General features: G+C 73.0%; 214 protein-coding genes, 1 tRNA gene and 1 pseudogene (1 of these 216 cut by a window edge). 92 read left to right on the top strand and 124 right to left on the bottom strand.

From position 1 onward, the window contains the following. From CLV63_RS19040 to CLV63_RS18985, 13 genes are all read right to left on the bottom strand, one after another. Positions 1-54 carry the beginning of a hypothetical protein gene (locus tag CLV63_RS19040; protein WP_106584493.1) on the bottom strand. The gene continues 162 nt to the left of window position 1, outside the view, so only the first 54 of its 216 coding nucleotides appear in the window; it begins with the start codon at positions 52-54; its stop codon lies beyond the left edge, outside the window. 87 nt (positions 55-141) lie between these two features. Continuing rightward, complete coding sequence (locus CLV63_RS19035; RefSeq protein ID WP_106584492.1) at positions 142-1,827, bottom strand: DNA cytosine methyltransferase; 1,686 nt, start codon at positions 1,825-1,827, stop codon at positions 142-144. 73 nt (positions 1,828-1,900) lie between these two features. Then, positions 1,901-2,200 (bottom strand): WhiB family transcriptional regulator, encoded by a 300-nt coding sequence (locus tag CLV63_RS19030; RefSeq protein ID WP_106584491.1) that lies wholly within the window; start codon positions 2,198-2,200, stop codon positions 1,901-1,903. After that, positions 2,197-2,604: an RRQRL motif-containing zinc-binding protein gene (locus CLV63_RS19025; RefSeq protein ID WP_106584490.1), complete on the bottom strand. Its 408-nt coding sequence runs from the start codon at positions 2,602-2,604 to the stop codon at positions 2,197-2,199. The genes CLV63_RS19030 and CLV63_RS19025 overlap by 4 nt, the downstream gene beginning before the upstream one ends. Continuing rightward, positions 2,601-2,825 (bottom strand): hypothetical protein, encoded by a 225-nt coding sequence (locus tag CLV63_RS19020; RefSeq protein ID WP_106584489.1) that lies wholly within the window; start codon positions 2,823-2,825, stop codon positions 2,601-2,603. Before CLV63_RS19020 ends, CLV63_RS19025 begins: the two co-directional genes overlap by 4 nt. Next, on the bottom strand, positions 2,822-3,256 hold the full coding sequence (locus CLV63_RS19015) for a hypothetical protein (RefSeq protein WP_106584488.1): 435 nt from the start codon (positions 3,254-3,256) through the stop codon (positions 2,822-2,824). The genes CLV63_RS19020 and CLV63_RS19015 overlap by 4 nt, the downstream gene beginning before the upstream one ends. A gap of 116 nt (positions 3,257-3,372) precedes the next feature. Next, a complete protein-coding gene (locus CLV63_RS19010) occupies positions 3,373-3,858 on the bottom strand; it encodes a single-stranded DNA-binding protein (protein ID WP_106584487.1) in 486 nt (161 codons plus the stop codon). A gap of 416 nt (positions 3,859-4,274) precedes the next feature. Further along, positions 4,275-4,676, bottom strand: coding sequence for a RapZ C-terminal domain-containing protein (locus tag CLV63_RS19005; protein ID WP_106584486.1), 402 nt, complete (start codon positions 4,674-4,676; stop codon positions 4,275-4,277). Between the two features lie 89 nt (positions 4,677-4,765). Beyond that, on the bottom strand, positions 4,766-5,590 hold the full coding sequence (locus tag CLV63_RS19000) for a DUF4097 family beta strand repeat-containing protein (RefSeq protein WP_106584485.1): 825 nt from the start codon (positions 5,588-5,590) through the stop codon (positions 4,766-4,768). A gap of 99 nt (positions 5,591-5,689) precedes the next feature. Then, entirely contained in the window at positions 5,690-6,166 is a 477-nt protein-coding gene (locus CLV63_RS18995) for a hypothetical protein (protein WP_106584484.1), read from the bottom strand. Positions 6,167-6,257: 91 nt separating this feature from the next. Continuing rightward, a complete protein-coding gene (locus tag CLV63_RS18990; protein ID WP_106584483.1) occupies positions 6,258-6,608 on the bottom strand; it encodes a hypothetical protein in 351 nt (116 codons plus the stop codon). 177 nt (positions 6,609-6,785) lie between these two features. After that, positions 6,786-6,947, bottom strand: a complete 162-nt coding sequence (locus CLV63_RS33660; RefSeq protein ID WP_170134272.1) for a hypothetical protein — start codon at positions 6,945-6,947, stop codon at positions 6,786-6,788. Continuing rightward, positions 6,944-7,444, bottom strand: a complete 501-nt coding sequence (locus CLV63_RS18985; protein WP_106584482.1) for a hypothetical protein — start codon at positions 7,442-7,444, stop codon at positions 6,944-6,946. The genes CLV63_RS33660 and CLV63_RS18985 overlap by 4 nt, the downstream gene beginning before the upstream one ends. Before the next feature lie 92 nt (positions 7,445-7,536). On the opposite strand from CLV63_RS18985, the gene CLV63_RS18980 reads away from it, so the two are divergent. Then, positions 7,537-7,743 carry a helix-turn-helix transcriptional regulator gene (locus tag CLV63_RS18980; RefSeq protein ID WP_146165609.1) on the top strand — a complete coding sequence of 69 codons (207 nt, stop codon included), beginning with the start codon at positions 7,537-7,539 and terminating at the stop codon, positions 7,741-7,743. Positions 7,744-7,808: 65 nt separating this feature from the next. Here the strand turns inward: CLV63_RS18980 and CLV63_RS18975 are convergent, their stop codons facing one another. The 16 genes from CLV63_RS18975 to CLV63_RS18900 form a co-directional block, all read right to left on the bottom strand. Beyond that, entirely contained in the window at positions 7,809-8,333 is a 525-nt protein-coding gene (locus tag CLV63_RS18975; protein ID WP_106584480.1) for a hypothetical protein, read from the bottom strand. A 93-nt stretch (positions 8,334-8,426) separates the two neighbouring features. Continuing rightward, positions 8,427-9,038, bottom strand: a complete 612-nt coding sequence (locus tag CLV63_RS18970) for an NUDIX domain-containing protein (RefSeq protein WP_106584479.1) — start codon at positions 9,036-9,038, stop codon at positions 8,427-8,429. Positions 9,039-9,134: 96 nt separating this feature from the next. After that, the gene (locus CLV63_RS18965) at positions 9,135-9,788 is read right to left on the bottom strand and encodes a hypothetical protein (protein WP_106584478.1); all 654 of its coding nucleotides are present in this window, start codon (positions 9,786-9,788) and stop codon (positions 9,135-9,137) included. Between the two features lie 66 nt (positions 9,789-9,854). Continuing rightward, positions 9,855-10,253: a hypothetical protein gene (locus tag CLV63_RS18960; protein WP_106584477.1), complete on the bottom strand. Its 399-nt coding sequence runs from the start codon at positions 10,251-10,253 to the stop codon at positions 9,855-9,857. A gap of 298 nt (positions 10,254-10,551) precedes the next feature. After that, complete coding sequence (locus CLV63_RS18955) at positions 10,552-12,741, bottom strand: hypothetical protein (RefSeq protein WP_106584476.1); 2,190 nt, start codon at positions 12,739-12,741, stop codon at positions 10,552-10,554. Between the two features lie 96 nt (positions 12,742-12,837). Continuing rightward, positions 12,838-13,701, bottom strand: a complete 864-nt coding sequence (locus CLV63_RS18950) for a hypothetical protein (protein ID WP_106584475.1) — start codon at positions 13,699-13,701, stop codon at positions 12,838-12,840. A gap of 1 nt (position 13,702) precedes the next feature. Next, positions 13,703-14,119 (bottom strand): hypothetical protein, encoded by a 417-nt coding sequence (locus CLV63_RS18945; RefSeq protein ID WP_106584474.1) that lies wholly within the window; start codon positions 14,117-14,119, stop codon positions 13,703-13,705. Positions 14,120-14,137: 18 nt separating this feature from the next. After that, positions 14,138-14,572, bottom strand: coding sequence for a hypothetical protein (locus tag CLV63_RS18940; RefSeq protein ID WP_106584473.1), 435 nt, complete (start codon positions 14,570-14,572; stop codon positions 14,138-14,140). 77 nt (positions 14,573-14,649) lie between these two features. Further along, positions 14,650-14,841, bottom strand: coding sequence for a hypothetical protein (locus CLV63_RS18935; RefSeq protein WP_106584472.1), 192 nt, complete (start codon positions 14,839-14,841; stop codon positions 14,650-14,652). Positions 14,842-14,917: 76 nt separating this feature from the next. Then, the gene (locus CLV63_RS33235) at positions 14,918-15,325 is read right to left on the bottom strand and encodes a hypothetical protein (protein ID WP_146165608.1); all 408 of its coding nucleotides are present in this window, start codon (positions 15,323-15,325) and stop codon (positions 14,918-14,920) included. A 633-nt stretch (positions 15,326-15,958) separates the two neighbouring features. Further along, positions 15,959-16,228 (bottom strand): hypothetical protein, encoded by a 270-nt coding sequence (locus CLV63_RS18920; protein WP_106584469.1) that lies wholly within the window; start codon positions 16,226-16,228, stop codon positions 15,959-15,961. Between the two features lie 69 nt (positions 16,229-16,297). Next, on the bottom strand, positions 16,298-16,462 hold the full coding sequence (locus CLV63_RS33655; protein WP_170134271.1) for a hypothetical protein: 165 nt from the start codon (positions 16,460-16,462) through the stop codon (positions 16,298-16,300). A 13-nt stretch (positions 16,463-16,475) separates the two neighbouring features. Further along, positions 16,476-16,757 carry a hypothetical protein gene (locus CLV63_RS18915; RefSeq protein WP_106584468.1) on the bottom strand — a complete coding sequence of 94 codons (282 nt, stop codon included), beginning with the start codon at positions 16,755-16,757 and terminating at the stop codon, positions 16,476-16,478. After that, on the bottom strand, positions 16,757-17,323 hold the full coding sequence (locus CLV63_RS18910; RefSeq protein WP_106584467.1) for a hypothetical protein: 567 nt from the start codon (positions 17,321-17,323) through the stop codon (positions 16,757-16,759). Before CLV63_RS18910 ends, CLV63_RS18915 begins: the two co-directional genes overlap by 1 nt. Next, on the bottom strand, positions 17,320-17,466 hold the full coding sequence (locus CLV63_RS33650; protein WP_170134270.1) for a hypothetical protein: 147 nt from the start codon (positions 17,464-17,466) through the stop codon (positions 17,320-17,322). Before CLV63_RS33650 ends, CLV63_RS18910 begins: the two co-directional genes overlap by 4 nt. 17 nt (positions 17,467-17,483) lie before the next feature. Next, a complete protein-coding gene (locus CLV63_RS18900; RefSeq protein WP_146165607.1) occupies positions 17,484-17,765 on the bottom strand; it encodes an excisionase family DNA-binding protein in 282 nt (93 codons plus the stop codon). 127 nt (positions 17,766-17,892) lie between these two features. Here CLV63_RS18900 and CLV63_RS35265 point away from each other — a divergent pair, with 127 nt between their 5' ends. After that, positions 17,893-18,270: a GntR family transcriptional regulator gene (locus CLV63_RS35265; protein WP_106584464.1), complete on the top strand. Its 378-nt coding sequence runs from the start codon at positions 17,893-17,895 to the stop codon at positions 18,268-18,270. Positions 18,271-18,888: 618 nt separating this feature from the next. Then, entirely contained in the window at positions 18,889-19,599 is a 711-nt protein-coding gene (locus CLV63_RS34100; protein ID WP_211301371.1) for a hypothetical protein, read from the top strand. On the opposite strand, the gene CLV63_RS18885 is transcribed toward CLV63_RS34100, so the two are convergent. The 4 genes from CLV63_RS18885 to CLV63_RS18870 all read right to left on the bottom strand — a co-directional run bounded on the left by CLV63_RS18885 (position 19,585) and on the right by CLV63_RS18870 (position 23,428). Next, positions 19,585-20,142, bottom strand: a complete 558-nt coding sequence (locus CLV63_RS18885) for an NUDIX hydrolase (protein ID WP_106584462.1) — start codon at positions 20,140-20,142, stop codon at positions 19,585-19,587. The two genes, CLV63_RS34100 and CLV63_RS18885, sit on opposite strands and share 15 nt — an antisense overlap. Before the next feature lie 55 nt (positions 20,143-20,197). Further along, a complete protein-coding gene (locus CLV63_RS18880) occupies positions 20,198-21,406 on the bottom strand; it encodes a methyltransferase domain-containing protein (protein ID WP_106584461.1) in 1,209 nt (402 codons plus the stop codon). After that, positions 21,403-21,540: a hypothetical protein gene (locus CLV63_RS33645; protein WP_170134269.1), complete on the bottom strand. Its 138-nt coding sequence runs from the start codon at positions 21,538-21,540 to the stop codon at positions 21,403-21,405. Before CLV63_RS33645 ends, CLV63_RS18880 begins: the two co-directional genes overlap by 4 nt. A 1,216-nt stretch (positions 21,541-22,756) precedes the next feature. After that, positions 22,757-23,428 carry a winged helix-turn-helix transcriptional regulator gene (locus tag CLV63_RS18870; protein ID WP_106584459.1) on the bottom strand — a complete coding sequence of 224 codons (672 nt, stop codon included), beginning with the start codon at positions 23,426-23,428 and terminating at the stop codon, positions 22,757-22,759. Between the two features lie 268 nt (positions 23,429-23,696). Between CLV63_RS18870 and CLV63_RS18865 the strand changes: the two genes are divergently transcribed. Continuing rightward, positions 23,697-24,464, top strand: a complete 768-nt coding sequence (locus CLV63_RS18865) for an SDR family oxidoreductase (protein WP_106584458.1) — start codon at positions 23,697-23,699, stop codon at positions 24,462-24,464. Between the two features lie 243 nt (positions 24,465-24,707). Next, positions 24,708-25,268, top strand: a complete 561-nt coding sequence (locus tag CLV63_RS18860; protein WP_211301370.1) for a 2'-5' RNA ligase family protein — start codon at positions 24,708-24,710, stop codon at positions 25,266-25,268. 143 nt (positions 25,269-25,411) lie between these two features. Here CLV63_RS18860 and CLV63_RS18855 read toward each other — a convergent pair whose 3' ends face one another. Further along, positions 25,412-26,275, bottom strand: coding sequence for an EamA family transporter (locus CLV63_RS18855; RefSeq protein WP_106584456.1), 864 nt, complete (start codon positions 26,273-26,275; stop codon positions 25,412-25,414). Further along, a complete protein-coding gene (locus tag CLV63_RS18850) occupies positions 26,259-26,621 on the bottom strand; it encodes a hypothetical protein (RefSeq protein WP_146165606.1) in 363 nt (120 codons plus the stop codon). Before CLV63_RS18850 ends, CLV63_RS18855 begins: the two co-directional genes overlap by 17 nt. Positions 26,622-26,693: 72 nt before the next feature. On the opposite strand from CLV63_RS18850, the gene CLV63_RS18845 reads away from it, so the two are divergent. Beyond that, complete coding sequence (locus CLV63_RS18845) at positions 26,694-27,605, top strand: LysR family transcriptional regulator (RefSeq protein WP_106584454.1); 912 nt, start codon at positions 26,694-26,696, stop codon at positions 27,603-27,605. Positions 27,606-27,758: 153 nt separating this feature from the next. Continuing rightward, on the top strand, positions 27,759-28,982 hold the full coding sequence (gene fdhA / locus CLV63_RS18840) for a formaldehyde dehydrogenase, glutathione-independent (RefSeq protein WP_106584453.1): 1,224 nt from the start codon (positions 27,759-27,761) through the stop codon (positions 28,980-28,982). Between the two features lie 410 nt (positions 28,983-29,392). Here the strand turns inward: fdhA and CLV63_RS18835 are convergent, their stop codons facing one another. After that, positions 29,393-30,403 carry a LacI family DNA-binding transcriptional regulator gene (locus CLV63_RS18835; protein WP_106584452.1) on the bottom strand — a complete coding sequence of 337 codons (1,011 nt, stop codon included), beginning with the start codon at positions 30,401-30,403 and terminating at the stop codon, positions 29,393-29,395. A 267-nt stretch (positions 30,404-30,670) separates the two neighbouring features. On the opposite strand from CLV63_RS18835, the gene CLV63_RS18830 reads away from it, so the two are divergent. From CLV63_RS18830 to CLV63_RS18815, 4 genes are read left to right on the top strand one after another with little or no spacing between them, the layout of a single operon-like run. Next, positions 30,671-31,966, top strand: coding sequence for an ABC transporter substrate-binding protein (locus CLV63_RS18830; RefSeq protein WP_170134268.1), 1,296 nt, complete (start codon positions 30,671-30,673; stop codon positions 31,964-31,966). Between the two features lie 5 nt (positions 31,967-31,971). Continuing rightward, complete coding sequence (locus tag CLV63_RS18825) at positions 31,972-32,898, top strand: carbohydrate ABC transporter permease (protein ID WP_106584450.1); 927 nt, start codon at positions 31,972-31,974, stop codon at positions 32,896-32,898. Positions 32,899-32,903: 5 nt separating this feature from the next. After that, complete coding sequence (locus CLV63_RS18820) at positions 32,904-33,767, top strand: carbohydrate ABC transporter permease (RefSeq protein WP_106584449.1); 864 nt, start codon at positions 32,904-32,906, stop codon at positions 33,765-33,767. A 51-nt stretch (positions 33,768-33,818) separates the two neighbouring features. After that, positions 33,819-34,742, top strand: a complete 924-nt coding sequence (locus CLV63_RS18815) for a nucleoside hydrolase (protein ID WP_106584448.1) — start codon at positions 33,819-33,821, stop codon at positions 34,740-34,742. 85 nt (positions 34,743-34,827) lie between these two features. On the opposite strand, the gene CLV63_RS18810 is transcribed toward CLV63_RS18815, so the two are convergent. Continuing rightward, positions 34,828-35,787 (bottom strand): alpha/beta hydrolase, encoded by a 960-nt coding sequence (locus CLV63_RS18810; protein ID WP_106584447.1) that lies wholly within the window; start codon positions 35,785-35,787, stop codon positions 34,828-34,830. A gap of 347 nt (positions 35,788-36,134) precedes the next feature. Here CLV63_RS18810 and lon point away from each other — a divergent pair, with 347 nt between their 5' ends. Next, positions 36,135-38,543 (top strand): endopeptidase La, encoded by a 2,409-nt coding sequence (lon, locus tag CLV63_RS18805; protein ID WP_106584446.1) that lies wholly within the window; start codon positions 36,135-36,137, stop codon positions 38,541-38,543. A 395-nt stretch (positions 38,544-38,938) separates the two neighbouring features. Continuing rightward, complete coding sequence (locus tag CLV63_RS18800; protein WP_170134267.1) at positions 38,939-41,053, top strand: WD40 repeat domain-containing serine/threonine protein kinase; 2,115 nt, start codon at positions 38,939-38,941, stop codon at positions 41,051-41,053. Positions 41,054-41,173: 120 nt separating this feature from the next. Here CLV63_RS18800 and CLV63_RS18795 read toward each other — a convergent pair whose 3' ends face one another. Together CLV63_RS18795 and CLV63_RS18790 are read right to left on the bottom strand one after the other, a co-directional pair. Continuing rightward, positions 41,174-41,350: a DUF397 domain-containing protein gene (locus CLV63_RS18795; protein WP_106584444.1), complete on the bottom strand. Its 177-nt coding sequence runs from the start codon at positions 41,348-41,350 to the stop codon at positions 41,174-41,176. Next, a complete protein-coding gene (locus CLV63_RS18790; RefSeq protein ID WP_146165605.1) occupies positions 41,337-42,137 on the bottom strand; it encodes a helix-turn-helix domain-containing protein in 801 nt (266 codons plus the stop codon). The genes CLV63_RS18795 and CLV63_RS18790 overlap by 14 nt, the downstream gene beginning before the upstream one ends. A 109-nt stretch (positions 42,138-42,246) precedes the next feature. On the opposite strand from CLV63_RS18790, the gene CLV63_RS18785 reads away from it, so the two are divergent. The 3 genes from CLV63_RS18785 to CLV63_RS18780 all read left to right on the top strand — a co-directional run bounded on the left by CLV63_RS18785 (position 42,247) and on the right by CLV63_RS18780 (position 43,478). Then, on the top strand, positions 42,247-42,573 hold the full coding sequence (locus CLV63_RS18785) for a hypothetical protein (RefSeq protein WP_106584442.1): 327 nt from the start codon (positions 42,247-42,249) through the stop codon (positions 42,571-42,573). 104 nt (positions 42,574-42,677) lie between these two features. Continuing rightward, entirely contained in the window at positions 42,678-42,803 is a 126-nt protein-coding gene (locus CLV63_RS35035) for a hypothetical protein (protein WP_281260743.1), read from the top strand. Positions 42,804-43,124: 321 nt separating this feature from the next. Beyond that, a complete protein-coding gene (locus CLV63_RS18780) occupies positions 43,125-43,478 on the top strand; it encodes a hypothetical protein (RefSeq protein ID WP_146165604.1) in 354 nt (117 codons plus the stop codon). A gap of 336 nt (positions 43,479-43,814) precedes the next feature. On the opposite strand, the gene CLV63_RS18775 is transcribed toward CLV63_RS18780, so the two are convergent. Beyond that, positions 43,815-44,465, bottom strand: coding sequence for a TetR/AcrR family transcriptional regulator (locus tag CLV63_RS18775; RefSeq protein WP_106584440.1), 651 nt, complete (start codon positions 44,463-44,465; stop codon positions 43,815-43,817). A 268-nt stretch (positions 44,466-44,733) separates the two neighbouring features. Between CLV63_RS18775 and CLV63_RS18770 the strand changes: the two genes are divergently transcribed. Further along, the gene (locus tag CLV63_RS18770; RefSeq protein WP_106584439.1) at positions 44,734-45,615 is read left to right on the top strand and encodes an aminoglycoside phosphotransferase family protein; all 882 of its coding nucleotides are present in this window, start codon (positions 44,734-44,736) and stop codon (positions 45,613-45,615) included. A 547-nt stretch (positions 45,616-46,162) separates the two neighbouring features. Here the strand turns inward: CLV63_RS18770 and CLV63_RS18765 are convergent. Beyond that, positions 46,163-48,112: a heavy metal translocating P-type ATPase gene (locus CLV63_RS18765; protein ID WP_106584438.1), complete on the bottom strand. Its 1,950-nt coding sequence runs from the start codon at positions 48,110-48,112 to the stop codon at positions 46,163-46,165. Positions 48,113-48,118: 6 nt separating this feature from the next. On the opposite strand from CLV63_RS18765, the gene CLV63_RS18760 reads away from it, so the two are divergent. Then, entirely contained in the window at positions 48,119-48,418 is a 300-nt protein-coding gene (locus CLV63_RS18760) for a hypothetical protein (RefSeq protein ID WP_106584437.1), read from the top strand. A gap of 862 nt (positions 48,419-49,280) precedes the next feature. Here CLV63_RS18760 and CLV63_RS18755 read toward each other — a convergent pair. The 4 genes from CLV63_RS18755 to CLV63_RS18740 all read right to left on the bottom strand — a co-directional run bounded on the left by CLV63_RS18755 (position 49,281) and on the right by CLV63_RS18740 (position 52,877). Next, the gene (locus CLV63_RS18755; protein ID WP_106584436.1) at positions 49,281-49,994 is read right to left on the bottom strand and encodes a DUF305 domain-containing protein; all 714 of its coding nucleotides are present in this window, start codon (positions 49,992-49,994) and stop codon (positions 49,281-49,283) included. 116 nt (positions 49,995-50,110) lie between these two features. Further along, a complete protein-coding gene (locus tag CLV63_RS18750) occupies positions 50,111-50,632 on the bottom strand; it encodes a hypothetical protein (RefSeq protein ID WP_146165603.1) in 522 nt (173 codons plus the stop codon). Positions 50,633-50,708: 76 nt separating this feature from the next. Then, a complete protein-coding gene (locus CLV63_RS18745) occupies positions 50,709-51,602 on the bottom strand; it encodes an RNA polymerase sigma-70 factor (protein WP_106584434.1) in 894 nt (297 codons plus the stop codon). Positions 51,603-51,671: 69 nt separating this feature from the next. Beyond that, the gene (locus CLV63_RS18740) at positions 51,672-52,877 is read right to left on the bottom strand and encodes an NAD(P)/FAD-dependent oxidoreductase (protein WP_106584433.1); all 1,206 of its coding nucleotides are present in this window, start codon (positions 52,875-52,877) and stop codon (positions 51,672-51,674) included. A gap of 299 nt (positions 52,878-53,176) precedes the next feature. Here CLV63_RS18740 and CLV63_RS18735 point away from each other — a divergent pair, with 299 nt between their 5' ends. From CLV63_RS18735 to CLV63_RS18720, 4 genes are all read left to right on the top strand, one after another. After that, positions 53,177-53,806, top strand: a complete 630-nt coding sequence (locus CLV63_RS18735; protein WP_106584432.1) for a class I SAM-dependent methyltransferase — start codon at positions 53,177-53,179, stop codon at positions 53,804-53,806. Between the two features lie 373 nt (positions 53,807-54,179). After that, positions 54,180-55,493 carry a sensor histidine kinase gene (locus CLV63_RS34095; protein WP_245928899.1) on the top strand — a complete coding sequence of 438 codons (1,314 nt, stop codon included), beginning with the start codon at positions 54,180-54,182 and terminating at the stop codon, positions 55,491-55,493. Then, positions 55,490-56,173: a response regulator gene (locus CLV63_RS18725; protein WP_106584431.1), complete on the top strand. Its 684-nt coding sequence runs from the start codon at positions 55,490-55,492 to the stop codon at positions 56,171-56,173. The genes CLV63_RS34095 and CLV63_RS18725 overlap by 4 nt, the downstream gene beginning before the upstream one ends. A 336-nt stretch (positions 56,174-56,509) precedes the next feature. Then, entirely contained in the window at positions 56,510-57,805 is a 1,296-nt protein-coding gene (locus CLV63_RS18720) for a citrate synthase (protein WP_106584430.1), read from the top strand. 178 nt (positions 57,806-57,983) lie between these two features. Here the strand turns inward: CLV63_RS18720 and CLV63_RS18715 are convergent, their stop codons facing one another. Together CLV63_RS18715 and CLV63_RS18710 are read right to left on the bottom strand one after the other, a co-directional pair. After that, positions 57,984-58,946: an acetylxylan esterase gene (locus CLV63_RS18715; protein WP_106584429.1), complete on the bottom strand. Its 963-nt coding sequence runs from the start codon at positions 58,944-58,946 to the stop codon at positions 57,984-57,986. A 92-nt stretch (positions 58,947-59,038) separates the two neighbouring features. Next, entirely contained in the window at positions 59,039-59,695 is a 657-nt protein-coding gene (locus CLV63_RS18710) for a LysE family translocator (protein ID WP_245928906.1), read from the bottom strand. 275 nt (positions 59,696-59,970) lie between these two features. Between CLV63_RS18710 and CLV63_RS18705 the strand changes: the two genes are divergently transcribed. Next, positions 59,971-61,146, top strand: coding sequence for an outer membrane protein assembly factor BamB family protein (locus CLV63_RS18705; RefSeq protein WP_106584427.1), 1,176 nt, complete (start codon positions 59,971-59,973; stop codon positions 61,144-61,146). A gap of 139 nt (positions 61,147-61,285) precedes the next feature. On the opposite strand, the gene CLV63_RS18700 is transcribed toward CLV63_RS18705, so the two are convergent. Continuing rightward, the gene (locus CLV63_RS18700; RefSeq protein WP_106584426.1) at positions 61,286-62,113 is read right to left on the bottom strand and encodes an ABC transporter ATP-binding protein; all 828 of its coding nucleotides are present in this window, start codon (positions 62,111-62,113) and stop codon (positions 61,286-61,288) included. 333 nt (positions 62,114-62,446) lie between these two features. On the opposite strand from CLV63_RS18700, the gene CLV63_RS18695 reads away from it, so the two are divergent. Then, on the top strand, positions 62,447-63,910 hold the full coding sequence (locus tag CLV63_RS18695) for a polymorphic toxin-type HINT domain-containing protein (protein ID WP_106584425.1): 1,464 nt from the start codon (positions 62,447-62,449) through the stop codon (positions 63,908-63,910). Next, positions 63,907-64,308 carry a CPCC family cysteine-rich protein gene (locus CLV63_RS18690; protein ID WP_211301369.1) on the top strand — a complete coding sequence of 134 codons (402 nt, stop codon included), beginning with the start codon at positions 63,907-63,909 and terminating at the stop codon, positions 64,306-64,308. Before CLV63_RS18695 ends, CLV63_RS18690 begins: the two co-directional genes overlap by 4 nt. 105 nt (positions 64,309-64,413) lie before the next feature. Here the strand turns inward: CLV63_RS18690 and CLV63_RS18685 are convergent, their stop codons facing one another. Then, positions 64,414-65,175 carry a cupin domain-containing protein gene (locus tag CLV63_RS18685; RefSeq protein WP_106584424.1) on the bottom strand — a complete coding sequence of 254 codons (762 nt, stop codon included), beginning with the start codon at positions 65,173-65,175 and terminating at the stop codon, positions 64,414-64,416. A gap of 446 nt (positions 65,176-65,621) precedes the next feature. Between CLV63_RS18685 and CLV63_RS18680 the strand changes: the two genes are divergently transcribed. Continuing rightward, entirely contained in the window at positions 65,622-66,668 is a 1,047-nt protein-coding gene (locus CLV63_RS18680; RefSeq protein WP_106584515.1) for a glucose 1-dehydrogenase, read from the top strand. A gap of 378 nt (positions 66,669-67,046) precedes the next feature. Here the strand turns inward: CLV63_RS18680 and CLV63_RS18675 are convergent, their stop codons facing one another. Both CLV63_RS18675 and CLV63_RS18670 read right to left on the bottom strand, forming a co-directional pair. After that, positions 67,047-68,186 carry an RNA polymerase sigma factor gene (locus CLV63_RS18675; protein ID WP_106584423.1) on the bottom strand — a complete coding sequence of 380 codons (1,140 nt, stop codon included), beginning with the start codon at positions 68,184-68,186 and terminating at the stop codon, positions 67,047-67,049. A gap of 8 nt (positions 68,187-68,194) precedes the next feature. After that, entirely contained in the window at positions 68,195-68,602 is a 408-nt protein-coding gene (locus CLV63_RS18670; RefSeq protein WP_106584422.1) for a YciI family protein, read from the bottom strand. A 213-nt stretch (positions 68,603-68,815) separates the two neighbouring features. Between CLV63_RS18670 and CLV63_RS18665 the strand changes: the two genes are divergently transcribed. Both CLV63_RS18665 and CLV63_RS18660 read left to right on the top strand, forming a co-directional pair. Next, positions 68,816-69,427: a DUF6879 family protein gene (locus tag CLV63_RS18665; protein WP_106584421.1), complete on the top strand. Its 612-nt coding sequence runs from the start codon at positions 68,816-68,818 to the stop codon at positions 69,425-69,427. Positions 69,428-69,740: 313 nt separating this feature from the next. Then, entirely contained in the window at positions 69,741-70,451 is a 711-nt protein-coding gene (locus CLV63_RS18660) for an SIMPL domain-containing protein (RefSeq protein ID WP_106584420.1), read from the top strand. A gap of 43 nt (positions 70,452-70,494) precedes the next feature. On the opposite strand, the gene CLV63_RS18655 is transcribed toward CLV63_RS18660, so the two are convergent. Next, positions 70,495-71,361: a DUF5753 domain-containing protein gene (locus CLV63_RS18655; protein WP_106584419.1), complete on the bottom strand. Its 867-nt coding sequence runs from the start codon at positions 71,359-71,361 to the stop codon at positions 70,495-70,497. A gap of 321 nt (positions 71,362-71,682) precedes the next feature. On the opposite strand from CLV63_RS18655, the gene CLV63_RS18650 reads away from it, so the two are divergent. The 3 genes from CLV63_RS18650 to CLV63_RS18640 all read left to right on the top strand — a co-directional run bounded on the left by CLV63_RS18650 (position 71,683) and on the right by CLV63_RS18640 (position 73,166). Continuing rightward, a complete protein-coding gene (locus CLV63_RS18650; RefSeq protein WP_245928898.1) occupies positions 71,683-72,489 on the top strand; it encodes a helix-turn-helix domain-containing protein in 807 nt (268 codons plus the stop codon). Continuing rightward, entirely contained in the window at positions 72,486-72,677 is a 192-nt protein-coding gene (locus CLV63_RS18645; RefSeq protein WP_106584418.1) for a DUF397 domain-containing protein, read from the top strand. Before CLV63_RS18650 ends, CLV63_RS18645 begins: the two co-directional genes overlap by 4 nt. Before the next feature lie 99 nt (positions 72,678-72,776). Then, positions 72,777-73,166 carry a VOC family protein gene (locus tag CLV63_RS18640; protein ID WP_106584417.1) on the top strand — a complete coding sequence of 130 codons (390 nt, stop codon included), beginning with the start codon at positions 72,777-72,779 and terminating at the stop codon, positions 73,164-73,166. Between the two features lie 49 nt (positions 73,167-73,215). Here the strand turns inward: CLV63_RS18640 and CLV63_RS18635 are convergent, their stop codons facing one another. From CLV63_RS18635 to CLV63_RS18625, 3 genes are all read right to left on the bottom strand, one after another. Then, positions 73,216-74,028 (bottom strand): hypothetical protein, encoded by an 813-nt coding sequence (locus tag CLV63_RS18635; protein WP_106584416.1) that lies wholly within the window; start codon positions 74,026-74,028, stop codon positions 73,216-73,218. Between the two features lie 154 nt (positions 74,029-74,182). Then, entirely contained in the window at positions 74,183-75,361 is a 1,179-nt protein-coding gene (locus CLV63_RS18630; protein WP_106584415.1) for a methyltransferase domain-containing protein, read from the bottom strand. A gap of 343 nt (positions 75,362-75,704) precedes the next feature. After that, positions 75,705-76,133, bottom strand: a complete 429-nt coding sequence (locus tag CLV63_RS18625) for a hypothetical protein (RefSeq protein ID WP_106584414.1) — start codon at positions 76,131-76,133, stop codon at positions 75,705-75,707. 132 nt (positions 76,134-76,265) lie between these two features. On the opposite strand from CLV63_RS18625, the gene CLV63_RS18620 reads away from it, so the two are divergent. Both CLV63_RS18620 and CLV63_RS18615 read left to right on the top strand, forming a co-directional pair. Further along, entirely contained in the window at positions 76,266-77,231 is a 966-nt protein-coding gene (locus CLV63_RS18620) for a helix-turn-helix domain-containing protein (protein ID WP_106584413.1), read from the top strand. Between the two features lie 95 nt (positions 77,232-77,326). After that, positions 77,327-78,562, top strand: a complete 1,236-nt coding sequence (locus CLV63_RS18615; RefSeq protein ID WP_146165601.1) for an NmrA family NAD(P)-binding protein — start codon at positions 77,327-77,329, stop codon at positions 78,560-78,562. Positions 78,563-78,833: 271 nt separating this feature from the next. On the opposite strand, the gene CLV63_RS18610 is transcribed toward CLV63_RS18615, so the two are convergent. From CLV63_RS18610 to CLV63_RS18580, 7 genes are all read right to left on the bottom strand, one after another. Beyond that, positions 78,834-80,294, bottom strand: a complete 1,461-nt coding sequence (locus CLV63_RS18610) for a rhamnulokinase (RefSeq protein ID WP_106584411.1) — start codon at positions 80,292-80,294, stop codon at positions 78,834-78,836. 407 nt (positions 80,295-80,701) lie between these two features. Next, positions 80,702-82,756 carry a bifunctional aldolase/short-chain dehydrogenase gene (locus tag CLV63_RS18605; protein WP_106584410.1) on the bottom strand — a complete coding sequence of 685 codons (2,055 nt, stop codon included), beginning with the start codon at positions 82,754-82,756 and terminating at the stop codon, positions 80,702-80,704. A 111-nt stretch (positions 82,757-82,867) separates the two neighbouring features. Beyond that, on the bottom strand, positions 82,868-84,034 hold the full coding sequence (gene rhaI / locus CLV63_RS18600) for an L-rhamnose isomerase (RefSeq protein ID WP_106584513.1): 1,167 nt from the start codon (positions 84,032-84,034) through the stop codon (positions 82,868-82,870). Positions 84,035-84,225: 191 nt separating this feature from the next. Next, positions 84,226-85,302 (bottom strand): rhamnose ABC transporter substrate-binding protein, encoded by a 1,077-nt coding sequence (rhaS, locus tag CLV63_RS18595; RefSeq protein ID WP_211301368.1) that lies wholly within the window; start codon positions 85,300-85,302, stop codon positions 84,226-84,228. Then, positions 85,299-86,378, bottom strand: a complete 1,080-nt coding sequence (locus CLV63_RS18590; protein WP_106584408.1) for an ABC transporter permease — start codon at positions 86,376-86,378, stop codon at positions 85,299-85,301. Before CLV63_RS18590 ends, rhaS begins: the two co-directional genes overlap by 4 nt. Further along, positions 86,368-87,417, bottom strand: a complete 1,050-nt coding sequence (locus tag CLV63_RS18585) for an ABC transporter permease (protein ID WP_106584407.1) — start codon at positions 87,415-87,417, stop codon at positions 86,368-86,370. Before CLV63_RS18585 ends, CLV63_RS18590 begins: the two co-directional genes overlap by 11 nt. Then, the gene (locus tag CLV63_RS18580) at positions 87,414-88,901 is read right to left on the bottom strand and encodes a sugar ABC transporter ATP-binding protein (RefSeq protein WP_245928903.1); all 1,488 of its coding nucleotides are present in this window, start codon (positions 88,899-88,901) and stop codon (positions 87,414-87,416) included. Before CLV63_RS18580 ends, CLV63_RS18585 begins: the two co-directional genes overlap by 4 nt. Positions 88,902-89,325: 424 nt before the next feature. Between CLV63_RS18580 and CLV63_RS18575 the strand changes: the two genes are divergently transcribed. From CLV63_RS18575 to CLV63_RS18535, 9 genes are all read left to right on the top strand, one after another. Beyond that, positions 89,326-90,372 (top strand): LacI family DNA-binding transcriptional regulator, encoded by a 1,047-nt coding sequence (locus CLV63_RS18575; protein WP_245928897.1) that lies wholly within the window; start codon positions 89,326-89,328, stop codon positions 90,370-90,372. A gap of 225 nt (positions 90,373-90,597) precedes the next feature. After that, positions 90,598-91,752: a glycerol dehydrogenase gene (locus CLV63_RS18570; protein WP_106584406.1), complete on the top strand. Its 1,155-nt coding sequence runs from the start codon at positions 90,598-90,600 to the stop codon at positions 91,750-91,752. An 883-nt stretch (positions 91,753-92,635) separates the two neighbouring features. After that, positions 92,636-93,925, top strand: a complete 1,290-nt coding sequence (locus CLV63_RS18565; protein ID WP_106584405.1) for a YeeE/YedE family protein — start codon at positions 92,636-92,638, stop codon at positions 93,923-93,925. 25 nt (positions 93,926-93,950) lie between these two features. Then, entirely contained in the window at positions 93,951-94,223 is a 273-nt protein-coding gene (locus CLV63_RS18560; RefSeq protein WP_106584404.1) for a hypothetical protein, read from the top strand. Positions 94,224-94,486: 263 nt separating this feature from the next. Further along, on the top strand, positions 94,487-95,869 hold the full coding sequence (locus CLV63_RS18555; protein ID WP_106584403.1) for an ABC transporter substrate-binding protein: 1,383 nt from the start codon (positions 94,487-94,489) through the stop codon (positions 95,867-95,869). A 76-nt stretch (positions 95,870-95,945) separates the two neighbouring features. Continuing rightward, a complete protein-coding gene (locus CLV63_RS18550; protein WP_211301367.1) occupies positions 95,946-96,920 on the top strand; it encodes a carbohydrate ABC transporter permease in 975 nt (324 codons plus the stop codon). Then, the gene (locus CLV63_RS18545; RefSeq protein ID WP_245928896.1) at positions 96,917-97,813 is read left to right on the top strand and encodes a carbohydrate ABC transporter permease; all 897 of its coding nucleotides are present in this window, start codon (positions 96,917-96,919) and stop codon (positions 97,811-97,813) included. Before CLV63_RS18550 ends, CLV63_RS18545 begins: the two co-directional genes overlap by 4 nt. 5 nt (positions 97,814-97,818) lie before the next feature. Next, positions 97,819-99,924, top strand: coding sequence for an alpha-N-acetylglucosaminidase (locus CLV63_RS18540; RefSeq protein WP_106584402.1), 2,106 nt, complete (start codon positions 97,819-97,821; stop codon positions 99,922-99,924). 372 nt (positions 99,925-100,296) lie between these two features. Beyond that, the gene (locus CLV63_RS18535) at positions 100,297-101,682 is read left to right on the top strand and encodes an APC family permease (RefSeq protein ID WP_245928895.1); all 1,386 of its coding nucleotides are present in this window, start codon (positions 100,297-100,299) and stop codon (positions 101,680-101,682) included. Between the two features lie 32 nt (positions 101,683-101,714). Here CLV63_RS18535 and CLV63_RS33640 read toward each other — a convergent pair whose 3' ends face one another. From CLV63_RS33640 to CLV63_RS18520, 4 genes are read right to left on the bottom strand one after another with little or no spacing between them, the layout of a single operon-like run. After that, complete coding sequence (locus tag CLV63_RS33640; protein WP_170134266.1) at positions 101,715-103,634, bottom strand: amylo-alpha-1,6-glucosidase; 1,920 nt, start codon at positions 103,632-103,634, stop codon at positions 101,715-101,717. Beyond that, entirely contained in the window at positions 103,631-104,962 is a 1,332-nt protein-coding gene (locus CLV63_RS33635; protein ID WP_170134265.1) for an MGH1-like glycoside hydrolase domain-containing protein, read from the bottom strand. The genes CLV63_RS33640 and CLV63_RS33635 overlap by 4 nt, the downstream gene beginning before the upstream one ends. Then, positions 104,959-105,780, bottom strand: a complete 822-nt coding sequence (locus CLV63_RS18525; protein ID WP_245928894.1) for a sugar phosphate isomerase/epimerase family protein — start codon at positions 105,778-105,780, stop codon at positions 104,959-104,961. The genes CLV63_RS33635 and CLV63_RS18525 overlap by 4 nt, the downstream gene beginning before the upstream one ends. A gap of 5 nt (positions 105,781-105,785) precedes the next feature. After that, positions 105,786-106,832 (bottom strand): zinc-dependent alcohol dehydrogenase, encoded by a 1,047-nt coding sequence (locus tag CLV63_RS18520; protein WP_106584401.1) that lies wholly within the window; start codon positions 106,830-106,832, stop codon positions 105,786-105,788. Between the two features lie 224 nt (positions 106,833-107,056). On the opposite strand from CLV63_RS18520, the gene CLV63_RS18515 reads away from it, so the two are divergent. From CLV63_RS18515 to CLV63_RS18495, 4 genes are all read left to right on the top strand, one after another. Then, a complete protein-coding gene (locus tag CLV63_RS18515) occupies positions 107,057-108,445 on the top strand; it encodes an ABC transporter substrate-binding protein (RefSeq protein WP_245928893.1) in 1,389 nt (462 codons plus the stop codon). 72 nt (positions 108,446-108,517) lie between these two features. Beyond that, positions 108,518-110,392 carry an ABC transporter permease gene (locus CLV63_RS34090; protein WP_211301366.1) on the top strand — a complete coding sequence of 625 codons (1,875 nt, stop codon included), beginning with the start codon at positions 108,518-108,520 and terminating at the stop codon, positions 110,390-110,392. A gap of 21 nt (positions 110,393-110,413) precedes the next feature. After that, positions 110,414-111,634: an ROK family transcriptional regulator gene (locus CLV63_RS18500; RefSeq protein WP_211301365.1), complete on the top strand. Its 1,221-nt coding sequence runs from the start codon at positions 110,414-110,416 to the stop codon at positions 111,632-111,634. Further along, the gene (locus CLV63_RS18495) at positions 111,631-112,500 is read left to right on the top strand and encodes a Gfo/Idh/MocA family protein (protein WP_106584398.1); all 870 of its coding nucleotides are present in this window, start codon (positions 111,631-111,633) and stop codon (positions 112,498-112,500) included. Before CLV63_RS18500 ends, CLV63_RS18495 begins: the two co-directional genes overlap by 4 nt. A gap of 779 nt (positions 112,501-113,279) precedes the next feature. Here CLV63_RS18495 and CLV63_RS18490 read toward each other — a convergent pair. Beyond that, positions 113,280-114,431, bottom strand: a complete 1,152-nt coding sequence (locus tag CLV63_RS18490) for an aminotransferase class V-fold PLP-dependent enzyme (RefSeq protein ID WP_170134264.1) — start codon at positions 114,429-114,431, stop codon at positions 113,280-113,282. Positions 114,432-115,026: 595 nt separating this feature from the next. Between CLV63_RS18490 and CLV63_RS18485 the strand changes: the two genes are divergently transcribed. The 3 genes from CLV63_RS18485 to CLV63_RS18475 all read left to right on the top strand — a co-directional run bounded on the left by CLV63_RS18485 (position 115,027) and on the right by CLV63_RS18475 (position 118,450). Then, complete coding sequence (locus tag CLV63_RS18485) at positions 115,027-115,998, top strand: ATP-binding cassette domain-containing protein (RefSeq protein WP_106584396.1); 972 nt, start codon at positions 115,027-115,029, stop codon at positions 115,996-115,998. Positions 115,999-116,044: 46 nt separating this feature from the next. Next, positions 116,045-116,806, top strand: a complete 762-nt coding sequence (locus CLV63_RS18480) for an ABC transporter permease (protein WP_211301364.1) — start codon at positions 116,045-116,047, stop codon at positions 116,804-116,806. A 264-nt stretch (positions 116,807-117,070) separates the two neighbouring features. Beyond that, positions 117,071-118,450, top strand: a complete 1,380-nt coding sequence (locus tag CLV63_RS18475) for an HNH endonuclease signature motif containing protein (protein WP_146165600.1) — start codon at positions 117,071-117,073, stop codon at positions 118,448-118,450. Between the two features lie 103 nt (positions 118,451-118,553). Here the strand turns inward: CLV63_RS18475 and CLV63_RS18470 are convergent, their stop codons facing one another. After that, on the bottom strand, positions 118,554-120,245 hold the full coding sequence (locus CLV63_RS18470; protein ID WP_106584394.1) for an ArnT family glycosyltransferase: 1,692 nt from the start codon (positions 120,243-120,245) through the stop codon (positions 118,554-118,556). A 403-nt stretch (positions 120,246-120,648) separates the two neighbouring features. Between CLV63_RS18470 and CLV63_RS18465 the strand changes: the two genes are divergently transcribed. Then, positions 120,649-121,353, top strand: a complete 705-nt coding sequence (locus CLV63_RS18465) for a FadR/GntR family transcriptional regulator (protein WP_106584393.1) — start codon at positions 120,649-120,651, stop codon at positions 121,351-121,353. An 18-nt stretch (positions 121,354-121,371) separates the two neighbouring features. Here CLV63_RS18465 and CLV63_RS18460 read toward each other — a convergent pair whose 3' ends face one another. The 5 genes from CLV63_RS18460 to CLV63_RS18440 all read right to left on the bottom strand — a co-directional run bounded on the left by CLV63_RS18460 (position 121,372) and on the right by CLV63_RS18440 (position 126,802). After that, a complete protein-coding gene (locus tag CLV63_RS18460; protein ID WP_106584392.1) occupies positions 121,372-122,259 on the bottom strand; it encodes a carbohydrate ABC transporter permease in 888 nt (295 codons plus the stop codon). Then, complete coding sequence (locus CLV63_RS18455; protein WP_211301363.1) at positions 122,252-123,238, bottom strand: carbohydrate ABC transporter permease; 987 nt, start codon at positions 123,236-123,238, stop codon at positions 122,252-122,254. Before CLV63_RS18455 ends, CLV63_RS18460 begins: the two co-directional genes overlap by 8 nt. Positions 123,239-123,378: 140 nt before the next feature. Then, on the bottom strand, positions 123,379-124,629 hold the full coding sequence (locus CLV63_RS18450) for an ABC transporter substrate-binding protein (protein WP_106584391.1): 1,251 nt from the start codon (positions 124,627-124,629) through the stop codon (positions 123,379-123,381). 65 nt (positions 124,630-124,694) lie between these two features. Continuing rightward, positions 124,695-125,447 carry an SDR family NAD(P)-dependent oxidoreductase gene (locus CLV63_RS18445; RefSeq protein WP_106584390.1) on the bottom strand — a complete coding sequence of 251 codons (753 nt, stop codon included), beginning with the start codon at positions 125,445-125,447 and terminating at the stop codon, positions 124,695-124,697. Next, a complete protein-coding gene (locus CLV63_RS18440) occupies positions 125,444-126,802 on the bottom strand; it encodes an L-fuconate dehydratase (protein WP_211301362.1) in 1,359 nt (452 codons plus the stop codon). Before CLV63_RS18440 ends, CLV63_RS18445 begins: the two co-directional genes overlap by 4 nt. A gap of 376 nt (positions 126,803-127,178) precedes the next feature. Here CLV63_RS18440 and CLV63_RS18435 point away from each other — a divergent pair, with 376 nt between their 5' ends. From CLV63_RS18435 to CLV63_RS18420, 4 genes are all read left to right on the top strand, one after another. Continuing rightward, complete coding sequence (locus CLV63_RS18435) at positions 127,179-128,528, top strand: alpha-L-fucosidase (protein ID WP_106584388.1); 1,350 nt, start codon at positions 127,179-127,181, stop codon at positions 128,526-128,528. Between the two features lie 77 nt (positions 128,529-128,605). Continuing rightward, a complete protein-coding gene (locus tag CLV63_RS18430) occupies positions 128,606-129,751 on the top strand; it encodes an aldo/keto reductase (protein WP_106584387.1) in 1,146 nt (381 codons plus the stop codon). After that, positions 129,751-130,086: an L-rhamnose mutarotase gene (locus CLV63_RS18425; RefSeq protein WP_106584386.1), complete on the top strand. Its 336-nt coding sequence runs from the start codon at positions 129,751-129,753 to the stop codon at positions 130,084-130,086. The genes CLV63_RS18430 and CLV63_RS18425 overlap by 1 nt, the downstream gene beginning before the upstream one ends. Beyond that, a complete protein-coding gene (locus tag CLV63_RS18420) occupies positions 130,083-130,937 on the top strand; it encodes an amidohydrolase family protein (protein WP_170134263.1) in 855 nt (284 codons plus the stop codon). The genes CLV63_RS18425 and CLV63_RS18420 overlap by 4 nt, the downstream gene beginning before the upstream one ends. A 57-nt stretch (positions 130,938-130,994) precedes the next feature. Here the strand turns inward: CLV63_RS18420 and CLV63_RS33625 are convergent, their stop codons facing one another. After that, positions 130,995-131,153: a hypothetical protein gene (locus CLV63_RS33625; RefSeq protein WP_170134262.1), complete on the bottom strand. Its 159-nt coding sequence runs from the start codon at positions 131,151-131,153 to the stop codon at positions 130,995-130,997. 680 nt (positions 131,154-131,833) lie between these two features. On the opposite strand from CLV63_RS33625, the gene CLV63_RS18415 reads away from it, so the two are divergent. After that, positions 131,834-133,186 (top strand): FtsW/RodA/SpoVE family cell cycle protein, encoded by a 1,353-nt coding sequence (locus tag CLV63_RS18415; protein WP_170134261.1) that lies wholly within the window; start codon positions 131,834-131,836, stop codon positions 133,184-133,186. A gap of 33 nt (positions 133,187-133,219) precedes the next feature. Here CLV63_RS18415 and CLV63_RS18410 read toward each other — a convergent pair whose 3' ends face one another. Beyond that, on the bottom strand, positions 133,220-133,873 hold the full coding sequence (locus CLV63_RS18410) for a TetR/AcrR family transcriptional regulator (RefSeq protein ID WP_106584383.1): 654 nt from the start codon (positions 133,871-133,873) through the stop codon (positions 133,220-133,222). A 198-nt stretch (positions 133,874-134,071) separates the two neighbouring features. On the opposite strand from CLV63_RS18410, the gene CLV63_RS18405 reads away from it, so the two are divergent. The 5 genes from CLV63_RS18405 (at position 134,072) to CLV63_RS18385 (ending at position 138,509) form a co-directional block, all read left to right on the top strand. Further along, positions 134,072-134,974: an alpha/beta fold hydrolase gene (locus CLV63_RS18405; protein ID WP_106584382.1), complete on the top strand. Its 903-nt coding sequence runs from the start codon at positions 134,072-134,074 to the stop codon at positions 134,972-134,974. A 25-nt stretch (positions 134,975-134,999) separates the two neighbouring features. Beyond that, positions 135,000-135,482: a hypothetical protein gene (locus CLV63_RS18400; protein ID WP_106584381.1), complete on the top strand. Its 483-nt coding sequence runs from the start codon at positions 135,000-135,002 to the stop codon at positions 135,480-135,482. Between the two features lie 168 nt (positions 135,483-135,650). Further along, positions 135,651-136,535: an SDR family NAD(P)-dependent oxidoreductase gene (locus CLV63_RS18395; RefSeq protein WP_106584380.1), complete on the top strand. Its 885-nt coding sequence runs from the start codon at positions 135,651-135,653 to the stop codon at positions 136,533-136,535. Positions 136,536-136,691: 156 nt separating this feature from the next. Then, on the top strand, positions 136,692-138,041 hold the full coding sequence (locus tag CLV63_RS18390) for a C2 family cysteine protease (RefSeq protein ID WP_106584379.1): 1,350 nt from the start codon (positions 136,692-136,694) through the stop codon (positions 138,039-138,041). Positions 138,042-138,044: 3 nt separating this feature from the next. Then, complete coding sequence (locus CLV63_RS18385) at positions 138,045-138,509, top strand: hypothetical protein (RefSeq protein ID WP_106584378.1); 465 nt, start codon at positions 138,045-138,047, stop codon at positions 138,507-138,509. Between the two features lie 35 nt (positions 138,510-138,544). On the opposite strand, the gene CLV63_RS18380 is transcribed toward CLV63_RS18385, so the two are convergent. After that, complete coding sequence (locus tag CLV63_RS18380; RefSeq protein WP_106584377.1) at positions 138,545-139,822, bottom strand: erythromycin esterase family protein; 1,278 nt, start codon at positions 139,820-139,822, stop codon at positions 138,545-138,547. A gap of 197 nt (positions 139,823-140,019) precedes the next feature. On the opposite strand from CLV63_RS18380, the gene CLV63_RS18375 reads away from it, so the two are divergent. Next, entirely contained in the window at positions 140,020-140,673 is a 654-nt protein-coding gene (locus tag CLV63_RS18375; protein ID WP_106584376.1) for a DNA-3-methyladenine glycosylase I, read from the top strand. Between the two features lie 41 nt (positions 140,674-140,714). Here the strand turns inward: CLV63_RS18375 and add are convergent, their stop codons facing one another. Both add and CLV63_RS18365 read right to left on the bottom strand, forming a co-directional pair. Further along, on the bottom strand, positions 140,715-141,710 hold the full coding sequence (gene add, locus CLV63_RS18370) for an adenosine deaminase (protein ID WP_106584375.1): 996 nt from the start codon (positions 141,708-141,710) through the stop codon (positions 140,715-140,717). A gap of 107 nt (positions 141,711-141,817) precedes the next feature. Beyond that, on the bottom strand, positions 141,818-142,669 hold the full coding sequence (locus tag CLV63_RS18365) for an NmrA family NAD(P)-binding protein (protein WP_106584374.1): 852 nt from the start codon (positions 142,667-142,669) through the stop codon (positions 141,818-141,820). A 724-nt stretch (positions 142,670-143,393) separates the two neighbouring features. Between CLV63_RS18365 and CLV63_RS18360 the strand changes: the two genes are divergently transcribed. Beyond that, positions 143,394-144,881, top strand: a complete 1,488-nt coding sequence (locus CLV63_RS18360; protein WP_106584373.1) for a DEAD/DEAH box helicase — start codon at positions 143,394-143,396, stop codon at positions 144,879-144,881. Between the two features lie 79 nt (positions 144,882-144,960). Here the strand turns inward: CLV63_RS18360 and CLV63_RS18355 are convergent, their stop codons facing one another. Continuing rightward, positions 144,961-147,396 (bottom strand): M28 family peptidase, encoded by a 2,436-nt coding sequence (locus CLV63_RS18355; RefSeq protein WP_106584372.1) that lies wholly within the window; start codon positions 147,394-147,396, stop codon positions 144,961-144,963. Positions 147,397-147,561: 165 nt separating this feature from the next. Between CLV63_RS18355 and CLV63_RS18350 the strand changes: the two genes are divergently transcribed. Beyond that, a complete protein-coding gene (locus CLV63_RS18350) occupies positions 147,562-148,146 on the top strand; it encodes an ArsR/SmtB family transcription factor (protein ID WP_106584371.1) in 585 nt (194 codons plus the stop codon). A 27-nt stretch (positions 148,147-148,173) separates the two neighbouring features. Here CLV63_RS18350 and CLV63_RS18345 read toward each other — a convergent pair whose 3' ends face one another. From CLV63_RS18345 to CLV63_RS18335, 3 genes are read right to left on the bottom strand one after another with little or no spacing between them, the layout of a single operon-like run. Further along, positions 148,174-148,857 (bottom strand): trimeric intracellular cation channel family protein, encoded by a 684-nt coding sequence (locus CLV63_RS18345; protein WP_211301361.1) that lies wholly within the window; start codon positions 148,855-148,857, stop codon positions 148,174-148,176. A gap of 37 nt (positions 148,858-148,894) precedes the next feature. Next, positions 148,895-150,595 (bottom strand): aspartate-alanine antiporter, encoded by a 1,701-nt coding sequence (gene aspT / locus CLV63_RS18340; RefSeq protein ID WP_106584370.1) that lies wholly within the window; start codon positions 150,593-150,595, stop codon positions 148,895-148,897. A 36-nt stretch (positions 150,596-150,631) separates the two neighbouring features. Then, entirely contained in the window at positions 150,632-152,260 is a 1,629-nt protein-coding gene (locus CLV63_RS18335; RefSeq protein ID WP_106584369.1) for a bifunctional aspartate transaminase/aspartate 4-decarboxylase, read from the bottom strand. Positions 152,261-152,564: 304 nt separating this feature from the next. Here CLV63_RS18335 and CLV63_RS18330 point away from each other — a divergent pair, with 304 nt between their 5' ends. Then, the gene (locus CLV63_RS18330; protein WP_106584368.1) at positions 152,565-153,899 is read left to right on the top strand and encodes an FGGY family carbohydrate kinase; all 1,335 of its coding nucleotides are present in this window, start codon (positions 152,565-152,567) and stop codon (positions 153,897-153,899) included. A gap of 54 nt (positions 153,900-153,953) precedes the next feature. On the opposite strand, the gene CLV63_RS18325 is transcribed toward CLV63_RS18330, so the two are convergent. Continuing rightward, positions 153,954-154,631 (bottom strand): phosphotransferase, encoded by a 678-nt coding sequence (locus tag CLV63_RS18325; protein ID WP_106584367.1) that lies wholly within the window; start codon positions 154,629-154,631, stop codon positions 153,954-153,956. 61 nt (positions 154,632-154,692) lie between these two features. Beyond that, the gene (locus CLV63_RS18320) at positions 154,693-155,064 is read right to left on the bottom strand and encodes a histone-like nucleoid-structuring protein Lsr2 (protein ID WP_106584366.1); all 372 of its coding nucleotides are present in this window, start codon (positions 155,062-155,064) and stop codon (positions 154,693-154,695) included. 1,300 nt (positions 155,065-156,364) lie between these two features. Here CLV63_RS18320 and CLV63_RS18315 point away from each other — a divergent pair. Together CLV63_RS18315 and CLV63_RS18310 are read left to right on the top strand one after the other, a co-directional pair. Further along, a complete protein-coding gene (locus CLV63_RS18315) occupies positions 156,365-156,916 on the top strand; it encodes a DoxX family protein (RefSeq protein ID WP_245928892.1) in 552 nt (183 codons plus the stop codon). A 223-nt stretch (positions 156,917-157,139) separates the two neighbouring features. Continuing rightward, entirely contained in the window at positions 157,140-157,703 is a 564-nt protein-coding gene (locus CLV63_RS18310) for a hypothetical protein (protein WP_106584365.1), read from the top strand. 34 nt (positions 157,704-157,737) lie between these two features. Here the strand turns inward: CLV63_RS18310 and CLV63_RS18305 are convergent, their stop codons facing one another. Together CLV63_RS18305 and CLV63_RS18300 are read right to left on the bottom strand one after the other, a co-directional pair. Continuing rightward, positions 157,738-158,808 (bottom strand): Rv2578c family radical SAM protein, encoded by a 1,071-nt coding sequence (locus CLV63_RS18305; RefSeq protein ID WP_106584364.1) that lies wholly within the window; start codon positions 158,806-158,808, stop codon positions 157,738-157,740. A gap of 133 nt (positions 158,809-158,941) precedes the next feature. Further along, positions 158,942-160,444, bottom strand: a complete 1,503-nt coding sequence (locus CLV63_RS18300; protein ID WP_106584363.1) for a glycoside hydrolase family 43 protein — start codon at positions 160,442-160,444, stop codon at positions 158,942-158,944. 169 nt (positions 160,445-160,613) lie between these two features. Between CLV63_RS18300 and CLV63_RS18295 the strand changes: the two genes are divergently transcribed. Next, positions 160,614-161,873, top strand: a complete 1,260-nt coding sequence (locus tag CLV63_RS18295; RefSeq protein WP_106584362.1) for an FAD-binding protein — start codon at positions 160,614-160,616, stop codon at positions 161,871-161,873. 51 nt (positions 161,874-161,924) lie between these two features. On the opposite strand, the gene CLV63_RS18290 is transcribed toward CLV63_RS18295, so the two are convergent. Further along, positions 161,925-162,563, bottom strand: coding sequence for a TetR family transcriptional regulator (locus CLV63_RS18290; protein ID WP_106584361.1), 639 nt, complete (start codon positions 162,561-162,563; stop codon positions 161,925-161,927). Positions 162,564-162,699: 136 nt separating this feature from the next. On the opposite strand from CLV63_RS18290, the gene CLV63_RS18285 reads away from it, so the two are divergent. Next, the gene (locus CLV63_RS18285; RefSeq protein WP_106584360.1) at positions 162,700-163,641 is read left to right on the top strand and encodes a zinc-binding dehydrogenase; all 942 of its coding nucleotides are present in this window, start codon (positions 162,700-162,702) and stop codon (positions 163,639-163,641) included. Between the two features lie 421 nt (positions 163,642-164,062). On the opposite strand, the gene CLV63_RS18280 is transcribed toward CLV63_RS18285, so the two are convergent. The 9 genes from CLV63_RS18280 to CLV63_RS18240 all read right to left on the bottom strand — a co-directional run bounded on the left by CLV63_RS18280 (position 164,063) and on the right by CLV63_RS18240 (position 172,739). Then, positions 164,063-164,248, bottom strand: coding sequence for a PspC domain-containing protein (locus CLV63_RS18280; protein WP_106584359.1), 186 nt, complete (start codon positions 164,246-164,248; stop codon positions 164,063-164,065). A 129-nt stretch (positions 164,249-164,377) separates the two neighbouring features. After that, a complete protein-coding gene (locus CLV63_RS18275; RefSeq protein WP_106584358.1) occupies positions 164,378-166,912 on the bottom strand; it encodes an ATP-dependent Clp protease ATP-binding subunit in 2,535 nt (844 codons plus the stop codon). A gap of 95 nt (positions 166,913-167,007) precedes the next feature. After that, positions 167,008-167,301: a DUF3040 domain-containing protein gene (locus CLV63_RS18270; protein ID WP_106584357.1), complete on the bottom strand. Its 294-nt coding sequence runs from the start codon at positions 167,299-167,301 to the stop codon at positions 167,008-167,010. A 175-nt stretch (positions 167,302-167,476) separates the two neighbouring features. Further along, positions 167,477-167,944, bottom strand: coding sequence for a hypothetical protein (locus CLV63_RS18265; RefSeq protein WP_106584356.1), 468 nt, complete (start codon positions 167,942-167,944; stop codon positions 167,477-167,479). Further along, positions 167,941-168,996: a hypothetical protein gene (locus tag CLV63_RS18260; RefSeq protein ID WP_146165598.1), complete on the bottom strand. Its 1,056-nt coding sequence runs from the start codon at positions 168,994-168,996 to the stop codon at positions 167,941-167,943. The genes CLV63_RS18265 and CLV63_RS18260 overlap by 4 nt, the downstream gene beginning before the upstream one ends. Before the next feature lie 150 nt (positions 168,997-169,146). Further along, the gene (locus tag CLV63_RS18255) at positions 169,147-169,956 is read right to left on the bottom strand and encodes an endo alpha-1,4 polygalactosaminidase (protein ID WP_106584354.1); all 810 of its coding nucleotides are present in this window, start codon (positions 169,954-169,956) and stop codon (positions 169,147-169,149) included. Positions 169,957-170,119: 163 nt separating this feature from the next. After that, complete coding sequence (locus CLV63_RS18250) at positions 170,120-170,335, bottom strand: hypothetical protein (protein WP_106584353.1); 216 nt, start codon at positions 170,333-170,335, stop codon at positions 170,120-170,122. A gap of 450 nt (positions 170,336-170,785) precedes the next feature. Beyond that, positions 170,786-171,127 carry a ribosomal protein L7/L12 gene (locus CLV63_RS18245; RefSeq protein WP_106584352.1) on the bottom strand — a complete coding sequence of 114 codons (342 nt, stop codon included), beginning with the start codon at positions 171,125-171,127 and terminating at the stop codon, positions 170,786-170,788. A gap of 319 nt (positions 171,128-171,446) precedes the next feature. Further along, positions 171,447-172,739 carry a hypothetical protein gene (locus CLV63_RS18240; protein WP_106584351.1) on the bottom strand — a complete coding sequence of 431 codons (1,293 nt, stop codon included), beginning with the start codon at positions 172,737-172,739 and terminating at the stop codon, positions 171,447-171,449. Between the two features lie 98 nt (positions 172,740-172,837). Between CLV63_RS18240 and CLV63_RS18235 the strand changes: the two genes are divergently transcribed. The 4 genes from CLV63_RS18235 to CLV63_RS18220 all read left to right on the top strand — a co-directional run bounded on the left by CLV63_RS18235 (position 172,838) and on the right by CLV63_RS18220 (position 177,891). Next, positions 172,838-173,752 (top strand): LysR family transcriptional regulator, encoded by a 915-nt coding sequence (locus tag CLV63_RS18235; RefSeq protein ID WP_106584350.1) that lies wholly within the window; start codon positions 172,838-172,840, stop codon positions 173,750-173,752. Positions 173,753-174,020: 268 nt separating this feature from the next. Then, positions 174,021-175,763 (top strand): IlvD/Edd family dehydratase, encoded by a 1,743-nt coding sequence (locus CLV63_RS18230; protein ID WP_106584349.1) that lies wholly within the window; start codon positions 174,021-174,023, stop codon positions 175,761-175,763. 20 nt (positions 175,764-175,783) lie between these two features. Further along, positions 175,784-176,416, top strand: a complete 633-nt coding sequence (locus CLV63_RS18225) for a bifunctional 4-hydroxy-2-oxoglutarate aldolase/2-dehydro-3-deoxy-phosphogluconate aldolase (RefSeq protein WP_106584348.1) — start codon at positions 175,784-175,786, stop codon at positions 176,414-176,416. Between the two features lie 65 nt (positions 176,417-176,481). Beyond that, complete coding sequence (locus CLV63_RS18220; protein WP_106584347.1) at positions 176,482-177,891, top strand: Nramp family divalent metal transporter; 1,410 nt, start codon at positions 176,482-176,484, stop codon at positions 177,889-177,891. An 85-nt stretch (positions 177,892-177,976) separates the two neighbouring features. Here the strand turns inward: CLV63_RS18220 and CLV63_RS18215 are convergent, their stop codons facing one another. Genes CLV63_RS18215 through CLV63_RS18205 form a run of 3 tightly spaced genes read right to left on the bottom strand, consistent with a single transcriptional unit; the run spans position 177,977 to position 181,196 of the window. After that, on the bottom strand, positions 177,977-179,407 hold the full coding sequence (locus CLV63_RS18215) for an aldehyde dehydrogenase family protein (protein WP_106584346.1): 1,431 nt from the start codon (positions 179,405-179,407) through the stop codon (positions 177,977-177,979). Further along, positions 179,404-180,546 carry a mandelate racemase/muconate lactonizing enzyme family protein gene (locus CLV63_RS18210; RefSeq protein WP_106584345.1) on the bottom strand — a complete coding sequence of 381 codons (1,143 nt, stop codon included), beginning with the start codon at positions 180,544-180,546 and terminating at the stop codon, positions 179,404-179,406. The genes CLV63_RS18215 and CLV63_RS18210 overlap by 4 nt, the downstream gene beginning before the upstream one ends. Then, positions 180,543-181,196: a GntR family transcriptional regulator gene (locus tag CLV63_RS18205; RefSeq protein ID WP_106584344.1), complete on the bottom strand. Its 654-nt coding sequence runs from the start codon at positions 181,194-181,196 to the stop codon at positions 180,543-180,545. Before CLV63_RS18205 ends, CLV63_RS18210 begins: the two co-directional genes overlap by 4 nt. A gap of 218 nt (positions 181,197-181,414) precedes the next feature. Between CLV63_RS18205 and CLV63_RS18200 the strand changes: the two genes are divergently transcribed. After that, the gene (locus tag CLV63_RS18200; protein ID WP_106584343.1) at positions 181,415-182,653 is read left to right on the top strand and encodes an MFS transporter; all 1,239 of its coding nucleotides are present in this window, start codon (positions 181,415-181,417) and stop codon (positions 182,651-182,653) included. Positions 182,654-182,864: 211 nt separating this feature from the next. Beyond that, a complete protein-coding gene (locus CLV63_RS18195) occupies positions 182,865-183,503 on the top strand; it encodes a C39 family peptidase (RefSeq protein WP_146165597.1) in 639 nt (212 codons plus the stop codon). A 42-nt stretch (positions 183,504-183,545) separates the two neighbouring features. Here CLV63_RS18195 and CLV63_RS18190 read toward each other — a convergent pair whose 3' ends face one another. The 6 genes from CLV63_RS18190 to CLV63_RS18165 all read right to left on the bottom strand — a co-directional run bounded on the left by CLV63_RS18190 (position 183,546) and on the right by CLV63_RS18165 (position 192,435). Further along, entirely contained in the window at positions 183,546-186,608 is a 3,063-nt protein-coding gene (locus tag CLV63_RS18190; protein ID WP_106584341.1) for an AfsR/SARP family transcriptional regulator, read from the bottom strand. A 497-nt stretch (positions 186,609-187,105) separates the two neighbouring features. Then, positions 187,106-187,888, bottom strand: coding sequence for a GNAT family N-acetyltransferase (locus tag CLV63_RS18185; protein ID WP_106584340.1), 783 nt, complete (start codon positions 187,886-187,888; stop codon positions 187,106-187,108). Positions 187,889-187,988: 100 nt separating this feature from the next. Next, positions 187,989-188,594, bottom strand: coding sequence for a TetR/AcrR family transcriptional regulator (locus tag CLV63_RS18180; protein WP_106584339.1), 606 nt, complete (start codon positions 188,592-188,594; stop codon positions 187,989-187,991). 118 nt (positions 188,595-188,712) lie between these two features. After that, positions 188,713-189,258 carry a TetR/AcrR family transcriptional regulator gene (locus CLV63_RS18175; protein ID WP_106584338.1) on the bottom strand — a complete coding sequence of 182 codons (546 nt, stop codon included), beginning with the start codon at positions 189,256-189,258 and terminating at the stop codon, positions 188,713-188,715. After that, positions 189,252-190,973, bottom strand: coding sequence for a CocE/NonD family hydrolase (locus tag CLV63_RS18170; RefSeq protein WP_170134260.1), 1,722 nt, complete (start codon positions 190,971-190,973; stop codon positions 189,252-189,254). The genes CLV63_RS18175 and CLV63_RS18170 overlap by 7 nt, the downstream gene beginning before the upstream one ends. A 91-nt stretch (positions 190,974-191,064) precedes the next feature. Next, positions 191,065-192,435, bottom strand: coding sequence for a polymorphic toxin-type HINT domain-containing protein (locus tag CLV63_RS18165; RefSeq protein WP_106584336.1), 1,371 nt, complete (start codon positions 192,433-192,435; stop codon positions 191,065-191,067). A 263-nt stretch (positions 192,436-192,698) separates the two neighbouring features. Between CLV63_RS18165 and CLV63_RS33620 the strand changes: the two genes are divergently transcribed. From CLV63_RS33620 to CLV63_RS18145, 5 genes are all read left to right on the top strand, one after another. Further along, positions 192,699-192,869 carry a hypothetical protein gene (locus CLV63_RS33620; RefSeq protein WP_170134259.1) on the top strand — a complete coding sequence of 57 codons (171 nt, stop codon included), beginning with the start codon at positions 192,699-192,701 and terminating at the stop codon, positions 192,867-192,869. Positions 192,870-193,112: 243 nt separating this feature from the next. Further along, on the top strand, positions 193,113-194,513 hold the full coding sequence (locus CLV63_RS18160) for a condensation domain-containing protein (protein WP_106584335.1): 1,401 nt from the start codon (positions 193,113-193,115) through the stop codon (positions 194,511-194,513). Between the two features lie 87 nt (positions 194,514-194,600). Further along, entirely contained in the window at positions 194,601-194,903 is a 303-nt protein-coding gene (locus tag CLV63_RS18155) for an ArsR/SmtB family transcription factor (RefSeq protein ID WP_106584334.1), read from the top strand. Positions 194,904-194,905: 2 nt separating this feature from the next. Then, complete coding sequence (locus tag CLV63_RS18150) at positions 194,906-195,190, top strand: hypothetical protein (protein ID WP_211301359.1); 285 nt, start codon at positions 194,906-194,908, stop codon at positions 195,188-195,190. Next, positions 195,187-195,615 (top strand): thioesterase family protein, encoded by a 429-nt coding sequence (locus CLV63_RS18145; protein WP_106584333.1) that lies wholly within the window; start codon positions 195,187-195,189, stop codon positions 195,613-195,615. Before CLV63_RS18150 ends, CLV63_RS18145 begins: the two co-directional genes overlap by 4 nt. A 106-nt stretch (positions 195,616-195,721) precedes the next feature. On the opposite strand, the gene CLV63_RS18140 is transcribed toward CLV63_RS18145, so the two are convergent. Next, positions 195,722-196,618: an NPP1 family protein gene (locus CLV63_RS18140; RefSeq protein WP_106584332.1), complete on the bottom strand. Its 897-nt coding sequence runs from the start codon at positions 196,616-196,618 to the stop codon at positions 195,722-195,724. An 805-nt stretch (positions 196,619-197,423) separates the two neighbouring features. Between CLV63_RS18140 and CLV63_RS18135 the strand changes: the two genes are divergently transcribed. From CLV63_RS18135 to CLV63_RS18115, 5 genes are all read left to right on the top strand, one after another. Next, complete coding sequence (locus CLV63_RS18135) at positions 197,424-199,082, top strand: ABC transporter substrate-binding protein (RefSeq protein WP_211301358.1); 1,659 nt, start codon at positions 197,424-197,426, stop codon at positions 199,080-199,082. A 5-nt stretch (positions 199,083-199,087) separates the two neighbouring features. Next, positions 199,088-200,044, top strand: coding sequence for an ABC transporter permease (locus CLV63_RS18130; protein ID WP_106584331.1), 957 nt, complete (start codon positions 199,088-199,090; stop codon positions 200,042-200,044). Continuing rightward, entirely contained in the window at positions 200,041-200,937 is an 897-nt protein-coding gene (locus CLV63_RS18125; protein WP_106584330.1) for an ABC transporter permease, read from the top strand. The genes CLV63_RS18130 and CLV63_RS18125 overlap by 4 nt, the downstream gene beginning before the upstream one ends. Beyond that, on the top strand, positions 200,934-202,757 hold the full coding sequence (locus tag CLV63_RS18120) for a dipeptide ABC transporter ATP-binding protein (RefSeq protein WP_106584329.1): 1,824 nt from the start codon (positions 200,934-200,936) through the stop codon (positions 202,755-202,757). The genes CLV63_RS18125 and CLV63_RS18120 overlap by 4 nt, the downstream gene beginning before the upstream one ends. Before the next feature lie 182 nt (positions 202,758-202,939). Continuing rightward, positions 202,940-204,226 carry a DUF5685 family protein gene (locus CLV63_RS18115; RefSeq protein WP_106584328.1) on the top strand — a complete coding sequence of 429 codons (1,287 nt, stop codon included), beginning with the start codon at positions 202,940-202,942 and terminating at the stop codon, positions 204,224-204,226. Between the two features lie 371 nt (positions 204,227-204,597). On the opposite strand, the gene CLV63_RS18110 is transcribed toward CLV63_RS18115, so the two are convergent. The 7 genes from CLV63_RS18110 to CLV63_RS18085 all read right to left on the bottom strand — a co-directional run bounded on the left by CLV63_RS18110 (position 204,598) and on the right by CLV63_RS18085 (position 207,794). Next, complete coding sequence (locus CLV63_RS18110) at positions 204,598-205,197, bottom strand: alkaline shock response membrane anchor protein AmaP (protein ID WP_170134258.1); 600 nt, start codon at positions 205,195-205,197, stop codon at positions 204,598-204,600. After that, positions 205,197-205,817 (bottom strand): DUF6286 domain-containing protein, encoded by a 621-nt coding sequence (locus CLV63_RS18105; protein WP_106584327.1) that lies wholly within the window; start codon positions 205,815-205,817, stop codon positions 205,197-205,199. Before CLV63_RS18105 ends, CLV63_RS18110 begins: the two co-directional genes overlap by 1 nt. A gap of 113 nt (positions 205,818-205,930) precedes the next feature. Continuing rightward, the gene (locus tag CLV63_RS18100) at positions 205,931-206,320 is read right to left on the bottom strand and encodes an Asp23/Gls24 family envelope stress response protein (RefSeq protein WP_106584326.1); all 390 of its coding nucleotides are present in this window, start codon (positions 206,318-206,320) and stop codon (positions 205,931-205,933) included. Positions 206,321-206,332: 12 nt separating this feature from the next. Beyond that, complete coding sequence (locus tag CLV63_RS33615; RefSeq protein ID WP_170134257.1) at positions 206,333-206,503, bottom strand: hypothetical protein; 171 nt, start codon at positions 206,501-206,503, stop codon at positions 206,333-206,335. A gap of 222 nt (positions 206,504-206,725) precedes the next feature. Then, positions 206,726-206,959 carry a hypothetical protein gene (locus tag CLV63_RS18095; RefSeq protein ID WP_106584325.1) on the bottom strand — a complete coding sequence of 78 codons (234 nt, stop codon included), beginning with the start codon at positions 206,957-206,959 and terminating at the stop codon, positions 206,726-206,728. Further along, positions 206,956-207,288 carry a hypothetical protein gene (locus CLV63_RS18090; RefSeq protein ID WP_106584324.1) on the bottom strand — a complete coding sequence of 111 codons (333 nt, stop codon included), beginning with the start codon at positions 207,286-207,288 and terminating at the stop codon, positions 206,956-206,958. The genes CLV63_RS18095 and CLV63_RS18090 overlap by 4 nt, the downstream gene beginning before the upstream one ends. Further along, entirely contained in the window at positions 207,285-207,794 is a 510-nt protein-coding gene (locus CLV63_RS18085; protein WP_106584323.1) for an Asp23/Gls24 family envelope stress response protein, read from the bottom strand. Before CLV63_RS18085 ends, CLV63_RS18090 begins: the two co-directional genes overlap by 4 nt. A gap of 364 nt (positions 207,795-208,158) precedes the next feature. Here CLV63_RS18085 and CLV63_RS18080 point away from each other — a divergent pair, with 364 nt between their 5' ends. The 3 genes from CLV63_RS18080 (at position 208,159) to CLV63_RS18070 (ending at position 210,157) form a co-directional block, all read left to right on the top strand. Continuing rightward, entirely contained in the window at positions 208,159-208,707 is a 549-nt protein-coding gene (locus CLV63_RS18080; RefSeq protein WP_106584322.1) for an RNA polymerase sigma factor, read from the top strand. After that, a complete protein-coding gene (locus CLV63_RS18075; RefSeq protein ID WP_106584321.1) occupies positions 208,698-209,237 on the top strand; it encodes a hypothetical protein in 540 nt (179 codons plus the stop codon). The genes CLV63_RS18080 and CLV63_RS18075 overlap by 10 nt, the downstream gene beginning before the upstream one ends. Positions 209,238-209,362: 125 nt before the next feature. Then, positions 209,363-210,157, top strand: a complete 795-nt coding sequence (locus CLV63_RS18070) for a class I SAM-dependent methyltransferase (protein WP_211301357.1) — start codon at positions 209,363-209,365, stop codon at positions 210,155-210,157. Positions 210,158-210,261: 104 nt separating this feature from the next. On the opposite strand, the gene CLV63_RS18065 is transcribed toward CLV63_RS18070, so the two are convergent. Both CLV63_RS18065 and CLV63_RS18060 read right to left on the bottom strand, forming a co-directional pair. Beyond that, entirely contained in the window at positions 210,262-210,615 is a 354-nt protein-coding gene (locus CLV63_RS18065; RefSeq protein WP_245928891.1) for an SSI family serine proteinase inhibitor, read from the bottom strand. Between the two features lie 124 nt (positions 210,616-210,739). Further along, a complete protein-coding gene (locus tag CLV63_RS18060) occupies positions 210,740-212,158 on the bottom strand; it encodes a hypothetical protein (RefSeq protein ID WP_245928890.1) in 1,419 nt (472 codons plus the stop codon). A gap of 221 nt (positions 212,159-212,379) precedes the next feature. Here CLV63_RS18060 and CLV63_RS18055 point away from each other — a divergent pair, with 221 nt between their 5' ends. Together CLV63_RS18055 and CLV63_RS18050 are read left to right on the top strand one after the other, a co-directional pair. Continuing rightward, complete coding sequence (locus tag CLV63_RS18055; protein ID WP_106584319.1) at positions 212,380-213,747, top strand: molybdopterin-dependent oxidoreductase; 1,368 nt, start codon at positions 212,380-212,382, stop codon at positions 213,745-213,747. After that, positions 213,744-214,256, top strand: coding sequence for a hypothetical protein (locus CLV63_RS18050; RefSeq protein ID WP_106584318.1), 513 nt, complete (start codon positions 213,744-213,746; stop codon positions 214,254-214,256). Before CLV63_RS18055 ends, CLV63_RS18050 begins: the two co-directional genes overlap by 4 nt. A 64-nt stretch (positions 214,257-214,320) precedes the next feature. Here the strand turns inward: CLV63_RS18050 and CLV63_RS35030 are convergent, their stop codons facing one another. The 3 genes from CLV63_RS35030 to CLV63_RS18035 are packed head-to-tail and all read right to left on the bottom strand — an operon-like array spanning position 214,321 to position 216,487. Beyond that, on the bottom strand, positions 214,321-215,013 hold the full coding sequence (locus CLV63_RS35030; RefSeq protein ID WP_106584317.1) for a class I SAM-dependent methyltransferase: 693 nt from the start codon (positions 215,011-215,013) through the stop codon (positions 214,321-214,323). Continuing rightward, on the bottom strand, positions 215,010-215,717 hold the full coding sequence (locus CLV63_RS18040; protein ID WP_394339789.1) for a TIGR04282 family arsenosugar biosynthesis glycosyltransferase: 708 nt from the start codon (positions 215,715-215,717) through the stop codon (positions 215,010-215,012). The genes CLV63_RS35030 and CLV63_RS18040 overlap by 4 nt, the downstream gene beginning before the upstream one ends. After that, positions 215,714-216,487, bottom strand: coding sequence for a glycosyltransferase family 2 protein (locus CLV63_RS18035; RefSeq protein WP_106584316.1), 774 nt, complete (start codon positions 216,485-216,487; stop codon positions 215,714-215,716). The genes CLV63_RS18040 and CLV63_RS18035 overlap by 4 nt, the downstream gene beginning before the upstream one ends. 123 nt (positions 216,488-216,610) lie before the next feature. On the opposite strand from CLV63_RS18035, the gene CLV63_RS18030 reads away from it, so the two are divergent. Both CLV63_RS18030 and CLV63_RS18025 read left to right on the top strand, forming a co-directional pair. Beyond that, positions 216,611-217,327, top strand: coding sequence for a response regulator transcription factor (locus CLV63_RS18030; RefSeq protein WP_106584315.1), 717 nt, complete (start codon positions 216,611-216,613; stop codon positions 217,325-217,327). A 5-nt stretch (positions 217,328-217,332) separates the two neighbouring features. Further along, positions 217,333-218,445: a sensor histidine kinase gene (locus CLV63_RS18025; RefSeq protein WP_106584496.1), complete on the top strand. Its 1,113-nt coding sequence runs from the start codon at positions 217,333-217,335 to the stop codon at positions 218,443-218,445. Here CLV63_RS18025 and CLV63_RS18020 read toward each other — a convergent pair. Both CLV63_RS18020 and CLV63_RS18015 read right to left on the bottom strand, forming a co-directional pair. After that, complete coding sequence (locus CLV63_RS18020; RefSeq protein ID WP_106584314.1) at positions 218,420-219,487, bottom strand: NAD-dependent epimerase/dehydratase family protein; 1,068 nt, start codon at positions 219,485-219,487, stop codon at positions 218,420-218,422. The two genes, CLV63_RS18025 and CLV63_RS18020, sit on opposite strands and share 26 nt — an antisense overlap. A gap of 259 nt (positions 219,488-219,746) precedes the next feature. Beyond that, entirely contained in the window at positions 219,747-220,577 is an 831-nt protein-coding gene (locus CLV63_RS18015) for an SAM-dependent methyltransferase (protein ID WP_106584313.1), read from the bottom strand. A 499-nt stretch (positions 220,578-221,076) separates the two neighbouring features. On the opposite strand from CLV63_RS18015, the gene CLV63_RS18010 reads away from it, so the two are divergent. Next, positions 221,077-221,150 (top strand) — tRNA-Ile (locus tag CLV63_RS18010). A 133-nt stretch (positions 221,151-221,283) separates the two neighbouring features. Here the strand turns inward: CLV63_RS18010 and CLV63_RS18005 are convergent. The 4 genes and pseudogenes from CLV63_RS18005 to CLV63_RS17990 form a co-directional block, all read right to left on the bottom strand. After that, a complete protein-coding gene (locus tag CLV63_RS18005) occupies positions 221,284-222,435 on the bottom strand; it encodes a site-specific integrase (protein ID WP_170134256.1) in 1,152 nt (383 codons plus the stop codon). 260 nt (positions 222,436-222,695) lie between these two features. Next, positions 222,696-222,923: a helix-turn-helix transcriptional regulator gene (locus CLV63_RS18000; protein ID WP_106584311.1), complete on the bottom strand. Its 228-nt coding sequence runs from the start codon at positions 222,921-222,923 to the stop codon at positions 222,696-222,698. Then, on the bottom strand, positions 222,920-223,105 hold the full coding sequence (locus tag CLV63_RS17995; protein ID WP_106584310.1) for a hypothetical protein: 186 nt from the start codon (positions 223,103-223,105) through the stop codon (positions 222,920-222,922). Before CLV63_RS17995 ends, CLV63_RS18000 begins: the two co-directional genes overlap by 4 nt. Positions 223,106-223,253: 148 nt before the next feature. Then, positions 223,254-223,984 (bottom strand): annotated as a pseudogene (locus CLV63_RS17990) (ATP-binding protein); the annotation flags it as partial.

Below are 223,984 nucleotides of genomic sequence, written 5' to 3'. Positions count from 1 at the left end.
GATGGTCAGGCGGGCGGCCCCGGTGGGACCGGGGGCGGTGTGGGACATGGGCATGGCGGGTTCCTCCCGGGATGTCGGTGTCGTGCGGATGGGGGCCGGTGGTGCGCGGGGTTCGGGTGTCCGGCCGAGCACCACCAGGGCTCAAACAGCCGGGGTGAGTGCTTCGCCGGTGATGGCCTCCACGAGCGCGCTGATCAGCACCTCCGAGACCGGCGGGGTGACGGCGTTGCCGAGCAGCCGCACCTGGTCGCCCTGCTTCTCGGCAAGGACCCGGTAGTCGGGGGTGAAGGCCATCGCGGCCTGGATCTCGCGCGGGGTCAACATGCGGAACAGCACGTCGTCGAGGTCGATACCGGCGCGGCCTTCGGCGAGGCCGTAGCGGTCGCGGGTGGACAGCGCCCCGAGCGGTTCGTCGGCGGGGTGGGCGGTGCCGGTGCGGTAGTAGGGCACGAGCAGCGGGTCGTAGCGCACCAAGGACTGGTGGCCGGCGGCGGTCAGCGCCCGCAGCGGCTCGCTGACCGGGGTGGACAGGTGGGCGGCGTCACCGCGGGCGGTGTTGTTGCGCATGATCACGGCCGCCTCGGTGTGGACGAGGCCGTGGTGGTTGCCCGAGGCGGTGACGGTGCCCAGCGCCTCGGTGACCGGACGGGCATCGCACGCCCCGCCGCGCAGTTCGGCGATGAACGGCGGGACCGCGATGCCGTCGCTCTCGCGGGTGGTGCGGGCGGGCATGGGCGCGTCCACCGGAATCGCTTCGGTGCGCCAGGTGCCGCCTGCGGGCACGAGCAGCGGCGGCGCGGCCAGTGCTTTGGTGGCGGTGGTGGTCTGGGTGGTCACCGGCCGGTCGACGGGCCGGGTGCGCACGCCGGGGCGGCGCTCAAAGGTGTGGCCGGCGGCCTCCAGGGTGATCGGGCGGGCGTAGCGCTCCAGTCCCGCGCGGATCCGCGCCAGCGTCTTCGGCGTCAACCCGTCGGGGGCCTTCTTGGTGCGGGGCCGGTCGCCGATGCGGGTGCCCGGCACCGACCAGTCGATCGCCGCGGCCGCGGGCAGCACCGCCGGTTCCACGGCTTGGTGGCGGCAGGCCGCGCGCGGGCACCGGTAGAGGTACTGCTGCCGGTAGCGGCCCATGTCGGCGCCGGGCTTCTTGAACACCTGGAGGGCGTCCACGGTCGCGTCGCAGGCGGGGCAGTGGGCGCGGGGCCGCAGCCACTTGTCCCAGTCCGGCGCGCGCCCGAGGGCGGTGCGCCAGTAGGCGACGTAGAGGCGGTCGCGCGACTGCGGGCAGCGCGGCGAGCGGCGGCCGCGGGCGTGCATCGAGTTCAGCGCGATGGCCCGCACGGCATAGCCCAGGGCGCGGATCTCGCGCACCCACCGGTCCCACTCGGCCCACCGGCGGCACTGGACGACGTTCTCCACGACCCCGGCCAGGACCGGGGCGCCCTTGCGGTGCATGGCCCGCAGGTAGATGACGACCTCTTCCATCAGGGCGCGCGAGCGCATCGCCCGCATCTCCTCCGCGCTCGGTTCCTCCTTCCACAGGGCGAGCTGGTTGGCGGTGTCGAAGGTGCGCTTCACGCCTTTGGCGTCGGTCCAGTCGGGGCAGGCCGGGGACGACCAGAACAGGTCCGCGCGGGGGAAGGTGTCGGCGACGTTGACCTTCTGCACGTCGCCGCACCAGTGCTCGGTCTCGGGGTGGTTGGCCTGGTGGGATTCCAGGGCCTGGGGGTTGTGGTTGGCGGCGAAGGCGGCGCGGACCCCGGGCACGGCCACCGCGCCGGCGGTGGAGCCGCCCAGCCCGCAGAACTCATCCAGCAGGGTCAGGGTCATCGGTGGTCCCTTCCGGTGGCGGTGGCGGAGCGGATGCCGGCGCGGGTGCGCACCCGGCCGGTCCGGGGCTGCCTCACGCCGCGTCCCGCTGCGCAGCGGCGGCGGCGCGGAGGGTGCGGCGCTGGCGGGTGGTGGTGGCGCCCCAGATGCCGCTGATCCAGGGCCGGGCCACGGCGTAGTCCAGGCAGGCGGTCGCGACCGGGCACGCCCGGCAGGTCTCCAGAGCCGCGGTCGTGGTCGGGTCCTGGCGGTACTCGCGGACCGGGTGCCAGGCGTCCGGGTCGGCCATCTTGCGGCACAGACCCTGCTCGGTGACCGCGCGCGGGGGCGGACCGTCGGTGGCGTAGCGGGCCAGGATGCGGATCGTCCTCATGCGGCGTCCTCCAGATCATTCGGGTCGACCTCGGTGTCGAAAGCACACGCCGCGCATTCACCGAGCGAGGTCGGCAGGCAGTAGGTGAAGGTCAAACGGCAGGTCGGGCAGGTGCGCCGGGCCCGCATCGCCCGTGCCAGCGAGGCCAGCACCGCCGGGGTCGGCGCCCGCTTCGGCTTGGCGTCTGCGATGCGGTACAGCAGCGCCTCGCGCACACCGCGGGCGCCGGGCGGGGCCCGGCGGGAGCGCCACCGGACCTGGCCGGCGGGGTCTTGCCCGCCGGGGCGCAGCCCTTTCGCGGCGAGCTGCTTGCGGGTCACCAAGTGGGGTGGGGCGTGGCCCCATGGCCAGGTCGGTAGCCCGTGGCGGGTGGCGTCGGGGTCGTAGAACCGGGTGAAGCTCACCCCATGCCCTCCGGTCCGTCGAACAGGGCGGGCTGGTCCACCCCGGCGGCTGCGGTGAGGGGCGCGGTCGCGGGTTCGGTGCCGAGCCGCTCGCGCACCCACACCGCTCCGGTCTGCGCATCGGCCGCGCACAGCAGGTAGCGGTAGCGGCGTCCGCGGGCGGTGTAGGTGAGCACCGCGGTCGGGGCCTGGTCGCAGCCGTGGATCGCGCAGGCGGTCACGACGGGCCGCCCGGCTCGATGCCGAAGGCGGCTTCGAGTTCGGCGAGCAGTGCGAGGTCGTCCTCGCTCAGCAGGCCGGGCACGTGTTCGGGGTGGCCGATCCCGTCGGCTTCGGCCAGGGGCAGGTGTTCGTCGCACCGGTCGCAGAACCGGGAGACCGGGAGGGGTTCGCCGTCGACCCAGGTGTCGGGGCCATCGTCGGCGTCGCTGGCCCACTCATGGCCCACCAGGTCGCATTCGCGGCGGGCGGTGCACTGCGAGCACCACATGCCCTCGCCGGTGATCTGCCAGCCGAACTGGTCGGTGAGCAGGCGGCGGGCCTCGGTGCGGGTGGTGAACAGGGGTTCGTAGTCGATGTCGAGGGCTCCGAGCCATTGGTCGCCGCAGCCGTCGCATTCGGCGCGGGTGCGGATCTGGCGGCGGTAGGGCATGGCGAACAGACCTCCAAGCGGAGTGGGATGGGGTGCGTGTGGTCCGGGGTGGTCGCCCCCGGCCACCAACCGCGCGGTGTGCGGGCTGGTGGTCCGGGGCGGCCCGCCGGGCGGCCTCAGAACGGGGGCTTGTCGGCGCCCACGGCGCCGGTGGCCCATTGGTCGGTGGGGGGTGCGCCGAACCCCCCGGTGCTCGGGTTCGGAGCGGCAGCGGGGCGCTGTCGGCCGCGGCCGCCGTTGGTGGTCTTGGTGACCTGGGCGGTGGCCCACCGCAGCGAGGGGCCGATCTCGTCGACCTCCAGGTCGATGACGGTGCGCCGCTCACCGTCACCCGTCTCGAAGGTGCGCTGGCGCAACCTTCCGGTGGCGATGACGCGCATGCCGCGGGACAGGGTCGCCGCGACGTGGTCGGCGAGGTCGCGCCAGGCCGCGCACCGCATGAACAGCGGTTCGCCGTCGCGCCACTCCCCGGCCTCGCGGGCGTAGTGGCGCGGTGTGGAAGCGATGTTGAAGTTGGCGACCTGGTCGCCGTTGTCGAGGTGGCGGATATCGGGGTCGGCGGTGAGGTTGCCGACCAGGGTGATCGTGGTTTCGCCCGCCATGGGCAGGTTCCTTCCTTCGGGCGTGCGGGTGCGGGGCCTGACCGCGCATGCGGCGGGCCCCGCACCCCGGGGTGGGGGTCAGTGCTGGTGGGCGCTCCATTCGGCGGGGTCGCTGGTGCGGTACCAGCGCCCGCAGGTCGGGCACTTCTCGGTCGCGGTCACGGCCGCGCGCATGCGGCGGATCAGGGCGGGCATACTGGGTCTCGCCTCATTCCTTTGGGGTTTGCGGGGCCTCACCGGATGGCTTGCAGGCGTTCTGGTGGGGTCTCGCTGTGTGTGCGGCTACTTGTCTTTGTCCAGCTCGCGGCGGAGCTGGCGGTCCCACTCATCGCGTACCGACTGCGGTTCCTGGTCCTGCTCGGGTTCGGCCACGGCGTCATCCCTCCTTCCTGCTGCTCGGTCACGGGTTGCGGGGGTCAGGTGGCAACGACGGGCCGGTCGACGTCGCGGTGCACGACCTCGGTAGGGGTGCCGGTGGTGCGCAGCGCGTCGGCGAGGGCTTCGGCCAGGGCGACGCTGCGGTGGCGCCCGCCGGCGCACCCGATCGCGACATCGACCCGGCGCCACCGCTCCGCGGGGGTGTCGGCGAGCAGGCCGCGCACCCAGGCGGCGGTGCGCACCACCACCCCGGTGGCGCCGGGGGTGGCCAGCACGTGGGCGGCCACCTCGGCATCGAGCCCGGTCATGTGGACCATCACGGGGTTGTTGGCGGGGTTGCGCAGGCTGTGGCGCACGTCCATGACCAGGTCCGCGGACGGGGCGGGGCCGTGGTGGTAGCCGAAGCTGCTCACACGGCACCCGGGGCGGAATGTGCTCATGAAGTCCTCCTGGCGGGTGGGTCCGGCCCCCGGTGCGGGGCCGCCCCGGACCCCAGACACCCGCGGGGGGCGGCTGGGGGCCAGAGCGGTCACACCCGGGTGGGGCGGATCGGGGTGCGCACCCGGCCCGAGACCGAGGTGGCGCGCACCCGCGGGCAGGCGCCGCTGGTCGCCATGACCGTGACGTCGCCCGAGACCGCGGCCGCGGTGACGTCCACGTCGGCGTGGGTGTTGAGGTACACGTCGCCGGAGACCGCCTCCGCGTCCACAGGGGCGCGGCCTTCGGCGTGGATGTCGCCGGAGACGGTGCGCAGCCGCACCGCAGTGCCGGTGGCGTGGTCGATGGTGATGTCCCCGGAGACCGTCTCGACATCGATCGATCCGGCCTTCGCGGCGCGCACCGACCCCGACTTCGTGCGGGCGGTGAGCGTGCGGGCGGTGTCGATGTGCAGGTCGGCCGCAACGCCGTCGTGGGTGACCCATTCCAGGGGGAGGCCGTGAGCGCCCACGGTCCCGGCCTGGACGCGGGTGCGCAGCGCGGACCCGGCGGGCAGGACCACGGTCGCGCGCACCGGCTCAACCTGCGGGCCGGTGTTGGTGACCTCGGTTCCGTCGACGAACACGCGGTTGCCGATGATCGACATGTTCCCGGACACGTGGGAGGCCTGGATGAACGTGCCGCCGCCGCGGGTGGTGCGGATGCCGTGGCCGGCGGGCTGTTCGGGCAGGGCCACGCCCCACACCGCGGCCTCCATGGCGTGGGTGGCGGCCTCGATGGCCTCGGCGGGCCCGGACAGGGACAGGGTCGCGGTGGTCGTGGAGCGACTGACGACGACATCGAGAGCGACGGCATCGGCGCTCAGATCCAGCACAACGGGGCCGGGCCGGGCGGCGGTCAGAGTGCGTTCGGGCATAACGGCAGGGCCTTTCGGCGAGGAAGCGGTGGGGTCGGCCGGACGGCCGCCCCGCGCCACCACCCCGGCGGGGACTGGTGGCGCAGGGCAGTCAGCCGGTCAGCGGCGGTCGGGCCCGGTCGCCATCACCAGCGCGGCGGCGGCCAGGCAGGCATGGTGCGCGGCCTGATCGACATGCATCGCGCCGCCGCCGTGCAGACGGAACGCCGTCGATCCGGTGCGGTCCATGAAGAGCCGGACGGGCCAGCGCCGATCGATGACCGCGTGGGTGGCCGCGCTCAGGGCGATGCCGGCCACCATTCGGGCCGGGGACAGCCCCAGCCCCAGCGCCCGGTCGACGGTGACCAGGGCGGCGGCCTGCACCGCGTGGTAGGAGGCGACGTGGGCGGCCAGCGCCCGCCAGGACGCGGCTTCGGTGCACGCCACGCCTTCGGCGCGGTCGGCCGCGCACGGCTTGCGTGCGGACTGGTGGTCGGTCTGCGCTGCGAAGTCGCCGACATCATGGGCCGCCTTCACCGCGGTCAGCACCGCGGCGAACCTTGCCGCGCGAGTCGGCGGGCGGGTGGTTGCGGGCATGACAGGAATACCTCTCTGGTGGCTATCAAGGGGTTGAGCAGGGTCCGCCCGGCTGTGGTGGTCGGGGCGGCTCTCGCGCACACGAGCCGGTTCAGGCAGCGTCGGGCTGGACGCTGCCCTCGTAGGAGTAGAGGGCCTGGTGGGCGTCCATCCGGGCGCGGTCGATCGCGGTCGCGCGGTAGGTGACCGGGCCGAAGCCGCGCTTGGCGGTGTGCTGGCCGTTGCGGGACTGGATCGGGGCGTCGGCGAGGGCGGCGATGCGCTCCAGTTCCGCGCGCTTGTCCGCGTCGTCGACCTCGACGCCGTAGTCGCCGATGATGGACACGTTCATCTCGACCCTGCCGAAGACAGGGACCTCGGGGTGGGCTTCCAGGTAGGCGGCGAGGTCGCGCAGTCCGGTGATGAGCGCGGCGCGCTCCTCGGGGGTGGCGTAGCTGAACACGGGTCCTCCTCGGGTTTCGGGCACGCCGGAGGAACCGGCGGCCGGTCGGTGGTCGGGGTGTGCGGGGTGGTGCCCGCCCCGGGCACGATCCGGGTGCGGCCTGACCCACGTGAGGGGCAGTGGCCGGCGGGCGGGGAGTTCAGGCGGCGCTGTGGGCCGCGGCGGTGTAGTCGGCGCTCACCGCACCGGCATGGGGACGAACGTGACGGTCGTGCCGTCGTCGCGGGTGACGCGGATCGTGCGGAGCACGGCCGCGTCGGCGACCGCGGACTCGATGGCCTCAGCGATGTCCTGGTTGCCGTCCTCGGCCAGGGTGATCTCGATGCTCCAGTCGCTCATGTCAGAACCTCCAAGGTGTGGTGGGCGCGGGCCGCGGCCGCGCTGGCCCGGTGGCTCTCGGCGCGGGCGCGGGCGAGCCACACATCGCCGGGCATACGGCGGGGCCGCGTGGCCTGCTCGTCGGCCCGGGCGTCCTCGCGGGCGGCCGCCTGGTCATGGGTTTCGGCGTAGGCGGGCCACTGGCCGTCGTCGGGGGTGGGAATGCGGCGGTAGCCGGTGACGGCGCGGGAGCGGCGGTGGCGGTCGATCTCCGCGTTGAGGGCGGTGACGGAGTCGGGGAGGCAGCCGAAGCCGATGTACCCGCCGCCGCGGGTGCCTCCGTAGCCGACGGTGATGGTGTGGATGCGGTGGTTCTCGCGGTCGATGACGACGGCTTCTACCTCGTGGTGGCCGAAGAGCCCGTCATCGGTCTCGTATACCTCGATCTCGGTGAGGACGGCGTCGTCGATGTGGGTGCGGATCGCGGTGAGGATGGGCGTGCCGGTCGGGGTGGCCACCGAACCTCCAACAGGTTGTCTATGTTTCATCTACAACGTAAGCCGCCGATCCGTGGTTGTCAACATGACGTCTACAACGTATTTTGGTGGGCATGATCGACGACCTCATGACCGTCAAGGACGTGGCCGAACGCCTCGGGGTGAAGCCCGAGACGGTGCGCCAGTACAAGCTGCGCGGGGACCTTCCCGAGCCCGACGGGCTGGCGGGGCGCTCCCCGCTGTGGCGCGCGGCCGCGATCGAGGCATGGATCGCCTCCCGGCGCGGCCACGGCTGGCGCAAGGACGACCAGCCGGGCTGAGACGGCCCGGCACGGCGGGGCCTGCCCTTCGGGGGCGGGCCCCGCTTCGCTGTGCCGGGGCCCGCTCAGCCGGTGCGGTCGGCATAGACCGCGGGCAGGCGGGTGACCAGGCCGTCGGCGGCCTCGCCGCGCATGCCCACACGGGGGTGGGTCAGGGCCGTGTGCAGGTGCGCGAGCATCAGCGCGTCGATGCCGTAGCAGGCCATGATCTGCACGACGACCCGGACCGTGGGGTCGGTGGTGCGGGTGGCGACGTGGTCGGCGATGGCCTTGCCGCCGGTCGGCGCCAGCGCGGTAGGGGTGGTCTGTGCCCGTTCGATCAGGGCGAGCAGGGTGAAGAGCCAGGCGCCGTCGGCGTGCCAGCGCCGCGCCGCCCGGGTCTCGCGGCCGCGGCCGCACACCGCACCGGCGTGGGTACGGGCGTCTCGTTCGGTCGCGGCGAGCTGTTCGTAGGCGTCGGCGCGGGCCGCGGCGTGCCCGCGTGCGCAGCCCAATCGTTCCAGCGCGGTCAGGGCCTGTTCGGCGTCGGTGCCGACGGCCTGGAAGTACGCGGCCTCGGACACGTTGGTCAGGACGTTCGTGGTGGTCATGGTCGTTCTCCCGGGGTCGGCGGGTCGGACCGGGTGGTCCCTCCCCCGCCCGCCCGCGGCCGTGGCCGGGGCGGGCGGCAGAGGCGCCGCCGGTCAGGCGTTGAGGGTCGCGGCGGCCTGTTCGGCGGGCACCTCCACGCCGCGGTCGGCGTCCCAGTAGCACTCGGGAGGGGTGGTGTAGAGCCGCCGCGCCGCGGTCAGCTCGCCGCTGAGGGCGGAGCGAACCTTGGCCCTGTGCAGCAGTTCCAGCCAGACCGGCTCCAGCCCCGGCTCGAAGGCGTAGTCGGCGTCGGAGATGTCGCCGCGGGCCAGGGCCAGCGTGCGCCCGGCCAGGACTTCGACCTGGCCGGGGGTGTACCAGCGGGCGCCCTTGGTTTCGACGGGGTCGGGCGCCAGTTCACCGGTCACGGCCGCGGTGACCAGCGTCCACCGGTGCCCCGGGATCGCCGACGGAGGCGAGGCGCACAGGTTGGGCAGCCAGAAGCCATCGGCCACCACGGTGTGCGCAGTAACGGTCAGCCCGACTTCCTCGCTGACCTCAGCGACGACCGCGGCCGCGGCGTCGGTGTGGGCATCGGCGATGTGGCCGGCCACCGGGGCGATCCCGACCGGGTACCAGCCGCGCTCGATCATGAGCAGGCGTCCGGCGGCGTCGGTGACGATCACGCCGACGCTGGTGCCGCAACAGGGGGTCATCGACGGCATAAAGCACTCCTTGGGGTGGGTGTCGGAGGATCCGGGCTGTCCGGGTCCTGTCGCCCGCCCGGCGTGGGAGCCGGGCGGACGTGGGGAACGGGCAGATCAGGTGGGGCGGGTGGTCACGGGCTGGCCGACGAGGGCGAACACCTGACCGGAGGGCTCGATGGCCCCGGCCCTGGAGGGATAGGTCGGCACGATCGGCAGGCGCCGGCGCCCGGCTGCAAAGGGCGCCAAGTGGACCCGGTTGCCGGTGAGCAGTGCGCACCGCAGGGCATCGCAGCCGCCGAACGCGCGCAGGTCGCTCCCGTGCATCCGCGCCACCACCGCGATGCCCAGCGCCCGCCCGACCCGCACGACGGCGGCCCACCGCGGGGCGCTCTCCCGCGTGAACACCCGGTCGGCCTCATCGATGAGCACCAGCGTTCGCGCGTCCATGCGCCCGGCGGGCTGGTCGGTACGGCGCTGCTCGATACGTGCTTCCAGGTCGGCGAGCAGGTGTTCGTAGCTGGGTGCGAGCTGCACATAGTCGGCCAGCTCCAACGGCGTGTGAACCGCCCGGAGCTCGGCGACGCGGTGCTCGTGGGCGGCGCGCGCGATTCCGGCGAGCAGGGTGGTTCCTCCCGACCCGGTGCGGCCGGTGATCAGCCCACCCATGACCTGAATGCGGCTGTCGGAGAGGGTGGTCAGGTGCCAGTGGGCGGGGCGGCCGTCGGCGTAGGTGCCGATCTCGATCACGGTCGGGGTGGATGCGGGCATGGGCGAACTCCTCATGTGGTGGGCGTGCCGGCGGGTCCGGCGTGCCCGGGTGTGTGTGGGGGGTGTTCAGCGGCGGGGGCGGGTGGCGGTGCGGGCGATCCACAGCAGTCCGGACTCGCCCACCAGCCGCACACCCGCGCGGGTCTCGGCCGTGCTTGCGCGGTGGCGGTACTCCACATGGGAGGCCAGCACCAGCGCGAGCACCGCGCGCAGCCCGAGGTCGACCAGCGACGCACCCCAGATGCCGCCCCCGACGATCAGGCTGTACGGGATCGAGGCGAGCAGTAGCAGGCTCGCCACCGACAGCGCGGCGGCGGTGCCGGTGCGCACGTAGCCGAGCATCAGGTTGTAGGCGAGGTGGGCGAGCGTGGCCGGCACCGCGGCTAGAACCGCCGTGACGATGAGGACGAATCCGATCAGCAGGATCAGCCCGGACAGCAGGATCCCGAGCGTGTCGAGAAGCATGGGATGGGGATGTCCTTCCGGTAGGGCGCGGGTTGAGCCCCGCGCGGGGGCGGTGCACGGGGTGCGCAGGGCGGGTCGGACATGCGGGCGCCTCACGCCCACTGGTGACTCACCGTGGTTGAACCGCGGGCCGCGGCGGCGTTGTCTCGCTGTCTCACCGCGGCGCGGAGAGCGCGGATCCCGGGCCGATCCCGGGGTTTGTCTCACCCGAGAATCGGGACGTAGTTCTCACGATCGGACGAATGGGGGTGAGACAAACGGTGTTTGTCTCACCCCGTTGTCTCACCACGCACGGTGACTACGCGGTGCGCTGCCAGAGTCCGCGGCGGCCCGGGACCGGGGCGATCTCCTCATGGGTGCGCAGCACCTCGATCGCCCGGGAGACGGTCGCACGGGCGGTGCCGGTCGCCTGGATGGCGTGGGCCTCGATCTCCTTGCGCTGCTCGGGCCCCTCAGCGAGGTAGTCGAGGATCTCGGCGTGCACCCCCGACCACTTCGGGGCGGCGGGCGCGTTCTTGAGGATCGACAGGTCCGGGACGTGGGACAGGACGGACGGGTCGATCACCGGCGGGGCGATCGAATCGGCCGCAGGCGCGTCGGCCCCGGTGCTCGTGCGCGGGGTGCGGGCGGTCGGGCTGATCCCGGCCTCCAGGGCCTCCAGCATCGCGTCGACTTCGGCATCGGCCTGTTCGGCGATCTCGTGGCGGCGCGAGTAGGCGCTGTCGCAGCCCGCATCGAGCGCGCCGACCGCCAGCGGATCGAGCGCGGCGGCGTTGACCAGGGCGGCGTCCATCCGGGCGGCCATGTCCTCGCCGTCGGCGTGGGCGGCGCGGAACACGGCCTCGCGCCCGTCGTCGATCAGCCCGATCCCGGCGACCTTGGGCAGCTTGGCCGGGTTCAGCGGGAAGTCCATCATCCCGGCCTGGTTGCGCCCGACCTGCAAGGCCACCGTGTTGCCCGCGCACACGCTGGAGCGCACCGCGTCATCGCCGCCGAAGGACTCCAGCCCGAAGATCTGGGAGGCCATGAACACGCTCACCCCGGAGGCGCGGCCCTCGCGGGTGATGTAGCCCCACTTGGCCGCGGTGTTGCGGGTGACGATCTTGTGGGACTCGTCCAGGATCACCACCACCCCCGGCCGGGCCGGGGTGGGCGTGAACCCGCTCGTTTTGAGGCGGCGCCGGTTCTCCGCACCGCGCACCCGGATCAGGGTGAGCAGTGCATCGGCCATGTGCTGCCACTGGTCGGGCTGGTTGCCCAGCGCCCAGTCGGCGCGCTCGAAGATCAGCGGCGAAGAGCCGCCGTCCTTGGCGCCGTCGATGTAGAACACGACCGTGTGCGCCGACTGCCACGCGGCCAGGGCGAGGTTGTCGAGCATCCCGGACTTGCCGGACCCGGTGACGCCGACGATGTAGCCGCCCCACATCGAGTCCTTGGTGTAGAGGCGCAGGCGGGCCTCGCCGTCGCCGTCGGCGTAGGGGCCGATGCGCACCAGCCCGTCGGCGCCGTCGCGCTCGTAGCGCCGGCCTTCCAGCGCGACGCCGTCGGCGATCGCGGAGGCGGTGACCGCACGGAACTCGCACTTGGCCGGGTCGGGGTTGGGTTCGTCCTTGGTGGGGGCGACCGGTTCGATCATCAGGTTGGCCGCGGAGATGCCCAGCGCGGTGGCGATCTTGGGCAGCGCCGCGCGGGCGCCGTCGATGTCCTGCTTGCCGGGCACCAGCTCCAGCACGGCCTGGATCCCGAACTCCTCAGCGACCACGCTGCTCAGCTTGGAGCTGTTCAGCGGGCCGCCGCCGGAGGCGACCAGGGTGCGCCACTTGCGCGCGATCGGGTGCTCACCGGGCGGCGGCGGGCCCGCCGGCATGCTGCGTGCGGCCGGTGCGGTGCGCTCGGGCCGGTGGACCTGCCAGAACCGCGCGCTCGCGGCGAGGAAGCCCAGCAGGAACAGGATCGAGGGGCGGGCGAACTCCGCGGCGGTCTCGGGCTGGAGCAGGTGCAGCGCCACCGCCCACACGACCGCAGCCCAGGCGATCACGCGGGCGTGGCCGGGTTCATCGCGCACCCATGCCGCGGCCAGGTCGGCGCGCTTGGACGCGCGCGCCTTGGCGGTGCGCAGCAGCGCCAGCGCGGCCCACGCGGTGGCCGCCGACCCCGCCGCGACGGTGAGCGCGCTGGTCACCGACAGGGTCGTCACCACCTCTTGGACGTAGGTCGCGGCCAGCACCGCAATGCCGACCCGCCAGGGGTAGAACTGCGGGCGCATGTGCGCCCGCAGCGAGTCGGGCCCGGCCTTGAGCGCGGCGACGGCGCGGGCCAGCATCCCCTCGGAGGTGAACCGGAGCGTCGATGTCCCGGAGTCGGGGCCCGTGGCCTCATCGGCGGACTGGCGAATGGTCTCCAGTTCGCGGGTGATGTCACGCGCCGCCGCAGCCACCTGGGCCTTTTCGGCGCGCGACAGCGTGCGCGTCTTCTTCCTGCTAGCCATGGGCGGGCTCCTCTCCGGGCGGGTCGATCAGCGATCAGCGGGTGGCTCCCGGGGCGGCCCGCACACGGTGTGCGGGCCGCCCCGGGAGCAGTGGGTTTACTGGCCCTGCTGCTGGTAGTCCTTGTTCGCGGCCTGGCCCTGGCTCGCGTTGTAGGCCTCCTGAACCTTGCGGTTGACCTGCTCGGTGACCTCCGCGGCGCGCTTCATCGCCTCCGACGCATTGGTGTTGGCGTCGCGGGCGGTGCCCAGTGCGCCGGTCACCTCCGCGCCCATGTCGGCCTGGGTCATCTGGGCCTGGATGCGCTCCAGCATCGTGTTGAGCTGGACCAGGTAGCCGGAGGCGTTGTTCAGGGCGGCCACATGCGGGCTCAGACCGGCGGCGTCGTTGGCGGTGTCCATGGGGCGGTTCTCCTTCGTGTCGGTGTCGGTGCCGGCGGCGGCCGGGGCGGCCGGGCCGTTGTTCGCGGTGGGTCCGGAGGGTTCAGCGGGCGCGGGGCCGGGCTGGGGTTTGCGGGCGAACGGGATGACGTTGTCGGGCAGCTCGGGCACGGGCGGCGGCTCAGGCATCACCAGCGGCCCGGCGGGCCGACCGGTGCCCTTGTCGCCGCGCGCGGCGGCCATGCGCTGTTTGGCCTTGGTCTTGGCCGCATCGATCACGGCTTGGCGCTTGGCCTTGCGCGCCGCTTTGCGGGCCTTGCGTTCGGGCTTGGACAGGTGCCGTTCGGCCCGCCAGGCGTCGGCGTCCTCGCAGGCGTCCAGATACCAGTGCCGCGCGACCCGCCCGAGCCCGGCGCGGGTGTCGGGGTCGGGCTCGGTGCGGCGCTGCTCCCCCTTGGCCTGGAGTTTCGCCATCCGGTAGGCGTGCGACGGCGGGGTCTTACCGGTCACGGTGGCCGCGATGTCGGTAGCGCCGCGGCTGACCATGAACACCGCGACCACGGCGAAGATCAGGATCTCCACATCAGCCCCCGATCAGCGGACCGAGCAGGCCGGTGGCCGCCCCACCGATCTGGGACACCACGCTGGTGCCGGTCGCGCCGACCCCGCCCCCGGCGGCCAACAGCAGGGTCGGCAGCCCGATCGCCGCGTACTGCCCGGCGGCATCGAGCTTGCGGTCCTTCCACACATCGGCGGCGACCACGATCAGCAGGAACAGCGAGGCCCCGGCGATCAGGGTGGCGGCCGGGACCGGCTCGGGCAGCAGCCCCAGGACGAACCCGAGGATGCCGGTCAGTGCCCAGGTCAGCCAGGACCCGACCCAGGACAGGGCGAGCAGCGCCCCGCCGAACACGGCCAGGGGTGCGGCGACACACCAGTGGACCTTCTTGCGGATCGCGGCGAACAGCGCCAGGCAGAACACGGCGCCGACGAAGTACATGACATCTCCTCTCTATGGTTATGCAGGCCAGGACACATAGGCGGCGGTCGCGGCGAGCACGCACACCAGCACCGCGGTGATCCCGCGGGCCGGGGAGCGGGCGATCCAGATCAGCCACAGCCCGGCCACGATCCCCGCGACCGCGGGGTAGGCGTAGACGCGGGCCAGGGCGCGCACCGCGGTGGATTCGGGCAGGTGGGCGGCCGCGCGGGCGAACTCCCATTCCTCGCGGGCGCTGGGCTGGCGGACCGCCCACACGTCCGGCGGGCGAAACGTCTGCTTCAGCCAGGCGGCCTGGCGGGACAGGTCCGCGGCGGTGTCGAACCCCGCCCCGTCGCCGCCGGCGGGGGTTTCCTGCGGTGCGGCGTGGTGGCGCCCCGCCGGATCGGGGACCGGCCGCAACTGCGGGCCGCTGCGCTGCGATGGAACGGACTCTTCGGGCAGGGCTGCCATGCGCCCCTCCAATCGGTGCGTGTGCGGGCCGGTCGGCCCCGGCACCGCCCCGCAGGGCGGCACCGCCGTCGACCGGATTACGCGGGCAGCACCCGCAGACGCGTGCCGGCCCGGGACCAAAACCCCACCGGCACCGTGCCTTCGTCACCGGTGAGCTCGACGGTGATCCGAACGCCGCCGTTGTGCGGACGCACGCCGAGTACCCGCACCGACTTCCCTTCGACCTCGATGTACTGGCCCGCGCGCACCTGATCTGCCGTGGTCTTCATCGTTGTCACGCCCTTTCCTGCGGTGGGCCGGTCGGCCCCGGCACCGCCCCGCAGGGCGGCACCGCCGTCGACCGGATCAGGTGCGGCGCTCGACCAGGTGGAGCAGCGCGGAGGCGCCACCCAGCACCAGGACCGGCAGGATCGACACGAAGATCACGACCCCGGTCGGTGCGGCCGTGGGCGCGGCAGCTGCGGCGAGCAGGTGGTAAGTCGCCTGACCGAACGCGCCGATGCCCAGCGCGGCGAACGCGGAGCCGTAGGCGAACCACCGGGCGCCGCCGTGCACCAGGCCCGACACGGCGATGTACAGGGCGATCGCGGCGTAGGCCTCGATGCCCAGCGGCAGCGTGATCGACAGGTCCACCTCCAGCCCGGACCCGATACCGGGCAGCAGGTTGACCGGACCAAAGCCCGCCAGGCCTCCGAGTCCGACCCAGCCGCCCCAGATCGCCACGAACGCCGACGCGGCCACGAGAAGCACCATGGCGCGCAGCAGCCGGATCTGCGCCCGGGTGCCCCGGCGGTCCCCGGCCGGTGCGGGCGCCGCCTCGCGGTCCGGCTCCGGCGGACCGACAGGGGTCTTCGGGGCCCCGGTCCGGTCCGGGACCGCCGCCGGACCGGTGACCGGTCCGGAGGGGTCCGGTCGCGGTCCGGCCGTGTCCCCGGACGGCGTGTCCGGGTCGTCGGCGGCCGGGGCCGGACCGGTCCCGGACCGATCCGCCGCCGTATCCGGACCGCTCCGGTCCGGGGTGCGGTCCGGAGCGGTCCGGGTCCGGTCCGGACGCACCCGCGGACTCCGGCTCGGCGTCCTCCTCGGCACCGGGGTCGGTGGCCGGTCCGGTCCAGGGCTCGCCGCCGGACCGCTCGGAACCGGTGCCCTCGGCCGCGCCGGTCCGGTCCGCCGCGGCGGGATCCGGGCGGCCCATGAGGCGGCCCTCATGACGCGCGGAGTACATCGACAGCAGCCGGGCAGCGCGCCCCGCGCCGATCGACACACCCAACTCGCGGAACTGCTCGATGAGCCGGTTGCGGCCGGGCACCTCCCCCAGCTCTTCCACGATGTCGGGGATCAGGGACACGAGGTCCAGGTCTTCGACGGAAATCTCTTCCTGCGTCATCACGCGACCGCCTTCCGCCGGTAGAGGGTGATCTGGTGGTACGGGCCGATCAGGATGCGGTGAGTGCGCCCGTCAGCCCCGGCGATGACCAAGCGACCCTGGCCGGAGGACACGACCCGGCCGGTCACCACGTGCTCGCGGGCACCGGTCGGCTTGTGGTTCTTGTGAATGCGGCGGTGCACAACGACGTAGCGGCGGCCGGTGACAGCTTCGGCCAGCGCCGCCAGCGTCCACCTCGGGGCGGCAGGCGGCTCGGTTACGGTGGTCATGGATCACTCCTGGTCGAATCAGGTGGTGGTTCGAGTCCCGGCAGGCGGTTGCCGCCGCCCGCCGGGGCGCTAGTCGTCGGAGTCGGTGTCGGGCGCGGTGCGCGCGGGCCGGGGCCGGCCCATCTCGGGCCGGTAGGCGGCCGTCGCCCGGCTCGGATTGAGGCTGCTCAACAGCAGGGCGAGAATCGCCAGCACCAGCAGCGGGACCGCCAGGACCAGGGCGAGTAGGAGCATCGCGAACCTCCGATCAGGTCGGGCTCGACACGCGGGAGTGGGCGGTGAGGGTGTGCCGGTCGGCGGCCCGCACCCGGCGCACCCACCGCACCAGGGCGACCAGCACCGCGGCCGTGACGGCGCTCGCGGCGACGGTGGCGACCGCTCCGGCGCTGGCGCCGAAGGTTCCGAGCGCTGCGGCGGTGGCGTTGATCGTGGCACTCACACCGCCCAGCGCCCATGCGGTGGTGAGCAGGGCGGCGGTCTCGACCGGCAGCAGTGCCACGGCCAGCGACGTGTAGGTGTTGCGGTTCATCAGGCGGCCGTCCTCTCGCTGTCTGTGGTCTGAGCTAGCCATGGGGGCGGGGATCCGGCGGGCGCGACCGCCTCCCCCGTCATCGGCGCCTCCGCGGGAAGGCGGGAGTGCGCGAGCGCCGCCAGGCGGCGGGCCCGGCCCGGGTTGCGGTGGGCGAGTTCGATCAAGTCGGACAGCACATCGGCGTCGACCGGATCGGCTTCGACCGTGTCCTCCGGATCTTCGGGACGCTCGCCGACCTCGTCGGCCCGGTGGTCGTCCTCGGACACGGGCGGGAACCAACCGGCGGGGTCCTCAGAGGCGTAGACGTGCACTTCGGGGTCATAGACCGCCCGCTCGCTGGTGGGGCCGGTGCGCGGGTCGGCGCCCGGCTCCCCGGTCCCCGCGAACAGCAGCGCGGGGTCGATGCCGGCGGCATGGGCGATCGCGGCCATGGCGGCCCGGTCCTGCTCGGTGGGCTCGCCGTAGAGCACGCGCTTGAGCCACTCGTTCTGGAGTTGCTCCAACTTGCGCTGGCGCCACTGCTCAGCCAGGTCCGGGCGCATCACCGTGATCGCGGTGCTCATGCCGCCAACACCTCCGTGTCCTCGAAGGCGGGCAGCGGCACGTCGACCACGGCGGCGAACAGCTCTTCGGCGAAGTCCGGGTCAAAGTAGCTGCCGAACTCGGGGTCGGACGCGATGTCACGCGCCGCCTCGATACGGGCCAAGTCAGGGAGGGCAAACATCAGGAAGCCGCCTCCCCCGCGGCCGTCGCCGACCACTCCGCGGCGAAGTCCTCGATCGTGACGGTGCGGCCCGTCATTGCTGCGGCGACGACATCGTTGATGAACGCCCGGGGGACCATTGCCTTGCTTCCCATGCGGATCGCGGGGAAGCTACCCAGCTCGATGCGTCGGCGGATCGTCATGTGCGAGTACCCGAGGGCATCGGCCGCCTGCTGCACCGTCATGAACGGGTGATCGTTAGCTGAGCCTGCGGTTGCGGGCTTGGCGGTCGTGTGCGCCAAGGCTCCTCCTCTAGCTAGGGGTTCTGTTCTCAGTGCCTTAAGTTACTTAACTAAGTTGAGTGAGTCAAGGCACTTGCATCAGGTGTGTTGAGTGACCTGCTTGGGCGTCAGTTAGTAGCCTGGGGACGTGGCAGCTACTTCAGAGGGATCTCAGCCCCCGTACCTCCAGGTCGCCGAAGCCTTGCGCGAGCGCATCCAGCGCGAGGAGTTCCCTGTCGGCTCTCAGCTGCCATCCGGTCGACAGCTCGCCGACGAATACGACGTAGCCCCTAACACTGTTTCGAGTGCGCTCAGGCTTCTGCGAGATGAGGGTGTGGTCGTCTCTCAGCAAGGTCGCGGAAGCTACGTTCGCGAGAAACCCGCACACTCCGAGAAGACCGAAGAATTCGTAACGATCATGAGTGCACTGTCTTCACTTCAGGACGCCGTTCGGGATATGGGTTCCCGGATCGATGCCCTGGAGGAAGTGCAAAGGAATCAGCAAGACGGCGGACCCGCCTCCTAAGAACCGAGAGGTCCGACTCGACTTCCGCAAGCACTTCCCTGACAACGGCTTGCTCTTCCGGGGTCATCTTGCTCCCCTCCTCTTGGCTACAGTTCGCGCTCCCCTGTCACTACGATCATCACCAGCACGGCGGAGAACCAAAAGACGACAGCACCTGACAGCACCCGACACCGGGATGTCGGGGAGATTCCAGCCCGCCCCCGACGACGGGAGGTCATCATGGCCGCAACCCCACTCAGGGCGGCCCGTGAACTGCGTGGATGGACGCAAGATCAAGTCATCGCGAGACTCCGGCGCGCTACGAACGAGTCGCTGCCAGCGGCTACTTCGCTCACCCGTCAACTGAGTCGCTGGGAGAACGGCGCTACTGTCGGGCAGTTCTACGGACGACTCCTGTGTCAGGTATTCGAGGCTCCACCCGACGCTCTTGGCCTTTCCGCCCCACTTTCCTCAACCCAAGACGCTCGGATTCCAGAACTTCAGGATCGGATTCCCTTCAGCAATCCGGACGCGGAACTTGTTGGAATATTCGAGTCGCAGACGCAGAATTTTCGTCTACTCGATAGACGCCTCGGTGCCGCTCACCTTCTCCCCCAGACTGAACAGCATGTTGCTCAGATGGAGAACATCCTTCGCTACTCAATGCCAGGAAGCGCGAGATCTGCAATAGCGCGTGCTCTCGCAGAGGCCAGTTCGCTCACGGCCTGGCAGGCACTCGATTCGGGTCATCTGGACAAAGCCTGGAAGCACTACGAGATCGCGAAGTCGGCAGCCAGAGAGTGCGAGAGCCCTGCTGTGCTCGCACACGTGACCGCCGAACAGACCTACACCCTGCTCGACAACGGCTATGACGACGAAGCACTCCAGCTTGTCCGCCATGCCCACCAGCAGGCACCGAGAAAGCTCCCTGGTCTCCTACGTGCGTGGCTGTTCGCAGCGGAAGGCGAAGCCTTAGCGGTCGTCGGAGATGGTGACGCAGCACGCAAGGCGATGGACGCCGCTGCCCGTTATCTGCCCGACGACCCCGAGGACCCGGAACTGCCGTTCCTCATGCTCAACGAGACTCACCTTGCTCGATGGCGCGGGAACTGCCTGGCCCGTCTAGGTGCGGACGAAGCACTTGATGATCTGACCTCTGCACTCAGCGGGATCGAGGACGGATCCTTAGGTCGTGCTGAGGCTGGCCTCCAAGTCGACCTGGCCATGACGTTCCAGGCTCGCGGTGAGGTCGATGAAGCACAGAAGCACGCACAACGCGCTGCCGAACTCGCCGGACGTACCGGGTCTGCTCGGCAGCGCGCGCGGATCGCGAAGCTACTTGCCCCCTGACTTCGTCCCCAGAATGTGAAGCAGGGCCATGAGGGTTCCAGAAGACTGCAACTGGCCCGACGAGATAAGGTCAGGGACCTTCGCAAGGGGCACCCATTCGTACCGGCCCTCGTCCAGTTCGGTCGGTTCGGCAACCAGCTCCGGATTCCTACCAACGTAGACGTGGTGCTTACTGCGCACCGTGCCGATCATCGGCTCGTAGGCGGCGACGAACTCGACACGATGCACTCGGTAGCCGGTCTCTTCTTCGGTCTCCCGGACGGCCGTCTGCTCCGGAGACTCGGAGGCATCGAGCAAGCCGCCCGGCAGCTCCCAGCCCCAGACATCGGAGACGAACCGGTGTCGGAAGGTCATGAGGACGTTCTCTTCCGACGCATCGAGCACAGCGAGAACCGCGGCCGCCGGCAGCGTCACGGTGTGGTGCTCGAACCGGGCGCCTGAGGGCGTGGTGATATCGGCCAATCCCACGGTGACCCACTTGTTGTCGTAGATGATCCGCTCACCGTGCACGACCCAGCGGCCGTCGTCATCAGAAGTCGCCATACTTCGACGCTATCGCCTAGGACTGCTTGACCATATTGGCGAGCGTTCCGCAGTACTACCAGCTAAAATCCCCGCACACGAGCTTGGGAGACATCCACAAGTCCCCAGTTACAGGTTCATCGACCCACAATGCCCGCCGCCCGATGGAATTGATCCTCAACCCGAGTCGGTCCCTGCCCGGGCGGCCGGCGGCCTCCCACACGCCGCGCGCTTCGGCGATCTCCGCCCACAGGTCCCGCGGACCGCACCGACGTGTCTCGTAGGGGCCGCCGGCCGGGGTGTACTCACCCAGTGCCCAGGAACCGGCCCGGTCGTAGACGTAGACCGTGGCCTCCCCCGCGGCCGTCGGGTCGTCGGGGTCGGCGTCGAAGGAGGCGTAGGCCAGGTCGGGCACCAGGTGGCCCAGGACCACGCCCCACCCGGGGTGGCGGTCGGAGACGACCCGCGGGTTGACGCCGGTCTCGCCGTCGACGGCCGCCGGGTCGTCCTCGGTGACGAAGGTGTGCCAGGGGGCGACAGGGCGGCGCTGGTCGCGCAGCCACATGAACGCCGCGTCCCCGAGCAGCCGCCCGCACGCGGAGCCGTCCGCGCCGACGGTGAGGCGCACCAGGCAGGCGGAGGTGAATCCGGGCCCCCACGGGGTGACCACCGTGCCGCCGGGCCGCACCTGCCTCAGCCAGGCCGGGGGGACGGTGCGCCGGGCCGCGACCGTGGACAGCACCCGGTCGAAGGTCCCTTCGTCGGCAGGGGTGGCGCCGTCGCCGGTGATCAGCGTCGGCTTGTAGTCCAGGGCGTGCAGGTTCTGCCGCGCCTGCTCGGCCACAGCGGCGTCGACCTCGATGGAGACCACGTTGGCGTCGCCGAACCGCTCGCACAGCAGGGCGGTGTTGTAGCCGGTGCCCGTGCCGATCTCCAGGACCCGGTCACCATCGGCGGCATCGAGTGCTTCCAGCATGGCCACGACCAGGCTCGGCTGGCTGATGCTGCTGGTGGGCACGAGCCCGAGCCCGCCGGGGCCGGCCGGGGTCCCGTCGTCGACCTGGGTCACCAGGGCGACGTCCTGGTGGATCCACCGCTGGTACTCGGGGGTGTCGCGGGTGTAGGGCTGTTCGTGGCCGGGCTGGTCCTTGGAGGGTGCCCAGACGGTGTCGGGCACGAACGCCTCGCGCGGGACGGCGAGCAGGGCGCGGTGCCAGGCGGGGTCCTGGACGGCGCCGCGCGCGGTGAGCTCGCGGGCGATGCGCGCCCCGGGGTGCTTGCTCATTCGGGCCTCTGGCCGTCGCCGCCCTGGTCGGGCATGGGTTCGCCGGAGCCGTGTCCGGAGCCGGGCTGTTGTCCGTCGCGGTCGCTGCCGGGGTTGGTGTCGGTGGGCTTGTCCTGATCGCCGTGGCGCCCCATGGGGACCTCCTTGCCGGGGTATCCCACGACGGTAACCCGGCCTGCGCTGCATGTCAGGGTCCGTAGCGACATCGGTCGGGCCGTTGACAGTGCGGCGGGTGTTGGCGGTTTGTCAGCGAGCTGTCACCGCCGTGTTCGTGCGGAGCGTCCCGGGCAGCGTTTCATCCGCCGGGGTCTCTGAACTGCGATAGCGCGCGATCCACTGAGCGGGAGTCCTGACCGCTGGAAACGCTTTGAAACGCTCGGGGAAATCGCCAGCGGTACATTCGTTTGCGCACGTCATCGGGTGTTCTGAGAGAGGGCTGAACGCTATGGACACTGATACCTCTTTATCCTCTAAAAGGGTCTCCCCCTATGGCTAGCAAGGCCGTGCGCGACGAATCGCTGAGCGACACGGCAGGGGGTCCGATGGGGGGTCCGTTCGGGGGTCCGTTGGGGGGTCCGTTGGGGGGTCCGCCTAGAACGGACCCCCCAACGGCCGCTTACACCGCAGGCCACCCCCGGTGACAACGGGTGCGCGCCACCCCCGACTCGCCACGAAAGTGGCAGGTGAAACCGAATGACCGCGCGGCGAACCATGGGAGCAGGATGGGAGCAGACTCCAGCGGCCATCTGCGGTCAGACACGGCACGACTCCCCCACTGGCCCGCGTTGACCTGGTACGGAACCATGTACCGGCAGTGTTGCTCTGCTTCGAACCTTGTTGTGGTCCAAGAAGTCGCGGGTTCAAGTCCCGTCACTCACCCCATACGAGAGGCCCCGGTCATCGCACGCGATGACCGGGGCTTTTCGCTTGCTGAACTCACCCGCTCCCATCCCGATGTCGGGTTCCGGGAGCACCGCGGGAGCACCGCGGTAGCGCACGCGCTTCACGACTCTGCGAGCGCGTCCACGACGGGCACGGCCGAACGCCCCTGCGGATCAAGGCGAAGCGAGCTCTATCGCCCCGGGTGTAACAGGCGGCGACAGATCACCTGATCTCCTGCCAAGGGTGGCCACTCCCAGGGCGCCGCCCAGTTCTCCTGCGGTCTCCGACGTCGCCGCGGCCGATCCTGCCCTCTCCGCGGGAGCGCGAGGTCCGCACTCAGTTCCGGCAGAGCCAGGTACAGCACGGTCATATCGATGGACGACAGCGGCGTCGGCAGAGCCAGCACGCTCAGGCCGATCCACTCACGCAGGGTCGCCCGATTGCTGTTGCCAATGGCGGATTGCGTGGTCACCGCGATACCGCCTCGGCGGCCCCTGTCAGCGGGACATGGAAGGTACGGACGAAGCGCTCGAACACCTCAGGCGATCCTTCGATGCGGACCGCGCCGCTGGACAGCGCGGCAGCCGGACTTAGCTCACCGGCGAGTACGGCACGCAACTGCGGGCCGCTGTGGATCGTGAGATCGGCAGGACGGTCCGGCGCCCCGGGGCCGACCGTGATCGCATCCGGCGTGGCGTCGGCCCACGCCGTGGCGGCACCTGTGTGGACCACGTAGCTCGTGGTGGTGTCGGTGGCACCCTGCTGGAAGCCGGCGCGGAGGGCGGCTGCCAGGGACGCATCGGTGACCACGTCCTCGGGCTGTGGGGTGGTCATCGTCCCAGCACCCCACCTGCCAAGCGCATCAAGAATCGGCTGTAACGCGCGACCGTGCGGCGTGAGCGTGTAGAGCACCCCGCCGCCAGGCAGCTCATCGGCCACCCGGGTCACCACCCCGGCCACCTGGAGATCGCGCAATCGGGTCGTCAGCACGCTGGTCGGAATCCCCGGGAGCCCCTCGTGCAGGTCCTTGAACCTGCACGGCGCCACGCTCAGATCGCGCACGATCAGCAGTGACCATCGCTCACCAAGCACGCTGCTCGCCTTGGCAAGCCCACAGAACTGACCGTAATCTTTAACCATTGATTCATATTACGAAGTGAACTTCGTAAAAACAAGTAACGCGAGATGGAGTCGCACTTCGGCGACGCTTCGACTCCGAGAACAGCTCGGGGAGAAGGAGACTCCTCCCGGCACGTGATCGGGGTCGGCTCTGCACGGGCCCGGTGACGGGCCCCCGCGCCGCCGCCGGGCGGTCGGTCCCGGCTCGGCAGCGGCGCCTCCCCTGTCACGGGCGGCCCGGCTGCCGCGTCGTTAGGGCGACGGACCCTCGCGGACAGGAGCACAGGACATGATCGAACACACCGGGCACCGGAAGGTGGCCGTGGTCACCGGGGCGAACAAGGGGATCGGCCGGGCGATCGCCGAGCGGCTCGCCGCGCAGGGCACAACAGTCGTCGTCGGCGCCAGGGACCTGCGGCGCGGCGAGGACACTGCGGCGGCGGTGCGCGCGGCGGGCGGCGACGCGCACGCGGTCACCCTCGACGTCACCGACCCGGCCACCGCCGAGGACGCCGCAAAGTGGGTCGAGGAGCGCTTCGGCCACCTCGACGTGCTGGTCAACAACGCCGGGATCACCGGCTCCGGGCAGGTCTCGCCGAACGACGCCCACGATCAGGTCCCGAGCTCCGTCGACCTGGACATGGTCCGGGCGGTGTTCGAGACCAACGTCTTCGGGGTCATCGCGGTGACCAACGCAATGCTGCCGCTGCTGCGGCGGTCCCCGGCGCCGCGCATCGTCAACGTCAGCAGCGGCGCCGCGTCGCTGGCCATCGCCGCCGACCCGGACGGCCCGCTCGCCGGCCTGCTCGCGTCGGCCGCGTACACGCCGTCCAAGACCGCGCTGAACGCGCTGACCGTGCAGTACGCCCATGAGCTGCGGAGGGACGGCATCCTCGTCAACGCCGCCGACCCCGGCTTCGTCGACACCGAGATCAACAACCACAGCGGATACCTCACCCCCGCGCAGGGCGCCGCGGTCATGGTCCGCCTGGCCACGCTCGACGCGGGCGGCCCGACCGGCGGGTTCTTCAACGCGGACGGCCCGGTGCCCTGGTAGGAGACCCGGCGCACCGCACGGGCGCGGTCGATCGGCGGTCCGCCCACGGAGCCGTCCGCCCCGACACACTGGCCCCGGCCGTCGCAGGCGATGGCCGGGGCCGTTGCGCGCAGAGAGCCCGGGCGGCGGCGCACGCAGCGCAGGGCGGCACCGCCGAGGCGAGCGCGCGGAGCGGCCCGAGGAGGAGAAGCCCGAGGAGAGCGCCCGCGGTTCGAGCGGGGAGCCGTGTGCGACCATGCCCCCGTGACGGAGAGGAACATGGGCGTACTTGCCGAGGCGACCGAAACGGCGCTCATCGTGCCGGTGCCCGCTGCGGAAGCGGTGGTGGGGCCCTACCGGGCCATCCTGGACGACTCGGCGCCGCTGGGGGTCCCGGCGCACGTCACGGTCCTCTCCCCGTTCCTCCCTCCGGAGAGGGTCACCGAACAGGTGCTCGGCGACCTGCGCGCGTGCCTGACCGCGGTCCCCTCCTTCGGATGTGTGTTCGCGCGCGTCGCGTGGTTCGGGACGCAGGTCGTGTGGCTGGCCCCCGAGCCGGACGCGCCCTTCCGCGCGCTCACCGGTTCCGTGTGGCACCGGTTCCCCGAGTGCCCGCCCTACGGGGGCGCGTATCCGGACGCGATACCGCACCTGACGGTCGGGACCGCCCACCGGGCGGAGCCCGCCGCCATGCGGCGGGCAGCGGTCGAGGTGCGGGCGAGGCTGCCGATCCGCGCGCTTGTCGACCGGGTGCGGTTGATCGCCGGAACCGGCGCGCCGGGCTCGTGGGGCACGGTGGCGGAGTTCGCGCTGCCGTCCGCGTAGCGGTCCCGCCGGTCGTCCGGTGGCGAGGACGCCGAGCGTCCGCCGCCGTCCGCCGATCCCGCCGATGGCCCATTGACGAGGATCGGTGCGTCGGCCGCCGTCCGCCGATCGACCCCTGGCGAGTGCCGGGGCGTCCGCCGCGCTCATGGTGCCGGGAACGGGGCCTTGGGGCGGCCCGATCCGACCGCCCCGATGGACGCGGCGGCGATGCAGGCGATCGCCAGCCACTGCGGCGCCGTGAGGAGTTCGCCGAGCAGCACCGCGCCCGCTGCCGCCCCCACCACCGGCTCCAGGCTGACCAGGACCGCGACCGTGCGCGGTGGGAGACGGCGCAGCGCGGCGAAGTCCAGCCGGTACGGCAGCACTGCCGAGACCAGAGCGAGGAGCAGCCCGAGGAGGAGCAGCCGGGGTTCGAGCGGCGGGCCGCCCGCGAGGAGCGCCGCCGGTGTCCACAGCGCCGCCGCCCACAGGACCGCCCACACGAGCAGGGTCCCGTCGCCGTCCGCCGCGCCCGCTCTCCTGCTCAGTGCGAGGTAGGCGGCCATGGACGCGCCGGACAGCAGGGCGAGCAGGACGCCCGCGGCGGGGAGCGGGCCGCTGCCTGGGGCGTAGAGCAGGGCCACCCCCGCCCCGGCGAGGACCGCCCAGAGCACGTCGCCGGGCCGCCGGGCGCCGAGCAGCGCCATGGCGAAGGGGCCCGCGGCGAACTGGAGTGTCGCGGCGATCCCGAGCGGCAGGTACACCAGCGCGAGGTAGATGGTGTTCATTCCGGCGATCGCGGTGCCCCAGGCGAGTACGAGGAGCAGTGTGCGGCGGTCGGCCGGCGGCTTCGGGCGCCGCAGGAGCAGCAGCAGGACGGCGGCGAAGCCGAGCCGCAGGACGACCACGCCGCTCGCGCCCGCCGCGGCGATGAGGGACTTGCCGAACGCCTGCCCGACCTGCACGCTCGTGACGCTGCCGAGCGCGCAGAGGACGCCGGCGCCGCGCCCGTCAGCGTCGGTCGGCACCGGGGCGTCCCTGTTCCGGCTCGGTGCCGCGCGCGGGCACCGCTCTCAGGCGGGCCGGTGCCGTTGCGTGCGGCGGCTGCGGGCGGGCCGGGTCGAGCGCGGACGGCGGACCGGCCGTGTCGGGCGAGGCGGGCCCCGGCGGGTCGGCCGGTGCGGGCGCGCTCAGCAGGAGCCGCGGTCGGGCGGGGACGGGCGGCCGCAGCCACACCGCCAGCACGCCGCACACGCAGCGGGTGTACACCGTCTCGCCGTCCGCCCCGTTGTGGCGGGACACGACCTCGCCCACGTCGTCCAGTGGCCGTCCGCAGTGGCGGCAGTCCGTTCCGGCCGGGTTCGCAGCAGTCATATGCGCAGTTTCGTCCTGCAAATCGTTCGGGTCTATCAAATGTTTCCGAACCGGATCGTGTTGAATTGCCGCATGATCGATCCTCGCTTGCAGACGCTGCGCATCCTCAGGGAGGAGGGCACGGTCACGGCCGCTGCCGCGCGGCTGCACCTGACCGCATCGACGGTCTCGCAGCAGTTGCGGCTGCTCGCCCGCGATGTGGGTGTGGAACTGCTCGAGGCCGACGGCAGGCGGGTGCGGCTCACGGCCGCGGCGCACACGCTGCTCGATCACGCCGACACCCTGTACGCCGAGTGGGAGCGGACCCGCGCCGACCTCGCCGCCCACGGCAGTGGGGACGCCGGACACCTCCGGTTCTGCGGGGTCTCCACCGCGATCGCCGCGATCATCGCGCCGGCCGCCGCCGCGCTGCTGCGGACCGCGCCGAAGGTCACCGTGCACGTCAGCGAGGAGGAGAGCGACGACTGCTGCCCGCTGCTCCTCGCCGACTCCACCGACATCGCCGTGCTGATCCCCACCGAGGCCAGCCCGCCGCCGGACGACGCGCGCTTCGACCAGCAGCCGATCCTGGACGAGCCGCAGGACCTGCTCGTCCCCGCCGGCCACCCGCTGGCCGGGCGCGGCGAGGCGCACCTGAGCGAGGCCGCGCGCGAGCGCTGGGTCGGTTCGCCCGAGCGGGCCGACCAGTACCGGCTGCTGCTCAGCGCGTGCGCGGCGGCGGGCTTCACCCCGCGCGCCGGACCGCACGCCAAGGAGTGGTTCGCGATCTCCGCGCTGGTCGCCCACGGGTTCGGGGTCTGCCTGATCCCCCGCCTCGCGCCGATCCCGCCGGAGCTCGCGGTGACCCGTGTGCGCCTGACCGGGCGGCCCGTCCCTTCGCGCCGGCTGATCGCCTGCGTGCGTCGGGGCAGTGAGCGGCAGCCGCTGATCGCCATGGGGCTCGAAGCGCTGCGCGCCCAGGGCCGGATCCGAACGGCCGAGTGAGCCCCCTGGGGGCGGTGGCCTGGGCGGATCGGGGATGGGGGCCGGGCGCGGCGGAATCGCCTCGGCCTCGCGCGTTTCGGGGACATCGGGCGGCGTGCGGGCGGGTACCACAGTGGTCAGTTCCTGTGGCTCAGCTCACATTCAGGAGGAATCATGTCCAGTAACCGTGGCGTCGCATACGCGGGTCCAGGGCGGGTCGAGGTCATCGACATCGACTATCCGGAACTGGTCCTGAAGGACGGGCCCGGTGTGAACCCCGCGAACGTCGGCCGGCAGGTGCCGCACGGCGTCGTACTGAAGGTCGTGGCGACCAACATCTGCGGCAGCGACCAGCACATGGTGCGCGGCCGCACCACCGCGCCGACGGGCCTGGTGCTCGGGCACGAGATCACCGGCGAGGTCGTCGAGAAGGGGCGCGACGTCGAGTTCCTCGAGGTCGGCGACCTGGTGTCGGTCCCGTTCAACATCGCCTGCGGGCGGTGCCACAACTGCAAGTCCGGCAAGACCGGGATCTGCCTCAACGTCAACCCCGACAGACCCGGGTCGGCGTACGGCTACGTCGACATGGGCGGCTGGGTCGGCGGGCAGGCGCAATACGCTCTGGTCCCCTACGCGGACTGGAACGCGCTGCGCTTCCCCGACAGGGACCAGGCCATGGCCAAGATCCTCGACCTGACCATGCTGTCCGACATCTTCCCCACCGGGTTCCACGGCTGCGTCAGCGCGGGCGTGGGCGTCGGCTCGACCGTCTACATCGCCGGGGCGGGGCCGGTCGGGCTCGCCGCCGCGGCGTCGGCGCACCTGCTCGGCGCGGCCGTGGTGATCGTGGGCGACCTCAACAAGGAGCGGCTGGACCAGGCGCACAGCTTCGGCTGCGAGCCCGTCAACGTCGCCGACGGCGACCCGCGCGACCAGATCGAGCAGATCCTCGGCGTGCCCGAGGTCGATGCCGGGGTCGACGCCGTGGGCTTCGAGGCGCGCGGGCACGGCGGCGGGTCGGCGGCGAGGGAGGCGCCGGCGACCGTCCTCAACTCGATGATGGACGTCACCGCTGCGGGCGGCGCCATCGGCATCCCCGGCCTGTACGTGACGGGCGACCCCGGGGCGGTGGACGACGCGGCGAAGGAGGGCGCGCTGTCGATCCGGATCGGGTTGGGCTGGGCGAAGTCGCACGCGTTCACCACCGGCCAGTGCCCCGTCATGCGCTACCACCGCCCGCTGATGAAGGCGATCCTGCACGACCGCGTGCAGATCGCCAAGGCCGTCAACGCGACCCCCATCACCTTGGAGAACGCCGCCCAGGGCTACGCCGCGTTCGACAAGGGCGCCGCGCACAAGTACGTCCTCGACCCGCACGGGCTCATCGGCTCCGCGTAGGGGCTCGGACCGGCGGTGCCGGGCGCGTCCCGGCGCCGCCGCCGGGGCCGTGCGCCCGGCCGCGCGATCTGGCCCGCGCCCCGGGCCACGACCTGGGCCGCGGTCCGGGCGGGTGCGGAATCATGGTGGAATTCTGGTGGCTCGGGGCGTATGCGGTGGTCCGCCCGCTCCGGGCCGCCCGCACCGCTACGACAGAAGTCACGTCCCCATGGCCGACCAGATCCACCAGTTGGAGGCGACCGTCAAGGGGACCTACCGGTACTGCGGAGCTGCGGGGCAACGGCGGGGCGGGGCGGGGCCAGACCACCGTGATCCGTGGGGACATGGCAAGGTTGCGAGGCGGCTGCGCAGCAGCGACCGCCGAAACACGCCCTGTAGGCCGGAATCCGGACCGGTACCCCGGCGGCCGCTCAGGCGGAGTCGCGCGCCACGATGCGGTGGGCGAGGATCGTCTCGCGGTCCGGGCCGGTGTAGCCGTGGTCGAGGCGGTCCAGCAGCATCCGGGCGCTGGTGCGCCCGATCTCGCGCGCGGGGTTGAGGACCGTGGTCAGCGCGGGCGACATCAGCTCGGCGGCCTCGATGTCGTCGTACCCGGTCACCGCGATGTCGCCGGGCACGCCGATGCGGCGGGCCCGCAGCACGTCGAGGACCCCCACCGCGATGAGGTCGTTGCAGCAGGCGATGGCGTCGATGGGCCCCGGCCCGGCAAGGAGCGCCTCGGCCGCGCGGACCCCGCCCTCGCGGGTGTAGGCGGTGTGCACCACCAGGTCGTCGCGCACGGGCAGCCCGGCGTCGCGCAGCGCCTGCTCGTACCCGCGCTGGCGTTCGCCGCCGGGTGAGGAGCCGGCGGGGCCGTCGGCGAAGGCGATCCGCCGGTATCCCCGGTGCACGAGGTGGTCGACGATGTCGAACATGCCCTGGACCTCGTTGGCGCGGACGACGTCGCCGCGGCCGGAGCCGAGCGGGCCGCCGAGGCGCACCAGTGCCGTGCCGGAGGCGGCGACGGAGTCGATGTCCGCCTCGCTCGCCCCGAACCGGCCGAGGACCATGCCGTCGATGCCGCGGTCGAGGAGCTGGCGGAGGACGCCGGACAGCGGCGCGCCGGGCTCGGGCGCCTCGCCCACGACGGCGAGGTAGCCGCTCGGCAGGACGGTCTCGTGCAGCCCGGCTGCCATGGCGGAGTTGAACGGGTTGGTGAGGTCGGGGACCACCAGCGCGAGGATGCCGCTGCGCTCGGTGCGCAGGTGGCGCGCAGAGGCGTTCGCGCGGTAGTCGAGGTCGGCGACGACCGCCTCGACCCGCGCCTTGGTGGCGGCGGCGACGGGGCGGCGGCCGGTGAGGACGTGGGAGACGGTGGTCGTGCTGACGCCCGCTGCGGCGGCGACGTCGACGATCGTGGCCCGGCGCGTGTCCGCTCCCACCCGGTTCCTCCCTGTTGTCGGGGCACCAGCCTAACCCGGTCCCAAATCGATTTGGATACGGTCACATCGCTTGCCCTGGCCACGGGGCACCCGACGGCAGCGCATCGGGTAAAGATCCTGTTACCGGGGTTGTCAGCGGCACTCCCCGCGTGCTCACCTATGGACCATGCATCCAAATCGATTTGGGCCTCCGGTATTTCCGGCCGGGTGTCCGGAGGGCGGCGCCGCGCGGGCGCACCGCCCTCGGCCGGGCGCAGCGGACCGGCCATGAGCGGCGCACTCAGCCGCCGGCGGCTGCTCACCGGCGGCGCCGGGATCGCCGCGGCGGTCGGCCTGTCCGGGTGCGCCGGCGGGTCCGACCCGCGCGGGCGCACCGTCCTGGGGTTCCTCGGCTCGGAGGCGGCGGCGACCTTCCAACCGGTCATCGACGGCTTCGAGCGCGCCAACCCCGGCATCGCGGTCGCCTACACGACCGTCCCCGCCGACCAGCTCAACGACGTCCTGCAACTGCGCCTGTCGGCGGCCGACAGCGCCATCGACGTGTACACGGTCGACCAGCCCCGCGTCCCCGCCCTCTCCGCGCGCGGCTTCCTCACCGACCTCGACCCCGTTGCGGGGCGCGCCCGGGACGCCGTGCTGCCGGAGCAGTTCGAGATCAGCAGCTGGGAAGGGCGGCTGCGCTCCCTGCCGATCTGGACCTCCACCCAGTACCTGTTCTGCAACGTCGACATGCTGCGCAAGGCCGGGGCCGAGGTGCCCGCCGCCGACCCCGCCGAGCGCTGGACCTGGGAGCAGACACTCGGCGCCGGGCGGCGCGCCCAGGAGCGGGCGGGCGCCTCCGCCGCTCTGCTGCTGGAGCAGACCGACCTGTACTACGGGATCCAGCCGCTCGTCGCCTCGCTGGAGGCCGGGTCGGGGATCACCGGTCCCGACATGCTCACCCCCGACATCCGCAACGACGGCTGGGTGCGGGCGATGACCTGGTACCACGACCTCTTCGCCAACGGCCTGTCGCCCCGCGGCATCGAATCCACCCAGCTGGTGACCCTGTTCACCGACGGCAAGGCGCCGTTCTTCGTCGGCGGGCCGTGGAACCTCGGCGCGTTCGCCGGTCTCGACGCGTTCCAGTGGCGCGCCGTCCCGCAGCCCTACTTCGCCGACGGGGTCCCCGCCACCCCCACCGACTCCTGGTCGTGGGGCGTGAACCCGGCGGCCGCCCATCCCGATGCGGCCCGCAGGTTCGTCGAGTACGCGTCGCTGACCACGAAGGGCAACCTGTCGACCGTGCGGAAGACCCCGCTCATCCCCTCCAACACGGCGGCGTTCACGAGCTACGTCGAGCGGCTCGACACCGAGGCGACCGCGTCGACGGAGAACGCCGGCACGATCATGCGCCACGAACTGGAGCACACCGCCGTCGGCCGCCCCCGCAGCATCGGCTACACGCAGTTCGAGACGGTGATGGGCGCGGCGTTCTCCGACATCCGCAACGGATCCGAGCCGGAGGCCCGGCTCCGCCGCGCCTCCGCGGAGCTCGAACGCACCTGGGACCGGTTGAGGTGACCCGCATGGCACGCACACACGCACCGCCGGCCCCCGCACCGACGGCCGCAGCGCCCCGCGCCCTGCCGCTGCGGCGGCGCCCGGCGGTCATCGCGCTCGGGTTCCTCGCCCCCGCACTGCTGATGCTGGTCGTGCTGCGGCTGTGGCCGGCCGCCCAGGCCCTCTACGGCAGCCTCCTGCACACCAGCCTGCTCGAAGGCACCACGACGTGGGTCGGGCTCGACAACTACGCGGTGCTGTTCACCGACCCCGACTTCTGGCAGAGCGTCGGCGTCACCCTGGTGTTCAACCTCGTCATCAACCCCGGCCAGGTGCTGATCGCGCTGGGCCTGGCGGTGCTGTTCGCCAAGCGGTTCGCCGGGGCGCGCCTGTGGCGCTCCCTCGTGCTCATCCCGGTGGCCGTCCCGCCCGCGGTGTCCGCCGTCATCTGGGGGGTGCTGTACCGCCCGGAGGGCCCGCTGAACGCCCTGCTCGCCGTGTTCGGGCTGCCCGCCCAGCCGTACCTGACGAGCCCGGCGCAGGCGCTGGGCGCCATGATCGTGATGATGTCGTGGGTCGGCGTCGGGTACTGGATGATGTTCCTCCTCGCGGGCTTGCAGGACATCCCCGCCGACCTCTACGAGGCCGCGAAGATCGACGGCGCGTCGGCATGGCGGCGGTTCGTGCACGTCACCCTGCCGCAGCTGCGCCGCCCGCTCGCGTTCGTGCTGGTCGCCGACACGATCTCGAACTTCCTCGTCTTCGCCCCGGTGCAGCTGCTGACCAGCGGCGGGCCCGAGGGCGCGACCAAGCTGATGATGTTCGACATCTTCCACCGGGCCTACAGCGTCGGCGACCTGCACCTCGCGCTCGCCGAGGTCATGATCCTGGTGCTGGTCACGCTCGTCATCGTGTCCGTCCAGTTCCGGCTCCTGCACAGCAGGGAGGACTGATCACCGTGTCCCACTCCCCCGCGCGCCCCCGCTCGGCCGGGCCGCGCGCGCTCCGCCGCCACGGCCCCGCCGTCCTCGCCGCGGCGATCGGGATCCTGTTCGCGCTGCCGCTGCTGTGGGTGTTCAGCGGTTCGCTGCGCGACACCGACGAGATCTTCGCGGGACTCGACCGGATCTCGTGGACGACCCTCGTCCCCGCCGACCCGACCCTCGACAACTACGCGACCCTGCTGAGCGGCGACTTCGGCATCGCGGTCGCCAACTCGGTGCTGGTCAGCGCGGTGACCGTCGCGGCGGGGCTGGTCATGTCGGCCATGGCGGCGTTCGGGCTGTCCGCGATCCCGTTCCGGGGCCGCGGCGCGGTGTTCGCCGTCGTCGTGCTGAGCTTCCTCATCCCGTTCGACGCGATCGCGATCCCGCTGTCGGCGGTCTTCCGCGACTGGAGCCTCCAGAACACCTACCTGGGCCTCATCCTGCCCGGGATCGGCAACGGGCTGGCGATCTTTCTGATCCGGCAGTTCTTCCTCGCCGTCCCGAAGGAGCTGGTCGAGGCCGCCCGGCTCGACGGCCTGGGCTGGTGGGGCGTGTTCTGGCGGATCTACGTCCCGCTGTCGCGGCCGGTCCTGATCGGCGCCGGAATGACGCTGTTCCTGTTCCAGTGGCAGGCGTACGTCTGGCCGCTGCTCATCGGCACCGAGCCGGCCAAGCAGCTCGGCCCCATCGCGCTGGGCAACCTCCAGGGGCAGCTGGTGCCCGACTACGGTGCGATCTTCGCCGGGTCGGTGGTGCTCATCGCCATCCCGCTCATCGTCATCCTGCGGCTGCAACGCTATTTCGTGCAGTCGGTCTCCACCAGCGGGCTCAAGTAGTCCGGTACGGACGGGCTCACATAGTCCGGTACGGAAAGGAACAGGCACCACGTGTCCGACCCCACCAGCACACCAGCGCCCAGCACACCAGAGCCCGCCCGGATCCTGCTGGACACCGACATCGGGACCGACGTCGACGACGCCCTCGCGCTGGGGGTGCTCCTCGGATCGCCCGAGGTCCGGCTGCTGGGCTGCACCACGGTCTACGGCGACACGGTGCTGCGCGCCCGGCTCACCCGCAGGCTGGCGGGGCTCGCGGGGCACGACGTCCCCGTTGTCGCCGGGGCGGCCGCCACCCTGACGGAGCGCGAGGTCTTCTGGCCCGGGCACGAGGGGCGCGCCCACGAGGGCCTCGCGGACGAGCGGCTGCGCGAGGACGTCGACGCCGTGGGGCTCCTCACCGCCACGGTGGCGGCGGCGCCCGGCGCGGTCGACGTGGTCGCCATCGGCCCGCTCACCAACATCGCGCACGCCGTCCGGGCCGACCCGGCGTTCGCGGCGAACGTCCGCCGCCTGTACGTCATGGGCGGCCGCTTCGACCGGCCGGAGCCCGAGCACAACTTCCAGTCCGACCCCGAGGCGGCGCGGATCGTCTTCGCGTCGGGTGTGCGCGCCGTGGTGTGCGGCCTGGAGGCCACCCAGCGGCTGCGCATCGCGGGCCGGGACATCGCGCGCATCACCGCAGCGGGCGGCTTCGGCGCGGCCCTCGGCGACGAGATCGCGGCGTGGTGCGGGTTCACCGGGGAGGACTGGAGCGTCCCGCACGACCCCCTGACGGTGCTGACGCTCGTGCGCCCCGACCTGTTCGGCTTCCGCCGCGGCGCGGTGGACGTGTCCGTGGCGGGGGCCGACCCGGGGACCAGCGTCCTGCGCCCCGACCCGGACGGCCCGGTCGAGGTGGCCGCCGACTTCGACGCGGGTGCGGCGACCGAGGAGATCGTGGCGCGCATCATCGCGGCGGGCGCCGGCGGCTGACACCGCCCCGGCGGGCCGCGCCGGGGCGCCGCTGTCAGGCGGTGGGTCGGACCCGCATGGGATGTCACCACGAACATCTTCGCTGTCAGGCGTGCAGGGCCCGCCGCAGCGCGGCGTGGTGGTCGTCGACGGCCCTGCGGCTGATCTCGGCGTCGGGCGCCAGGACGTCGAAGCCGTGGAACGCGCCCGGGTACAGGTGGAACTCCGTGGAGACCCCGGCCTGGACGAGGCGCCGGGCGTAGTCGATGCACTCGTCGCGGAACGGCTCCAACTCGCCGACCGACACGAAGGCGCGCGGCAGCCCCGCGAGGTCGGCGGCCCGGGCGGGGGCGGCGTAGGGCGAGACGTCCTCGGTGCCGACCGCGTCGCCCAGCAGGGCGGTCCAGGCGAAGATGCTGGCCCGGCGGCTCCAGGTGGGGCCGTCGGTGAACGCCCGGCTGGACGGCGTGGTGTTGCGGTCGTCCAGCATCGGGTACAGCAGCAGTTGGAATATCGGCGCCGGGCCGCCGCTGTCGCGCGCCATGAGGGCGACCGCGGCCGCGAGCCCGCCGCCGGCGCTCGACCCGCCGACGGCGATCCTGCCGGGGTCGATCGCGAGGGCCTCGGCGTTCGCCGCGGTCCAGCGGAACCCGGCGTAGCAGTCCGCCACCGGCGCGGGGTGCGGATGCTCGGGCGCGAGCCGGTAGTCGACCGAGACCACGGCGCAGTCGGCGCGCTCGACCGCGCGCACGGCGAGGGAGTCGTCGATGTCGGGGCTGCCGAGGATCATGCCGCCGCCGTGGATCCAGTACAGGCACGGCATCGGGTCCGTGCGCCCGACCGGGCGGTAGACGCGCAGCCGGAGGTCGGGGCCGCCCTCGGGCCTCTCGACGATCCGGTCCTCGATGTCGACCCGCGGGTTCGGTGCGCGGACCGCGGCGACGGCGGCCTCGGCCTGGGCGCGCAGTCCCGGCAGGTCGGCGAAGCTCAGCGTGCCGATGTCGAGATCGCCCGCGCCGCCGAGGGCCGCCGCGAGTTCCGGTGCCATGTTGGGGTGCGGTGCCACGTGGCGGACTCCTGGTGGGGTGGGCGGGCCGGGGGCCGTCTGCCGGACCAGTATGTCGCCGCCGGAGCGGGAAGGGTTTCGCGGGTCGCGGTGCTATCCCAACAGGACGCCCCTGCTCAACCGCCCTCCCGTGCGCGCGCAGCGCCGGGGCCACCTGCCGAGAGTGCCCTTGCCTCCAGCGGACCCGGGCCGGGCCGCCCGGCAAAAGGACGCGCGGCACGGCGGATCCCGGTACCGCGGTGTCACCGATTCGGGACACTGCGGGACATCGCTGTGGGCGAACACGAAGCGAGGAACAAACCCGGGCTCTTCTTTATTGAGTCTGAGTGACTCAACAAGGAGGGTTCATGAGCGAGACGCTGACACTGCCGGTCCTGCCCCTCGATGACGAAGCGGTGCTGCCCGGGATGGTCGTCCCGGTCGACATCTCCGAAACGGAGGTGCGCTCCGCCATCGAGGCCGCCCAGGCCGGTGCCGAGCGGTCCGCCGCGGCACCGGGCATCCGCTCGGCCCCCGCAGCCCAGGTGCTCCTGGTTCCCCGCATCGACGGCTCCTACACCGCCGTCGGAACCGTGGCGGTCGTGGAGCAGGTGGGCCGCACCCCCGGCGGCGAACCCGCCGCCGTGGTGCGCGGCATCTCCCGCGCCCGCGTGGGCAGCGGGACCACCGGGCCGGGCGCCGCCCTGTGGGTCGAGGCCGCCACCCACGACGACACCCCCGAAGGCGGCTACTCCGGGAAGCTCCAGGAGCAGGCCCGCGAGTACAAGACGCTCCTCGGCGCCTACCTCCAGAAGCGCAACGCGTGGCAGCTGCTCGACGCCATCCAGCAGCTCGACGACCCCGGCAAGCTCGCCGACCGCGGCGGCTACTCCCCGTTCCTCAGCACCGCGCAGAAGGTCGAGCTGCTGGAGACCTACGACGTCGGTGAGCGGCTGGAGCGGATCACCGCCTGGACCCGCGACTACCTCGCCGAACTCGACGTCACCGAGACCATCAACAAGGACGTCCAAGAGGGCGTCGACAAGCAGCAGCGCGAGTTCCTGCTGCGCCGCCAGCTCGAAGCCGTCCGCAAGGAGCTCAACGAGCTCGACGGCAAGCCCGGCAACGAGGAGGACGACTACCGGCAGCGCGTCGAGGAGGCCGACCTCCCCGGCGACGTGCGCAAGGCCGCCCTCGCCGAGGTCGACAAGCTGGAGCGGGCCGGCGACTCCAACCCGGAGTCCGGCTGGATCCGCACCTGGCTCGACACCATCCTCGACCTGCCGTGGAACACGCGCACCGAGGACTCCGAGGCGGCCGACTCCATCGCGACGGCGCGGGAGATCCTCGACGCCGACCACGCCGGGCTCCACGACGTCAAGGAGCGCATCGTGGAGTACCTCGCGGTGCGCAAGCGCCGCCAGGACCGCGGCCTCGGCGTCATCGGCGGCCGCCGCAGCGGCGCCGTGCTCGCCCTCGTGGGCCCGCCCGGTGTCGGCAAGACCTCGCTGGGCGAGTCGGTGGCCCGCGCCATGGGCCGCTCCTTCACCCGGGTCGCCCTGGGCGGTGTCCGCGACGAGGCGGAGATCCGCGGCCACCGGCGCACCTACGTCGGCGCGCTGCCCGGCCGCATCGTCCGCGCCATCAAGGAGGCGGGCACGATGAACCCCGTCATCCTGCTGGACGAGGTCGACAAGCTCGGCGCGGACTTCCGCGGCGACCCCGCGTCGGCGCTGCTGGAGGTGCTCGACCCGGCGCAGAACCACACCTTCCGGGACCACTACCTGGAGGTCGACCTCGACCTTTCGGACGTGGTGTTCCTCGCCACGGCGAACTCCCTGGAGTCCATCCCCGGCCCGCTGCTGGACCGGATGGAGCTGGTGGAGCTCGACGGCTACACCGAGGAGGAGAAGGTCGAGATCGCCCGCGACCACCTGCTGCCGCGCCAGCTCGAACGGGCCGGGCTCGAAAGCTCCGAGGTCGCCGTCGACGACGAGGCGCTGCGCCGCGTCGCGGCCGAGTACACGCGGGAAGCGGGGGTGCGCTCGCTGGAGCGCTCCATCGCGCGAATCCTGCGCAAGGTCGCCGCGCGCTCCGGGCTGGGCGAACTGGACCTGCCGGTGGCCATCGGCGACGCCCAGTTGCGCGACTACATCGGGCGGCCCAAGCACACCCCGGAGTCGGCCGAGCGCACGTCCGTGCCCGGCGTCGCCACCGGGCTGGCCGTCACGGGCGCGGGAGGGGACGTGCTGTTCGTCGAGGCGTCGCTCGCCGACGCCGAGTCGGGGGCGAGCGGGCTCAACCTCACCGGCCAGCTCGGCGACGTCATGAAGGAGTCCGCGCAGATCGCGCTGTCGTACCTGCGTTCGCGCGGTGCGGAGCTGGAGCTGCCGGTGGGCGACCTGAAGGAACGGGGCGTGCACGTCCACGTCCCCGCGGGCGCCATCCCCAAGGACGGGCCGAGCGCCGGGGTCACCATGACCACGGCACTGGCGTCGCTGCTGTCGGGGCGGCCGGTGCGCTCGGAGGTGGCCATGACCGGCGAGGTCTCCCTCACCGGCCGTGTGCTGCCCATTGGCGGGGTGAAGCAGAAGCTGCTCGCCGCGCACCGGGCGGGCGCCACCACGGTGCTGATCCCGGCGCGCAACGAGCCCGACCTGGACGACGTCCCCGAGGACGTCCTGACCCAGCTCACCGTCCACCCGGTGAGCGACGTCCGGGAGGTCCTTGAGATCGCCCTTGAGCCCGCGCACAGCGCGGCGGCCGTCGCCGCCTGAGGGCCCTGAGGGACTCTGAGGAGCAACAAGTAAGACCATTGTGGAAGCGCGGGGCCGTCGGATCGGGGGAGATCCGGCGGCCCCGCGCGCGTGTCAGGGGACGTTCGCAATGCCGTTGATTTAGTGAGCGATGGAGTGCTCGTGGGCCCGGGTGGAGACGGAGGTTGCCGTCGCGGCAGCCGACCCCCGCCGCCCAAGGCCACCAAGGTCGTTGAATCGCCCTCGCCCCCGTTAAGTCAACGGCATTGGGGACGTTCGAGGCATCGGTTGCGATCCGGTGACATGTCGTGCGTGCCCGAATTCGCTGTGGCTACGATAAGGGCGCCATGCCGAGCGTGGCGGGGAAAGATTGCGCTCCGGACCGGTTCCGAGCGCCTTGGAGGGAGACAGCCGGGGTGGAGCCGCTGGAGCCGTCCGATCCCGCGCGCATCGGCGGCTATCAACTCACCCACCGTCTGGGCGAAGGCGGTATGGGCCGGGTCTATCTCGCCACCACTCCTTCGGGGCGCCACGTCGCCGTCAAGGTCATCCGCCCCGCACTGGTGCGGGAGGGCGACTTCCGCGTCCGATTCGCCCGCGAGGTCGATGCCGCGCGCCGGGTGGGCGGGTTCCACACGGCCCCGGTCGTCGACGCCGACCCTGCGGGTGATCCCGCGTGGATCGCCACCGCCTACATCCCCGGCCCAACGCTGCACCAGGCGGTTCGCGACGGCGGCCCGATCATGCCGCCCGCCCTGTACGCGCTGGCGGTCGGGCTGGCCGAGGGGCTCAAGGCGGTGCACGACCGCGGGCTGGTCCATCGCGATCTCAAACCGGGGAACATCATCCTCAGCGATGACGGGCCCCGCATCATCGACTTCGGTATCGCCCGGCCGCTGGACTCCGAGAGCCTGACCACCCGCGAAGCGGTGTTCGGCACCCTCCCCTACATGTCGCCCGAGCAGACTGAGAACTCCCACGTCGGTCCGGCTTCGGACATGTTCTCCCTCGGTACGGTCCTCGCCTACGCCGCCACCGGCGACAACCCCTTCAACGGGGACTCCATGGCCGCGACGGTCCGCCGCCTCATCGGCCCGCCCCCCGACCCGGGCGATGTCGACCCCCGCACCCGCGAGGTCATCCTCGGCTGCTGGAACCCCGACCCGGACCAGCGGCCCACCCCCGAGGCGGTCCTCGCCCGCTTCGGCACCATTGACGCCGGGGGTGTCGGGGGCGTCGAGGGCGTCGGGGTCGTCGGGCGGCCACCCGACACCGCCCGGCCCTCCGAAGGTCCCGGAGGGTCCGAACCGACCACGCGTCCTCCGGCCCCGACCTTCATAGAAGCCGAACCCGCCACGGGCGCCCCGGTCCCGACCTTCGCGGCGGCCGAGCCCGCCACGCATCCTCCGGCCCCGACCCTCGTGGCGGCCGGACCCGCCACGAGCGCCCCCTTGCCGCACACTGCGGCCGACAGACCGACCGACGGACCCGTGCGGCCGCGGCTGAAGCGGGCCTGGCTCATCGCCGCCGCCCTCGCGGTGGTCACCACCGTCATCACCGCGGGCGTCGTCGCCCTGCGCACCGGAGGCGAGGACGACCGGCCCGGCTCCCCCGCCGCGCCCCCCGAACCCGCTGCCACCCTCACCGGACACGAGGATGCGGTGAACTCGGTGGTGTTCAGCCCCGACGGCACCACACTCGCCACCAGCGACACGAAATTCTCCGTGCGGCTGTGGGACACCGATACCTGGAAAGAGACCACCACCCTCATCGACGACAAGAGCCTGCAAACCATGGGGTCCCCTGTGGTGGCGTTCGACCCCGACGGCTCCAGGCTCGCCACCGCCCACGAATCGGTCCAGCTGTGGGACAGCGATACCTGGGAGGAGACCAGCACCCTCGCCGACGACGAGTGGATCACCTCAGTGGCGTTCAGTTCCGACGGCACCACCCTCGCCACCAGCGACCCGGTCGGCAATGTGCGGTTGTGGGACACCGACGCCGAGGAGGAGACCGACAAACTCAGCGGACCCCCGGACTACATCACCTCGCTGGCGTTCAGCCCGGACGGCGCGACCCTCGCCACCGGCACGGCGGTCGACACGGCCGAGGTGTTCGAGGACAGCGACGGCGGGGCCATCCGCCTGTGGGACACCGACACCGGCGACGAGATCGACATCATCGCCAAGAACGACCCCTCGTTCGAGTCGGTGGTGTTCAGCCCGGACGGATCCAAGCTCGCCGCGTGCTCAAGCGGCACCGTGCGGATGTGGGACACCGGCACCTGGGCGGAGGACACCACGCTCCCGAAGCGGGTATGCACGTTCTCGCTGGCATTCAGCCCGGACGGCGCCGCACTCGCCACCGGCGACGGCGACGGAACCGTGCGGTTATGGGACACCGACACCTGGAAAGAGAACGCCGTGTTCTCGGCCGAGGAGCGGGTGGATTCGGTGGGGTTCAGCCCGGACGGCGGCACAGTCGCCGCCGGCCACAGCGACGGCACCGTACACCTGTGGAAAGTCGGCTAGCACCGGGACCTCAGTCCGAGGACGCCGTGCCGCGCAGGAGCCGACATGAGAGGGCACAGGGGGGTAGGACCGGACGAGGCACCGGAGGAGGCTCCGGTGCCTCTCGTGGTTCGCGGTGGGTTACAGCGCGCCAGTCTTCAGGTCGGCCACGAGCGAAGCCCACTCGGCTCCGCCGAACGCGAGGGTCGCATTCTCGCGGTTCTGCGTGTCCCGCACGTACGCGCCTGACTCGGTCTCGGCGACCTCAACGCAATTCCCGCCCTGCTGATCGCTGTACGAACTCTTATGCCAGTGCATCGAAATCAGCCGCTACCTTCCGAAGTAGGTCAATGCTTGCTTTGGGTGAGAGAGCCTCCGCAAGCACCGCGCTCATCAACACGTCCAACCTACTGATCAACTCCTCCTCATCTACCAGGTCCCCTCCCAAAGCATGCTCCACGTACCCGAGCCGGGGCCGGTCGGCGAAACTCATCAGCCGCAGAGCGGGCACCCGCGCGGGATGCTGGGGGATGTCGTCTGGCAGGACCCCGATACGAACGTCCTGTTCGGCAAGGGTGATGAGTTGCCGCACCTGTTCCGCCATGATCCCTGCGGTCCCGACCGTGGTTCGGATGGCCGCCTCACTGATCAGGAACCGGAGCCGGACCCCGTCGAGGAGGTTGGCCCGTCTTTCCAAGCGGGATTTCACCACCGAGTCGAGGTCTCGGGGCGCCAGCGCCCCGGCACCGATGCTTGCGGTCGCGTAGTGCTCAGTCTGTAGCAGTCCCGGAACCACCAACGGTTGGAACTCGGTGAGGTCTGTGGCGGTGCGCTCTAGGACGGCTATTTTTCGGAACCACGAAGGCATGTCGCTACGGCCAATGAGATTCGACCATTGCCGCAGCAATGCGCCGTTCTGTCCCAATGCCTCATCAATGGCCGCGACCTGCCCTTTCTGTGGGGTTCGCGTGCCCCTTTGCAGGGCCGATATCTGCTGTCGGGACCAACCCGTCTTACGCCCAAGCTCCGCCTGAGACATCCCGACCCGCTTAGCGGTCGCTGCAATTTCGGCTCCGAACGCCTGCCAGGTTCCCATGTCTCCCATGTGGAGCACGATGCTCCATAACGACCACCCACGACTACTTATTTCGCCGTTATGCTTCGATTACTGGAAGTCATTGCCGGTCCAGGCGCGGAGTCACAATGTGGCTGGCATGAACAAACAAATTCCCGCCGACGTTTCCGCCGCGATCACGAGGCTTATCCACGCACTCGAACCGCTTCGGATGGATTCGATACGAATTGACCACTCGGCTGCGGCGGTCCACTGCACGCGCAGCCGTGCGCACCTGGTCTTGGCGCTGCGCTCGACGGAGATCGGTACCTACTGGCATCGCGTCGAACGCCCCGGGGCGGGCAAGCATGCGGGAGTCCAGTACGCCGGTGTCGCGTCCATCGGAGACGAGTACGCGGCGGCGGCCTATGTGTCCCGGGAACTCCCCTACCGGCCGGACATGCAGCCGATGGTGCGGGGTTTGTGATGTCGAGCCGCACACCCTCCTCCGAATCTCCCCGCTTCCGGCCGCCTTCACCGACGAGAAAGCGGGGTTTCCGGAACTCACGCCGGTCCGAATACGAATCGCTGGTGATCGACTTCGGTGACGACTTCGACGTGTTCCCGGACTGGACCGCGGTAGAGCTCCGGTCGCCGTTCCGGACCCTGACGGCCGAGAGCGCACGCCACCTTCGGACGCTGATCGAGTCCGAGTGACGCCGTTCGCGGGGGCCTCGACCGGACCCTTCGCACCCGGGTTCCCCGAGTCCCGCGAACGCGTCGTCGCCCGTCGACCGCGCGTCTGATCAGAGGCAGCGCCGGTCCGCGGGGTGGCGGTCCGTCGGCGTGCTTCCCCTGTCGTACGGGGTCTACGCGCGGGTGCGTAGTGGGAGTGACGTCCGCCGGGCGACGCGGTTCGGCGGCACCGCGACAAGGCTGGTGGCCATGTCGAACAGCGCTCCCTTACAAGGTCCACCGGAATCGAAGTCCGCGGCACCGACCGCCCCGACGCACCCCGCGCGCGGTTGGGTGCTCGCGATGCGCACGATCCTCGCCCTCCACCTGGCGGCCATCCTCCTGCAAGCCGTGACAGCCGGCGGCCTGCTCGACGGTGTCGCGGGGCAGCAGGCCCTGCACGGCACCGGTGCCGGCGTGGTGCACCTCGCGGGCCTCATCCAACTCATCGTCGCCATCCTCTACTGGCGGCCCGGCCGCGGCGCGGTGTGGCCCGTGTTCGTGAGCCTGCTCCTGCTGCTCCTCGGGTTCGTGCAGTCGGCGATGGGCGGCTCCAGCAGCCTGATCGTGCATGTGCCGCTGGGGCTGGCCCTGTTCGGCGGCGTCGGCCAGATGCTGGCGTGGTCGATGCAGCAGCCCCTCACCCGGAGCGAATAGGCGCGAACGGCCGGGCGCGTGGCCGCGGTCCAGTGCCCGCTCCAGGCACGGTTCCCCTGCTGATCTTGACAAAACCGTTCTCTCAATCGCGACTAAGGGAACGGTTTTGTCAAGATCAGCGGGGAAATGCGCTCGATGCCGCCGGGGCCCAGACCCATTCCCGCCGTCGTTGCCGCTTTTCACCACAGACCAACCGAATGCGGCCCGTCGGCAAGGCCGCCCAGCAAACGGACCGACCCCGAAAAGCCGAAACCCCCCGGATTGAAGAAGCGCGAACCGGCGCCTCGCCCCTGACTCCCGGGGCGGTTCGACGACCTCGGCCCTGCTGAACCGTGGTCAGGCGCGGTCTCGTACAAGGTGGCCGTGCAGGAAGGCCCGAACGCCCGCGGTGACCGTCGCGGCGGTCTCCGCTTCGGTGGGATCGGCGTAGGGGCGGGTGTGCGTTTCGGCGGAGACCAGTGCCATGAGGTGCAGAGCGGCGCGCTCGGCGTCGTCGATGGCGAGGATGCCCTGGTCGGCGACCCGGCGCAGGTGCAGGGCGAGTTCACCGCGCACCCTGCGCGGCCCGGTCTCCTGCCAGGCGTCGATCGCCTCGGTCGGGATGTGGCCGATCTCGGCGCGCACCTGCCGCACGAGGGAGAAGTGTTCGGCGAGTTCGGGGACGGTGGAGACCCATGCTGTGCCGAAGTCGATGAGGTCGGCCTCGACGTCGGTGACCTTGCGCAGGTAGCGGTCGATGATGACGATCTGGGCCTCGGCGGCCCTCGTGGCGCTCTCCTGGATGACGGTCCCGAACAGCTCCGCCTTGTTGGTGAAGTGGTTGTAGACGGTCCGGGTCGAGACCGCGGCCTCCGCCGAGATCGCGTCGATGCTCGCGCGGGTGTACCCGTCGCGCGCGAACACGGTCAGGGCGCCGGCCAGGATCGCCCGGCGCTTATCGGCCAGTCCCCCGCGGGGACGCCCCTGCGCCGTCCGGTTCGCTGCCATCGCGTACCCCTCCACATTACAACGGTTAGTGTAATAATTACCGTGCTCGTTGTAACGTACCGCAGGCGCCCGAGGACACCGACCGGCCCACGGCCTACCGCTGCCCCCAACTTCCTCGACTTTACGAACGCGAGGAGGACGCCTTCACGGCCCGCTCGCGCTTCGCGCGGAGCGGCAGCCGTACAGGACAGGCCGTCGCAGGGCAGGTCTCCGGCGGGGCCCGGAAAACGTGGTGCGCGTCGCCCGGGGTCTCCCGCAGAGTAGGCGCGTGAACGACATCACCGCCGACCTCGTACGCTCCCTGATCACCGCGCAGTTCCCCGAGTGGGGCGACCTCCACGTCCGTCCCGTCGCACGCCAAGGCTGGGACAACCGGACCTTCAGACTCGGCGACGACCTGGCCGTACGCCTGCCCAGTGCCGAGGGCTACGTGGCAGCCGTCGAGAAGGAGGACCGCTGCCTACCCACACTCGCCGAGCACCTGCCGGTCCCCGTTCCCGTACCGGTCGCGACCGGCCGCCCATCGGCCGACTATCCGTATCCGTGGTCGGTGCGGCGCTGGCTGCCCGGGGACACCGTCGAAGCCGCCGCGGACGTCGACCGGTCCCAGCTGGCGCGCGATCTCGGGGGGCTCCTGACCGCCCTCCGGGAGGTCCCCGCGCAGCACGGCCCGGCGAGCGGCCGCCACTCCTTCTTCCGCGGCTGCCACCCCAGCGCGTACAGCGACCAGGTCGACATCGCCCTCGACCGGCTCAAGGACGACGCCGACCTCGACCTCGACGCCTGCCGCGCCATCTGGGCGAGCGCGCTCACCTCGGCCTGGCCGTACCCGTCGACGTGGTTCCACGGCGATGTCTCCGTGGGCAATCTCCTCACCACCGACGGGCGGCTGTCCGCCGTCATCGACTTCGGCACCTGCGGCGTCGGCGACCCCGCCTGCGACCTCGTCATGGCCTGGACGTACTTCACCGGGGCCGAGCGGAAGGTCTTCCGGGAGGCCGTCGGCCTGCCCGACGACACCTGGCGACGGGCACGCGGGTGGGCCCTGTGGAAGGCGCTGGCGACCATGGGCGGCCTGTCCAGCCCCGACCCCGAAGGGACGCAGCGGCGGGTGCTCGGCCAAGTGCTCGACGACCCGATCATCGACTGACGTGGGGCGGCGCCTGCCGCCCCACCGCTGCGCGAAGGCCGCACTGCGCCAATTCGCGCTGCCCGGACCCGCACTACGCCGGTCCGGGCAGCGCGGACCGCACTACGCGGGACCGCCCCGCACGAACCCCTCCGCGCGGAAAACACGGGTGCGCCGTACCCGTGCGGCGGGTTATCGTGCGGAGTGCGCCTCCCGGTGCGAAGACCTCGGATACTTCATTCATCTGAAAACCCCTCCGTGGTCGGCTTTGATCTCGGGAGGGGCACCCCATGAACGCGGCGCGCCCGGTGCGCAGGCGAGGGATACTTCGGGCTCAGGAGATCGCGGGTTCGATTCCCGTCCCGGCTTCGGTCTGGTGTAGCTCAATCGGAGAGAGCGCCTGATATAAGCACCCTTGCCGACCTTTGATCTCGGGCGTGCCCACTCCCCCTCCCTCGTCCGGTCCGCGGTTCCGCAGGCCGGACGACGGAGCGGGCGGCCCCGCGTTGCGGCCGCCCACCCGTCGATTACCGTTCCGTCCCCGCCTCGCCCCGCCCCCGCCGCGCGGTCAGTCCCGACCCGGCGTCAGGTCGACCCGGCGGAGCAGCTGGGCGTTGAGGGCCACCACGATGGTCGACACGCTCATCACGATGGCGCCCACCGCGGGCGGCAGGATGAACCCGATCGGGGCGAGCACCCCGGCCGCCAGCGGCACCGACAGCACGTTGTACCCGGCGGCCCAGGCGAGGTTCTGCACCATCTTGCGGTACCCGGCGGCCGACAGCAGCCGGACCGACACCACGCCGCGAGGGTCGTCGGAGGCCAGCACAACACCGGCCGACTCGATGGCGACGTCGGTGCCGGCGCCGATCGCGATCCCCACGTCGGCCCGTGCCAGCGCCGGAGCGTCGTTCACCCCGTCGCCGACCATGGCGACCCGCTGCCCCCGCTGCTGGAGGTCGCGGACGACCCCGTCCTTCTCCTCCGGCAGGACCTCGGCGAACACCTCGTCCAGGCCCAACCGCTGGGCGACGGAGTCGGCGACGTTGCGGGCGTCGCCCGTGACCATCGCGGCGCGCACGCCCCGCTGCTGGAGGTCGCGCACCGCCTCTGCGGACTCCGGGCGCACCTCGTCGGCGAGCGCCAGCACCCCGGCGACGCCGCCACCGCTGATGACGTACAGGACGGTCGCCCCGGTGTCCCGCCAGTCCTGGATGCGGGGTGCGAGCCCGGCGGGTTCGGACAGCCCGTTGTCGGCGAGGAGCGCGGGGCCGCCGACGGACACCGGGGCGCCGTCCACCTGCGCCTGCACGCCGCGCCCGGTGAGGGAGCGGAAGTCGGTGGCGCGCGGGACGTCCCCCCGCTCCTGGGCCGCGCGGACCACGGCCTTCGCGAGCGGGTGCTCGGAGTCGGCCTCCACTGCCCCCGCGAGGGCGAGGACGCGGTCCTCGTCGTTGGCCTCGGCGGCGGCGAACTCGGTAACGACGGGCGCGCCCTTGGTCAGGGTGCCGGTCTTGTCGAACAGGACGGTGTCGACGGAGCGCATGCGCTCCAGGGCCAGGCGGTCCTTGACGAGGATCCCGGCGCGTGCCGACATCGACGTGGAGATGGCGATGACCAGCGGGATCGCCAGGCCGAGGGCGTGGGGGCAGGCGATGACCAGGACCGTGACGGTCCGCTCGACGGCGGAGGTGAAGTCCCCGATGAGCGACCAGACCGCGAAGGTGATCGCCCCGGCGACCAGAGCGAACCAGAACAGCAGCGCGGCGGCGCGGTCGGCGAGCGCCTGGGCGCGGGACCGCGACTCCTGCGCCTCGGCCACGAGGCGGTGGATCCCGGCGAGGGTGGTGTCGTCGCCGGTGGCGTCGACGCGGACGCGCAGAGCGGAGTCGGTGGCGACGGTGCCGGCGACCACCCGGTCGCCCTCGCTGCGGGTGACGGTGCGGGACTCACCGGTGATCATCGACTCGTCGACGGCGGCCCGCCCCTCGGTGACGGTGCCGTCGGCCGGGACCCGGCCGCCCGAGCGGACGAGGACCGTGTCGCCGACGTTCAGGTCGGCGAGCCGCGCCTGTTCGACGCCGCCGTCGGCCGTGACGCGTTCGGCGGTGTCGGGGAGCAGGTCGGCCAGTGCCTCCAGCGCGCCGGACGCCTGCCCGAGCGCGCGCATCTCCAGCCAGTGGCCCAGCAGCATGATGACGACGAGGAGCACCAGCTCCCACCAGAAGTCCAGCGCCATGCCGACGACACCGAAGGTACTCAGCAGGCTCGCGCCGAACGCGACCGTGATGGCGAGCGCCACCAGCGTCATCATGCCCGGGGCGCGGGAGCGGAGTTCGCCGACCGCCCCGCTGAGGAACGGCCAGCCGCCGTACACGAACACGACGACACCGAGGACGGGTGCGACCCAGGTGAGCGCGCCGGGGACGTGGTAGCCGAACCATCCCGCGATCATGTGGCTGGTGAAGACCACGGGGATGGAGAGGGCGAGGTTCCACCAGAAGCGGGTGCGGAACATGGCGGCGTGATCGCCATGGCCCGCATGCCCGCCGTGGCCGCCGTGCCCACTGTGGTCGGCATGCCCGCCGTGACTGCCGTGGCCGCTGTGGTCGTCGTGGCCCGCGTGCCCGCTGTGGTCACCGTCGCCCGCGTGCCCGCTATGACCCTCGTGGCCATCGGGGGCCCCATGGACCGTCTGGCCGCCCTCGTGCTCGGCGTGCCCCGCGTTTTCCGCATGCACACCACCGCCCTTGTGGCCGCCTGTGTGGTCCGCCATAACCGATCCTCCAGCGCCTTCGTCCATCCCGATCCAAATACCCTATAGGGGTATATCTACAGCATGGATCCACCCGACGCAAGCCGCCATGCGATCGGGCCTTAACAGCCCGCCCCGACCTTCACCCGCCTTCGCCGCCGCCTTTCGCCCTGTGACCGCCGAATGACCGCTGCACGTGGGCCGACCGGGGGTGAGCTGGCGCCCCGGATGCGAAGCACCCGGCGGCACGCAATGCCCTTGACCTAACGGGAACGAACGCGTGCTCACCGACCTGGCTGATAGAAGGGCTGCCGCTGCGCGGCACTGCGCAGAAGCGGGCACGGGCATCCCAGGCATCCCAGGACGAGGGTGTCCCAAGGCGAGAGCCCGCAGCGAGGCCGTCCAGGGGCGAGAGTCCGGGGCGAGGCCGTCCGGGGGCGAGGGTGTCCCAAGGCGAGAGTCCGGGGCGAGGGCGTCCGTGACCCCAGGGGACAGGAGCCAGGCTGCCGGGGAGCCTGCGCAGCAGCGACGGCCGACACACATCCTGCACTATGGCCGCCGGGCTCAGCACCGCACGGAACCCACCGCAACCACGCCCAGGCGCCCAGCCCGCGCCGGCACCGCAGCACCGCCGCCGCGCGATCAGTGCGTGGCGGGGCCTGGCGTCGAACCCCAGGTCTGCTTCGGCCGTCGCGGGCCCCCGCTGCGCGACAATCGCGAAGCGGCGCAGTAGGGGCGTGCGCAGGCTTTCCGGCAGCCTTGCCCACGTCCGCTGGGGGCACGGACGCTCTCGGCACTTACCCCCGGTATGAAGCCGAGGTCACAACACACCCCCTCCGCTCGGGGCACCGGGCCGCGAACAACCCTCGCGCCTGTTGGGTCAACGGCATCGGGGCGGCGCGGAGTCGTCCGCGCCGCCCCTCATGTCGGATCAGTGCCCGCCGTGGCCGGAGCCGCCGTCAGATCCATCGCCGGAATCACCGGAGCCGTCGTCGGAACCATCGCCGGAATCACCGGAACCCTCACCGGAACCATCGCCGGAATCACCGGAACCCTCGCCCGAACCGCCGTCGTCCGTCGGGGATTCGCCGAGGAGTTCGCGCATTCGGGTGATCTCGTCGTTCTGGGTGGACACGATGTCCTCGGCGAGCTTCTTCGCCTCCGGGTTCTCCCCGTCGTCGAGCTCGCTTTGCGCCATGTCGACCGCACCCTCGTGGTGCTCGATCATCGAATCGACGAACGCCTTGTCGAAGGCGTCGCCGTCGGCCTGCTCCAACTCCGTCATCTGCGCGTCGGTGAGCATGCCGTCCATCGAGTGGTCCATCGACTCCAGCGGCTCTTCACCCCAGGACTCCAGCATCCCGGTGAGCTGCTTGATCTCCGGCCCCTGGGCCTTGTCGATCTCCTTCGCCAGCGAGCGGACGTCGGCACCGGCGCGGGTCTCCGCCAGCTCGGCCATCTCCACGGCCTGCTCGTGGTGCGGGATCATCATCTGCGCGAACTCGACGTCGGCCTTGTTGTGCCGGGCCGACTGCTTCGACTCCGCCGCGGGCGCGGGGTCGTCCTCGGCGGCTCCCCCGCAGGCGGAGAGCAGCAGGGTCCCCGCCATGGCGGTGGAGAGCAGCACAATAGCACGCTTGTTCATGGTCGCTTCCTTGTCTGCGCACGCGTCCGGACCGGACGGTACGGGTCCGGGGCGGCGCGGTCTGTGGTGAACGGGTCGGTGCCGCCGGGCGCGCGTTCGAGCGCCCGGCCGGGCATCTAGACCCGCATCACCTGAAGGCGTGCGAGTGAGGGCGGCGCGGGCGGCGGCAGGGTGCGCAGCACCGTCCGCAGGCGGGTGCCCGGCGGGCGGCGCCGCAGGGCGGGCAGGCGCAGGACGGTGGCCGCCGCGCCCAGCAGCAGGACAGCGAGGCCGACGACGGCGAGGCACATCGTCATGGGGTCCATGGGCGGCGGTTCCGCACTGCCGCGGGCGTCGGTGCCATGCGCGGACGCCGCGGAACCGTGATCGGCGCCGGACTCGTGCACGGACGCCGCCGGACCACGGTCGGACTCGTGCACGGACGCCGCCGGACCACGGTCGGACCCGTGTACGGACGCCGCGGAACCGTGCCCGGTGGAGTGGGCTCCGGCGGCCGCCGCCTGCGGCGCGGGCCCGGGTTCATGCGGATGCCCGAACGTGTGCATGGCCGCGACACCGAGGAGCAGGGGGACGAGCAGCAGCAGGTGCGCCCAGGCGCCGCGCGCCCGGTGTCCGTGCCGCTCCACCACTCCGCTCATACCCCCAAAGGGTACAGCCGGATCGTTGGTGCGCACGCCCGTCCCAGGCCGGACCCGGTGATACCCCGTCCGTCGCTCACGAGCGCGCCAAGCCGTTCTCGTGGGTAAGGCCGCCGAGCTTGTCGGGATTGACCTGGAAGCGCAGGTTCTGGATGCGGCCGTCCACGAGGTCGAACGAGAGGGCGCCGACGACGCGTCCGCCGACAACCGCAAGGACGCCGAGTTCGCCGTTGATGACGGCCGGCTCCATGGTCAGGTCGGCCAGCTCGGGCTTTCGGAGGAATCCCAGGATCCACCGGCTGACGCGGTCGGCGCCGTGCAGGGGACGGATGGCGGCGGTGGCCTTGCCGCCGCCGTCGGACCAGGCGGTGACCTCGGGGGCGAGCAGTTCCACGACCGCGTGCACGTCGCCGCCCGCGCACGCCTCGATGAACCGGGAGGTGGCCCGGCGCCGCTGGGCGTCGTCGGCGTCGAAGCGGCGGCGGCGCTTCCGGACGTGTTCGCGGGCGCGGTAGGCGATCTGGCGGACGGTCGGCTCGCGGCGCCGGACGGTCTCGGCGATTTCGGCGTAGGAGTAGCCGAAGACCTCGCGGAGCAGGAAGACCGCGCGTTCGACGGGGCCGAGGGTCTCCAGGACGACCATCATCGCGATGGAGATGGTGTCGGCCAACTCGGTCTCCGCTGCGATGTCGGGAGAGGTCAGCAGGGGTTCGGGGAGCCACGTGCCGAAGTACGCCTCCCTGGTCGCCCGCGCCGAGGTGAGCCGGTTCAACGACAGGTTGGTGACCGTGCGCACCAGATACGCCTTGGGGTGGCGGATCGAGCCGCGGTCCACTGCGCTCCAGTTCAGCCAGGCGTCTTGGAGGACGTCCTCGGCGTCGGCGACGCTGCCCAGCATGCGGTACGCGGTGGCGAACAGCAGCCTGCGGTGTTCGATGTAGGGGTCCGGCTCTGGCGCGTCGGCGGTCATCGGCTCATGCCGCCATAGGCACGCGGTTCGGGTGGCGAAGGTCCGGGGTCACGGCTTCGGGGACCGGGGTCACGACTTCGAAGTCCGGCGCGCTTGGTTCCGCTTGCGGCGGGTGGCGCGGCCGCCCTTGGTGATGATGCTGGTGGAATTGAAGTGCTTGCTGAGCCTGTAGGTCAGGATCGGGCTGGAGCTGACCAGCTCCTTGTACGTGAGGGCGCTCCAGCCGGTGAGGTACATCCGGCGGGGGCTGTCGTCGGCGTTGGTGAACTGGATGACGCCGTCGCGGCGGCCGAGGCTGACCGGCTGGTGGAAGTAGCCGAAGCGGAACGGCTTGGCGGCCTTGCCGCGCACGAGCCGGGCGATGGTGTCGGCGGTGTGCTGGGCCGTGGGCAGCCCGCTCTGGCAGGTGCCGTGGATCTGCCCCCAGGGCAGGCGGACGGCCGCTGCGTCGCCGACGGCGTGGACGTTCGGGTGGGACACCGACCGCAGCGTGTCGTCGACCAGGATGAGGCCGCGGTCGTCGGTGGCGATCTTGGAGTCGGCGGCGAGCGGCGGCACCTTGACGCCGGTGGTCCAGAGGCAGGCGTCGGCCCGGATGTGCCGGCCGTCGGCCAGTTCGACGGCGCCGGGCAGCACCTTGTTGATGCGGGCGCCGGTCTCCAGGGTGATTCTGAGGCGCTTCAGTGTGCGGTAGAGGTAGGCGCGGGCCCTGGGCCCCATCATCCCGCCGGGCTCGTTCATGGTGATCAGGGTGACGCGCAGGCCGGGGTGGCTCTCGGCGATCTCGGTGGCCGCCTCGATGCCGGTCAGGCCGCCGCCGCAGACGGCAACGGTCCCGCCGGACTCGGCGACCTCGGCGATCCGGGCGGCGAACCGGGCGGCCATCGCCCTGCTGTTGAGGGCGAAGGCGTGGGTGTCGGCGCCGGGGACCTTGCTCGTGTCGGTGGAACTGCCCAGCGCGTAGACGAGCGTGTCGTATTCGAGGATTTCGGCGCCGTCGACGGTGACCTGCCGGGCATCGGGGTCGATGGCGGTGACGGTGCCCTGGACGAATGTGACGCCGGTGCCCGCGAGGAGGTCGGGGATCCGGTGGTCGGCCAGCTGCTGCCCGGTGGCGATCTGGTGCATCCGGAGCCGCTCGACAAACCCGCTCGACGGGTTGACCAGGGTGATCCGCACCCCGGTCCGGCGTGTTCGGTGTGCTAGGCGGATGGCGCTCAACATGCCCGTGTAGCCGGCGCCGAGGACGACGATGCGGTGGTGGCCGTTGCTCATCTCAGTCTCCCAAGGTCAGGCACCGGCGTTGGTGTCGGTGACGCCCGTAGGACAAGCAGCCCGCTCCGCACGTTACAGCCCGGGAATGTGAAGCGCATCACAGTTTGGGTGCATTTGTTCCAGGCGCACGACCTGCGCCGCACCTGGCACCGAAAAAGCGTCCAAAGCCCTTTCCCGCGATCGCGAGGCCGGGCGGACGATCCCCCAGGGGCGGCGCGAGGCCGGGGACGCCGGGCACGCCGGGCACGCCGGGGACGCCGGGGACACCGGGGACGGGTGCGGATGCTAACTTCCCTTCCGTGACGGAGCACCAGGACGAGACCAGGGCGGCCTACGACGGGGTCGTTGATCTGTACGCGTCGATGTTCGCCGATCGGCTGGAGACGCATCCTTTCTCGCGGAACATGATCGGCACCTTCGCCGAGCTGGTGCGCGGGACGGGGAACCCGCGGGCCGCCGACGTCGGGTGCGGGCCCGGGCATCTGACGGCCATGCTGCACGACCTGGGGCTCGACGCCTTCGGGCTCGACCTCTCCCCGGCGATGGTCGGCCACGCCCAGCGGGCCCATCCGGCGCTGCGGTTCGACGCGGCGCGGATGGAGTCCCTGCCGGTCGAGGACGACGCGCTCGGCGGCGTGCTCGCCCACTACTCGATGATCCATACCCCGCCCGATGAACTGCCCGCACTGCTCGCCGAGCAGGCGCGCGTCCTGGCGCCAGCGGGCCTGCTCCTGGTCTCGTTCTTCGCGACCGACGGGCCTGAGCCGGTCCGCTTCGACCACAAGGTGGCGCCCGCCTACAGCTGGCCGGTGGGCCGGTTCGCCGAGTCGCTGACCGGGGCCGGGCTCACCGAGTTCGCCCGGCTGATCCACGACCCGGCCTCCGAGCGGGGCTTCCTCGACGCCCACCTGCTCGCCCGCCTCCCGTAAAGGCTGTTGGGGTTCCGGTCCTGATTCGGCCGTGAGGACGTGTTTCGGCGGTCGCTGCTGCGCAGCAGCGACCGCCGAAGCACATCCTGATCGGGACAGACCAGAACGGCACCCCATCAGCCTCTTGGCCCGCCGACTGTGGTGTCGATCTGACCACCGGCCTCCCGAGCATCCACCGCCCCGCCCGACCAGCGGTACCCCTACCTGCCACCGGCTTCCCGACCACCGGACTCAGGCCCTGCTGCGTCCCGCACTGCGGCAGGGCCGCCCCGGGGACGCGGCGACGTGCCACTGCGCGCACTGGACGGACGTCGGGGGTCGGGTCGGTCGGTCGGCCGAGGCGGCGCGCCGACCACCGCATTAGCCTTGGCGCGTGTCCGCCTCGACAGGTCTCCCCGCCCGCCTGCGCTCGGCCGTGCCGTCCGTTGCGGGGTCCGTGACGGGCTCCGCGGCGATGTTCACGACGGCGGCCGTGGTCCTCGCCGGGACCTTCGCGCTGGACCTCCGGGGCGCCTTGATGGCGCCCGGCATCCCCGCGGAACTGTGGCAGGCCCCGCCCTTCTCCACCGCCACTTTCGTCCCCGCCGCCTCCGGCGGCATCACCGCCCTGTTCGCGCTGGCCGCGCTGGCCCTGCGACGGCGGCCCGCCTTTGCCGCCACGGCTGCGGCGCTGGCTCCGCTGGTCCCTTTCGCCGCCTCCACCGTCCTCTGGACCCGGCCGCAGGGGCCCTACGGCTACTGGTTCGGTACCACCGAGACATTGGCGGTGCTCCTCGCCGTCACCGTGGTCATAGTGCGCCATCGCCCTGCCGTTGCGGCGCCGGCCGTGCTGGCGGCCGTTCTCACCATCGTCTCCGGGGCCTGGCGCGACGTGCCCACGCTGGAGCAGCTGGGTCTCCTCGGCTTTCTCGGGCGGAGCATCCAGCCGTGCGTGATGCTGCTCGTCCCCGGCTGCGTCCTGCGGTGGCGCCGGTTCCGGCAGCGGCAGCGCATCGAGGAGGTGCGCCGCGAGGAGCGGCTGGCGATCTCACGAGAACTCCACGACGTCGTCGCACACCAGGTCACCGGGATCGTGGTGCAGGTCCAGGCGCTGCGCCACGCGGAGGCGCGCGACGACGCGGAGCTGGTCCGCGAGGCGCTACCGGAGATCGAGGCGGCGGGGGCACGTGCGCTCGCCGCCATGCGCGCGATGGTCGCCGCGCTGCGCGACCCCGGTGAGACGGCGTCGGCACCCCGCGACACCGCCGCCGCGCTGGCGGACCTGGAGCGCCCGGCCCACGATGGACGGCCCGGCGTCGTGGTGGAAACGGCGGGTCCGCTGGCGGACCTGCCGCCCGCAACCGGGTCGGCGGTGGCGCGCATCGCGCAGGAAGGCGTCACCAACGCACTGCGCCATGCCCGCGATGCGACGCGGATCCTGGTGCGGGCGAGGGCCGACGCTTCCGAGGTGCGGGTGGACGTGGCCGACGACGGGCGCACCGCCGCCGTGCGCGGCGGCGGCCACGGGTACGGCCTGGTGGGGATGGGCGAACGTGCCCGGCTCCTCGGCGGGTCGTGTACCGCGGGCCCGGCGTCCGACGGCCCGGGCTGGCTGCTGCGGGCCCGGCTGCCGCTGCCCGCGGCGGCCGAACCCGGCGGCGCACCGGAACCGGCTGCCGCCGCACGGGGAGAGGAGCGGGCCCAATGACCATCCGCGTCCTCCTCGCCGACGACCAGCACCTCGTCCGGACCGGGTTCCGGTTCATGCTGAACGCCGAACCCGACATCGAGGTGGTGGCGGAGGCGGGCGACGGGGCGACGGCGCTGTCGCTCGCCCGCTCACTGCGGCCCGACGTCTGCCTGCTCGACATCCGCATGCCCGGTCTGGACGGCCTGGAGGTGACCCGGCGGATCGCCGGGCGCGGCATCGCCGACCCGCTGCGGGTCGTCGTCGCGACGACCTTCGACCTCGACGAGTACGTCTATGCGGCGTTGGAGGGCGGCGCAACGGGCTTCCTCCTCAAGGACGCCGGGCCGGCGCTGCTGATCGAGGCGGTTCGCGCGGCGGCACGCGGCGACGCGCTGGTGTCCCCGAGCGTCACGGTCCGGCTGCTGAAGCACTTCACGGCCCCCGGCGACCGCGCATCCGCCGACGCGGGCCGCACCGCTGCCGGTGCCGCCGCCGGTGCCGGGCTCACCGAGCGGGAGACCGACGTGGTCCGGGCAGTGGCGGCGGGGCTCACCAACAGCGAGGTCGCGGCGCGCCTGTTCATCTCCCTGAGCACGGTGAAGACCCACCTCACGAGCGTCCACACGAAGCTCGCGGCGCGCAACCGGGTCGAGGTGGCACGGTGGGCGCACCTGAACGGCCTCCTCGACGAGGAGTGAACGGGCCCGGCCGAAACACCCGCGCGCGGAACCCATGCGGCCGACACGCCCAGTAGCACGCGCCAACCGCAGCCCGCCCGTGTGCAGTGCGCGGTTCTTTACCAGAGAGAGATTTACCTCCGCCTTTTCCGGGGTGATACATGACATCCGAATTAAGCGGTGGGGTAGGTAAGCGGTACCGCAGGACACATCTACGGTATTGACCGGCGCGTAGGGCGCGTTCCTTGGCTGCTTCCGGCGCCCGGAATCGGCCAAGAAACCCGGCCCGCGCGGCCGACCACAAATAACGCGGCGAGCCGGACCGCTCGCCGGATGATGGAAGGGCACCATCCCGACATGACCGAGATGACGAACGGACAACAGGTGTCCTTGCGCTTCGGTTCGCAGACCCGATCCTTCGACACCCTGACCGGGACCGAGGGCGAATCCTCGATCGACATCAAACCGCTGCTGTCCGAGACCGGGCTGACGACGTTCGACCCCGGGTTCGGCAACACCGCGAGCTGCCGGTCCGATATCACCTACATCGACGGCGACGCCGGGATCCTGCGCTACCGCGGCTACCCGATCGAGCAGCTCGCCACGCAGAGTTCGTTCGTCGAGGTCTGCTACCTGCTGATCCACGGCGAGCTGCCGACGTCCGACCAGCTCGCCGCCTTCAACGACGAACTGCGGCGCCACTCCGCGGTGCCCTCCGGGCTGCGCCTGCTCGTGGACACCTGCCCCGGTTCCGGCCACCCCATGGCGTCGCTGTCCATCGCCGCCAGCGGGCTCGCCGCGTTCCACACCGACAACGCCGACCCCGAGGACCCCGACCAGGTCGAGACCGCGACGGCGCAGCTCATCGCGCAGCTTCCCAAGGTCGCCGCGCGGCTGTACCGCAACTCCACCGGCAAGGAGTCCATCTCCTCCGACCTGTCGCTGGGCTACGTCGAGAACTTCCTGCACATGCTCTTCGGCGACGAGGACTTCGACCAGGAGACCAAGGAGCTCTACGCGCGGGCGATGAACCTGCTGCTCATCCTGCACGCCGACCATGAGCTGAACTGCTCGACGGCGACCGTGCGGGTCGTGGGCTCCTCCGGCGCCAACCTGTTCGCGAGCGTCTCCGCCGGGATCAACGCCCTGTCGGGCCCGCTGCACGGCGGCGCCAACCAGGCCGTCCTGGAGATGCTCACCGAGATCGAGCGCGACGGCGGCGACGTCGACCGGTTCATCGCCAAGGTCAAGGACAAGAGCAGCGAGACCCGGCTCATGGGGTTCGGGCACCGCGTCTACAAGAACTTCGACCCGCGCAGCAAGGAGATCAAGAAGCTCGCGACGCAGATCCTGGAGCGCCACGGCCGCGACGACAAGCTGTTCGAGCTGGCCCTGAAGCTTGAGGAGATCGCCCTCAACGACCCCTATTTCGTCGACCGCAAGCTGTACCCCAACGTCGACTTCTACACCGGTCTGATCTACCGGGCGCTCGGCTTCCCGTCGAACATGTTCACCGTGCTGTTCGCGATCGGGCGGCTGCCGGGCTGGATCGCGCACTGGCGCGAGCAGCACGCCGAGTCCAACCCGCGTATCGCCAGGCCGCGCCAGCTCTACACCGGCCCGGCGAAGCGGGACTACCCCGGGCACGGCTGAGCCACCGGACGGCCGGGCCACCGGACGGCGGGACCCGGGGCGCGCGGCGGGCGCGTCCGTACGGCCCCGCCGCGCCCGCGGCGCCGACCTTGTGGCGCCGCGGGCGCGGGCTCGGCCGGCGGCCCGGACGTCGTCCGGCAGGCCATCTGGCCGTCCGGTCATCCGCCCGTCCCGCGGTTCAGCCGAACGCGCCGCGCAGCGCCACCAGGTCGGCGGCGGTGGACTCCACGCCGCCGCCCTCGTGCCCGTTGTAGGGCCACACCGCCATCTCCTTGGGACCGGCGTAGGCGTTGTACGCGCCGAACACCGTGGACGGCGGGGTGACCGGGTCCATCAGGGCGGCGGAGAACCGGGCCGGCGCGCTCGCCCTCCGGGCGAAGTTGACCCCGTCGAAGTAGCTCAGCGTGTCGTGGACCTGCGCCACCTTGTGCCGGTGGACGGCCAAGTAGCTGCCGATCTCCTTGTAGGGCAGGTCGTCGGTGATGACGGTGGCGCGCGGGAAGTCGCACAGGAACGGCACGCGCGCGCTGACCAGCCGCAGGCCGCCGACCAGCCCCGCCACGGACAGCGCCAGCGCGCCGCCCTGGCTGCCACCGACGACGGCGACGCGGTCGGGGTCGACCGACTCCATGCCGCGGACCGCCTCGACCGCGCGGACCGCGTCGGTGATCAGCCGCCGGTAGTAGTACGTCTCGCGGCTCTCGATGCCCCGCGTCATGACGCCCGGCGACTGCGGGCCGCCGCCGTCCGGGTCGGGTGTCACGCCGCCGCCCCAGGCCGACGCCTGCCCGCGGGTGTCCATGACGAGGTGCGCGTACCCGGCCGACGCCCACACCAGGTGGTCCAGCGGGTGCGCCCGGCCGCCGCCGTAGCCCTGGTACTGCACCACCGCCGGGAGCGGGCCGGTGCGCGCGGCGGGCAGCACCAGCCACGCGCTGATGCGCTGGCCGTTGTAGCCGGAGAACACGGTGTCGTACACATCGACGGTCGAGAGCCCGGTGTCGACCTGTTCGGCGGTGACCGCGATGTCGTGCTCGCGGGCCTGGGCGAGGGTCGACGCCCAGAACGAGTCGAAGTCGTCGGGGTCGTGCTGCGCGCTGCGGTAGCTCCGCAGCTCCGGCTCTGCGAGGTCGACGTACACGGGGGGTACCTCCTGGATCGGCTGCCTGCCTGCTCCGGCAGTCGGCAGGGTACTGGGCCGCAGGGAGGCGGGCCCTACGCAGTCTCCGCCGCCTACGCCGCCTCCGCCACCAGGGAGCGCACGGCGCGCTCGGCGTCGGGGCGGCCGAGGGCCGCGGCGAAGCCGAGGAGAGCGGTGCCCGTCCCGGTGTCGATCGCGCGGCGCACCGCCGAGCGTCCCACCCAGTCCCGCACCCGGTGCAGCAGGGCGACGATCAGCACCAGCCAGGTCAGGCTGAGCGCGGCGTGGGAGTACGCCAGCAGCAGCACGGCGCCCAGGGTCACCTCGCCGCCGCCGAGGAACTGCGGGAGCACCGACAGGTAGAACGCCAGCACCTTGGGGTTGGTGAGGTTGGACAGGAACCCCTGCGACCAGCCGCGCAGCACACCGCCGGGGACGTGGCCCGCGTGGGACGGGGACGCGTAGCCGCCGCGCCACGCCGCCCGCAGCGCCTGCACACCCAGGTAGCACAGGTAGGCGATGCCGATCCAGCGCACCGTGGTGAACAGGGTCTGCGACGCGGTCAGCAGCGCGCTGACCCCCAACGCCGCCGCAGTGCCGTGGACGACGTTGCTGCTGGCGACCCCGGCCGCGGCCGCGAACCCGGAGCGCCGCCCCGCCGCGATGGAGTTCTTCAGCACCACGGCGAAGTCGGGCCCGGGCGCGACCACCACGAGCACGGCGAAAGCAAGGAAACTCAGATACAGCATCGAGGACACCCATCCATGGTAGTTCCTGCCCTTTTGACGGGCGGGCCCGCGCCGGGCTCGCGGGTTTGGGCGGGGCCGTGAGCGGGGTCGGCTTGGGCGGCAGGTGGACCCGGCCGGTGGGCGGGCGGGGGCGGCCGGGTGGGGTCGGCCGGGTGGGCGGATCCGCGGCGTACGAGCGGGTCCGACCGGGCGGGCACCATGGCCCAAAATTCCTTGCCATTGGGGCAATCCGCCGCAAAGCTGGGCGCACTGGACACAGCGGCAAGGGGAATCCCATGCACTACCGCGGTGATGCGGCGCGCACCGGAGTGTTCGAGCCGTCCGACCCGCTGCCCGGATTCCAGCCGTGGAGCGTGCGGACCGGCGGACCGATCGACTGGAGCCCGGTGGTCGCCGACGGCACCGTGTACGCGGGGAGCTGCGACCACAAGGTCTACGCCCTCGATGCCCGCACCGGGCAGCGGCGCTGGAGGTTCACCGTCCACAACGGCCCGACGACCATGGCCGGCGCACCCGCCGTCGCCGTGCACGACGGCACGGTCTATGCGGCGTCGACCTCGGATCCCGTCCGGACCGGCGTGGTGTTCGCCCTCGACGCCGCGACGGGGCGGGTGGTGTGGCGGCGCGACCTTCCTGCGGGAGTCCGCTCCTCCCCCGCCGTTGTCGACGGCGCCCTCTACGTCGGCTGCGACGACGAGTCCCTGTACCGCATCGACGCCGCCACGGGCGACACCCAATGGCGGGCGGCGATGCCAGGGCCGTGCGGTACCGCGTCGCCCGCTGTCGCCGACGGCCGGGTCTTCATGAAGGTCCGCGCGGCCTCCTACCAGCTGGGATTGGCCGACGCCCTCCATGCCGACGGCGACCCCGCGCAGGTCATGGCGTTGGACGCCGCGACCGGGGACCTGTTGTGGTCGCACGCGCTGCGGGAGCGCAACGCGGGGCCGGACACCGGCGCGGTCCGCGACGGCGTGCTCTACATCGGCAGCAGCAGCGGTGAGTTGTCCGCACTCTCCGCCGAGACCGGCACACCCTTGTGGACGCTGCTGACCCAGAAGCGCACGATCGCCACCGGCCAGCACATCTCGGGCTTCACCGAACCCGCGGTCACCGCCGACCGGGTCTACACGGGAGGCCAGAACGGGATGCTGTCCGCGTTCGACCGGAAGACGGCGCTGCGCAGGTGGTACCAGGAGCACACCTGGCCCTATGGGGCGGCCGCGGTCGCCGGGTCCACCGTCTACACGGCGCGCAGGGACGGGCTGCTGTCCGCCTCCTCCGCCAAGACCGGCGATCCGGTGTGGGCCGCGGTGCTGCTCGGCGGGCGGGACTGCACGGCCCCGACCGTCGCCCATGGCGCGGTCTATGTCGGCAGCGGCTCCTGGATCGCCGCCTACGACGCGGAGACCGGCGCGACGCCGCGCCGCTCCCGCTGGTGGCACCGCCGATAGCCGTATCCGGGGCCCGGCCCACTGTTCCGCTGTCCCGCCACCGGGCGGGGCGGGGCCGGCTGGTCGGGGCGCGTCGCGTCGCGTCGCGTCGCGATGGACGGTAGCCCGCAGCCGCCTCGGGCGGGGCCGGGCGCCGGGTTCAGTCCTCCAGGTGGACGAGCCGGTCGAGGACGGTCTCGGTGCTGGGGTGCGCGATGTCGTCCACGAGGCGCCCGTCGCGCAGGAACACCGCGCGGTCGGCGTAGGAGGCGGCGACCGGGTCATGGGTCACCATGACGACGGTCTGGCCCAGTTCGCGCACTGAATCGCGGAGGAAGGACAGCACCTCCGCGCCGGAGCGGGAGTCGAGGTTGCCGGTGGGCTCGTCGGCGTAGACCACTTCGGGGGCGCCGAGCAGGGCGCGGGCGACGGCGACCCGCTGCTGCTGGCCGCCCGACAGCTTCGCGGGCAGGTGTCCGAGCCGGTCGCGCAGCCCCACGGCGTCCACGACGTGGTCGAACCGCGCCGTGTCCACCCTGCGGCCGGCGATCTGCGCGGGCAGCAGGATGTTCTGCTCGGCGGTGAGCATCGGCAGCAGGTTGAACGCCTGGAAGACGAACCCGACCCGTTCCCTGCGCAGGGCGGTGAGCTGCCGGTCCTTGAGTCCCGTGATGTCGGTACCGCCGAGGCGCACCGAACCCGACGTCGCGGTGTCGAGCCCGGCCATGCAGTGCATGAGGGTGGACTTGCCGGAGCCCGACGGCCCCATGATCGCGGTGAACGCGCCCCGGTCGAAGTCGACGTCCAGGCCGTCCAGCGCGCGGACGGGGGTCGCGCCGGTGCCGTAGACCTTGGTGAGCCCGCGCGCCGACACCGCGGGCGCGGACGCGCGGTCCGGAACGGTGGACGGCTCGGGGGAAGTGGACGACTCCGGAGCGGGAGGCGGCTCAGGGGCGGGAGACGGTCCGGGGGCGGCGGTGCGGCTCATGGGATGCGGCTCCTTGTCGGTGCTGCCGTCGGGCTGCCGTCGGGACGGCTGTCGCGAGTGCGCGGTGTCCATCCTGGTGAGCGGCTGGTGCGCGGCGCATCCGCCGTCCGGACGGTCCACGGGCGGCACCTCGTCCGATCGGCCGACCCCCGATGTCCGCGCCGACCGCGTCGTCCGCGCCGACCACCCATGGGCCCGCGCGCCCGTTATGCCCTACCCCGAGACCATTCCTTATGCCCTACCCCGGCACCGTTCCTTCGCGGCACACGCCGATAGAGTCTCCCTCTGGCCTGCCCGCTACTACCGTCTGTTCAGGAGTCACTGTTGCGTTGGGTGTGGCGGGCCGAATCGGGCGCAGGAAAGATCGAGTACGCCGCCCTTGTGGTCCTCGCGGCGGCGATCGTGTCGGCACTGCTGTACGCGGGCCTCCCGACGGACGTGCGCCCGGCGGTGTCGAGCGCCGCATGCGAGCTGTTCGGCGGCGACGACTGCGAGCCCGGCGAGGGCGGCGGACCCGGCGCCGACCCGGCGGCGTCCGGCGATCCGGCCGGCTCCGGCGATCCAGGCGCCTCCGGCGAACCGAGTGCAGCGCCCTCCCCAGGGTCCTCGGGTGCCCCCGACGGGCAGGGCGGGCCCGACGTCGAACCCGCCGACTCGATCGACCAGGAGGTCGAGGACGCCGAGCAGGAGTACGCGGACGCCCTCGCCGACCAAGAGGACGCCGACTCCGAGTACGGCAACCTCGATGAGGAACTGCTGGCGCTACTCGAAGACCTGATCGGGCTCACCGACGCAAAGAAGTGCTTCCTCGAAGGCGACATCCAGGCGTGTCTGTGGACGGCGCTGAACGCCATCCCCTGGAGCAAGGCCCTCAAGGTCGCCAGCAAGATCCCCAAGGCGTACAAGCTCTTCGAGAAGTGGCGCAAGGGCTCCAAGGCCGCGGACAAGGCCAAGGAGCGGGTCCGCGAGCAGAAGCGGAAGCTCGACGAACTGAAGCGCAAGCAGGAGGAGCGGCTTCAGGAGCGGCGCAGGCGCGCCGGGTGCAAGAGCAGCTTCCTTCCCGGCACCCCGGTACTCATGGCCGACGGCACCGAGCGCGCCATCGAGGACGTCGCGGCCGGCGACACGGTCCTCGCCTTCGACCCGCGGACCGGGGAGGAGGGGCCCCGGCCGGTCACTCGCACGTTCGGCCGCGCGGGCGCACAGACCCTGGTCGAAATCGCGGTGGTGCGAGCCGACGGCACCCGCGACACGGTGACCGCGACCGGCAGCCACCCGTTCTGGGACCCGGCCGCCGCAGCGTGGGTCGACGCCGCCGACCTCGCCGCGGGCGACACCCTGCGGACGAGCTCCGGAGCGTGGGCAGAGGTCGCCTCGGTCCGCACCAGGAGCGCAGCCGACCAGCAGGTCCACAACTTCACGGTCGACGGGCTGAACACCTACTACATCGGGGCCGCCGACGAAGCGGTCCTCGTGCAGAACTGCGACGAGTGGACCGGTCAGGGCAACCTCGACGATCACTACTCGAAGCACGGCGAGAAGATGCGCTACGAGAGCCAGATCGAGTACAAGGAGGCCGCGAAGGACCTCATGTGCGACTGCGACGGCGGGCGCCCCGGCGTCATCGCCAAGGTCGACCGCGCAGGCGGAGCCGTCCGCTACTTCGACCCCGAGACCGGCGAGTACGGCATGAAGAGCAGCAAGGGGATCATCACGTTCTACAAACTCGACGGCGGGCAGAGTACGTTCGACGCCATGCCCGGAGGGCCCTGGAAGGAAGGCGACCCGCTGCCGTGACCCGTCCCGAACCGCCGCCCGCTGAGGTGCCCGGCCCGCCCTACCCGTGCTCCTGCTGCGGGCACCGGGTCTTCGCGGACCCGCCCGGGTCGTCCTACATCTGCCCGGTGTGCTCCTGGGAGGACGACCTGCTCCAGGTGCGCTGGCCGCTGTTCGACGGCGGCGCCAACAAGCTCACGCTGGTCCAAGCACAGGAGAACTACGCCGCGTTCGGCGCATCCCAAGACCGCAGGCGCGAACGCGTGCGGCCGCCGGAGCCCGGACGGGAACCGCCCGAGGCGTGGCGGCCGATCGACCTAGCGGTCGACGACTTCGAGGAGACCCTTGAAGCCGAACGCCCGTGGCCGACCGACCGGACCGTCCTGTACTGGTGGTCCGACCGGTTCTGGCGCCGCTGACCGCCTCGGGTCGGGAGCGGCTGGACAGGCGGCTGGGCGGCCGCGCCGAGGGCCCGGGGTCCGGGGGTCCAGGGGCCGGGAGCCCGGGGGCCCGCCCGGGACCGGTCACCCCTCAGGGCTCGATTCGGCGTCCGTCGCGACCCATGTCCCGTTCTCGTATTTGTCGAGGCGCCCGCACATGCCCCACGCCCCGGCGGATTCGCCGCGGTACACACCGGCGGAGGACAGGTACGACGGGTCGCCCGAGGCGAGGGCTTCGAGCCTGCGGGCCGTCGCCCTGACGTCGTCCACCGGTCCGTGCTCGAAACGCTCGCGCCAATCCGCCAACCTGGGCGCGACCAGCGCCAGCGCCGCCTGGTGGAAGTCGGGCAGCGCCTCGGTCTCGCCCTTCGCCCACCGCTCGCGCAGCGCGGTGAACCCGCTGACGGCGAGGTCCCGGCGGCGGCGCGCCGACGCCTCGGGCGCATCGGGGGCGATCGCCGCCGCCCGCGCATAGTCCTCCGGGTCGGCGAGCACCTCGGCGGGGAACGTGAACACGGCGTCGCCCGCCTCGGGCAGGCCCGCGTTCTGCATCAGCACCATGATCCGCAGGTCGCCGTCGTTGACGAGCCGGTGGATGGTGCCGGGTGTGAACCACACCAGGTCGCCCTCGCGCAGCGGCGTCGTCGCGGAGCCGCTGGCGGTCAGGGTCTGCACGGATCCCCGTCCGCCGATCACAGCGTAGGCTTCAGTGCAGGTCAGGTGCATGTGCGGGGAGCCGCCGCAGAACCCGTCGGAGTCGTCGGCGCCGGGCCAGTCGTAGACGCGCAGACGTGAGACGCCGATCGCGCCCGGCAGCGGTGGGGCCCCTTCCGTTCCGGGACTCATACCCGTTCAGCCTCCTCCGGCCGTGGGAACTCCGTGCGGCGGTCATCCATGCGGCGGTAGTCCGTCCCCCCACGATCCCAGGCCCCGCCCCGGACCACCACCCACCGCGACCGGCGCGACCCCCGTCCCCAAGTGCCCGCCCGGCAACGGGGGACGTCGCGGCCGATGCTGCGGGGAGCGGGGGACGCCGCAGCCGATGCTGCGGAGAGCGGAAGGACGTCCCGCCCGGTGCTGCGCGGAACGGGCCGGACACGACACGCATCGCCGTGCGCGTGTGCAGCGGGCGGCCGTAGGGCAGCCTGGGACCGTACCGCCGAGGCATATGGGACAGGGACAGGGACAGGGCCACATAGGACTCCGCCACGCTGCTCGGCCACGCCTGCCTCCCAGTGCGCTTCGGCGCGGGGCGTGCCCCGCACGTCAAGGAGCAGGTCAAGGAGATGGACATGCGTGCTCTGACGGTGGCACCGCTCGAAACGGACTCGGTGCGCGTGAGCGAGGTCGAGGCGCCCGCTGCCGGCGAGGGCGAACTGCTCGTCGACGGCATCGCGCTCGGCATCTGCGGCACGGACCGGGAGATCGCCCGAGGCGACTACGGCTGGGCTCCGCCGGGACAGGACCGGCTGATCCTGGGGCACGAATCGCTCGGCCGAGTGCGCGAGGCGCCCGGCGGGAGCGGCTTCGCACCGGGTGACCTGGTGGTCGGCGTCGTCCGGCGGCCCGACCCCGAGCCGTGCGGGGCGTGCGCGCACGGCGAGTTCGACATGTGTCGCAACGGCCGCTACACCGAACGAGGCATCAAGGATCGGCACGGGTTCGGCGCGCAGCAGTGGACCGTGGAGGCCGACTACGCCGTCAAGCTCGACCCGGCGCTGGAGCGCGTCGGGGTCCTGCTCGAACCCACCACGGTCGTCACCAAGGCGTGGGAGCACATTGAGCGGATCGGCGCCCGCGCCTGGTTCGCGCCGCGCCGGGTGCTGGTCACCGGGGCGGGGCCCATCGGCCTGCTCGCCGCCCTGCTCGGCGTCCAGCGCGGGTTGGAGGTGCACGTCCTCGACAGGGCCGCGTCAGGGGTGAAACCGGAACTGGTCGCGGCGTTGGGCGCGAGCTACCACACGGGGACGATCCCGGAGGTCGCCGCCGAAGCCGAACCGGACGTCGTCATCGAGGCGACCGGGGCGACCGCCGTCGTCCTCGACGCGGTGACCCACACAGCGAGCGCGGGGATCGTCTGCCTCACCGGCATCCCCGCCGCCGGTCCCAAGGTCGGTGTCGACACGGGCGCCCTCAACCGCGAGATGGTGCTGGAGAACGACGTGGTCTTCGGGTCCGTCAACGCCAACCTCCGCCACTTCCGCTTGGCCGCCGAGGCGCTCGCCCGTGCCGACCTCGCGTGGCTGGAGCGGCTGATCACCCGCCGCCTCCCGCTGTCCCGCGCACACGAGGCGTTCACCCCGCAAGAGGACGACGTCAAGGTCGTCATCGACCTGTGAAGCCTTTGCCCGCCGCACGGACCGACCCGGCCCGGGGCCTGGGCATCGCTGTCGCCTGAGTGGGGGCGAGAGTGTCCACACAGCCCCGCTGACCTCGGGACAAGGGGGCGGGCAGCACGGCCCCGCTCACCTTGGGACGAGGGGGTGGGTTGCCGTCGCGGATGCTCCGCAATCGCGGCGACAGCCTTCGACGTCGCGGGGGGGTGGCGGGCGGTCCTGGGAAGGACCGAACCCCTCAGGTTCGGGTGTCCGGGTCCGGTAACTCCGGCGTTCGGGTAGTGCTTTTGTGCAAGCGCGGGCCCGCAGCACTGCCGGCGAGCACTGCGGTCTGCGAGCGCTTCGGCTGCCGGCGAGCGCTGTGGCCTGTGGACGTTGCGGCTACCGGCGGGTGTTGAGGCGGGCGGCTTGGCGGGTCAGGTGGTCGCGTTCGGCGAGGTTGGGTGCCTTTCGGGCCGCCTCGGCGTACAGCCGCGCCGCCGTCGCCAGGTCACCATCGCGCTCGTGGAGGTACGCGGCCACAGCGGCGCGGCGGGGCAGTGCGTCGTCCAGTGCCACGAGCGCGGCCAGGCCCGCGCGCGGTCCGTCGGCCTCGCCGACGGCCACCGCGCGGTTGAGCCGGACGACCGGGCTGTCGGTCAGGCGCGCGAGTTCGTCGTACCACTCCACGATCTGCACCCAGTCGGTCTCCTCTGCGGTGGGCGCGTCGGCGTGGAGGGCCGCGATGGCGGCCTGGGCCTGGAACTCGCCCAGCCGGTCGCGGGCGAGCGCCGCCTGGAGTATCTCCACGCCCTCGGCGATCGACACCGTGTCCCACCGGCCGCGGTCCTGCTCGGCGAGCGGCACCAGGCTGCCATCGGCCGCTGTCCGGGCGGCGCGCCGGGCGTGGTGGAGCAGCATGAGGGCGAGCAGCCCCGCCACCTCGGGGTGGTCGACAGCGGATCTGAGCTGCCGGGTGAGCCGGATCGCCTCGGCGGCGAGGTCGACGTCGCCGGAGTAACCCTCGTTGAAGACCAGGTAGAGGACGCGCAGCACGGTGGCGACGTCGCCGGGCTGGTCGAACCGCACGCCGGAGACGGTGCGCTTGGCCCGGCTGATGCGCTGCGCCATGGTCGCCTCGGGCACCAGGTAGGCGTGGGCGATCTGGCGGGTGGTCAGCCCGCCGACGGCGCGCAGCGTGAGCGCGACAGCGGACGACGGCGTCAGCGACGGGTGGGCGCACAGGAAGTACAGCTGGAGCGTGTCGTCCACCGCCGGTGCGGGGCCGGGTGTCGGCTCCTCGTCGGCGTGGTCTTCACGCCTGCGGCGGGCGGTGTCCGCCCGGGTCGCGTCGAGGAACCGGCGCCATGCCACGGTGACCAGCCAGCCCTTGGGGTCCCGCGGCTGGTCGGCCGGCCAGGCGCGGACCGCCTCGACCAGCGCGTCCTGCACGGCGTCCTCGGCCGCCGCGAAGTCGGCTCCGCGGCGGACGAGGATTCCGAGCACGCTCGGGGTGAGGCTGCGGAGCAGTACCTCGTCCACGTGGGATGTCACTCCGAGATGGTGGGCGGCGCGGCCAGGAACGGGCGCACCTCCAACCACTCGTGGATCGGCTTCCCGCCCGCCCCTGGGGCGGCCGACAGTTCCCCCGCCAGTTCGATGGCGCGCTCGTAGCTGTCGACGTCGAGGACCATCCAGCCGGCGATGAGGTCCTTGGTCTCGGCGAACGGACCGTCGGTGACCGGCGGGCGGCCTTCGCCGTCGTAGCGGACGAACGTCCCCTCGGGGGCGAGCGCCTGGCCGTCGACGAACTCGCCGGTCCCTTCGAGCCGGGTCGCGAAGTCCCTCATGTACTGCATGTGGGCCGAGATCTCGTCCGGAGTCCACTGGTCCATGGGCACGTCGTTCACCGGGGCAGGGGCGCCGCGGTAGTGCTTGAGAAGCAGGTACTTGGCCATCGTGGTTCTCCTCGGTGCTGGTGCGACCATTGTGGTCGCGTTCACAGCGGAGACGAAGCCGGGCACGGGTTCTCGACATCACCGCCCGAACTTTTTCGAACTTCGTCATCGATCCTGGCGGCGCCCCGCGTTGGCCGAGTCCAAACTGAGCCCACGAGGGCACACGATGATCCCCCTGTGTCGCGTCGACCGCAACCAAGAAGGAGATCACCGATGCTTGAGCGGGTCAGCGAGCTTCCGGCCACGCTTCTTGAGCGAGACGCCTACCTTGCTGACTACTGGCGCGAGTACGGGCAGGTCAATGGCGTGTTCTGGAAACTGGAGCGAGGGCAGACCTTTCGAGAGCCGGGCGATGCGAGTTGGGAGGCGTTCGCGGCAGGTGATTGGGGCCGGGCCCTGGAACTGAACGCAGCCGACCGGGTCGAGGCCGAAGCCATGGCGGCGAAAGACCGCGAAACCGGAGTCGAGACCCGGCGCATCCGGGTCGTCGAGAAACCCGTCAGCCCCTACCTCCAGTGGGAGATGCAGTTCTTGCGCCTCCTCGCAGAAGCCGGGCAGACCCTTCGCGTGCTTCGGGTACCTGACGTCGTGCATCTGGAGCGGCACCGACCGTTGCCGGAGATCGTCATCCTCGGCGACCGAGTGCTCTACATGGTCCGCTATGACACCACTGGGACCGCGTGCGGCGCGTGGCGGATCGACGCCCCCGATGTGATCACCGAATGCATCGCTGAACTCGCCGACCTGTTCGCAACAGGCGAGCCGCTCCTCGACTTCTTCCACCGCGAGATCGCACCTCTGCCCCCTCCTCCAGCTTCTGTATGAATGGAGGACGGCGGCCCTGTGCCCAGGGCTTGGCCAGGTCAGCTGCGGCCAAGGACGATCTCGGCCTCCGCCCCCGCAATGAAGCCGAGTCCACACCCCGAGTCGGCGATCCGCGCATAGCCACGACCCCGCCCAGGACCGCGGTGGGAAAGGCCGCGCGGAGCGGCGGTCTGGGCTTGTCGCGGGCCGTTGAGGGTGAGCGGGGCGCACCGCGTCATGGACTCGGCGCCATGCGCCTTCGGATCGGGCGTGGGTACCATTCGGGCTTTGGGCCACCGGGGGTCGGGGGCCGAGGGTCGATGTGGGAGTAGTCATGACCGAGTCGCCGACGAACACGCCCGCCTCCGCCGCGCCCGTTGTGCGGGTGCGCGGGGTCGCCCGGATGGAGGTGGAGCCGGAGATCGCGCGGTTCCACGTCACCGTGAACTCCGTCGGCAAGGACCGCCGCCGCACGCTGGAGCGCCTCACTGAGCACACGGCGAAAATCCGCGAGCGCATCCTCGGTATGGGCGACGCAATCGAGGAGCTGACCACGGGCACCTTCGCTGTCTACCCGCGGCGCGACCGGCGCAAGGTGGAGCGCGAGCGCGCGTTCGACGGCTCCACCCGGCTGCACGGGACCGCCCGCGACTTCACCGCCCTCGGGGAACTGCTGCCGTGGCTTGCAGAGCAGGACATGGTGCTCGTTTCCGGGCCCTGGCGGGCGCTGCGCAACGGATCGCCCGTCCACCGGCAGGTACGGCAGCAGGCGGTGGGCGCCGCGCTGGAGCGGGCCCGCGACTACGCCCAGGCGCTGGGCGCCGACATCAGCGGGCTGGTCGAGTTGGCCGACACCGGGATGAGTTCCGCCGAATCCCGGCCTCGGCAGCAGGCCCTGTCCTACGGGGCCGCGCCGGCTGCGCCCAGCGGGGCGAGGTCCGCGCCGGAGGAACTCTCCATCGACCTCGACCCGGGCACCATCGAGATCTCCGCCCAGTTGGAGGCCACGTTCGAGATCACCGCCCCGACCGGCCTGCACGGATAGCGTGCGGTGGCCGGTGCGGGAACCGCACCGGCCGCTGCACGGTTCAGACGGGGCTGGTCTGCTCGCGGGACTTCTCGCTGGACCAAGGGGGCGCGGGTGCACCGGTCCTGCCCGCGTAGTGCGGTGCAAGGGGGTCGGGGCCCGAGCCGGTGGTGATCGCGCGCCGCTTCGGCGTGCCGATGGCATCGTCCAGCAGCGCGAGCGAGTCATCGACGGGCAGGGCCGCGCCCTGCAACGCGGCCAGCAGGTCGCAATAGTCCTGGACCCGGCCCGGTTCGGTGATCAGCGCGCCGGGGCCCGTGGCGTGGTCGGCGTAGGCGATGGTGCGCCGCCGTCCGAAGGTCAAGGTGCGGGCCGGGGCGCGCAGGCCCGGATGACGCCGGGTGGTGCGGGCGATGATGTGCAGGCTCACGTGCGGTCGCTGCGCAGCACTGTGCAGACGTTTGAGTTGTTCGTGCGTGATGTCGTGAGTGCCCACCGTCCGCCGGATCGCGGTCTCGTCCACGATCAGGCACAGGGACGGCGGCCCGTGGTCGGCGTAGTGCAGGCTGCGCAGGCTCGCGTTGGACTCCGAGTCGGAACCGACCTCGGCTTCGGCCACCGCGCGGGCGTAAGCGGAGGTGTGCAGGAACTCGGGGATCATGAGCGGCTGGTAGTCGCGGATGTGCCGGGCCTCGGACTGGAACCGGTCGACGGCCGTCCTGGCGGCGGCGTGAACGGCGATGTAGGTGCGGGCCCACAGGTCCAGTAGGGCTCCTCTCTGGTTCAGGTCGCGGTCCGCGCATTCGACAAGGAACCGGCCGGGGTCCTCCTCTCCCTCCTCGGCCTGGGTGAAGAACGTCGCGGAGGTCTTCGCCAGATCGGCGAGGTCTTCGGGGCAGAGCTGCGCTTTCTCCCGCGCTTGACGCAACGCACGCGCGAACTCGGACCAGGGTGCAGGCTGTGCAGACGGTGGAACCCTGCGGTCCTGGACGGGTGGACGCCGGTTCGGGGGGCTCTCGTGCATGACAGGACCTCTCGTGCCAATAAGTCGGTTCAGAATGGCGCGCACAGGCCCGTTGTGGCGTTCCCTCTTCAGATTGGGACATTGACTTCTGTGCGCTGCCGTCTGACTTGGCTACCAACTCTGACTGCACACATTAGTGAATTCCATAGATTCGACCCTAAGGTTCATGGGAAGGTTAAGGGCGGGGGTGATGGTGTTTGAGGAGTACAGAGGAGTGCGGTTACGGTGCAAGAAGCCAAGCTGCGGTGGGTGAATCTCGGTGTCAAGATTCGCGCATCGCGGGAAAGGGCTGGGCTGTCGCTCGAAGAATTGGCGAAACGCATCTCGCTTTCGCCCACGATGCTCAGTGCAATGGAGCGCGGCATCCGAGGTATCAAACGGGACCATATGGAGCGAATCGACCGGACGCTCGGCACCGGTGGCGCTCTGGCGAGCGCGTGGGACACCTCGTCCGACTCGGGCCTGCCGCTCTGGTACCGCGAGGGTGCCAAGCGGGAGAAGGCCGCGACGGAGATCCGGAATTATCATCCCCTGGTGATCCCCGGCATGCTCCAAGCCGAGGACTACATGCGCGCGCTGCTCATCGCGGGCCTGCCCAACGAATCGCATTCCCGAATCGAGGAGCTAGTCCGCGGTCGACTCGACCGCCAGGTCATCCTGGAGGGTGAACGGGCTCCGCGCTTGCTTGCAGTCCTCGATGGGGGCTCTCTGCGGCGGCCGATCGGTGGTCGTGAGACGATGCGCAAGCAGTTGGTGAAGCTGCTGGAATCCTGCGACAAGCCGAACGTCACGGTTCAGGTAATCCCATACGAGACCGAGTACCACCCCGGAATGTCCAACGCCTTCACGCTCTATGCGATACCGAACAGCGGTTGGCTGCTGTACACGGAAACGCGCCGCGTGGGATACCCGACCATGGATCAGGACGCGGTCGATGACTATCAGAGGGCGTTCTCAGATCTGATGGCCTTCGGCCTCCCCCCAGCAGCATCCCGGCGACTGATCGCGGATATCGAAGGAGAGTTCTCATGAACGCCCACGCCCACACGTGGCGCAAGTCCAGCTACAGCAACAACACCGGTGGCGAGTGTGTCGAGGTCGCGGACCTGACCGAACACGTCCTGGTCCGCGACACGCAGAACCGCAGCGCCGGACACCTGGCATTCGACGCGGCCGAGTTCCGCGCCTTCATCGACGCCGCGGCAACCGGCGAGCTGTAGTACAGCGTCGGGCGGGCCCTCCCATCCCTTGCACCAGGCGGAGGGCCTACTCGTGTAAATGGGTGGACGGTGGATGGTTCGCTGTCGCATGGTCTGCGGATGACGGCTTTCATCTCGCACACCTCCTTCGACTCCCACGACGCCTACGCGCAGTCGGTGTTCTGGGGCCACGTACTCGGCTTCGCCGAGGACCCGGACGACCCCAACTTGCCCGGTCACGAGGAGTGCATGATCTTCGCTCCTGACGGCGGCCAGCGGCTGCTGTTCATCGAGGTCCCCGATTCCAAGCAGGTGAAGAACCGCATTCACCTCGACCTCATGCCGGTCGAGGGCCGCCGCGACGCGGAACTCGCGCGGCTGCTGGCGCTGGGCGCGACCGAGGTCGATGACCGGCGCCATGCCGACGGAACCGGGTGGGTGATTCTCGCCGACCCCGAGGGCAATGAGTTCTGCATCCTGCGCAACGACGCCGAACGCGCCGCGACCTGACCCGCAGCCGAATGCGCCGCCCGGTGCCGCGACCTGACCGGATCCGGGCTCACGCCGCCCGATGACCCGGCGCGAGGAGCGGCGGGCCGGTGTCATCGGTCGGGCCGTCGGCGAGCACGCACTCCACCAGTGCGTCGCAGTCGGGCCGGGCGCACTCGCAGTCGAAGACCGCGACCGCGTCGGCAGGATCGCCGGTGAACCATGGGCGGGTGAAGGCCCCCTTGATTTGGGCGACGACGGCGCGGTTGGCGTAGCGCAGGAGCCGGCGGCGCTCCTCGGCGGTCGCCGCCCGCGGGCCCTCCGCGAGGCGCCGAGCGAAAGCGCCCTCGACCGCCGCGATCGCCTCCTCGACACCAAGCCCGTCCACGTCGACCGTGCGGGCGCCCGCCTCCCGCACCTCCGCTGCGATCGTCCGCCCCAGCAGGCGGTAGAGCGCAGGCGCCTTGCTCGGGCCGTGCCGCCCGTCGAGCCGGACGCGCTGGACCTCGTCGGACGGCATCAGCCACACCGCGCTGCTCCCCGGCGGGAGCATGCCGGGCACCACCTGCGTCCCCTCGGCGATGGTCAGCGGCGACGGCGGGAGCGCGCGCAGGTCCTCGACCGTCATCGGGCCCCGCTCGGCGTGCAGGGACATCGCCAACTGGGCTTCGGGCGGCTCCGCGGCGCGCGCGTCCGGCATCAGCGACTCGAACCGGCGGGCGGCGGGGTTCCCGGCCCGCACAGCCCGATCGCGGTGCTCCCAGGTGTGGGCGTCGGAGTTGTACCAGCGCACGCCGTACCGCCGCGCGATCCGCCGGGCAACCGTCGTCTTCCCGGCCCCGGGCGGCCCGCCGATCCACAGCACCTGCGGCAAGGACTCCACTCGGCCTCCTGCGACTCACCATGACTCACCATTGGGCACCGGTGCACCAGGCGAAGGCTGCTGGCGGGGGCACGGCAGCAGCCCCCGCGCCCGCACGGCGCCGCGTCCGATCTCGGACCATAACCCGGCCGCTGACGTGGGCGCAGCGGAAAGGTCAGCGGGGTGGGTGCGGCCGCTCGTCCGTTGGCGGGCCGATGGGGGTTTCCGGGTGGTCGAGCCAGGTGTACTGGCCGTCCCGGGTGACGGTGAGCCCGAACCGGTCGACGCCGGGGCGCCCGGCCCCCTCCCACCAGCGCCATGCGGCGGCGAGTTCGGCGAAGAGCCGGCGGCGGCCGTGCTGGCGCACCTGGTAGGAGCCGTGGGTCTCCGGGGTGACACGCCACGACGCCCAGGATCCGGTGGCGGGATCCATCAGGTAGACGGTGAACCGGTTGTCGGCGGCGGGTCCGTCGTGCACCACGGTCGACAGCATCGCGGGGACGCGCAGGCCGATGGCGAAGCTCGCGTCGAAGTCGCCGACGGGCTCGTAGGGGTGGAGTTCGGTCGTTGACGCGTCGGAGTCGTGCTCGGGGAGGACCCGCTCCTCGACCGAGCCGTGCGGGGTGCGCTCCGACCGGGTCCACATGAACCCGACGTCGGCCCCGAACCGTCCGCTGCCGGTGCCGTCGCCGTGCACGCGGAGGCGCAGGAGCGTTCCGTTGTGGAACGCGGTGCCCCACGGTGTGAGGACCAGCCCGCCCGGCCGGGTCTGCGCCACCCAGGCGTACGGCACACGCTGCACGGCAGCGGTGGCGATGACCCGGTCGTAAGGGGCGTTCTCGGGCCACCCGGCCATCCCGTCGGCCGTCGCCACGGTGGGTCGGAAGCCCGCATCGGCCAACGACCGGCGGGCGGCCGCGGCCAGGGCGGGGTCGATCTCCACCGAGGTGACGTTCTCGCTGCCGAGGCGGGCGGCGAGCAGCGCCGTGTTCCACCCGGTGCCCGTGCCGATCTCCAGCACGCGCATGCCGTCGGCGACGTCGAGTTCGGCCAGCATCATCGCGACGACGGTGGGCATGGACGCGGACGAGGAGACGTACCCGCGGCCGGAGGCGTCGCCGTCGTCGAGCTGGGTGATGACCGGGGCGTCGCGGCGGACGAGTGCGGCCCACCGGTCGGGTTCCCGGTCGCGGCGGACGACGCGGCGGTCGTCGTCCCAGATCACCGCGGGGATGAAGGACGCGCGCGGTACCCGAGCGAAGACCGGCCGCCATTCCGGCGGCGCGGCGCCGGGGACATTGGCGGAGTCGGAGGCGCCGAGGACGCCGGGGACGCCGGGCCTCGAACCTGCCACTACGCGCCCTTCTTCGGCTCCGGTGGGGGCGGCGGCGGGATGGGCTTCTCAGGCTTGTGGCCGTCCTGGTTGCTCGAATCCTCGTGCTTGCCCACCGGCGGCCTCCAGCGTGGGTAGAGGGTCTTCGTGGAAAGGGCCTTCGTGGATAAGGGGTCTTCCACAGTCGAAGCTAACCGGCCGAATGCGTCGTGTCCGGGAAATCGGGCGGTCCTGGCCGGGGATGACTACGCGGGATTCTTGTTCCTATTCCGATGCGGGCCCGTCGCCGTCCGGCACCGCCGTGGGCGCGGCGGTGCCGCCGCTGGTCGGCACCCGCTGTTCGGGGCCGACCCCGCCGGACGGGTCAGCGCCCGGCGCCCTGCGCGCGCCGGAGCCCGAAGTACTCGAACCCCGCGAACACCGCGACCACCAGCGCCCCGACCACCATGAACGCGATCCCCAGGCCGGTGAGCGGCACGATCCCCGTGAACGTGATGACGAGCAGCGCCGCGCCGGACAGCGCGTTCCCCGCGACGACGGTCGCGGCGAGGCGCACCGGGATCCGCGGGTAGCCCGCGATGAGGGCGAGCGCGGCGGCCCCGCCCAGCATGGCGACCCCGAAGGGGATCGACCAGGACGTCGGCAGGCCGAGCGGTCCGCTCAGCGACACGGCGCCGGCGAGCATGACGGCGCCGAACACGCCGGTGCTCCAGCCGTCGACCCGCAGGATGGTGCGCAGCAGCTCCGATCCGGTGCCGCCGACCGCAGGGCGCCGGATGGTCGTGGTCGTCATGTGGGCCTCCTCGCTCCGTAGGGGATCCGGGCGGACCCCCTTGTCGCGAGACACGCTGACAGCGTTGGGGTCACACACTCAATGACCTGTGAGGTCATGGAGGCGATGATCGGCCGGGCATATCCTCCGGGTATGGATGCAGAACAGCCGTCCCGGGTGGGTGTCCTGCTGCGGGAGTGGCGGCAGCGCCGCAGGCTCAGCCAGCTCGATCTCGCCCTGCTGGCGGAGAGCTCCGCGCGGCACCTGTCCTGTGTGGAGACCGGCCGCGCACGGCCGAGCAGGGCGATGGTGCTGCGCCTGTCCGCTGTGCTGGACGTCCCCCTGCGCGAGCGCAACACCCTGTTGCTGGCGGCGGGCTTCGGCCCGGAGTACCCGGAGAGCAGCATTGACGACGCGTACATGGCGTCGGTCCGCTCCGCGCTCGACATGATGCTGACCACGCACGAGCCGTACCCCGCCGTCGTGGTCGACCGCTGCTGGAACGTGCTGACCGGCAACCGCGCCATGTCCGTTCTCATGGACGGCATACCGCCGCACCTCCTGGAGCCGCGGCCGAACGTGTTCCGGCTGACGCTGCACCCCGAGGGGCTGTCGTCACGGCTGGCGAACCTCGGCGAGGTCCGTGCCCTCTTCCTCGAACGGCTGCACCGCCAGGTCAACGCCACCGGGGACGCCGAACTGCTGGCGCTGTACGAGGAGGTCCGGCGGTACCCCATGCCCGATGTCCCCGATGTCCCCGACACCGCACCCTCGGACGCCGCATCCCCTGGCGCCGGACCCCCTGACACCGGTGCCCCGGCCGCGCGGCCGAGCCCGGTGCAGGTCCCGCTGCGGGTCCGCACACCCATGGGCGAGCTGTCGATGTTCAGCACCATGGCCACGTTCGGCGCCCCCGCCGATGTGACGCTGTCCGAGCTGGCGATCGAGCTGTTCTACCCGCTGGACGACTTCACGGCCCAGGCGCTTCGCGGGTTGGCCGGAGCGGCGGGCGACGACGCCGGGGAGTCGTCGGCTGCGACTCCGGCCCCTGTGACTCCGACCCCCGTGACACCGCCCCCCGTGACACCGCCCCCCGCGACTCCGGCCACACCGGGTTGACCTCAAGTCTTGTTCAGGTCAGAGGATGTGCGCATGGGCCCCGACAGGGCCCTCGCCACCGGGCGAAACCCCGGTGCGACCGTCGGATCCAATGGATGGACAGACCAATGGGCGAGCAGAACACGATCCTTGTCATCGGCGCGACCGGCAACGTCGGCCGGCACGTCGTCGCGCAACTGCACAGCGAGGGCACACCCGTCCGGGCGCTCGCCCGGGACCCGGATGCCGCCGCCCTCCCCGACGGGGTCGACGTCGTCCGAGGCGACCTGACCGAGCCTGAGGGGCTCGCCGCCGCACTGGACGGCGTCCACTCGGTGTTCCTCGTCTGGCCGTTCTACTCGGCCGACACCGTCGCCCCGGTCGTCGCGGCGGTCGCCGCGCACGCCCGCCGCGTCGTCTACCTCTCCGCGCACGGCGCGCAGGACGACGGGGGCGCGCACAACTCCTTCGGCGCGGTCGAGTTGGCGATCGAGGCCACCGGGCTGGAGTGGACCTTCCTGCGTCCCGTCGGGTTCGCCGCCAACGCGCTGGGCTGGGCCGCGGACATCCGCGCGGACCGCCCGGTGCGCGAACCCTACGCCGAAGCGGCCCGCTCCATGATCCACGAGCGCGACATCGCTGCCGTCGCGGTGCGCGCGCTGACCGAGGACGGGCACACCGGCGCGAAGTACCTCCTCACCGGCCCCGCGGCGCTGACCCAGACCGAGCAGGTCCGCACCATCGGCGAGGTCGTCGGCAGGGACGCGCGCCTGGAGGAGCTGCCCCGCGAGGTCGCCCGCGAGCAGATGCTCCCCGATTGGGGCGACGGCGCCATCGTGGACGGCGCCCTCGACTACTGGGCGTCCCTGGTGACCGACCCGGAGCCCGTCACCGACACCGTGCACGAGGTGACCGGGACCGCCGCGCGCTCCTTCGCCGACTGGGCCGCCGACCACGCCGCCGCGTTCCGGCCGAGCACCGCGGAGGTCGCCGAGACGTACGTCGCCGCGTTCCGGGCGCTCGACCTCGAACGGGCCATGCGCGTCATGTCACCCGAGATGGTGCGCGTCGCCCCGTTGGAGACGGGCGGGGAGCACGTGGAGGTGCGCGGCATCGAGGACATCATGGCGAACGCCGAGCGGCTCACCGGCGACTACGACATCCACAGCGTCGACGTCGACGGCCCGTACCTCGCAGCGGAGCGGTTCGCCGTCCGCTTCACCTTCGATGAGACCTACACGCCCACGGGCAAGCGCCACTCGACGACGAAGATGTCGCTGTACACGGTCGCCGACGGGTCCATCGTGCGCGAGGAGGTCCACTACTTCGATGAACCCCAGGTCGTCCAATAGCGGGGGCCTGGTGGTACCGGTGTCCGATCGTCCAGAGGCGAGGGTGTCCCAAGGCGAGGGTCCGGGGCGAGGGCGTCCGTGACCCCAGGGGAAAGGAGCCAGGCTTTCCGGCAGCCTTGCCCACGTCCGCTGGGGGCAAGGACGCTCTCGGCCTGCACCCCGGCATGAGGCCGAGGCCACAACCCACGCTTGAAGTCAACGGCGCGGACGGTGGTACCCGGCGCCCCCGGGGCGTCCCGACGCGCCCCGGGGCGTCCGGACGTGCCGCGGGTCATCCGGCGGCGATCCGCCGCGCGGCCGCGTCCCACGCCCGCGCGTCGCCCGCAGGCTCGAACCGGCGGGGGCGGTGGGCGTCGGCGACCAGGCCGCGGGCGGCCCACCGGTCGCCGACCTGGCCCGCCGCGCGGGCCTGGACCAGGAGGTTGCCGATCGCGGTGGCCTCCACCGGGCCCGCGAGGACGGGCAGGCCCAGCGCGTCGGCCGTCATCTGGCACAGCAGCGTGTTGCGCGCGCCGCCGCCCACCAGGTGGACGACGTCGACCCGGTGCCCCGACAGCCGCGCCGCGCTCCGGATGGCCGACCGGTGCGCGAGCGCGAGGCTCTCCAGGACGCAGCGCAGCAGGGCCGCGCGGGTGGCGGGGGGCCGCTGCCCGGTTTCGCGCAGGAACTCGGCGATGCGTGCGGGCATGTCGCCCGGCGGGAGGAACCGCGGATCGTCGGGATCGATCACGGCGGCGAACGGTTCGGCCCGCTCCGCCTCGGCCAGCAGCCCCGGTAGGGCCCCGGCCTCAACGCCCCACGTGCGCAGGCTCTCCTGCACCAGCCACAGGCCCATGATGTTGCGCAGGAACCGGGTGGTGCCCTCGGCGCCCAGCTCGTTGGTGAAGTTCGCCGCGCGCGCAGCCTCGGTGCGGACGGGGGCGTCGAGTTCCACCCCCGCCAGGGACCACGTCCCGCACGAGAGATAGCCGAAGTGCGCGGTCTCGGCCGGGACGCCCAGCACAGCGGAGGCGGTGTCGTGGGAGGCGACCGCCACCACCGGGACACCGTCCAGGCCGGTGGCCCGCCGCGGCTCGGCGAGGAGCGGGCCGACGGTGTCCCCCGGTTCGCGCAGGTCGGGCAGCAGCCCGCGAGGGAGCCGCACCGTCTCCGCCAGCTCCGCCGACCAGCGGCGCCCCGCGACGTCCAGGAGGCCCGTTGTCGAGGCGTTGGTGATCTCGGCACCCCGCTCCCCCGTCAGCCAGTAGCCGAGCAGGTCGGGGATGAGCAGCAGGGTGCGGGCGCCGCGCACGGCGCTGGTGCCGCGCGAGGCCGCCAGCTGGAAGATCGTGTTGAACGGCAGGTACTGGAGGCCGTTCGCCGCGTAGAGCTCGGTGGCGCCGATCTGCGCCACGACGGCGCGCGCCGCGGTGTCGGTCCGGGTGTCGCGGTAGTGGAAAGGGGCGCCGATCAGCGCGCCGTCGGCGTCCAGCAGCCCGTAGTCGACCGCCCAGGAGTCGATGCCGACGGACTCGGGCCCGTGCGCCGCCGCGGCGCTCAGGCCGCGCAGGACCTCCCGGTAGAGGCCGAGGACGTCCCAGTGGAGGCCGCTGGGCAGCCGCACCGGCTCGTTGGCGAACCGGTGCACCTCCGTCGGATCGAGCGTGCCCGGACCGACCCGCCCCACGACCACGCGTCCACTGGACGCGCCGAGATCGACCGCCGCGAAGATGCCATCAGGCCGTGTGGTCATGGGTCCTCACCTCGTCGTTTTCGAGAGGGCGCGGTCCATCGCCGGACCCACCATTGCGGTGTCCGGGATCCAGGGTTCGGTGCCCTGAGCGATGGTGGTGCCGCACGCTGCTCCGCTGCCTTTGACGTTCCGGGCGGATTTCGGCGTTGCCCTGGAGCCGAGGCGCTGCGGGCAGGTGCCGAGGCGCCGGGGGGAGGTGCCGAGAGCGCCCTTCCCCACAGCGAACCTGGGCAAGGCTGCCGGGAAGCCTGGGCAACGTTCTCTGGGGTCAAGGACGCCCTCGCCCTCGGGCGTCTGCGCCCGCTCCGCGCAGTGGCGATCCTTGGCGTCGACGGGCGGCGGCGCGCTGCGGCAGTGCGGCGGCGCGCGGCGTTCCCGGGGTCCGTGGCCGTGGGCATGGTGGGGGGCTAGCGGAGGAAGGCCGCGGGGACTCCCGCGTCGACCGGGATGTGGAGGCCCGTCGTGTGGCCAAGGTTCCCGCTGGTCAGGGCGAACACGGCGGCGGCGACGTGCTCCGGCAGGACCTCCCGTTTGAGCAGGGTCCGCTGGGCGTAGAACGCGCCGAGGTCGGCCTCCGCCACCCCGTAGACGGCGGCGCGGCGGGCGCCCCACCCGCCGGCGAAGATGCCGGAGCCGCGCACCACCCCGTCGGGGTTGACCCCGTTCACCCGCACCCCGTGCCCGCCCAACTCCGCTGCGAGGAGCCGGACCTGGTGGGCCTGGTCGGCCTTTGCCGCACCGTAGGCGATGTTGTCGGGCCCGGCGACCACGCCGTTCTTGCTGGAGATGTAGACGATGTCGCCGCCCATCCCCTGGTCGATGAGGACGCGGGCGGCCTCGCGCGCCACCAGGAAGGAGCCGCGCGCCATGACCCCGTGCTGGACGTCCCAGTCGGCGGCGCTGGTCTCCAGCAGCGGGCGCGACAGCGACAGCCCCGCGTTGTTGACCACCAGGTCGACCCCTCCGAAGGCGAGCACCGCCGCCCGCAGCGCCGCCGCGATCTGCGCCTCGTCGGTGACGTCGACGGTCACCGGCACCGCCGTGTCGGCCGTGCCGATCTCCGCCGCGACCGCTGCGGCGGACTCGGCGTCGCGGTCGGCCACCACCACGCACGCGCCCTCCGCTGCGAGGCGGCGGGCGGTGGCGCGCCCGATCCCCGACCCGCCGCCGGTGACGAACGCGACCCGGGCCGCCAGCGGCTTCGGGGCGGGCATCCGGGCGAGCTTCGCCTCCTCCAGCGCCCAGTACTCGATCCGGAACTTCTCCGCCTCCTCGATCGGGGCATAGTCGGAGACGGTCTCCGCGCCGCGCATCACGTTGACCGCGTTGGCGTAGAACTCCCCCGCGACCCGCGCCGTCTGGGCGTCCCTGCCGAAGGAGAACATGCCGACACCGGGGACCAGCACGATCGCGGGGTCGGCGCCGCGCATGGGCGGCGACCCGGGTCCGGCGTGGCGCTCGTAGTAGGCGCGGTAGTCGTCCCGGTAGGCGGCGTGCAGTTCGCGCAGCCGCGCGACCGCCTCCGCCAGGGGCGTGTGAGGGCCGGCGTCCAGGACCATGGGGCGGACCTTGGTGCGCAGGAAGTGGTCGGGGCAGGAGGTGCCCAGCGCGGCGAGGCGCGGGTGCTCGGCGCGCGCGAGGAAGTCCAGGACCTCCGCTGTGTCGGTGTAGTGCCCGATCATCGGGGTGTCCGTCGAGGCCAGGCCGCGCAGCACCGGCAGGAGCGCGGCGGCGCGGTCGTGTCGCTGCCGTTCCGGGAGCGGCGCGTGGCCGTCGACCTCCGGGCCGAAGGGGTGGCCGCCGCCCGCTGCGGCGGACTCGATGAACCGCTCGGCGCCGCGGATGATCTCCATGGCGTTCGCCTCGCACTCCTGCGAGGTCGCGCCCCACGCGGTGATGCCGTGCCCGCCGAGGATCACCCCGATGGCGTCGGGGTGCGCGTCCTTGACGGCGGCGATGTCGAGGCCGAGCCGGAACCCCGGGCGGCGCCACGGCACCCACACGACGCGGGCGCCGAAGCACTCGGCCGTCAGCCGCTCCCCGTCCGCTGCGCACGCCAGCGCGATCCCGGAATCGGGGTGCAGGTGGTCCACGTGCGCCGCGTCGACCAGCGCGTGCATGGCGGTGTCGATGGACGGCGCCGCGCCGCCCTTGCCGTGCGCGCAGTAGTCGAACGCCGCGACCATCTCGTCCTCGCGGTCGTCGCCGGGGTAGGCGTCGGGCAGCGCGCGCAGCCGGTCGAGCCGCAGGACCGCCAGTCCGTCCTCAGTGAGCGTCCCGAGGTCCCCGCCGGAGCCCTTGACCCACATCAGGTCGACCGGCCCGCCGGTCACCGGGTCGGTCGCGGCGCCCTTCGCCGAGGTGTTGCCGCCCGCGTAGTTGGTGGTGCGCGGGTCGGCGCCCAGCCGGTGCGAGCGCTCGATCAGCGCGGCCACCTGCGGGTGGGTCTCGTGCGTGGCCATTGCGGGGTCCTCTCTCGCCGGTACGGGGGCGGTGCGGTGCAGCCGTCGGTGCGGTGGGGGCGTGCGGGGGTGCGCGGGCGCTGGGGGTGCTGGGGGGTGCTGGGGGTGCGGTCAGGCGCCCCAGCCGGCCTGCTGCCCGCCGACCCGGTCCGCCGCGGCGCGCTCGGCGTAGCCGGAGCGGGCGAACGCCGCCACCGGGTCGGGGTCGAGGCCCTGCTCGGTGCGGAGTTCGGCGAGGAGGGGGCGGACGTCGGTGGCGTAGGCGTCCATCAGCACGGCGTTGGCGCCGAGGACGTCGCCGCCGCGTTGCGCCGCGTCGAGGGCGGCCGCGTCGACGAGCAGCGCCTTCGCCGTGGCCTCCTGGACGTTGAGGACCGACCGGATCTGCCCGGGGATCTTCGGTTCGATGTTGTGGCACTGGTCGAGCATGAACGCCACCCCGCTGCCCGGCCCGAACCCGCCGCCGCGCACCACCTCGTGCATGATCCGGAACAGCTGGAAGGGGTCTGCCGCGCCGACCATGAGGTCGTCGTCGGCGTAGAAGCGCGAGTTGAAGTCGAAGCCGCCGAGGCGGCCCTCCCGCAGCAGCAGGGCGACGATGAACTCGATGTTGGTGCCCGGCGCGTGGTGCCCGGTGTCGACCACGACCTGCGCCCTGTCGCCGAGCTTCAGGCAGTGAGCGTAGGCGGTGCCCCAGTCGGGCACGTCGGTGGTGTAGAACGCGGGCTCGAACAACTTGTACTCCAGGAGGATGCGCTGGTCGCCGCCGAGCCGGGCGTAGACCTCCCGCAGCGCTTCGGCGAGCCGGTCCTGGCGTGCGCGCACGTCGTCCTGGCCGGGGTAGTTGGTGCCGTCGGCGAACCACAGCTTGAGGTTCGCCGAGCCGACCGCGTCCATGACGTCCACGCACTCCAGCAGGTGGTCGATCGCCTTGCGGCGGATCCCAGGGTCGGGGTTGGCGACGCTGCCGAGGCGGAAGTCGTCGTCCTGGAACACGTTGGCATTGACCGTCCCGATGGCGACCCCGAGCGCGCGGGCGTGCGCGGCGAGCGCGGCGTAGTCGTCCACCCGGTCCCACGGGATGTGCAGGGCGACGCTCGGCGCGACCCCGGTGTAGGCGTGCACCTGCGCGGCGTCGGCGATCTTCTCCTCGGCGCTGCGCGGCACCCCCGGCTGCGCGAACACCTTGAACCGGGTGCCGCTGTTGCCGAACGCCCAGGAGGGCAGCTCGATGGACTGGGTGCGCAGTGCGGCCTTGACGTCGGGGACGGCGGTCATGGCGGTCACCTGCTTTCTGGTCGGCTCGTCGGCGATCACAACGTTTCAATTCCGCGCCGGGCGCGTATGGCCGGGTGCGGCCGCTCGATCCGGGTGGGGGATCCTCGGCCGGCGGCGGCGTGCGCGCGTCCGCCCATGGGGCGCCGGCGGTCCGGTGGACCGGGCCGCCGGCGCGGTTCGGGCGGGCCGGGTCAGAAGTCGTACTCGTCGATGTTCTTGGCGTCGAAGACGGTGGGCGGGCCGAGCACGACCTCGCCCTCCGCGCCGACCTCGTAGTCGCCGAGGCGCCCCGCCGTGAACTCCTCGCCCTCCGCACCGGTGATGCGCCCCGCTTGCAGGGACGCGCCGACGTGCGCGGCGAGGTAGCTGAGGTCCTTGGGGTCCCACAGGGCGAACGACTCGACGGTGCCGTTGTCGACGTACTCGCGCATCTGGTTGGGGGTGCCGAGCCCGGTGAGCTTCACGTCGCCCTTGTACTCGGAATCGCTGAGGTAGCGGGCCGCCGCGGCGACGCCCACGGTCGTGGGCGAGACCACGCCCTTGAGGTCGGGGTGGGACTGGAGCAGCCCCTGCATCTCCTGGAAGGACTTCTGGTCGTCGTCGTTGCCGTAGACGGTGTCGACCACCTCGATGTCCTTGTACTCGTCCTTCTCCAGCTCCTTCTCCATCAGCTCCAGCCAGGTGTTCTGGTTGGTGGCGTTGGGGGTGGCCGAGAGGAACGCGATCTCGCCCTTGCCGCCGATCTGGTCGGCGATCAGCTTGATCTGGGTCTCCGCGATGCCCTTCGCGGACGCCTGGTTGATGAAGATGTCGCGGCACTCGGGGTCGGCGTCGGAGTCGTAGGTGACGATCTTCGCGCCGGCCTGCTGGGCCTGGCCCAGCGCCGAGCACACCGCGTTGGGGTCGTTCGCGGCGATCACGATGACGTCGGAACCCTGCTGGCTCAGCGTGTTGATGTAGCTGACCTGGGACGACGCGGTGGCCTCCGAGGGGCCGACCTCCTTGTACTCGCCCTTGAGCTCTTCGACGGCCTCCTCCCCGCCGGAGTTGGCGTAGGTGAAGTACGGGTTGTTGAGCTGCTTGGGCAGGTAGCTGATCTTCAGGCCCTCGGGGATCTTCGCGTCGGGGTCGGCCTTCCCGCCGCCCTTCTGCTCCCCGGCGCCGTCGGCGTCGCCCCTGGTGGTGCCGCCGCAGGCGGTGCCGAGCAGCAGCAGGCCCGCTGCGGCGCCCGCGGCGAGGCCGCGACCCAGTCGAGAACGGAACATCATGACTCCTCTGTGCGGAGGGGACGATCGGGGGTCCGGGGCCGCGCGGGCGGCACGCCGGATCGTGGGCGGCGTTCGCGCAGGCGCGCCACCAGGTTGGGGGCGACCACGGACGCCACCAGCAGCAGCCCGGTGACGATGTTGAGGGTGTCGGAGGAGACGTCGGCGAGCTGGAGTGCGTTGCGGATGGCGCCGAGCAGCAGCACGCCGCCGATGACACCGGGGAGCGCGCCCCGCCCGCCGAAGATGGAGACGCCGCCGAGGAGGACCGCGGCGATCACCGACAGCTCCAGTCCGTTGGCGTTGTCGGCGCGGGCGCTGCCGTACTGGAGGGTCCAGAACACCCCGGCGAGCGCCGCGCCCGCCCCGGTGGCGACGAACAGCCACAGCCGGGTCCAGCGGACCGGGATGCCGGAGAACCGCGCCGCCTCGTCGTTGCTGCCGATGGCGTACAGCGAGCGCCCGACGGGGGTCGCGTGCAGCAGCACCCCCACCGCCAGTGCGAGGACCATGATGAGGACGGCGACCTGGGGGACGTCGGTGCCGGGCAGGCGGCCGACCGCCGCGGCGGTCCAGGCCGGCGGGAAGTCGGCGACGGCGGTGTCGCCCAGGACCACGTAGGCGAGCCCCCGGTACAGCGCCATGGTGCCGATGGTCACCGCCAGCGACGGCAGCCCCGCGACCGTGACCAGCAGGCCGTTGACGGCGCCGAGGACCGCGCCGAGCACCAGGCACAGCGGGACGATGGTCTCCAGCGGGAGCCCCGCCACCCACAGGTGGCCCATGACGGCGCTGGTCAGGCCGAGTGTGCTGGCGACGGACAGGTCGATCTCGCCGGTGATGACGACCAGCGTCATGGGCAGCGCGATGATCGCGATGGCGGCGACGTCGAGGATCAGGAACCCGGCGTTGCGCCCGGTGGCGAACCCTTCCACCAGGAAGGACGCCGCCAGGACCGTCAGGAGGAGGGCGCCGAGCACGCCCGACTCGCGTCCCGCGAGGATGCGCCGCACGGCCCTGCCCCGCGGCGGCGGTGCCGCCGTCGCCGCCGCGTCCCGCTCGGTGACCTCAGGTGCCATCGGGTCCGCCTCCTCGGAGCCTGCGGGCGGCGCGCACCGCCAGAATCCGGTCCATGCCGATCGCCACGAGGATCAGCAGCCCCACGACGGCCTGCTGCCAGAAGCCGCTGACCCGCAGCACCGGCAGCGCCGACCCGATCGTGGTGAGCAGCACCGCGCCGAGAGCGGCCCCGTAGACGGTGCCGCTGCCGCCGAAGATCGCCACCCCGCCGACCACGGCCGCCGCGACGACCTGGAGTTCCAGCCCGGTGCCGACGGTGGCGTCGAGGGTGCCGAAGCGCGCGGCGTACAGCACCCCGGCGAGGCCGGCCAGCGCCCCGTTCACGACGAACGCGGCGAAGATCCTGCGGTCGACCGGGATGCCGGACAGCCGCGCCGCGTGCGGCTCGGAGCCGATGGCGTACAGCTCCCGCCCGCTGCGGTACGACGCCAGGTACCACCCGGCGGCGAGGACGACCGCCAGCGCGACCAGCGCGGGGACCGGGACGCCGAGCACAGCGGTGCGGCCGAGCCCGAGGAAGGACGCCGGCATGTCGGCCGCGTTGATCTGGGTGCCGGCCGCCCACCAGTAGTCGACGCCACGGAACGCGTAGAGGGTGCCGAGGGTGACGACCAGGGCCGGGACCCGGGCGACGGCGACCAGCGCCCCGTTGACCGCCCCGCACACCGCGCCGAGGGCGACCCCCGCGAGCACCGCGACGGCGACCGGGAGGCCGGGGAACGCGGCGAACAGGGTGCCGGTGGCGAACGCCGCCAGCCCGAGCACCGAGCCCACGGACAGGTCGACGCTGCGGGTGACGATCACGAGGGTCTGGCCGACAGCGAGGATGGTCAGCAGTGTGGCGCTGAGCAGCAGGTCGCGGATGCTCTGCCCGGACAGGAACCCCGGGTTGGCGACCGCCGTCGCGGCGACGATCAGCGCCAGCGCGAGGAGGATGCCGAGCTCGCGGACCTGGCGCAGCCGCCGCGCCCCGCGGACGTCGCCGCCGCCGTGCTCGGCGACCGGCGCGCTTGCCCCGGTGCCCGATCCGGCGCTCACCGGGCCGCCTCAGGTGGCGGCCCGCCCGGCGCGGTGCCGCCGGCGTGCTGCCCGGTCGCGGCGAACATGACGGCCTCCTCGGTGGCGTCGTCGCGGTGGAGTTCGGCGGTGATGCGGCCCTCGTGCATCACGAGCACCCGATCGGCCATGCCGAGCACCTCCGGGAGTTCACTGGAGACCATGAGGACGGCGATGCCCTGCCCCGCGAGCTCCGACAGCAGGCGGTGCACCTCGGCCTTTGTCCCGACGTCGATGCCGCGGGTGGGTTCGTCGACGATGAGCACGGCGGGTTCGCCCGCGAGCCACTTGGCGAGCACCACCTTCTGCTGGTTACCGCCCGACAGGGTGGCGACCGGCGCGGCGGTGTCGCCCGCCTTGACCCGCAGGCGGCCGAGCCACCCGGCGGCGGCCGACGCCTCGGCGCCGCGGCGCAGCAGGCCGAACCGGCTCAGCGCCCAACGGCGGGTCAGGGTGGCGTTGCGCTCGACGGACAGCTCCATCACCAGGCCCTGCTGGCGGCGGTCCTCGGGGACGAGTCCCACACCGGCCGCCATGGCGGCGGCCGGCCGGTTCGGGGGCAGCGGGCGCCCGTTGACCGCGACGGTGCCGCTGTCGTAGCGGTCGATGCCGAACACCGCCCGCACGACCTCGCTGCGCCCGGCGCCGACCAGCCCGGCCAGCGCCACGACCTCCCCGGCCCGGACCGTGAAGCCGACCCCGCTGAACACGCCGCGGCGGCCCAGCTCTTCGACCTCCAGCACCGGCGCGCCCGGGGCGGGCGTCCTCTCGGGGTACAGGGTCGCGATGTCGCGGCCGACCATCTGGCGCACGACGGCGTCGACGGTGAGGTCGGCCGCCCGCCCGGTGCCGACATGCCCGCCGTCGCGCATGACCGTGATGCGGTCGCACAGCGCGAACACCTCGTCGAAGCGGTGCGAGATGAACAGGATCGCGGCGCCGTTGCCGCGCAGCGCGCGGGCCACGGCGAACAGCCGGCGCACCTCCACGCCGGACAGTGCCGCGGTGGGCTCGTCCATGACCAGCACGCGCGCGTCGAACGACAGCGCCTTGGCGATCTCGACGAGCTGCTGGTCGGCGATCGACAGGCCGCGTGCGGGCCGGTCGGGGTCGATGCGCACCCCGAGGCGGGCGAACAGCTCGGCGGTAGCGGTGCGCATGGCGCGCCGGTCGATGCGGCGGCCGCCCCGCAGCGGCTGGCGGCCCATGAAGATGTTCTCCGCGACCGAGAGGTCGGGGAAGAGGGTGGGCTCCTGGTAGATGACCGCGACACCGGCCCGCTGGGCTGCGGCGGGACCGGAGAGGGCGACGGGGGCGCCGTCGATCTCGATGTGCCCGGCATCGGGCTGGTGGACCCCTGCGAGGAGCGCGACCAGGGTGGACTTTCCCGCGCCGTTCTCGCCGCACAGCCCGTGGATCTCGCCCGCGCGGAGGTCGAGGGACACCCCGCGCAGCGCGCGGACCATGCCGAAGGACTTCGCCGCGTCGACCAGGGCGAGCGGGGGCGGGTCCGGCGGGGGGTGCGGGGCCACGGCGTCCTCCTCTGGCCTTGTCGTGGTTCGTCCGGTTGGCCTTGTCATGGTTCGTCCGGCCATGGCTGGTCTCGTCCGGGCCGGGTCGCAATCGCGGGCGGCGACGAAGCGCATAAAACGTTTTTATTAGACCGTGAATGTAAGCTGGGCCACACGAACGCGTCAAGGGGGCCTACAGCACCGGATCCGAGGCGCGATCGTCCGCCCCGATCGCCCCAGTGGGCGGGGTTCGACTCCACCGCACACCGGACGAACGGCCACATCCGGACCATCCGTTGACACGTTCAAATCGCCCTGTGACCATGAGCCTCGCCGCCGCTGTCGGCCCGGCCGACCACCACATACCGGAGTCCATGACGTGACCTCATCCGAAGACGTCCGACGTGCCGTCGGCATCAACGACGTGGCAGCCCGCGCGGGGGTCTCCCCCGGAACGGTCTCCAACGTGTTGAACCGGCCCGAGCGCGTCGCCGAGGCAACGCGGCTCCGGGTGGAACAGGTCATCGACGAACTCGACTACGTCCGCAACTCATCGGGGCGCAGCCTGCGGTCCGGCCGGACCGACTCCATCGGGCTGCTGGTCCTGGACGTCACCAACCCGTTCTTCACCAAGGTCTCCGAAGGCGTCGAGGACGAGGCCGCAGGGGCCGGCTACCCCGTCGTCCTGCTCAACTCCGCGGAGAATCCCCAGCGGCAGCGGCGCTCACTGCGCCTCCTCGCCGAGCAGCGCGCGGCGGGCGCGGTGATCATGCCGGTCGACAACGACCTGTCCGACCTGCTGTGGCTGCGCGAGCGCGGCATCCCGTGGGTGCTGCTCGACCGCGGCGACGTGTCCGCCGACCTCGGATGCAGCGTGTGCGTCGACAACCACGAGGGCGGGCTCGCCGCCGGGCGGCACCTCGTCAGCCTCGGGCACGAGCGGATCACCTTCCTCAGCGGCACCCTGTCCCTGGAGCAGTGCCGGACCCGCCTCAACGGGCTGCGCACGGCCCTCGACGAGGCCGGGATCGACCCCGACGACGCGGTCCGGCTGGTCGAGACCGGCAAGCTGAACGCGGCGAACGGCGAGCAGGCCGTCGAGGAGGTCCTCGGGGGCGGGCCCAAACGCCGCCCGCAGGCGGTGTTCTGCGCCAACGACCAACTCGCGCTCGGCCTGCTCAAAGGGCTCGGCGAGCGCGGGCTGCACGCACCGGGCGACATCTCCGTCGTCGGCTACGACGATGTCGACTTCGCGGCGCTCGTCCACCCGGGCCTCACGACCGTCGGCCAGCCGAAGTACGAGCTGGGCCGCGCGGCGATGCGGCTCCTGCTGTCCGAGCTCAACGACCCCGGCCACCGGCACGAGCGCATGCTCTTCGCCCCCGAACTCGTCGTCCGCGGCTCCACGGCCCCCTACCGCACCTGACCCCAGGGGAAGGCGCCCCGCATCACAAGCCCCAGGACGCCCCGGGGCGCGTGTCCGCCGGTTGGGTGGTTCCTGGCTTTGGGCGGGATGTTTCCGCAGGCTGGATGCGGTGAGTTGGACACAGGGAGGCGGCGGTCCGCTCCGCGTCGGTGTGCTCGCACAACGGGTTCGGGGCGCGGCCGCGCCTGCCGACGCACGGCCGTCCAGCGCGAAGGAGTGGAACCCATGACCGACCCCGCACCCGCGAGACTGCGCGCCTTCGCCTCACCGAGCCGCTACGTGCAGGGCCGCAACGCGCTCAGCTCGCTGGGCGAGCACGTCGCCCGGCTGGGATCGCGCCCGCTGATCCTCTCCGACGACGTCGTCCGGGACCTGACCGAGGACACCATCGGCACCTCCTTCAAGGAGGCCGACCTGCCTGTGGTGTTCGAGCGCTTCGGCGGGGTGCCCACCGCTGCCGAGGCCGAACGGGTCGCCGGGGTGATCCGCGACGACAAGCACGACGTCGTCATCGGCCTCGGCGGCGGCACCGCCATCGACACGGCGAAGGCCGCGGGCGACACCGCCGGCATCTCGTGGGTCAGTGCCGCGACGGTCGCCTCCACCGACGCTCCGACCTCGGCACTGTCGGTGATCTACACCGACGCGGGTGCGTTCGAGTCCTACCGGTTCTACTCCCGCAACCCCGATCTGGTCCTGGTCGACACCCAGCTCGTCGCGGAGGCACCGGTCCGGTTCCTCGCCTCCGGTGTGGGGGACGCCCTCGCGACGTGGATCGAGGCGCGCGCGGTCCAGCGCTCCGGCGCCTCGACCATGATCGGCGGCATCCAGACCCGGTCGAGCGTCGCGCTGGCGCGGTTGTCCTGGGACATCCTGTGGGTGTCGGCCCTGCCCGCGCTGGAGGCCGTGCGCGCCGACCTGGTGACCCCCGATGTCGAGGCGGTGGTCGAGGCGAACACGCTCCTGTCGGGACTGGGATTCGAGTCGGCGGGGCTCGCCGCCGCGCACGCGATCCACGACGGACTGACCGCCGTCGACCAGACCCACCACCTCGCCCACGGGGAGAAGGTCAACATCGGGTCGCTGACCCAGCTGGTCCTCGAAGGCGCGCCGGAGCGGGAGATCGACAAGTTCGCCGAGTTCACCGCGCGGGTCGGCCTGCCGACCACCCTGACCGAGGCGGGACTCGGCGACGCGGACGACGCGGTGCTGGACCGGATCGTCGCGGCGGCAACGGTGCCCGAGGAGACCATCCACAACCTGCCGTTCGACTTCTCCGACCGCGACGTGCGCGACGCGCTGCGCGCACTGGAGTCGATCGGCCGCCGCGCACGCGAAAGCGCAAACCTGGACCCGCCCCAGGCCCCGGACCCGTACTAGGAACGGGTCGCGTTCGGCCGGGTCGAGTTGGGGGTTTCCGGGGTCCGAATCCGCGCCCCTCTGCCGGGAATCGCGCCGTCAGAAGGGATATAAACCGCCAATCACTCTCCGCGGGTGGAGCTCTGCGCTGGTAGCCGTGCTTTTCGCTGCGCAGGGACGCGGGTAGGCGCGGGCGGCCCCGAGGGGGCCCGTCGTCGATCGCGCACCCCGGCCCACCACCGACCGTCGCCTGCCCCGGCCCCCGCGCACCCCCGACCGATGCAACCGGAGCTCGAACCTTCGCCGCCTTCGGTGCTGCTTGTTGCCACAGGTCACCTGCACGCGGAGCGGGCGCAGGCGTCCGGGAGCGAGGGCATCCGGGGGCGAGAGCGTCCTTGCCCCCCGCGGACGTGGGCAAGGCTGCCGGGAAGCCTGCGCACGCCCCTACTGCGCCGCTTCGCGATTGTCGCGCAGCGAGGGCCCGCGACGGCAGCCCACCCCCTCCCCTCAGGTCGCCATGGGCGTGGCACCACCGCCTCTTTCGGCCGCGGGCGGTGGTCATGTTCGCCGGGTGGTCATGGGGCGAGGGCGACGGTGGGGGCAGGGGCGGGGTTGGTGGGGTGCGTTCGGGGTCACTGCTTGGTGCGCCCGGCACTCCTTGCCTGAATCCGACATTCCCGCCTATCATGGTCGGCAATGCGTAGCCCTACTCGCTTCTTGCGCATGGTTCTCATCTCCATGTCGCTCACCAGCACCGACGACGCTCTGTGTCGCCGTCGGTCCGGCCGCATTTCCTACTGAGCGCCACTCCCCTGCCTCGGCCGCGTCCCGCGGCCCCGCATCCCACGTATGTCCTCCGGCACGGCACCGCGCCCGCCGCCCGACCCGCACGGAGCACTCTCCCGTGAACGCACCCGCACCTCCCGCGCCGCCCGCAGCGCCCACCGCACCTGCCCGGCTGCTGTTCCACAACGCCCTGTCCACCCCGCCGCCGAAGCCCGCGGCGCTGGAGCCGGTTCGGTGGCTGCCGCTCGCGATCGCGGTGGCCGGGCTCGCCGCGCTGGCCGGCTACGTCGCCGTCGCCCATGGCGCCCAACCGGCCGTGCTGCTGCTCCTCGGGGGCGGACTGGGTCTCGCGCTGTTCCACTCCCGGTTCGGCTTCACCTCGGCCTGGCGCCAGCTCGTCGCCGTCGGCAACGGCACGGGGCTGCGCGCGCACGCCCTCCTCCTCGGGGCGACCGCAACCCTGTTCGCGCTGATCATCGGCACCGGAACGGGCCTGTTCGGTTCGGCGCCCGCGCCATCGGGCGGGCCGCTCGGGGTCGCCCTGCTCCTCGGCGCGTTCCTGTTCGGTATCGGCATGCAGCTCGGCGGGGCCTGCGCGTCCGGCACGCTGTTCGCCGTCGGCTCCGGGCAGTCCACCATCGTGCTGACGCTCGGCGGGTTCATCGTCGGGTCGGTGCTGTACAGCGCGGCCTGGCCGCTGGTGAACGACCTCCCCCAACTCGAACCCGTTGTGCTCGCCGACTCGGTGGGCTGGTTCGGGTCCTGGGCCATCACCATCGCGGCGCTCGGCGTCCTCGTCGTCGGCAGCCGCCTCTACCAGAACCGGCGCACACCGCCGCCGGTCGGCGCCGTCCCCAGCGCCGCAGGCGTCGCACGGATCCTGCGCGGCAGCTGGCCGATGCTGGTGGGCGCCCTGGTCCTCGCGGCCCTCGGCGCCGCCGTCCTCGTGGTCTCCGGTGGGGCGTGGGGGGTCACCAGCGCGTTCAACCTGTGGGGGGCGAAGGCGCTGCAACTCGCCGGGGCGCACCCCGAGACGTGGGCGTTCTGGCAGCAGCCCGAGCAGGCCGCGCAGCTGAGCGGTCCCGTCCTCACCGACAAGACCAGCCTGACCAACATCGGCATCATGATCGGCGCGGCGATCGCCGCTGCCGCCGCCGGTGCCTGGAAGCTGCACACGGGGCTGCGCTGGAACGTCGCCGCCGCGGCGATCGCCGGCGGCATCCTGATGGGGATCGGCGCGCGCCTGGCCGGGGGCTGCAACATCGGCGCCTACCTGGCCGGGATCGCGTCGGGCAGCCTGCACGGCTGGCTTTGGGCCGTCGTCGCCATCGCCGGGACCTGGGTCGGGCTCAAGGCCCGGGGCGTGTTCGGCCTCGCGAACCCCAAGCCGAGCGACAGCGTCTGCTAGACACGGGCAGGCCGGTCGAAGTCGCGTGGAGGACCGGAAAGGGCTCCTGCGGATCGTCTGTGCCATCGGGCTCATCGCCTCGATCGTTGTGTTCGTCCCGCTGTCCCTGCTCGCGCTGTTCGCAGGTGGGCCGGCATCGCTCGCCGAGAACCCCATCGGCGTCATCGGCAACGTGGTGGGCGCGCTGCTGTTGTTCGCATGGGCGCTGAGCATCCCCGTGCACATCCTCGGATGGTTCGTGGTGTTCGGCGAGTACGCCACCGACGGCAGCGACAAACGGCGCCGCACAGGTGGGTGAAGCTCCGCCTCACCTGCCTCCTTCTGGCCTATCGTCGCCCCCTGCTGGTCACCGCCTGGGCCCTGGCACTGACCTGAGACCGATGGCACGGCGGCCGTGAACCGGGGCATCGGTCGTGTTCCGACCCGACGGCGGGTGCACCGGTGATCGGGACGGGAAAACCCACTGTGAGAGCGCGCCGCGGAAACTATTGACGCCGGTGCCGGGCTGGACGTAGGAAAGCGGTATAGACCAGATACCGCGTCCCCCGGAGGTCGGGTTCCATGCTCCTGAGCCGCCGAGTCCCCGCGGTGCTGGCCGTGGTCGCGGCCGTACTGCTCGCCACGGCGTGCTTTCCCGGGGCCGGAGGCAACAGCAAGGACGGCAAGATCACCTTCTGGACCGTCCTGGTGCTGCCGGAGCAGATCAAGCACACCCAGTCGGTCCTCGACGACTTCACGGCCGAGACCGGTGTCGAGACGGAGGTCGTCGCCATCGACCCCGGCGACCTCAACACCGCGGTCACCAACGCCGCCGCTGCGGGCGACCTGCCCGACATCCTGTTCCACACCGTCGACCTCACCCAGGGCTGGGCGGGCGACGGCATCCTCGACGTCAAGGCGGCCGACGCCGTGGTCGAGTCCCTCGGACGCGACACCTTCAACCCCGCAGCCCTCGAACTGGTCGACATGGGCGGCCGCTCCTCGGCGGTGCCCACCGACGGCTGGGGCGAGGTGGTCTTCTACCGCAAGGACCTGTTCGAGCAGGCCGGGCTGGAGCCGCCCGCCACCTTCGACGCCATCGACAAGGCCGCTCGCACCCTCCACGACAAGGACACCGCCGGGCTGCTCGCCGGCACCTCCACCAGCACCCCCTACACGCAGCAGTCCTTCGAGTACCTCGCGCTCGCCAACGGCTGCAACCTGATCGACGACGACGGCGAGATCGCGTTCGACACCCCTCAGTGCGTCGAGGTCATCGAGCGCTACACCGAGTGGATGACGGAGTTCTCCGCCGGCGGCGCGCAGGACGAGCTGACCACCCGGGCCGTGTACCTCTCCGGCGGCGCGGCGATGATGCTGTGGTCGACGCACCTGTACGACGAACTGAACGGGCTGTCCACGGAGATCTCGCCGTCCTGCCCCAAGTGCAAGGACGACCCCCGCTGGCTGGCGAAGAACACCGGCTACGTCCAGCGCATCAGCGGCCCCGACGGCGAGCCCGTCCAGTTCGGCCAGACCCTGAACCTCGGCATCAGTGCGCGCACCGACACCGGCCCGGCCAAGGAGCTCGCCGAGTACCTGCTGACCGACGGCTACACCGGGCTGCTCGGCATCGCACCCGAGGGCCAGTTCCCCATGCGCCCCGGCGAGGCCGACGACCCCGAGGTCTACATCGACTCCTGGAAGGACCTGGAGGTCGGCGACAAGGGCACCCCGCAGCCCATGGTCGACCTCGTCGGCGAGGACGGCGTCGACTCGGTGGCCGACGGCGCGGCGAGCTTCCGGCGCTGGGGGGTCTCCGACGGTCGGGGCGAACTCGTCCAGGCGCTCTACGGCGAGTTCGTCGTCCCCAAGGCGCTCCAGCAGGTCATGGAGGGCACCCGGTCACCGAAGGAGGCCGCCGAGCAGGTCCAGCAGCGCGCGGAGGAACTCGACCTCGACTAGCAGAACGCTAGGGCAACCACTCGTCACGCGGCGAGGCGCCGGCGCCTCGCCGCCCGACAGACGCGAAAGGGTCGTCTTGGACGCCAAGAAAGGCATCGCGGCGCTCACCCGCCCGACCGGGTACGCCGAGCGGCGCGCGCGCTTCGCCCTCGTCCTGGTCTCCCCGACGTTCCTGGTGATCGCGCTGGTCGTCGTGGTCCCGTTCTTCTGGACGCTGTTCCTCGCCGTCACCGAGATCCGCCTCATCGACCTGCCCTACGCCAACCTGTTCAACGCCACGTACACGCTGGGCAACTTCGCCGACGTCCTCAGCTCCTCGACCTTCTGGGAGAGCGTCGGGGCGACCATCGCCTACACGTTCCTGGGGACGGTCGGCTCCATCGCGCTGGGACTCGCCGCCGCGCTGGCGCTGCGGCGGGCGTTCTTCGGCCGTGCGCTGCTGCGCAGCCTGGTGCTGGTACCGTTCGCGGTACCCGTCGTGGCGGCGGCCCTGCTCTGGCAGACCATGCTCGACCCCCAGTTCGGCCTGGTGAACGCCATCGGCCTGCGCTGGCTGGGCTGGTCGGAGCCCATCATGTTCCTCAGCCAGCGCACGGCCCACCCGGAGCTGCTCGGTGTGGCGGTGCCCGTGCCGGTCGCGCTGCTCACGGTCGTCGCGTTCGAGGTCTGGCGGTCGTTCGCGTTCGCGTTCCTGTTCCTGCTGGCGCGCCTCCAGTCCATCGGCGGCGACCTGGTCGAGGCGGCGCGCATCGACGGCGCAGCGCCGACCCAGGTGTTCCGGCACATCGTGTGGCCGCAGCTCTGGGGCGTCATCAGCCTGCTGCTGATGCTCCGCGCGATCTTCGTCTTCCAGAACTTCACCGACGTCTACCTGCTCACCGGTGGCGCCGGCGGCACCCAGGTGATGGCCGTCCAGGTGTACGAGTACCTCACCGCCCGCAACGACCTGGGCGGCGCCTCGGCGCTGGGGCTGGTCATGTCCGCCACGATGGGCGTGCTGCTGGTCGCCTACGTCTGGCGGTCGCAGCCGCGGAAGGGGGTCCGGGCGTGAGCGCGCGGCAGAACCCGGCACGGCGGGCCTGGACCCGCGACCGGATCGAGACCCTGGTCTTCGGCGTCCTCGCCTGGGTGATGCGGCTGTTCCTGCTGGTCATCACGGTCGTGCCGCTGGTGTACATGGTGGCGCTGTCGATGCGGCCGCTGGAGTCGCTGCTCGCCAACCCGCTGCGGGTGTTCCCGACACTGGGCGAGATCACCTTCGCCAGCTACCAGCGCGCGCTGGCGTCCATGGACACCGGCGGCTACGACATCGGCGGGTTCCTGCTGAACAGCCTGTACGTCGCGGTGGGGACCATCGTGCTGGCGCTGCTGTTCTCCGTCCTGGGCGGCTACGCGGTGAGCCGGTTCGACTTCCCCGGCAAACGGCTGCTCGGCATGCTGTTCCTGTCGGTGTACCTGTTCCCCGCGGTGGTCATCGCGATCCCGCTGTTCGTCATCTTCACCGGCATGGGCCTGCGCGGGTCGCTGGCCGCGCTGGTCGTCATCTACCTGGCGCAGACCGTCCCGGTGGCGCTGTTCATGCTGCGCAACTTCTTCGAGAACCTGCCCGAGGGCATCGAGGAGGCGGCGGCGCTCGACGGCGCGGGCGGCCTGCGCACCCTGTGGCACATCGTGCTGCCGCTGGCCCTGCCCGCGTTGGCGGCGACCGGCCTGTTCGTGTTCATCGTGGCGTGGAACGAGTTCCTGTTCGCGCTGCTGTTCCTGCTGGAGTCGCGGGACAGCTGGACGGTGTCCATCGGCATCGCGCTGCTCGACAACCAGGACGTCTCCCCCACCGTGCTGCTCGCGTCCTCGGTGATCATGACCCTGCCGATCGTGCTGGTGTTCCTCTTCGCGCAACGCGTGTTCGCCGAAGGGCTGTCCGCGGGAGCGACGAAGGAGTAGCGCAGATGCCCCACGGGATCGCCGGCCTGCTGCGGCGGGTGCTCGGCGCGCGCGCCGCCGAGTTCACCACCGCCCCGCTGCCGGCCCCGGAGTCCGGCGACGTGTTCGAGGTCGCGGCCGAGGGCGGCCGGGTGGAGCTGCGCGGGTCCTCGCCGGTGGCGCAGGCGTGCGCGCTGCGCTGGTACCTGACCCGGGTGTGCGGGACCGACCTGTCCTGGGACACCGCCGTTGTCGAGCCGCCCGACCGGCTGCCGTCGACCGCCCCGGTGCGGCGCGGCACCGGTTTCGCGCACCGCACCCACTTCAACTACTGCACGTTCAGCTACACCACCGCGTTCTGGGACTGGCGGCGCTGGGAGCGCCAGATCGACTGGATGGCGATGCACGGCGTCACCACCCCGCTCGCCCTGACCGGCCAGGAGGCCGTGTGGCAGGCGGTGCTGCGCGGGCTCGGCATGGCCGACGACGCCACCCGCGACTTCCTCGGCGGGTCCGGGTACCTGCCGTTCACGTGGATGGGCTGCACCGAGCACTGGGGCGGCCCGCTGCCGCAGCCGTTCATCGACGCCCGCGCGGACCTGGGCCGGCGCATCATCGAGCGGGAGCGTGAACTCGGCATGTCCCCGGTGCTCCAGGCGTTCGCCGGGCACCTGCCGGAACAACTCGGGGCGGGGCACCGGATGCGCTGGTTCGAGTTCTCCTCCACCCTGCTCGACCCGCTGTCCGCCGAGTTCCGGGCGGTGGGTGCGCGGTTCATGGCGGAGCAGACCCGCCGCTTCGGTTCGGGGAACCTCTACGCCGCCGACCCGTTCATCGAGATGGTGCCGCCCGACGGCAGCCCCGAGGCGTTGGCAGCCATCGCGCGCGCCGTCCACGAGCCCATGGTCGCCGCCGACCCCGGCGCGGTGTGGCTGCTCCAGTCGTGGCCGTTCGCCTACAAGGGCGGGTTCTGGACGGCGGAGCGCATCCGGGCGTTCCTCACGGCCGTCCCCGACGAGCACCTGCTCGTGCAGGACCTGTGGGCCGAGCAGCGCCCGCTGTGGAAGGAGACCGCCGCGTTCCACGGCAAGCCCTGGGTGTGGTGCATGCTGCACAACTTCGGCGGGCGGCCGGGGATGCACGGCAAGCCGGCGGCGGTCGCGGCCGGGCTCGCCGAGGCCGCCGGTTCGCCCGACCGGGGGCGGTTCCGGGGCGCCGGCCTCACCATGGAGGCCGAAGGCGCCGACCCCGCCGTGTACGCGCACTTCGCCGACCTGCTGTGGGAGCCCGAACCGCCCGATCTGCCGGAGTGGTTCCGGGGGTTCGCGCGGCGCCGGTACGGCCGGCCGGTCCGCGCCGCCGAGGACGCGTGGGGCCGCCTGCTGGCGACGGTCTACGCGGCGGAGCGCACCGGCAGTCCGCAGAACTCCGCGGTGGTGGCGCGGCCGCGCGTCACGGGCGACCTCAGCCCCGCCGAGCCGCCCCACCCCGGGTCGGGCCCGCCGGAATGGGAGCCCGCCGACCTGGTCGACGCCTGGCGGCTGCTGCTGGACGCCGCGCCGGAGGCGGCGGGCGCCGACCGCTACGGCCGGGACCTCGCCGACGTCACGGCGCAGGTCCTCGCGGTGCGCGCCCGCGAACTGCGGGCCGAGACGGCCGACGCGTTCCGGTCGGGCGACCCGGCCGCGACCGACAAGTCCGCCGCGGCGTTCCTCGGGCTCCTGGGCGACCTCGGCGAACTGCTCGCGACCCGGCGCGAGTTCCTGCTGGGCCCGTGGCTGGCCGACGCCCGGGCGCAGGGCACGACAGAGGCGGAGCGGCGGCTGCACGAGTGGAACGCGCGGCGGCTGATCACCGTGTGGGGCCGTGCGGGCAGCCGGCTGCACGACTACTCCGGGCGCCACTGGTCGGGCCTTGTCGAGGGCTACCACCTGCCGCGCTGGCGGCTGTGGACGCAGGCGCTCGCCGCGTCGCTGGCGCACGGCACCCCGCTCGACCCCGAGGCGTTCGACGCCGAACTCACGGCCTTCGAGGAGGGCTGGTGCCGCGGCGGCGAGCGCTACGCCACCGAGCCGCGCGGCGACACCGTCGCCGTCGCGCGGCGCCTGTTCGCCGCGTACGCCTACCGCTGACCGGCCGCGGGACCGCGTCCGGCACCGCGGCGACGTGCGGGAACGCCCGCCCCGCAGGGCTTCGCGGCGGCGACCGGCGGCCGACTCGCAGAGTGTCTCGACGCATGAGATGCTGTCCGGCGGCCGGGTCACGGTCCAATGCGTTCGACGTGGGAACCGGTCCCCGTTCGGTGCGCGGCGCACGCCGCGTACCGGCCGCCGCCCCATCGCGGTCTGCGCGCTGGGCCAGGGCGGGCGGCCCCCGTTCCGGGGGCGCCGCGCCGGCCCGTCGAAGGAACCGGATTGTTGTACGGCGCCCCCTATGCGGTGCCGTTCAACGGCATTACGCTCCGCTGGCCGGAGCGGATTCTGGAAGGAACATGAGGTGCGCCAGTGAGCGACGGACCTACTGACATCAAACGCCCCACTGGCGATTCCGAGGACACTCCGCTGAAGCGGGTGATCGGGCCGAAACTGCTGCTGCTGTTCGTCATCGGCGACATCCTCGGCACCACCGTCTACTCGCTGACCGGCGTGGTTGCGGGCAAGGTCGGCGGCGCGCTGTGGCTGCCGTTCCTGGTCGCGTTCGTCGTGGCCTTCCTGACCGCGTTCAGCTACCTGGAGCTCGTCAGCAAGTACCCGCGGGCGGCGGGCGCGGCCCTGTACGTGCACAAGGCGTTCGGCGTGCACTTCCTGACGTTCATGGTCGCGTTCGCGGTCATGTGCTCCGGGATCACCTCCGCGTCGTCGGCGGCGCAGGGGTTCAGCGGGGACTACCTCAAGGAGATCTTCGGCCCGGGGACCCCGTCGTGGGCCGTCGCGATCGGCTTCCTGCTGCTGCTCGCCGGCATCAACCTGCGCGGCGTCAGCGAGTCGGTGAAGGCCAACGTGGTCCTCACCCTGATCGAGGTGTCCGGCCTGGTCATCGTGATCGCCGCCGGGTCGTACGCGATCTTCTTCGGGTCGAGCAACCCCGACCTCGCCGCCGACCCCGGGCGGCTGCTGGAGTTCAACCCCGACACCAGCCCGTTCCTCGCCGTCACCTCGGCCACCGCGCTCGCGTTCTTCGCCATGGTCGGGTTCGAGGACTCGGTGAACATGTGCGAGGAGACCAAGGACCCGTCGCGGACGTTCCCGCGGGTCGTGCTGCTGGGCCTGACCATCACCGCGGTGATCTACGTGGTGATCGCCCTGGTCACGTCGACCCTCGTGCCCACGGACGAACTCGCGGCGTCCGACGGCCCACTGCTGCTGGTGGTGCAGGCGGCCGCGCCGTGGTTCCCGCCGATCGCGTTCTCGATCATCGCGATGTTCGCGCTGACCAACACGGCGCTGATCAACATGATGATGGCGTCGCGGCTGCTCTACGGCATGTCCAACGAGCGGATCATCCCCAGCGTGTTCGGCCGCGTCCTCGCCTTCCGCCGCACCCCGTTCGTGTCCATCCTGTTCACCAGCATCCTCGCGATCATCCTGGTGAGCTCGGTCGACATCGCGAGCCTCGGCGGCACGACCTCGCTGCTGCTGCTCATGGTGTTCGCCGTCGTCAACGTCGCGGTGCTGGTACTGCGCCGCGACCCGGTGGCGCACAGCCACTACTCGGCGCCCACGTGGGCCCCGGTCCTCGGCGTCATCACCTGCGTGTTCTTCGCAAGCCCCGTGACGGGGCGGCCGCTGATCGAGTACGGGATCGCGGGCTCGCTGCTCGCCATCGGCGTGGTGTTCTGGCTGGTCAACCACTTCACCAACCGCGCCCGCGCGGAGACCGGCAGCGCCTGACCCCCGCGTGGGGCAGCGGGGCCGGGGCGGATTCAGTCCGCCCCGGCCCTTTCGTGTGCGAGGAGCACCAGCGGCGCGGCCGCCGCCCACGCCTGCGGCGAGCAGGAGTGCGGGTAGGGGACGGGGTCGGGGTGCGCGGCCCGGTCGTGGCCGCCCAGGACCTCGGGCAGCCGGTCGCCGTTGCGGACGGCGGCGCCGACCAGTCCGCGGGCGACCCGCGCGGCCTCCGCGGCCAGCCCGTAGCGGGCGAGCCCCGCCACGATGACCGCGTTGTCGTGCGGCCAGATGCTGCCCCGGTGGTAGCTCAGCGGATGGTAGGGGCGCTGCCCCGCCGCCAGGGTGCGCACCCCCCAGCCGGAGAAGAAGTCGGGTTCCAGCAGGCGGCGGCCGACCGCCCGGCCGGCGCCGGTGTCGAGCAGCCCGGAGAACAGCAGGTGCCCGGCGTTGGACGCGAGAACGTCGACCTGGCGGCGGTCACCGTCGAGCGCGAGCGCGGGGAACCCGCCGTGGCGCTCCATGGGGAAGTCGCGGTGGACGGCGGCGCGGAGCCGCGCCGCCGCGGCGCGCAGCCGGTCGGCGTAGCCGGGATCGCCCCACACGTCGGCGGCGAGGACGGCGGTGCGGCGCAGCGCGTCGAAGGCGTAGCCCTGCGCCTCCACGACCGCGATCGGCCCTTCGGCCTGGCGCCCGTCGGCCGTGCAGACGGCGCCGTCGGAGTCCTTCCAGCACTGGTTCACCAGGCCGCCGGGGTCGGGCCGGTAGGTCAGGTAGCCGTGCTCGTCGAGCCCCCCGTCGGCGAACATCCACGCGACGGCGGCGCGGGCGGCGCCCTGGAGGGCCGCGGCGGGCGCGGTGTCCCCGGTCGCCTCGGTGTAGGCGTGCAGCAGCACCAGGAACAGCGGGGTGGAGTCGATGCTGCCGTAGTAGCGGGCGTAGGGCACCTGGCCGAAGTGCGCGAGTTCGCCGTGGCGCACCTCGTGCACGATCCGGCCGGGCTGCTCCAGCCGGGACGGGTCGTGGCGGCGGCCCTGGACCGCCGCGAGCGCCGGCAGGGTCGCCGCGGCGAGCGCCGGCCGGTAGGGCAGCGCGAACAGCGAGGTGAGCAGCGAGTCGCGGCCGAAGAGGGTGAGGAACCAGGGGACGCCCGCGCCGGGCACGGCGCGGGCCGCGCCGCCGGGGCCGGGCGCGGGCACCCGCAGCCCGGCGAGGTCGGCCAGGCCCTTCGCGCAGACCCGCGCGAGATCGGGGTCCGCGCCGGGCGGGGCGGGCGGGGGCTCGGCGAACGCCGCCGTCTCGGCGGCGGCCTCGGCGCGCACCCGCTCCACGGGGACGGGGATGGGACCGTCCGGGCCGGGCGTCCCCGCGGGCACCGGGCGGACGGTGAGGGCGAGGACCGCGGAGCCGTGCGCGGGCAGGGTCAGCGTCCAGTCCAGTTCGGCGCCGTCGGGCCCCGCCGTGACCGCGTCGGGGGCCGGGGCGGCGGCGACCTCGGTGCGCGCGAGCCAGTCGCCGCGGCGGTAGCGGAACTCCACGCCGTCCGGGCGGGTGCGCTGCCCGTGCCCGCCCTCGGGCTTGGGGTAGCGCCGCTCGTCGGCGCGCAGCTCGAACTGGTCGGCGAAGTCGGCGGCGGCGCTGTAGCGGACGCGGACCGCCAGCGGTTCGCCGCCGTGGTTGGCGATCCGCAGCTCCTCGGCGAGGCCGGGCGCGCCGAGGGCCTGCGCGCGGAACACCGCGAACGCCGGCGGCCGGTCGCGGGTCCCTTCGGGGACCAGGACGCCGGGCGCCAGCCGGGTGAGCGGGGCGCCGTCGATGCGCAGCCGCCACCGGCTCAGGTGCCGGGCGTCGCGGGCGAACAGCCCGTCGGGCGCGGTGCCCCGGGTGCCGCTGATCTCGCCGAGTCCGTCCACCGCGGCGAACACGCCCCGGTGGACGAGGACGGTCCGGTCGGTCACGCCGCCTCCCCCGCGAGCAGGTCGAGTGTCACTGCCGCCGTCCAACTGAACGCGCGGGCCCCGCGGGCCTGCCCGCTGTGCGGGTCGACGTACTCGGCGAAGCCGGTGCGGCCGGCCGCCGCCGTCATGGCGGTGCGCAGGTCGGCCGCGAGGTCGGCGGCGCCGTGCAGGACCAGGCCCCGGTGCACCAGCCAGGACATGTTGAACCAGCCGGGGCCGCGCCAGTAGCGGCACGGGTCGAAGGCGTGGCCGGTGCGGTCGTAGCTGGGCACCAGGCGCCCCTGGCCGATGCCGAACCGGGGGCCGCGCGCCGTCGCGACGAGGTCGGCGGCGACCGGCAGGCCGGGCACGATGAGGGGGACCAGCCCGGCGACGGTGTGCTCGGCGATGTGCGCGCCGGTGACGAGGTCGCGGGCGAAGAACATCCGCGCGCCGGGGTCGTACAGGGTGCCCACCAGCGCCTTGGTGAGCACGGCGGCGCGGCCGCTGTGGGCGGCCGCGTCCCCGCCGAGTTCGGCCGCGATGGCGGCGAGGGCGTGCTCGGCGGCGATGAGCAGGGCGTTCATCGAGGGGTCCTCGACGCGGAACGCGTGCGGCGCGCGGGCGTCGTCGTAGCCGTGGTCGCGGTAATCGGCGGCGAGCCGGACGTAGCGCCCGTAGTCGGCATCTGTGGGGCGGTCGGCCACGGGCGCGTGGTCGAGGTCGCGGCGGGCGAAGGAGTCGGCGGGCGCGGGGGCGACGCGGGCGAGCGCGGCGTCCCAGGCCGGGCTGTTGTCCATGCCGGACTCCCACGGGTGGACGGCTGCGGCGAGCCCGGCGCCGCCGAGGTCGCGCTCGCGGGCGAGGTAGTGGTGCCAGGCCGCGAGGCGCGGGTAGACCCGCTCCAGGAAGCCGCGCCGCCTCGACGTCTCGGGGTCGGCGCGGTGCACCTCCCACGCCGCGATGGCGTGGACGGGGGGTTGCACGATCCCCGACGTCTCCGCGTTCGCGCCGGCGCCCGCGCCGGCCGAGCGCCAGAAGTCGGGGCCGGGGAAGTAGGCGCCGCGCGGGGTGGCGGGGTCGAACACGATGTGCGGGAGCCGCCCGTCGGCCCATTGGGCGGCCGTCATGGACTCCAGTTCCCACTGGGCGCGGCGCGGCGAGAGGTGCCGCAGGCCCACGGCGATGAACGCGGAGTCCCAGCTCCACTGGTGCGGGTAGAGGCCGCGGGAGGGCACGGTGGAGCGCCCGGTCCAGTTGCCGAGGAGCACCCGGGTGGCGGCGCGGCGCAGCTCCGCCGCCGTCCCGGGGGCGGCGGCGGGGCCGGGTGCGGCCGGTGCGGGGGTCATCCGGCGACCCGGCGCAGGAACGCGGGGATGCCCGCGACCGCGGCCTCGGGGTCGCCGGTGAGGCGGCACTCCACGGCGAGGCAACCGTCGAAGCCGATGGCGTCGACCGCGCCGAGCACCGCCGGCCAGTCGATGTGCCCGGCGCCGGGCTGGAACCGGTTGGAGTCGCTGACCTGGGCGTGGCCGATCCACGGTGCGGCGTCGAGGACGGCGGCGGCGGGGTCGGCCTCCTCGATGTTCATGTGGTAGGTGTCGATGCCGATCCGCACCGCGTCGCTGCCGCATGCCCTGATCAGCTCCGCGGCCTGCGCCAACCGGTTGACCATGTGATCCTCGTAGCGGTTGAGGGGTTCGAGGAACAGCCGGACGCCTTCGCGCTCGGCGTGCGCGCCCATGTCCGCGAGCCCTTCGAGGAGCACCTCGCGGTCGCCGGCCGCGTCGCGCGGCGGGGTGAACGGGGGCAGCCGCGCGGAGAACATCCCGTAGGACGCGGGGGTCTGCGCGCCGACACCGCCGATCTCGGCGATGACGCTGAGCTGCGACTTCATCTGCTCGATGGCGTCACGGCGCAGGCCGGGGTCGAACGCGGCGAAGAAGTGCGGCATGTCGACGCACACGGTCGGCATGACGACGCCGTCGCGGCGGGCCCGGCGCAGCTCGGGCAGCCGGTCGCGGAAGGCGTGGTCGGCCTTGCCGCGCAGCTCGATGGCGTCGTATCCGGCCGCGGTGGCGAAGTCCCACTTCGCCTGGAGGGTGTCGCCGGGCAGGAGCTGTTCCTGGCACGACAGGCGGATCGGGCGGGACGGGGCTGCTGGCACGGTGATCAGAACTCCAGGACGATCTGAAGGGCGTCGGCGGGCCGCTCGTCGAGGAGCGTGTACGCCTCGGCGGCGGCGTCGACGGGGACGCGGTGGCTGATGAGCGAGCCGACGTCGACCCGGTCGGCGGCGACCAGGTCGAGGAAGGTGCGCTGGAGGCGGTCGGGGCTCCATCGGCCGGCGAGCCGGGGCGGCACCCCGCCGATCTGGGAGCTCACCAGCTCGACCCGGTTGTGGTGGAACTCCTCGCCGAGGCGCAGGCCGTCGCCGCCGCCCTGATAGAAGCCCGAGGCGACGACGCGCCCGCCGGGGCCGACCGAGCGCAGCGCCTCGTGCAGCGCGGGGTAGGCGCCGCTGATCTCGATGGCGGTGTCGGCGCCCGCGCCGTCCCCCAGTTCGCGGATGCGCTCGGCGGCGCTGCCGGTACGGGCGTTGAAGGCGTGTTCGGCGCCGAAGCCGCGGGCGCGCTCGAGGCGGGCGTCGATGGCGTCGACGGCGGCGACATGGCCGCCGTTGAGGGCGGCGAGGCGGGTGGTGACCAGCCCGATGACGCCCTGGCCGAAGACCGCGACGAGCTCACCGAGGTGGATGTCGGCTGCGAGCACGGCGTTGAGCGCGATGGCGCCGACGCGGGCGAAGGAGCCCGCGAGTCCGTCGACCCCCGCGGGCAGCCGGTGTCCGATCATGCGCTCCGCGGGGACGACGCCTTCGCTGCGGTGCCCCCAGATGCCCCAGACCTCGTCGCCGACTGCCGGGACGCCCGGCGCGCCGGCGACGTCGGGCGCGACCTCGGTGACCTCGCCCGTCTCCGAGTAGCCCCACCCGGCGACTGGGTACTCGAACCCGGGTGCGCCGTCGCGGAACAGCCGCGCCGCCGGGTCCCAGGAGCGGGTCAGGTAGGGGTTGGTGCCGCGGTAGGCGGTGAGTTCGGTGCCCGCGGAGATCCCGGAGTAGCGGGTGCGCACCCGCAGGTGCCCGGGCGGCAGCGGAGACCGCTCGTAGGCGGCGACCGCCACTTCGCGCGGTCCGACGAACTGGACGACTCGTTCCACGGGGGCTCCCGGGTTCACACGACGGCACGGACGGCTCGCGGTATCGGGCCCGCTGGGGCCCGCCGACCTGGCGGAGCCGCCGGTTCGGACTCGCTGCGTCGAAGATATCGACCACTTTCATATTGTCAAAACACAGAAGTAATGATGTTATGCGTCTCAATACTTCAGAACCCGGGCGGTGCCCCACCGCGCCGGACACCCCGACCCCTCCCGGAGGCCGACCGGTGCGAAGCTTCCGCCGGACCAAGGCGCTCGCCGCGGCCGCCGTCGCAGCGGGCCTGGCGCTCACCTCCTGTTCCGCGCCGCAGGACGACGACGGCCGCACGATCACCGTGTGGAGCCTGGAGAACCTCACCGAACGCGTCACGGCGACGCAGCGCATCGTCGACCGGTTCACCGCCGAGACCGGCGTCGAGGTCGAACTCGTCGGCGTCGACGAGAACCAGCTCAGCCAGCTCGTCATGTCCGCGGCCGCGGCAGGGCGGCTGCCCGACGTCATCGGCGGCGTTCCGCTCGCCGCGGTCCGCCAGATGTCGTCGAACGGGCTGCTCGACGAACGCGTGCCCGACCAGGTCGTCGGCGACCTCGGCCCCGGTACGTTCACTCCCAAGGCCCTCGACCTCACCCGGCAGGGCGGCACCCGGCTCGCCGTCCCCTCCGACGCCTGGACCCAGCTCCTCGTCTACCGCACGGACCTCTTCGAGGAGGCGGGGCTGCCGGCACCCGAGACCTACGCCGACATCGAGAACGCCGCCGAGACCCTCCAGACCGGCCGGCGCAAGGGCATCTCGCTGGCGACCGACCCCAGCGACGCGTTCACCCAGCAGAGCTTCGAGTACTTCGCCCTCGCCAACGGCTGCGAACTGGTCGACGCGGGCGGCGACATCCGGCTCGACACACCCGAGTGCCGGCGCGCCTTCGCCTTCTACGGCGACCTCGCCAAGGACTACGGGCCCAGCGGCATCCAGAACGTCGACACCACCCGCGCCACCTACTTCGCCGGGCGCTCCGCGATGATCGTCTGGTCCTCCTTCATCCTGGACGAGCTCGCGGGGCTGCGCGACGACGCCCTGCCGAGCTGCCCCCAATGCGCCGACGACCCCGAATGGCTGGCGGACAACAGCGGAGTCGTCAGCGCGGTCAAGGGCCCCGACGGCGCCGCACCCGCCCAGTTCGGCGAGGTCACCTCGTGGACCGTCACCACCACCGCGCACCAGGGCAGCTCGCGCGAGTTCGTCCGCTACATGCTCGACGAGGGCTACGGCGACTGGTTCGGCATGGCCCCCGAAGGCAAGTTCCCGGTCCGCACCGGCCCGCCCGACGACCCCGACAAGTTCCAGCGGGCCTGGGACGAGGCCGACGCCGGTGTCGACACCAGGAAGCCGCTGTCCGAGGTGTTCTCCGCCGAAACCCTCGACCGGCAGCGCGAAGGCCTCCAGGAGATGCGCCGCTGGGGCATCGTCCAAGGCCAGGGCCCCCTGGTCGGCGCCACCCTGGGCGAACTCCCCGTCCCCAAGGCCGTGAGCGCCCAGGCCGGCGGCCAGCTCAGCGCGCGGGAGGCCGCCGAGCAGGCCGACGAGGACGTCACCGCCATCCAGGAGTCGCTGCGGTAGCGGCGCCCGCCGCGCCCCGCGCATGCGGCCACCGCACCGAACCGCAGCAGAACAGCACGCGAGGTAGCTCCCATGTCCCCACCCGAACACCGGACCACCCCGCCACCGGAGGGGACCGGCGCCGCACCGCGCCCCGCCCGCCGCGGCACCTCCTTCGCCGCCCGTGAGAACCGCGCCGGGCTGGCGTTCGTCTCCCCCACGCTGCTCGTGGTGCTGGTGGTCGTCGTCCTGCCCATCGCGTGGACGGTGCTGCTGGCGTTCCAGCGCTCGCGCCTCGTCGACATCCCGACCAGCGGCATCCTCGGGAACTGGACGCTGCGCAACTTCGAGCTGATCTTCTTCTCGCCGGGCTTCTGGACCTCGCTGTGGACCACCCTCGTCTACACCGCCGGGTCGACCATCGGGTCCATCGCGCTGGGCCTGGTGGCGGCGCTGGCCCTGCGGCGGCCCTTCCGCGGCCGGGGCCTGCTGCGCGGGTCGATGCTGCTGCCTTACGTGGCGCCGGTCGTCGCCGTGGCGTTCGTCTGGGAGATCATGCTCAGCCCCCAGTTCGGCGTCGTCAACGAATGGGGCACCCGCTACCTCGGCTGGGACGACCCGATCGCGTTCCTCAGCCAGCGCTCCACCGACGTGTCGGTGCTCGGCGCCACCGTGCCCGTCCCCGTGGCCCTGCTCACCGTCATCGCGTTCGAGATGTGGCGGTACTTCCCGTTCGCGTTCCTCTTCCTGCTGGCCCGGTTGCAGGCCATGCCCGGCGGGATCGAGGAGGCCGCGGCCGTGGACGGGGCGACCCCGTTGCAGAAGTTCCGCTACATCCTGCTCCCGCAGCATCATGCCCGTGATCGCGCTGCTCTCGGTGCTGCGCTTCATCATGACGTTCAACAAGTTCGACGACGTCTACCTGCTCACGGGCGGCGGCGCCGGAACCGACATGGCCGCGGTGCGGGTCTACGACTTCCTGACCGCGCGCTTCGACGTCGGCGCCGCGGCCGCCCAGGCCCTCGTCCTGGCGGTCGTGCTCACCGTCCTGCTCGGCATCTACTTCAGGTTCTTCGGCAGGAAGACGCAGGAGGAGGCGCAATGACCGCGACCCAGTTCCAGAACCGGCTGTTCGGCGCGCTGCGCTGGGTGGTGATCGCCTTCCTGGCGCTGATCACCCTCTTCCCCTTCTACTACATGCTGGTGCTGTCGGTGAAGCCCATCGAGCAGCTCCTGGTCGACCCCGGCCGCATCTGGGTGTCGGCGTCGGAGTTCACCCTCGACACCTACCGCGCGGTGCTGACCTCCACCGAGGACGGCGGGCAGGGCTTCCTGCTGCTGCTGCGCAACTCGGCCCTGGTGTCGCTGGGCACCGTTGCGCTCACCCTGCTCGCGTCGGTGCCCGGCGCCTACGCCATCAGCAGGCTGAACTTCTTCGGCGGCCGGCACGTCAGCGCCCTGTTCCTCGCCGTCTACCTGTTCCCCGCCACCCTGCTGGCGGTGCCGCTGTTCGTCATGTTCGCCAAGATCGGCCTCCAGGGCAGCCTGGTGGGGCTGGCGATCGTCTACATCGCGCAGACCGTCCCGGTGTCCATCTACATGCTGCGCAACTACTTCGCCACCATCCCCAAGAGCATCGAGGAGGCCGCGGCGCTCGACGGGTGCTCCCGGCTCGCGACGATGCGCCGGATCATCCTGCCGCTCGCCGCGCCCTCGCTGATGGCGACGGGGCTGTACGTTTTCATGATCGCCTGGAACGAGTTCCTCTTCGCGCTGCTGTTCCTCGCCGCAGAACCGGGCCTGTGGACGGTGTCGCTCGGCCTCCAGCAGCTCGCCAACGGCATCGAGGTGTCCAAGACGGTCCTCATGGCAGGGTCGGTCGTGCTGACCGTTCCTGTGGTGGTCCTGTTCTACGCGGCCGAGAGGATGCTCACCGAAGGGTTGACCAGCGGAGCGGACAAGAGCTAGCCGACAAGAGCTGAGGGTGGCGTGGCAAACGAGGTCCGGCAGCACCAGCGGGGCGCGGCGATGACGGCGGGCGGTTCGACGGGCCCCGGCCACATGCTGCGGCTCATCCGCAGCGGCGAGGCCGTGACCCGGCGCGAACTCCAGGAGGTCCTCGGCCTGTCGCGCTCCACCGTCGTCCACCGGCTCGACGTGCTGCTCGACGCGGGCTGGGTCAAGGAGTCGGGGGTGGAGTCGTCCACCGGCGGACGCCCGCCCACCCGGCTGGAATTCGACGAGGGCCACGCCGTGGTGCTCACCGCCGACCTCGACACCACCCACGCGCGCGCCGCCGTCCTGGACCTCGGCGGGCGCCCGCTCGCCGAGAGCACCGCTGCGCTGCGCGTCGCCGACGGGCCCGTCCCCGTCCTCGACCGCGTCGCCGAGTGGTTCCGCACCCTGCTGGCCGAGGCCGGGCGCGGCGCGGACGAAGTGTGCGGCATCGGGCTGTCCGTGCCCGGCCCCATCGACTTCCCCTCCGGTCGGCCCGTCCTGCCGCCGATCATGCCCGGGTGGGACGCGTTCCCCATCCGCGAGCACCTGCGGCAGCACTTCGACGTCGACGTCCTCGTCGACAACGACGCCAACCTCATGGCGCTCGGCGAACACGCGGCCGGTTACCCCGACTGCCCCACGTTCGCCCTGGTCAAGGTCTCCACCGGCATCGGCGCAGGCGCCATCGTGGGCGGGTCGGTGCTGCGCGGCATCGACGGCGGCGAGGGCGACATCGGGCACATCCGCATGAACGGCGCCGACGCCGACGCGGCACTGTGCCAGTGCGGCGGGTACGGCTGCCTCGCGGCGCTCGCCAGCGGCGGCGCGCTCGCCCGCGCCCTCACCGAACTCGGGGTGCCCACGGCGTCCGGGTCGGGGGTGCGCGAGCACCTGCGCGCCGGGCAGCCCGACGCGGTCCGGCTGTCCCGCGCGGCCGGCCAGCGGGTCGGCGAAGTCCTCACCACCGTGGTGTCGCTGCTCAACCCGGGTGTGCTGATGATCGCCGGCGACCTCGCCGAACCCAACTTCGTCACCGGGATGCGCGAGGTGCTCTACAAGCGGGCGCTGCCCCGCATCACCCGGCACCTGGACGTGGTCACGGGGCTCCTCGGGGAGCACGCCGGGCTGCGCGGCGCGGGGCACCTCGTCGTCGACCACCTGTACGCGCCCGCGCAGGCGGACGCCCGATTGCGGAAGGGGGCCGGGGCATGACCGCACCGGTCGGAGTCGGACTGATCGGAGCGGGCCCCTGGGCCGCCGCCATGCACGCCCCCGTGCTCGCCGCGGGGCCCGAGACCGCACTGACCGCGGTGTGGGCCCGCCGGCCCGATGCCGCGCACGCGCTGGCGGCGCGGCACGGCGCCACTGCGGCGGGCAGCGTCGCGGAACTGTTCGACCGGTGCGAAGCCGTCGCGTTCGCGGTCCCGCCCGACGTGCAGGCCGAACTCGCGCCCCTGGCGGCACGGGCCGGAAAGGCGCTGCTGCTGGAGAAGCCGCTCGCGCTCACCCTCGACGGGGCACGCCGCGTCGCCGGGGCCGTCGCCGACGCCGGGGTGGTGTCCCAGCTCGTGCTCACCAAGCGGTACCACCCCGCGACGCGCGCCTTCCTCGCCGCCGCGCGGCGGCAGCCGGTGGCCGGTGCGCGGTCGTGCTACCTGCACGGCGCGTTCCTCGGCGGGGAACTGGCGACGCAGTGGCGCGTGGAGCACGGCGCGCTGCTCGACCTGGGCCCGCACCTGCTCGACCTGCTCGACGCGGCGGTCGGGCCCATCGTGGCGGTGCGGTCCACCGGCGACGCACGCCGATGGATCGAACTCACCTGCGAGCACGACAACGGGGCCGTCAGCCAGGCGTCGCTGTCGGGTGCGGTGCGGCTGCCGCGTGCGCGGACCCGGATCGAGCTGTTCGGCCCCGAGGAGGAGCTCGTCTTCGACAGCGCCGGAATCGACCACGACGAGTGCCGCCCCGTCCTGCGGCGGGAGTTCGCCGCCGCCGTCCGCTCAGGCCACTCCCCCGAGCTGGACGCCCAACGCGGCCTGCGCCTCCAAGAGCTGATCGCCATGGCGCAGGAAGACTGACCCCGCCCGGCCCCGCACCGTACGGCAGCGGGCCTGTGCCTGAGGTCTGGTGCCCCAAACCAGACCGTGATGCTTCGCGCCGCTCCGATGCCGTTGACCGTGAGAGCGGGTATCGGCCTTGGCCTCGGCTTCATGCCGGGGGTTGGTGCCGAGAGCGCCCTTCCCAACAGCGAACCTGGGCAAGGCTGCCGGAAAGCCTGCGCACGCCCCTACTGCGCCGCTTCGCGATTGTCGCGCAGCGGGGGCCCGCGACGGCCGAAGCAGACCTCGGGATTGGGCGACCAGGCCCCGCCACGCACTGATCGCACGGCGGCTGTGCTGCGGTGATGGCCAGGGCTGGGCGCTTGGGCGTGGCTGCGGTGGATTCCGTGCGGCACCAGGTCCTGCGAGCAATGTGCAGGATGTGTATCGGCCGTCGCTGCTGCGCAGGCTTTCCGGCAGCCTGGGCACCGTCCCCCGGAGTCAAGGACGCCCTCGCCCCCGGGCGCCTTCCTCCTCGGACGGCCTCGACCCCGGACGGACTCGACCCCGGACGGCCTCATTCTCGGACGGACTCGACTCCGGATGCCTGCGTCCGCTCCGCGTAGTGCCGCGCAGCGGCAGGCCATCTGCCACCCAGGTTGCCGGATCGCCAGGTCGGTGAGCACGCCTTCGTTCCCATCAAGTCAACGGCACTGCGCGCCGCGCGGAGCGGCAGCCTTCGACCTGCGTGGGGACGGCGGGTGGCCATGGAATGTGCCGCCCCCTTGGGTCGATGGCGGCGCGGCGCGCGCGGTGCGTCAGGCTGCCCCCGCCACGTGGGGGCGCAGGGTGTCGGCGAGGCGTTCGATGTCGACGGGTTCGCTCCAGACGTGGGTGGCGACGCGCAGGCCGGTGGTGCCGTCCGGCAGCGGGCCGAGCCACGCGTGCAGTCCGGCGTCCGCGAGGACCGCCGCGACCTCCGGCACCGGCAGGCCGGGGACGGAGAAGCCGCGCAGCCGGGGCGCGCGCAGGCCCGCCTCGCTCGTGGGGCGCAGGCCCGCCTCGGAAAGGAGCACGTCGGCTGTGTCCGCGACACCGACGGCCGCCTTGAGCAGCCCGGCGTCCTCCCACTCCTGCCAGGTCCGCCAGGCCGACGCGACCAGCAGGCGCGGCACGGGGTCGAACGAGCCGGGCATCGCGAAGCGCTCCTCGAGCGCGGCTGCGTCGTGGGTGTGGCTCACGACCGGCGGCACGATCCGGTGCGCGTACTCCTCCCTGACCGCGAGGAACCCGGCGCCACGCGGGATCGGCAGCCACTTGTGCAGGGTGCCGAAGACGGCGTCGGCGCCGAGCCCGTCGATGTCCAGGTCGACGTGGCCGGGACCGTGGGCGGCGTCGACCACCAGGGATCCGCCGAGCCCGCGCAGCCAGGTGCGGAACTCCGCCAGCGGGGGCGCGGCGCCCGGTGCGGACGCGACCAGGCTCACCACGCCCACGACGTTGTGGGCCGCGGCGACCGGCGTCTCCTGGGCCGCCGCTGCCAGCGCGTGCCGCCACCCCTCCGCCGTCCAGGGAAGCGGGAGGTCGACCAGCACGACGCGCGCACGCGCGCGCTCGGCCGCCTGCCGCCACGCGCGGACGACCGGCGGGTACTCGGCCGAGCCGAGGACGACGGCGTCGCCCTCCTCCAGCGGCCAGCCCGCCGCCACAGCGGAGGCGCCCTCGCTGGTGTTGGAGGTGAACGCGAACGCCATGTCGCCTGCGCCGAGGCGGCGGGCGGTCTCCTCGATACCGGGCCGGGCCTCCGCCAGGAACGCCCGGCCCAGGCCGCGCGCGATGTCGCGCTCGATCGCGCGCCGGTACCGGTCGGCCTCGTCGAGCAACTCCCGCGTCGGCACCCCGAACGAGGCGTGGTTGAGGACGGTGAGGCCGGGGTCGAAGCCGAATTCGGCCGCCATGTCAGTGCGCACGACCGCATCCTCGCACCGGGGACCGCGCCCCGCACCGACCGGGGCCGACCAGTGCCGACCGGGACCGCCATCGGTACTGCGAACAGGGTCGGCGGCGACCGGCCTTGGGATCCCTGAGGGGGCGGGGAATGCGGGCGCTTCCCATGCGGCCCGGCACCGCCGGGGCCTGGGTCGGCGGCGACCGGTCCCAGAGGGCTCCTCCCTGAGGGGGCGGGGAATGCGGGCGCCTCCCATGCGGCCAGGCACCGCCGGGGGCGGTGACCGGGCTGGGGAGTCCTTCGGGCACCTGCGTAGGGGCGGGGGATGCGGACCCTTCTCGCGGGGTCCTGTTTCGCCGGATACCGGGAACCCGCGTTTCCGATATTGCGCAATTGAATTCTTTGATTAACGCGGCTATTCCCGATCCGCGTTTATCGCCCACCCGGGAACCGGACCTTGACAAACAACGTCGTCGCAGGTCAGTCAAACATGAACGTTGTATTCATGTTTGCTTTCCGCGGGCGATCCGGGTAAAAATGGATTCTCCGCGAAATCAACCCCCGATCAGGGGCTTTTCGCCATGCCCGGATACTCCGCCTACCCCCGAGGAGGGGCGATGATCCATGCCCGGAAACTGTCCAGGAACTTCACCGTCAAGAAGGAGACCATCGAGGCCGTGCGCGGGGTCGACATCGACGTCCCCGCCGGGCAGTTGATCGCGTTTCTCGGCCCCAACGGCGCCGGGAAATCCACCACGCTGCGGATGCTCACCACCCTGCTGCCGCCTACCGCGGGCACGGCGACCGTCGCGGGGGCCGACATCGCGACCGACCCGGCGGGGGTGCGCGCCCGCATCGGCTACGTCGGCCAGAAGAACAGCGCCGGAGAGGACTACCGGGTCCGCGACGAACTCGTCGCCCAGGGCCGCAGCTACGGGTTCACCTGGGCCGGTGCGCGCCGCCGGGCCGACGAGGTCCTCGACCGGCTGGAACTCGCCCCGTTCGCCAAGCGCAAGCCCGGGACGCTGTCCGGCGGGCAGCGGCGCCGCCTGGACATCGCGATGGGCCTCGTCCACCGGCCCGACCTGCTGTTCCTGGACGAGCCGTCGACCGGGCTCGACCCGCAGAGCCGCGCCGACATCTGGGCGCACATCCTGCGGCTGCGCGGCGAATACGGCATGACCCTCTTCCTCACGACGCACTACCTGGAGGAGGCCGACCGCATGGCCGAGCGGGTCGTGGTCATCGACCACGGGCAGATCATCGCCGACGGCACCGCGGAGCAGCTCAAGCAGGACCTCGCGGGCGACCACATCACGGTCACCACCCACGACGAGGCGGACGCTGCGACCGCCGCTGAGGTCGCCGCGCGCTTCGCCCGCCCCGACGCGGTCTCCCGCGACGGCACCGCGGTCCGCGCGCGGGTGCCGCACGCCACCGCCGCGCTCCCCGAGTACCTGCGGGCCCTGGACGAGGCGGGCGTGAAGGCCGCCACCGCCGACACCGAGCGGCCCACCCTCGACGACGTGTTCCTCGCGCTCACCGGCCGCAGCCTGCGCGAGAACGACACCGAGACCCCGGCGGCATGACCTCCGCCCCCGGTCGGCCCCGATCCGCATCCGAAGGAATCAGCACATGAGCATGAAGTTCGTCAACGACACCGGCACGGTGTTCGTCCGCGAGTTCACCCCCGCGCTCCGCGAACCGCTGGGCCTCCTCATCACCATGGGCCAACCCCTCCTATTCCTGCTCCTGTTCGGGTCGCAGCTCGACGGCGCGGTCGCGTTCGGCGGCGGGGTCTCGCCCTGGCAGTGGTTCGTCCCCGGCATCCTGGTGATGATGTGCCTCTTCGGTCCCATGGGGGCCGGGTACAACCTGCTCATCGACATGATGGGCGGGGCGATGGAGCGGATGCTCGTCACCCCGATGAACCGGGCGGCGATGCTGATCGGGCGGACCTTGAAGGAGTCCGTCATCCTGCTCGTCCAGGCCGCGCTGATCATCGCGATCGCCATGCCCATGGGCTTCCGCCTCTACCCGGTCGGTGTCGTCGCCGGGCTGGTGCTGCTGGTGGTGTTCGGCGTCGGGCTGGGCGCGCTCTCCTTCGTCCTGGCGATCAAGGCGCAGCCCAGCGGGAGCCTGTTCTGGATCGTCACCCAGGTCCTGATGTTCCCGCTGCTGCTCCTGTCGGGTGTGCTGCTGCCCATGGACGCGGCCCCGGCGTGGCTGCGCGCGGCCTCCGTCGTGAACCCCGTGACCCACATCGTGGACGCGGAACGGGCGCTGTTCGCCGGTGACATCGCGGACGTGTCGGTGCTGTATGGGCTGGTCTCCGCGACCGCCATCGCAGTGGTCGGCCTGGTGTGGGGCACCCGGCTCATGCGCCGCGGCATCTGACGGCCGCCGCGCGCCCGGACCGGACCCCGGTCCGGGCGCGCCCCTGTCGGACACAGCGGTGCCGGTGCCCTGCTGCCGGCGGTCGCGAGCGCCACGAGCGCCACGGTCGCCGGGACGGTCTTCGTCGACGCTGTTCTCCCGCACCCCGGCCGGGGCCGGTTCGCCACGGTCCGCCGCGTGGCGCCGGGTCAACCCTTCGTCCACAGGCCAGGTCCGGTCAATCCGAAACTAGTAACCCATGGTGAGAATTCATATACTGAAAACATGTTCGATCATGGAAGCACCCCGCCGCCCCCGGCTCCGGCCGGAGGGCTGGCACGGGCACGCCGATCCCTGGGCGAGGCCGCCGCGCACGCGGCTCACGCCGCCGGGGTGGATGTCGCCCCTGGTGCGGCCGCGGACATCGGCGCCGAGATCGCGCAGACCATCACCGCCCTGGAGCAGGTGAAGTACGCCCTGTGCCAGAACCTTGCGTCGTTCGAGAAGGCCGGAGGGCTCGCGGGGTCGGGGTATGGACGCCTTCTCGACTGGATCACCCACACCGCCACCATGGGCCGCGCCGAAGCCGCCACCTATGCCCGTACCGCCCAACTCCCCGAGGCCCTGGACGAGACCACCGCGGCCTATCAGGCGGGAGAGATCAGCCTCGGCCAGGTCGAGCACATCAGCTTCTACACGACCAAAGCGGTGCAGGAGCGCAACCGCACCGAATGGCCTCAGGAGGCCCCTCTCGCCCGCAAAGCGGAGGAGGTGCTCCTGGGATTGGCGCTGGCCGAGTCCACCACGTGTGCCGACATCGCCACCGCCGGCAAGCGCCTGCGCGCCCGCCTCAACCCCAAGACCCATGAGCGCGACTACGCCCAGCGCTACGACATGCGCGGCGCGACCTTCGTGCGCGGCCCGGACTCCGAGTTCCACCTGGAAGCCTGGGGCGATGAAGTCTCCGCGGATCAGCTCCAGGCCGCCCTGGAAGCCTTCGGCGGTCCCCCGCAGCCCGGCGATACACGCCGGCCCCGTCAGCGTCTGTTCGACCAACTCCTGGACATGGCCGAACACACCCTCAGAACCAGCGGCCAGCTGCCGTCTTCGGGGGGTCAGCCCGCACAGGTGCGCATCACCGTCCCGCTGGAAGCGCTGCGCGGCATCCCCGGGGCGTTCCCGGCCACCAGCGACTACGGCACCGTCTACCCCCTCTCCGCCGTCCGGGCCGCGGCGAAGGACTGCGTGCTGCGCCGCATCGTCACCGACCCCCTCACCGGGGCGCCGCTGGATGTGGGCCGGGCCAAGCGGATCTTCCCGGTGCAGGCCCGCATAGCCCTGCTGTCGCAGGTGACCTCGTGCCAGTGGGAGCACGGCTGCGACCGGCCCGCACGGTGGTGCCAGATCGACCACAAGCAGCCGTGGTGGGAGGGCGGCACCACCGACCTGGCCAACGCGCAACCCCTGTGCCGGGTCCACAACCTCGAAAAGGAACACCGCCGGGCCCGCAAACACCACCGCAGACAACAGCAGACGCGGCAGGCGGGCAATCTCCACCACCCGCCCGGACCCGGAAGCGGAGGCGAGCCCGGGGGCGGGAAACCCCCCGGAACCGGCATCGGCGACCCGCCCGCACCACCGGGACCCGATCACCCACCGGGCTGAGCACCCGCCCGACCACCGCACCGCACCCAGACCCGGCGGAACGGCCGGCGCCCATCGGCATCGCGGCGATTCCGATGGGCGCGGAACGGGCGCCGCCCGCCGGCTACCTCTCGTCGGCCACCGGCGGGGCCTCGCGGACGACCACCCGGTCGTCGCCCGTGCCGAACCGGGCAATGGGGTGGGCGCCGCGCAGCGCGTCGCCCACCTGCGGGAGCCGGGCCGCCGCGCGGCGCACCGCGCTGGTCTCGACGATGAGATCGTGGCGGTGCCACCGGTCGGGCACCTGCGCGATCACCTCGGTGCGCCCGCCGAACGAGGCGAACGCGATGACGTTCACCCGGGCCGCACCGAGGTGGTCGCGCAGGTCCATGCCCATCGCGGGGTCGACCGCCACCCGGTCGGTGGGAGCCGCGTTGCGCCGGATCCAGTCGGCCGCCGCGCGCATCGGGCGGTCGGCGTCGGCCGACAACGACCCGCGCAGGGACGCCGCCCAGGTGGGCGCCGCGAGCACCGCCAGCAGCAGCGCGGCGGCGACGAGGACGGGCACCAGCGGGTACCGCCGCACCGTCCGCAGCGGCAGCAGCCGGACCGCGGTGAACCCGAAGAGCGTCGACCGGTTGGCACTGGGCCGCCACGCGGGCTGGACGCGGCGGCTGCGCCGGAGCGCGATCTCGGCGGCCCCTGCCGCGGTGAGCGCCACGAGTGGCAGCATCGCCAGGACGTAGGCCGCCGGCAGCTCCCCGATCAGCAGCGCGGCCAGCATGAGGACGAGCAGCCCGGCCGCGTAGGGGCGGAACCGGCGGGAGAACACCCCGGTGGCGGCCCCCGCCGCGCCCAGCAGCGGCAGCATCGGGTCGAGGCGCAGCCACGCGCCGATCGCCCCGGCCGCGGTGTTCCCCGGCGACGGCACACTGCCGGACCCGCGGCCGAGCAGCCCGTTGACGGCGCCGTCCCACAGGCTCGCCTGCCCGGGTGCCGGGAACAGTTCGCCCCGGACGAGGGCGAACACGGCGTAGGCCAGCCAGGCGTAGACGAGCATCGACCCGACGAGCGCGAGCGTGTGGCCGCGATCGCCGGGGTGCTCGTTGCGCCAGATCAGCCACACCAGGACGGGGAGCAGCAGCAGCGCCGATTCCTTGCTCAGGACCGCGACGGTGAACGCCGCGCCCGAGGCGAGGAACGGTGCGAGGCGCGGCCGGGGCGTGCACGCGAGGACGAACGCCGCCAGCACCCACGGGGTCGCGATGTTGTCGGGCGCGGCGAGGCGGTGGTACTCCACAGCCAGCGGCGACGCCGTGAACAGCAGCAGCGCACCGGCTGCGGCCCAGCGCGCCATCTCGGTGCGGCGGGCGAGGATCCACAGCAGGACGCAGGAGGCGAGGTGGGCGAGGACCATGAACCCGCGCCCCGCGATCACCATGCCGGCCGGGTGGTCGAACCCGCCGGTGAGGGCGGCGTAGGCGGCGAACTGGAGCCGGCCCAGCGGCGGCTGGTCGTACCACTGCGCCGGGTGCGCCATGCCGCCGAAGTGCAGCAGCGCGTAGGCGTGCGCGACGTAGCCGCCCTCCTCGGCGGTGCGCTGGGGGAACCCCGCGACGTTGACCGCCTGGAGGGCCGCGATGGCGGCGAGGACGGGGAGCAGCACCGCGAGGGAGCGCCGGTGCCGGTACACGGCGCGCCCCGCTGCCCCCGCCTGGGCCCGCGCCGCCGACCCGGCGCGGGCCCAGGCGTCCCGGGCGCCCGCCGCCGCGTGCGCGACCGCCCGGCCGGATCCGCCATCGATGGGCGTACTCATCGGTGTACCTCTTCCGGTGGTCCGGTGCGGTCGGCACCGTGCGCGCCTTCGCCGTCGGTGACGCGGGGGAGCACGGCGTCGGGCGAGGCTGCTGCTGCGAGGGGATTCGGAGCCGATGCACCGGCGGTTTGCCGCAAAACAGCGACAATCGGCTCTTAACACTCAGCATATTGCCGCTCTACCGAGCGTTTCGACACCGGACCCGCGCAGGACGGCGTCCCGAAGGCGTCGAACGGGCGCCCAGGCGCCCGTTTCCCGCGGACACCTCGGACCTACGAGCCGGAAATGCCGCACTTTCCGGCGGTATCCGCCACCTTCCGGCCGGATACATCCGATGGCTACTGCTAGATTTGGCGGGTGAACGGATCGCACGGCCAGGTGCGGTGAACGACGAAGGAGACCCGTGGCCGTCACCGACGAAGCCATCCAGAAACTCAAGCAGATGATCAACACCGGGCAGCTGCGGCCCGGCGACCGGTTGCCGCGCGAGCCCGAGCTCGCCGCCATGCTGAACCTGTCGCGCAACTCCCTGCGCGAGGCCGTCAAGGCGCTCAGCCTGATCAACGTGCTCGACGTCCGCCAAGGCGACGGCACCTACGTGACGAGCCTCGACCCGGGGCTGCTGGTCGACGCCATGGCGTTCGTCGTGGACTTCCACAACGACGACTCCGTCCTCCAGTTCCTCGAGGTCCGGCGCATCCTCGAACCCGCGGCGACCGCCATGGCGGCGACCCGCATGACCGACGCGCAGGCCGCCGAACTCACCAAGGTCCTGGACGAACTGCCGCCCGACCCCTCCGTCGAGGAGCTCGTCGCCAACGACCAGGAGTTCCACCGCCGCATCGTCGACGGGTCCGGCAACCCCGTACTGTCGTCCCTGGTCGAGAGCTTGTCGAGCCGCACTCACCGGGCGCGCATCTGGCGCGGGGTCACGCAGGGGTCCGCGGTCGAGCGGACCCTCGCCGAGCACCGCGCCATCTGCCAGGCGATCGCCCAGCACCAGCCCGAGGTCGCGCACGCGTGGGCGACCGTGCACATCGCGGGTGTCGAGCAGTGGCTGCGCCAGTCCCTGCGCGACGCCGAACCGCGGCCCGGCGAAGGCCCCTGACCCGGGCGGGCGCGCGGCTCAGCGCCCGCCGAGCCCCGCCGTTGCGATGCCGCTGACCAGGTGGCGCCGGAGCAGCAGCACGAGGGCCACCGTCGGCACCATCGAGACCACCGACGCCGCCATGACCAGGTTCCACTGGCTCCCCTGCTGGCTGAAGAACAGGCTCAAGCCGAGCGGCACGGTGCCCTTCGTCTCCACGCTGGTGGTGATGATCAGCGGCCAGAGGAAGCTGTTCCAGTAGGTGATGAACGTGAACACGGCGAGCACCGCGATCGAGGGGCGCGCCAGCGGCAGCATGACCGACCAGAAGATGCGGAACCGGCCCGCGCCGTCGATGGTGGCGGCGTCGTCCAGTTCGCGCGGGACGGTCAGGAAGAACTGGCGCAGCAGGAACGCGCCGAACGCGGTGAACGCCCACGGCAGGATCAGCGCCTGGTAGCTGTCGACCCAGCCGAATTGCAGCATCAGGATGAACATCGGCACCACCAGCACCTCCTGCGGGATCATCAGCGTGACCAGGAAGGTGAGGAACACCGAGTCGCGCCCGCGCCAGCGCAGCCGCGCGAACGCGTAGGCGGCCAGGCTCGACGACACCAGGACCACGGCGGTGCCGACCCCCGCCACCAGCAGCCCGTTCAGGATGAACCGCTCGAACGGCAGGTAGTTCATCGCCTCGGCGTAGTTGCGCCAGCGAAGCTCCGAGCCCCACAGGGTCGGCGGGCTGCCGAACACCTCCCCCGCGGGCTTCAGCGAGGTCGCCACCGTATAGACGAGCGGCAGCAGGAAGATCAGCGCGACGGTCCACAGCAGCGCGGCCGACACGGCGTGCCGGACCCGCCGGCCGCCGCGGCGGGGCGGCTCCCCCGCGCGGGTCGCCCGGGGCAGTTCGGCACGCTGGTCAGACATCGTAATTCACCCATTTGCGCTGGACGGCGAACTGCACCGCGGTGACGAGGAAGATGAGGATGAACAGGATCCAGCCCGCTGCCGAGGCCGCCCCGAGGGCGTAGGACGAGAACCCCTGCCGGTAGATGAACAGCACGAGCGTCTCGGTGGCGACGCCCGGGCCGCCGCCCGTGAGCAGGTAGGGCTGCGCGAACACCTGGAACGTCGTGATGAGCGTCATCGTCGACGCGAAGAACATGGCGGGCGAGATCATCGGGACGGTGATGTGCCGAAACCGCGCCCACGGCCCCGCACCGTCCAGTCCCGCCGCCTCGTTCAGGGTGGCGGGGATGTTGTCGATCGCGGCCGAGAAGATCAGCATGTTGTAGCCGAAGCCCTGCCACACGCTCATGGCGACCAGGGCGAGCATCGCCCAGTTCTCGTCGCCGAGGAAGTTCGGCGCGGTGGCGCCGAACACCCCGAACAGCCCGTCGATCGCACCGTTGGGCTGGTAGATCATCCGCCACACGAGGACGTTGGCGACGATCGGGGTGATCACCGGGATGAAGAAGAGCACCCGCAGGGTCTGGCGGCCGCGGCCCATCGTCGCGATCCACACCGCGAGACCCAGCGACACCACGATGTTCAGCGGCAGGTACAGGACCGTGAACAGCAGCGTGTTCAGCACGACCCGGTGGAAGTGGTCGCCGGCGAGGAGGTCGGCGTAGTTCGCGAAGCCGACGACGGAGCGCTCGCCGAACCCCGGCCAGTCGAAGAAGCTGATGACCAGCGACATCGCGATGGGGAACAGCGTGAAGAGGGTGAGGCCGATGACCGCCGGGCTCGCGAACAGCGCGGCGGTACCGAACTCCCCGCGCCGCTTCCGGCGGGCCGCCGCACCCGCGCGGCCGCCCGCGCCGGGCCCGGGGCGGCGGCCGCCCGCTGCGGGGCGCCGGGCCGGTACGGGATCGCGCAGCGGCCGGTCGCTCTCTACGGACACCGGAGCCTCCTGGTCGGCGTGGGCCCGAGGGCCGGGCGTGGTGGGTGGGGCCGCGAAGGGCCCCTGCGGTCGGGGCGGGGCGGGAAGGTACGGGTCGGCAGCGGGGCGGGGCGGGACGGAGCGGGCCGGTGGTGTGCGGGTCAGCCGCCGGAGTTCTCCGACTGGACTTGGGCGAGGAACGCCTCGGCGGGCGTCGCGCCGTTGAACACCGGGATGCCGTACTGGACGAGGTCGGTGGAGATCTGCGGCCATTCCGGTGTGGTGCGCATGGACTCGGCGGTCTCGGCCGCCGTCCCCAGCGCCTCGGCCGCGCCCGCGGGCGCGTTGTCGAGCCACGCCTGCTGCGTGGCCGGGCGCGCGGGGTAGGCGCGGCCCTCGGCCGCGAGCGTGGTGAGGACCTTCTCCCCCGTGAGGACCTTGATGGCGGCGAACGCCTTCTCCGGGACGGGGCAGCTCTTCGCGATCCCGAACCCGGACCCCGCCGACAGCGTCCGCGTGCCGTCCGGCCCGGCCGGGAGCGGGGCCATGCCGAGGTCGAAGTCGGACTCGCTGGAGACGTGCAGGATGTCCCACGGCCCGTCCACGACCATGGCGGTGTTGCCCGCGATGAACTGGTTGACGGGGAACGTGGAGTCGTTGCCGGCGAGCGGCGGCGCGGACCGCTGCTCGTGGACGAGGCCGGTGTACCAGTCGATGCCCCGTTCGACGGCGGGAGCGGTCAGGCCGAGTTCGCCGTTCTCGCGGACCGGCTGCGCGCCGGCGCGGGTGCGGATCATCGAGAACATGGCCAGGTCGCCGGGGAACGCGCTGAAGCCGTGGACGCCGTCGGTGCTGAGCCGGTCGGCCGCCACCTCGAAGTCGGCGATCGTCCAGCCCTCGCGCGGCTCGGCGACGCCGGCCTCGGCGAACCGCTCCTTGTTGTACAGCATCACCATGGGCCCGCTGTCGTAGGGCAGGCCGTACTGCGCGCCGTCCACCTGGAGCCCTTCGAGCGCCGCCGTGTCGAACTCGCCGGTGTCGGCGCCCTGCGCGGCGATGAGGTCGTCAAGAGGGCGCATGCCGTCCTTGAGCGCCGCGACCCGCAGGCTCTGGGTGCTGACGATGCACGGCGACGACTCCGCGGCCATGCGGGTGCCGATCTTGGTGAAGTAGTCGTCGAACGAGGTGGTCTCCAGCTTGACCCGGATGTCGGGGTGGGCCTTGGTGACCGCGTCGGCGGCGGCCTGCCAGGAGTCGCGCTCGGCGGTGCCGCCGGACCACATCATCCAGGTGAGGACGGTGCGGCCGGAGTCGTCGGTGGAGCCGCCGACGGAGCTGTCGGCCCCGCAGCCCGCCACCAGGCACAGGCCCAGCGCGGCGGCCGCGGCCCGGCGTCCTACCGTGCGCTTCATCGTGCTGCTCCTCGGTCCGGCTGGGGTCAGAGGCGGGGGTCAGAGGCGGGTGTCGGGGACGGGTGTCAGGAGCGGGGCGGCAGGCGCAGACCGTGCATGCCGCCGTCGACGGCCAGGACCGTCCCAGTGGTGGCGCTCGACAGCGGGCTGGCGAGATGGCAGATGGCGTGCGCGACCTCGGCCGCCGTGACGAGGCGGCCCGTGGGCTGGCGGGCGGTGAGCCGGGCGCGCTCGGCCTCGGGGTCGGCCGCGCTGTCGAGCAGGCGCTGCACCCACGGTGTGTCGGCCGTGCCGGGGTTCACGCAGTTCACCCGGATCCCGTCGGGGAGGTGGTCGGCCGCCATGGCCAGGGTCAGCGACTGCACGGCCCCTTTGGACGCGGAGTACAGGGCGCGCCGGGGCAGCCCGGCCCACGCGGCGATCGAGCAGGTGTTGACGATGGCGGCATGGTCGGAGCGCGCGAGGTGGGGCAGTGCGGCGCGACTCGCCCGGACCAGGCCGACCACGTTGACGTCGAGGACGCTGTGCCATTCGGCGTCGTCATTGTCGGCGACGGTCCCCTGCGCGCCGATACCCGCGTTGTTGACCAGGATGTCGAGGCCGCCGAGTTCGCCCGCGACGCGGTCGACGGCCGCGCGGACGGAGGCGTCGTCGGTGAGGTCGGCCTCGACCGCGAGGTGGGTGTCGGGCACGTGGGCGACGTCGCGGTCGAGCACCGCCGTGCCCGCCCCGCGCTCGGCGAGCAGGGCCGCCGTTGCCGCGCCGATCCCGGCGCCGCCGCCGGTGACGAGGGCTGTGAGCCCGGTGAACTCGCTCATCGGGTGGACTCCTCTGCTGTGGGGGCCGGGAGGGGGGCTGCGGCGGGGGGTGCGGGGGCGGTCGCCCATTCGGCGCCGCCGGGGAACGCGAACCGGCGCAGGGTCTCGGCGTGCATCTGCGCGGAGTAGCCCGGTGCGCTCGGTGCGGCGTAGGCGGCGCCGCGCACCCGCACCGGGTCGAGGAAGTGCTCGTGGAGGTGATCGACGTATTCGATGACGCGGTCGCCGATGCGGCCGGAGACAGCGACGAAGTCGAACATGGACAGGTGCTGCACCAGTTCGCACAGCCCGACGCCGCCGGCGTGCGGGCAGACGGGGACGCCGAACTTCGCGGCGAGCAGCAGGATCGCGATGTTCTCGTTGACGCCGGCGACACGGGCCGCGTCGATCTGCACGACGTCGAGCGCCTCGGCCTGGAGCAGCTGCTTGAACACGATGCGGTTCTGCACGTGCTCGCCGGTGGCGATCTTGGCCGGGGCGACCGCGCGCCGGATGGCGGCGTGGCCGAGGATGTCGTCGGGGCTGGTCGGCTCCTCGACCCACCACGGGTCGAACGGCGCGAGCGCGGTGATCCACCGGATGGCGGAGTCGACGTCCCAGCGCTGGTTGGCGTCGACGGCGATGCGGACGTCGGGCCCCACGGCGTCGCGGACCAGCCGCATGCGGCGGATGTCGTCGTCGAGATCGCCGCCGACCTTCAGCTTGATCAGGGTGAAACCGTCGGCGACGGCTTCGAGGGAGAGCCGCACCAGCTTGTCGTCGGAGTAGCCGAGCCACCCGGGGGTGGTGGTGTAGGCGGGGTAGCCGTCGGCGCCGAGTCGTTCGGTGCGCTCCCGCCGCCCCGGTTCGGCGCCGCGCAGGATGTGCAGCGCCTCCTCGGGGGTGAGGGCGTCGGTGAGGTAGCGGAAGTCGACCAGGGCGACGATCTCCTCGGGGCTCATCGCGGCGAGCAGCCGCCACAGGGGGAGGCCGGCGCGTTTGGCCTTGAGGTCCCATAAGGCGTTGACGACGGCCGACACCGCCATGTGCATGACGCCCTTCTCGGGGCCCAGCCAGCGGAGCTGCGAGTCGTGGACGAGGGAGCGCCAGGTGGCGCCCATGTCGTCGAGGAGGGTGTCGAGGTCGCTGCCGAGGATGTGCCCTTCGAGGGCGGCGATGGCGGCGACCTGCACGTCGTTGCCGCGCCCGATGGTGAACGCGAACCCGTGCCCGGTGTGGCCGTGCGGCTCGTCGGTGCCGATGACGAGGTAGGCCGCCGAGTAGTCGGGGTCGGGATTCATCGCGTCGGAGCCGTCGAGGAGCCGCGACGTGGGGAAGCGGATGTCGTGCGTCGTGAAGGAGGTGACCCGCGGCATCAGGCCGCTCCGTTCCGGCTGCGGTGGGGCCCAGCGGGTGTTGCGGGGGGACGGTGGGCCGGGGTGCCCGACCTGACGTGCGACAACTGCATGGAAGCTCCAGACATCCGATGTTAAGCGTGCGAAACCTAACAGACATCCGATGAAAAAGGCAATGATGCCGCCGGATTCTCACGTCCATGAAATGCGAAAACGCCGTCCAACTGGGAATATTCGATTCTTCGTGTGTGACGACCGCATTACGCCACCATTGACTGCGCCGTGTTGTCATCGTATGTTTTCTCGTGGCCTGCGTCACCGTAGCGCCCACCGCGATCCCGGCGCACCGGCGCGGCCCCGCCGCGCACCCGGACTCCCCGACAGCGAGGAAGCCTCGATGGCCATGTTCACGACCGACCCGACGCGCCCCGCCCAGTTCGCCAAGTTCGCCAGGGAGGTCCCCGCCTGGTACCGCAGCGCCAAGTTCGGGATCTTCATCCACTGGGGCGCGTACTCCGTGCCCGCCTGGGCCGAGCCCATCGGGGAACTCGGCACCATCGAGAAGACCACCTGGTTCCGGCACAACCCCTACGCCGAGTGGTACGCCAACACCATCCGCATCGAGGGCAGCCCCGCCCGCGCGCACCAGGACGAGGTGTACGGCGGCGCACCCTACGACGCGTTCCTCGACCAGTGGGGCGCCGAGGAGTTCGACGCCGACGAAATGGTCGCGCTGTTCGCCCGCACCGGCGCCCGCTACGTCATCCCCACGACAAAGCACCACGACGGCATCACGCTGTGGGACGCCCCGGGAACGGGCGAGCGCAACACCGTCCACCGCGGGCCGCGCCGCGACCTGATCGGGGAGTTCGCGCGGGCGACCCGCGCCGCCGGGCTGCGGTTCGGCGTGTACTACTCCGGCGGCCTCGACTGGCACTTCGCCGACCTGCCGCCCATCGAGCGGGAGGACGCCACCGGGAAGGAGCGGCCGGTCGACGCCGCCTTCCACGCCTACGCCTACCGGCACGTCGCCGACCTCATCGACCGCTACCGGCCCGACGTCCTGTGGAACGACATCGAATGGCCCGACGCCGGCAAGCCGGCCGGCCCCGGCAGCCTCGTGGAGCTCTTCGAGCGCTACTACGCCGCCGTGCCCGACGGCGTCGTCAACGACCGCTGGGGCATGACCCACTGGGACTTCCGCACCAGCGAGTACCAGCAGGGACTCGACGCCGAGAAGACCGACATGTGGGAGAACACCCGCGGCATCGGGCTCTCCTTCGGCTACAACCGGGTCGAGGACGAGCGCCACTACCTCGACGGCCCCGGTGTGCTCCGGCACCTCGTCGACGTCGTCTCCCGCGGCGGGAACCTGCTCCTCAACGTCGGCCCCGACGCCGCCGGGCGGCTGCCGGCGCAGCAGCGGGCCGCGCTGGAGCAGGTGGCCGCGTGGATGGCGGTGAACGGCGAGGCGGTCCTCGACAGCACCGTGCTGCCCGCCGAGACCGCAGCGGCGTCCGACGCGCCGTGGGTGCGCTGGACCCGCAGCGGCGAGCGCGCCACCGCCTTCGCCGACGGGCGGGGCACCGTCGACCTCGGCGCCGACACCGGGGCGCTCGACCCCGCGTCGGCGCGCACCCCCGGCGGCACACCGGTCGCGGCACGCTCCGAAGGCGGCCGTATCGTCGTGGACCTGCCCGAGGGCGGGCCGGCCGGACCCGCCGCCGTCGGGTTCGCGCTCACCTGACCCGGCCGCCCCGCGGGCCGGCGGCCCGCGGGGCGCTCCGCGTCCCCCTCCCCCACCGTTCCCGCGCACGAGGTGCCATGCCCGTCCCCACGCCAAGCGGCGTCCCGGCCGACCACCCGGCCGAGCCGCACCCGCCCCTCGGCACCCGGCCCCTCGGCAGGGGCGGGCTCCGCGTCGGGCCCTGCTCCCTCGGCGCCGCGCAGCTCGGCAACCTCGCCCGCGAGGTGCCCGACGCCGAGTGGTCCGGCGCGCTGCCCGCGGCGTGGCGGAACGGCGTCCGCTACGTCGACGTCGCCCCGCACTACGGTCTGGGCCTCGCCGAGCGCAGGCTCGGGACGGTGCTGGCGGGCCTGCCGCGCGACGCGGCGATCGTCTCGACCAAGGTCGGCCGGCTGCTGCGCCCCGCCGACACCGGCGGCGCCGGCGGCACCGACCCCGAGGGCTTCGCCGTGCCGGCCACGCACGTCCGCGTGCGCGACTACAGCCGCGACGGGGTCCTGCGCTCGCTGGAGGCGAGCCTGGACCGCCTCGGCCTGGACCGCGTCGACATCCTCTACGTCCACGACCCCGACGAGCACTACCGGGAGGCCATGGAGGGGGCGTTCCCCGCACTGGACGAACTGCGCTCCCAAGGCGTCATCCGCTCCTACGGCGCGGGGATGAACCAGTCGGCCATGCTCACCCGGTTCGTCCGCGATACCGACCTGGACGTGGTGCTGCTGGCCGGCCGCTACACCCTGCTCGAACAGGGCCCGCTCGACGACCTGCTGCCCGAATGCGCGCGCCGCGGGGTGTCGGTGGTCGCCGCGGGGGCGTTCAACTCCGGCCTGCTCGCCGACGCGCACCCGCCGCAGGACGCCACCTACGACTACCAGGCGGCGCCGCCGGGCCTGCTGGAGCGGGCCCGCGCCATGGCGGCGGTCTGCGCGCGCCACGGCACGACCCTGCCGGCGGCGGCGGCCCGCTTCCCACTCGGGCACCCGGCCGTCGCGTCGGTGTGCATCGGCGCGTACTCGGCCGAGCAGGCCGCGCGCAACGCCGCGCTGTTCCGGGAGCCGGTCGGCGCCGCGCTCTGGTCCGACCTGGTCGAGCAGGGGCTGCTGCGCGCGGACGCCCCGGTCCCCGCAGCGGACACGGGGGCGGACGCCCCCGGCCGCGAACCGGGCGCCCACGGGCGGCCCGGGCCGACACGAACGACCGCGACGAACGGAGACCGGACCTGATGCGGGTCGCCCTGCACTCCATCCTGCGCGACGGCGCAGCGGACGGCTACGAGAACGCGCACCAGCGCATACCCGACGACCTCGACGCGTCCTTCCGCCGCGTCGGGATCAGCGACTGGAGCATCTGGCGCAGCGGACGCCACCTGTTCCACGTCGTCGAGTGCGACGACTTCGCCGCGGCGATGGCCGCGCTCGACACCGACCCCGCCAACCGGCGCTGGCAGGAGTTCATCAACCGCTACGTCGACCACTTCGAGTCCACCGGCGACGCGGCCGCCGACATGGCGCTCGGCCGGGTCTGGCGGCTGCGGCAGCAGCGGGGCGAGCGGCCGTGAGCGCCGTCGACGCGCACCAGCACTTCTGGCGCCTCGCACCGGGCCGGTACGGGTGGCTCGGCGCCGACACCGCGCCCATCCACCGCGACTGGGACGAGGGCGACCTCGCCCCGCTCCTCGCCGGGACCGGCGTCGCCCGCACGGTCCTGGTCCAGGCCGAGAACACCCGCGCCGACACCGACGACATGCTCGCGGTGTGCGACCGCTGGCCCGTGGCCGCCGCCGTGGTCGGCTGGGTGCCGCTGGAGCGGCCGACCGACGCCGCCACCGCCCTCGACACCCTCGGCGCCGACCCGCGGTTCGTCGGCGTGCGGCACCTGAACCACGACGAGCCCGACCCGGACTGGCTGGTGCGCCCGGCGGTGGTCGAGGGCCTGCGGCTGCTCGCCCCGCGCGGGCTGACCTTCGACGTCGTCGCCGTCAGCGAGCGCGACCTCGCCCACGTCGCGACCCTCGCGGCCGAACTGCCCGACCTCACCCTCGTCGTCGACCACCTCGGTGCGCCGCCCATCGCCTCCGGCGACCTCCGGTCCTGGGCCGGGGCGCTGGCGAGGGCCGCGGCGCACCCCAACGTCGTCGCCAAGGTCTCCGGCCTGGGCACACTCACCGGCGGGTCGGACTGGACGGCAGAGGACCTGCGGCCCGCCGTCGACCGCGCGCTGGAGCTGTTCACCGCCGACCGGCTGATGTACGGCGGCGACTGGCCGGTCAGCGAACTCGCGGGCGGCTACCGCAAGGTCTGGGACGCGATCGCGGCCTGCACCGCCGACTGGACACCCCACCAACGCGAACGCCTGTTCCACGGCACGGCCGAAGCGGTCTACGGCCTCCCGCCCGCCCCCGCCGGGTAGCACCCCGCCCACAGAAGCGGCGCGGACCCCGAGGAGCCCGCGCCGCGCGATGGACCGCTAGAAGTCCGAGCAGAGCGGGGAATTGAACTTGATGTACTGGCAGTAGTTGAAAAGGTCCTGCACCTCGTCGGCCGACGCCGTCGCTGCACTCCCGGTCAGCAGTGCGGCGGCCAGGAAGACCCCTGCGGCGAGGCGGGCGGCGATACGGTTCTTCATCTGCACTCCAGTTACTTTGGGTAATATAACCACTGCTTTATGTCACCAAAGTGCGACGGCTTGAAACCCCCGGCGAACAACTTCGCCCGGTCGTCACGCGCCGAACCCGGGCGAAGGGGATGGGTTGCCGTCGCGGGCCCCCGCTGCGCGATACTCCGCGAAGCGGGCGCAGTAGGGGCGTGCGCAGGCTTCCCGGCAGCCTGGCTCCCGCCTCTCCGGGGTCACGGACGCTCTCGCCTCTGGGCGTCTCCGAACGGAACCCCCTCGCGCTCGTGGGCCGCCACAGTCAGTCAATCTGTGAGTCAGACGTGCCGGAGCAGGCACCACCGATCCGAACAGTCGATCTCCCCGGGGACACGACCCCGAGGAACCCCCGCCCGTTGTGCCGACTTCCCCGGTGTCGGGCATGGCACTTTCCATTGCGTCTCCGGCGATTGGAGTCCGTATTCGGCGGCACGAGGTGGCGTCCTCTCCCCGCCGGTTACCTGAATGGCCGGGTTTCTGCCAGGATTCGGCATGCACTTCTGTCGGCCGCGAGGAACGCGGGCCGCCCAGGGCCATGGCTCCGGCAACGACGTCCCGGCCCGACCGGGGAGCGCACCGGCGACGCCCACCGGACATCGATGGTCCACGGGCGGGACGGCCGTACTCCGATCGGAACCGAGCTGGGAAGAGACCCGATGCGCAGCACCCCGCCGTCCGCCCCGTCCCCGACCCGGCGCCGCGCCGTTGAACTGGTACTGCTGGCCGCCGCGGTCGGCGCCGTCGCGGTCGCGATGGTCCAGGCCGGATCGGGCGGCGGGCCGTCGCTCGGGCCGTCACTCGGTTACAGCGCCGTGCTGGGCGCGGTCGGCGTGCTCGGCCACCTCGCCATCCGCCGCACCGCGCCCTGCGCCGACCCGCTCCTGCTCCCGTGCGCCGTCCTGCTGAGCGGCGCCGCAGTGGCCGTGGCGTACCCGCTGCACGCGTCCCAGCCGGGGCCGTCGGTTGATGCGGCGCATGCCGCCGCCGAGAGCGCGGTGCGCACCCAGTTGCTGTGGGCCGCCGCGGGCCTGCTCGTCTTCGCGGCGGTCGTGTACGCCCTCCGTGATCCGCGCCTCCTCCGGCGCCACGCACGCACCGCCGCAATCGGCGCCGTCGTCCTGCTGCTGCTCCCGCTCGTCCCCGGTCTGGGCTTCACCGTCAACGGCGGCCAGTGGATCGCCATCCCCGGCGTGCCGACGCAACCCGTGGAGTTCGCGAAGATCCTGCTGGTCATCGCATTCGCCGGATACCTCGCGGCCGAGCACGGCGGCCGCACGCCCGCCACGGGCGGCGCGGCGGGCAGCGGCACGGGGCCCACCCGGCTCGTCGCGGCCGCGGTCGTCGTCGGCGTCCTGTGCATCGGGGTCATGGGTCCCCTGATGCACGACTTCGGTACCTCGACGCTGGTGTTCGGCGCGTTCCTGGCGGTGGCCTACACCGCCATCCGGCGGGTCCGGTGGCCGGTCATCGGCGCCGCCGCCTACATCGCCGCGTGCGCGGTGGTCATCCCGCTCTCGGCGGCGTTCGGTCCAGGCCCCGCGTGCGGGGCGGGGACCGCCGCCCCGTGCACGGAGGGTGCCGAAGCCGGTTCCGCGACCTTCGCGTCCGCATCCGATGCCGGGGGCGGCATCGTCGGCGGCGGTCTGGGTGCCGGCCGGGCGGCCATCCCGGCCGACGCCGTGCTCGCAGGGGTCGGCGAGGAACTCGGGCTGATCGGACTCCTCGCCGTTCTGGCGACGCTGGTCCTCCTCGCGCAGCGCGCCATCCGTGCCGCGACGGCCGCCGAAGAACCCTTCGTCCGGGCACTCGCCGCCGGGCTCGCCTGCCTGATCGGGCTGTCGCCCGTCCTCGCGGCCCTCGGCGCCGTCCACCTCATCCCGGCGACCGGTGCCACCGTTCCCTTCCTCGCCATGGGGAGCGCCGCAGCGCTGTCGGGCGGCATCGTGCTCGCTCTGCTGGTGCGGATCACGCACGACTCCACGGCTTCCGGGCCGGGCGCGCGCCCCTAGCGTTGCGCGGGCTCCTCTCAGCGGGGACCGCCTTCAGTCGGTCCAGGGGTGCGGGGTGCCCGGGGACGCCGCAGCGGTGAGGCGGGCGCGGATGGCGGCGCGCGCATGGGCGTAGGCGGTGTCGTCCGCGCGCAGGAGGGACGCCATGTTGGCGGATTCGAGGAACGCGTTGAGCTCGAACGCGAGCTGGGCGGGGTCGGTGTCGGCGCGGAGTTCGCCCAGCTGCCGGGCGTCCTCGATGACGCGCTCGACCGCCGCCAGCCACTCGCTGTTGGCAGCGGCGAGGGCGTCGTGCACGCGCCCGGCGCGGGCGCCGAACTCGTGGGTGGCCTTGGCGAAGAAGCACCCGCCCGGGAACACCCGCCGCCTGGAGTAGTCGAGCCAGCTCTCGCCGAGCATCCACACGCGCCGCAGGCCCGGCGGGACCGCGAACGCGGGGTCGACGACGGCGTCGGCGTAGATCCGCCGGGCGGCGCGGATGGCGGCGAGCTGCAACTCCTCCTTCGCGCCGAAGTGCGCGAACAGGCCGCTCTTGCTGATCTCCAGCTCTTTGGCGAGCCGCCCGATGGAGAGGCCGTCGAGTCCGTCGATGGACGCGATGTCGACGGCGCGCCGCAGGACGGCGCGCCGGGTGTGGTCGCCGCGCGCCAGCCTGCCGTCGGGGCGCCCATCGGCCCGCACGTCCATCGTCCGCCTCCACCACGGTGTACGACCGGTCGGTCGGATCCTATTCCAGGCCCGTCTTGACGGGAAGCCGCCGAGAAACTAATAATACGATCGTTCGTATTGTTTTATTGGCGGGCGGCGCCGGAGGCCACCGGCAGCGGCCCCGGGGCAGCGCACCGGCCCGCCACCCACCCAGCCACCCGCAGCGAAGGACGCACCATGACCGCAGCAGGCACCGCCATCCGCACAGCCGTCAACACCCTCTCCCTGGTCGCGCCGCGCGCGGCCGGACGCGTCGCCTTCGAGCTGTGGCGGCGCCCGCTGACACGCGGCGAGGTACGCCCCGCCGAACGCGCCGTCCACGACGACGCCCGCAGGGGCCTCGTCACCGTCAACGGGCGCGACGTCGTCACCTACGAATGGGGCGACGGGCGGCGCCCCGTCCTGCTGGTCCACGGGTGGCGGTCGCGCGCCTCGCGGTTCGCCGGACTCGTGACCCGGCTGCGCGCGCTGGGCTACAGCCCCGTGGCCTACGACGCGTTCGGCCACGGCGAGAGCCCCGGCGCGACGGCGGGCACGATCCTCGACCACCAGGAGGTCATCCGCTCCCTCGCCGAGCGGCACGGCTCGTTCGAGGGCGTCGTCGCGAACTCCCTCGGCGCGGTGTTCGCGCTCTACGCGCTCCGCCAGGGCGTGGCGGCGAAGTGGGCCGTGACCATCAGCGGGGTGTGCGAGTTCGACTACCTGGTCACGGCGTTCTGCGCGGAACTGGGGCTGCGCCCGGCGGTCGTCCGTGCGCTGAAGCGGACCGTCGAGCGCCGCCTCTTCGAGGACGACCCCACCATCTGGACCCGGTTCTCCGCCGCCGACCCGACCGGCTGGGACGACGGCCCCGTCCTGGTCGTGCACAACGCGGTCGACCCGGTGGTGCCCCCCGCCCACGCCGAACTGCTCGCGGCGGCCTACGGCGCCCGTGCCCGCAGGATCGAGACGACCGGGCTCGGCCACCGGGGGATGCTCGCCGACCCGCAGGTGATCGACGACGTCGCCGGGTTCCTCACCGGGACCGCCGCGGCGGCGGCCCCGAGCCCCGCGCGCACCGCCGCCGACGTCCCGTCCTGACCCCGGACGCGTTACGGTACCGCGCATGGCACAGCACACCCCGGCCCTCGCCATCGCGGCCGCCGTCATGGTCGCGGCGCAGATCATCGGCCTCTTCGGGCTGAGCGCCGCGGTCGGCGCGACAGGGGTGCTGATCAAGGACGGCCCGGGGGCCTCCTGCGCGGCCGCCGACATGCCGCCCGAAGTGCCGCTCGACGACATCGAGATGCGGCGCTTCGACAGCGGCTGGTCATGGGCGCCCCCGGGGCTGACCTGCCGCACTGAGATCGACGGCCGCATCGCGGTGGTCCGCGAACCGGCCTGGGCGGAGGTGGCGGGCCCGCTCCTGGTGCTCTTCGGCGGGATCACCGTGACCGCGGCCGCGTTCGGCGCGGCGGTGCGCGCCGCCGGCGCCCGGTGGTCGCGGCGCCCCCTGCCGATCCTGGCCGGGGTCCTCATCGGCGCACTGGCCCAACCGGTCGCGCTCCTGACGGCCGCCGCCGCGTACCTGCTCCCCGGCGCCGTCTGAACCCGCGCGGCGCCGGACCCCGCCCGGCGTCCGTGGCGCGGACGACCGCGCGGGCGCGGACGTGCCCGCGGGGCGCAGCCGCACGCGCGCCGCTACGCGCCTGGGCGTAGCGGCGGATCAGCCGCCGGGGTGACGCGCGCGCGGGGGTGCGCGCAGCACGCTTGACCCATGACCGCCACACCGCACGCGACCGACCGGGCGGCACTCGTCACGGGTGCCACCGCGGGCGCCGGGTACCGCACCGCGCAGGCGCTCGCGGCGCGCGGCCTCACCGTCCTCATCTCGGGGGACGACCGGACGCGCGGCGCAGCCGCTGCGGCCCGGCTGCGCCGCCGCGCCGGGCACGACCGGGTGTACTTCCTGCGCGCCGACCACTCCACCGTCGCCGGGAACCTCGCGCTCGCCGCCGCGGTGGCGGAGCGCGTCGACCGGCTCGGCGTCCTCGTGAACAACGCCGGCGGCGCCTACCCGCAGCGGCGCGAGACGGCGGACGGCTACGAGTCCACGCTCGCCACCAACGTCATCGGCCCGTTCACGCTGACCCGGGCGCTCCTGCCGCTGGTCCGCCGGCCCGGCGCGCGCTGCGTCAACGTGGTCTCCCCCGGCGGCGCCGGGTTCACCGGCGACCCGTTCAGCGACGTCCACTCCGTCCGCCACTACACCGCTGCCGCCGCCTCCGCACGGGCCGGCCTGCTCGCCCTCGCCTGGACGCTCGAACTCGCCCGCCGCGAGCGCGCATGGGGCCCGCGGGTGTTCGCGGCCGACCCGGGCGCCGGCCGGTCGGCGCCGCCCCCGCGCCCCCGGCCCGGACGGCTGCCCGCACCGCGCCCGCTCCGCCGGATCGCCCGCACCCGGCAACGGCGCACCCACCGCGCCGCCCTCGCCGCGGCGACGACGTGGGAGCTCGCCGGTGCGACGGGGAGCCTCCTGGACCCGTCGGGGCGGCGCGTGCCGCTGGCGCCGGGCGTCCTCGACGGGGAGTTCACCGAGCGGGCGTGGGCCCTCGTCGACGGACTGGCGGGCGCGGCGGCCCACGGTCGGGCCGTCGACTGAGGCCCTGGTCCCACCGCCGCCACCTGCGATTTGGGCCTGCGGCCCCTACCCGCGCCGGCATTCCCGCAGATAGTTTGAGCCGCGTTCTCCCCATTTGCGCTCGCCCGCGGGCAGTCCCGCCGCGGCGCCGCGTCGCGACGAGAAAGCCCCCGAAACGTGCCTCGATCGAGCAGGCCCCACGCGCCACGCCGACCCGCCGCACGCCTGCGGTCCGATATCGGCGCGGGCATCGCCGAGTACAGCGCCGTCGTCATCCTCGTCGGCGTCCTCGCCGCCGGGCTGACCGCCGCCGTGCTCAACACGTCGTTCACCGCGAGCGTGACCGCCGCCGTCTGCGAGCTGACCGGCGGCGACTGCGAGGAGCCCGCCCCCGAGCCCGATGACGGCGGCGGCGACCGCGACGAGGTGTACGGCAAGCCCGACAAGCCCGATTCCGGGTCGGGCGGCGGCTCGCCGAACCAGCCCCCTGCTCCGGGCCGCCCCGACGACGAGGCGTTCGAGTCCGCCGAGGACGACATCGAGGCCATCAAGGAGTACCTGAACGACGACTCCGACTGGTACAACCCCGGCTCGTGGGGGAAGCCGACGGCGCCCGAAGAGATCATGAAGGACATGACCGCCGAGGAACTGGCGGCCCTTTACCACAGCCTCTCGGCCGACGAGATCCGCGAACTCCTCGACCAGGACGGCGTCCGCGAGATCACGCTGCGCAAGCTCGACATCGACAACCTGCGCCGCCTCCATCAGATCGCGCCCGACAAGATCGAGCCGTCCTTCGCCGACATCGAGGACGACGTGAAGAAGAAGAGCCCCGAGCACCGGTCGAACGACCTCGCGTACGGCGAGGTCCCCGGTGGGCGCCTCTACCCGGAGAAGGGCGAGATCTCCTCGGACGACATCGAGCAGGGCGGCCTCGGCGACTGCTGGTGGCTCTCCGGGTTCGGCGCCGTGGCCGACACCGATCCCGAAATCATCCGCGACATGATCAAGCCGAACTCCAACGGCACCTACACCGTCGAGTTCCCCGACGGCGAATCGGTGACGGTCACCCCCGACCTCGTCATGGGCGAGGACGGCAGCGCCGAGTTCGCCGACCCCGGGTCGGACGCGGTCATGTGGCCCGCGATCCTGGAGAAGGCGTACGCGGAGAAGGAGGGCAGCTTCGGCGAGATCGAGGGCGGCTTCCCCTCCGACGCCATGGAGACCATCACCGGCCACGACAGCGAAGAGCACGACCCCGGCGACGTGTCGGAGAGCCAGATCAACGAATGGGCGACCGGCGACCCCAAGACAGCCGTCAGCGTCACGACCAAGCCCGAGGACGACGCCGACGGCGAGCGGTACAAGGACGACACCCTCGTCCCCGGGCACGCCTATATCGTGAAGGGCGCCAAGGACGGCCGGGTGACCCTGTACAACCCGTGGGGCCACGAGGTCTCCGTGACCATGGACGAGTTCCAGTCGCATTTGCAGAGCGTCGACACCAACTCACTCGGGAAGGACTGACCCATGCGCAACCGGCGAACCGCGCTGGCAGTACTGGCCCTCACCGCAGCCCTGGTGTCGTTCACCGCGGCGTGCAGCACCGGAAGCGAGGACGACGGCGTGGACGAACCCTCCGCCATGAGTGAGGCGACCCCCGAGCGCCGCACCTTCGACCCGTCGCCCGCGGTGGAGCCCGGCTCCGAGGCGGCGGCGACCCTCGAGCAGACCACCCGCAAGCGGGTCGGCGCGCTGAAGATCGGGCTCATCTCGGTGCGCGAGGGCACCGCGTCGCTCTCGATCACCGGCCCCGGCATCGAGAAGCGGTCGCCGCTGGTCCGCAAGGGCGCGAAGGGCGACGTGATCACCCTCGACAACGGCATCACCATCGCCATCGACGAGGTGCGCGCCGGCCGGAAGTCCGAGGACGATCCGGCCCCGGCGGGCGGCAGCGGCAGCGCCGTCGACCTCACCGTCACCCAGCCGGAGTAGGCGGGAGCCCGCCCGGCGGGCGGGCTCCCGCACGCTCAGCCGGGCGCCGGGGCGCCCGGCGTCGCGCGGTGGGTCTGCGCGACGTGCGCCACGGCGTCGAACGCGGCCATGACCGGCAGGTCGAGGAAGTACTCCACCATGCGCATCCCCCGGACGGAGTCGCCGTCGCGGACCGCGCCGCGGGCGGCGCGCAGGTCGGCGACCGCCAGCGGGTGCCGGGTGTCGAACGCCGCCTCGATGCTGTTCTTCTCGGGCGGCGGCAGCGGCATCGCGCGGAACTCGAACCCCAGCGGCGTCTCCGGGGCGCCGTGGAAGTAGCCCGTGTCCCCGGTGCCCGAGGTGACACCGATCGCGACGTAGTCGTTGCCGAGCTCCGCCGCGAGGTGGTTGCCCTGGGGCCGCATCACGTAGGGGCCCTCCTGCTCGACCTCGGTCCGCTGGATGTGCCAGTTGTGGCAGGCGACCACGACCCTGGTGTCCGGGCCGCCCTCGTCCAGCAGCCGCAGTACCGATTCCGCGAGGAAGGCGTCCCGGGTGGACGACGCCGACTCGATCCCGTACTCGGCGATCTCCCGGTGGGCGTGGTCGAGCTTCCAGGCGCCGCGCAGGTGGTGCAGTGCCGAGGAGTGCTCGCGCCGCCGCTCGCCGCCCCTGCCGGCCGCGGCCGCGATCTCCACCCGCGACAGCAGCCGGCTCAGCAGCACCGTCAGCTCGTCCCGGTCGGCCTGCGGCAGGCCGCTGTAGTACTCCATGGGGGCGATTCCGCCGCCGTGGAAGCGCCCGGCCAGTTCCGTGGCGCGCTCCACCAGCCCGAGCGCGTCCGGTTCGGCCCAGCGCACGTACCCGTCGAGGACGTGCAGCGCGGGGAGCGGCGAGCCGAGCGACCCGGGCACGTCGAGCCCGGCGAAGCCCAGCGGGACGGCGGCCGTGCGGTTGTACTCGCGCATCCAGTCCAGCAGGTCGTGCATTTCCGCGCAGTCGCCCAGGCCCATGGCGATCCCCTCGGCGGCGACCGCCGCCGCCGTCCCCGGGCCGCCGCGCACGTAGGAGTCGACGGCATGGGCCTCCGTGAAGGGCGCCTCGAAGGCGAGCACCGTGAAGCCGCAGCGCTCGGCGAGGAACCTCAGCATGCGGTGCCGGAACAGGTAGAACTCCTTGACCAGGTGGGAGCTCTCGCCGATCGCGACGACGCGGGCGTCGCCGACCAGGGCGCGCAGCGGCTCCAGGTCGTCCAGCGGGGCGCTCGGGTCCAGCGTCTCCGCGGTGAAGGCGTGGTCGCGGACCCAGGTCGCGAGGTCCGGCAGGTCGGTCATTGCGTCTCCGTTCGATCGTCATCGTCCCGGCGGGGGCGCAACGCGGTCCGCCCGCCGGCATCCGAAGGCTCGCCGACCGCGGCGCCAGGCCGCGCACAGATCGCTGTCAGCCGCCGCGGACCGGGCACCGCGGCTACCCTCGACGGGGGCGCGCCGCCGCGCGCCCCACCCTGTCCGCGCACCACCGAAGAGGGCTCATGGACCGCATCGACGAACCGGCGGCGCCCGCCGCCCCCGGCACGGCGCCGCCCGCCGCCACGGGGGCCGTGATCGGCGCCGACGGCCTGGCCCGGCCGCCGTGGGCCGCCACCGACCCGCTGCTGCGCGACTACTACGACACCGAGTGGGGGATGCCGGTCCGCGACGAGCAGGGCCTCTACGAGCGCATCAGCCTGGAGGCGTTCCAGGCCGGGCTGTCATGGGCGACCATCCTGCGCAAGCGGCCGGCGTTCCGGGCCGCGTTCGACGGCTTCGACCCCGACACCGTGGCCCGCTACACCGAGGACGACGTCGCGCGCCTCATGGGCGACTCGGGGATCGTCCGCAACGACCGCAAGGTCCGCGCCGCCATCACCAACGCGCGGGCCGTCATCGCGCTGCGCGCCGAGGGCGGGCTGGCCGACTTCGTCTGGTCGTTCGCTCCGGCGGCAACGCCTGAGCCGCGCACCGTCGAGGAGGTCCCCACCCGGTCCGCGGAATCGGCGGCGCTGTCCAAGGCGCTGCGCGGCAAGGGGTTCGCGTTCGTGGGGCCCACCACGATGTTCGCCCTCATGGAGGCTATCGGCATGGTCGACACCCACCTGGTCGGCAGCCACCGCCGGGGCACGTCCGGCGTGTGGGCCGCGGGCTGACCCGGCACCGGGCGCGTACCTCACCTCTCAGGTCAGTACACCTAGGCTGCGGGGGCGGCGAGCCAGGCCGCCGCCGCGCCGCGCAGCCGCGCCTTGGTCGGCTCGGGGGCGAACGAGGCGTCGATGCCCGCCCGCGCCAACCCGGCGAGTTCGGCGTCGGTGGCGCCGAACACCTCGCGCACCCGGGTGAACTCCCCGGTCAGCGTGGTGCCGGTGACCGAGGGGACGTCGGTGTTCAGGGTCACCGCCAGGCCGGCGGCGCGCAGCGCCGGCAGCGGGTGCGCGGCGAAGGAGTCGGCCAGGCCGAGGGCGACGTTGGACGACGGGCACACCTCCAGCGGGATCGCGCGGTCCCGCACCTCCGCGACCAGCCCGGGGTCGTCCAGCACGCGGATGCCGTGGCCGAGGCGCTCCGCCCGGCCGATGCCGATCGCCTCGCGGATGCTCGCGGCCCCGCTGCTCTCACCGGCGTGGTGCACCAGGTGCACCCCCGCGTCCGCAGCGGCGGCGATGACCTCGGCGAACGGGGCGAGCGGATGGGCCTCGTCCCCCGCCATGCCGATGGCGACCACGCCGTCGGCCGCGAACCTGCGCGCCAGGCCGAGCGTCGCCCAGGCGCGCTCGACCGACCGCCGCCGGGAGTGGTCGAGGATCACCCCGCACTCGATGCCGTGCTCGGCCTGTCCCGCGGCGAGGCCGTCGAGCACCGCGGCAAGGGGCATCTCCGGCCGGCCGAGCCGTTCGCCGTGCGAGGCCGCCGTGAAGGTCACCTCGGCGTAGCGGGTGCCGCGGGCCGCCTCGTCCGCGCAGAACTCCGCCGCGACCCGGGCGAAGTCCTCCGGGCGCCGCAGGCAGTCGCGGACGAGGGTGCCGTGGTCGGCGAACTGGCGGAAGCCGGCGAACGGCCGCTCGCCGGAGGGCGGGTCGGGCACCGCCACGCCGTTCGCCGCGCCGATCTCCCTGAGCGTCTCCGGGCGCACTGTGCTCTCCAGGTGGACGTGCAGGTGGGCCTTTGGCAGGGCATCGAGGTCGCGCATGGCCGCGAGCCTAACGACGCGCCATGCCCGGGCGCCTCGGGTTTTCTCCGCCGGTTCCCGCGGCGCCCGGCGGGTCCCGGTCCGGCGCGCCGGACCGGGACCCGGTGTCACCGGAAGTCGTCGGCGTGCTCAACGGCCCACTGTGCGAAGCCGAGCGCGGGGCGCCCGGTGACCGCTTCGACGTCCGGCGACACCCAGCCCATGTCCGGCGTGTCCTCGCCCATCTCCAGGAACCACTCGATGACCTCCGGCGGGTAGGTGTCGGCCCAGTGCTCCCGCGCCTGCTCGGCGGTCAGTTCGATGTACTCGACGGGCTTCCCGAGGGCGTCGCCGATCATCCGCACGGCGTCGCGGCGCCGCACCGGCTCGGGGCCGGTGGGCTGGTACGCCTTCCCCGCGTGCCCGTCCTCCAGCAGTGCCGCCATGGCGACCGCCGCGATGTCGGCCTCGTGGACCAGCGCGGTGTTCCAGTCGCCGAAGGGCGCCCGGACGACGCCCTCCGCCGCGATCGACCCCGCCCATTCCAGCGTGTTCGCCATGAACTCGCCGGGCCACACGTGGGTCCACTCCAGCCCCGACGCCTCGATGGCGCGGTGCAGCGCGCGGTGGTCGGCCTCCATCGGATCGTCGTCGTCCCTGCTCGTGTCGTTGTGGCCGAGGTGGGTGATGCGGCGCACGCCGGCCTGCTCCGCCAGCTCCAGGATCCGCCCGCCGGTCATCAGCGCGCCGTACCCGTCCTGCGCGACCAGGTGCATCCGCTCGACGCCGCGGAAGGCCGGGACCAGGGTCCCGGGTGAGCCGAAGTCCCCCTGGACCACCTCGACCTCTTTCGGCAGCCGCGCCGCGGCTGGGGACGCGGGGTCGCGGGTCAGCGCGCGGACCTCGTGGCCGGCCTCGACGAGCCGCCGGACCAGGACGCCGCCGACCGTTCCGGTGGCACCGGTGACCAGGATCGGCATCGTTGCTCCTTTCCGCCCTGCTCAGGGGGATCGATCGCCCGCCGGGAAACCGGCGGGCGGTATCCGGGCATGACGAAGAGACCCGGAATCGGGTCGTTCGGCCGCGGACGATTCATCCTTGGCGATCGGAGGCGGCCCGGTCAAACGCGAATGCGATGTTCACGTTTTTCTGACCTGCGAAAACACGCCGGACAACGCTTCGGCACAGGGGCCGTGGAAAAGAACTCGCCGACCGAATTCCGCCCGCTCACCGGGAGATCCGCCGACCGCGCGGAGATCACCGCGGAAACCCCCGGATGTGCGTCGCCGGGGCCCTGGGCGTGTTCCGCTGCGGCCGGGACCCCGCGCGGCAGGGGTACGGCGCCCCGCCGCGGCACGGCGACGTGGTGTGACAACGCTAACGATCTTGAATCCCCCACCGCGGCCGCCTGCGTGTTACGTTGGTGATCGTCTGCTCTGATACGAGGGTGCGGCCCGCACTGCGAAGCGCGGGCCCGGTCCTCATGGCGCGGCCCCAGGCCGCCGCCATCCGAGCAAGAGTCGGCACCACACCACGGTCAGGCATTCCGGCCGCCGCTCTTCGGCAGGCGCCGACCGTACCGATGCCGTTACGCGGTTGAATCCCGTTCGCGCTTCGCATTCTCCGGTTCGTTCTTGTGACTCCGTTCGCGGCTTCGTGCCGCCCGGGCTTCCTCGCAACGTGCCCTGTCGAGGAAGGTTCCGTATGAACCGCCCCACCCGTTCCACCGGACGCCCCGCCCGCCAAGGCCAGGGCCAGGGGGGCCGCGGCGGCGACCGCCCGCGTCCCCGCTCCCGCCCCGCGGGCCGCCCCGGCGCCCAGGCCCCCACCGGCGAGTTCGCGCTCCCGGTCAGCACGACCCCCGCACTGCCCCCCGTCGAGACCTTCGCCGGGATGGACCTGCCGGCCCCGGTGCTGTCGACCCTCACCCGCAACGGTGTGACCGAGCCGTTCCCGATCCAGGCGGCGACCCTGCCCAACGCGCTGGCCGGCCGGGACGTCCTGGGCCGCGGCCGCACCGGGTCGGGCAAGACCCTCGCCTTCGGCCTGGCCCTGCTCGCCCGTATCACCGGGCAGCGCGCCGAGTCGCGCCAGCCGCTGGCGCTGGTCCTCGTGCCGACCCGCGAGCTGGCCCAGCAGGTCACCGACGCCCTCACCCCCTACGCCCACTCGACCCGGCTGCGCATGGCCACGGTCGTCGGCGGCATGTCCATCGGCCGGCAGGCCGGGGCGCTGCGCAGCGGCGCCGAGGTGGTCGTCGCGACCCCGGGACGGCTCAAGGACCTCATCGAGCGCGGCGACTGCCGCCTCGACCAGGTCGGCATCACCGTCCTCGACGAAGCCGACCAGATGGCCGACATGGGCTTCATGCCGCAGGTCACCGCCCTGCTCCAGCAGGTGCGCCCCGAGGGGCAGCGGATGCTGTTCTCCGCCACCCTGGACCGCAACGTCGACAAGCTGGTGCGCCGGTTCCTGTCCGACCCGGTGGTCCACTCGGTCGACCCGTCGGCGGGGGCCGTCACCACGATGGAGCACCACGTGCTGCACGTCTCCGACGCCGACAAGCGCACCGCTGCCACGCACATCGCGGCCCGCGACGGCCAGGTGCTCATGTTCATGGACACCAAGCACGCCGTCGACCGGATGACCCGGCACCTGCTGTCCAACGGGGTGCGCGCCGCCGCACTGCACGGCGGCAAGTCCCAGCCGCAGCGCAACCGCACCCTGGAGCAGTTCAAGAGCGGGCACGCCACCGCGCTGGTCGCGACCAACGTCGCCGCGCGCGGCATCCACGTCGAGGGCCTCGACCTCGTCGTGAACATCGACCCGCCCACCGACCACAAGGACTACCTGCACCGCGGCGGCCGCACCGCCCGCGCGGGCGAGTCCGGCAGCGTCGTCACCCTGGTGCTGCCGAACCAGCGCCGCGACATGTCGCGGCTGATGGCGGCCGCGAAGATCACCGCGCAGTCGGCCCACGTGCAGCCGGGCGACGACGAGCTGACCCGGGTCACCGGCGCCAGGACCCCGTCCGGTGTCCCGGTGACCATCGCGGCTCCGACCCCGGCGGCCGACCAGCGCCAGCGCGGCCCCGCGGCGAACCGCGGCCGGCGCGGCCAGTCCCAGTCGCGCCGCGGCCCCGCCCGGCGCTCCGGGCCGGCCGGCTCGTCGGCGCAGCGCAGCGCCCGGTAGCACCGCGCCCGTACCGCAGTCCGGCCCCGGCCCGCCCCGTTTCGGGGCGGGCCGGGGCCGTTCTCGTCCGGTCGCCGGTTCAGGGTTCGAGCGTGCGGGAGACCGTCACGGTGTCGCTCGGCAGCGCACCCGTCGACGGCATCACGGCCAGCCCGGGCGGCCGCGGCCGGTAGCCCGGCAGGTCCGCCATTCCGAGCGTGGTCTCGGAGACGCCGATCCGCGGCGCGCGGTCGCCCTCGACCGCCACGGTGAACCGCAGGTCGCCCTTTCGCGGCGCGTAGAACTGCACCGACCAGGCCCACGGCCCGTCGGCCGCCCGGGCCTCGGCCGGGTCGACCCGGGGCAGTCGCTGGCCGGGCAGGCCCGCGACCGCGACCGCCGCCGAGCGCACCGGCACCGAGGAGTACAGGCCGACCTGGTGGGCGCCGCGCTGGGGGCGCACGCGCACGGTGACGGTCGTCCGGCCCCCGCTCTCGGCGGTGTCGAGCACCTCGGCCTGCGGCGCGGCGAGGTCGGCGGCCGGTGCGGCTCCGGTCCGCTGTACCGCCTCGCCCACGGGGATCGGCAGTCCGGCGGTCTCGGGCCCGGCGGGGTCCGGGGCGAGCCGGCCGGCCCACGGGTGGGGCCGCTCGTTGGCACTCGCCCAGAAGGCGGTGCCGGTGTCGGCGTCCAGCAGGTAGGCCAGGTGCGCGAGCCGTGGGTGCGCCGCGTCGAACCGGTCAACGGCGAGGCCGCCCGCCGCCAGTGCCGCCGCGAGGACCGCGCAGGTGACCGGGGCGAGGCCGGTCCGCAGCCGCGAGCCGGGAGCGGGGGTCGCCACCGACAGCACGGGGAGCAGGGCGAGCCCGGCGAGCATCAGGACCACGGCGGCCGGGGGCGCCAGGCTGATCCCCGCCATGGAGAGCAGGGTGCGGCCGGGCAGGGCGGGCAGCAGGACACCGGCGAGTGCGCCGACGGTGAGCACGGCGACGGCGGCCGGCGGCCGCCGGTCCCGGAGGGCCAGTGCCGCCGCACCGGCCCCGGCGCCGATCAGCGCGGGCAGCGCGAACAGGTAGGAGCCCGACGGCAGGGCCCACGCCAGCAGCAGGCCGAGCGCGGCGGCCCACGCCAGCGCGCCGACGGTCAGCGCCACCGCCCCGACCCAGCGGCGCAGCAGCACGAACCAGGCCCACAGGACGCCGAGCAGGCCGACGCCGAGGGCGCAGCGGTAGAGCAGCGGCCGGTAGGTGTCGGTCACCAGGTCGGCGTACGCCGGCCGCAGGAGCAGCAGCGCCTCCCACAGGCCGATCGCCAGCCCGGCCGCCGCCACGAGCGGCAGCGCGACCGCCGCGACGGCGGCGAGCAGCCGCGGCACACTGGCGAGGCGGCGGACGCGCACCAGCGCGGCCAGGCCCGCGACAGCGAGCGCGCCCGCGGCGGCGAGCGGCCACACCAGGGCGTTGGGGTAGTGGACCATGGTGCCGAACAGGGTGAAGAAGGTCGCGTCGGCGCCGGGGCGCAGGGCGGCGAGGTCGGCGTCCGCTGCGGCGCGGGTGAGCGACAGCCCGTTCGCGCCGTGCATTTGCAGGCTGGGCCGGTTGAACGCCTCGACGGTGTCGCCCGGGTGGTGGTAGTACACGCGGCCGTCGACGAATCCGGTGTCGACCCCGGTGAACCCGTTCTCGCTCATGGTCGTGCGGTCGGAGTTGAACCCGCCGATCGGCGCGTCGCGGAACGCGGTGAGCAGTGCGGACTCGCCCGCGGGGTGAGGCGTCGCCGCGGCGAGGAGGCCGGTGACCGGCCCGTTGCCGTCCGAGGTGTTGTAGACGTGCGAGGCGCCCGCGTTGCCGGGCCCCTCCAGGTTGACCATGAACCCGCCGCCCTCGGCGTCCGGGTGGTGCGCGGCGAACGCCTCCGCGCCGATGAGCCCCGGCTCCTCCCCGTCGGTGAGGAGCAGCACGATGTCGTTGCGCGGCGCGGGGCCGCCGGTGATGGCGCGGGCGATCTCCAGGATGGCGGCGACCGACGCCTTGTCGTCGCTCGCGCCGGGGGTCGTGGACGTGGAGTCGTAGTGCGCGGCGAGCAGGACGGTGCCCGTGGAGTCGGTGCCGGGGATGGTGGCGGTGATGTTGTCGGCGATGCCGGCCGTGATCCCGCTGCCGAAGGCGCGGGCGCCGATGCCGGTCTGCACCTCGGCGTCGAGTCCGAGTCCGCGCAGCTCGCCGACCAGGTAGTCGCGGACCTCGGCGTTGCCGGGGCTGCCGATGGGCGTGGGGCCGCCCCCGGCGATGCGCTCCAGGTGCGGCCAGGCGCGGTCGGCGCTGAACTCCCGCTCCGGGGCGTCGGCGGGCCGGGCCGCGGGCGGCGCCTCGCTCGCGATCGCCGCGGCGAGTGCGAGGGCGAGGAGGGCCAGCGCGATCAGGCCGGCCGCGACGCGGCGGGCGCCGCTCAGGCCGGGCGCCGCGATCCATTCGGCGCGCCATGGCGGCGGCGGGCGGTCGGACGCGGTGCGGTGGGCGGTGGGTTCGGTGGACATCGGGGAGCCTCTCTGCGGTGGGCGACCGGCGCGCCTGGTAATGCACAATCTAGTGTGCACAACAAATTGTGCAAGCCCTATTGTGCACAGTTCTCCCGAAGTGGTGCCTGCACCACCTGGTGAGGAGTAGTTGCCTACCTATCTGTGCACAGATAGCGTGCCGTCATGGCGAAGAACCCGGGGAAGCGCACGGTCGGCGACATCGCGGCCCTCAAGGCGCTCGCGCACCCGCGGCGCCAGCGGATCCTCGAACAGCTCAGCAGCGCGGGCCCCGCCACCTCGGCGTCGCTCGCCCGCCACCTCGACCTCAACACCGGGGCCACCAGCTACCACCTGCGCGAACTGGCCCGGCACGGCTTCGTCGAGGAGGTCCCCGACCGCGCGCACGGGCGCGAGCGCTGGTGGCGGGCGTCATCCGCCGACCTGCGCTTCCCCCTGCGCAGCGAGCAGGACCCCGAGACCCGCAAGGTCCTCGACAAGCTCGGCCGCCGCGCCTACGCGCAGGACATGCGCGACTTCATCGCGGCGCAGGCCGACATGGCGCCGGACGACCCGTGGAGCGACGCGTTCCCGTTCTCGCGCGGCACCATCCGCGTCACACCCGAGCAGCTCCACGCGTTCTTCGAGGACTACATCGCACTGCTCGGCCGCTACTGGTCCGACCCCGCGGACGCCGACCCCGAGAGCCGGCTCATGCACACCCGGTTCCTGGCCTACCCCGACCCCGGCTCCCCCGGCGCGGGCGAGTGACCCCGCCCGCCGTCCGCCCGCGGACCGTCAGCCGGGGCCGCGCCGCTGCCGCCGGGCCGGCATCCGCGGCGACCACCCCGCCAGCACGGGGATGGTCCACCCGCGCCACCGGGCGATCAGCACCAGGCCGCCGCCGACCAGCAGGGCCACGAGGGTGCCGGTGGTCGTGTGGCCGAGCCGCGCCATGACGGCGACCGTCCCGGCGGCCAGCACCGCCGAGGTCGCATAGAGCGGGCCGCCCGCGAAGACCTGCGGCGTGCGCTGGAGCAGGACGTCGCGGATGACCCCGCCGCCGATGACCGTCAGGGTGCCCAACATGACGGCGGCCGGCCAGGACATCCCCGCGGAGAGCGCACGCTCGGCGCCCGCCGCCGCCCAGCAGCCCACGGCGAGGGCGTCCAGGCAGGCGAGGGTCCCCGTCCACCACACCCGGTCGTCGACCCGGACCAGGCCCGCCACCAGCGCGGCGAGGATCGCGGTGGGCAGGTAGGCGTAGTCGGTCAGCGCCACCGGCGGCCCCTGCTGGAGGAGTGTGTCGCGCAGCATGCCGCCGCCGAGGCCCGCGACGACCCCCAGTGCCAGCAGCCCGAACAGGTCGTTGCCGAGGGCCCGCGCCATGGCGGCCGACGTCGCCGCGTTCGCCGCCACCCCCGCCAGGTCGAGGACGCGCGTGACCTCCGACAGCGCCGTCGCGGTGACCAGGTCGTCCACTGCGTTCCCACCCCCGTTCGTCGGCGCGCGGGCGCCGTCAGGCCACGGCCCCCGCCAGCGCCACGGTCACCGGGCCCATCAGCGGCAGCAGGATGTTGGAGATGGCGTAGGTGATCGTGTAGGAGATCATCGGCACGGAGTTGCCGGCCGTGGACAGGATCTGGCTGATCGCCGGGGTGCTGCACTGCTGCCCCGCGACGGCGCCGACGAGCAGCGGCGGTTCGATCTTGAGCAGGTAGCGCCCGATCAGCAGGGACGCCATAGCCGGGATCAGCGTGGTCAGGACCGCCGCGATGGGCAGCACCACGCCGTACTTGGCGAGCAGGTCCAGCGCCTGCGGCCCGGCCGAGAGGCCGACGGCGGCGATGAAGGTGGTCAGCCCGAAGTCCTTCATCACCGAGGCCGCGGCCGGGTGCAGCGAGCCGAACGTCGGCCGCTTCGCGCGCAGGTACCCGAAGACCAGCCCGGAGAGCAGCGCGCCGCCGCCGGTGCCGAGCGTCAGGTCGGCGCTGCCCACCGGGATGCTGATCTGGCCGATGAGGATGCCGATGACGAGGCCGATTCCGAGGTAGACGTAGTCGGTCTTCTCGGGCGCCGCCATCGGGTACCCGAGGATGTGCTCGACCTCCCGCACGTCGCTCGGCGCGCCGTAGACGGTCACCACGTCGCCGGTCTGCAACCGCGTGTTGCCCAGGGCCGGGATCTCCCGTTCGGTGCGGGTGATGCGCTGCACGAACACCGACTGCCGCAGCTCCGGGTCGAGGATGTCGGTGATGCGGGCCAGTGTCAGGTTGTTGATGTTGCGGTGGGTGAGGACGATGTCGCGGCTCTCCAGCACCACCTCGGGGCCTGGTTCGTCGGCCTGCTCCGGGCCGATGACGTCCTCGGCGCCGACCACGGCATGGCGGCGGCCCACGAGGAGCGCGATGTCGCCCGCCGCCAACCGCAGGTCGAAATGGCCCTTCAGGGTCTGGTCGCCGCGGCGGACCTGCTCGATCGTCGCCCGGCCCGGGAGCGCCTTCTCGACCTCGTCGACGGTCCGCCCCGCTGCCGCGGTGACCCGGTGGACGCGCCCGACGAGGTCGGGCAGCGCCGGGCTCTGCCCGGGTTCGATCGCCGGGCCGCCGCCGCTGAGCTGCTGCCACAGCTTCGCCGACTCCGCGCGCAGGTCGAACCGCATGAGCAGTGGCGCGATCTGGCTGGTGAGCAGCACGATGGTGATCAGGCCGCACAGGTAACTGATGGTGTAGGCGGTGGCGACGTTCGCCTGGAGCGTCCGCTGCTCGGCGGCGGAGACGTCCAGGCGGCCGATGGCCTCCGACGATGTGCCCAGCGCGGCCGATTCGGTGGCGCCGCCCGCCATGAGCCCGGCCGCGGTCCCCTGGTCCAGCTTCATCAGCGCGGTGAAGGACAGCACCACGGCGAGGACCGCGACGATCTCGATGATCGGGAACCCCAGGTAGCGCAGCCCCTTGCGGTTGAGGTTCGCGAAGAACTGCGGCCCGCTGCTGAACCCGAGCGCGAAGATGAACAGCGCGAAGGCGAGGTTCTTCACCCCGTCGCTCAGCACGGCGCCGGTGAAGTACCCGAGGACCAGCGCGGTGATGAGCGTGCCGCAGATCCCGCCCAGCCGGATGGGCCCGAACGGGATCTTGCCGACGGCGTAGCCCACCGCCAGCGACGCGAAGAGCGCGACCTCCGGCGTCCCCTTGAACAGCTCGATCAGCCATCCGCCCATGGCGGCCCCCTTGGCGTCGAAGTGGCGTGCGGCCGGTCAGGCCCTGCCGCGCTCGTCGGTGAACCGGGCGTAGTAGTACTCGCCGATCTCGTGCAGGTCGCGGCCGATCTGCTCGTACGCCTCGTGCGTCAGGTTCGCCATGGACACCCGCACCGACCATTCGGGGCCGTCGAACCCGCCGCCGTTGAGCAGCACCACGGAGTCGTTCTGGGCGAGGCGGAAGATCGGGTCGACGGGCTCGTAGTTCGCCCGCATCCACGCGGCGAACTCGGCGCCGCGGGTCCGCTCGGCCCAGCTCAGCAGGTCGAGTTCGACGTAGTAGCCGGCCTGGAGCGCGTTGTGCGGCGGGTGCACCCCCGCGCCTTCGGCCAGTGCGGCGAGGCGGCGGTGGATGACCTCCTTGGCGATGTCCTGGTACTCGCCCGCGGCGTAGGTCAGGTCGAACAGGGCGAACAGCGCCATCTGCACCTGCTGCGGCGTCGAGAGCCCCGCCGTGTGGTTGAGGGCGACCGAGCGGCTGTCGGCGACCATGCGGTCGATGAAGGCGAGACCGGCGGGGTCGAGCGAGATGGACGAGTAGCGCTTGTGCAGCGCCTCGGTGGCGGTTGCGCCGAGGCGGGCGATCTGCTCGTCGATCACGTTGTCGGGGTGCAGCGCGATGGCGCCCAGCCGCCACCCCGTCGCCCCGAAGTACTTGGAGAACGAGTAGACGCCGATGGTGTTGCGCGGCGCCGCCGCCAGGATCGAGGTGAACCCGTCGACGAAGGTGCCGTACACGTCGTCGGTGACGATGACGAGGTCGCGGTTGCGCGTCTCGACGATCTCGCGGATGCGGTCGAGTGTGCGCGGGGACAGCATGACCGACGGTGGGTTGCTCGGGTTGACCAGGCACAGCAGGCGGATGGCCGGGTCGGCGAGGCGGTCGATCTCGGCGTCGTCGTACTGCCAGGTGTGGAAGCCCTGGTCGGTGTCCCGCGAGGCGGCGATGTGCGTGACGTCGAAGGAGTACCGCTCCAACTCGGGGATCTCCAGGTACGGGGTGAAGATCGGTGTCATCAGGGCGATCCGGTCGCCCTTGTTCAGCACCCCGTTCACCTGCAAGGAGTCGAAGATGTAGCACATGGCGGCGGTGCCGCCCTCGGTCGCGAACAGCTCGTAGGGGCGGTCGGGGGTCCGCCCGTCGCACAGCACCTTCATCAGGTACTCGTGGACGACGCCCGCGACGTTCGGCAGGATCCTGTCGGGGACCGGGTAGTTGTCGCCGATGATGCCGTCCACGAACTCGTGGACGAACGCGTCGGCGCCGTCGCCGGCCACCCGGTTCAGCATCCTGCGCAGTAGGTCGGCGCCCTCCTCCCCTGCGTTCTGGTCCACGAAGAGGCTCAGCCGCTCGGCGATGCCGTCCGCGCGCGGCATGCCGCCCACGGCCGGCCACTCGTCCCAGTCGCGCTTGGTCTCGCGCACGGCGAAGCGGCCGAGCAGGAAGAACGCGTCGCGGGGCGGGGTCGCGGTCCAGTTCGGGTTGCCGCGCCCGGCATTGAGCATGGCGTGCGCGTCCTTCTGCTTGTGCTCGCCCGCCAGCGCGATCAGGCTGCCCTTGAGTTCGAACGGGCTGAGCGATTCGAGCCGACGCTGCTCTTCGCGGCTGGTCTCCAGGTCGGTCATCGGTCTCCTCCGGGCTCGACACCACCAGAAATGTAACGGAGCAATTACCCGAAGTTACCGACGACACACTGCTCGTGCGGGGCCGCGTACCCCGCACGCCTCCCGGGCGCGCGCCGCGGCGCCGGGTCGGCGAGGATGGGGCACGGGGGCGACACCCCCCGCCGACCGACCGGCACCGGCCCTGCGAAGGAGCGCATGTGACCACGCTCGGAACCCGCCCCGCTGCCGGGGCCGCCGCCACCGGGCGGGCGACCGCCGCGGCCGCCGCGCGGCGCCGCACCGGCGGCACGGCCCGGTGCGGCGGATGAGCACTGGTCCCACCGGCCCCCTGTACCTCGGCGTGGACCTGGGGACTAGCTCGGTCAAGGCGGCGCTCCTGGACAGCGGCGGCGAACTGCACGGCGTGTCCGCCGCGGCGTACACACTGAGCAGCCCCGACCCGTCCTGGGCCGAGATCGACCCCCGGCTGTGGTGGGACGCCGCCGCACGGGCGGTCCGCGCCTGCACGGCCAGACGGGCCGACCGCGTCGCGGCGGTCGGCCTGTCCGGGCAGATGCACGGGGTCGTACTCAGCGACGCCGACGGCGCGGCGGTCCGCCCGGCGATCCTGTGGCCGGACGGCCGCGCCGCCGACCGGCTCGACCGCTTCACCGCGCTGCCCGGCGACGCGCGCGCCCGCCTCGCAAACCCCCCGATGCCGGGCGCCGCGGGGCCCATGCTGGTGTGGCTGGCCGACCACGAGGCGGCGGCACTGGCGCGCGCCCGCTGGGCGTTGCAGCCCAAGGACTGGCTGCGGCTGCGGTTGACCGGGCGGGCCGCGACCGAGCCGAGCGACGCCAGCGGCACCCTCCTGTACGACCTGGCGGCCGACGACTGGGCCTACGACGTCGCCGCCCGCCTCGGGCTCCGGGGCGACCTCCTCGCCCCGGTGCTGCCCTCGGCCCGGTCGGCGGGCGGCCTCACCCGCGAGGCCGCCGACGCGCTCGGCCTGCGGCCGGGCACCCCGGTCGCCGCGGGGGCCGCCGACACCGCGGCCGCCGCACTGGGCGCGGCGCTGCGGCCCGGGGACGTCCAGCTCACCATCGGCACCGGCGCCCAGGTCGTCGCGCTGGCGGACCGGATCGGCCCCGCGCCGGACCCGCGAACCAACGTGTTCCGCACCGCCGCCCCGCAGGGGTACTACCGGCTCTCGGCGATCGCCAACGCCGGTCTCGCCCTGGAATGGGCGGTGCGGGTGTTCGGGGCGACCTGGGACGAGCTCTACGCCGCCGCCGAGGGCGACGGGGCGGGGGCGCCGGTCTTCGTCCCGCACCTCGCACCGGAGCGCGGCGCGGGCCTCGCCGCGGGCGCCTTCACCGGGTTGAAGGCCGGACACGACCGCGCCGACCTGCTGCACGCGGTCCTGCGCGGGGTGGCGGGCGGCATCGCCGACGCGGTCGCGGCCCTGGAACCGGACGGCGCCGCCCCGGTGCGGGTCGCGGGCGGCGGCGCCCGCGACCCCCGCTGGCTCGCGCTGCTCCGCCGCGTCCTGGGCCGCCGTCTCGACCCCGTGCCGGTCCACGAGGCCTCGGTCCGCGGCGCGGCCCTCCTCGCCGCGGCGAGCACCGACGCCCCGATCCCGCCGGCCTCGCGGCCCTGACCCCGGTCCGCGGTCCGTTGCGGACGCCGCGCCGCAGCCGACGCGGCGGCGGGCCTACGGCAGCAGGGCGCGGACCAGGGGGACCGCGCGTTCGAGGGCGCGCAGCTCCGCGGGGGTCATGGTCGGGTTGGCGGCCCGGTACGCCCGGGCGTGCGCGAGGTCGGCCTCGCCCACGCCGGGGTCGAGGTGCCGCAGCAGGGCGGCAAGCGTCGCCCGCGCCAACGGGCCCTCCGCGGTGCCGACCGCCGCCTGCGCGAGGATCAGCGCCGAGAGGGCGCTGTCGACCCCCGGCGGGCCCTCGTCGGTGTTGGCCCAGTCGATGACCATCGGGCCGTCCGGTGTCAGGACGACATTGTCCGGGTGCAGGTCGAGGTGGCGGACGCGGTGCAGGGGGTCGGCGGAGCGCCGCGCCGGGATGGCGTGCAGCCGGGTCAGCAGCCCCGCGAGGGTCTCCCCCGCCGATGCGGGCGCGATGGTGCCCGCGCGCAGGGCGGCCAGCATCGTGGACCCGGAGAGGCGCCGCAGCACCAGGTCGCCCGGCGGGAGCGCGTGCCGCTGCGCGGCAGCGGTGTCGACGGCGGGGACGGGATAGGAGCGGTCCGCCAGGTATCCCATGACCGCGGCCTCGCCTGCGGCGTCGGTGCCGTCGCGGTACCGGCGCAGGACGCGGTCGCCGTCGATCGCGTACACGTCGGCCGTGCGCCCCGACCCCAGCAATGCCCCGATCCGCATCGGCCGATGGTAGCCGTGCCGGTCGGCCCGCCGCGCACCCCCGCGGCGGCGGGCCGCGGGATCAGGAGCCGTTCGCCGCGAAGGGGTCGCCCACGCCGGACTGCTTCGCCGACGTGCCGGAACGGTAGGCGTCGACAATGCTCTGCGGGATGCGGCCCCGCTCGTTGACGGTGTAGCCGTTGTCCTTCGCCCACTTGCGGATCTGCACCGTGTCCTCGCGGGGGGAAGAGGTGCGGGTGCTCTTCTTCGCCGGCTTGGCATTGGCCTTGCGCGCCGATTCCTTGTACCGGCCCAGCGTCTTGCGCAGCTTGTCGGCGTTCTTCTTACTCAGGTCAATCTCATAGAGCTGACCGTCGATGCCGAAGAAAACAGTCTCCTCGGCCTCGGTGCCGTCAAGGTCGTCAATCAGCTCTACGATCGTCTTCTGCGCCATTTCTCCACCCCGATAGTAATTTACGGCTGAGGGCAGCATACAGCCGTACGGAGTGATGTCCATTCGCCACGTGGTGAATCATCCATATATCACGGGGATAATCGGCCGGTACCATCGGCCGCGCCATGGCGTCCGCCTGCCGATTCGAGCGCCCGGAACCCCGCCTGACGATTACTTACCGCAACGCGCCATGAATACCGATAGTGGCGATCGCCATACCTTGAGTAGATCACTGTGGCCACCGGAACGGCACGGAGAACCACCGGCACCACCGCACCGGGCACCCGCGGACGGGCCCGAGCGCCGCCGGAAAAGCGCGGGCATATCGGCACTCCGCCCGCCGAACTCCGCCCCGGGGCGACCACCGCTCCAGGATGGGCTCGGATCGGCATTAATGGTGGCGCACCGTATTCCCGATGCCGACTCCGACGCATTAGACCAGACACCCCCGCGGGCCGGGCGGCCGCCCCCTGCGCGGCACCGCGCCGCGCGGGGCGGAGAATCACCGGGACCGGCGCCGATGTGATCGAGGTAAACCCCGGCATTGGCACCCCGGCTGAATCGGCGGAAGGGGCCTCTGATATCCCCTCCGGCCCGGCGCCGCCGAATACGCCGCATTAGCCGCACGGCCCGCGCGGCGCACGCGCCGGGCCCGCCCGGATCCGCGGCCGGGCGTGAACGGCGGCCGGGAATTCCGTCGTCGCGTCGCGCCCGGAATTCCCGCCCGGTCTCGGGATGATGTCGGCCCCGGTCCACCGCGATCGGCGTACACCGAATACGTCGGAGCGGGGGCGGCCGCGGTCGTCCGCACCGCGTGCGCGTGATGCGCGCCGCGCCACCGGCAACCCTCGCGCGCCGCGGGCGTCCACGCGTCGGAGTTCCCCCGCCGGGCTGCGGGGCCCGCGCTCCGCCTCCCGGCGGACCGCGCCTGCGCCCCCGGCGGTACGGGAAGCCCCTGAGAGGCGGGACGACGCGGTCCCGACCGCCACCTACGGGACCGCCGGCACCGCGCACGGCCCCCTAACGTGCCGCCGCACCCTGGCGGCGGCCGTGACCGGCGGATTCGGGGTCGGGGACGACTCAGGGCCGACACCGCCCCAGGCACCAGGGAGCCGCCCCCGGGCTACGCGACCGCCCCGGGCCCTCTGCGCCCGGGGGCCGATCCCCGGCCGCCCGCGGTACACGGGACGGCGTAGCGCAAGAGCATCCCCACGCCCGACGACCCCGACGCCGCGAACGGAGATTCTGGTCCCAGATCGAAACAGCACATCGAAACAGCACACGGAACTGGAGCAGGAACATGTCGACCGCAGCCGCGAAGAACAGCCTCAAGGCCCGCGTACCGAGCCGGATCACCGCCACCGCCGAGCAGGCGCTGCGGGTGGGCACCGGGCTGCTGGCCCGCCACAGCATCGACGTCCTCCGCGTCAGCGTCGGACTGGTCTTCCTGGGTTTCGGCGTCCTGAAATTCTTCCCCGGCCTGAGTCCCGCCGAAGGGCTCACCGTCCCCACCGTGGAGATGCTGACCTTCGGCATCGTCACCGGCGGAGCGGCGATGGTCATGACGGCGGTCATCGAGTGCTTCATCGGTATCACCCTCCTCACCAAGAGGTTCCTCAAGACCGGCCTGTGCGTGCTGGCGATGGCCCTGGTCGGAATCATGTCGCCGCTGGTGCTGCTCTTCACCGACCTGTTCCCCGGTGCGCCGACGCTCGCGGCCCAGTACGTCCTCAAGGACATCGTCCTCGTGGCGGCCGGCCTGGTCGTCGGGGCGCACGCCCTGGGCGCCCGCCTCGTCCCCGACCGCGAGTCGGAGCGCGACGAACCGCTCGACGCCGAACTGGCCGCCTGACAGGCCGGCCCATGGCTCGGCTCCGCACCACCGCACCGCCCCTCAGATCCCCGGGTCCGGATCTGAGGGGCGGAGCCGTGTGCGGGGCGGAGCCGTGTGCGGGGACGCCGCCGCGCCGGCTACGCAGTACTGCGTAGCGGCATATCAGCACGTCAACGGATGTGCTGCGACCTGCGGCCGACGACCATGGTGGCACTCGGAACGACGAGCGAGGAGCCCGATCATGGCCGCACCGCAGCCCCAGTCCTTCCCCCGCCTGGGCGCAGGCACCCGAAAGACCGTCCTGGTGACGCACATAGTCTCCGCGGGCGCGTGGATCGGGATCGACGCCACCCTCGGCATCCTCGTGGTGACCGGGCTGTTGACCGACGACCCCGCCGTCGCCGCGACCTCGTTCCAGGCGCTGGAGCTCTTCGCCGTCTGGCCGATGCTCACCGCGGCCCTGTGCTGCCTGGTGACCGGCTCCGTCCTCGGGCTCGGCAGCAAGTACGGGCTCGTGCGCTACTGGTGGGTCGCCGCGAAGCTGGTGATCAACGTCGGGATGTGCGTGCTGATCTATTTCGCGCTGCGCCCAGGGCTGGGCGACGCGGCGGAGTACGGCCGCCGCGTGGCCGAGGGGACCGCCGCGGGCGCCGACCCGAGCGGCCTGCTGGCCCCGGTGGTGGTCGCGCCGACGCTGCTGCTCGCCGCGGTCCTGCTCTCGGTGTTCAAGCCATGGGGCCGGATCGCCCGGCGCGCCGCCGCGCCGCTCCCGGCGCCGGTGCGCCGCACGTCCGCCGCGCCGTGACGCTGGGGGCCAGGGGCGGGGCCAGCGGCGGGGATCAGAGGAGGCGGAGCTGCTCGGCTGGTGCTGGACCGGGCTCCGGGGCGGGCTCGCCGCGGAAGCCGCCCGTGCCGGACGGCGGGCGGACGAGCCCGTGCCGCTGCGCCGCCTCGCGCACCCGCGCGGCGATGGTGTCGCGGTAGTGCTTCGGGGCGTAGGAGCCGCCCCGGTACAGCGCCCGGTAGCGGGGCAGGAGGCGCGGGTGTTCGCGCTCCAGCCAGGCGCGGTACCACTCGCGCGCGCCGGGGCGCAGGTGCAGCACGATCGGTGAGACGCGGCGGGCGCCCGCAGCGGCGATGGCGGCGACGGTCTCCTCGATGTGCTCGGCGGAATCGGTCAGGCCGGGCAGGATCGGCGCCATGAGCACCGAGCAGTCGAGGCCGCGGTCGGCGAACCGGCGGACGACGTCGAGCCGGGCGAGCGGGCGCGGGGTGCCCGGCTCGACCGTGCGCCACACCTCTTCGTCGAGCGAGCCCACCGACACGGCGAGGCCGACCTCGCACCGCTGCGCCGCCTGTTCGATGAGGTCGAGGTCGCGCAGGATCAGCGTGCCCTTGGTGAGGATGGAGAACGGGTTCGCGAAGTCGCGCAGGGCGGCGATGATCTGCGGCATCAGCCGGTAGCGCCCCTCGGCGCGCTGGTAGGGGTCGGTGTTGGTGCCCATGGCGATGGGCGCGCCGGCCCAGCGCGGGTGGGCCAGCTCCGTGCGCAGCAGCGCGCCGGCGTTGACCTTGACCATGATCTTGGTGTCGAAGTCGCGGCCGGAGTCGAGGTCGAGGTACTGGTGGCTGCGCCGCGCGAAGCAGTAGACGCACGCGTGGCCGCACCCGCGGTAGGGGTTGATCGTCCATTGGAACGGCACGGCGGCCGCTCCGGGCACCCGGTTGATGATCGAGCGGGCCCGGATCTCGATGGCGACGGGGTCGCCGTCGGCACCGGCCAGGACCGGCCCCGCCGCGGCGGCGCGCAGCCCGCCGCGGCCCGGGCCGCGCTCGGGTGGCGCCGCCACGGCGGCACGCCCGAACAGCGCGTCGTCGTCGTGGTCCTCGCGGAGTTCTTCCCATCGCACGACGCCGATTCGAACATGTTTTCGATGATCTGTCCAGCGGCGGCCGCGGCATCCGCTCAGGTCGGCGGCCCGTTGTGCGCCGCACGGGGCCCGCGCATCGCCGATGCGGCGGCGCACGGGCCCCGGCGCGGTGTCAGGACGCGGGGTAGACCTCCGCGCGGTCGATGGTGACGATGGAGTCGGTGGCGCCTTCCGGCCGGTCACCGGTGACCGTCACGGTCAGGGTGTGTTCGCCGGGGCCGAGTTCGGGGCTGAGGTAGGTGCGCTGCTCCCCCACCCGCAGCGGGTTGTGGTAGCTCACCGGGTCCGAGGGCGGGCCGCCGTCGACGGAGAACGTCGCGTAGCCGTGGTCGGTGTCGAGCGAGCCGTAGACCGCGATCCGCGATCCGGTGAAGTGGTAGGTGGCGGTGGCGCCGGCCTGGGCCGTGTAGTGGTCGTCGCCGTAGAAGCAGTGGGCGCCGCACGTGGCGCCGGCCGTCCAGTCGCCCTTGTAGGAGACCCGGTTGCCGGTCGTGCCGGTGTCCTTGTCGTCGATCGCGGTGCTGCCCGCTCCCGGGTCGCCCGAGGGCAGCCGCTGTGTGGCGCCCGCGGCGAGCGGCCGCCCGAGGTCGGGGGTGCCGTCGGCGTTCCAGCCGATGCGCTGCGCGCGCGTCGAGCGGAAGGTGTAGGTCCGCTCCGACGTGTTCTTGCCGTGGTAGGCGATCCAGTCCTCGGTGCCGTCTGGGGACTTGAAGAAGAAGTGGTGCCCGGGTCCCCACACACCGGCGTCGTCGTTGCGGCTGAACAGCGGGCCCGGCAGCTGCTCCCAGGCCCCGGCGTCCATCGGGTCGGCGCCCTTGCCCAGCCGGATCGACCAGATCTGGTAGTCGGGCTTGCCGGTGTCGCACGTGGAGTAGGTGAGGTACGTCGTGCCGTCGCGGTACAGCGGGGTCGGCCCCTCCCTGACCTCGGGGCAGCCGCCGTCGCCGGGGAGCGCGACGGGGTCGCCGGTGACCGTCCACGGGTTGCTCATCGGCGCGGCGTAGACCTGCTGGGGGCCGCCGTCGAAGCCGCGGCCCGGGCTGCTCCACGCGAAGTACGGCTTGCCGTCGTGCAGGAACGGTTCGCCGTCGATGGCGTACTTGCCGGTGTCGGCGATCTGCGCCTTGAACTCGTAGGGTCCGGCCGGGTCGTCGCCGGCCGATTCGAGGACGTAGAGCCGGTGGCTGGCGTCGCGCTCCTTGGGATCGGTCAGCCTGCTGTCGGCCGCCGTGTAGTAGATGTACCAGCGCGGCCCGTCCGCGGTCTCGAACCGGTGCATCGCCGGGGCCCACAGCTCGGTGCTGCGGCTCGGCTCGCTGTCGCGCCAGACCTCAATCGGCTCGGCGTTGGGCAGGGTGGCGAGGCTGGACGACTTCCAGACGGAGATGCGGTCGCCCTGGGTGGCCGACAGGTAGTAGTCGCCGTCGTGGTGCACGACCGTGGGGTCGGCGCCGGGGTTGAGGGGGTTGCGGAACTCGCCGGCCGCCGCGGGCGAGGGGCGCTCCACCGGTTCGGCGGTCGCGCCGGCCGCCGGTGGGATGGTGAGCACGGCGAAGAGCAGTGCTGCGATGGACAGCGCGCGACGTGTCGAGCGGGGGGACGTGCGTCGTGGCATGGCTGCTTCCCGTCAGGAGAGGAAAGACGACCTTCTTTTTTTACATCGTTGTAAACGTGGGGTAAAGGTGCCGCGGCGAAAGAGCGGCCCGCCCGTCGACCGCGGCCGACCCAGCGCGTAGGTTCGGTGCGGCGCACCGCCGAACCCGCCGAGCAGATCAGGATCACCGATGCCGACCACCGGTCCCGCGACGAACTGGGCGGGCACGATCACCTACGGTGCGGCGCGCGTCCACCGCCCCGCGACGGTCGACGCGCTGCGCGCCACTGTGGCCGCCGCCGACCGCGTCCGGGCGCTGGGCACCGGGCACTCCTTCAACCGCATCGCCGACACCAGCGGGGACCTGGTCCGCCTCGACGGCCTGCCGAAAACGGTGCGGATCGACGCCGCGGCCGGGACCGCCACCGTCGGCGCGGGCATGCGCTACGCCGAGATCGCCGGCCCGCTGCACGCCGCGGGCTTCGCCCTGGGCAGCCTCGCGTCACTGCCGCACATCACCGTCGCCGGCTCCTGCGCGACCGGCACCCACGGCTCGGGCGACACTCGGCGCAGCCTCTCCGCGGCGGTCGCCGGCCTGCGGATCGTCGGCGCCGACGGCGGCGTGCGCGAACTGAGCCGGGCGGCGGACCCGGAGCTGCTGCGCGGTGCCGTCGTCGCACTGGGCGGACTGGGGATCGTCCTCGACGTCACCCTCGACATCGAACCGGCCTTCGACGTCGCCCAGTGGGTCTACACGGGCCTGCCGCTGGACCGGATGGCGGCGGACGTCGACGCCGTCTTCGGCGCCGCCTACAGCGTCAGCGTGTTCACCGACTGGCACAGCGGCGAAGGGGTCGCGTGGCTGAAGCGCCGCGCCGACAGCGACGGAACCGGGCCGATGCCCCGGCGGTGGCTGGGCGCGCACCGCGCCGAACGGCCGCACCATCCCCTGCCCGGTGTCTCTCCGGTGCACTGCACCGAGCAGTTGGGCGTCCCGGGGCCGTGGCATGAGCGCCTGCCGCACTTCCGGGCGGCGTTCACCCCCAGCCACGGTGAGGAGGTGCAGTCGGAGCTGCTCGTCCCCCGCTCCGCCGCACCCGAGGCGTTCGCGGCCCTGCGGCGGCTCGGCCCGCGCATGGCGCCGCTCCTCCAGGTCGCGGAGGTGCGCACCGTGGCGGCCGACGACCTGTGGCTGAGCCCCGCCTACGGCCGCGACTCGGTCGCCCTGCACTTCACCTGGGTCAAGGACACCGCGGCCGTGCTGCCCGTTGTCGCGGCCGTCGAGGCCGAACTGATGCCGCTGGGCGCCCGGCCGCACTGGGCGAAGCTGACCGCCGACACCCCGGCGGAGACGGCGGCCCGCTACGACCGCGCCGCCGACTTCGGCGCGCTGCTGCGCTCGTTCGACCCGGCCGGCAAGTTCGGCAACGCCTACACCGCCGCCTTCTGAACCGGCCGCGCCCCGCGACTCGGCGGCAGCGGCGCCGGGCCGCGCTCCCGGTCAGGGGGCGGTGAGCGCCAGCGCGCGCGGGACGTCGGCGAGCGCCGCGGCCACGTGCTCCGCCAGCGTCTCGCGGGTGCCGGGGCCGCCGTCGGCCGACCATTCGTCCAGTGCGAGGTGCCACGCCGCCAGCATGACCCCCAGCACCAGGCGGGGCCGGGAGTCCGTCGGGTCCAGGCCGAGGCGCTCGGCCAGGAGTCCGGCGAGCTCTGCCGTGGTCCGGGCGCAGAACGCCAGGCTGTGGGCCATGAGCGCGGGGGTCGCGTCGGCGAGCCGGCGGCTGCTGCGGAACCGGGCCGCCCAGCCGTCGTCCATCGCGTCCAGGCCGTCGACGAGTGCGGCGTGCAGGACGCCGAGCAGCGGGCCGGTCATGGGGCGGTCGGCGATGTCGTGGACGCACGCCGCCCAGAACTCCTGTTCCGGTGCCAGCGCGGCGTCCTCCTTGGAGGCGAAGGTGCGGAAGAAGGTCCGCTTGGACACCTCGACCCGGTCGACCAGCTCGTCGAGCGTGACGTGGTCGAAGCCGCGCTCCGTGAACAGTTCCAGCGCGGTGCCGATGAGGGCGCGGCGGGTGCGCAGCTTCTTGCGTTCGCGGAGCGGCAGGGACGGCTCGCCGGTACGGGGACTGCCGGTGCTCATCCCGCCAGCCTAGCGCGCCACGGCCCCGCATGCGCATTCGCCTATCCATCGCATATGCGTCTTGTGCGCAAATGGCACTCAGTGGCATTATTCTGCTGTCACAACCGCGAAGGAACACGAGCAAGGAAGCACCGCCATGCGCGCACTCGTCGTCGACCCCCAGGCCCGCGGCCGTCTTGCCCACGCAGAGGTGGCCGACCCCGAACCCGCCCCGGGGCAGGCGCTGGTCGCCGTCCGGGCGATCTCGCTGAACCGCGGCGAGACCGACTCCCTGCTCCCCGAGGCGCCCGGCGGCGCACTCCTCGGCTGGGACGCCGCGGGCATCGTCGTGCGGCCCGCCGCCGACGGCTCCGGTCCCGCGGTGGGCACCCCCGTCACGACGGTCGCCGCCGCGGGCGCATGGGCCGAACTGCGCGCCGTCGACACCGGGAACCTCGGCGTCGCGCCGGAGGGCGCCGACTTCGGCGCGCTCAGCACGATCCCGGTCGCCGGAACCAGCGCGCTCCGCGCCCTGCGCCGGGTGGGGCCCCTCCTGGGCCGCCGCGTGCTGGTCACGGGTGCCACCGGGGGTGTCGGCCGCTACGCCGTCCAACTGGCGGCCCGCGGCGGCGCCCACGTCACCGCTCTGTCCGCCGACCCCGGCCAGGCCGAGGGGCTGCGAGCGCTGGGGGCCCATGACGTGGTGGCGTCGCTCGACGACGTCACCGAGCGGGTGCACGGCGCCATCGAGGTACTGGGCGGCGAGCACCTCGTCGCCGCCTACGCCCTACTGGACAAGGGCGGCGTGCTCGTCTCGGTGGGCCACTCCGCCGGGGCGCCAGCGGTCTTCGACCTCGGGGCGCTCCGCGGCGACGGCGGCGCACACGACCGCTCCCTCGTCAGCTTCCACCTCCTCGAAGAACGCGACATCGGCCCCGACCTGACCTGGCTCGCCGGGGAGGTCGCGGCGGGCCGCATCGACCCCCATGTCACCTGGCGCGGCGACTGGTCCCGCGCCGCCGAGGCCGTCGAAGCGCTGCTGGGGCGGCGGGTCCGGGGCAAGGCCGTCCTGGAGATCGCACCGCACGGCGCCCACTGAGCCTGCGGGGGCGTTCAGGGGCGGGGGCGCGCGGCCGCGGGGGCGGAACGGCGTTACCGCCGCAAAAAACCGTGGGGCGGTGGGGCCGGGTGATCACCCGGCCCCACCGCCCCACGGTGCACGGGCGGGCACGGCGGTCGCCTCACGGCGTGGCGCACAACGCGGCTCCGAGACCGCGGGACCGCCGCCGGAGCGGCCGTACCCGCGCGGTATTCCGCGAAGGCTTCGAAATGGAGCCCGGGGGACACTTTCAACCGTGCCCGCCCGCACCCGTCATAACGGGGAGCCCCCGCTCGGTATTCCCCCGATTCACCTGCGCCCCGCACCACGGCGGCGCGCCCCGCACCCCGGCGGCCCGGCGCCGCACGGCGCCGCACGGCGCCCCCGCACCGGCGCCCCCGCACCGGCGGGACCGCGCCGGTCAGCGCTCCTTCGGCATCACGATCCACAGCGCGATGTAGATGACGAACTGCGGACCGGGAAGCACGCACGACACCACGAACAGCAGCCGCACGAGGAACGGCGACAACCCGAAGCGCCGCGCCAGGCCGCCGCATACCCCGGCGACGACGCCGTCGCTGGTCCGAACCAGACCGGTCGATGCCATAACGATTGCAGCTCCTTGAATCTCGATCACGGACCGCCGGTTCCGGCGGTTCCCTCCCCCGCTGCCCCGGCAACGGCCGCCCTACCCACGATCGCGCGGACCTACCGCCCTACCGCGGCGGTCCCGCGCTCAGCCGGTGACCGCGCGCGGATCCTCCGCGGCGGTGAGCTCCACCGCGAAGGTCAGTTCGCCGTCGGCCGCCCCCACCACGACATGCGCGCCGGGCACGAGCTCGCCGCCCAGCAGCATCGAGGACAACCGGTTGCCCACATTGCGCTGGATCGTCCGCTCCAGCGGGCGCGCGCCGAACTCGGGGCGGTGGCCCTTCGCCGCGAGCCACCGCACCGCGTCGTCGGTGAACCGCACCGTGACGTCCTGGGCGCGCAGCCGCCGCTCGGTCTCGTCCAGCATCATGCGGGTGATCTGCGCCAGTTCGCCGTCGCCGAGCTTCGCGAACACGATGATCTCGTCCACCCGGTTGAGGAACTCCGGCCGGAACTCCTCCTCCAGCCGGCGCATGATCCGGTCGCGGGCGCCCTGGTCGGCCGCGTCCGCGACGGCGAACCCGAGCGGGCCGCCGCCCGTGATGAACTCCGACCCCAGGTTGCTCGTCATGATGATCACGACGTTGCGGAAGTCGACCGTGCGGCCCTGCCCATCGGTGAGCCGGCCGTCGTCGAGCACCTGCAACAGCAGGTTGAACACGTCGGGGTGCGCCTTCTCGACCTCGTCCAGCAGCACGACCGCGTAGGGCTGGCGGCGCACGGCCTCCGTCAGCTGACCGGCCTCCTCGTAGCCCACGTACCCGGGCGGCGCGCCCGTCAGCCGGCTGGCGGTGTGGCGCTCCTGGAACTCGCTCATGTCGAACCGGATCATCCGCTCCGACGATCCGAACAGGGACTCCGCGAGGGCCCGCGCCAGCTCGGTCTTTCCGACACCGGTGGGGCCCAGGAAGATGAAACTGCCGATGGGCCGGTCCGGTGCCGCCAGCCCGGCGCGCGACCGGCGGACCGCCTCGGCGACCGCCGCCACCGCCTCGTCCTGCCCCACCACCCGGGCGCGCAACCGCTCCTCCAGCCCGACCAGGCGGGCGCGCTCCTCCTGGGTGAGCTGCGCCACGGGGACCGAGGTGATGCGCGAGACGACCTCGGCGACGTCCACCACTCCGACCTCGGGCACCTGGGTCGGCCCCTCGGCGCGCGCCCGCCCGATCGCCTCGCGGGTGCGGCCGATCTCGTCGCGGACCTCGGTGGCCTGCTCGTAGTCCTCGTCGCGGACCGCCTGCTCCTTGCGGGCCTCCAGTTCCCGCTGCCGCTGCTCCAGCTCGCGCAGGTCGACGCTCGGCGTCTTGACGCGCAGCCGGACCCGCGCGCCGGCCTGGTCGACCAGGTCGATCGCCTTGTCCGGCAGGAAGCGGTCGGAGATGTAGCGGTCGGCCAGCTCGGCCGCCGCCGCCAGGCTGTCGTCGCTGAAACGCACCTGGTGGTGCGCCTCGTAGCGGTCGCGCAGGCCCCGCAGGATGTCGACGGTGTCGGCGACGCTCGGCTCGGAGATGAGCACCGGCTGGAACCGCCGCTCCAGCGCCGCGTCCTTCTCGATGTTCTTGCGGTACTCGTCGATCGTCGTCGCGCCGATGATGTGCAGCTCACCGCGTGCCAGCGCGGGCTTGAGCATGTTGCCGGCGCTCATCGACCCCTCGCCGCCGCCGGCGCCCACCACCGTGTGCACCTCGTCGATGAAGACGAGGAGCCGGTCGGCCTGCGACCGGATCTCCTCGATGAGGTTCTGCAAGCGCTCCTCGAAGTCGCCGCGGTACCGGGTGCCCGCGACCACGCCCGCGAGGTCGAGTTGGACCAGCCGCCGCCCGCTGAGCGTCTCGGGGACGTCGTCGTCGTTGATCCGCTGCGCGATCCCCTCCACGATGGCGGTCTTGCCCACACCGGGGTCGCCGATGAGGACCGGGTTGTTCTTCCTGCGGCGGGCGAGCACCTCGATGGTCTGCTCGACCTCGTCGTCGCGGCCGACCACCGGGTCGAGCCGCCCCTCGGCGGCGAGCGCGGTCATGTCGGTGCCGTGCTCGTCCAGGTTCGGGGTCGCGCTCGGCGCGCCGGAGGCGGACCCGCCGTCGTCGCCGCCCGCGCCGCGGGAACGCCCCGCGTTCTGCAACGCCTCCGGTGTGACGCCCGACTCCGCGAGCAGCCGGCCGGCCGGCGACTCGCCGTTGACGGCGAGCGCGAACACGAGGTGCTCCGGGGTGATGTAGGCGTGGCCGAGGGAGCGCGCGATCTGGTGCGCGTCGAGCAGGGTGCGCTTGGCCGACGGGGTGAGCATGGGCGGGCCCGGCCCGGCCTCGGGTGCCCGTTGCGCCTCCGCCGCGGCGGACCGCTCAAGGGCCGCCGGGTCGGCGCCCGTGCGCATCAGCAGTTCCCGGACCGGCTCGTAGTTCGCGAGGGCCCACAGCAGGTGGGACGCGTCGAGGTCGCTGTGGTCGGTCTCCGCCGCGCGGGAGATCGCCTGCGCCACCACCTGGCGCGCCGAGTCGTCCATCAGCCGGGACAGGTCGACGCGCTGCGCGGGGCGGCGCGCGCCGCCGGGCCCGAAGAAGCGCGCCAGGAACTCCTCGAAGGAACGCGGGTCGAACCCGCCGCCCTGGTCGGTCGTCATGGTCACCTCTCCTCTCCGCGGACACCCGTTTCCGGCGCCCGGGTCATGGCGCGATCTCCGGCGCCCAAGTCATGGCGCGGTTTCCGGCGTCCGGGTCATGGCGCGTTCACGCGCACGCCGTCGCGCACCGGCGGCGCGCTCGCCCCGGACGGCCCGGTGCGGTCGAGGACGGCGGCGCCGTCCGTCGCCAGCAGCAGCGAGAACAGCAGGACAGTGACGCCCAAGGTCGCGAACACGACCGCGGCGATGACCGGAAGGAGCCATTCGGCGCGCGGGTCGCCGAGCTGCGCGCACCCGTGGGTGAACCGCGCGGCGAACACGGGGTCCTCGCGGCGCGTCCGGTCCTCGATGGCGCGCAGACGATCGTTGTCGTACTGGGACAGGGACATGACCCACCAGGCCTTCTCCGTCGTCCTACCTCGGCTCCCGGTGCGCCCCGCTACCCGGGCCCGCCGGTGCGGAAACCGGGGCGTCGGCCCGGCCCGGGCCCTGGGGAGCGGAATCACCGCTGGTGGCGGCCATTGCGCAGGAGAGAAGGCGGGGCCGGGTGCCCCGGTGATCGGGTCAGTCGACCTCGTAGGCTATGAGGTGGACCTCCGCGGTGTCCTTGGTGGGGTAGACCACGAGCACGTCGCGCTGCACGTCGCCGGACTTCGGGTCGACGCCGCGGCAGCTCACGGAGCCGCCCACGCTCCGGCCGCCCACGCCGAACGCCTCCTGCTCCTCCTCGCCCGGCCCTTCGGGGTCGGGGTAGGTGCCCAGGTTCGCGGCCCGGCAGAACCGCTCGGCGCCCTTGCGGTCGGTGCCGAACGCGGCCTTCATCCGCGTGCGCTCGTCGTCGGTCTCCGCGGTGGCGACCGTGAGGTCCTTCGCGTTCTCGGGTGCCTTGAGGCCGGTGAACCCGGCCAGGCGCTCCCGGTCGGTCGGAGGCCCCTTCGGCTCGGCCTCCTCCTGCCCGCCGCACGCGGTGAGGAGCGCGGCGGCGAGGACGGCGGTCGCGCCGAGGAGGATCCCGCGGCTCCCGCGGCTCATCCGGTCCCCACAGTCGTCTCCTTGTCGGTGGACCCCTCGATCCAGAACTCCTGGGCGATGCCGGTGCGGTGCATGTTCCACAGGTCCTGCTCGCTGAAATCGCTCTCGATGCCCATGGGCCCCTTGACCGCCGGTCCGGTCTTGTCCTCGTCCCAGTCGTAGTACTTCTTGACGTTGGTCTGCGTGGTGGTCGTCTGGGTCCACTCGCCGTCGGGCTCGGCGGGCGGGTACACGGTGACCTCGCCGACCTGGTTGTACTGCCAGCTCCCGAGCGTGTTGATCCAATCGGCGTCGTCGTAGATGTAGCCCGTGCCCTCCTTGTTGTAGCCGAACGCGTTCCACTCGGTGCTCACCGGGTAGGTCACCGGCTCGGTCACGCCGCGCTTCTTGGCGTCGGCGATCGCGTCGGCGCCGATCTGCTTGTTCGCCTTCTTCACCTCGGCGTCGAACTCCGGCACGTCCTTGCGCAGGTCGTCGGCGTCGATCTGCTTCGTCTCGCCGGAACCGTCGAGGAAGTGCTTCAGGGCACCGCTCGCGTTGTCCATGCCCTTGAGGTCGCCGCCGGTGGCGAAGTTGTACGCCTGCGTCCTCTTGATCTCCAACTGGTGCCCCGGGACTCCGTTCATCATCACCTTGTCGGAGACGTCGTCGATGTCCGTCTGGTCGTACTCCTCGGCCGAATCGATGGCGATGCCCTGCTCCGGGTGGATGGGCGGTTCGGGCCAGTCGTCCAGGTGCTTGTTTCCCCTTTCGGGATCGCACAGCGGCAGGCACACCTGGCCCCCGGGATCGGCCGGGTACTGCATGGTGGTGATGTCGTCGCGCTCGTCCTCGCCGGACCCGGGGGTGTCGGAGCCGCCGCAGCCGGTGCCGCCGGTGAGGTCGGTGAGGTCGGTGAGGTCGCACACCGCGGCACCGACGTCCGCGCCGACCTTCTCGGGGATCCCCGCGGCGTAGAGCCCGCCGGCGATCGCGGCGACGAGGACGACCACCGCCCCGTACTCGACGGCACCCGCACCGTGCTCGGACCTCCCGGCGAATGGACGACTCACAGTGCTCTCCCCGCGTGCAAAGGCGGACGAACCGCCCGCACCCGGGCGAATCTAGCGAGTCGGCGATCGGGCGTCATGGGCCCAGCGGCTCATTGGCGCGCGTTCCGGGGTCCGTCATCGGGATCGGGGGTGTCAGGGGGTCGGGGCGTGTCAGGGGCAGACGGCGCGCACGTGGGCGTCATCTCCGGGCGGGGTGACGCCGAGGTCGCGGAGCACGACCGACACGCCCGGCACGGGATGGGCGCAGGCGCGGTCGAAGTCGCCCTTGCGGTACTCCACGTCGTAGACGCGCCCCGGGTAGGCGCCGGCGTAGTCGCCGCACTCGTCGTAGCGCGCGCACTCCTCCGCGACGGCGAAGTCGAACCCGGCCCGCGCGCCCCGCCCCGCCGCGGCAACCGCGTTCTTCTGCCCGATGGCGAGCCCGGCGCCATGGGCGCGCTCGATCAGCTCACCGGCGTAGGCGAGCGCGTCGTCCGAGGTGAGCAGGCCATGGGAGCGTGTGGGCGAGTCGAGGTTGTCGATCTCCACGGCGTCGAACCCGTCCTTGGCGCACCCCGCGATCCAGCCGCCCACGACGGCGGCGACGGCCGCCCGCTTGGAACCGGTGGAGATGTCGAGGAGCTGCTCGTTCCAGTCGGTGTCGACCACCGGGCCGCCGTCGTCGTCGGTGAGAAGCAGGTCGGCGTGGTCCGCGCGCCAGAAGCCGATCTCGGACTCCTGGGCCTGGTAGCCGTTGACGTAGCAGACGGAGTAGACGCCCGGCGCGGGCTCCGCCGCACGGTCGCGCACGACGAGGCCGACGTCGCTGTCGGGGGTCGAGGCGCCGCCGATCTGATAGTCGAATCCGACCCCCTCGGGGACCGGCGGGCGGCCCTGCCCGGCCGGATCACCGGCAGAGCAGCCCGCCAGGCACAGCGCGACGGCGACCGCCACCGCGCGCCCCGGTCCGCTCCGGTTCACGCCGCACCCGGCCGCGCCAGAGGGGCGGCGGCACGGTCGCGTGGGACGGCGGCACGGCCGTACGTGACGGTTGCACGGTCGTGCGGAGCGTCAGCACGGTCGCGCAGGGCGACTGCACGGTCGCGCGGGACCCGCGCTGCCGGGGGTCGCGGCGGGTCACCGTTCACTCCCGTTCGGCGGCGGTGCCGCCGCCCTCCTCCCCGTCCGCACGCTGGACGGCGTCGCGGTCGAAGGCGCTCTCGCCGCTGTCGGTCACCGTGGGCTCGCCCTCCAGCTCCTCGTTGGCGCGGGTGGGGTGGCCGCCTTTGAGCATCCCCTGGATCTCGCGCTCCATCTCGTCGTCGAGCTTCGCCCCGTGCTTGTCGCTGCCGCGTTCCATATCGGCCGCTCCCTCCTGTCGTACGATGCGTGCCAGAAGGCCGTCCGCAGCCGCTGCCCCGGCATCCGCGGCGACAAACCGGCAGTTCACCACGGGTCTCACGGGACTTATCCGCCGGGGCGGGGGTGGGGTGCGGACGCGCATGGTCTACTGCGCTGCCGTGTCCGCAGACGGCCCGCCGGGTGTTCTCCTCTGGCCTCACTGACGAATCAGTCTCCTCGATCTCAGAAGGGCCGGTCCTGAGGAGTCGGTAGTCCACCCGAGATCGAGGAAACCGGTTCGTCGAGCCGGCCGGGGCCCCTGGCGGGCGGCCGTGCCGGATGGACGAGACAGAGGCGCGGTCTGGGCTTCAGGTCAGCGATCATCGTCCGGCTGTCTTGGGAACAGATCAGCAAAGGAGAGGGCGGTGCGCCGGGTGCTGCGGGTGACCCATCACGCAGTTGGTCGCAGTTAGTCGAGGCTGCCGATGAAGCGGGCGGCTTCGTCCTCGGTCATGCCGGTCTCGGTGGCGACGAGCCGGACGGCGTCGGCGATCCGGTCCTGGTCGCGCAGCTCCCGCGCCCGGTCGGCCAGGTTCGCGACCGGGGCGCCGGGCACCGGGCGACCCTCGGCAATGGCGTCGGCGACACTCTTGGCCTCGACCAGGCCCATGCCCGTGTGCTCCCGGATCGCCTTGATTGCCTGGATGGGCTTGTCCTCGGCGATCAGCAAACGGGCCTCGTCGATCGCCTCCTCGGTCAACGGGGTGGGGCCCTGCGAACCCCCCAGCAAACGATCGAACAGACCAGCCACAGCAACCACCATTCGTGCGAACCGACGGGCCCGGGTACGCCCGAGCCCCGGCAGCGGAGCGTATTTCATCGATGCGAACGGCCGCAAAGCAGGTCGGCCCGAATTCCGCGGGCCCCGGTCCGCGCTCGACCAGGACTCCGCGGGTCCCGGACCGACCTCGACCAGGACCGCGCTCGACCCGGACCACACTCGGCCCGCGCCCCGCATGGCCCCGACCCCCACACGGCCCGCCCGCCACGCGCACCGCCCGCCGCTCGGGGCACCGCGCGCACCGCCGCTCGGAGCGCCCTATTCGGAGGGCGCCCCCGCTACCGCCGCTCTACCCGTCGTCGCCGAGGAGCAGGCGGCGGACGGCCCCGGTGTCGGTCGCGATGGCGGCCGCCCGGTCCAGTGACGAATCGACCGCGGCGGCGAACGCCGCGGCGCCGCCGAGAGCCGCGATGGTCTCCGCCGGCAGGAACTTGACGAGCAGCGCGGACGTGCCCGGCGGCATCCCGGCGAAGTGCACCGTCAGCAGGCCGTGGTCGCGCAGCAGCAGCATGGCCAGTGCGGCGGTCGCCTCCACCGGGGCGAGACCGGCCGCCGCCGACAACGCCGCAGACGACGGCGCGCGGCGCAGCAGTTCCGCGCGGATCCCCTCGCCGGGCAGCCGGGTGATGAACGGGGTCTCCTCGACCCAGGACCCCAGTCGCTCCCGCAGCTCCCCGCCGACCTCGCGGGTCGACGCCACCAGCTCCCGCACCCGCTCGGGCCGGTAGCCGCCGAGGCTCCGCGCCACGGCCGGGTAGAGCATCGGACGGCATTCGGCGCCGAGCTCGAACGCACGCGCGCGGGCCGCCGCCACCAGGTCGGCGCGCCCGCCGAGCAGCCCCACCCGCGGGCCGTCCAGTCCGTACTTGTCCAGGCCGGTGGCTCCCAGGTCGGCGCCGAACTCCAGGGTGTGCGGCTGGCCGAGCACCGCGGGCCCGACCCGTGCCCCACCTGCGTCGTCGACCACCACCGGGACGCCGCGGTCGTGGGCGGCGGCCACGATGGCGCGGAGATCCGCCTCGCCGAGCGCGTCGTAGGTGACGGCGAGCCGGGTGAGCACGACGGCCGAGACGTCGTCCAGGTCCGCCAGCGCGGCGGCGAACGCGGCGGCGCCGCTGGTCTGGACGAGCAGGCCGCCCGCGTCGCGGACGGCGCGGGCGACGGCGGGGTGGCTGTAGGTGGGCGAGACCGCGACCACCGACGACCCCGGGCGCACGGTCACCTGCATGGCGACGTACAGCGCGGCGGTCAGCCGGTTGGTGACGAGCACGTCGTGGCGATCGGAGGTGCCGCCGAGGTGCGCCAGGCCGAGCGAGCGCACCTCGGTGTCGTAGACGGCGCCCGCCCACTCGTCGTCGAGCAGCCACGGGTCCTGGTCCTCGGGCAGCGCGAGGCGCCGTTCCAGGCCGGTGGTGTTGTACAAGGGCAGTCCGGCCGCGCGCCTGCGCCGGATGTGCTCCCACGCCTCCGACAGCTTGGCCAGGTGGGACGCCGTGTCGGCGAGGATCGCGCCGGGGGCGTAGGGCAGCCCGGCCGGGTCGGCCGGTTCGGGCGGGGCGGGGGCTGCGGCGGGGGTCGTCATGGCGGCTCCGTTCGTCGGTCGTGCCCTCCAGTAGACCGAGGTCCCGCCCGTGAGACCAGCTCAACCTTTGTCCGCTGAATGTTCGATACCGTGCACCAATGCTCTCCCTGCCGGCCCTGCGGCTGCTCCACGAACTGCGCCTGCGGGGCACCCTCACCGGTGCCGCCGAAGCGCTGTTCATCAGCCGCTCCGCGGCGAGCCACCAGCTCGCCGTGGTGCAGCGCGCTGTGGGTGTGCCGTTGACCGAGAAGGTGGGGCGCGGCCTGCGGCTTACCGAGACCGGTGCCGAGTTGGCGCTGCGGGCCGAGCGCGTGCTGCGCGAATTGGAGGAGGCCGAGGCCGCGGTGGAGCGCGGCCGCGGCACGCCGTCGGGGACGGTCCGTGTCGGCGTCGTGCAGACCATCGCCGTCCGCATCCTCGCCGGTGTGCTCACCGACCTGCGTCGCGACCATCCGCAACTGCGGGTGGAGGCGCATGGGCGCACCACCGAGGACGCCGTCGCCGCGGTGCGCTCGGCGGAGTCCGACCTCGCGGTCGTGCCGTCCTACGGGCGGTCCCCGCTGCTCGTCCCCGCCGGGCTGCACCGGGAGCACCTGTTCCACGACCCGGTCCGGCTCGCGGTGGCGGCAGGGCACCCGCTGGCGCACCGCAGCGGCGCGGTCCGCATGGCGGAGCTCGCCGGGGAGCGGTGGATCGCCGGAGACCGGCGCGGCTACTTCGGGCGGCTCGTCCCGGACCTGTGCCGCGAGGGCGGCTTCGAGCCCGACATCGTCCACCGGAGCACCGACTTCACGGTGGTCGCCGCCCTGGTCGGCGCGGGACACGGCGTCGCGCTGATCCCGGCGTCGGCCGACCTGCACCGCTGGCCGGGTGTCCGCACCGCGGCGATCGACGCCGAGGGGGCCGGGCGCGAGGTCGTCGCGCTGGTCCGCGAGGGCAGCACGGAGCGGCCCGGCGTCCACGCGGTCGTGCGGGCCTTCCACCGGCACAGCCCCGCCGCCGGAACCGGCTGACCGCCGGGCCTCCCTGGCTTCCCCCGCCCCGCCGCGTTCGGCGCCCGCCACCCGCTGGCGCGGGTGCCGCCGCCGCGCGCTCCTCCGCCGCCACCCGCGCCGCCGCCGGGCGAGGCGTGCCCGCGGCAGACCCGCGCCGCCCGTCCCGCGCGGATGCCCCTCTCAGGACGGTTGACGTCTGCATTCAACACACGCTAATTTCATGCGATACACGAATATTACATGTAGATAAGTCATCGCTTTCCGACCGGACCAGCGGAGGGACCCAGTGCACCGAGACAGCGAACCGGACCGACCCGGCACGCGGCGCAGCGCCGCGTGGTTCGGCCTCGACGGCAAGCTCGGGTTCGTCCACCGATCCAAGCTGTACAACCAGGGCTACTCCGCGTCGATGTTCGACGGCCGCCCCATCATCGGCATCTGCAACAGCTGGTCGGACCTTGCGCCGTGCAACGCGCACCTCCGGCAGGTCGCCGAGTCGGTGAAACGCGGGATCCTCATGGCGGGCGGCGTCCCGCTGGAGTTCCCCACCATGTCCCTTGGCGAGACGCTGATGCGGCCCTCGGCCATGCTGTTCCGCAACCTCATGGCCATGGACGTCGAGGAGAGCCTGCGCGCCAACCCGCTCGACGGCGTCGTCCTCCTCGGCGGCTGCGACAAGACCGTCCCCGCCCAGCTCATGGGCGCGCTCAGCGTCGACCTCCCGACGGTCATGGTCACCGGCGGCCCGATGCTCAACGGCAAGTTCCGCGGCCAGGACGCCGGGTCGGGCACCCACGTCTGGAAGTTCAGCGAGGAGTACCGCGCCGGCCGCATGAGCCGCGCCGACTTCGGCGCCGCCGAGGCGTGCCTCTCGCGCAGCAGCGGGCACTGCACCACGATGGGCACGGCCTCGACCATGGCGTGCCTCACCGAGGCGCTGGGCCTGTCCCTGCCGGGCAGCGCGGCGATCCCCGCCGTCGACGCCCGCCGCCACAACATCGCCGAGCACGCCGGCGGCCGGATCGTCGCGATGGTCGAGGAGGAGCTGACCCCCTCCTCGATCCTGGACCGCCGCTCCTTCGAGAACGCGATCCGCGTCAACGCCGCCATCGGCGGATCCACCAACGCGGTCGTGCACCTGCTCGCCATCGCCGGGCGCGCCGAGGTGGACGTGGCACTCGCGGACTTCGACACCCTCGCCGCCGACATCCCGCTGCTGGTGGACCTGCTGCCCTCCGGCCGCTTCCAGATGGAGGACTTCGCCTACGCCGGCGGCCTGCCCGCCGTGATCCGCGAGCTCGGCGATCTGCTCGACACCGGCGCCGCCACCGTCACCGGGCGCACCCTGGGCGAGAACACCGCCGACGCGGACAACTGGCAGCCCGACGTCATCCGCCCCCGCGCCAACCCGCTGCGCGAACCCGGCGGCCACACCGCCGTGCTGCGCGGCAACCTCGCCCCGGACGGCGCCGTGATCAAGGTGTCGGCCGCGTCGGAGGAGCTGCTGCGGCACACCGGGACCGCCCTCGTCTTCGACACCGTCGAGGAGTACCACGAGGTCGCCGACTCCCCGGACCTGCCCGTGGACGCCGACACCGTCCTCGTCGTCCGCAACGCGGGACCCACCGGCTACCCCGGCATGCCGGAGATCGGCAACCTCGCCATCCCGAAGCGGCTCCTCGACGCCGGGATCCGCGACATGGTGCGCATCACCGACGGCCGCATGAGCGGCACCTCCTACGGGACGGTCGTGCTGCACGTCGCCCCCGAGTCGGCGGTCGGCGGCCCGCTCGCCCTGCTCCGCAGCGGCGACACCGTGACCCTCGACGTCCCGGCCCGCCGGATCGACATGGACGTCCCGGACGCCGAACTCCGCAGCCGCGCCACCGCACTCGCCCCTCCCGGCGCGGAGTCCGGCGGCGGCTACGCCTGGCTGTACCGGCGGCACGCCCGGCAGGCCGACACCGGGGTGGACTTCGACTTCCTGATCGGGCGGCGCGGCCACCAGGTACCCCGCCGCCACCTGTGACCCCCAGGCAAGGAGCAACGATGGCAGACGACGTGCCGCGGACCATCCGGGAGAACCGGGTGATGGTCATCTACCGCGGCCAGACACCCGAGCAGTGCCTGGAGTTCTCGGCGGGGCTGCACGCCGCCGGGATCCGCCTCTTCGAGGTCACCCTGAACGGGCCCGACCCGTTCACGGCGATCACCGCACTGCACGACGCCTACGGCGGTGCGCTCCCGATCGGCGCGGGCACGGTGCTCACGGCCGACGACGTCGCGCGCGCCGCCGACGCCGGCGCCCGGATCATCGTCTCCCCCAACGTCGACGAGGCCGTCATCGCCCGCACGAAGGCGCTGGGGCTGGTCTCCGTCCCCGGCGCGTTCACGCCCACCGAGATCGTCCGCGCCGTCGACCTCGGCGCCGACGTGGTCAAGGTGTTCCCGATCCGACCGGTGGGCGCCGACTACATCCGCCAGCTCCGCGGGCCGCTCCCCGACGTGCCGATGATGGCGACCGGCGGCGTCGACGCCGACCTCGCCGGCGCGTGCATGCAGGCGGGCTGCACGGCCGTCGGCGTCGGCATCCAGCTCTTCGGCGAGCGCGCGTTGGCGGGCGACCCCGAGGCACTGGCGGCAGGGGCGCGCCGCATGCTCGACGCCGCCGCGCCAGGCTGACCGGCGTCCCCCCTTTTCCAACCCACGACCACCGGCGACGCAACCGCGTGGAAAGGATTCGCGCCATGTCAGGGGAGACCGTGCGGCGACCGGAGGCAGAGGACGCCTACCGGCTGCGCCCCGAGGACGTCCGCGAAGCGCCGCGGACCTTCGCCGGCAGGCTGCGCTACCTGGGCCCGGGCCTCGTGCTCTCCGCCTCGGTGGTCGGCTCCGGCGAGCTGATCGTCACGACGTCCCTGGGCGCCCGCGCCGGGTTCGTGCTGCTGTGGCTGGTCATCTTCAGCGCCACCGTCAAGGTGTGGATCCAGATGGAGCTCGCGCGCTGGGCCATCCTCAACGGCAGGACCGCCCTCGACGGCTACAGCACCGTCCCGCCGAAGATCGGCAGGATGGGCTGGATCAACTGGCTGTGGATCGGCCTCGACGTCGCCAAGAGCTTCCAGCGCGGCGGCGTCATCGGCGGCACCGCCGCGGCGTGCTCGATCCTGTGGCCCATTGTCGGCGCGCCGCTCAGCGGCGCGTCGCTCAGCGCGTGGACGGTCGTCATCGCGGTGGTCACCGTCCTGCTGCTGCAAAGCAGCAAGTACAGCGTGGTGGAGCGGGTGACCACGGTGTCGGTCGCCGTGTTCACCCTGTCCACCCTGTCCATCGCGCTGATCCTGCCGCTGACGCCGTTCTCCTACAGCCCGGAGCAGCTCGGCACCGGGCTGAGCCTCATGATCCCCGCGGGGACGATCGGCCTGGCCATCGCCATGTTCGGCTCGACCGGTGTCGGCGCCGACGACATGACGAACTACACGTACTGGTGCATCGAGAAGGGCTACGCGCGCTGGACCGGCCCCGACGACGGCTCCGAGGAGCGCGCCCGCCGCGCCGAGGGCTGGCTGCGGGTGATGCGGCTGGACGTCCTCGTGTCGTGGCTGATCTGTACGACCTGCACCCTGTCGTTCTACGTCATCGGCGCCAGCGTGCTGCATCCGCAGCAACTCGTCCCCGAGGGCAACGCCATGATCACCACGCTGTCCCGGATCTACACCGACACGCTGGGGCCGTGGGCCGAGTACCTGTTCCTGGCCGGCGCCATCGCGGTGCTGTTCTCCACGCACATCGCCTCGGCGGCGGCCGTGCCGCGGCTGTGGACCAACACCCTCGGCCTGCTCGGCGTCATCGACTGGACCGACCTGGCGGTGCGCCGCCGCACGATCCGCATCCTGACCTTCTGCCTGCCCACGCTCTGGGCGGTGTTCTACCTGTTCGTGCAGTCGCCGCTGCTCATGGTGCAGATCGGCGCCATCGGGACGGGGATCTTCCTGCTCGCAGTCACGGCCGCGGTGTGGACGCTGCGCACCAGGGAGGTCGACGCCCGGTTCAAGGCCAACACCTGGCTGACCGCGGCACTCGTCCTGAGCAGTGTCGGGATCGGGCTGCTCGGCGTGTACTCCATCGTGGAGGTGTTCGGCGTCGGCCCCGGCTGAGCCGCGCAACAGAAAGAACGAGCGTACCTCCCGGTGCGCTCGTTCTTTCTGTTGCGCCGTCGCGACCCGCCGGCCCGGCAGGCGCTCAGCGGTCGCCGACGGCGACCGTCTGGCCGGTGAGGAACTCCTCCAGGCCGCCGTACCCGCCCTCGACGCCGACCCCGCTGTCCTTCAGCCCGGCGAAGGGCACCCTCGGGTGGTTCGGCGTCCCGGTGTTGACCCCGACGATGCCGACGTCCAGGGTCCGCGCCACCTCGGCGGCGCGCACGGGCTCGCCCACGACGTAGCCGCCGAGGCCGTAGCGCCCGTCGCGCACGGCGCCGACCACCTCGCCGAGCGCGCCGTAGCCCCGGACGGAGACAGCAGGGCCGAAGACCTCCTCGGTGACCAGCCGGGACCCCGGGTCCGGCCGCACGCACACGGCGGGGCGGGCGAAGTGGCCCTCAGCAGGGAGGGGCATCGCGCCGCGCTGCACCGCGCCCCCCGCCTCGTCGACCAGCGCGGCGACGCGGGCGCCGTCGGAGGGCAGCGCCAGCGGGCCCAGCGTCGTGCGCTCGTCCATCGGGTCGCCGAGGACCAGGCCGGCCGACGCGTCGGCGAACCGCTGCGCGAAGTCCTCCAGCACGTCGGACGGCACCCACACCTGGTTCGCCGCGATGCACGACTGCCCGTTGTTGCGGTACTTCGCGACCATGAGGATCTCCACGGCCCGGTCGAGGTCGGCGCCGTCGAGGACGACGAACGGCGCGTTCCCGCCGAGTTCGAGCACGCACCGCACGAACCGCGGCGCCGCGGCGGCCGCGAGGATCCGGCCGACCCGGGTGGACCCGGTGAACGTCAGCCCGCGCACGCGGGGGTCGGCCAGCCAGGTGTCGGCGACCGCCTCCGGCGCGCCGATCACGGTCCCGATGACCCCCGGCGGCACGTGCGCCTCGACGATCTCCGCGAGCCGCAGCGCCGAGCCCGGCGCCACCTCGGACGGCTTGAACAGCACCGTGCACCCCGCCGCGACCGCGGGCGCGATCTTGCGCGCCGGGATGGACACCGGGAAGTTCCACGGGGTGAGGACGGCGACCACGCCGAGGGCGCGTTCGGCGACCTCGTGGCGCAGCCCCGGCACCACCGACAGGGAGGCGCCGGCCCGCACACCGGCGGCGTCGGCGAACCAGTCGAAGAACGCCGCGGACAGGCCGACCTCGGCGCGCGCCTCGGCGATCCGCTTGCCGGTCTCCCGCGTGATCAGCGCGGCGATCTCGCCGCACGCCGGTTCGGCGCGCAGGTCCGCCGCGATCCCGCGCAGCGCCGCGGCGCGGTGTGCGGCGGGGGCGGCCGACCAGCCGTCCAGCGCGGCGGCAGCGGCGTCGAGCGCACGCCGCGCCTCGGGTTCGGCGCCGCCGACGAGGTCGGCGCACGCCGCCCCGGTCGCCGGGTCGAGGACGGTGCTGCGCCACGGGACCTCGGGGTCGGCGGGTCCGCCGTTGATCCGCACTCCGTTGCGGACGGGGATCGCGGTCATGATTCGGGCTCCTCTCGCGGGTGGGGCCGGGTCACCGCCGCGATGGCGGCGGTGTCGAGGGGGATGCCGAGTCCCGGCGCGTCCGGTACGGCGATGCGCCCCCGGTCGGGTACCGGGGGGTCGACGAGCAGCGGGTCGCGCAGCGGGTTGTCGCGGATGTCGTACTCCACCGCGGCGACCGGCCGGGCCATCGCCGCGAGTTGCAGCGTCGCAGCGAACGCCACGGCGCCGCCGTACAGGTGCGGCAGGACGGCGGTGCCGTGCGCGGCCGCCGCCTCGCAGACCGCCAACGCCTCGGTGATGCCGCCGGCCTTGGCGATGTCGGGCTGGAGCACGGCGATGGCGGGCGAGGCCGCGAGGCGGCGGAATTCGCCGATGCCGTAGACGTTCTCGCCGGTCGCGATGGGCAGGCCGGTGCGGCGGTGCAGCTCTTCGAGCTCGGGGAGCCGGTTGCCGCGCAGCGGCTCCTCGATCCACGCCACGTCGTAGGCGCGCAGGATCGGCGCCATGGCGGCGGCCTCGGCGAGGTCCCACGCCTGGTTGGCGTCGGCGTACAGCGCGGGCGCGGCGCCGAGGACGCCGCGCGCCTCGGCGAGGATCCGCTCGTCGTCAGCCCTGCCGAACCCCAGCTTGACCTTGACCGCGTCGTGCCCTGCCGCGACGCAGCGGCGCGCCTGCGCGGCGACGTCGCCGGGGCCGAGGCTGCTGGCGTACACCGCGACCTCCTCGCGGACCCGGTCGCCCGCGACGCGGCTCATGGCGAGCCCGCTCGCGTGCCCGGCGAGGTCCCACAGCGCGATGTCGACGGCGCTGATCGCCTGCATCACCGGGCCGGGGGCGCCCCACTGGCGGCCCAGCGGCTCCAGGCCGGCGCACAGGCTGCGGTGCACCGCGCCGATGTCGCGGGGGTCCGCCCCGACGATGCGGGGGAACACCCCCTCACGCAGGGTCGCGACGCGCTCGCTCGCCGCCCAGGGCGGGTAGTTGATCCAGCTCTCGCCGTGGCCCGTGAGCCCGTCGTCGGTGTCCAGCTCGACCAGCACGGCCGACCGGTGCCGCAAGGGGGCGAAGGACATGGCGATGCCGTCGGCGGCGGGGGCGCGCAGGACGCGCAGCCGCGCAGCGGTGATCCGGCTCACACGCCGTCCTCGGCCTGGTCGAGCAGTGCGGAGCGCAGCCGGTGGATGTGCGCGCGGGCGGCGAGTTCGGCCGCAGCGGGGTCGCCGGACTCGATGGCGGTGAGGATCGCCCGGTGGTCGTCGACCGACTGGCGCGGGCCGGCGGTCACCTGGGTGGTGCGCATGGCCAGGCGCACCTGGGTCTGGACGTCGTCGAGCAGGCGCACCACCTCGGTGTTGCCGGACGCCTGGCGGACGAGCGCGTGGAACCGCATGTCGGCGGCTGTGATGGCGGCGACGTCGCCGGCCCGCACCGCGCGCTCGTGCTCGGCGAGCGCGTCGTGCAGCGCCACGACGAGCCGGCGCCCGGAGTTCTCCACGGCGAGGCGCGCGGCGAGCCCTTCGAGGACCTCGCGCACGTCGTAGATCGCCGCGAGCTCACGGGCGCCGACCCGCGCGACGACCGCGCCGCGGCGCGGTTCCTCGCTCGCCAGCCGGTCCTGGACCAGGCGCAGGACGGCGTCGCGCACGGGGCTGCGGCTCACCTCCAGCCGCACGGCGAGCGCCGGCACGCTCAACCGGGCCCCTGGCGCGAGTTCGCCGGTGAAGATCTCCTCGCGCAGCCGCTCGTAGACCGCGTCCGCGATCCGATCCGTCGAGGTCGCGTTCATCGGCGCATTCTCCCGCTCTCCAGCTTCGACACTTCGCCCGCACAGTTTACATGCAAATATCGGATTCTACATTTTTACCGGATCGGGGACGGAAGCGGCCGCCGGTCCCGGAATAGGGATTGAGGCCGGCGCCGGCGGGTGGCAGTGTCGGGTACGGCACCGGCGCGGGCGGCGGACAGCGCACCGCCGCCGGCTCGGCGCGACCTCGGAGGTCCGGCATGGGCGGTTGGGGGCTCGTCCGGTCGAACGCCGCCTTCCGCACGCTGCTCTGCGCCCGGACGGTGTCGTTCACCGGCGAGGCGGTCGCCCTCGTCGCATTGATGCTCTTCGTCGCCGATTCGACCGGCCGGGCGATCGCCGTCTCGCTGCTGCTCCTCGTCGGGGACTTCGTCCCCGCGCTGGTGGGCCCGCTCACCGGCGCCATCGGCGACCGGTACGACCTCCGGCGGGTGATGATCTGCTGCGAACTGGTCCAAGGGGCGCTCCTGCTGCTCATCGCGCTGTCCCTGCCCCCGCTGCCGCTGCTGCTCGCCCTCGCCGCCGCCCGCGCGACCGCGGGGCAGGTGTTCCTGCCCGCCTCGCGCTCGGCGGTCCCTGCGCTGGTGCATCGCGGCGACCTCGCACCGGCGAACTCCGCGATCGGGTTCGGCACGAACGGGGCCGAGGCGATCGGACCGCTGCTCGCCGCGGCGCTGTTCCCCATCGCCGGGATCCAGGGGGTGCTCGTCGCCGCCGCACTGTCCTTCCTCGCCTCCGCCGCGGTACTGGCCGCCCTGCGCCCGCTGCCGCCCGTACCGCGCGACGGCGCGGCGCGGTCCGCGTCACTGCTGGCCGACGCGCGCGAGGGGATCGGCTACATCCGGTCCGCCGCGCCGGTCCGGATCATCGCGCTGGGCTTCTGCGCCGTGGTGGCGTTCAACGGCATCGACGACGTCGCCCTCCTGCTGCTCGCCACCGACACCTTCGGCGCGGGCGACTCGGCGGTCGGGCTGCTGCTCGGCGCCGTCGGCCTCGGCCTGGTGGCCGGCTACGCGCTGCTCGCCCGCTTCGGGACGCACGGCTCGACGGTGGTGCTGCTCGTCGCCGGGTTCACGGTGAGCAGCGCGGGCAACATGCTGACCGGGATCGCGTGGGCGGTCGCCGCGGCCTGCGTCCTGCAAGCGGTGCGCGGCATCGGGATCGCCGCGATGGACGTCGCCGTGAACACGCTGCTCCAGCGGCTGGTGCCGGCGCGGCTGCTCGGCCGGGTGTTCGGCAACGTCTACGCGGCGGTCGGTGCGGCAGCGGGGCTCTCCTACATCGGCGGCGGCCTGCTCCTCGACGCCACGGGGCCCCGCACCGCGCTGGTGGTCGCCGGGGCCGGCGGGCTCGCGGCCACCGCAGCGGTGGCGCTGCTGCTCCCCCGCGCGCTGCGCCGGTCCGAAGCCGCGCCCGACGAGCCGCCCGACGAGCGGTAGCGGCCCGCGCACGGCCCCCTGCCCGCGCATCACCCTCGGCCCGCGCGCACCGCCGCTGCGCCCAGGGCGGCACCTGGCACCATGACGCTCCGCGCTTGCCCCATGGCAATCCAGACACTAGGGTCATCCAGTCGATTTCGCATCATGCGCCCGTTTGCGGTGATTCATCGCTCCTGGGGCGCCCTGGAGACCCCTCGTGTACAGATTCCGCTTGATCATCGGTGCGGCCGCGACCGTCGGCATGCTCGCCGCGGGCGCCGCCCCGGCCGCCGCCGAACCCGCCGTGCAGATGACCCCGCTCGCCCCCGCCGACGCGAGTGCCGAGGCCGCGCCGAAGGCCGCCGCCCCGCAGAAGGGGGCGGTGACCCACAAGGCGTGGAAGCAGCAGCGCGGCAACTGGTGCGTCCCCACCAGCGTGCAGCTCAGCCTGCGGACCTTCGGCGTCAAGGTGACCCAGTCCACCCTCGCCGAGAAGATGAAGACGGAGGGCCCCGGCACCAGCGGCAAGAACGCCTCGGTCGTCTACAACTCCTACCTCTCCTCGAAGGGGTACAAGCAGACGTGGGCGAACGGGCAGGACGCCTCGGTGCTCATGGACCGCGTGGCCTACGACGTCGGCGTCCTCAAGAAGGCCGTGCCCCTGGGGGTCTGGGGGAAGGAGGCCTCGTGGATCAAGGCGGAGAACAACTTCGGGCACGCCATCTCGGTGCGCGGCTACGACAAGTCCAAGAAGACGTTCATCATCTGGGACCCCGCTGACGCCAAGTACGGCGGGCACCACACGGTCTCGGCCAAGAACCTCGCGAAGGCATCGCAGAAGAACGGGCTGTTCTACGTCTCCAAGAAGTGACCGCACGCCGCTGTGACCCCGCCCGCCGTGCTGCGGGCGGGGTCACAGCGGGTCGGTCGGCGAGAGTTCCGCGCGGAGGTGCGCCGCCTCGGCGCGGGCGGCCGCAGCGGCATCGTGCCGGTCGGCTGCGTCGTGGGCGCGGGCGAGCGTGTCGAGCGTGTCGGCGAGGAACGACGGCCAGCCGCGGGTCCGCCACAGCGCGACCGACTCCTCAAGGGCGCCGGTCGCGGTGGCGACGTCGCCCGCGGCGAGGTGGACCTGCCCGGTGAGCGCCAGCGAGTCGGCCAGGTGGTGGTTCATGCGGTGGCGGCGGCTGAGCCCGGTCGCCGCCTCGACCGCGGGCAGCGCCTCGGGGTCGCCGAGGGCGATGTACAGGCGGGCGAGGTACATCAGGGAGAAGACCTCGCCGTAGCGGTCGCCCATGGCGCGGGTCATCTCCAGGGAGCGGAGCAGGTGCCGCCGCCCGGTCTCGATGTCCCCCTCCAGGCACTCGGCGGCGCCGAGGAACTGCATGGCGGTCGCCTCGAACCGGGAGTTGCCGAGCAGCCGGGCGAGCTTCATGGCCTCGGTGAGGTGCACGACCGCGTTGTCGGTGCGCTGCTGCTCGTGGTCGGCAATGGCCATCACGTGGTAGGCGCGGGCGCGCCCGCCCAGGTAGTCGGCCTCCTCGGCGAGCCGCAGGGCCTCACCGGACGTCTCGCCGGCCGCGCGGGGCAGCCCCTGGGAGACGAGCCCCCACGTGCGCATCACCAGGGCGTCGGACATCCCGCGCAGGTCGCCGAGCCCGGCGAACATCTCGAACACGCGGTCGGCCTGCTCCAGCATGCCGATCATCGCGAAGTCGCCCCGCTCGCCGGGGCCGATCCAGGTGTTCAGGTCGGCCATACCGCGGCGCAGCACGGCCTCGCCGCGGACGTTGCCCGCCGCGCGGCATGCCGCGAGCGCGGTCTCGTGGCAGCGCAGCCAGTCGTCGAAGCGCCCCCGGACGTCGAAGTACTTCTCCAGGCAGCCCGCGAGGTCCCAGGCGGCCTCGTCCAGCCCCGCGGCGCCGGCCTGGCGCACGACGGCGGCCATGGCATGCCACTCGTCGTCGAACCACGACATGGGGTCGCTGAGGGCCTCGGCGGCGTCCTCCGACGGCAGCGGCCAGCGCTGCGCCGTCCCGTGCATGGTGGCGTAGCACGGCCCCGGGATGTACTCCGTGGCCTGCTCCGCCAGCCACAGCCAACCGCCGATGGCGCGCCGCAGCGCCGCGGGGCCGCGCTCGTCGCCCGCGCCGAGCTCGCGCGCGTACAGCCGGATCAGGTCGTGCATGCGGTAGCGGAGCCGGCCCGACGCGCCCCCGACGATCGTGAGCAGCTGCGCGTCGACCAGGGCCTCGATGTGCTCCTGCGCGGCGTCCATGGGCACGTCGAGCAGCGCCGCGACCACCCATTCCGGGTAGTCCGGCGCCTCGACCACCCCCAGCAGGCGGAACGCCTCGCGCGCATCGGGGTCGAGGGCGCGATGGCTCAGTTCGATACAGGCGCGCACCTCGCGGTCGCCCACCGCCAGCACGTCGAGCCGGCGCCCTTCGTGGGCGAGCATGCGCACCAGCCGCGACAGCGGCCACTGCCTGCGCCCCGCCAGGCGCGCCCCGGCGATGCGCACCGCCAGCGGGGCGTACCCGCACAGCCGGGCGATGCTCTCGGCCGCGTCGGGGTCCGCGGCGACCCGGTCGGCGCCGAGGATGCGTTCGAGCAGGCGGATGGCCTGGCCGGGTTCGAACACGTCGAGGTCGATGAGCCGCGCGCCCTCCAGGCCGACCAGCCGGGTACGCGACGTGACCAGCACGGCGCTGCCGCCCGCCGCGGGGAGCAGCGGCCTGACCTGGGCCTCCGAGGCGGCGTCGTCGAGCACCACCAGCATGCGGCGCTCGCCCAGCATGCTGCGGAACAGGGCGGACCGCTCGTCCTGCGGGACCGGCACGGCCGCCCCCTCGACGCCGAGCGCGTGCAGGAACCCGGCGAGGACCTGCGCCGGGTCAACGGGGTCCTCGGCGCCGCGCAGGTCGACGTAGAGCTGACCGCCGGGATAGTCGGCCGCCCGGGAGTGCGCCACCCGCACCGCGAGCGAGGTCTTGCCGACGCCGCCCATCCCGGAGATCGCGGCGACGGGCGCGCCGCCGGTCCGGCCGCCCCCCGCATCCCCGAGTGCCGCGCCGAGCTCCGCGAGCAGCGCTTCGCGCCCGGTGAAGTCGGCGATGTCGGGAGGGAGCTGCGCCGGCACCGGCGGCGGCCGCTGCGCCGCGGGTGCGGCGCCGTCCTGCGGGTCGGCCTCGGGCGCGGGCGCCAGTGTCGGGTCCGGTGCCGGCGGCGCGTCGAGCGCCGGGTCGCCGCGCAGGACGGCGGTCTCCAGGTCGCGGAGTTCGCGCCCCGGCTCGATGCCGAGCTCCTCGATCAGCAGGGCGCGGCCGCTCCGGTAGACCTCCAGCGCCTCGTGCGTGCGGCCCGCGCGGTACAGGGCGAGCATCAGCGTGCCGCGCAGCCGCTCGCGGAACGGGTGCTCGGCGACGAGCGCGGTCAGCTCCGCGACGGCGTCGTCGTGCCGGCCGAGGGCCAGTTCGGTGCGGAACAGCTCCTCGGTGGCCGACCACCGCCGCTCGGCGAGGCGGGCCGCCTCCTCGCGGACCAGGGGCAGCGAGTCGAGCCCGCTGAAGGCGGGGCCGCGCCACAGGTCCAGCGCCTCGCGCAGCAGCGCCGCGCCGACCGCCGACTCGCCGCGACCGATCGCGCCGCGGCCCTCCTCGACGAGCCGCGCGAAGCGGACGGAGTCGACGGCCGCGGGGTCGGCGGCGAGCCGGTAGCCGCCGCCCTCGCGCACGACGGTGTCGGGCCCGCCGAGCGACTGGCGGAGGTGGTGGACGTAGACGTGCAGGCTCTTCTGGGCGGAGCGCGGCGGGGCGCCGTCCCACATGGCCTCGATGAGCCGGGCCTCGGCGACGGCCGAGCCCGGCGCGCACAGCAGCACGGCGAGCAGCCCGGAGAGCTTCGGGGAGAGGCGGACCACGTGATCGGGCGCTGCAATGTCGCGGACCTCCAGCGGTCCCAGAATCGCGTAGCGCATGCACGTTCCCTTCCACCACCGCGCGGGCCCGGTGGCCCGGGCGCGCTGTGCGAATGCGGCCGCCGACCGGGGCCCGCGCCGCACCATCGGTGTCGCCCTGAGCGCCCGCACCACCGGGGCGCCGCAGGGATCCAACCGTAATGCAACCCGGTTCCAGTCGGTATCGGGGAACCTGTGGGTACACGGAGTCCGGGTGCCCACACCGGACCGCACGGCGACCCCGACGCAGCATCACCGCAACGGGACGCCCCGACCCGACCAGGACGGCGGCCGGAGTCCTCGGACCCCGGCCGGGGAGGGACGGGGGACTCGGCGGCCGCTTCAGGCTCCGGCGGGCTGACGCCCGCGGAGGATCCGGGAGCGGCCGCCGTTGCGTACGGCCGAGTGCCACCGGGCGGCGCGGGGGCGCGCCCGCGCCGCCCGGTTCCGCGGCGGCCCGGCCCTGGACGCGACGCCCGTTCGGCACCGGGGCCCCGCACCGGGTCCGGTATCCCGGGTCACCCGATCGCGGGCGGCCCCCATGTGCGCTCGACGTGGCTCCCCTGCTCGCCCGGTCGCGACACCTTCCAGATCCAGCCGAGGCGGCGCAGCCCGAGCCGCTCTGCCACCCGCTGCGACGCGGTGTTCGCCGCGGACGTGCTGTAGAAGAGCCGGCGGCCGTCCGAGCCGAACGCCGACGCCCAATGCGCGGTCACCGACGCCGCGTGGCCGCGCCCACGATGGGAGGGGCGGGTCCACACACCGGCTTCGGCGGCCCGGTCGGAGAACACGGGAGTGCAGCAGAGCGCGACGACCCGCTCCCCGTCCACCGCCGCGGCCCAGGGGCCGAACCGCCCGTCCAGGAGGGCGTGCCACTCGCCGTCCGCCCACGTGCCGGGGTTGGCGCCGCGCAGCGCCCCGGTACCGGCGCCGTCGGTGGAGCGGACCACCCGGGCGGTGCTCTCGGCCCGCACGCCGGGCGGGACGAGGTAACTGGGCCCGCCCGACACCTCGACCGGCCCCAGCCGGCCCCTGAGCAGCCGCGCGCAGCGCAGGATCGTCGTCGGCGGCGCGCATTCGGGCCCGCCCCTGGGCAGGACGGCGAGGTCGGCCAGTTCGGCGGCGAGGGGGTCGGGAACCGCGGCGCCCACGGCGGCGGTCAGCCCGTCGTCCGCGACGCCGAGGGCGACGTAGTGCGCGCCGTGGTGCAGGCGCCCGTGGTCGTCGCCGTCCCACAGCATGGCCATTTCGAGGTTGAGGAGCGCTGCGGCGCTCGCGTCCTCGGCGGATCCCGTCGGCATGGCACCGGAACCTACCGGGCCGGGCCCACCGTGATCGAGTGCTTTTCTGCCGGCAGGGCGGCTTTCGGCGACCGGGGACCCCGGGCGGCGCCCGGCCGCCTCAGACCCGGGCCGCCGCCCCACCCGTGCCCAGGGAGCGCAGCACCGCCTCGACGGCCTCGCGCAGCCAGGCCCGGTCGGCCGCCGGGTGGAACGGGCGCGCCAGCGCGCCGAAGAGGATCCCGTCCAACTGCGAGACGAACACGCCGGCGGTGCGCTCGGGCGCGGGGAAGCCCACCTCGCGCATCGCCTCGGCCGCGCGGCCGAGGAAGCGCAGGCTCGCCTCCTTGTACAGGGCCTCGTTGTGCTGCGCGAGGGAGGCGTCGAGGTACAGGACCATGCGCGCGCGGGTGTGGTGCCGTGCCTCGCCGAGCCAGGTCTCCAGGAGCGCGGTGAGGGTCTCGGCGGCGCGTTCGGGCGTGCGCCACCAGTCGGGCGGCAGCTGGTCGAGGATCGCCTCGTCGAGTTCGATGATCCGGCCGAGGGCCGCGTCGATGAGCGCCTGCCGGGTCCGGAAGCAGCTGCTGGCGGTGCCCGGCGGCAGCGCCGTGCGGGCGTCGACCGCGCGGTGGGTCAGGCCGCGCAGGCCGGATTCGGCGATCACCGCGATGGCGCCGTCGGCGGCCTTCTCGCGGCGCGTCCGATCCTGCTCCGTTCGGATGGGCATGCCGCCAGAATAGGGCGCCCCGCCCCGGACTCCGGGACACGGGCGCGGAGGCGGGGGACCGTGGGAGGCCCGGTCGGCCGCGTCTCCCACGGGGGCGGCGGCAGCGGCCGCTGGGGAGTCAGTGCGGCAGGACGCGGCGCACGAGTTCGTCGACGGCTTCGCGGGTGACCGGCTCGTTCGTGACGATCAGCCAGTAGAAGACCGCCCCGCCCAGCGCGGCGAGCAGGGTGTCGACGCCGCTGTACCCTGCGCCTGCCAGGAGGGCGCGCAGCGGTTCGCGCCGCTGCCGCACGAACGCCCTGTTGAGTTCGGCGAAGGCGGGGTCGCTCCGGGCCGCGGCGCCGAGCGAGGCCACCAGCGCGGCGCTGCGCTGGTCGAAGGATGCGCCGAGCGCGCTGAGGTACCCCGCCACGTCGCGGGCGGGGTCGCCCGTGTCGGGGGCGCTGGGCGCGTCGGGCAGGGCCCGGTCGAGCGCGGCGATCAGCAGTTCGGGCAGCGTGGGCCAGTGCCGGTAGATCGTGGTCTTGGCGACGCCCGAGTGCTTCGCGATGTGCTCGACACCGATCCCCGCGATTCCGTGCTCGGCGACCAGCTCCGCCGCCGCGGCGAGGATGCGCTCCCTGCTGCGGAGGATGCGCGGATCGGTCGCGTCATCGTTCACCACGGCGGTTCTCCTTGTACGGACAGCCGGAGCTCGGCACCGGCGTGGTCGACGGTGTTGCGCGCAGGATAGGGCGGCCCGGCGACCTCGAAGTAGATGAACCCGTGGTCCGGGGGTGCGGCGAGCCTGCGCGGATCGCTGCCGAGCTCCAGCCGCAAGCGGCGGCCCCGGCGCAGGAGCTGGGCGAACGGGGTCAGTGAGAAGCGCAGCTCCACCTGCTCCCCCGGTACCAGCGGCGCCGGCGCGGCGTGGTCGTGGATGGTCTCGGTCGCCGTACTGCGCTGCGCGTCGACGGCCCGGTGCGCGGCGGCGAGCCAGCCGATGGCGAGTACCTGAGTCCGGCCCGAGCCGTCCACCTCGGAGAGCCGCGCCTGCACGTGGGTGTCCAGCGCTGTGGAGCGAAGCGGCAGCGTCAGTTCGACGGGCCCGACGAGGTGCACGTCCGAGGGCATCGGCGCGGAGTCGTAGCCGATCACCTGCGCACCGAACCGGTCGAACGCGCCGGGGTACTCCATCCCTGCGGGGATCGCCGCCCACGCGCGCTCGTCACCGCCCGCCGATGGACCCAGCTCCGTCCCCGCGAGGCGCAGCGTCCACGTGCTGGTACCGGGGACAGGCCAGTCGGACGCCGATTCCCAGCGCTCGGCGCCGTGCAGCCAGTAGCGCACCGGCGGCAGTTCCGCGTAGCCGTTGTCGGCTCCGCGCAGCGTGTGGTCGTAGAAGTCGAGCATCTCGTCCTGGTAGCGCAGCCACGGCCACTTCGTCCACCGCGGGCCGATGAAGAGCTTCTTCGGGGCGGTGATGCGGTGCCACGCCTCGAAGGCGCCGAAGAGGTGCATGCCCACCATGCTCCACTCCGAGCCGATCAGCACGGGAACGGTGATCCGGTCGAGCGTCGGCCAGGCCGCGGCCTCGTCGTGCCGGGCGCCGGTGAGCGCGTACGCCGCCCACCGGTCCATCCACGGCTCCGGTGCGGGCAGCCGGCGGACGAGCGCGGGGAGTGAGGCCGCCATCAGCCGCCGGATGAGGTGCTGGACGGGCGCGGTGCCGATGACGTAGCCGAGCGCGTGGCGCGCCTCCGGGGCGAGCCGCACGCGGTTCGCCGCCCCGTTGACCGCCGTGTACCGGCCCATGAAGCCCGAGTGCAGCGTGCCGTTGTGCGTCACCCCGTGGCGGTACCAGTCCGTTGTCGCGCCGAAGGGGAAGACGGCCTTCAGGGCCGGCGCGCGCAGTCCGGCGGCGACGAGCTGGCTTACCGCGAAATAGGACATCCCCGTCATCCCGACGCTGCCGTCGCACCAGTGCTGCGCGGCGAGCCATTCGATCGTGCCGCACAGGTCCGCGCGCTCGCCGTCGGAGTGCATGACCGGGTCCAGGCGCCCGCCGGAACGCCCGGTGCCGCGCGCGTTCACGACGAGCACCGCGTACCCGCGGGCGGCGAGGTAGCCGACGGCGCCCGGCTCGACGAACGGCGCGGGCAGCCCGGTCGGCATCAGGTCCTTGTTGTACGGGCTCCACGCCAGCAGGGCGGGGCAGGGGGCGGCACCGGCCGGGCGGTACAGGTCGCCGCGCAGCACGGTGCCGTCGGCCATGGGCACGGCGACGTCGGCTTCGCTGTGCACCCGGTACCGCGTCCGCTCCGGGCCGCGCGGGGTCCACCCCGCGCGCTGCATACCCGCCAGCCGGGTCCGGTAGGGAACACGCATCGCAACCTCCATCGCACTTATGCTACGCAAACGTAGCATAAGTGCGATGCGCGATCCGCGGCCCTCGTCGCGCTGCCCGCCGCCCGGGACGGGCCTTGCGCCGCTAGAGCGGGTGCATGGTGATGATCGCGCCGTACTTGTCCTGCACGACCCGGTAGCGGGAGGTGCTCTCGCCGCCGTTGTCGGCCGACTTCCTGCCGATGGGGCGGCCGGCGTCGACGTCGCGCTCGTAGTTGCCGTCCTTGTTGGGGCCGCGGAGTTCGACGTCGTTGGCCTTGTCCACGAGCGCGTCGAGGTCTTCGTCGCGGCCGAAGACGCTCTTGTCGCTGGTGACATTGGGGCCGCCCTCCACGTGCTTGCCCCGGACGTACTTCTCGCCCTCGTCGTCGAAGCCGGCCGGGATGCACTCGTCGTTGTGGACGAGGATGTCGACCCCGCCGGGCGACACGTAGTAGGTGTGCAGCCCGGCGACCGAGAGGTTGTGCACGCGCTGGTCCCGCGCCGTGCGCCGGTCGGCGGCGGTGACCCGCGGCCACTCCCCCGAGGCCGACCGCAGCCGCGTGCCGGCGGCGAGGTCGGCGGCGTCGATCCAGCGGGCCGACCCCGGCGCCCAGAACGGGTGCTGCGCCGTGGCGGTCAGCCGGGCGGTGGTCCCACTGCCGTCGGTGACGCCGATGTCGACGAGGGACTTCGCGCCGCGGCCCTCGATCAGCCCGGTGACGGTGCGCGGCCCCTCCTCGCCGGTCGCGGGGTCGAAGGCGAGCACCCGGTCGCCGGGAGCGACGTCCTCGATGGGGCTGCGGGAGCCGTCGGCCATGAGCACGGGGGTGCCCGGAATGAAGCTGTTGGGCTTGCGGCACGCGGCCAGCGCCTCGTCCAGCCTGCGGCGCGCGTCATCGCCCTTGCCCTTGGCGTCGTCGGCGGCCTTCGACGCCCGGCGGAACCGGTTGAACAGCGAGATGACGCGGGGGATCTTCGAGAGCGCCTTGAAGATCTTGCTGAAGGGCAGCACGCTGACGAGCGCCATCAGGCACGAGCCGATGTCGCCCTCGTTGAAGCACTTCTTGATGTCCTCGATGCCGATGAGGCCCTCGACGATGCCGATGAGCTCCTCGTCGATGCCGTTGAGGTCGTTCTCCGCCGCAGCCGCGTCGCGTTCGGCCTGGCCGAGGTCCCGCTGCGCGTCGGCGATGCCGCCCTGGTCGGCGGGGTTCTGCCGGCCCTGGAGAGCGTCGGGCCCGCTCTGCGGCGCCCCGCCGCCGCCCCCGCCGGGCGCCCCTTCGCCGGCCCGCGGCCGCGGCTCGTCGCACTCGGGGCCGTCGAACAGCGCGCACAGGGCGCGGGAGGTCCCCTGGGTCACGGAGGTGGGCAGCCCCACCGCCAGGAGCCCCACGACGATGACGGCGGCCAGCACGATGAGCGCGCCGTACTCGATCTTGCCCGCACCGGATTCCGCGCGCCACACCCACCGCACAGGTAACCGCCTTCAGTCATCGCACCATGGGGGATGTCACACCCTCCGACGCCGCCGCCGAACGGAGGGTTGCCGCCCGGCCGGAACACGGCATGGCCGGACCCGGCCGCCGACCGGCGGAACCGTCCGGGCGGTGCCCGGCGGCGCCGCGTCGGCGCCCCGCCCGCCAAGCGGGGTGCGCCTCGGTCCGGCCGGCACCGGGGGGTGCGGCCCGCCTGCGGCGGCGGGGCGCGTCCGGTCGCGGCGGCCCGGCCCGGGCCGACATGATCCTGCGGCAGTGCCGCGCCGCGGGCGTCGCGATGGCGGAGGAGGACGCCCTCCTCCTGGAGATGACCCTCATGGGCATCCTGTTCACCGCCCTCACCGTCTCCCCCGGCATCGGCGTCGAGTCGCACGTCCGCACCGCCGTGCGCCGCACCCTCTCCGCACACTGACCGCCGCCCGCCGCGCGGGCTGCGGCGCACCGTGTCCGGCATCGGGGGGTCCGCGCCATTGCCGGGTGAAAGCCGCCATTATCCACTCCTTCCAGTATGTCCATTTCGTTGGATTGATGCGCATTATCGAATCATCGCGTTCGACCAATAGCAGCATTAAAGGAGTGCTATGATCTCGAAAATGGCAGAACTGTGCCACTTATGCATTTCATGCCAGCCCGCTGCGCAATCATGGAGATGAACATGCTGCAAATTCCCATTGAGGATCTGGACGTCGAGCCGGGGCACATCCTGGAATGGCGGCTCCGCCCCACCGGCGCCGCCGCCGCGAAAATGGCGTCCGACCAGCAGCGAGGCGCATCGTTCAACCAGGACAAGCATCTCACGGTGGCGATGGACGCCCGGCGCGACAACGACCCGCTCGCGTCCTGGGTGGCCACGACCTTCGACCTGCCCGGTAAATTGGACCGGGCGGCACTGGAATCGGCACTGCTCTATTTCGTACGCCGCCACGAAGTACTCCGCTGTGAATTCCGGCAGCTCGCCGGCGATGTCAGCTGCACGGCTCTGGCGCCCGACGAAGTCGAACTCGACCACTTCGACATCGGCTACATCGACACCACCGAGGAACTCCGCGACTACATATTCGAGTTCTTCGTCAAGGGCATCGACACCCTGGGCTGGCCGCTGATCGTCATGGGCGCCGTGGAGCGCGAGACCCACACGACCATGTTCATCGCCTACGACCACCTGGTCTCCGACGGGATGTCCAGCCCGATCGCCGTGAACGACGTCGCGACGGCCTACACGGCCTACCTCGACGGCCGCGAGCCGGACCTGCCGGCGGCGGGCAGCTACGTCGACTTCGGCCACGCGCAGCGCCACGAGTACGCCGGCATCGAGGCCGACGACCCCCGGCTGGACTACTGGCGCGGCTTCAAGGAGCGCAACGGCGGGTTCTTCCCGCCGTTCCCGCTGGACCTCGGGGTGGCCCAGGGCGAGATGTACCCCACCGTGAACCAGACGGACAAGCTGCTGGCGCACGAGGAACTGGAGGCGCTCGACGCGCACTGCCGCGCGGCCGGCGGGCGGCTCTCGATGGCGATGCTCGCCGCGATCGGCGTGGCGCTGCGCAACGCGGGCGGCCCCGACGTCTACCGCGGCCTGATGCCGGTCAGCGAGCGCGGGCGCGGCGACCTGCGCAACTCCATGGGCTGGTTCGTGAACACGATGCCGATCGAGTTCTCGGTGGCGCCCGAGAAGGACTTCGCCGAGGTGCTGGCCGGCGTCGACTCGGCGTTCCGCACCATGCTCGCGAACACCGATGTGCCGTTCGTGCAGGCGTGGCACCTCCTGGCGCCCGAGATGGCCGACGTCCGGTCGTGGCCCTACGCCGTGAACTTCTTCTCCTACATCGACTTCCGCAAGGCGGTCGGCGGCGAGGCCCTGACCGGGTGGAACGCGAAGAAGCACATCTGGGCGTCGCGCAGCAACGGGATCTGCTACTGGTTCCACCGCAACCCCGACGGCCTGTACGTCAACCTGATCTTCGCCGACACCCCGCAGGCGCACGTGACAAAGGCGGCGCTGCGGGAGTCGCTGATCGCCACGATGACCCGGATGTCCCGCCACGGGTCGCTCTGACCGCCGCGCCGCGACCGCCCCGCGGCCCCGGCGCGGGGCGGGAGGCAGCGCTTGACTTTGTGATCAGGGAGTTAGCAAACTGCCTAAATGCTTGATGTCGACGTGCTGAAGGCGCTGGGCAGCGAGAAGCGCCTCGCGATCATGGAGTGGCTGCGCGAACCCGCCGCGCACTTCCCGCCGCAGCGCGACGGCGACCTCGTCGAGGTCGGCGTCTGCTCGGTGTCCATCGCCGACCGGCTCGGCGTCAGCCGGCCGACCGCCAGCACACACCTCACGCTCCTCACCCGGACCGGCCTGCTGCGCGCGGAGAAGGTCAGACAGTGGACCTTCTACCGCCGCGACGAGCAGCGCATCGCCGAGGTCAAGCGGATGTTCGACGAAGGATGGTGACCGTGCCCCAGCAGCAGACGTCCCCCCGGCCGGCCGACGAGGGAACCGGCGCCTACGAACGGCTCATCGGACTGCTCGACGCGGCCGGCGCCCGGTACCGCGTCATCGACCACGCCCCAGAGGGGCGCACCGAGATCGTCAGCGGATACCGCGGCCACCCGGTCGCCCACGCGGCGAAGTGCCTCGTCTCACCGCGCCCGGAAGCTGACATCCGCACGGACGGCGCACCGCCGTACCTGACCCCCAACCGACCGTCCGGCCCCGCCCGAGAGGATCCTGCCCGATGACCGGCAGCAGCCCGCGCCCAGGACTCACCCACACCTCCCGGCTGACGGTCGACGACGGGTTGACCGTGCCGGCGGTCTCCGACGCCCTCCACGGCTTCGCCGACATGCCCCGCGTCTTCGCCACCGCCTACCTCGTCGCGTTCGTGGAGAACACCTGCATCGAGGCCCTCGCCCCGCTGCTCGACGCAGGGAGCAGGACCGTGGGGACCAGCGTCGACCTCAGCCACAGCGCGGCGACACCGGTGGGCATGACGGTCACCGCGCGGGTCGAGCTGGTCGAGGTCGAGGGGCGGCGGCTGCGGTTCGCGGTCGAATGCCGCGACGACAGCGACGTGATCAGCGCGGGCCACCACGAGCGGCATGTCATCGACGCCGCGAAGTTCGATCGGCGGCTGGCCGCCAAACAGGCCGCGGCGGGCCACTGAGCCGACGCGCGCCCTCCACGCCACCACGGGCAGGCATAGCGCCGCCGGGCGCCGCGGGGAGGGGCGCGGCGCCCGGCGGACGGTGGGGGCCGCCGATGGGCGGGGACTACTCGGCGGGGTCGAACTCGATGTCGCCGGGCTTCGCCTTGCCGAGGGCCTTCTCGAACTGGCCGTCCTTGAGGTCGAGGGTCGCGCTGCCGTAGTCGGCCGCTGCGAAGGTGTCGCGGACGCCCTCGGGGAAGTTGTTCCAGCTCACCAGGTCCGGATACTGCCACTCGCCGTAGTGGTTCTCGGGCTGGCCGTCGCCTTCGTCGTCGTGATCGGCCGCGAACCGGAAGGCGTGGGTGCCCGGGCCGTCCTTGTGGTAGACGATCTTGGGGTGGGTGTCCTCCCACAGCACCTCGGCCGCCGGCAACGTGTCGTAGTCGCCGTGCGCCGAGGCCGAGACGTACTGCGCCTGGTCGTCGCGCACCCAGACCACGACGTGTTCGAGGTCGTGGCGGTGCCCGTGGCCGCCGGGCCCCACGACGGTCTGGTCCTTCTCGAAGTACAGGCCGTACATGTAGGCGCACCAGCCGTTCGCGTTGCACTTGGAGCGCGCGTAGGCGTTGGTGTTGTCGAGGTCGGACTGGTCGCGGCAGTTGCCGTTCAGGGCACCGCCGATCGCGAGGCCCTCGGCGACGGTGCCGTCGGGGCCGATGGCGGGTGTGGGGTAGCAGCCGTCCTTGTCGTAGTCGAAGGCCGGCTGCCACTTGCCGTCGGGTTCGGCGACGCTTGCGGGGATGGCGGCGGGCGGCTCGGCATGGGCCGCGGCCGGGGGCAGGGCGACGAACAGCACAGCGGCCCCGGCGAGGACGCGCGCGGCGAACGAGAATCCGCGGCGCCGCCGTCTTCGGCTACCGGCGGCATTCGCACTCCATTGCCGATCGGAACGCGATATCCGGGCGTTCTCGGCCGCGGCGGAATCGTCCTCGTCCGCGCCGCCATTGTGCACAGCACTCATCACTCAGAACCTCCCGATCGGTTCCGCGGCCCGCCGCGTTTCCCGCGGCGGAATCGGCGTGGCCGGGGCGTAGGATCCGGGTCAATGGGCGCATTGAGCTGGGACGACCGCCCGGCGCGCCGACACCGCCGGCTTACCGCAAGGCGCCAGGACAACGACCCTCGGATATTACCCTCCGTAGGAATTACACCGATCCTCCGACGACCGATCCACTATTGTGTGGGGTCATTAATGTAACGGAGCCATCCGATTACCACAAGGGGCCGAATGGTGGCTTTTCGTGATCACCGTTTCCGCGCCGAATGGAATTGCGCAAACGAATTGGCATTCCCCGAAAATCCCCGGCATAACATCGCTATGGCGGACCGCGGTGGAAACGCCGAGCGCACGGCCGCCTTTTCGGCCGTCCTCCTGCGGCCGCGCCGACCGCCGCCGCGGCGGCCCGTGTGGGGATCCGCCGTCGTTGGTGTCGCGCCCGATTGGGTCCGTTCATGCGGGGTTCACGCGCCCGGCGGGTGCGGACCGCGCCGCGGGGGCCGCCCTCGTGCGGGCCCGGCGGTCACCGAGCGTGCCGGGACGGGTGCCCGGCCGGCCCGCCGTGTGCGCACCCCCGCGGTCCGGCCGCCGGCCGCCGCGGCACGGGCGGAATCTGCGCGGACACGATCGGTGGGCTCGACCGCTAGAACGGGGCGCACTTGACGGCTATCGTGTCTCCGGACTCTGTATACCGTAGCCACGCGAGCGTTGAGAGGTCACTCCTCCCCCACCAGCCACGCCGTATCCCCACTGCGGAGGTGAGCGTCCAGTGCGCGAGTCCGCTGCGCACACGTCGGCCCCGTCCACCGCGTCCGGCCCGGTGCGCGCCATCTCCGCGGCGCTCCTCGCGGTCGCCGCCCTCACGGCGTGCTCCCCCTTGGTCGACCCGAAAGAGGTGGCCCAGGAGGAGCGGTCGGTGGTCGACGCCCCGCTGCGCGACGGCGGCGAGCTCGTCATCGGCCTCGACGCCGAACCCGACGCACTCGACCCCAGCCTCTCCACCACACTCGTCGGCCGCCAGATCTTCAGCGCCATGTGCGAGAAGCTCTACGACGTCGACCGCGACCTCCGCGTCGTCCCCCAACTGGCCGCCGCGGCGCCAGAGCTCTCCGACGACGGCCTGACGCTGACCATCCCGCTGCGCGACGACGGCGTGCTGTTCAACGACGGCACCCCCTTCGACGCCGGCGCCGTCGCGCAGAGCCTCCGGCGGCACATCGAACTCCCCGGCTCGGTGCGCGGCACCGAACTGGACGCCGTCGAGAAGGTCGAGGCCGCCGGCGACGACACGGTCGTGCTCCGCCTCTCGCGCCCCGACGCCGGGCTGCCCGCGACCCTCGCCGACCGCGCCGGCATGGTCATGTCCCCGGCCGCGCTCGACGAGCACGGCGCGGACTTCGCGCGCGACCCCGTCTGCGTCGGCCCGTTCGACTACACCGAGCGGGTCGCCCAGGACCGCGTCGTGCTCGACCGCAGCGACCACTACTACGGCGCCGACGAGGTGCGCCTCGACCGGGTCGTCTACAAGGGGATCCCCGACGACAACATCCGCCTCGCGAACCTGCGCTCCGGCCAGCTCGACCTCGTCATGGAGGTCGGGCCGAACGACGTCGCCCAGGTCGCCGACGAGGCGGGCCTGGAGCTGCTGAACCAGCCGTCCCTCCAGTACATGGGGATGACCGTGAACATCGCCAACGCCGACGGCGTCGGCAAGAAACCGCGGCAGGTCGAGGGCGCGCTCGCCGAGCACGACGAGCTGCGCACCGCGATGTCCCTCGCACTGGACCGGGAGACCATCAACGAGGTCGTGTTCAGCGGCGTCTACCAGCCCGCCTGCGGCCCCATCCCGCCCATCAGCCCCTACGCCACCGAGGCCACGCTCGCCTGCCCCGACTTCGACCCCGACCGGGCGCGCGCCCTGGTCGAGGAGAGCGGGGTCGACACCCCCGTGCCGGTCGAGGTGATGATCCCCAACGACCCCACCAACCTGCTCCTCGGCCAGGTCATCCAGGCCATGGCCGGCGACGTCGGATTCGACGTGACACTGCGGCCCACCGAGTTCGCCTCCTCGGTCGCCGCCGGGCAGGCCGGCGACTTCGAGGCCTACGTCCAAGGCTGGTCGGGCCGGGTCGACCCCAACGGCAACATCGGCCAGTTCTTCGTGACCGGCGGCGGCAACAACTACTCCGGCACCGACGACCCCGAGGTCAACGCGCTCATCGAGGACGCGGCCGCCGAGACCGACCCCGACCGGCGCGGCGACCTGTACGACGAACTGGTGCCGGAGCTGCGGGAGCGGAACTCGATCATCTACCTCTACCGGAACCGGATCTACAACGCGCACCGCTCCGACGTCGCCGGGATCGAGGTCTACCCCGACGGCCTCATGCGGGTCGGCCGCGCCGGGCACGTCGCGGAAGGGGGCTGAGCCGCATGGGACGCTACCTCCTCGGCCGACTCCTCCAGTCGGTGGTCACGCTCGGCCTCGTGTCCGTCGCGATCTTCGCCGGGACCCGCGCCATGCCGGGCGACCCCGCCCTTCTGCTCGCCGGCGAGGACCCCTCGCCGGAGACCGTCGCGTCGATCCGCGCCGAGCTCGGCCTCGACCAGCCGCTGCCCGTGCAGTACCTGGTGTGGGTGTGGCGGATGCTGCGGTTCGACTTCGGGGAGTCGGTGCGCACCGGCCTCCCGGTGTCCGACGCCGTCCTCACCCGGCTGCCGGTGACCTTGGAACTCGCCCTGCTGAGCCTGCTGGTCGCGGCCGTCATCGGCATCCTCGGCGGGGTGATCGCGGCGAGCCGCCAGGGCCGCCCCGCCGACTGGATCGCCAATACGTTCGCGCTGCTGGGACTGTCGGTGCCGAACTTCTGGCTCGGCCTCATGGGCGTCCTGCTGTTCGCCGTCGTCCTCGGCTGGCTGCCGGCCTCCGGGTACGTGCCCGTGGGCGAGTCCCTCGGCGGCAACCTCGCGAGCATGGTCATGCCGGCCCTGGTCCTCGGCAGCGGGCTCGCCGCCGTCGTCATGCGCCAGACCCGGTCGTCGATGATCGAGGTGCTCGGCTCCGACTACATCCGCACCGCCTGGGCCAAGGGGCTGTCGCCCGCCCGGGTCGTCCTGGTCCACGGGCTGCGCAACAGCATGATCACCGTCCTCACCATCCTCGGGCTGCAACTGGGCGCGCTGATCTCCGGCGCGGTCGTCACCGAGCAGATCTTCGTCCTGGCCGGCTTCGGCAACCTGATGGTCGAGTCGGTGTTCACCCGGGACTTCCCGGTCATCCAGGCCACCGTCATGGTCACCGCCGTCGGCTACATCCTCGTGAACCTCGCGGTCGACGTCTGCTATTCGCTGATCGACCCCCGCATCCGGGTCAGGGGAGGAGCGCGATGACCGCCACCGAAGCCGCCCCAGCGGCGGCCGGGGAGACGCCCGGCGGGCCGCCCGCCGCGCGCGGCACCGTGTGGCGCCGGCTGCGCCGCAACCCCGCCGGAATGGCGGGCATGGTGCTGTCGGCCCTGTTCGTCCTGGCCGCGGTGTTCGCCCCGGTGCTGGCCCCCCAGGACCCGGCGGCGGTCGACTTCGACCGGCTGTTCGCCGAACCGTCGGTGGGCGCCCCGCTCGGCACCGACGAACTGGGCCGCGACCAGGTGTCGCGGGTGCTGTACGGCATCCGCTCCTCGCTGTTCGTCGCCGCCGGAGCCGTCCTCCTCGCGGCCGTCGCCGCCGTCCCCCTCGGCCTGGTCGCCGGGTACTACCGGCGCGTGGTCGACCCGGTCGTCTCCCGGCTCAACGACGCCGTGATGGCGTTCCCCTTCCTGGTGCTGGCCGTCGGGCTCGCCGCGATCCTCGGCCCCTCCCTCACCAACGCCGCCATCGCCATCGGCGTCTCGCAGATCCCCAACGTGCTCCGCGTGATCCGCGGCGAGACGATCCGGCTGGCCGAGGAGGACTTCGTGGACGGCGCGATCGCCGGCGGCGCGAGCGACGCGGCGGTCCTGTTCCGGCACATCCTGCCCAACGCCGTCAACGCCCTGCTCATCCAGGTCAGCGTGGGGATCCCGGTGGCGGTCATCGGCGAGGCCATGCTGTCCTTCCTCGGCCTCGGCGTGCAGCCGCCCACGCCGTCGCTGGGCGTCATGCTCTCCGGCGCCCAGACCTACTTCACCCAGGCGCCCTGGCTGGCGGTGTTCCCCGGGCTGGTCATCGTGCTCCTGACGCTGGCGTTCAACCTGTTCGGCGACGGACTGCGCGACGCACTCGACCCGAAGGGGGCGCGCCGATGAGCGCCACGGCGGACACCCCGACGGCCCGCGCGGCCGCCGCCCCGGTGCTGCGCACCGCCGGGCTGACCGTGGAGATCCCCGGCGAGCACGGCGAGGCGCCCGTCCGCGCCGCCGTCGGCGTCGACCTGGAGGTGCGCCCGTCCGAGGTGCTCGCGCTGGTCGGGGAGTCCGGGTCGGGCAAGAGCGTCAGCACCATGTCGATTCTGGGGCTCGTGCCGCGCGGCGCCTCCGTCGCGGGCTCGGTGGTCCTCGACGGACGGGAACTGGTCGGGCTCGACGCGCGCGGCCTGCGCGGGGTGCGCGGCAAAGAGGCCGCCGTCATCTTCCAGGAGCCCATGACCTCCCTGAACCCCGTGTTCACCGTCGGGTGGCAGCTCCGCGAGGTCCTGCGGCTGCACATGGGGGCCACGCGCGCCCAGGCGCACGACCGCTCCCGCGAACTCCTGGAACTGGTGGGGCTCGACGCACCCGAGCGGCGGCTGCGCGCCTACCCGCACCAGCTCTCCGGCGGCCAGCGCCAGCGGGTCATGATCGCCATGGCGGTGGCGTGCGACCCCAAGGTCCTCATCGCCGACGAACCCACGACGGCGCTGGACGTCACCGTCCAGGCCGAGATCCTGGACCTGCTGCGCGACCTCAGGGACCGCCTGGGCACCGCCATCGTCCTCATCACCCACGACATGGGCGTCGTCGCCGACATCGCCGACCGGGTCGCCGTAATGTACAAGGGGGAGATCGTCGAGACCGGCGACGTCCACCAGGTCCTCGGCGCGCCCCGGCACGCCTACACCAGGCGCCTCCTGGCGGCGGTGCCGCACCTGGGCGCGAAGGCGGCCGCAGCGGGCTCCGCCGACACCGCGGACACCGCGGAGGACCGCGCGGGCTCCCCCGCGGGGGCCGCAGAGGACCACGGGGGCGCGGCGGCCGCCGACTCCCCCGAGGGCGTCGCGGACGCCCGTGCCAGCACGGCGGCCGCGCCCTCCCCCGCGGATGCCGCGCCCGCTGCTGCCGAGCGGCCCCTCGCACTCGACGTCCGCGACCTCGTGGTCGACTTCGGGTCGTTCCGCGCGGTCAAGGGGGTCTCGATCGGCGTCGCCGCAGGCGAGATCGTCGGCCTCGTCGGGGAGTCGGGCTCGGGCAAGTCGACGCTGGGGCGCTGCGCCGCCGGGCTGACCAGAGCGGAGTCGGGCACGGTCGCCCTCGCCGGGACCGACATCTCCGGCCTGTCGCGGCGGCGCATGCGCCCGCTGCGCCGCAACGTCCAGATGGTGTTCCAGGACCCCGCGTCCTCCCTCAACCCGCGCATGACAGCGGGTGACGCCATCGCCGAACCCCTGCGCCGCTACGGCATCGCGCGCGGCGCTGCGCTGGCGGAGCGGGTCGGGGCGCTGCTGGCCGACGTCGCGCTCGCGCCCGACACCCGGCACCGCTACCCGCACCAGATGTCGGGCGGGCAGCGGCAGCGCGTCGCCATCGCACGCGCGCTCGCGCTGGAGCCCGCCCTCCTCATCGCCGACGAGCCGACGAGCGCCCTGGACGTGTCCGTCCAGGCCGAGGTGCTGGAGCTGATCACCGGCCTGCAACGGCGCCTGGGCTTCGCGTGCCTGTTCATCAGCCACGACCTCGCCGTGGTCGAGATCCTGGCCGGGCGCGTCGCGGTGATGCGCAACGGGGAGATCGTCGAGGAGGGGCCGACCGCCCGGATCCTGCACGACCCCCACCACCCCTACACGCGCGCCCTGGTGTCGGCGGCACCGGTGCCCGACCCCGTCGAACAGCGCCGCCGCACCGGTCGGCGGCACTCGGACGACCGCCCGTAGCCGCGGCACCGGTCGGCGGCACTCCCCTGAGAGGTGCCCCGACCGGACCCTGCCGCCGGCGGCGGGCACCCGCGCCGACCGGCCCGGACACTCCCCTACTCCGGCATGGAACCCCGCGTGCCCCCCGTGCATCCAACGCACCAGTCATCCGCCGCACCACGACTGGAGACGCGACCCCGCCCGTGTTCGGAATCCTGCGGCCCTGCCGCCATACGCTGCCCGACGACCTGCCCGCGGCATGGCTGGCGCACCTGTGCGGACTGTGCATCGCCCTGCGCGACGAGCACGGCCAGTTCGCCCGCGTGGCGACGAACTACGACGCGCTGGTGATCTCGGTGCTCGTCGCCGCCCAGGAGGGCGCGTCCGCGCCGACCCGCGCGGCGGGCCCGTGCCCGCTGCGCGGGATGCGCACCGCCGAGGTCGCCGACGGGCACGGGGCCCGCCTGGCGGCCGCCGTGTCGCTGCTGCTCGCCGCCACCCGGCTGGACGACCACGCGCGCGACCGCGACGGCGTGTACGCGCGCAGGGGCGCGCGGACGGCGGCGCGCGCGGTCGCCGGGCGGTGGGAGGCCAAGGCGGGTGCGTCGAGCCGGGGCCTCGGATTCGAGAGCGGCGCGGTGCTCGCCGTCCTCGACCGGCAGGGCGACGTGGAGAGCGCCGCCGGGCCCGGCAGCGACATCCTCGCCGTCACCGGTCCAACGGAGTACGCCACCGCCCAGGCGTTCGCGCACACCGCTGTGCTCGCCGGGCTGCCGGGGAACGTGGCGCCGCTGCGCGAGGCGGGCCGGCTGTTCGGCCGGATCGCCCACCTGCTCGACGCGGTCGCGGACCAGGACGAGGACCGCGCATCGGGCGCGTGGAACCCAATAACCGCGACGGGCACCGCACCGGCCGAAGTGCGGCGCCTGTGCGACGACGCCGCCCTCGGCGTCCGCTTCGCGCTGGAGGAGGCGGCGTTCGCCGACGACCGGCTGGTGCGCGCGCTGCTCGTCCGCGAACTGCGCCGGTCCGTCGGGCGCGCCTTCGCCCAGGCCGGGCACCCGCCACCGCACCGCGGCGACGCCAACGGGCGGCACCCGAACGACGGCTACGGCGACGGCGACGGCCACGGGCGGTATTCAGGCGCCGGCGACGGGTGGCACCCGCACAACGAGGACCCGGTGAATACCGCCGACCACCCGGACTACGCGGGCTACGGCGGCGGCGACGAGGGCCGCCGCCCACTCGATGACCAGGGCGGATCGTGCTGCAACTGCGGCTGCCGCACGCCGAAGATCTACCAGCCGCCGAAGCGGCGGGGCCCCATTGCCGGTTGCGGTGTCGCCCTGTTCATGTGCTGCACCTGCCAGCAGTGCTGCCGCGACCCCTACCCCGGCCCGTGGTCGGGGCAGCGCCACACCACCGGCACACCCGACTGCCCGGACTGCGGATGCTGCGAATGCTGCGGGGCGTGCGACTGCGGCCTCTGACGCCCGGGCCCCGGGTCCCCACCTGCCCCACCGATCCTGACGAACGTTGCCGTCCACCGCGGGTGGACTGTCGGTGTTGACTGTCGGTGTTGTTGGGCCGCAGGTCCGCGGGGCGGCCTTGTCGCAGGGCGAGACGGAGGTAGTCGGCGGGAAAAGCGGCACCGAAGTCGGCGGTGGGGTCCGGTCGGCGGTCATCCGCGCGGTGTCAGCGCGCCGTGTTCACCCCGGCGGCCGGCCTCCGTGAAGTCATTTCCACTTCAAGGCGCCCGAAGTGGAAATGACTTCACGGAGGCTGCTGAAAGAGCCGAAAGTCCACCCGCGGTCGAGAGAACACCTTCGCCGAGAACGGTTCCGCGGCAACCGTGTTCGCGTCAGGCGAGGGTGCGCGGCGGGACCTTCGGCGGCGGCGCCATCGAGATCCGGAGCACGGCCGGGAGCCGGTCGAGCTCGAGGGATGTCCGGAGGTCCGCGAGCCCCTCGGAACGGACCCGGCGCCAGATGCCCCCCGTGTCGGCGTCGGCGTCGAGGGTGAGCGCGAGCCGGACGGCGGGCCCGTCGCCCGGTCCGGTCAGGTGTGCGCGCACCCCGCGCACGCCGGGATAGCGGCCGATCTCGTCGATGAGCACCCGCCGGGCCGCCGATGCGGGCATCTCGGTCGTGCCGGGGCCGGTGTCGCGTTCCAGGCTGAGGCGCGCCACCGTGCCGGTGCGGACCTGGACGGCGAGCAGGCGCAGCGCCGACAGCGCCACCACCGCGGCTACGGCGGCCGCCGCGTACGGCACCCACGGCCGCCCGAACCGCCCGCCGACGGAGTCGCCGAGTGTCTCCGACGCGGCGAGCCCGCTGAAGCCGCCGAGTCCCGCGGCGAGCGCCGCCCCGCCGGCCGCCATCAGCACCAGCCCCAGCAGCGCCAGAAACCAGCGGTTGCCGCGCGCCGTCCTGCGGGCCCTGTTCCCCGCGGCCGCCGCCATCACGTCTTCGAGAAGTCGACGCGGGTACGGACCTTCAGCGCGCGGACCGGGGCGAGTTCGGCGATCCGATCCTCGACCGCTGCGCGGACCGCGTCGCGCATCCCGTCCGCGTCGCGCATCCCGTCCGCGCTGCGCAGGTGCGTCCGCACGCGTACCGTCACCCGCCGCCGCCCGACCGCGACCCGCGCGGCGCGCACGCCGTCGACGCCGCAGGCGGCAGCGGCGGCCGCCTGCCGCAGGCCCGGCCGCGACAGTCCCACGACCAGGTCCGCGTCCCCGGTACGCAGTGGCAGGTAGCCGACCCGACCGGGGACGAGCGCCAGTGCCACGAGCACCGCGCCCGCGCCGATGAGGACCGCGGAGGCGACGCGTATCTTGGGGTCGTTCCAGCGGGCCCGGCCCGCGTACTCGGCCGCCGAGCCGAACGGCAGCAGCCGCAGTGGGCTGCCGACGAGGAAGGAGACGACCTCCGCCGCCGCCACTCCGGCGATGACGAGTACGACCGCGCCGACAATGAACACCGGCAGCGAGCGCTTGGGGCGGAACGTGCGGACGGCGGCCCGTTGCGCGCGCGCCTCCGTCCCGGTGTCGGGGCGGGGGGCGGTGTCGGCGGCCGTCATGGCCGGCCCGCCCGGTTCGGAATCCGGTCCGGCATCCGGTTCAGCAGGTGACCTGCCCGCATCGTTGCTCCTCCAAGTCCGCCGGCCGCGCTTCGGCCGGTCCGCGGTACCGCTCATCGGGCGCGCCCCCTCGGTACGAGCCCGCCGACCTCGATGTCGGTGTGGCGCACCACCAGGCCCGTGTGCGCCTCGACCCGGGTCCGCACCCGGGCGCGCACCTCCCTGGCGACCGCACGCAGCGGGGCGGGGTAGCGCACCGCGATCACCATGCGCAGCGTGACGCTCGTGCCGCTGCGGCGGACCTGGACCGCGGCCGCACCGGGGGCCGCGCCCACCAGGCCGCCGAGCCGCCCGGAGCGCTCGCAGACGCCCTCGACCTCGGCGGCGGCACGTTGCGCGACCTTCGCGACGACCCGGTCGGTGACGGTGGTCGTCCCCCGCTCCGCCGGGTCCCCGGGGGCGGCGCGCCGGACGACCGGGCCCGGTGCGGTGTCCGCACTCATCTGCGCCACGCCTCAGCCGCGCCGGGTGAACAGCTCGGCCAGGTCGATCTCGCCCTCATAGGCGCGGCCGGCCAGGAATCCGACGATGCCGAACACCAGGACGAGGACGAAGGCCCCGAACCCGCCGAACGCCGCCGCGAGTCCGAGCACCGCCCCGAAGGCCAGTCCGACGATGGACCACATGGGATCCGCCTCCCCATCCGTGTGCCAGTGCTGCTGAGAAAGGTGTTGCTGAAAACAGGTGTTGCTGAAAACAGGTGTTGCTGAGAAAGGTGCTGCTGAGAAAGGTGCTGCTGAGAAAGGTGTTGCTGAGAAAGGTGCTGCTGAGAAAGGTGTTGCTGAGAAAGGTGTTGCTGAAAACTGGTGCTGCCGAATGGGCTGCCGAGCACCGTGCGGTGCTCCCGGTCATCGCAGTCGGCGCGCGCGTTCGCGGCGCTCGCGGACGCGGCGGATCGCAGCGGCGGCCGCGGCGAACGGCGTGCGCGGAGTCCGGTGGACCCGCACGGCCCCGTGCCCCGCGGGCGCCGACACGCCCCGCTGCCACCGCGCGAGCCCGTCGGCGAACGCCGCGGGATCGCCGCCGGCGTCCGGGTGGTGCTCCCGGACCCATCGCCGGAAGGAGGCCCGGTCCCCGTTCATGGCGGGTCCCCCCGCGCCTGCCCGCCGTCCGGCCGCGGAGGGTCGGTCAGCACGTCCTCGATCGCCACGAGGACCCGGCGGCCGTGCGCGATCGGGTGGACGAGGTCGCGGATACCGTCGGCGATCTCGGGGAGCGGCCGCTCGAAGCGCACCACCACGCCGATCTCGACGCTGTCCGGGCGCACCGCGACGCCGTCGACGCGGCCGCCGGGAACCGGGGTGGACACCGTGCCGAACGGCCCAGCGGACAACCCGACGACGTCGGGGCACCCCCGGACCCGCGCCGCGATCTCCGCGCCGAGCGGCCCTGCGTCGTCCGCGGTGCTCACTGCACCCGCGGCTCGGCCCCGGAGCCGTCACCGTTGTCGGCGGCATCGTCGTCGGGCAGGTGGATGTCGTCGACCGTGATGTTGACCTCGGTGACTTCAAGGCCGGTCATGCGCTCCACACCGGTGATGACGTTGCGGCGCACCGCACCGGCCAGATCGGGGATGGAGACGCCGTACTCCACGACGAGCTGGATGTCGACGGCGGCCTGGCGCTCGCCGACCTCGACGGTGACGCCGCGCGCAGCGGTGCTCGTCGCGGTGGACCCCGGAATGCGGTCGCGCACGGCGCCGAAAGCCCGCGACGCGCCGCCGCCCATCTGGTGGACCCCGCCGACCTCGCGGGCCGCCATCCCGGCGATCTTGGCGACCACATGGTCGGCGATGGAGGTGCGGCCGTTGGTCGTCACGAGGTCGCGCGAGGCGGAGTTGCGGTTGCTGCTCTTGCCGGTCTCGCGCGGTTCGGGCGTCGCGGCGTCCGCCCGGTTGGCGTGGGTGGTGTCGGTCATCGGTGCTCTCCTTGTGTCATGCGCGGTGTCGTGTACGGCGGCCGGTCCGGATCGCCCCGCGCCGGTGCCCTGCCGCCCCCTCCGCGGCAGGGCACCGGTGCGCGGCGGTCCGGGATCGGGGGGCCGGGTTCGGGAGTCCCGAGTCCCCGGTCGCGCCGTTCGCTGGTCCGTCACCAAAGAAGACACAGCGGAGACCGGCCGACTCACGGACGAATGGGTGTGACCCGAGTCACCAATAGGGTGCATCATTGCGGGTAGCAGCGCACCGGGTTCAGTCGAATACCCAGAGCGACCCCGCCGCGCATGCGGCGGCACCGACCGCGGACGGCATCGGCGCACGGCAGGGAAAGGCGGGCCGGAACCGATGGGCATCCATCCCGACACACGGGACGAGACGCTGGTCGAGCGCGCCCAGGACGGCGACACCGGAGCCTTCGAGGAACTCGTCCGCCGCCACCAGGACACCGTGTTCCGCATCGCGCTGCGGACCCTCGACGACCACGGCGAAGCCGCCGACGCGGCCCAAGAGGCCCTCATCACCGCATGGCGCAAACTGCCCGATCTCGGCGACGCCCGCACCTTCCGCGCGTGGCTCTACCGGATCGCGCACCGCCGCGCCCTCAACATCATCCGGGCGCGGCGGGCAACGGCGGCCATCGACGACGAGGCCGCCGTCCCCGACCCCGCGAGCGGACCCGAGCACCAGTCCATGGCGTCCAGCCTGCGCGCGGCCTTGGACACCGCGCTGGCAGGGCTGCCGCCGCCGCAACGCACCTGTTGGATACTGCGGGAACTGGAAGGATTGGGATATGAGGAGATAGCCGAGATCGTCGACGCGACCCCGACCGCCGTACGCGGGCGCATCCACCGCGCGCGTACCCAACTCGTGGAGGCGCTTGAGCCATGGCGGTAGACCAGCCCGATGAACCCGACCGGCTGCCGTGCGGCACCATGCTCGACACCCTCCTCGCCCACCTGCGCGCCGACACGCTAAACGAACACGAGCAGCACTGCCCGCACTGCCGGTCCGCCGCCGCGCGGCACCGGTCCCTCGTCGACGCCGCCGCGGCGGCAGAGCGCGACCAGGCCGGCGCGCCGCCCGAACTCCTCGACCGCGTCATGCGCGTCGTGCGCGCCGAAGGGCGCTCCGCCGACCTCATCCCGTTGAACGACCCGGGCCCCGGCGCCACCCGGGTCCGCGACACCACGGCCGCCCGGATCCTCCGCGCAGCCTGCGAACCGGTCGAGGGGATCGACGTCGGCCGCTGCCGGATCGCGGACACCGAGGACGGGATCGTCGTCACCATGACGGCGCGCGCGGTAGCGGGCACTCCCATCCCGGAGGCCACCCGCGAGATCCGGCGCGCCGTCCTCGCTTCGGCCCGCGACCAGCTCGGTTGGACCATCGCACGCGTCGATATCGAGATCATCGACGTCGAATGAGCGCGGGCCGCCCTGTCCGCCCTGTCCGCCCCGTCCGCTCGGTCCACTCCGCACATTTCGGCCCTGCCGTGGGGGTTCGGCGTACTCGGCCCCAACCCCGTCCGTGCGGCCCGTAGGCTCCCGCTGTGGACGACTCATTGCGTGAACTGCGCGCGACCTTCACCGAGGACGCGGACCTGTACGACCGGATGCGACCGGGCTACCCGGCCCGGATGTTCGACGACCTCGCCGCGCTCACGGGCATCGGGGCACACGGCCGCGTGCTGGAGATCGGCTGCGGGACGGGGCAGGCCACCGCGCCCATGGCCGAGCGGGGCCTCCGGATCGTCGCCGTGGAACTGGGCGAGGCCATGGCCGCCGTCGCCCGCCGGAACCTGGCCGGCCACCCGCGGGCCGAGGTGGTGATCTCGGCGTTCGAGGACTGGCCGCTGCCGGCGGAGCCGTTCGACGCGGTGGTGTCGGCGACGGCGTTCCACTGGGTCGACCCCGACGTCCGCGTGCGCAAGGCCGCCGACGCCCTGCGCGTCGGCGGGGCACTCGCCACCGTGTCGACGCACCACGTCGCCGGCGGCAGCGAGGCCCTCTTCAACGAGTTGCAGGACTGCTACGAACGGTTCGACCCGGCGACACCGCCGGGGCTCCGGCTGCGCCCGGCGGCCGACATCCTCGAGGACCGGGCCGAACCGCCCGGCTCCGAGCGGTTCGGCCCGGCCGAGTTCCGCCGGTACGAATGGGAACTGACGTACACCACCGGCGAATACCTCGACCTGCTGCGCACCTACTCCGGGCACCGCGCCCTGGCACCCGAGGCCCGCAGAGGGCTGCTGGACTGCATCGCCGCCCGCATCGACCGCGAGCACGGCGGATACATCACAAAGCGCTACCTGACGGAACTGCGGGTCGCCCACCGGACCGTGTGAGAACCCGCCACCCGCTGCTCACCGTTGTCCCCCGATGACCGGCCCCGGGGCTCTGCGCAACGGAGCCCGCCCCCGGAATCCGGGGACGGGCCGCGGCCCCTCTGCTAGAAGGCGAAGACCGCCCCCTTCTCGGACGTGAGCACGCACGAGTTGGGGAACTCCTTGCCGTAGGACTCGGAGCCCTCGGCGATCGCGGTGACCGGCCGGTAGACCATCGGGCACGGGCCGGGGTCGGCCTTGACCTCCTCGATCGACCCGGCTTCGCGGATCTGCGCGCAGGCCGCCGCGGCGTCGGGGTGGCTGCCGCCCGCCGGGCCGCAGCTCAAGGTCGCCACGCGCGATTCGCCGGGGTCGCCTTCGACAACGCGCAGTGTGTAGTCCTGGTCGGCGGCGTGGGCGGGCGCAGCGAGGAGGACGGCGGCGGCAGCGCATACGACAGCGAGGGCAAGGCGGGTCACGGCATCTCCGGGAACTCGAACGAACATTGCACACAGATAGTATCTGTTCAACTACTTTGAGTTCTTGTTTATTGGAAATAAGGCTCTCTCGGAAACAGAGCGCACCCGGTCGCGCTGCGACCGGCTACCAGCCGGTGAGGAGCAGGTGATTGATGAGCAGGGCCGCCACCGCCTGCACCGCGAGCCAGGCCCGGTGGTCGCGGACCGGCAGGAGGGCGGCGGCGGGCAGCGTCCACAGCACGAACGGCAACCAGATCCGCTCCGTCTCGGCCTTGCTCATCCCGGAAAGGTCGGCGAGCAGCGCCGCGCACAGCCCGGCGAGGGCCAGGACGACCAGCACCGCCGGACCGCCGGCCGGTGCGCGGCGGAGCCGCCGCACGGTGCCCGGCACGGCGGCCATGACCCGGCGCAGGCCCGCCGCCGAGGCGAGGCCGGCCGCGATCGCCGCGTTCGCGAGGTTCCCCCAGATCCAGTAGGCGTACGGCCGGTCGAAGCCGACACCCTGGTAGTAGCGGACCACCAGCAACTGGTACCCCTCCCACCACCAGAATCCCGCCGCGGTGAACGCCGCGGCGACCGCGAGCACGCCCAGCGCCGCGTATGGGAGGGGGCGCAGGGTGCGGGCGCAGGCGAGGACCGCCAGCGGCAGCAGGCCGAACAGGACCAGGCCGTACGACAGATAGAGGGCCCAGCCGAGCAGGACGCCCGCCGCGAAGGCCGCGAGGCGCGGAGTGCGCGCCGGGGCGGCGGCCACCGCCAGCAGTGCCGTCCCCCACGCCGCCACCGCGGCGAAGTAGCCGTCAGCGGAGGCGCCCACCCAGATCGCGGCCGGGGCGAGGACCAGGAAGGGTGCGGCGCGGCGCGCCCACCGCTCGGCCCCGAGGGCGCGCAGTGCCACCAGCACAGCGGGCACCGCCGAAGCGCCGGCGAGCACGCACCACATCCCGGCCCATGCGCCGCCGCCCAGGCCGATCCGGTCCAGGCCGACGAACGTGAGAACGGCGGCCGGCGGGTGTCCGGCCACGTGCGCCGGCCACTGGCCGGGCTGGAACGCCACGATGTGGTCGGTGAAGCTCCGCACGGCCGCTCCGATGTCGTCGAAGCGGTGGACGGCCAGGAGGTACTCGTGCTTCTGCGTGAGGCGCCCGGCGATACCGCGCTGCCAACCGTCGATGAGCGCGAGGGAGAGGGTCCACGCGGCGGCGGCCCCCCATGCGCCCCACAGCAGCGGCCGCCAGGGGCAGCGGGCCGCCGCGCGCGGACCGAACACGATGACGGCGACCGCGGCGGCGACAGCGAGCGGGGTTCCCGGACCGGCGTGCGGCAGCCATTCGGCGTAGAGCGGCGGGCGGTCGACGTAGAGCGTGCCTTCGGCGCGGTCGATCGCGGTGCCCGCGACGCCTACGACGGCGACGAAGACGGCGCAGCCCACCGCGACGGCGACGTCCCACCGGCGGCCGGATCGCACCGGCGGCACGGCGCCGCCGACGGCACCCGTGCGGACGTCGGACGGGTCGGGGTCGCGGGGTTCGGGCGGCTGCACGCGGCCACGCTAGGCGCACCGCGGCGGATCGGGGCGCGGCGGCGCGCCCGGTTCATCGAACCGTAAGGACGCGCCGGCGGGCCGGAACGCCGTAAGCGGTCCGTAACCGCGCCTCCCCCGCCCACGGCGGTGTCTCCATCTATCGTGGTCACAGCCTTGGGGACGGGTCGGCTGCGGTCCCACCCGCCGACGCGACCACCGCAGTTCCGAGGGAGGCCGCCATGGACGGATCCGAGGACCGGCCGAGGGGCCCGGACGCCGCGCCGCGCCCGCCGCCGCGCCCTTTCCCGGCCCGGCTGCGCGGCCTCGCACGGTCGGGCCCGCCGCACGGGCCGTCCCGTCCGGAGTTCTGGCGCAGTCCACTGCGCGGCCCATGGCTGACGTCGGTCCTCGGCGCGGTCCTCCTCGTCGGGATCATCGTGCTGTTCACGACCGGCCTCCTGTCCTACGCCGCCTACAACCCCGGCCTGGCCGCCGTGAACGACCGCACGCCCGGCAAGGGGATCCTGGGCGGCTACCTCTTCGACTGGCCCACCGACCCGCCGTGGCTCTACCGGCTGACACAGGGCCTGCACGTCACACTCGGCGTGGCCCTCGTCCCGGTGCTGCTGGCGAAGCTGTGGTCGGTCGTGCCGAAGCTCTTCGCCTGGCCGCCCGTACGCTCATCCGCGCACGCGATCGAGCGGTTGTCGCTGCTGCTCCTGGTGGGCGGCGGGCTGTTCGTATTCACGACCGGGATCCTGAACATCCAACTGGAGTACCTGTTCCCCGGATCGTTCTACCCGCTGCACTTCTACGGGGCGTGGGTGTTCATCGCGGCGTTCGCGGCACACGTCGTCCTGCGCTTCGCCACGATGGTCCGGAGCCTGCGCTCGCGCGGGGCCCCCGCCGAACCGCGCACGCCGGCCGCCGGCGCCGCGACCGAGCCCGACGGCGGGACGGGGCTGGTCGCGCCCGCCCCCGACCCCGCGACGGTGTCCCGGCGCGGGGCGCTGGGCACGGTGCTGCTGAGCTCACTCGCGCTGCTCGCGGTGACAGCGGGGCAGAGCCTGGGCGGCCCGTGGCGGGAGACCGCCCTCCTCGCTCCGCGCGGCCGCAACCCCGGCACCGGGCCCAACGGCTTCCAGATCAACAAGACCGCCGCGGCGGCCGGGGTCGGCGCCGCCGACATCGGTGCGCGGTGGCGCCTCACCGTGCGCGGCGGCGGCCGCGAGGTGGTGCTCACCCGGTCCGAGGTGGCGGCGCTGCCGCAGGCCACGGCCGCGCTGCCGATCGCCTGCGTGGAGGGCTGGTCGACCGGCGACCAGGAGTGGAGCGGGGTGCGCCTGCGCGACCTCGCGGCGCTCGTCGGGCTGGGTGAGCGGCCGCCCGGGGTGTTCGTGGAGTCCGCCCAGCGCTCGGGCGCGTTCCGGGCGGCGGCGCTCAGCGCGGCCCAGACCGGCGACCCCCGTTCGCTGCTGGCACTGAAGGTGAACGGGGCCGACCTCTCCGCCGACCACGGCAGCCCCGCACGGGTGATCGTCCCCGCGAACCCCGGCGTCCACAACACCAAGTGGGTCACCGTGCTCGACTTCGGCGGCGCCGCATGACCGGGTGGGCGTCCCGCTACGGCGCGCCGCCCTGGCACCTGGCCGTCATGGTGTGCTGCTTCGCCTTGGCGCTCTACGCCGGGTGGCGGCTGGTCCAGGGTGATCCGGTGGGGGTCGCGCTGTGGTTCGTCGGCGCGGCGCTGCTGCACGACCTGGTCCTGCTCCCGGCCTACACCGCCCTGGACCGGGGTGCCCGAGCGGCGGCCCGGCGCGTGCGCGGCGTACGCAGGCCGGGCGGGGCGGCCGGGCGCGAGCGGGGAACGGGCAACGGGCCGCCGCCCGCGGGGCACCTCCGGGTCCCGGCCACCGTCTCGGGGGTGCTGTTCCTGGTGTGGGCCCCGCTGATCCTCGGGCCGGCCCCGGCGTACGAGCGGACGACGGGCCTGCCCCCGGACGGCTTCGGCACCCGGTGGGTGCTCATCACGGCGGCCCTCTTCGCGGCGTCCGCCGCGCTCTACGCGGCGCGCCGCGCCATCGCGGGGAGGCGGCGCCGGCACGGCCGGACCTAGGGCGTGCGTGCGGATCCGTGCCGGGCCCGCGTCCGCACGCACTCCCCGGCCTGCCCGAGCAGCGTCACCGCGGGTCGGCGGCCGCCGACCCGGTGCGGTGCAGGGCGGCGAAGGTGCGGCCCTCCGCCGTCCAGGACGCACCCGTGCGCCACCCCGCCGCCTCGGCGAGACCGGCCAGGGCCGGCAGGCCGACCACCGCCCAGGGGAACGGGTCTCCGCTCCGGCCGCTCCCGTCGGCCAGGTGCACCGACATCCGCTCGTCGACGTCGTCCGGCGCCGCCTCGACCAGCAGCACGCCGTGCGGCCGCACCACAGCGCCCAGCCGGGTCAGCAGCGCGTGCGGGTCGCCGCCGATCCCGATGTTGCCGTCGACCAGCAGCGCCGTCCGCCACTCCCCCTCGTCCGGCAGCCGTTCGAAGACGGAGCGGCACAGCACACGCCCGCCCGCCTCGGCGGCGCGGGCCACGGCGACCGGATGCACGTCGATCCCGAGGGCTCGCTGCCCCCGTTCGATGAGAGCCGACACCATCCGCCCCGGCCCGCAGCCGACGTCCAGGACGGGCTCCTCGCTCCGGTCGAGCACCGTGGTGTCGGCCGGGTCGGGACCCGCCCGCCAGCGTTCGACGTCGAGCGGCAGCGGGCGCAGGCCCGCCCGGCACAGGTACAAGGGGTCGCCGTTGTCCAAGGCTTCCGTGTAGAGGTCGCAGTCCCAACCGGGCGCGCGCGTCTCCGCAAGCCCCGACCTGCGGGCGCTCACCGGCGCCCCCTCAACCCCGCGGCGCGGACCTCGGCGGCGAACAGGCCGTCCGGGTAGTCCCGCGCCACCCGGGCGGCGTCCGCCGGGAGGTCGACGTCGACGAGCGGCGGCAGGTCGCGGACGCGCAGACCGGCATCGGTCAGGCGGCGGCGCTGAACGGCGCCGGTGCGGTGGGTCGACATCGGGACGCCGAGCACCAGCCCCGGGTCGGGATCGGCGAGGCCCAGCGCCCAGAACCCGCCGTCCTCCGCGGGACCGAACCAGGCGTCGGCACCGGTCCAGGCGTCCTCGGCGAGGACCGGTGCGAGCGGCCCCGTGCCGACCTGCGGGGTGTCCATGCCGATCAGCAGGGTGGGACCGGAACAGGCGGCGAACCCGGCGGCGAGCCGCTCGTCCAGCCCGCCGTCCGGCTGGGGGACGACATCGAACCCGGCGGCGGGCAGCCACGGCCCCGGGCTCCCGTCGAGGAGGAGCACGCGGCGGCGCGCCGGAGCCGCCGCGACGGCACGCAGCGTGTCGCAGAGGGCCGCTCGGGCGAGCAGTGCCGCCTCCGCGGGACTGTATGCGGGCGTCAGCCGGGTCTTGACCCGGCCGGGAACAGGCTCCTTCGCGATCACCACGAGGGTGGTCGGCCCGGCGGGCGGGTGGTCCGTACCCGTTGACCGCCCGGCCCGGTCGCCGCGCCGCCGCGGCACCCCGGTCACGCGCGCCCCCCGCCCGGCCCGGCGGGGGCGCCGGTGCCCGGCGGTGCGGGCGGCCGGCGCAGGACGGCCCGCATGTCGCGGATCGCGGTCCAGGTCCCCCGCCAGGTCCCGGTGACCTTGGACCGCCCGGCGCGCGGCGCGTACGGCACGCCGACCTCGGCGATGGCCCACCCGGCGTCGGCCGCGCGCACCACGGTCTCCAGTGGGTATCCCGATCTCCGGTCGGTGACGCCGAGCGCGAGCAGGCCGCCGCGCCGGGCGGCCCGCATGGGGCCGATGTCACCGACCCGGACCCCGGTGCGGCGCCGCAGCATCCGCGCGACCACCGTGTTGCCGACCCGGGCGTGCAGCGGCCACGCACGCGCACGGGTCGGCCTGCGGCGGCCCAGGACGAGGTCGGCGGCCCCGCTGCGCACCTCCTCAACCAGGCCGGGCAGCAGCGCCGGATCCAGCGAGGCGTCGCAGTCGCAGAAGCAGACGATGTCGGCAGTGGCGGCGCGCAGCCCCGCGTGGCACGCCGCACCGAACCCGCGGCGCTCCTCGGTGACGACCAGCGCGCCGAGGCCGGCCGCGATCCGGGCCGACCCGTCGGTCGACCCGTTGTCGACCACGATGGCCGTCCATCCGGCAGGGACGCGGCCGAGGACCCACGGCAGTGCGGCGGCCTCATCCAGGCACGGGAGGACGACGTCGACCGGGGACGCCCGGCCCGGCGCGTCCGGAGGGGCCCCCGGTTCGGGGGCGTCGGTGGTGTTCCGTTCGTCGGTCACGGTCCAACGCTACGGAGCGCGGGCCGCCCAGCCCGGACAACGCACCTTACGGAATGCGGACGTCTGTACCGGTCGGCGGGCGGGCGGCCGGTCCCGGGCCGGCCGGGGTGCGACACTCGGGTCATGCCCCAGCCGGAGCCCGACCCCGCCGCCCAGCGCATCCTGGTCGTCGACGACGACGCCACCGTCGCGGAAGTGGTGGTCGGCTACCTGGAGAAAGAGGGCTTCACGGTCGGCCGCGCCGCCGACGGCGCCTCCGCACTGCGCCGCGCCGCCGAGTCACGCCCCGACCTGGTCGTCCTCGACCTCATGCTGCCCGGACTGGACGGCTGGGAGGTGTGCCGGCGGTTGCGCGCCGACGGGCCCGTCCCGATCATCATGCTCACCGCGCTGGGGGCCGAGACCGACCGCATCCTCGGCCTGGAACTGGGCGCCGACGACTACATGGCCAAACCGTTCAGCCCTCGCGAGCTCGCTCTGCGCGTGCGGTCTGTGCTGCGCCGCGCGACGAACCGGCCCTCCGGGGGGCTGCTGCGCGCGGGCGGGATCGTCCTCGACACCGAGGCCCGGCGCGCGGAGCACAACGGCGCGCCCCTCGCCCTCACCGTGCGGGAGTTCGACCTCCTCGCGTTCCTCCTCGCCCACCCGGGCCGCGCGTTCGACCGACCCGCCCTGATGCGGCGGGTGTGGGGGTGGGAGTTCGGCGACCTGTCCACGGTGACCGTGCACGTGCGGCGGTTGCGGGAGAAGATCGAGGCGGATCCGGCCCGCCCCGCGCTGATCGTCACCGTGTGGGGCGTCGGCTACCGGTTCGACCCGCCCCCGCAGGGCGGAGGGTGACCGCGATGCGCGACGTCCTGCTGATCGCCCTGTTCGCGTTCGCGGGCGCGGCGGCGGCCGGCCTGGCCGGCCTGGTGGTGCTCCGGTCGCTGCGGCACCGATCGGTGTCGGCCGCCCTTGCCGTCGTCGCGGCGGTCGCGGTGACCGCGATGCTCGCGGGCACGCTCTCGGTCGCGCAGGCGATGTTCCTCTCAGGGCACGACCTGTGGGTCGTCACCATGGTGTGCGCTATGGCGGCCGTGGTGTCCCTGGCAACGGCGCTGCTCCTCGGCCGGTGGGTGATCGCGGGCAGCACGGACCTGACGCGGGCGGCGCGCCTGGTCGGCGACGAGCGGTTCACGGTCCCGGACACCCCGTACACCGCGGAGCTGACGGCGCTCGCCAGGCAGTTGGCGGCGACCGACGCCAAGCTCGCGGCGTCGCGCGAACGGGAACGGCGGCTCGACGCCTCCCGGCGGGAGCTGGCGGCGTGGATCTCCCACGACCTGCGCACCCCGCTCGCCGGGCTGCGGGCGATGGCGGAGGCGCTGGAGGACGGCATCGCACGCGACCCCGACCGGTACCACCGGCAGATGCGGGTCGAAGTGGAACGCCTCGCGTCGATGGTCGACGACCTGTTCGAGCTGTCGCGGATCGAGGCCGACTCGCTGCCGCTGGACCTGACCCGCGTCTCCGTCTACGACCTGGTCGCCGACGCGCTGGCCGCCACCGAGGCGTTCGCGCGGGCGGGCGGCGTGCGGCTGGTGGGCGACCGGGTCGACAGCGCCCCGGTCGACGTCGACACCGGCCGGATGACCCGCGTCATCGCGAACCTGCTCGCGAACGCGATCCGGCACACCCCGCCCGACGGCACCGTGGCCGTCGCGGCGCACAGCGGACCGGACGGGAACGTGGTGCTGTCGGTGACCGACGAGTGCGGCGGGATCGACGGCGACGACCTGCACCGCGTCTTCGACGCCGGCTGGCGCGGCAGCGACGCGCGCACTCCCCCGGCGGGCGCCGGGCTGGGGCTGGCGATCGTGGCGGGAATCGTGCGGGCGCACGCGGGGACCGCGGCGGTGCGCAACGTCCCGGGCGGGTGCCGGTTCGAGATCAGCCTGCCGGCGGCCGGGGGCTGACCCCGCCGCGCAGAGGCGCGTGCGCGAACTCCGCCACCCCCTCGGCGAACCCGACACCGGCCCGCCAGCCCAGTTCGGCGCCGATGCGGGCCGAGGACGCGGTGATGTGCCGGACGTCGCCGAGCCGGTACTCCCCCGTCGTCACCGGTGCGGGGCCGCCGTACGCCTCGGCGAGGGCCGCCGCCATCTCCCCGACGGTGTGCGGGGTGCCGCTGCCGGTGTTGAACACCGCGAGGGCACCGGCCTCGCGGTCCCCGACGGCGGCGAGCGCCACGGCGTTGGCCCGGGCCACATCGCGGACGTGCACGAAGTCGCGGCGCTGCCGTCCGTCCTCGAAGACGGTCGGGGCCCGCCCCGCCTCCAGCGCCGAGCGGAAGAACGAGGCGACACCCGCGTAGGGGGTGTCGCGCGGCATCCCCGGCCCGTACACGTTGTGGTAGCGCAGCGACACCGCACGGCCGCCGACGGCGCGCGCCCACGCGGCGGCCAGGTGCTCCTGGGCGAGCTTGGTCGCGGCGTAGACGTTGCGGGGGTCGGCCGGCGCGTCCTCGCCGACGAGCCCGGGCGCGAGCGGCGCGCCGCAGTGGGGGCACGGGGGGTCGAACCGGCCGGCGTCCAGGTCGGCGGCGCGGCGCGGCCTCGGCCGGACGTCCCCGTGATCGGCGCACGTGAAGCGGCCCTCACCGTAGACGACCATCGACCCGGCGAGGACCAGGCTGCGCACACCCGACCGGGCCATGGCGGCGAGCAGCACGGCGGTGCCCAGGTCGTTGTTCGACACGTAGTCGGGGGCGTCGGCGACGTCCGGTGCCAGGCCCACCATCGCGGCCTGGTGGCACACGGCATCCACCCCGCGCAGCGCCCGCTCGACGGCGGCGGGGTCGCGGACGTCGTCGGGGGCGTCGTCGGGGGCGCGCGCCGCGCCGGAGTGCGCCGAGGGGAGGAAGGCGTCGAAGACGACCGGGTCGTGGCCGTGCGCGTGCAGCGCGTCGACGATGTGCGATCCGATGAATCCGGCGCCGCCGGTGACGAGTATCCGCATGGTCGGACGGTACGTGCTCCGGCTCCGCGGCGGCGGCCGCCGCCGCGGAGCGTCACCGAACGGTAAGCGGGGCCCGGTGGGTCCCGTCGGGCGGCGGAGTGTCTCCGGGCGAGCGGCGGGTTCCACCGCCGCCCGGCGCCACCCCGCCCGCGCGTCCGGGCGAGCGGCTGCCGCCGCTACGGGCCGGGCGCCCGCCCGGCTCCGACGTCCGGGGCGGCCCCGCGGACCTCCAGGGTCGGCCCGGGAGGTCCGCCGGCGGTTACGGCTTGCGGCCGACGCCGCCGGTCATGAACCGCACATCGACGGGGGTCGTGTCGGTCACGGGCGTATCGGGGCGCCACAACGGCAGCGGCACCAGCCCCGGGTTGAGCACCTCCAAGCCGTCGAAGAAGCCCGCCAACTCCGTGGGCGTGCGCACCCGGCCCGTGCCGAGCTGCTGGAGCAGCTGCTTCTCCAGCGCGGCGCTCTCCGGTGCGTCACTCAGCCGGGTGAAGTTCGTGATGAACATGTACGAACCGCTGGGCACCGCGTCGCGCAGCACCCGCACGATCCCCGCCGGGTCCTCCTCGTCGGAGAGGTGGTGCAGGATGCCCACGAGCATCACGCACACCGGCTTGTCGAAGTCGATCAGCGCGCGCACCTCGGGGTGGTCCAGAACCTCGTTCGGTTCGCGCAGGTCCGCCGTCACCACCGTGGTGCCGGGGTTGTCGGCGAGGATCGCGCGGCCGTGGGCGAGCACGATCGGGTCGATGTCGACGTAGACCACCCGGGCGTCGGGGTTGGCCTCCAGAGCCACCTCGTGGGTGTTGCGCACCGTGGGCAGGCCGGACCCGAGGTCCAGGAACTGGGTGATGCCCTCCTCGGCGGCGAGGTGGCGCACGACCCGGTGCAGCATGGCGCGGTTGTGCAGGGCGATGTCGCGCAGCTCCGGCATGATCGCCAGACTCGCCTCGGCGACCTCGCGATCGGCCTCGAAGTTGTCCTTGCCGTTGAGCATCACGTCATAGACGCGCGCCGCCGTGGGGACATCGGTCGCGATGGGTTGGTGGAACTCGTCGGTCGCGATGGGCTGATGGAACTCGTCGGGCATGGCACCTCATCCGGCTCTCTATCGGCAGCGGCATTGCGCCGGAATCCTAACCGGCATGAGCCCCGCATGGAGGCCCAAAACCCCAATACCACGGCGATTTCGGCCCTCGACGTCGAAAAGTGGACGTTCCCGCTCCCGCCCGCCACCCCGGCCCCGCCGGACACCACGGGCTTCGACCCCGCCGGACACAAAGGGCCTCGCCCCCGACTGTCATCACCATCCCCGACCCCCGACGGTCATCACCGTCCTCGACTCCCCGCCGCGCACACCACCCGGCCTCACCCTCCGCCTCAGCTCGCCGCGCCGCCGACCGGTACCGTTGCACGATCAGGGCGTGCGGCGCCGCGATGCGACGGAGGCCGAAGGGAGGACCACGGCGGAGCCCCGTGGCGTTAAACTCCAAGCGGCTGAGCAGTCGCGCATCCACCACTGCGCAAGCCTCGTGCGACGCATCAAGTCTCCCCGGGGTCGGTGCAGCCCCGGCGGGGAACCGTTTTCAGGGCCGGTAGCTCAGTTGGTCAGAGCAGAGGACTCATAATCCTTGGGTCGCGGGTTCGAGCCCCGCCCGGCCTACAGTCGCCCAGCACGCAAAAAGCCCCGGTGACCTCGCCAAACGAGGTCACCGGGGCTTTGTCGTGCATCCGGCTGATTGCGGCTGGCACCGACTCACGTCGGGTGTCCGTGGCGAATGCGTGGTGAAGTTCGCTCAGAAACCGTCGAACGCCTTCTCCGCCTTGCGGCGTGCATCGTCTTCGCCGCCGTCCAGGCACTTGGCATAGATCCGCAGCAGTACCTCAAGGCTGTGCCCCGCCCATTCGGCGATCTGTGCGGAGTTGATGCCTTCGTTGAGCCATGTCGACACGCACGCATGGCGAAGGTCGTAGATTCGCTTCGCCAGTGGTGTCGCGAACTGGGCATCGCTGAACGCTCGCCGACGCGCCCGCTGCCATGCCTTCTGGTAGGTGCATGTCGCGAGCTGTCCGCCGTGCTCACCGAAGAACACCAGACCGTCCGGCCCCTTCCGGTCCTGCTCCCGGTGAGCACGCAGGATGAGGCTGAGCTTCGGCGAACACGGCACCGGCCGGTCCTCGTTCTCAGCACGTCCCTTGGGCTGCCGCAGATCACGCTGCTTCCCCGTGTCGGTCCACCGCCGACCCACGTCCGGGGCGACCTGACGAACGGTGATCTCACCCCAGCCGTCCGGAGGTTCGACCCAGCACCCGTGCTGTTCGTCCCATACCTGTTCAGGCAGCACGATGTCGGTCCATCGCAGACTCACGGCCTCCTCGGGCCTCAGGCCAGCCAGGTAGATGACTGCGAAGAACGGCCGCAGCAGGTACCCGCTCCGTTTGAGCTTCCCGACCTCGTCGAGAAGGGCACGGGCCTGCTGAGGGTTCGGCACGGAGCGTCGATCGATGACACCGGTGGTCTTCGGTGCACGCCACTTCAGTCCGTGAAGCGGGTTGGATTGCAGGTGTCCCAGCTCAACTGCGTAGTCGAGGACGTGCGACAGGATGCGCCGCGCTTTCACCGCCGGTTTCGGCGCCAGCGGGCCGCCACCGTTCGACGGCACCTTGCTGGTGATCCGTTCGAGCACCGCGCGGATGACCGCCGAGTCTTCGAGCGACTCCACAGGCAGGACGTGGTCGCCCACCCAGTCGAGTGCCGCAGCGATGTCCGCTGGGCGGTGTGAGTCCCGGTGAGCAGTGTTGAATACCCAATTCCGCAGAGCTGCACGAAGCACTTCCTCGGACGGACTATTGCGATCCGTGGTAAGCAGCGCCATCGTGGCATTGGCGAGGATCTTCGCTCGATCCCTGCGGTGCAACGCGGAGGTGCGCTTCCAGTGCTTGTCCATGTAGTCGGCTGCGAAGTCGACCCACGACGGCCCGGACTTGCGCTGTTCCCATGAAAGCGGCCGTCCCGTACTCATGCTGAAGGCTTCGCCGCGACGCGCTGCCGTGATCAGTTCGGACCTGAACGATTCCGCGAGGGTGCTACCAGCGAATGTGACAGGCCAGGCGCGCCCACCAACGGCCCACCGAACCGTGTATGTGGTTCCGTTCCTGCCGTTGTACGTCCTGATACTCCAAATGCGGACGTCATAGGTGCTGTCGCTTACCAAGCGGCACCCTCCAGGGCGGACATGAACTTCTCGAACTCGGCACGCTTGATCCGGAGTGAGCCGTTGGGCAGCTTCACGCACTTGGGCGCGCGCCCCTTCGCCCTCCAGTCGTGGAAGGTGGATTTGGCGATGCAGAGTTCGTCGCAGAGTTCATCGACGGTGAGCCAGCCGCGCGGTTTCGCCGGTGCGGACTTAGGGGCCTTCTTGCCGGTGGTGCTCATTCGGGGGACACCTCCACATAGACCAGGACGTGGGCGGGGTTCTTGCGGCTGGGGCGGTGCGGGGACGCATCGGCGGCCGGCAGGGCGGCGGTGATGGCGTGCAGGACGCGGTCGACGTGCTCGGGGCGCCCGACCAGGCGGACTTGGACGATGTCGAGCCGGGCCGGTGGGCGGTCGGCCATGATGGGTGGTGCTCCTTTCACAGGGGCGCGGCCCCGGGGGGTCTGCTTGGCGGTAGGTCCCGGGGCCGCTTGATCGATGGGTGTGCAGAGTGAGTGCGTCACCCCCTGAAACTGCCGATGTGTCGCCCGAAGTGGACATGGGAGCGGCTCAGTACCGGCCGCGTTTGATGGCGCATGTGGAGCAGTGCGGCCCGTAGGCGGTGGCGTAGGCGCGTTCGTAGGCCACGCCGCAGGTGCGGCAGTGGCCGCTCTCCGCGGGCGCGGGGTGGTCTCCCATAGAGAGTGGTTCCGCAGTAGTGTCCATAGCGCCCCGACCGTCCCGCACTCCGGATGAGCTGGGATTTCGCTGAACCGCTGGGGTGAACACTGATTCGGCAGCGTTTCGCGGTGCTGGTGTGGTTTCCCCGGCCGTAAAGAGCGCGTCTGCGCTGGTCGCAGACGCGCCGGGGGCCGGTTCGGCGGGTGAACGCTGGTCGCCGTCGGGTTCTCCGCCGATGTGGTTCTCACTGGCGAGCCGGTAGAGGCGGGAGCGGTGCGGGGCAGGCCCGCGCCCGGCTTCGGCGAAGCTGATCCCGATCGCGCGCAGCACGGGCGCGTCCCTCTTGAGCTGCCCGGACGCCCGGGTGGCGTCCACCGGCCAGGACTTCGGGCGCGGGTCGGGGACCGCGACCAGGCCCATGAGCTGGCTGATAGTGCCGGTCCAAGTGCCGGCGGACTCGATGAAGGCGGCCACCGCCGCGGTGAACGGCTTGGCCTCGATCAAGTCGCTGGTGTTGGTCTCCGAGGCGGCCCGGTAGGTCTCGAAGGTGTCCCATCCGGCGACGGTGTCGAGTGCGGCCAGCACCGTTGCGAAGTCGGCCATGCGCGGAAGTTCCGCGA

The sequence above is a fragment of the Murinocardiopsis flavida genome (genome assembly GCF_003014485.1).
Lineage (GTDB): Bacteria > Actinomycetota > Actinomycetes > Streptosporangiales > Streptosporangiaceae > Murinocardiopsis > Murinocardiopsis flavida.
Note: the sequence above shows the minus strand (reverse complement) of the source record. Positions and strands in the feature narration are given on the sequence as shown.

What these genes read in the sequence shown, in the direction of transcription:
- CLV63_RS19035 (WP_106584492.1), bottom strand. Translation starts at nt 1,827, where the DNA reads ATGACCCTGACCCTGCTGGATGAGTTCTGCGGGCTGGGCGGCTCCACC.
- CLV63_RS19030 (WP_106584491.1), bottom strand. Translation starts at nt 2,200, where the DNA reads ATGAGGACGATCCGCATCCTGGCCCGCTACGCCACCGACGGTCCGCCC.
- CLV63_RS19015 (WP_106584488.1), bottom strand. Translation starts at nt 3,256, where the DNA reads ATGCCCTACCGCCGCCAGATCCGCACCCGCGCCGAATGCGACGGCTGC.
- CLV63_RS19010 (WP_106584487.1), bottom strand. Translation starts at nt 3,858, where the DNA reads ATGGCGGGCGAAACCACGATCACCCTGGTCGGCAACCTCACCGCCGAC.
- CLV63_RS19005 (WP_106584486.1), bottom strand. Translation starts at nt 4,676, where the DNA reads ATGAGCACATTCCGCCCCGGGTGCCGTGTGAGCAGCTTCGGCTACCAC.
- CLV63_RS19000 (WP_106584485.1), bottom strand. Translation starts at nt 5,590, where the DNA reads ATGCCCGAACGCACTCTGACCGCCGCCCGGCCCGGCCCCGTTGTGCTG.
- CLV63_RS18995 (WP_106584484.1), bottom strand. Translation starts at nt 6,166, where the DNA reads ATGCCCGCAACCACCCGCCCGCCGACTCGCGCGGCAAGGTTCGCCGCG.
- CLV63_RS33660 (WP_170134272.1), bottom strand. Translation starts at nt 6,947, where the DNA reads ATGAGCGACTGGAGCATCGAGATCACCCTGGCCGAGGACGGCAACCAG.
- CLV63_RS18980 (WP_146165609.1), top strand. Translation starts at nt 7,537, where the DNA reads ATGATCGACGACCTCATGACCGTCAAGGACGTGGCCGAACGCCTCGGG.
- CLV63_RS18975 (WP_106584480.1), bottom strand. Translation starts at nt 8,333, where the DNA reads ATGACCACCACGAACGTCCTGACCAACGTGTCCGAGGCCGCGTACTTC.
- CLV63_RS18970 (WP_106584479.1), bottom strand. Translation starts at nt 9,038, where the DNA reads ATGCCGTCGATGACCCCCTGTTGCGGCACCAGCGTCGGCGTGATCGTC.
- CLV63_RS18965 (WP_106584478.1), bottom strand. Translation starts at nt 9,788, where the DNA reads ATGCCCGCATCCACCCCGACCGTGATCGAGATCGGCACCTACGCCGAC.
- CLV63_RS18960 (WP_106584477.1), bottom strand. Translation starts at nt 10,253, where the DNA reads ATGCTTCTCGACACGCTCGGGATCCTGCTGTCCGGGCTGATCCTGCTG.
- CLV63_RS18955 (WP_106584476.1), bottom strand. Translation starts at nt 12,741, where the DNA reads ATGGCTAGCAGGAAGAAGACGCGCACGCTGTCGCGCGCCGAAAAGGCC.
- CLV63_RS18945 (WP_106584474.1), bottom strand. Translation starts at nt 14,119, where the DNA reads ATGTACTTCGTCGGCGCCGTGTTCTGCCTGGCGCTGTTCGCCGCGATC.
- CLV63_RS18940 (WP_106584473.1), bottom strand. Translation starts at nt 14,572, where the DNA reads ATGGCAGCCCTGCCCGAAGAGTCCGTTCCATCGCAGCGCAGCGGCCCG.
- CLV63_RS18935 (WP_106584472.1), bottom strand. Translation starts at nt 14,841, where the DNA reads ATGAAGACCACGGCAGATCAGGTGCGCGCGGGCCAGTACATCGAGGTC.
- CLV63_RS33235 (WP_146165608.1), bottom strand. Translation starts at nt 15,325, where the DNA reads ATGGTGCTTCTCGTGGCCGCGTCGGCGTTCGTGGCGATCTGGGGCGGC.
- CLV63_RS18920 (WP_106584469.1), bottom strand. Translation starts at nt 16,228, where the DNA reads ATGACCACCGTAACCGAGCCGCCTGCCGCCCCGAGGTGGACGCTGGCG.
- CLV63_RS33655 (WP_170134271.1), bottom strand. Translation starts at nt 16,462, where the DNA reads ATGCTCCTACTCGCCCTGGTCCTGGCGGTCCCGCTGCTGGTGCTGGCG.
- CLV63_RS18915 (WP_106584468.1), bottom strand. Translation starts at nt 16,757, where the DNA reads ATGAACCGCAACACCTACACGTCGCTGGCCGTGGCACTGCTGCCGGTC.
- CLV63_RS18910 (WP_106584467.1), bottom strand. Translation starts at nt 17,323, where the DNA reads ATGAGCACCGCGATCACGGTGATGCGCCCGGACCTGGCTGAGCAGTGG.
- CLV63_RS34100 (WP_211301371.1), top strand. Translation starts at nt 18,889, where the DNA reads ATGGAGAACATCCTTCGCTACTCAATGCCAGGAAGCGCGAGATCTGCA.
- CLV63_RS18885 (WP_106584462.1), bottom strand. Translation starts at nt 20,142, where the DNA reads ATGGCGACTTCTGATGACGACGGCCGCTGGGTCGTGCACGGTGAGCGG.
- CLV63_RS18880 (WP_106584461.1), bottom strand. Translation starts at nt 21,406, where the DNA reads ATGAGCAAGCACCCCGGGGCGCGCATCGCCCGCGAGCTCACCGCGCGC.
- CLV63_RS33645 (WP_170134269.1), bottom strand. Translation starts at nt 21,540, where the DNA reads ATGGGGCGCCACGGCGATCAGGACAAGCCCACCGACACCAACCCCGGC.
- CLV63_RS18870 (WP_106584459.1), bottom strand. Translation starts at nt 23,428, where the DNA reads ATGGTTAAAGATTACGGTCAGTTCTGTGGGCTTGCCAAGGCGAGCAGC.
- CLV63_RS18865 (WP_106584458.1), top strand. Translation starts at nt 23,697, where the DNA reads ATGATCGAACACACCGGGCACCGGAAGGTGGCCGTGGTCACCGGGGCG.
- CLV63_RS18850 (WP_146165606.1), bottom strand. Translation starts at nt 26,621, where the DNA reads ATGACTGCTGCGAACCCGGCCGGAACGGACTGCCGCCACTGCGGACGG.
- CLV63_RS18845 (WP_106584454.1), top strand. Translation starts at nt 26,694, where the DNA reads ATGATCGATCCTCGCTTGCAGACGCTGCGCATCCTCAGGGAGGAGGGC.
- fdhA (WP_106584453.1), top strand. Translation starts at nt 27,759, where the DNA reads ATGTCCAGTAACCGTGGCGTCGCATACGCGGGTCCAGGGCGGGTCGAG.
- CLV63_RS18830 (WP_170134268.1), top strand. Translation starts at nt 30,671, where the DNA reads ATGAGCGGCGCACTCAGCCGCCGGCGGCTGCTCACCGGCGGCGCCGGG.
- CLV63_RS18825 (WP_106584450.1), top strand. Translation starts at nt 31,972, where the DNA reads ATGGCACGCACACACGCACCGCCGGCCCCCGCACCGACGGCCGCAGCG.
- lon (WP_106584446.1), top strand. Translation starts at nt 36,135, where the DNA reads ATGAGCGAGACGCTGACACTGCCGGTCCTGCCCCTCGATGACGAAGCG.
- CLV63_RS18795 (WP_106584444.1), bottom strand. Translation starts at nt 41,350, where the DNA reads ATGCACTGGCATAAGAGTTCGTACAGCGATCAGCAGGGCGGGAATTGC.
- CLV63_RS18790 (WP_146165605.1), bottom strand. Translation starts at nt 42,137, where the DNA reads ATGGGAGACATGGGAACCTGGCAGGCGTTCGGAGCCGAAATTGCAGCG.
- CLV63_RS18785 (WP_106584442.1), top strand. Translation starts at nt 42,247, where the DNA reads ATGAACAAACAAATTCCCGCCGACGTTTCCGCCGCGATCACGAGGCTT.
- CLV63_RS18780 (WP_146165604.1), top strand. Translation starts at nt 43,125, where the DNA reads ATGCGCACGATCCTCGCCCTCCACCTGGCGGCCATCCTCCTGCAAGCC.
- CLV63_RS18775 (WP_106584440.1), bottom strand. Translation starts at nt 44,465, where the DNA reads ATGGCAGCGAACCGGACGGCGCAGGGGCGTCCCCGCGGGGGACTGGCC.
- CLV63_RS18765 (WP_106584438.1), bottom strand. Translation starts at nt 48,112, where the DNA reads ATGTTCCGCACCCGCTTCTGGTGGAACCTCGCCCTCTCCATCCCCGTG.
- CLV63_RS18755 (WP_106584436.1), bottom strand. Translation starts at nt 49,994, where the DNA reads ATGAACAAGCGTGCTATTGTGCTGCTCTCCACCGCCATGGCGGGGACC.
- CLV63_RS18750 (WP_146165603.1), bottom strand. Translation starts at nt 50,632, where the DNA reads ATGAGCGGAGTGGTGGAGCGGCACGGACACCGGGCGCGCGGCGCCTGG.
- CLV63_RS18745 (WP_106584434.1), bottom strand. Translation starts at nt 51,602, where the DNA reads ATGACCGCCGACGCGCCAGAGCCGGACCCCTACATCGAACACCGCAGG.
- CLV63_RS18740 (WP_106584433.1), bottom strand. Translation starts at nt 52,877, where the DNA reads ATGAGCAACGGCCACCACCGCATCGTCGTCCTCGGCGCCGGCTACACG.
- CLV63_RS18725 (WP_106584431.1), top strand. Translation starts at nt 55,490, where the DNA reads ATGACCATCCGCGTCCTCCTCGCCGACGACCAGCACCTCGTCCGGACC.
- CLV63_RS18720 (WP_106584430.1), top strand. Translation starts at nt 56,510, where the DNA reads ATGACCGAGATGACGAACGGACAACAGGTGTCCTTGCGCTTCGGTTCG.
- CLV63_RS18710 (WP_245928906.1), bottom strand. Translation starts at nt 59,695, where the DNA reads ATGCTGTATCTGAGTTTCCTTGCTTTCGCCGTGCTCGTGGTGGTCGCG.
- CLV63_RS18705 (WP_106584427.1), top strand. Translation starts at nt 59,971, where the DNA reads ATGCACTACCGCGGTGATGCGGCGCGCACCGGAGTGTTCGAGCCGTCC.
- CLV63_RS18700 (WP_106584426.1), bottom strand. Translation starts at nt 62,113, where the DNA reads ATGAGCCGCACCGCCGCCCCCGGACCGTCTCCCGCCCCTGAGCCGCCT.
- CLV63_RS18685 (WP_106584424.1), bottom strand. Translation starts at nt 65,175, where the DNA reads ATGAGTCCCGGAACGGAAGGGGCCCCACCGCTGCCGGGCGCGATCGGC.
- CLV63_RS18680 (WP_106584515.1), top strand. Translation starts at nt 65,622, where the DNA reads ATGCGTGCTCTGACGGTGGCACCGCTCGAAACGGACTCGGTGCGCGTG.
- CLV63_RS18670 (WP_106584422.1), bottom strand. Translation starts at nt 68,602, where the DNA reads ATGGCCAAGTACCTGCTTCTCAAGCACTACCGCGGCGCCCCTGCCCCG.
- CLV63_RS18665 (WP_106584421.1), top strand. Translation starts at nt 68,816, where the DNA reads ATGCTTGAGCGGGTCAGCGAGCTTCCGGCCACGCTTCTTGAGCGAGAC.
- CLV63_RS18660 (WP_106584420.1), top strand. Translation starts at nt 69,741, where the DNA reads ATGACCGAGTCGCCGACGAACACGCCCGCCTCCGCCGCGCCCGTTGTG.
- CLV63_RS18645 (WP_106584418.1), top strand. Translation starts at nt 72,486, where the DNA reads ATGAACGCCCACGCCCACACGTGGCGCAAGTCCAGCTACAGCAACAAC.
- CLV63_RS18640 (WP_106584417.1), top strand. Translation starts at nt 72,777, where the DNA reads ATGACGGCTTTCATCTCGCACACCTCCTTCGACTCCCACGACGCCTAC.
- CLV63_RS18625 (WP_106584414.1), bottom strand. Translation starts at nt 76,133, where the DNA reads ATGACGACCACGACCATCCGGCGCCCTGCGGTCGGCGGCACCGGATCG.
- CLV63_RS18620 (WP_106584413.1), top strand. Translation starts at nt 76,266, where the DNA reads ATGGATGCAGAACAGCCGTCCCGGGTGGGTGTCCTGCTGCGGGAGTGG.
- CLV63_RS18615 (WP_146165601.1), top strand. Translation starts at nt 77,327, where the DNA reads ATGGACAGACCAATGGGCGAGCAGAACACGATCCTTGTCATCGGCGCG.
- CLV63_RS18610 (WP_106584411.1), bottom strand. Translation starts at nt 80,294, where the DNA reads ATGACCACACGGCCTGATGGCATCTTCGCGGCGGTCGATCTCGGCGCG.
- CLV63_RS18605 (WP_106584410.1), bottom strand. Translation starts at nt 82,756, where the DNA reads ATGGCCACGCACGAGACCCACCCGCAGGTGGCCGCGCTGATCGAGCGC.
- rhaI (WP_106584513.1), bottom strand. Translation starts at nt 84,034, where the DNA reads ATGACCGCCGTCCCCGACGTCAAGGCCGCACTGCGCACCCAGTCCATC.
- rhaS (WP_211301368.1), bottom strand. Translation starts at nt 85,302, where the DNA reads ATGATGTTCCGTTCTCGACTGGGTCGCGGCCTCGCCGCGGGCGCCGCA.
- CLV63_RS18590 (WP_106584408.1), bottom strand. Translation starts at nt 86,378, where the DNA reads ATGGCACCTGAGGTCACCGAGCGGGACGCGGCGGCGACGGCGGCACCG.
- CLV63_RS18580 (WP_245928903.1), bottom strand. Translation starts at nt 88,901, where the DNA reads ATGGTCCGCGCGCTGCGCGGGGTGTCCCTCGACCTCCGCGCGGGCGAG.
- CLV63_RS18570 (WP_106584406.1), top strand. Translation starts at nt 90,598, where the DNA reads ATGACCGACCCCGCACCCGCGAGACTGCGCGCCTTCGCCTCACCGAGC.
- CLV63_RS18555 (WP_106584403.1), top strand. Translation starts at nt 94,487, where the DNA reads ATGCTCCTGAGCCGCCGAGTCCCCGCGGTGCTGGCCGTGGTCGCGGCC.
- CLV63_RS18540 (WP_106584402.1), top strand. Translation starts at nt 97,819, where the DNA reads ATGCCCCACGGGATCGCCGGCCTGCTGCGGCGGGTGCTCGGCGCGCGC.
- CLV63_RS33635 (WP_170134265.1), bottom strand. Translation starts at nt 104,962, where the DNA reads ATGACCCCCGCACCGGCCGCACCCGGCCCCGCCGCCGCCCCCGGGACG.
- CLV63_RS34090 (WP_211301366.1), top strand. Translation starts at nt 108,518, where the DNA reads ATGTCCCCACCCGAACACCGGACCACCCCGCCACCGGAGGGGACCGGC.
- CLV63_RS18495 (WP_106584398.1), top strand. Translation starts at nt 111,631, where the DNA reads ATGACCGCACCGGTCGGAGTCGGACTGATCGGAGCGGGCCCCTGGGCC.
- CLV63_RS18485 (WP_106584396.1), top strand. Translation starts at nt 115,027, where the DNA reads ATGATCCATGCCCGGAAACTGTCCAGGAACTTCACCGTCAAGAAGGAG.
- CLV63_RS18480 (WP_211301364.1), top strand. Translation starts at nt 116,045, where the DNA reads ATGAGCATGAAGTTCGTCAACGACACCGGCACGGTGTTCGTCCGCGAG.
- CLV63_RS18475 (WP_146165600.1), top strand. Translation starts at nt 117,071, where the DNA reads ATGTTCGATCATGGAAGCACCCCGCCGCCCCCGGCTCCGGCCGGAGGG.
- CLV63_RS18470 (WP_106584394.1), bottom strand. Translation starts at nt 120,245, where the DNA reads ATGAGTACGCCCATCGATGGCGGATCCGGCCGGGCGGTCGCGCACGCG.
- CLV63_RS18460 (WP_106584392.1), bottom strand. Translation starts at nt 122,259, where the DNA reads ATGTCTGACCAGCGTGCCGAACTGCCCCGGGCGACCCGCGCGGGGGAG.
- CLV63_RS18450 (WP_106584391.1), bottom strand. Translation starts at nt 124,629, where the DNA reads ATGAAGCGCACGGTAGGACGCCGGGCCGCGGCCGCCGCGCTGGGCCTG.
- CLV63_RS18445 (WP_106584390.1), bottom strand. Translation starts at nt 125,447, where the DNA reads ATGAGCGAGTTCACCGGGCTCACAGCCCTCGTCACCGGCGGCGGCGCC.
- CLV63_RS18440 (WP_211301362.1), bottom strand. Translation starts at nt 126,802, where the DNA reads ATGCCGCGGGTCACCTCCTTCACGACGCACGACATCCGCTTCCCCACG.
- CLV63_RS18435 (WP_106584388.1), top strand. Translation starts at nt 127,179, where the DNA reads ATGGCCATGTTCACGACCGACCCGACGCGCCCCGCCCAGTTCGCCAAG.
- CLV63_RS18430 (WP_106584387.1), top strand. Translation starts at nt 128,606, where the DNA reads ATGCCCGTCCCCACGCCAAGCGGCGTCCCGGCCGACCACCCGGCCGAG.
- CLV63_RS18425 (WP_106584386.1), top strand. Translation starts at nt 129,751, where the DNA reads ATGCGGGTCGCCCTGCACTCCATCCTGCGCGACGGCGCAGCGGACGGC.
- CLV63_RS33625 (WP_170134262.1), bottom strand. Translation starts at nt 131,153, where the DNA reads ATGAAGAACCGTATCGCCGCCCGCCTCGCCGCAGGGGTCTTCCTGGCC.
- CLV63_RS18415 (WP_170134261.1), top strand. Translation starts at nt 131,834, where the DNA reads ATGCGCAGCACCCCGCCGTCCGCCCCGTCCCCGACCCGGCGCCGCGCC.
- CLV63_RS18410 (WP_106584383.1), bottom strand. Translation starts at nt 133,873, where the DNA reads ATGGACGTGCGGGCCGATGGGCGCCCCGACGGCAGGCTGGCGCGCGGC.
- CLV63_RS18405 (WP_106584382.1), top strand. Translation starts at nt 134,072, where the DNA reads ATGACCGCAGCAGGCACCGCCATCCGCACAGCCGTCAACACCCTCTCC.
- CLV63_RS18400 (WP_106584381.1), top strand. Translation starts at nt 135,000, where the DNA reads ATGGCACAGCACACCCCGGCCCTCGCCATCGCGGCCGCCGTCATGGTC.
- CLV63_RS18395 (WP_106584380.1), top strand. Translation starts at nt 135,651, where the DNA reads ATGACCGCCACACCGCACGCGACCGACCGGGCGGCACTCGTCACGGGT.
- CLV63_RS18385 (WP_106584378.1), top strand. Translation starts at nt 138,045, where the DNA reads ATGCGCAACCGGCGAACCGCGCTGGCAGTACTGGCCCTCACCGCAGCC.
- CLV63_RS18380 (WP_106584377.1), bottom strand. Translation starts at nt 139,822, where the DNA reads ATGACCGACCTGCCGGACCTCGCGACCTGGGTCCGCGACCACGCCTTC.
- CLV63_RS18375 (WP_106584376.1), top strand. Translation starts at nt 140,020, where the DNA reads ATGGACCGCATCGACGAACCGGCGGCGCCCGCCGCCCCCGGCACGGCG.
- add (WP_106584375.1), bottom strand. Translation starts at nt 141,710, where the DNA reads ATGCGCGACCTCGATGCCCTGCCAAAGGCCCACCTGCACGTCCACCTG.
- CLV63_RS18365 (WP_106584374.1), bottom strand. Translation starts at nt 142,669, where the DNA reads ATGCCGATCCTGGTCACCGGTGCCACCGGAACGGTCGGCGGCGTCCTG.
- CLV63_RS18360 (WP_106584373.1), top strand. Translation starts at nt 143,394, where the DNA reads ATGAACCGCCCCACCCGTTCCACCGGACGCCCCGCCCGCCAAGGCCAG.
- CLV63_RS18355 (WP_106584372.1), bottom strand. Translation starts at nt 147,396, where the DNA reads ATGTCCACCGAACCCACCGCCCACCGCACCGCGTCCGACCGCCCGCCG.
- CLV63_RS18350 (WP_106584371.1), top strand. Translation starts at nt 147,562, where the DNA reads ATGGCGAAGAACCCGGGGAAGCGCACGGTCGGCGACATCGCGGCCCTC.
- aspT (WP_106584370.1), bottom strand. Translation starts at nt 150,595, where the DNA reads ATGGGCGGATGGCTGATCGAGCTGTTCAAGGGGACGCCGGAGGTCGCG.
- CLV63_RS18335 (WP_106584369.1), bottom strand. Translation starts at nt 152,260, where the DNA reads ATGACCGACCTGGAGACCAGCCGCGAAGAGCAGCGTCGGCTCGAATCG.
- CLV63_RS18330 (WP_106584368.1), top strand. Translation starts at nt 152,565, where the DNA reads ATGAGCACTGGTCCCACCGGCCCCCTGTACCTCGGCGTGGACCTGGGG.
- CLV63_RS18325 (WP_106584367.1), bottom strand. Translation starts at nt 154,631, where the DNA reads ATGCGGATCGGGGCATTGCTGGGGTCGGGGCGCACGGCCGACGTGTAC.
- CLV63_RS18320 (WP_106584366.1), bottom strand. Translation starts at nt 155,064, where the DNA reads ATGGCGCAGAAGACGATCGTAGAGCTGATTGACGACCTTGACGGCACC.
- CLV63_RS18315 (WP_245928892.1), top strand. Translation starts at nt 156,365, where the DNA reads ATGTCGACCGCAGCCGCGAAGAACAGCCTCAAGGCCCGCGTACCGAGC.
- CLV63_RS18310 (WP_106584365.1), top strand. Translation starts at nt 157,140, where the DNA reads ATGGCCGCACCGCAGCCCCAGTCCTTCCCCCGCCTGGGCGCAGGCACC.
- CLV63_RS18300 (WP_106584363.1), bottom strand. Translation starts at nt 160,444, where the DNA reads ATGCCACGACGCACGTCCCCCCGCTCGACACGTCGCGCGCTGTCCATC.
- CLV63_RS18295 (WP_106584362.1), top strand. Translation starts at nt 160,614, where the DNA reads ATGCCGACCACCGGTCCCGCGACGAACTGGGCGGGCACGATCACCTAC.
- CLV63_RS18290 (WP_106584361.1), bottom strand. Translation starts at nt 162,563, where the DNA reads ATGAGCACCGGCAGTCCCCGTACCGGCGAGCCGTCCCTGCCGCTCCGC.
- CLV63_RS18285 (WP_106584360.1), top strand. Translation starts at nt 162,700, where the DNA reads ATGCGCGCACTCGTCGTCGACCCCCAGGCCCGCGGCCGTCTTGCCCAC.
- CLV63_RS18280 (WP_106584359.1), bottom strand. Translation starts at nt 164,248, where the DNA reads ATGGCATCGACCGGTCTGGTTCGGACCAGCGACGGCGTCGTCGCCGGG.
- CLV63_RS18275 (WP_106584358.1), bottom strand. Translation starts at nt 166,912, where the DNA reads ATGACGACCGACCAGGGCGGCGGGTTCGACCCGCGTTCCTTCGAGGAG.
- CLV63_RS18270 (WP_106584357.1), bottom strand. Translation starts at nt 167,301, where the DNA reads ATGTCCCTGTCCCAGTACGACAACGATCGTCTGCGCGCCATCGAGGAC.
- CLV63_RS18265 (WP_106584356.1), bottom strand. Translation starts at nt 167,944, where the DNA reads ATGAGCCGCGGGAGCCGCGGGATCCTCCTCGGCGCGACCGCCGTCCTC.
- CLV63_RS18250 (WP_106584353.1), bottom strand. Translation starts at nt 170,335, where the DNA reads ATGGAACGCGGCAGCGACAAGCACGGGGCGAAGCTCGACGACGAGATG.
- CLV63_RS18240 (WP_106584351.1), bottom strand. Translation starts at nt 172,739, where the DNA reads ATGACGACCCCCGCCGCAGCCCCCGCCCCGCCCGAACCGGCCGACCCG.
- CLV63_RS18235 (WP_106584350.1), top strand. Translation starts at nt 172,838, where the DNA reads ATGCTCTCCCTGCCGGCCCTGCGGCTGCTCCACGAACTGCGCCTGCGG.
- CLV63_RS18225 (WP_106584348.1), top strand. Translation starts at nt 175,784, where the DNA reads ATGGCAGACGACGTGCCGCGGACCATCCGGGAGAACCGGGTGATGGTC.
- CLV63_RS18220 (WP_106584347.1), top strand. Translation starts at nt 176,482, where the DNA reads ATGTCAGGGGAGACCGTGCGGCGACCGGAGGCAGAGGACGCCTACCGG.
- CLV63_RS18215 (WP_106584346.1), bottom strand. Translation starts at nt 179,407, where the DNA reads ATGACCGCGATCCCCGTCCGCAACGGAGTGCGGATCAACGGCGGACCC.
- CLV63_RS18205 (WP_106584344.1), bottom strand. Translation starts at nt 181,196, where the DNA reads ATGAACGCGACCTCGACGGATCGGATCGCGGACGCGGTCTACGAGCGG.
- CLV63_RS18200 (WP_106584343.1), top strand. Translation starts at nt 181,415, where the DNA reads ATGGGCGGTTGGGGGCTCGTCCGGTCGAACGCCGCCTTCCGCACGCTG.
- CLV63_RS18190 (WP_106584341.1), bottom strand. Translation starts at nt 186,608, where the DNA reads ATGCGCTACGCGATTCTGGGACCGCTGGAGGTCCGCGACATTGCAGCG.
- CLV63_RS18185 (WP_106584340.1), bottom strand. Translation starts at nt 187,888, where the DNA reads ATGCCGACGGGATCCGCCGAGGACGCGAGCGCCGCAGCGCTCCTCAAC.
- CLV63_RS18180 (WP_106584339.1), bottom strand. Translation starts at nt 188,594, where the DNA reads ATGCCCATCCGAACGGAGCAGGATCGGACGCGCCGCGAGAAGGCCGCC.
- CLV63_RS18170 (WP_170134260.1), bottom strand. Translation starts at nt 190,973, where the DNA reads ATGGAGGTTGCGATGCGTGTTCCCTACCGGACCCGGCTGGCGGGTATG.
- CLV63_RS33620 (WP_170134259.1), top strand. Translation starts at nt 192,699, where the DNA reads ATGATCCTGCGGCAGTGCCGCGCCGCGGGCGTCGCGATGGCGGAGGAG.
- CLV63_RS18160 (WP_106584335.1), top strand. Translation starts at nt 193,113, where the DNA reads ATGCTGCAAATTCCCATTGAGGATCTGGACGTCGAGCCGGGGCACATC.
- CLV63_RS18155 (WP_106584334.1), top strand. Translation starts at nt 194,601, where the DNA reads ATGCTTGATGTCGACGTGCTGAAGGCGCTGGGCAGCGAGAAGCGCCTC.
- CLV63_RS18145 (WP_106584333.1), top strand. Translation starts at nt 195,187, where the DNA reads ATGACCGGCAGCAGCCCGCGCCCAGGACTCACCCACACCTCCCGGCTG.
- CLV63_RS18140 (WP_106584332.1), bottom strand. Translation starts at nt 196,618, where the DNA reads ATGAGTGCTGTGCACAATGGCGGCGCGGACGAGGACGATTCCGCCGCG.
- CLV63_RS18130 (WP_106584331.1), top strand. Translation starts at nt 199,088, where the DNA reads ATGGGACGCTACCTCCTCGGCCGACTCCTCCAGTCGGTGGTCACGCTC.
- CLV63_RS18125 (WP_106584330.1), top strand. Translation starts at nt 200,041, where the DNA reads ATGACCGCCACCGAAGCCGCCCCAGCGGCGGCCGGGGAGACGCCCGGC.
- CLV63_RS18120 (WP_106584329.1), top strand. Translation starts at nt 200,934, where the DNA reads ATGAGCGCCACGGCGGACACCCCGACGGCCCGCGCGGCCGCCGCCCCG.
- CLV63_RS18110 (WP_170134258.1), bottom strand. Translation starts at nt 205,197, where the DNA reads ATGGCGGCGGCCGCGGGGAACAGGGCCCGCAGGACGGCGCGCGGCAAC.
- CLV63_RS18105 (WP_106584327.1), bottom strand. Translation starts at nt 205,817, where the DNA reads ATGACGGCCGCCGACACCGCCCCCCGCCCCGACACCGGGACGGAGGCG.
- CLV63_RS18100 (WP_106584326.1), bottom strand. Translation starts at nt 206,320, where the DNA reads ATGAGTGCGGACACCGCACCGGGCCCGGTCGTCCGGCGCGCCGCCCCC.
- CLV63_RS33615 (WP_170134257.1), bottom strand. Translation starts at nt 206,503, where the DNA reads ATGTGGTCCATCGTCGGACTGGCCTTCGGGGCGGTGCTCGGACTCGCG.
- CLV63_RS18095 (WP_106584325.1), bottom strand. Translation starts at nt 206,959, where the DNA reads ATGAACGGGGACCGGGCCTCCTTCCGGCGATGGGTCCGGGAGCACCAC.
- CLV63_RS18085 (WP_106584323.1), bottom strand. Translation starts at nt 207,794, where the DNA reads ATGACCGACACCACCCACGCCAACCGGGCGGACGCCGCGACGCCCGAA.
- CLV63_RS18080 (WP_106584322.1), top strand. Translation starts at nt 208,159, where the DNA reads ATGGGCATCCATCCCGACACACGGGACGAGACGCTGGTCGAGCGCGCC.
- CLV63_RS18075 (WP_106584321.1), top strand. Translation starts at nt 208,698, where the DNA reads ATGGCGGTAGACCAGCCCGATGAACCCGACCGGCTGCCGTGCGGCACC.
- CLV63_RS18055 (WP_106584319.1), top strand. Translation starts at nt 212,380, where the DNA reads ATGGACGGATCCGAGGACCGGCCGAGGGGCCCGGACGCCGCGCCGCGC.
- CLV63_RS18050 (WP_106584318.1), top strand. Translation starts at nt 213,744, where the DNA reads ATGACCGGGTGGGCGTCCCGCTACGGCGCGCCGCCCTGGCACCTGGCC.
- CLV63_RS18030 (WP_106584315.1), top strand. Translation starts at nt 216,611, where the DNA reads ATGCCCCAGCCGGAGCCCGACCCCGCCGCCCAGCGCATCCTGGTCGTC.
- CLV63_RS18025 (WP_106584496.1), top strand. Translation starts at nt 217,333, where the DNA reads ATGCGCGACGTCCTGCTGATCGCCCTGTTCGCGTTCGCGGGCGCGGCG.
- CLV63_RS18020 (WP_106584314.1), bottom strand. Translation starts at nt 219,487, where the DNA reads ATGCGGATACTCGTCACCGGCGGCGCCGGATTCATCGGATCGCACATC.
- CLV63_RS18015 (WP_106584313.1), bottom strand. Translation starts at nt 220,577, where the DNA reads ATGCCCGACGAGTTCCATCAGCCCATCGCGACCGACGAGTTCCACCAA.
- CLV63_RS18005 (WP_170134256.1), bottom strand. Translation starts at nt 222,435, where the DNA reads ATGGACAAGCACTGGAAGCGCACCTCCGCGTTGCACCGCAGGGATCGA.
- CLV63_RS18000 (WP_106584311.1), bottom strand. Translation starts at nt 222,923, where the DNA reads ATGAGCACCACCGGCAAGAAGGCCCCTAAGTCCGCACCGGCGAAACCG.
- CLV63_RS17995 (WP_106584310.1), bottom strand. Translation starts at nt 223,105, where the DNA reads ATGGCCGACCGCCCACCGGCCCGGCTCGACATCGTCCAAGTCCGCCTG.